This is a genomic window from Paenibacillus liaoningensis, assembly GCF_059609455.1.
Genome location: NZ_JCAALU010000014.1, coordinates 57672 through 261707, shown reverse-complemented (window position 1 = coordinate 261707; position 204036 = coordinate 57672). Strand labels below are relative to the sequence as shown.

At 48.6% G+C, this 204036-nt stretch carries 203 protein-coding genes, 2 tRNA genes, 2 pseudogenes and 1 riboswitch (1 of these 208 cut by a window edge); of the genes and pseudogenes, 31 read left to right on the top strand and 176 right to left on the bottom strand.

Features of this window, described 5'->3' with window-relative positions; translation table 11 throughout:
* Window positions 1–567: 567 nt before the first annotated feature.
* The 29 genes from mtrB to AC6B99_RS22600 all read right to left on the bottom strand — a co-directional run bounded on the left by mtrB (window position 568) and on the right by AC6B99_RS22600 (window position 24077).
* Window positions 568–789: a trp RNA-binding attenuation protein MtrB gene (gene mtrB, locus AC6B99_RS22740; protein ID WP_046232031.1), complete on the bottom strand. Its 222-nt coding sequence runs from the start codon at window positions 787–789 to the stop codon at window positions 568–570.
* A 127-nt stretch (window positions 790–916) separates the two neighbouring features.
* Window positions 917–1228 (bottom strand): HU family DNA-binding protein, encoded by a 312-nt coding sequence (locus tag AC6B99_RS22735; protein WP_074904845.1) that lies wholly within the window; start codon window positions 1226–1228, stop codon window positions 917–919.
* Window positions 1229–1375: 147 nt separating this feature from the next.
* On the bottom strand, window positions 1376–2362 hold the full coding sequence (locus tag AC6B99_RS22730; RefSeq protein WP_494858735.1) for an ABC transporter permease subunit: 987 nt from the start codon (window positions 2360–2362) through the stop codon (window positions 1376–1378).
* Window positions 2362–3876, bottom strand: coding sequence for an ATP-binding cassette domain-containing protein (locus tag AC6B99_RS22725; RefSeq protein ID WP_494880268.1), 1515 nt, complete (start codon window positions 3874–3876; stop codon window positions 2362–2364). Before AC6B99_RS22725 ends, AC6B99_RS22730 begins: the two co-directional genes overlap by 1 nt.
* A gap of 49 nt (window positions 3877–3925) precedes the next feature.
* The gene (locus AC6B99_RS22720) at window positions 3926–5050 is read right to left on the bottom strand and encodes a substrate-binding domain-containing protein (RefSeq protein WP_494858731.1); all 1125 of its coding nucleotides are present in this window, start codon (window positions 5048–5050) and stop codon (window positions 3926–3928) included.
* 279 nt (window positions 5051–5329) lie between these two features.
* The gene (gene spoIVA / locus AC6B99_RS22715) at window positions 5330–6808 is read right to left on the bottom strand and encodes a stage IV sporulation protein A (protein WP_056028826.1); all 1479 of its coding nucleotides are present in this window, start codon (window positions 6806–6808) and stop codon (window positions 5330–5332) included.
* 305 nt (window positions 6809–7113) lie between these two features.
* Window positions 7114–7872, bottom strand: a complete 759-nt coding sequence (locus AC6B99_RS22710) for a YphF family lipoprotein (RefSeq protein WP_056028828.1) — start codon at window positions 7870–7872, stop codon at window positions 7114–7116.
* Between the two features lie 28 nt (window positions 7873–7900).
* Entirely contained in the window at window positions 7901–8245 is a 345-nt protein-coding gene (locus AC6B99_RS22705) for a 2Fe-2S iron-sulfur cluster-binding protein (RefSeq protein ID WP_099519924.1), read from the bottom strand.
* Entirely contained in the window at window positions 8242–8859 is a 618-nt protein-coding gene (locus AC6B99_RS22700; RefSeq protein ID WP_496664289.1) for a nucleotidyltransferase family protein, read from the bottom strand. The genes AC6B99_RS22705 and AC6B99_RS22700 overlap by 4 nt, the downstream gene beginning before the upstream one ends.
* A gap of 110 nt (window positions 8860–8969) precedes the next feature.
* On the bottom strand, window positions 8970–9266 hold the full coding sequence (locus tag AC6B99_RS22695; protein WP_056028834.1) for a 2Fe-2S iron-sulfur cluster-binding protein: 297 nt from the start codon (window positions 9264–9266) through the stop codon (window positions 8970–8972).
* 54 nt (window positions 9267–9320) lie between these two features.
* Window positions 9321–9500, bottom strand: coding sequence for a DUF2768 family protein (locus AC6B99_RS22690; protein WP_056028836.1), 180 nt, complete (start codon window positions 9498–9500; stop codon window positions 9321–9323).
* Between the two features lie 151 nt (window positions 9501–9651).
* Window positions 9652–9927 carry a stage VI sporulation protein F gene (locus AC6B99_RS22685; protein WP_056028838.1) on the bottom strand — a complete coding sequence of 92 codons (276 nt, stop codon included), beginning with the start codon at window positions 9925–9927 and terminating at the stop codon, window positions 9652–9654.
* 102 nt (window positions 9928–10029) lie between these two features.
* Window positions 10030–11064 carry an NAD(P)H-dependent glycerol-3-phosphate dehydrogenase gene (locus tag AC6B99_RS22680; RefSeq protein ID WP_496664288.1) on the bottom strand — a complete coding sequence of 345 codons (1035 nt, stop codon included), beginning with the start codon at window positions 11062–11064 and terminating at the stop codon, window positions 10030–10032.
* A gap of 7 nt (window positions 11065–11071) precedes the next feature.
* The gene (plsY, locus tag AC6B99_RS22675; protein WP_056028840.1) at window positions 11072–11680 is read right to left on the bottom strand and encodes a glycerol-3-phosphate 1-O-acyltransferase PlsY; all 609 of its coding nucleotides are present in this window, start codon (window positions 11678–11680) and stop codon (window positions 11072–11074) included.
* Between the two features lie 12 nt (window positions 11681–11692).
* A complete protein-coding gene (gene der, locus AC6B99_RS22670; RefSeq protein WP_056028842.1) occupies window positions 11693–13015 on the bottom strand; it encodes a ribosome biogenesis GTPase Der in 1323 nt (440 codons plus the stop codon).
* 78 nt (window positions 13016–13093) lie between these two features.
* Window positions 13094–13273: a capping complex subunit for YIEGIA gene (locus AC6B99_RS22665; protein WP_056028844.1), complete on the bottom strand. Its 180-nt coding sequence runs from the start codon at window positions 13271–13273 to the stop codon at window positions 13094–13096.
* 2 nt (window positions 13274–13275) lie between these two features.
* Window positions 13276–14181 (bottom strand): YIEGIA family protein, encoded by a 906-nt coding sequence (locus AC6B99_RS22660; protein WP_056028846.1) that lies wholly within the window; start codon window positions 14179–14181, stop codon window positions 13276–13278.
* A complete protein-coding gene (locus AC6B99_RS22655; RefSeq protein WP_155972710.1) occupies window positions 14178–14816 on the bottom strand; it encodes a YphA family membrane protein in 639 nt (212 codons plus the stop codon). The genes AC6B99_RS22660 and AC6B99_RS22655 overlap by 4 nt, the downstream gene beginning before the upstream one ends.
* A 104-nt stretch (window positions 14817–14920) precedes the next feature.
* Window positions 14921–16285 carry an SMI1/KNR4 family protein gene (locus AC6B99_RS22650; RefSeq protein ID WP_496664287.1) on the bottom strand — a complete coding sequence of 455 codons (1365 nt, stop codon included), beginning with the start codon at window positions 16283–16285 and terminating at the stop codon, window positions 14921–14923.
* A 130-nt stretch (window positions 16286–16415) separates the two neighbouring features.
* Window positions 16416–17645, bottom strand: a complete 1230-nt coding sequence (gene rpsA / locus AC6B99_RS22645; RefSeq protein ID WP_056028850.1) for a 30S ribosomal protein S1 — start codon at window positions 17643–17645, stop codon at window positions 16416–16418.
* Between the two features lie 106 nt (window positions 17646–17751).
* Window positions 17752–18330, bottom strand: coding sequence for a lysophospholipid acyltransferase family protein (locus AC6B99_RS22640; protein WP_056028851.1), 579 nt, complete (start codon window positions 18328–18330; stop codon window positions 17752–17754).
* 3 nt (window positions 18331–18333) lie between these two features.
* Window positions 18334–19029: a (d)CMP kinase gene (cmk, locus tag AC6B99_RS22635; RefSeq protein WP_056028853.1), complete on the bottom strand. Its 696-nt coding sequence runs from the start codon at window positions 19027–19029 to the stop codon at window positions 18334–18336.
* A gap of 173 nt (window positions 19030–19202) precedes the next feature.
* Entirely contained in the window at window positions 19203–19433 is a 231-nt protein-coding gene (locus AC6B99_RS22630; RefSeq protein WP_056028855.1) for a hypothetical protein, read from the bottom strand.
* 59 nt (window positions 19434–19492) lie between these two features.
* A complete protein-coding gene (locus AC6B99_RS22625) occupies window positions 19493–20146 on the bottom strand; it encodes a flagellar brake protein (protein ID WP_056028857.1) in 654 nt (217 codons plus the stop codon).
* A gap of 59 nt (window positions 20147–20205) precedes the next feature.
* Window positions 20206–21573, bottom strand: coding sequence for a germination protein YpeB (gene ypeB, locus AC6B99_RS22620; protein WP_056028860.1), 1368 nt, complete (start codon window positions 21571–21573; stop codon window positions 20206–20208).
* 74 nt (window positions 21574–21647) lie between these two features.
* Window positions 21648–21806, bottom strand: coding sequence for a hypothetical protein (locus tag AC6B99_RS22615; RefSeq protein ID WP_200931577.1), 159 nt, complete (start codon window positions 21804–21806; stop codon window positions 21648–21650).
* Between the two features lie 56 nt (window positions 21807–21862).
* Window positions 21863–22561: a glutamic-type intramembrane protease PrsW gene (prsW, locus tag AC6B99_RS22610; protein ID WP_496664286.1), complete on the bottom strand. Its 699-nt coding sequence runs from the start codon at window positions 22559–22561 to the stop codon at window positions 21863–21865.
* 382 nt (window positions 22562–22943) lie between these two features.
* Window positions 22944–23558, bottom strand: coding sequence for a genetic competence negative regulator (locus tag AC6B99_RS22605; RefSeq protein WP_046232007.1), 615 nt, complete (start codon window positions 23556–23558; stop codon window positions 22944–22946).
* A 198-nt stretch (window positions 23559–23756) separates the two neighbouring features.
* The gene (locus AC6B99_RS22600; protein WP_056028864.1) at window positions 23757–24077 is read right to left on the bottom strand and encodes a hypothetical protein; all 321 of its coding nucleotides are present in this window, start codon (window positions 24075–24077) and stop codon (window positions 23757–23759) included.
* Window positions 24078–24270: 193 nt separating this feature from the next.
* Between AC6B99_RS22600 and AC6B99_RS22595 the strand changes: the two genes are divergently transcribed.
* Window positions 24271–25149, top strand: a complete 879-nt coding sequence (locus AC6B99_RS22595) for a polysaccharide deacetylase family protein (RefSeq protein WP_494880260.1) — start codon at window positions 24271–24273, stop codon at window positions 25147–25149.
* A gap of 254 nt (window positions 25150–25403) precedes the next feature.
* Here the strand turns inward: AC6B99_RS22595 and AC6B99_RS22590 are convergent, their stop codons facing one another.
* Window positions 25404–26009: a CPBP family glutamic-type intramembrane protease gene (locus AC6B99_RS22590; RefSeq protein WP_494858711.1), complete on the bottom strand. Its 606-nt coding sequence runs from the start codon at window positions 26007–26009 to the stop codon at window positions 25404–25406.
* Between the two features lie 107 nt (window positions 26010–26116).
* On the opposite strand from AC6B99_RS22590, the gene AC6B99_RS22585 reads away from it, so the two are divergent.
* Window positions 26117–27034, top strand: a complete 918-nt coding sequence (locus AC6B99_RS22585; RefSeq protein ID WP_496664285.1) for a hypothetical protein — start codon at window positions 26117–26119, stop codon at window positions 27032–27034.
* A gap of 13 nt (window positions 27035–27047) precedes the next feature.
* On the opposite strand, the gene AC6B99_RS22580 is transcribed toward AC6B99_RS22585, so the two are convergent.
* A complete protein-coding gene (locus tag AC6B99_RS22580; protein WP_430156474.1) occupies window positions 27048–27374 on the bottom strand; it encodes a rhodanese-like domain-containing protein in 327 nt (108 codons plus the stop codon).
* 285 nt (window positions 27375–27659) lie between these two features.
* Here AC6B99_RS22580 and serA point away from each other — a divergent pair, with 285 nt between their 5' ends.
* Window positions 27660–29249 (top strand): phosphoglycerate dehydrogenase, encoded by a 1590-nt coding sequence (gene serA / locus AC6B99_RS22575; protein ID WP_056028876.1) that lies wholly within the window; start codon window positions 27660–27662, stop codon window positions 29247–29249.
* Between the two features lie 337 nt (window positions 29250–29586).
* On the opposite strand, the gene AC6B99_RS22570 is transcribed toward serA, so the two are convergent.
* From AC6B99_RS22570 to ald, 32 genes are all read right to left on the bottom strand, one after another.
* On the bottom strand, window positions 29587–31053 hold the full coding sequence (locus tag AC6B99_RS22570; protein WP_496664284.1) for an ATP-binding protein: 1467 nt from the start codon (window positions 31051–31053) through the stop codon (window positions 29587–29589).
* A complete protein-coding gene (locus AC6B99_RS22565) occupies window positions 31053–31769 on the bottom strand; it encodes a response regulator transcription factor (protein WP_046231997.1) in 717 nt (238 codons plus the stop codon). Before AC6B99_RS22565 ends, AC6B99_RS22570 begins: the two co-directional genes overlap by 1 nt.
* A gap of 27 nt (window positions 31770–31796) precedes the next feature.
* On the bottom strand, window positions 31797–33059 hold the full coding sequence (gene ccsA / locus AC6B99_RS22560) for a cytochrome c biogenesis protein CcsA (protein WP_056028879.1): 1263 nt from the start codon (window positions 33057–33059) through the stop codon (window positions 31797–31799).
* Window positions 33056–34717 (bottom strand): cytochrome c biogenesis protein ResB, encoded by a 1662-nt coding sequence (gene resB / locus AC6B99_RS22555; protein WP_496664283.1) that lies wholly within the window; start codon window positions 34715–34717, stop codon window positions 33056–33058. Before resB ends, ccsA begins: the two co-directional genes overlap by 4 nt.
* A gap of 12 nt (window positions 34718–34729) precedes the next feature.
* Window positions 34730–35263 (bottom strand): redoxin domain-containing protein, encoded by a 534-nt coding sequence (locus tag AC6B99_RS22550; RefSeq protein WP_056028881.1) that lies wholly within the window; start codon window positions 35261–35263, stop codon window positions 34730–34732.
* 90 nt (window positions 35264–35353) lie between these two features.
* Window positions 35354–36097 carry a pseudouridine synthase gene (locus AC6B99_RS22545; RefSeq protein WP_046231994.1) on the bottom strand — a complete coding sequence of 248 codons (744 nt, stop codon included), beginning with the start codon at window positions 36095–36097 and terminating at the stop codon, window positions 35354–35356.
* Between the two features lie 54 nt (window positions 36098–36151).
* Window positions 36152–36685: a spore maturation protein gene (locus AC6B99_RS22540; RefSeq protein WP_056028883.1), complete on the bottom strand. Its 534-nt coding sequence runs from the start codon at window positions 36683–36685 to the stop codon at window positions 36152–36154.
* Window positions 36678–37346, bottom strand: a complete 669-nt coding sequence (locus tag AC6B99_RS22535; RefSeq protein WP_056028885.1) for a nucleoside recognition domain-containing protein — start codon at window positions 37344–37346, stop codon at window positions 36678–36680. Before AC6B99_RS22535 ends, AC6B99_RS22540 begins: the two co-directional genes overlap by 8 nt.
* Window positions 37347–37449: 103 nt before the next feature.
* Window positions 37450–38628 (bottom strand): D-alanyl-D-alanine carboxypeptidase family protein, encoded by a 1179-nt coding sequence (locus AC6B99_RS22530; RefSeq protein WP_494858699.1) that lies wholly within the window; start codon window positions 38626–38628, stop codon window positions 37450–37452.
* A gap of 243 nt (window positions 38629–38871) precedes the next feature.
* Window positions 38872–39360, bottom strand: a complete 489-nt coding sequence (ytfJ, locus tag AC6B99_RS22525; protein WP_056028889.1) for a GerW family sporulation protein — start codon at window positions 39358–39360, stop codon at window positions 38872–38874.
* Window positions 39361–39518: 158 nt separating this feature from the next.
* Window positions 39519–40205, bottom strand: coding sequence for a DUF2953 domain-containing protein (locus AC6B99_RS22520; RefSeq protein WP_056028891.1), 687 nt, complete (start codon window positions 40203–40205; stop codon window positions 39519–39521).
* A 77-nt stretch (window positions 40206–40282) separates the two neighbouring features.
* The gene (gene scpB, locus AC6B99_RS22515; RefSeq protein WP_046231988.1) at window positions 40283–40888 is read right to left on the bottom strand and encodes an SMC-Scp complex subunit ScpB; all 606 of its coding nucleotides are present in this window, start codon (window positions 40886–40888) and stop codon (window positions 40283–40285) included.
* Window positions 40857–41636 carry a segregation and condensation protein A gene (locus AC6B99_RS22510; protein WP_056028893.1) on the bottom strand — a complete coding sequence of 260 codons (780 nt, stop codon included), beginning with the start codon at window positions 41634–41636 and terminating at the stop codon, window positions 40857–40859. The genes scpB and AC6B99_RS22510 overlap by 32 nt, the downstream gene beginning before the upstream one ends.
* A gap of 158 nt (window positions 41637–41794) precedes the next feature.
* On the bottom strand, window positions 41795–42265 hold the full coding sequence (gene ribH, locus AC6B99_RS22505; RefSeq protein WP_056028895.1) for a 6,7-dimethyl-8-ribityllumazine synthase: 471 nt from the start codon (window positions 42263–42265) through the stop codon (window positions 41795–41797).
* A 41-nt stretch (window positions 42266–42306) separates the two neighbouring features.
* Entirely contained in the window at window positions 42307–43557 is a 1251-nt protein-coding gene (locus AC6B99_RS22500; RefSeq protein ID WP_494858695.1) for a bifunctional 3,4-dihydroxy-2-butanone-4-phosphate synthase/GTP cyclohydrolase II, read from the bottom strand.
* Window positions 43558–43608: 51 nt separating this feature from the next.
* Complete coding sequence (ribE, locus tag AC6B99_RS22495; RefSeq protein WP_056028899.1) at window positions 43609–44298, bottom strand: riboflavin synthase; 690 nt, start codon at window positions 44296–44298, stop codon at window positions 43609–43611.
* A gap of 15 nt (window positions 44299–44313) precedes the next feature.
* Window positions 44314–45420 (bottom strand): bifunctional diaminohydroxyphosphoribosylaminopyrimidine deaminase/5-amino-6-(5-phosphoribosylamino)uracil reductase RibD, encoded by a 1107-nt coding sequence (gene ribD / locus AC6B99_RS22490; RefSeq protein ID WP_056028901.1) that lies wholly within the window; start codon window positions 45418–45420, stop codon window positions 44314–44316.
* A gap of 154 nt (window positions 45421–45574) precedes the next feature.
* Window positions 45575–45785: riboswitch (FMN riboswitch) on the bottom strand.
* Between the two features lie 197 nt (window positions 45786–45982).
* Window positions 45983–46414: a peptidylprolyl isomerase gene (locus tag AC6B99_RS22485; RefSeq protein WP_056028903.1), complete on the bottom strand. Its 432-nt coding sequence runs from the start codon at window positions 46412–46414 to the stop codon at window positions 45983–45985.
* A 56-nt stretch (window positions 46415–46470) separates the two neighbouring features.
* Window positions 46471–47802 carry a diaminopimelate decarboxylase gene (gene lysA / locus AC6B99_RS22480; protein ID WP_056028905.1) on the bottom strand — a complete coding sequence of 444 codons (1332 nt, stop codon included), beginning with the start codon at window positions 47800–47802 and terminating at the stop codon, window positions 46471–46473.
* Between the two features lie 116 nt (window positions 47803–47918).
* Complete coding sequence (locus AC6B99_RS22475) at window positions 47919–49730, bottom strand: spore germination protein (protein WP_496664282.1); 1812 nt, start codon at window positions 49728–49730, stop codon at window positions 47919–47921.
* Window positions 49731–49789: 59 nt separating this feature from the next.
* Window positions 49790–50218, bottom strand: coding sequence for a stage V sporulation protein AB (locus AC6B99_RS22470; RefSeq protein ID WP_056028907.1), 429 nt, complete (start codon window positions 50216–50218; stop codon window positions 49790–49792).
* Window positions 50211–50861, bottom strand: coding sequence for a stage V sporulation protein AA (locus AC6B99_RS22465; protein WP_155972713.1), 651 nt, complete (start codon window positions 50859–50861; stop codon window positions 50211–50213). The genes AC6B99_RS22470 and AC6B99_RS22465 overlap by 8 nt, the downstream gene beginning before the upstream one ends.
* A gap of 113 nt (window positions 50862–50974) precedes the next feature.
* Entirely contained in the window at window positions 50975–51730 is a 756-nt protein-coding gene (gene sigF, locus AC6B99_RS22460; protein WP_046231980.1) for an RNA polymerase sporulation sigma factor SigF, read from the bottom strand.
* 19 nt (window positions 51731–51749) lie between these two features.
* Window positions 51750–52178: an anti-sigma F factor gene (spoIIAB, locus tag AC6B99_RS22455; RefSeq protein WP_056032668.1), complete on the bottom strand. Its 429-nt coding sequence runs from the start codon at window positions 52176–52178 to the stop codon at window positions 51750–51752.
* Window positions 52179–52192: 14 nt separating this feature from the next.
* A complete protein-coding gene (gene spoIIAA, locus AC6B99_RS22450) occupies window positions 52193–52546 on the bottom strand; it encodes an anti-sigma F factor antagonist (RefSeq protein ID WP_056028909.1) in 354 nt (117 codons plus the stop codon).
* A 198-nt stretch (window positions 52547–52744) separates the two neighbouring features.
* Window positions 52745–53959, bottom strand: coding sequence for a D-alanyl-D-alanine carboxypeptidase family protein (locus tag AC6B99_RS22445; RefSeq protein WP_496664281.1), 1215 nt, complete (start codon window positions 53957–53959; stop codon window positions 52745–52747).
* A gap of 414 nt (window positions 53960–54373) precedes the next feature.
* Window positions 54374–54544 carry an aspartyl-phosphate phosphatase Spo0E family protein gene (locus AC6B99_RS22440; RefSeq protein WP_081418563.1) on the bottom strand — a complete coding sequence of 57 codons (171 nt, stop codon included), beginning with the start codon at window positions 54542–54544 and terminating at the stop codon, window positions 54374–54376.
* A 165-nt stretch (window positions 54545–54709) separates the two neighbouring features.
* Complete coding sequence (locus AC6B99_RS22435; protein ID WP_494858686.1) at window positions 54710–55534, bottom strand: purine-nucleoside phosphorylase; 825 nt, start codon at window positions 55532–55534, stop codon at window positions 54710–54712.
* Window positions 55535–55635: 101 nt separating this feature from the next.
* A complete protein-coding gene (gene deoB, locus AC6B99_RS22430) occupies window positions 55636–56820 on the bottom strand; it encodes a phosphopentomutase (RefSeq protein WP_496664280.1) in 1185 nt (394 codons plus the stop codon).
* Between the two features lie 135 nt (window positions 56821–56955).
* Window positions 56956–57846, bottom strand: coding sequence for a site-specific tyrosine recombinase XerD (xerD, locus tag AC6B99_RS22425; RefSeq protein WP_496664279.1), 891 nt, complete (start codon window positions 57844–57846; stop codon window positions 56956–56958).
* Window positions 57847–57953: 107 nt separating this feature from the next.
* Complete coding sequence (locus tag AC6B99_RS22420) at window positions 57954–58187, bottom strand: DUF4227 family protein (RefSeq protein WP_056028919.1); 234 nt, start codon at window positions 58185–58187, stop codon at window positions 57954–57956.
* 80 nt (window positions 58188–58267) lie between these two features.
* The gene (gene ald, locus AC6B99_RS22415; protein ID WP_056028921.1) at window positions 58268–59383 is read right to left on the bottom strand and encodes an alanine dehydrogenase; all 1116 of its coding nucleotides are present in this window, start codon (window positions 59381–59383) and stop codon (window positions 58268–58270) included.
* Between the two features lie 192 nt (window positions 59384–59575).
* On the opposite strand from ald, the gene AC6B99_RS22410 reads away from it, so the two are divergent.
* Window positions 59576–60736: a S8 family peptidase gene (locus AC6B99_RS22410; protein WP_056028923.1), complete on the top strand. Its 1161-nt coding sequence runs from the start codon at window positions 59576–59578 to the stop codon at window positions 60734–60736.
* A gap of 96 nt (window positions 60737–60832) precedes the next feature.
* Here the strand turns inward: AC6B99_RS22410 and fur are convergent, their stop codons facing one another.
* The 3 genes from fur to AC6B99_RS22395 form a co-directional block, all read right to left on the bottom strand.
* Window positions 60833–61300: a ferric iron uptake transcriptional regulator gene (fur, locus tag AC6B99_RS22405; RefSeq protein WP_056028925.1), complete on the bottom strand. Its 468-nt coding sequence runs from the start codon at window positions 61298–61300 to the stop codon at window positions 60833–60835.
* A gap of 105 nt (window positions 61301–61405) precedes the next feature.
* Window positions 61406–62050 carry a stage II sporulation protein M gene (gene spoIIM, locus AC6B99_RS22400; RefSeq protein WP_494858680.1) on the bottom strand — a complete coding sequence of 215 codons (645 nt, stop codon included), beginning with the start codon at window positions 62048–62050 and terminating at the stop codon, window positions 61406–61408.
* 90 nt (window positions 62051–62140) lie between these two features.
* Window positions 62141–62704, bottom strand: coding sequence for an NUDIX domain-containing protein (locus tag AC6B99_RS22395; RefSeq protein WP_056028929.1), 564 nt, complete (start codon window positions 62702–62704; stop codon window positions 62141–62143).
* Between the two features lie 112 nt (window positions 62705–62816).
* Between AC6B99_RS22395 and mciZ the strand changes: the two genes are divergently transcribed.
* Window positions 62817–62960 carry a Z-ring formation inhibitor MciZ gene (gene mciZ / locus AC6B99_RS22390; protein WP_081418565.1) on the top strand — a complete coding sequence of 48 codons (144 nt, stop codon included), beginning with the start codon at window positions 62817–62819 and terminating at the stop codon, window positions 62958–62960.
* A gap of 135 nt (window positions 62961–63095) precedes the next feature.
* Here mciZ and AC6B99_RS22385 read toward each other — a convergent pair whose 3' ends face one another.
* Window positions 63096–64223: a M20/M25/M40 family metallo-hydrolase gene (locus AC6B99_RS22385; RefSeq protein ID WP_056028931.1), complete on the bottom strand. Its 1128-nt coding sequence runs from the start codon at window positions 64221–64223 to the stop codon at window positions 63096–63098.
* Between the two features lie 48 nt (window positions 64224–64271).
* Here AC6B99_RS22385 and prli42 point away from each other — a divergent pair, with 48 nt between their 5' ends.
* Window positions 64272–64397 carry a stressosome-associated protein Prli42 gene (prli42, locus tag AC6B99_RS22380; protein WP_150131586.1) on the top strand — a complete coding sequence of 42 codons (126 nt, stop codon included), beginning with the start codon at window positions 64272–64274 and terminating at the stop codon, window positions 64395–64397.
* Here the strand turns inward: prli42 and lipB are convergent.
* From lipB to lpdA, 5 genes are all read right to left on the bottom strand, one after another.
* A complete protein-coding gene (gene lipB, locus AC6B99_RS22375) occupies window positions 64353–65099 on the bottom strand; it encodes a lipoyl(octanoyl) transferase LipB (RefSeq protein WP_494858677.1) in 747 nt (248 codons plus the stop codon). The genes prli42 and lipB overlap by 45 nt on opposite strands.
* 17 nt (window positions 65100–65116) lie before the next feature.
* Window positions 65117–66463, bottom strand: a complete 1347-nt coding sequence (locus AC6B99_RS22370) for a 2-oxo acid dehydrogenase subunit E2 (protein ID WP_494858675.1) — start codon at window positions 66461–66463, stop codon at window positions 65117–65119.
* A 91-nt stretch (window positions 66464–66554) separates the two neighbouring features.
* Window positions 66555–67538, bottom strand: a complete 984-nt coding sequence (locus tag AC6B99_RS22365; protein WP_056028937.1) for an alpha-ketoacid dehydrogenase subunit beta — start codon at window positions 67536–67538, stop codon at window positions 66555–66557.
* Window positions 67538–68572, bottom strand: a complete 1035-nt coding sequence (locus AC6B99_RS22360; RefSeq protein ID WP_494858673.1) for a thiamine pyrophosphate-dependent enzyme — start codon at window positions 68570–68572, stop codon at window positions 67538–67540. The genes AC6B99_RS22365 and AC6B99_RS22360 overlap by 1 nt, the downstream gene beginning before the upstream one ends.
* A gap of 217 nt (window positions 68573–68789) precedes the next feature.
* The gene (lpdA, locus tag AC6B99_RS22355) at window positions 68790–70217 is read right to left on the bottom strand and encodes a dihydrolipoyl dehydrogenase (protein WP_496664278.1); all 1428 of its coding nucleotides are present in this window, start codon (window positions 70215–70217) and stop codon (window positions 68790–68792) included.
* A 226-nt stretch (window positions 70218–70443) separates the two neighbouring features.
* On the opposite strand from lpdA, the gene AC6B99_RS22350 reads away from it, so the two are divergent.
* Together AC6B99_RS22350 and AC6B99_RS22345 are read left to right on the top strand one after the other, a co-directional pair.
* On the top strand, window positions 70444–70737 hold the full coding sequence (locus AC6B99_RS22350) for a DUF2627 domain-containing protein (RefSeq protein WP_056028943.1): 294 nt from the start codon (window positions 70444–70446) through the stop codon (window positions 70735–70737).
* Between the two features lie 392 nt (window positions 70738–71129).
* Entirely contained in the window at window positions 71130–71828 is a 699-nt protein-coding gene (locus AC6B99_RS22345; RefSeq protein ID WP_056028947.1) for a hypothetical protein, read from the top strand.
* A gap of 102 nt (window positions 71829–71930) precedes the next feature.
* Here the strand turns inward: AC6B99_RS22345 and AC6B99_RS22340 are convergent, their stop codons facing one another.
* Window positions 71931–73697 carry a SulP family inorganic anion transporter gene (locus AC6B99_RS22340; RefSeq protein WP_496664277.1) on the bottom strand — a complete coding sequence of 589 codons (1767 nt, stop codon included), beginning with the start codon at window positions 73695–73697 and terminating at the stop codon, window positions 71931–71933.
* 175 nt (window positions 73698–73872) lie between these two features.
* A complete protein-coding gene (locus AC6B99_RS22335) occupies window positions 73873–74202 on the bottom strand; it encodes an ArsR/SmtB family transcription factor (RefSeq protein WP_056028951.1) in 330 nt (109 codons plus the stop codon).
* A gap of 176 nt (window positions 74203–74378) precedes the next feature.
* On the opposite strand from AC6B99_RS22335, the gene AC6B99_RS22330 reads away from it, so the two are divergent.
* Entirely contained in the window at window positions 74379–75032 is a 654-nt protein-coding gene (locus AC6B99_RS22330) for a hypothetical protein (protein ID WP_056028953.1), read from the top strand.
* A gap of 208 nt (window positions 75033–75240) precedes the next feature.
* Here AC6B99_RS22330 and AC6B99_RS22325 read toward each other — a convergent pair whose 3' ends face one another.
* From AC6B99_RS22325 to AC6B99_RS22315, 3 genes and pseudogenes are all read right to left on the bottom strand, one after another.
* Entirely contained in the window at window positions 75241–75858 is a 618-nt protein-coding gene (locus AC6B99_RS22325; RefSeq protein WP_056028955.1) for an immunity protein Imm33 domain-containing protein, read from the bottom strand.
* Window positions 75859–76299: 441 nt separating this feature from the next.
* Window positions 76300–77400: a glycosyltransferase gene (locus tag AC6B99_RS22320; RefSeq protein WP_496664276.1), complete on the bottom strand. Its 1101-nt coding sequence runs from the start codon at window positions 77398–77400 to the stop codon at window positions 76300–76302.
* A 62-nt stretch (window positions 77401–77462) separates the two neighbouring features.
* Window positions 77463–77858: pseudogene (locus tag AC6B99_RS22315) on the bottom strand (YheC/YheD family protein); the annotation flags it as partial.
* A 276-nt stretch (window positions 77859–78134) separates the two neighbouring features.
* Here AC6B99_RS22315 and AC6B99_RS22310 point away from each other — a divergent pair.
* On the top strand, window positions 78135–78398 hold the full coding sequence (locus AC6B99_RS22310; RefSeq protein WP_496664275.1) for a hypothetical protein: 264 nt from the start codon (window positions 78135–78137) through the stop codon (window positions 78396–78398).
* A gap of 9 nt (window positions 78399–78407) precedes the next feature.
* Here the strand turns inward: AC6B99_RS22310 and AC6B99_RS22305 are convergent, their stop codons facing one another.
* From AC6B99_RS22305 to AC6B99_RS22170, 28 genes are all read right to left on the bottom strand, one after another.
* Window positions 78408–78677: a site-specific integrase gene (locus AC6B99_RS22305; RefSeq protein WP_056028963.1), complete on the bottom strand. Its 270-nt coding sequence runs from the start codon at window positions 78675–78677 to the stop codon at window positions 78408–78410.
* A gap of 443 nt (window positions 78678–79120) precedes the next feature.
* On the bottom strand, window positions 79121–79933 hold the full coding sequence (gene spo0A, locus AC6B99_RS22300; RefSeq protein WP_496664274.1) for a sporulation transcription factor Spo0A: 813 nt from the start codon (window positions 79931–79933) through the stop codon (window positions 79121–79123).
* Window positions 79934–80193: 260 nt separating this feature from the next.
* A complete protein-coding gene (spoIVB, locus tag AC6B99_RS22295) occupies window positions 80194–81525 on the bottom strand; it encodes a SpoIVB peptidase (protein ID WP_496664273.1) in 1332 nt (443 codons plus the stop codon).
* Between the two features lie 123 nt (window positions 81526–81648).
* Complete coding sequence (gene recN, locus AC6B99_RS22290; protein ID WP_494858571.1) at window positions 81649–83361, bottom strand: DNA repair protein RecN; 1713 nt, start codon at window positions 83359–83361, stop codon at window positions 81649–81651.
* A 32-nt stretch (window positions 83362–83393) separates the two neighbouring features.
* Complete coding sequence (ahrC, locus tag AC6B99_RS22285) at window positions 83394–83846, bottom strand: transcriptional regulator AhrC/ArgR (RefSeq protein WP_046231955.1); 453 nt, start codon at window positions 83844–83846, stop codon at window positions 83394–83396.
* Window positions 83847–83874: 28 nt separating this feature from the next.
* Window positions 83875–84327, bottom strand: a complete 453-nt coding sequence (locus AC6B99_RS22280; RefSeq protein ID WP_056028973.1) for a hypothetical protein — start codon at window positions 84325–84327, stop codon at window positions 83875–83877.
* Between the two features lie 191 nt (window positions 84328–84518).
* Window positions 84519–85349: a TlyA family RNA methyltransferase gene (locus AC6B99_RS22275; RefSeq protein ID WP_056028976.1), complete on the bottom strand. Its 831-nt coding sequence runs from the start codon at window positions 85347–85349 to the stop codon at window positions 84519–84521.
* Between the two features lie 16 nt (window positions 85350–85365).
* Window positions 85366–87264, bottom strand: coding sequence for a 1-deoxy-D-xylulose-5-phosphate synthase (gene dxs, locus AC6B99_RS22270; RefSeq protein WP_056028978.1), 1899 nt, complete (start codon window positions 87262–87264; stop codon window positions 85366–85368).
* 115 nt (window positions 87265–87379) lie between these two features.
* On the bottom strand, window positions 87380–88294 hold the full coding sequence (locus AC6B99_RS22265) for a polyprenyl synthetase family protein (RefSeq protein WP_056028980.1): 915 nt from the start codon (window positions 88292–88294) through the stop codon (window positions 87380–87382).
* A gap of 3 nt (window positions 88295–88297) precedes the next feature.
* Window positions 88298–88552, bottom strand: a complete 255-nt coding sequence (gene xseB, locus AC6B99_RS22260) for an exodeoxyribonuclease VII small subunit (protein ID WP_150131581.1) — start codon at window positions 88550–88552, stop codon at window positions 88298–88300.
* Window positions 88524–89906, bottom strand: a complete 1383-nt coding sequence (gene xseA / locus AC6B99_RS22255; RefSeq protein WP_494858566.1) for an exodeoxyribonuclease VII large subunit — start codon at window positions 89904–89906, stop codon at window positions 88524–88526. Before xseA ends, xseB begins: the two co-directional genes overlap by 29 nt.
* Window positions 89907–89910: 4 nt before the next feature.
* The gene (folD, locus tag AC6B99_RS22250; RefSeq protein WP_056028984.1) at window positions 89911–90771 is read right to left on the bottom strand and encodes a bifunctional methylenetetrahydrofolate dehydrogenase/methenyltetrahydrofolate cyclohydrolase FolD; all 861 of its coding nucleotides are present in this window, start codon (window positions 90769–90771) and stop codon (window positions 89911–89913) included.
* Window positions 90772–90820: 49 nt separating this feature from the next.
* Complete coding sequence (nusB, locus tag AC6B99_RS22245) at window positions 90821–91285, bottom strand: transcription antitermination factor NusB (RefSeq protein ID WP_046231948.1); 465 nt, start codon at window positions 91283–91285, stop codon at window positions 90821–90823.
* Window positions 91286–91505: 220 nt separating this feature from the next.
* Window positions 91506–91736 (bottom strand): DUF2273 domain-containing protein, encoded by a 231-nt coding sequence (locus tag AC6B99_RS22240; protein ID WP_494858563.1) that lies wholly within the window; start codon window positions 91734–91736, stop codon window positions 91506–91508.
* Between the two features lie 14 nt (window positions 91737–91750).
* Window positions 91751–92308 carry an alkaline shock response membrane anchor protein AmaP gene (gene amaP / locus AC6B99_RS22235; protein WP_099519842.1) on the bottom strand — a complete coding sequence of 186 codons (558 nt, stop codon included), beginning with the start codon at window positions 92306–92308 and terminating at the stop codon, window positions 91751–91753.
* A 99-nt stretch (window positions 92309–92407) separates the two neighbouring features.
* Window positions 92408–92815, bottom strand: coding sequence for an Asp23/Gls24 family envelope stress response protein (locus AC6B99_RS22230; RefSeq protein WP_046231945.1), 408 nt, complete (start codon window positions 92813–92815; stop codon window positions 92408–92410).
* Between the two features lie 109 nt (window positions 92816–92924).
* Window positions 92925–94310, bottom strand: a complete 1386-nt coding sequence (accC, locus tag AC6B99_RS22225; protein ID WP_056028990.1) for an acetyl-CoA carboxylase biotin carboxylase subunit — start codon at window positions 94308–94310, stop codon at window positions 92925–92927.
* Between the two features lie 48 nt (window positions 94311–94358).
* Window positions 94359–94859, bottom strand: a complete 501-nt coding sequence (gene accB, locus AC6B99_RS22220) for an acetyl-CoA carboxylase biotin carboxyl carrier protein (RefSeq protein ID WP_046231943.1) — start codon at window positions 94857–94859, stop codon at window positions 94359–94361.
* 403 nt (window positions 94860–95262) lie between these two features.
* Complete coding sequence (locus tag AC6B99_RS22215; RefSeq protein ID WP_496664272.1) at window positions 95263–95868, bottom strand: acetylglutamate kinase; 606 nt, start codon at window positions 95866–95868, stop codon at window positions 95263–95265.
* Between the two features lie 136 nt (window positions 95869–96004).
* Entirely contained in the window at window positions 96005–96613 is a 609-nt protein-coding gene (locus AC6B99_RS22210; RefSeq protein WP_056028992.1) for a SpoIIIAH-like family protein, read from the bottom strand.
* Window positions 96614–96648: 35 nt separating this feature from the next.
* On the bottom strand, window positions 96649–97287 hold the full coding sequence (gene spoIIIAG / locus AC6B99_RS22205) for a stage III sporulation protein AG (RefSeq protein WP_056028994.1): 639 nt from the start codon (window positions 97285–97287) through the stop codon (window positions 96649–96651).
* A 23-nt stretch (window positions 97288–97310) separates the two neighbouring features.
* The gene (gene spoIIIAF, locus AC6B99_RS22200; protein WP_496664271.1) at window positions 97311–98093 is read right to left on the bottom strand and encodes a stage III sporulation protein AF; all 783 of its coding nucleotides are present in this window, start codon (window positions 98091–98093) and stop codon (window positions 97311–97313) included.
* Between the two features lie 33 nt (window positions 98094–98126).
* Complete coding sequence (gene spoIIIAE / locus AC6B99_RS22195; protein ID WP_235533014.1) at window positions 98127–99497, bottom strand: stage III sporulation protein AE; 1371 nt, start codon at window positions 99495–99497, stop codon at window positions 98127–98129.
* A complete protein-coding gene (gene spoIIIAD, locus AC6B99_RS22190) occupies window positions 99494–99898 on the bottom strand; it encodes a stage III sporulation protein AD (protein ID WP_056028998.1) in 405 nt (134 codons plus the stop codon). The genes spoIIIAE and spoIIIAD overlap by 4 nt, the downstream gene beginning before the upstream one ends.
* Window positions 99899–99934: 36 nt before the next feature.
* Window positions 99935–100138: a stage III sporulation protein AC gene (spoIIIAC, locus tag AC6B99_RS22185; RefSeq protein ID WP_046231940.1), complete on the bottom strand. Its 204-nt coding sequence runs from the start codon at window positions 100136–100138 to the stop codon at window positions 99935–99937.
* A gap of 15 nt (window positions 100139–100153) precedes the next feature.
* A complete protein-coding gene (spoIIIAB, locus tag AC6B99_RS22180; RefSeq protein ID WP_496664270.1) occupies window positions 100154–100672 on the bottom strand; it encodes a stage III sporulation protein SpoIIIAB in 519 nt (172 codons plus the stop codon).
* Window positions 100666–101721 (bottom strand): stage III sporulation protein AA, encoded by a 1056-nt coding sequence (gene spoIIIAA / locus AC6B99_RS22175; RefSeq protein ID WP_056029002.1) that lies wholly within the window; start codon window positions 101719–101721, stop codon window positions 100666–100668. The genes spoIIIAB and spoIIIAA overlap by 7 nt, the downstream gene beginning before the upstream one ends.
* Window positions 101722–101910: 189 nt before the next feature.
* The gene (locus tag AC6B99_RS22170) at window positions 101911–102177 is read right to left on the bottom strand and encodes a YqhV family protein (RefSeq protein WP_056029004.1); all 267 of its coding nucleotides are present in this window, start codon (window positions 102175–102177) and stop codon (window positions 101911–101913) included.
* A 161-nt stretch (window positions 102178–102338) separates the two neighbouring features.
* On the opposite strand from AC6B99_RS22170, the gene AC6B99_RS22165 reads away from it, so the two are divergent.
* Window positions 102339–103055, top strand: coding sequence for a 2-phosphosulfolactate phosphatase (locus AC6B99_RS22165; RefSeq protein ID WP_494858553.1), 717 nt, complete (start codon window positions 102339–102341; stop codon window positions 103053–103055).
* 77 nt (window positions 103056–103132) lie between these two features.
* Here AC6B99_RS22165 and AC6B99_RS22160 read toward each other — a convergent pair whose 3' ends face one another.
* The 7 genes from AC6B99_RS22160 to AC6B99_RS22130 all read right to left on the bottom strand — a co-directional run bounded on the left by AC6B99_RS22160 (window position 103133) and on the right by AC6B99_RS22130 (window position 109321).
* Complete coding sequence (locus AC6B99_RS22160; RefSeq protein WP_494880474.1) at window positions 103133–103906, bottom strand: phosphotransferase; 774 nt, start codon at window positions 103904–103906, stop codon at window positions 103133–103135.
* Between the two features lie 233 nt (window positions 103907–104139).
* Window positions 104140–105393 (bottom strand): aspartate kinase, encoded by a 1254-nt coding sequence (locus tag AC6B99_RS22155; RefSeq protein ID WP_056029010.1) that lies wholly within the window; start codon window positions 105391–105393, stop codon window positions 104140–104142.
* Window positions 105394–105509: 116 nt separating this feature from the next.
* Window positions 105510–106343 carry an amino acid ABC transporter substrate-binding protein gene (locus tag AC6B99_RS22150; protein ID WP_496664269.1) on the bottom strand — a complete coding sequence of 278 codons (834 nt, stop codon included), beginning with the start codon at window positions 106341–106343 and terminating at the stop codon, window positions 105510–105512.
* 190 nt (window positions 106344–106533) lie between these two features.
* Complete coding sequence (gene efp / locus AC6B99_RS22145; protein WP_046231928.1) at window positions 106534–107091, bottom strand: elongation factor P; 558 nt, start codon at window positions 107089–107091, stop codon at window positions 106534–106536.
* 69 nt (window positions 107092–107160) lie between these two features.
* On the bottom strand, window positions 107161–108234 hold the full coding sequence (locus AC6B99_RS22140) for a M24 family metallopeptidase (protein WP_494858547.1): 1074 nt from the start codon (window positions 108232–108234) through the stop codon (window positions 107161–107163).
* 25 nt (window positions 108235–108259) lie between these two features.
* The gene (gene aroQ / locus AC6B99_RS22135; protein WP_056029016.1) at window positions 108260–108700 is read right to left on the bottom strand and encodes a type II 3-dehydroquinate dehydratase; all 441 of its coding nucleotides are present in this window, start codon (window positions 108698–108700) and stop codon (window positions 108260–108262) included.
* A gap of 93 nt (window positions 108701–108793) precedes the next feature.
* A complete protein-coding gene (locus tag AC6B99_RS22130) occupies window positions 108794–109321 on the bottom strand; it encodes a YqhR family membrane protein (RefSeq protein WP_081418569.1) in 528 nt (175 codons plus the stop codon).
* A 300-nt stretch (window positions 109322–109621) separates the two neighbouring features.
* Here AC6B99_RS22130 and AC6B99_RS22125 point away from each other — a divergent pair, with 300 nt between their 5' ends.
* The gene (locus tag AC6B99_RS22125) at window positions 109622–110539 is read left to right on the top strand and encodes a DUF1385 domain-containing protein (protein ID WP_496664294.1); all 918 of its coding nucleotides are present in this window, start codon (window positions 109622–109624) and stop codon (window positions 110537–110539) included.
* A gap of 13 nt (window positions 110540–110552) precedes the next feature.
* On the top strand, window positions 110553–110858 hold the full coding sequence (locus AC6B99_RS22120; protein ID WP_430156791.1) for a hypothetical protein: 306 nt from the start codon (window positions 110553–110555) through the stop codon (window positions 110856–110858).
* Between the two features lie 126 nt (window positions 110859–110984).
* Here the strand turns inward: AC6B99_RS22120 and mntR are convergent, their stop codons facing one another.
* Window positions 110985–111407 (bottom strand): transcriptional regulator MntR, encoded by a 423-nt coding sequence (mntR, locus tag AC6B99_RS22115; RefSeq protein ID WP_056029020.1) that lies wholly within the window; start codon window positions 111405–111407, stop codon window positions 110985–110987.
* A gap of 334 nt (window positions 111408–111741) precedes the next feature.
* Here mntR and splB point away from each other — a divergent pair, with 334 nt between their 5' ends.
* Complete coding sequence (gene splB, locus AC6B99_RS22110; RefSeq protein WP_494858544.1) at window positions 111742–112812, top strand: spore photoproduct lyase; 1071 nt, start codon at window positions 111742–111744, stop codon at window positions 112810–112812.
* On the opposite strand, the gene AC6B99_RS22105 is transcribed toward splB, so the two are convergent.
* The 4 genes from AC6B99_RS22105 to AC6B99_RS22090 all read right to left on the bottom strand — a co-directional run bounded on the left by AC6B99_RS22105 (window position 112809) and on the right by AC6B99_RS22090 (window position 116340).
* Entirely contained in the window at window positions 112809–113528 is a 720-nt protein-coding gene (locus AC6B99_RS22105) for a cytochrome c biogenesis CcdA family protein (protein WP_056029024.1), read from the bottom strand. The two genes, splB and AC6B99_RS22105, sit on opposite strands and share 4 nt — an antisense overlap.
* 21 nt (window positions 113529–113549) lie before the next feature.
* A complete protein-coding gene (locus tag AC6B99_RS22100) occupies window positions 113550–114359 on the bottom strand; it encodes a metal ABC transporter permease (protein ID WP_056029026.1) in 810 nt (269 codons plus the stop codon).
* Window positions 114343–115188, bottom strand: coding sequence for a metal ABC transporter ATP-binding protein (locus tag AC6B99_RS22095; RefSeq protein ID WP_056029028.1), 846 nt, complete (start codon window positions 115186–115188; stop codon window positions 114343–114345). The genes AC6B99_RS22100 and AC6B99_RS22095 overlap by 17 nt, the downstream gene beginning before the upstream one ends.
* A gap of 120 nt (window positions 115189–115308) precedes the next feature.
* Window positions 115309–116340, bottom strand: coding sequence for a metal ABC transporter solute-binding protein, Zn/Mn family (locus AC6B99_RS22090; protein WP_496664268.1), 1032 nt, complete (start codon window positions 116338–116340; stop codon window positions 115309–115311).
* A gap of 418 nt (window positions 116341–116758) precedes the next feature.
* On the opposite strand from AC6B99_RS22090, the gene AC6B99_RS22085 reads away from it, so the two are divergent.
* The gene (locus AC6B99_RS22085) at window positions 116759–117049 is read left to right on the top strand and encodes a hypothetical protein (RefSeq protein ID WP_496664267.1); all 291 of its coding nucleotides are present in this window, start codon (window positions 116759–116761) and stop codon (window positions 117047–117049) included.
* Between the two features lie 165 nt (window positions 117050–117214).
* Here the strand turns inward: AC6B99_RS22085 and metG are convergent, their stop codons facing one another.
* The 5 genes from metG to AC6B99_RS22060 all read right to left on the bottom strand — a co-directional run bounded on the left by metG (window position 117215) and on the right by AC6B99_RS22060 (window position 120903).
* Window positions 117215–119230, bottom strand: a complete 2016-nt coding sequence (gene metG / locus AC6B99_RS22080) for a methionine--tRNA ligase (protein WP_494880472.1) — start codon at window positions 119228–119230, stop codon at window positions 117215–117217.
* 396 nt (window positions 119231–119626) lie between these two features.
* Window positions 119627–119896 carry a membrane protein insertion efficiency factor YidD gene (gene yidD, locus AC6B99_RS22075; protein ID WP_496664266.1) on the bottom strand — a complete coding sequence of 90 codons (270 nt, stop codon included), beginning with the start codon at window positions 119894–119896 and terminating at the stop codon, window positions 119627–119629.
* Window positions 119896–120354 (bottom strand): Fur family transcriptional regulator, encoded by a 459-nt coding sequence (locus AC6B99_RS22070; protein ID WP_056029040.1) that lies wholly within the window; start codon window positions 120352–120354, stop codon window positions 119896–119898. Before AC6B99_RS22070 ends, yidD begins: the two co-directional genes overlap by 1 nt.
* A 90-nt stretch (window positions 120355–120444) precedes the next feature.
* Window positions 120445–120669, bottom strand: coding sequence for a hypothetical protein (locus AC6B99_RS22065; protein WP_494880240.1), 225 nt, complete (start codon window positions 120667–120669; stop codon window positions 120445–120447).
* A 33-nt stretch (window positions 120670–120702) separates the two neighbouring features.
* Complete coding sequence (locus AC6B99_RS22060; protein WP_046231914.1) at window positions 120703–120903, bottom strand: hypothetical protein; 201 nt, start codon at window positions 120901–120903, stop codon at window positions 120703–120705.
* 511 nt (window positions 120904–121414) lie between these two features.
* On the opposite strand from AC6B99_RS22060, the gene AC6B99_RS22055 reads away from it, so the two are divergent.
* Both AC6B99_RS22055 and AC6B99_RS22050 read left to right on the top strand, forming a co-directional pair.
* The gene (locus tag AC6B99_RS22055; RefSeq protein ID WP_496664265.1) at window positions 121415–122110 is read left to right on the top strand and encodes a response regulator transcription factor; all 696 of its coding nucleotides are present in this window, start codon (window positions 121415–121417) and stop codon (window positions 122108–122110) included.
* Entirely contained in the window at window positions 122100–123176 is a 1077-nt protein-coding gene (locus AC6B99_RS22050; protein WP_496664264.1) for a sensor histidine kinase, read from the top strand. The genes AC6B99_RS22055 and AC6B99_RS22050 overlap by 11 nt, the downstream gene beginning before the upstream one ends.
* Before the next feature lie 30 nt (window positions 123177–123206).
* Here AC6B99_RS22050 and AC6B99_RS22045 read toward each other — a convergent pair whose 3' ends face one another.
* Window positions 123207–123791, bottom strand: a complete 585-nt coding sequence (locus AC6B99_RS22045; protein ID WP_494858804.1) for a methyltransferase — start codon at window positions 123789–123791, stop codon at window positions 123207–123209.
* A 270-nt stretch (window positions 123792–124061) separates the two neighbouring features.
* On the opposite strand from AC6B99_RS22045, the gene AC6B99_RS22040 reads away from it, so the two are divergent.
* Both AC6B99_RS22040 and AC6B99_RS22035 read left to right on the top strand, forming a co-directional pair.
* On the top strand, window positions 124062–124748 hold the full coding sequence (locus AC6B99_RS22040; protein WP_494880238.1) for a response regulator: 687 nt from the start codon (window positions 124062–124064) through the stop codon (window positions 124746–124748).
* On the top strand, window positions 124732–126141 hold the full coding sequence (locus AC6B99_RS22035; RefSeq protein ID WP_496664263.1) for a HAMP domain-containing sensor histidine kinase: 1410 nt from the start codon (window positions 124732–124734) through the stop codon (window positions 126139–126141). Before AC6B99_RS22040 ends, AC6B99_RS22035 begins: the two co-directional genes overlap by 17 nt.
* Window positions 126142–126728: 587 nt before the next feature.
* Here the strand turns inward: AC6B99_RS22035 and AC6B99_RS22030 are convergent.
* Window positions 126729–127070, bottom strand: coding sequence for a winged helix-turn-helix transcriptional regulator (locus AC6B99_RS22030; protein ID WP_056029051.1), 342 nt, complete (start codon window positions 127068–127070; stop codon window positions 126729–126731).
* Between the two features lie 105 nt (window positions 127071–127175).
* Between AC6B99_RS22030 and AC6B99_RS22025 the strand changes: the two genes are divergently transcribed.
* Together AC6B99_RS22025 and AC6B99_RS22020 are read left to right on the top strand one after the other, a co-directional pair.
* Complete coding sequence (locus tag AC6B99_RS22025) at window positions 127176–128090, top strand: arginase family protein (protein WP_494858531.1); 915 nt, start codon at window positions 127176–127178, stop codon at window positions 128088–128090.
* 220 nt (window positions 128091–128310) lie between these two features.
* Window positions 128311–129054 carry a hypothetical protein gene (locus tag AC6B99_RS22020; RefSeq protein WP_496664262.1) on the top strand — a complete coding sequence of 248 codons (744 nt, stop codon included), beginning with the start codon at window positions 128311–128313 and terminating at the stop codon, window positions 129052–129054.
* 134 nt (window positions 129055–129188) lie between these two features.
* Here AC6B99_RS22020 and AC6B99_RS22015 read toward each other — a convergent pair whose 3' ends face one another.
* The 16 genes from AC6B99_RS22015 to AC6B99_RS21940 all read right to left on the bottom strand — a co-directional run bounded on the left by AC6B99_RS22015 (window position 129189) and on the right by AC6B99_RS21940 (window position 148663).
* Window positions 129189–129974: an IucA/IucC family C-terminal-domain containing protein gene (locus tag AC6B99_RS22015; protein WP_496664261.1), complete on the bottom strand. Its 786-nt coding sequence runs from the start codon at window positions 129972–129974 to the stop codon at window positions 129189–129191.
* A 1-nt stretch (window position 129975) separates the two neighbouring features.
* Window positions 129976–131931, bottom strand: a complete 1956-nt coding sequence (locus AC6B99_RS22010) for an ABC transporter substrate-binding protein (protein ID WP_496664260.1) — start codon at window positions 131929–131931, stop codon at window positions 129976–129978.
* A gap of 101 nt (window positions 131932–132032) precedes the next feature.
* A complete protein-coding gene (locus AC6B99_RS22005) occupies window positions 132033–133946 on the bottom strand; it encodes an FtsX-like permease family protein (protein WP_496664259.1) in 1914 nt (637 codons plus the stop codon).
* Window positions 133933–134718 carry an ABC transporter ATP-binding protein gene (locus AC6B99_RS22000; RefSeq protein ID WP_496664258.1) on the bottom strand — a complete coding sequence of 262 codons (786 nt, stop codon included), beginning with the start codon at window positions 134716–134718 and terminating at the stop codon, window positions 133933–133935. Before AC6B99_RS22000 ends, AC6B99_RS22005 begins: the two co-directional genes overlap by 14 nt.
* Window positions 134719–134875: 157 nt before the next feature.
* Window positions 134876–135898 carry a sensor histidine kinase gene (locus tag AC6B99_RS21995; protein ID WP_496664257.1) on the bottom strand — a complete coding sequence of 341 codons (1023 nt, stop codon included), beginning with the start codon at window positions 135896–135898 and terminating at the stop codon, window positions 134876–134878.
* Window positions 135899–135910: 12 nt separating this feature from the next.
* Window positions 135911–136588: a response regulator transcription factor gene (locus AC6B99_RS21990; protein WP_056032683.1), complete on the bottom strand. Its 678-nt coding sequence runs from the start codon at window positions 136586–136588 to the stop codon at window positions 135911–135913.
* A gap of 154 nt (window positions 136589–136742) precedes the next feature.
* A complete protein-coding gene (locus AC6B99_RS21985) occupies window positions 136743–138836 on the bottom strand; it encodes a serine hydrolase domain-containing protein (protein WP_496664256.1) in 2094 nt (697 codons plus the stop codon).
* A gap of 187 nt (window positions 138837–139023) precedes the next feature.
* On the bottom strand, window positions 139024–139587 hold the full coding sequence (locus AC6B99_RS21980) for an NAD(P)H-dependent oxidoreductase (protein ID WP_494880230.1): 564 nt from the start codon (window positions 139585–139587) through the stop codon (window positions 139024–139026).
* 143 nt (window positions 139588–139730) lie between these two features.
* Window positions 139731–141071, bottom strand: coding sequence for an FAD-dependent oxidoreductase (locus AC6B99_RS21975; protein ID WP_496664255.1), 1341 nt, complete (start codon window positions 141069–141071; stop codon window positions 139731–139733).
* A gap of 26 nt (window positions 141072–141097) precedes the next feature.
* The gene (locus AC6B99_RS21970; RefSeq protein ID WP_496664254.1) at window positions 141098–141952 is read right to left on the bottom strand and encodes a carbohydrate ABC transporter permease; all 855 of its coding nucleotides are present in this window, start codon (window positions 141950–141952) and stop codon (window positions 141098–141100) included.
* On the bottom strand, window positions 141936–142850 hold the full coding sequence (locus AC6B99_RS21965; protein WP_494858520.1) for an ABC transporter permease subunit: 915 nt from the start codon (window positions 142848–142850) through the stop codon (window positions 141936–141938). Before AC6B99_RS21965 ends, AC6B99_RS21970 begins: the two co-directional genes overlap by 17 nt.
* A gap of 17 nt (window positions 142851–142867) precedes the next feature.
* Window positions 142868–143566: a hypothetical protein gene (locus AC6B99_RS21960; protein ID WP_496664253.1), complete on the bottom strand. Its 699-nt coding sequence runs from the start codon at window positions 143564–143566 to the stop codon at window positions 142868–142870.
* Window positions 143567–143634: 68 nt separating this feature from the next.
* Window positions 143635–144927: an ABC transporter substrate-binding protein gene (locus AC6B99_RS21955; RefSeq protein ID WP_496664252.1), complete on the bottom strand. Its 1293-nt coding sequence runs from the start codon at window positions 144925–144927 to the stop codon at window positions 143635–143637.
* A gap of 128 nt (window positions 144928–145055) precedes the next feature.
* Entirely contained in the window at window positions 145056–145829 is a 774-nt protein-coding gene (locus AC6B99_RS21950) for a response regulator transcription factor (RefSeq protein WP_056029078.1), read from the bottom strand.
* A gap of 19 nt (window positions 145830–145848) precedes the next feature.
* Window positions 145849–147672 carry a sensor histidine kinase gene (locus tag AC6B99_RS21945; protein ID WP_496664251.1) on the bottom strand — a complete coding sequence of 608 codons (1824 nt, stop codon included), beginning with the start codon at window positions 147670–147672 and terminating at the stop codon, window positions 145849–145851.
* Between the two features lie 154 nt (window positions 147673–147826).
* On the bottom strand, window positions 147827–148663 hold the full coding sequence (locus AC6B99_RS21940; protein WP_496664250.1) for a helix-turn-helix domain-containing protein: 837 nt from the start codon (window positions 148661–148663) through the stop codon (window positions 147827–147829).
* A 151-nt stretch (window positions 148664–148814) separates the two neighbouring features.
* Between AC6B99_RS21940 and AC6B99_RS21935 the strand changes: the two genes are divergently transcribed.
* Window positions 148815–149909 (top strand): glycoside hydrolase family 88/105 protein, encoded by a 1095-nt coding sequence (locus AC6B99_RS21935; RefSeq protein WP_496664249.1) that lies wholly within the window; start codon window positions 148815–148817, stop codon window positions 149907–149909.
* Between the two features lie 107 nt (window positions 149910–150016).
* On the opposite strand, the gene AC6B99_RS21930 is transcribed toward AC6B99_RS21935, so the two are convergent.
* The 4 genes from AC6B99_RS21930 to AC6B99_RS21915 form a co-directional block, all read right to left on the bottom strand.
* Window positions 150017–151858 carry an ABC transporter ATP-binding protein gene (locus AC6B99_RS21930; protein ID WP_496664248.1) on the bottom strand — a complete coding sequence of 614 codons (1842 nt, stop codon included), beginning with the start codon at window positions 151856–151858 and terminating at the stop codon, window positions 150017–150019.
* Entirely contained in the window at window positions 151842–153596 is a 1755-nt protein-coding gene (locus AC6B99_RS21925; protein WP_496664247.1) for an ABC transporter ATP-binding protein, read from the bottom strand. Before AC6B99_RS21925 ends, AC6B99_RS21930 begins: the two co-directional genes overlap by 17 nt.
* 46 nt (window positions 153597–153642) lie before the next feature.
* Window positions 153643–154173, bottom strand: coding sequence for a hypothetical protein (locus tag AC6B99_RS21920; protein WP_235533020.1), 531 nt, complete (start codon window positions 154171–154173; stop codon window positions 153643–153645).
* Between the two features lie 167 nt (window positions 154174–154340).
* A tRNA-Asp gene (locus AC6B99_RS21915) sits at window positions 154341–154410 on the bottom strand.
* Between the two features lie 55 nt (window positions 154411–154465).
* Between AC6B99_RS21915 and AC6B99_RS21910 the strand changes: the two genes are divergently transcribed.
* Entirely contained in the window at window positions 154466–155578 is a 1113-nt protein-coding gene (locus AC6B99_RS21910) for an SDR family NAD(P)-dependent oxidoreductase (RefSeq protein ID WP_056029086.1), read from the top strand.
* A 298-nt stretch (window positions 155579–155876) separates the two neighbouring features.
* Here AC6B99_RS21910 and AC6B99_RS21905 read toward each other — a convergent pair whose 3' ends face one another.
* The 4 genes and pseudogenes from AC6B99_RS21905 to AC6B99_RS21890 all read right to left on the bottom strand — a co-directional run bounded on the left by AC6B99_RS21905 (window position 155877) and on the right by AC6B99_RS21890 (window position 157905).
* Entirely contained in the window at window positions 155877–156119 is a 243-nt protein-coding gene (locus AC6B99_RS21905; protein WP_099519796.1) for a ferredoxin, read from the bottom strand.
* 32 nt (window positions 156120–156151) lie between these two features.
* On the bottom strand, window positions 156152–156466 hold the full coding sequence (locus AC6B99_RS21900; RefSeq protein ID WP_496664246.1) for a hypothetical protein: 315 nt from the start codon (window positions 156464–156466) through the stop codon (window positions 156152–156154).
* Window positions 156459–156665, bottom strand: a pseudogene (locus AC6B99_RS21895) (NAD(P)-binding protein); the annotation flags it as partial. The pseudogene AC6B99_RS21895 and the gene AC6B99_RS21900, both read right to left, overlap by 8 nt.
* Before the next feature lie 25 nt (window positions 156666–156690).
* Window positions 156691–157905, bottom strand: a complete 1215-nt coding sequence (locus AC6B99_RS21890; protein WP_496664245.1) for a cytochrome P450 family protein — start codon at window positions 157903–157905, stop codon at window positions 156691–156693.
* Between the two features lie 560 nt (window positions 157906–158465).
* On the opposite strand from AC6B99_RS21890, the gene AC6B99_RS21885 reads away from it, so the two are divergent.
* Window positions 158466–158837 (top strand): iron chaperone, encoded by a 372-nt coding sequence (locus tag AC6B99_RS21885; RefSeq protein ID WP_496664244.1) that lies wholly within the window; start codon window positions 158466–158468, stop codon window positions 158835–158837.
* A 199-nt stretch (window positions 158838–159036) separates the two neighbouring features.
* On the opposite strand, the gene AC6B99_RS21880 is transcribed toward AC6B99_RS21885, so the two are convergent.
* Window positions 159037–159264 carry an S-layer homology domain-containing protein gene (locus AC6B99_RS21880; protein ID WP_496664243.1) on the bottom strand — a complete coding sequence of 76 codons (228 nt, stop codon included), beginning with the start codon at window positions 159262–159264 and terminating at the stop codon, window positions 159037–159039.
* On the opposite strand from AC6B99_RS21880, the gene AC6B99_RS21875 reads away from it, so the two are divergent.
* The gene (locus tag AC6B99_RS21875) at window positions 159257–160561 is read left to right on the top strand and encodes an S-layer homology domain-containing protein (RefSeq protein ID WP_496664293.1); all 1305 of its coding nucleotides are present in this window, start codon (window positions 159257–159259) and stop codon (window positions 160559–160561) included. The genes AC6B99_RS21880 and AC6B99_RS21875 overlap by 8 nt on opposite strands.
* A 253-nt stretch (window positions 160562–160814) precedes the next feature.
* Here AC6B99_RS21875 and AC6B99_RS21870 read toward each other — a convergent pair whose 3' ends face one another.
* Complete coding sequence (locus AC6B99_RS21870; RefSeq protein WP_496664242.1) at window positions 160815–161507, bottom strand: DUF4367 domain-containing protein; 693 nt, start codon at window positions 161505–161507, stop codon at window positions 160815–160817.
* A complete protein-coding gene (locus AC6B99_RS21865; RefSeq protein WP_056029109.1) occupies window positions 161488–162048 on the bottom strand; it encodes an RNA polymerase sigma factor in 561 nt (186 codons plus the stop codon). Before AC6B99_RS21865 ends, AC6B99_RS21870 begins: the two co-directional genes overlap by 20 nt.
* 646 nt (window positions 162049–162694) lie before the next feature.
* Here AC6B99_RS21865 and AC6B99_RS21860 point away from each other — a divergent pair.
* A complete protein-coding gene (locus AC6B99_RS21860; protein ID WP_496664241.1) occupies window positions 162695–164635 on the top strand; it encodes a S8 family serine peptidase in 1941 nt (646 codons plus the stop codon).
* 363 nt (window positions 164636–164998) lie between these two features.
* On the opposite strand, the gene AC6B99_RS21855 is transcribed toward AC6B99_RS21860, so the two are convergent.
* A tRNA-Ala gene (locus AC6B99_RS21855) sits at window positions 164999–165074 on the bottom strand.
* A 32-nt stretch (window positions 165075–165106) separates the two neighbouring features.
* Complete coding sequence (locus tag AC6B99_RS21850) at window positions 165107–166276, bottom strand: MFS transporter (RefSeq protein WP_496664240.1); 1170 nt, start codon at window positions 166274–166276, stop codon at window positions 165107–165109.
* Window positions 166277–166402: 126 nt separating this feature from the next.
* On the opposite strand from AC6B99_RS21850, the gene AC6B99_RS21845 reads away from it, so the two are divergent.
* Window positions 166403–167293 (top strand): LysR substrate-binding domain-containing protein, encoded by an 891-nt coding sequence (locus tag AC6B99_RS21845; protein WP_494877988.1) that lies wholly within the window; start codon window positions 166403–166405, stop codon window positions 167291–167293.
* 134 nt (window positions 167294–167427) lie between these two features.
* On the opposite strand, the gene AC6B99_RS21840 is transcribed toward AC6B99_RS21845, so the two are convergent.
* The gene (locus AC6B99_RS21840) at window positions 167428–167808 is read right to left on the bottom strand and encodes an immunity protein PIM1 family protein (protein ID WP_496664239.1); all 381 of its coding nucleotides are present in this window, start codon (window positions 167806–167808) and stop codon (window positions 167428–167430) included.
* A 165-nt stretch (window positions 167809–167973) separates the two neighbouring features.
* On the opposite strand from AC6B99_RS21840, the gene AC6B99_RS21835 reads away from it, so the two are divergent.
* Window positions 167974–168591 (top strand): TetR/AcrR family transcriptional regulator, encoded by a 618-nt coding sequence (locus tag AC6B99_RS21835; RefSeq protein ID WP_235533021.1) that lies wholly within the window; start codon window positions 167974–167976, stop codon window positions 168589–168591.
* 47 nt (window positions 168592–168638) lie between these two features.
* Window positions 168639–171011 (top strand): MMPL family transporter, encoded by a 2373-nt coding sequence (locus AC6B99_RS21830; RefSeq protein WP_494858487.1) that lies wholly within the window; start codon window positions 168639–168641, stop codon window positions 171009–171011.
* A gap of 132 nt (window positions 171012–171143) precedes the next feature.
* On the opposite strand, the gene AC6B99_RS21825 is transcribed toward AC6B99_RS21830, so the two are convergent.
* The 11 genes from AC6B99_RS21825 to AC6B99_RS21775 all read right to left on the bottom strand — a co-directional run bounded on the left by AC6B99_RS21825 (window position 171144) and on the right by AC6B99_RS21775 (window position 187808).
* The gene (locus AC6B99_RS21825; RefSeq protein ID WP_496664238.1) at window positions 171144–173570 is read right to left on the bottom strand and encodes a glycosyl hydrolase family 95 catalytic domain-containing protein; all 2427 of its coding nucleotides are present in this window, start codon (window positions 173568–173570) and stop codon (window positions 171144–171146) included.
* Window positions 173571–173613: 43 nt separating this feature from the next.
* On the bottom strand, window positions 173614–174765 hold the full coding sequence (locus tag AC6B99_RS21820) for a glycoside hydrolase family 88/105 protein (RefSeq protein WP_496664237.1): 1152 nt from the start codon (window positions 174763–174765) through the stop codon (window positions 173614–173616).
* 19 nt (window positions 174766–174784) lie between these two features.
* Window positions 174785–175927: an oligogalacturonate lyase family protein gene (locus AC6B99_RS21815; protein WP_496664236.1), complete on the bottom strand. Its 1143-nt coding sequence runs from the start codon at window positions 175925–175927 to the stop codon at window positions 174785–174787.
* 37 nt (window positions 175928–175964) lie between these two features.
* Window positions 175965–178040 (bottom strand): glycoside hydrolase family 65, encoded by a 2076-nt coding sequence (locus AC6B99_RS21810; protein ID WP_496664235.1) that lies wholly within the window; start codon window positions 178038–178040, stop codon window positions 175965–175967.
* Window positions 178041–178085: 45 nt separating this feature from the next.
* The gene (locus AC6B99_RS21805; RefSeq protein ID WP_056032700.1) at window positions 178086–180365 is read right to left on the bottom strand and encodes a helix-turn-helix domain-containing protein; all 2280 of its coding nucleotides are present in this window, start codon (window positions 180363–180365) and stop codon (window positions 178086–178088) included.
* 98 nt (window positions 180366–180463) lie between these two features.
* Window positions 180464–182659 carry a glycoside hydrolase family 88/105 protein gene (locus AC6B99_RS21800; protein WP_496664234.1) on the bottom strand — a complete coding sequence of 732 codons (2196 nt, stop codon included), beginning with the start codon at window positions 182657–182659 and terminating at the stop codon, window positions 180464–180466.
* Window positions 182659–184017, bottom strand: a complete 1359-nt coding sequence (locus AC6B99_RS21795) for a Gfo/Idh/MocA family protein (protein ID WP_056029128.1) — start codon at window positions 184015–184017, stop codon at window positions 182659–182661. The genes AC6B99_RS21800 and AC6B99_RS21795 overlap by 1 nt, the downstream gene beginning before the upstream one ends.
* Window positions 184018–184070: 53 nt before the next feature.
* Window positions 184071–185615: an extracellular solute-binding protein gene (locus tag AC6B99_RS21790; RefSeq protein WP_496664233.1), complete on the bottom strand. Its 1545-nt coding sequence runs from the start codon at window positions 185613–185615 to the stop codon at window positions 184071–184073.
* 89 nt (window positions 185616–185704) lie between these two features.
* A complete protein-coding gene (locus AC6B99_RS21785; RefSeq protein WP_056029131.1) occupies window positions 185705–186574 on the bottom strand; it encodes a carbohydrate ABC transporter permease in 870 nt (289 codons plus the stop codon).
* Window positions 186574–187476 carry an ABC transporter permease gene (locus AC6B99_RS21780; RefSeq protein WP_056032702.1) on the bottom strand — a complete coding sequence of 301 codons (903 nt, stop codon included), beginning with the start codon at window positions 187474–187476 and terminating at the stop codon, window positions 186574–186576. The genes AC6B99_RS21785 and AC6B99_RS21780 overlap by 1 nt, the downstream gene beginning before the upstream one ends.
* Before the next feature lie 188 nt (window positions 187477–187664).
* The gene (locus AC6B99_RS21775; protein ID WP_155972725.1) at window positions 187665–187808 is read right to left on the bottom strand and encodes a hypothetical protein; all 144 of its coding nucleotides are present in this window, start codon (window positions 187806–187808) and stop codon (window positions 187665–187667) included.
* 265 nt (window positions 187809–188073) lie between these two features.
* Here AC6B99_RS21775 and AC6B99_RS21770 point away from each other — a divergent pair, with 265 nt between their 5' ends.
* Window positions 188074–188853 (top strand): stalk domain-containing protein, encoded by a 780-nt coding sequence (locus AC6B99_RS21770; protein ID WP_494877999.1) that lies wholly within the window; start codon window positions 188074–188076, stop codon window positions 188851–188853.
* A 412-nt stretch (window positions 188854–189265) separates the two neighbouring features.
* A complete protein-coding gene (locus tag AC6B99_RS21765) occupies window positions 189266–190750 on the top strand; it encodes an Lsa family ABC-F type ribosomal protection protein (RefSeq protein ID WP_496664232.1) in 1485 nt (494 codons plus the stop codon).
* A 122-nt stretch (window positions 190751–190872) separates the two neighbouring features.
* Here the strand turns inward: AC6B99_RS21765 and AC6B99_RS21760 are convergent, their stop codons facing one another.
* The 11 genes from AC6B99_RS21760 to AC6B99_RS21710 form a co-directional block, all read right to left on the bottom strand.
* Window positions 190873–191652: a metallophosphoesterase family protein gene (locus AC6B99_RS21760; protein ID WP_063892459.1), complete on the bottom strand. Its 780-nt coding sequence runs from the start codon at window positions 191650–191652 to the stop codon at window positions 190873–190875.
* 306 nt (window positions 191653–191958) lie between these two features.
* On the bottom strand, window positions 191959–193317 hold the full coding sequence (locus AC6B99_RS21755; protein WP_155972728.1) for an FAD-binding oxidoreductase: 1359 nt from the start codon (window positions 193315–193317) through the stop codon (window positions 191959–191961).
* A 137-nt stretch (window positions 193318–193454) separates the two neighbouring features.
* Entirely contained in the window at window positions 193455–194903 is a 1449-nt protein-coding gene (locus AC6B99_RS21750; protein ID WP_496664231.1) for a serine hydrolase domain-containing protein, read from the bottom strand.
* 47 nt (window positions 194904–194950) lie between these two features.
* The gene (locus AC6B99_RS21745; protein WP_496664230.1) at window positions 194951–196060 is read right to left on the bottom strand and encodes a sensor histidine kinase; all 1110 of its coding nucleotides are present in this window, start codon (window positions 196058–196060) and stop codon (window positions 194951–194953) included.
* On the bottom strand, window positions 196045–196719 hold the full coding sequence (locus AC6B99_RS21740; RefSeq protein WP_496664229.1) for a response regulator transcription factor: 675 nt from the start codon (window positions 196717–196719) through the stop codon (window positions 196045–196047). Before AC6B99_RS21740 ends, AC6B99_RS21745 begins: the two co-directional genes overlap by 16 nt.
* Before the next feature lie 173 nt (window positions 196720–196892).
* Window positions 196893–197834, bottom strand: coding sequence for an ABC transporter permease subunit (locus AC6B99_RS21735; protein ID WP_494858799.1), 942 nt, complete (start codon window positions 197832–197834; stop codon window positions 196893–196895).
* A gap of 22 nt (window positions 197835–197856) precedes the next feature.
* Window positions 197857–198768, bottom strand: coding sequence for a carbohydrate ABC transporter permease (locus tag AC6B99_RS21730; RefSeq protein ID WP_496664228.1), 912 nt, complete (start codon window positions 198766–198768; stop codon window positions 197857–197859).
* Window positions 198765–201317 carry a DUF5696 domain-containing protein gene (locus tag AC6B99_RS21725; RefSeq protein WP_496664227.1) on the bottom strand — a complete coding sequence of 851 codons (2553 nt, stop codon included), beginning with the start codon at window positions 201315–201317 and terminating at the stop codon, window positions 198765–198767. The genes AC6B99_RS21730 and AC6B99_RS21725 overlap by 4 nt, the downstream gene beginning before the upstream one ends.
* Window positions 201318–201333: 16 nt before the next feature.
* On the bottom strand, window positions 201334–201969 hold the full coding sequence (locus tag AC6B99_RS21720) for a YIP1 family protein (protein WP_155972734.1): 636 nt from the start codon (window positions 201967–201969) through the stop codon (window positions 201334–201336).
* Window positions 201950–203413, bottom strand: a complete 1464-nt coding sequence (locus tag AC6B99_RS21715; protein WP_056029159.1) for an NHL repeat-containing protein — start codon at window positions 203411–203413, stop codon at window positions 201950–201952. Before AC6B99_RS21715 ends, AC6B99_RS21720 begins: the two co-directional genes overlap by 20 nt.
* 16 nt (window positions 203414–203429) lie before the next feature.
* On the bottom strand, window positions 203430–204036 hold the 3' portion of the coding sequence (locus tag AC6B99_RS21710; RefSeq protein ID WP_056032706.1) for a carbohydrate ABC transporter permease. It continues 263 nt past the right edge of the window; only the last 607 of its 870 coding nucleotides appear in the window; its start codon lies off the right edge, out of view — the gene reads right to left on this strand; it ends in the stop codon at window positions 203430–203432.

Here is a 204036-nt window from a genome sequence, read left to right as displayed (position 1 = left end):
GCTTTGTCAACTTAGTGACAAAAGCTCGTTTCGCGAAGAAATATAAGCATTATGATGAGCGACATGCCTCATTCATTCTTATATTTCAAGCGTAAACGGCTTTGCCAACTTAATGGCAAAAGCTCGTTTCGCGGAGAAATATAAGCATTATGATGAGCAGCATGCCTCATTCATTCTTATATTTCAAGCGTAAACGGCTTTGTCAACTTAGTGACAAAAGCTCGTTTCGCGAAGAAATATAAGCATTATGATGAGCGACATGCCTCATTCATTCTTATATTTCAAGCGTAAACGGCTTTGCCAACTTGATGGCAAAAGCTCGTTTCGCGAAGAAATATAAGCATTATGATGAGCGACATGCCTCATTCATTCTTATATTTCAAGCGTAAACGGCTTTGCCAACTTAGTGGCAAATGCTCGTTTACGCCCTTTTATACCAAGTGTGTACGCACGAATATGTCCTCATACCCATTGTACAAACATTTGGTCCCGCCTATGCCTGGAGCGGCTGCTCCCGCCATAAAAAAACTCCCGCCCTGCATCAAGGCAGAAGGGAGCGGCAGGTCGCTATTGGTCGGTCTCTATTTGGCCATGCTTCGTCATAATGACCGCTTTTCCCCGCACCTTAATGGCTGAAGTATGATCCGTGAATTGTACGATCAGCACTTCGTTGCGATCCAGCTTTTCGGTGTGATGAAACTTCGTATCTTGCCCGCGGGTCAGCCCGATAACCTGTACCCCTTGATCCTTCGCCTTAATGACGATAAAATCGCTGTTTGTCGGCTCCATTCTCCATCCCCCTTGTCGTTCCTCTCTGATAGACAGGTCGTTTATAAGTGTCACACTTATAAACGCATATCTACTTAAAAAGCGCCCGAACGCTAACGTCCGGACGCCGATTTAACGAATGCTGCTGTTAGTTGGATACGAGATCCTTAAGCGATTTGCCTGGCTTGAAAGCCGGGATTTTGCTAGCCGGAATATCAATTTCCAAACCGGTTTGCGGATTGCGTCCTTTACGAGCTTGACGCTCGCGAACCTCGAAGTTGCCAAAGCCAACAAGTTGGACTTTGTCGCCGCCTTGAAGCGCATCAGAAATGGCATCAAATACAGCATCAACTGCTTTAGTCGCATCTTTCTTGGACAGATCGGATAATTCAGCAACCTTGTTGATCAAATCCGTTTTATTCATTCGTTTCACCTCCCTATTAGGCAAATGAAGAGTCATCTTATCCCTCTTATTAACGGAATTACCTAAAAATATACATGCCATAGTTTTCTATGCATTTACCAAACCTATAGTAATACAGCCGTTTAGCAATTTCAAGTATTTCAGCGTGTTTCAGCATTTTTTCACGATTCTCATTAAAATCAGCTAGCCATTTCGGCGTTTGTTCAGATGAATGAACGTAACGGCGAGCGCCAAAACGAGCACGACACCTTTAATAATATCATTGGAATAATACTGCACCTTCATCATCGTCAAACCGTTCAATAGCACCCCGATCAGCAGCGCTCCAAAAAAAGTACCAATCACATTCGGCTTGCCCGCGCCAAACACGGAATATCCAACAAATACGGCCGCGACGGCCTCCATCATCATAGGCGCTCCAGCGTCAATTTGCCCGGTTCCAACACGTGCGGCAAACAATACCCCGCCAATCGCAGCAAAGACCCCTGAAGCCACATAGGCGGCTGTACGAATGCGGCGAACGCGGATGCCGGACAAGCGTGCTGCTTCTTCATTGCCGCCTGTCGTTTGCATTTGACGTCCCCATTTGCTGTATTTGAAAAACAGATGGACGACTATAACAGCGATGACCATCAAAATAACAGGCACCGGAATTTGGCCGATTTTGCCTTGCCCCAGCCATAGGAACGAGCTGTTGAAAACGCCTGGCGCAGTCGAGCCGTCAGGCATCGGCATATTGTTGTAGATCGAGTAGCCCTTCGTATACGTTTTGTGAATGCCGGCAACAATGTACATCACAGCAAGCGTAGCGAGCAGATCCGGAATCCGGATGCGCACGATGAGCAGCGCGTTAAGCAGCCCTACCAAGGCGCCGATCGCGATTGCCACGATAAGCACAACAACAAGCGGCTGCTCAAACCACACCATCATAGCGGCGGTTACAACCGTCGTCAGCGACACCGTCGAGCCTACCGACAAGTCAAAGCCGTCTACTGTCAGCGAAAAGGTTACGCCAATCGCAACAAAGGTCACGATAGAAATCGAACGCAAAATATCAGAAAGATTGGCATAAGTGAAAAAATGCTCATCCCATAATGAGAAAAATAAGATGACAATTGCAATAACGATGAGCGAGCCATATTTAAATAAAAAGCTTGAAAACTTCTCCATTACACCGTTTCATCCTTTCCACCGCTGGCATATAGCATCAGCTTCTCCTGCGTCGCTTCACCGCGTCCAAACTGCTTGACGAGCTTCCCGTCGCACATGACCATAATCCGGTCGGCAATCCCGATCGCCTCGGCAAATTCACAGGTCAAATATACAATAGCTTTTCCTTGGGTTGCGAGTGTTCCGATTATTTTGAAAATGTCGCTTTTGGCGCCAATGTCTACACCTTTTGTCGGCTCATCAAACAAATACACGCTTGCGCCGGTAGGCAGCCATTTGCCAATGGACACCTTCTGCTGGTTCCCCCCGCTCAAATGCGCGACCTTCTGCTCTGGCGAGGAGGTTTTGACGCCAAGCCGCCCAATTACAGCTTCAGCATTATTCGTCTCGCGTTTCCCTGACAAAAAGCCGAGCTTGGATAGCACACCCAAAATCGGCAAGCTGAGATTGTTTTTAACCGATTCCTCTACCAAAATCCCCTGCTTGCGGCGCTCCTCCGGCACAAGCACAAGCCCGCCTTTAAACGCATCCGCTGGCGAAGCCAGATTGACGGCCTGTCCATTTACGCTTACCGTACCGCCATCCGCTTTGTCTGCACCAAACAGCAGACGGGAAAGCTCCGTTTTTCCCGCCCCTACAAGGCCGACTATCGCAACGATTTCACCGCTCTTCACATCAAAGCTGACATCCTTAACCTGATGTCCCCGCTGAATGCCGTTTACGTTCAGGAGCGGCTTCCCAATTGTCGCATCCAGCTTCGGATACTCCTCCTCGAACACTCGTCCGAGCATGGCGTGGACGACGTCCTGCATCGTCATGGCGGCTGCAGCCTCGGTAACGATCCTCTCTCCATCACGCATAACGGTTACACGATCGCAAATTTGGAATATTTCCGGCAAGCGGTGGGAAATGAATACGATGCCGATACCTTCTGACTTAAGCTGGGCAATAACACGGAATAACCGCTCCGCTTCTTCCAAACTCAAAGGGGCGGTCGGTTCATCAAAAATGACATATTTGGCTTTCTCGGTCAGCAAGCGCGCAATTAATACGAGCTGTTTTTCTGCAAGCGTCAGCTCTCCTGCCTTCCTCCGAACGGGAATACGCGCACCTAAACGAGCCAGAGTTTCCTCTGCCTCCTTCTCCAGCTTGCTCCAGTTCAGCCACGCCTTGCTTCCTTTCGCCGAAATGCGATCCAGCATGACATTCTCCACTACGCTAAGCTGTGCAACCAGTGCGGTATCAACCTCCTGATAAACACAATGGATGCCCAATGACTTGGCATCCCCTGGCGAACTGATATGAGCTTGCTGTCCATCGATTACGATGGTTCCTTCATCCTGGCTGTAGGCCCCTGATAAAATTTTCATCAGCGTGCTTTTGCCCGCGCCATTGGCGCCAAGCAGCGCATGGACCTCACCGCTTTGCAAGATAAAATCAACATTCCGGAGAGCGGGAATGCCGGAAAAAGCTTTCCGGATTCCCTTCATTTGCAATTGTTTGTTTGCACTCATCGTTTGCATCTCTCCATCCCTGCATGTGCATATTGCTTAGGGCAAGCCCTTATTTCAATGCTTCCAAATCTTTCATCCAATCCTCATAACCTTGTGTGCTGCTTCCCCAGCCTTCTACATGCTCGGAAAGTTGTGTAGTGCTGACTTTCTCTTCTGGCAACGCATCACGGTGAACGTATACCGGCTCCAGAACGACTAAAGGCTCATTTGCATCGCCTTTGAATTCTTTGTACAAAATACGAACTTGTACGCGGCCGATATCTTTAGGATCAACAGCTGCCGAAGCGACCCAAGGGCTCGTTTTGTCTTGAATCATTTGCAGATCCTCATCGCTCATGTCGATGCCGTATACTTTAATTTCTGTACGGCCAGCTTGCTGAATAGCACGGGAAGCGCCTTTTGCAAACTCATCCCAAGCCGCCCATACTGCTGTAATATCGCCTTTGTTCGGGTATTGGCGCAAAATGGCTTCCATCTGCGATTGCGTATCAAGCGCCGGGTTGTTGGCATTACCGAAAGCGGCAATTTCTTTAATGTCAGGATATTTCTCTTGGAACTGCTTGTAGGCCACTTGGCGGCGCTCCATTGGCGCAAAGCCTGCTACCCATACTTTAACGATATTGCCTTTGCTGCCAGCATCTTTAGCGAGCTGCTCCAGCGTAATTTCAGCCATTTTCTGGTCATCCTGCTGCAATACAGGCACGCCATCCACTTTCACATCTGCATCGAATACGACAACAGAAATGCCTTGCTCTTTCGCTCTTTTAATTCCCGCTTCGAGCGCCGCAGCTTGTCCATGGTCAATCAAAATGCCGTCAAAGCCTTGGTTAATTGCTGCATCAAGGTTAGAGGACATTTTCGCCAAGTCATTGTCGGATGCGAAAACCGTTACTTCTCCGCCAAATTTTTGAGCTTGCTCTTTCACCCCTTCTACATATTGAGATGAAAAGGTTCCTGTATTAAATTGCATAACAAGCGCAAGTTTTTTACCCTTTAATGCTGCCAAATCGCTGCTTCCGCCAGCTGCATTGTCTGCTGTAGCTTCAGCTGATGCTGTCGGCGAGGCCGATGCTTCACCTGCCGGCGCATTGTTTTTTGCCGCTCCGCAAGCCGATATTACCAGCAGTACCGCAGCTAGAAAAATTGTTAACGAAAGCTTACCCCATTGTTTCATGTTCTTTCCCTCTCCCCATCTCATGTCTCTATCATCAGTGTATTGCTTCTTTGCAATCATATCATTTTATCCCACTATGTCAATCGGAATTTAGTATATTGTCGAAAAAAATCGTTTGACGCGACAATTGTCATTATAGTAACGCTTTTCAAAAATTGCAACCTCATTTTAATAGCTGCAATTGCCCGAGCACCAACCGCCGCAAATGCAAAGCAGCCGCTGCTTGAAAGCCCGTTAGGCCTTTCAAGCAGCGGCTGTATTCAACTATGTCCGAATGCTTTACAAAATTATGGCGATCAGGCCACCGGAACCCTCGTTAATAATCCGGCCCAGCGTTTCCTGAAGCTTGTAACGCGCGTTGTCCGGCATCATCGCAATTTTGCCCTGAATGCCTTCTCTTACGAGCGAATGCAGCGAGCGGCCGAAAATGTCGGACTCCCAAATTTTGATGGGATCGCTCTCGAAATCCTGCATCAAATAACGTACGAGCTCTTCGGTCTGCTTCTCCGAGCCTATAATCGGCGCAAATTCCGATTCCACATCGACGCGGATCATATGGATAGATGGAGCTGTTGCTTTCAGCCTTACGCCGAATCTTGAGCCTTGGCGAATGAGCTCCGGCTCCTCGAGCGCCATCTCTGCAAGCGTCGGAGCTGCAATGCCGTAGCCCGTCGCCTTAACCATTTCCAGCGCTTCGGCGAATCGGTCATATTCCCGCTTCGCGTGGGAAAATTCCTGCATTAGCTGAAGCAAATGATCTTTGCCGCGAATTTCTACGCCGACCACTTCCATCAAAATCCGGTCATACAGCTCATCCGGCGCATACAGGTCGATCTCGGCTACGCCCTGCCCCATATTCATGCCGCTGAGTCCCGCCCGGGCGATAAAGTCGTAATCCATAAACTGCGCGACTACCCGGTCCACATCCCGTAAACGGCGAATATCCTTTACCGTATCGCGGACCGAGTTTTCATAGTTGCTGCGCAGCCAGTGATTTTCATTAAGTACCATTACCCAGCTTGGCAGATTCACATTGACTTCATGAACAGGGAACTCGTAAAGCACTTCGCGCAGTACCGAAATAACTTCCTCTTCCCCCATCGTTGCTACGCTGAGCGTAATGACCGGAATATCATATTTCGTTTGAAGCTCGGAGCGCAGCTGCAGCGCTTCCTCGCTGCGTGGACGCGTCGAGTTAATAATCAGCACAAACGGCTTGCCTACTTCCTTCAGCTCGCTGATGACCCGCTCCTCGGCCTCTACATAGGAGCTGCGTGGGATTTCTGCGATAGAACCATCAGTCGTTACGACTACGCCTAATGTAGAGTGCTCCTGGATGACTTTGCGCGTGCCGATTTCCGCTGCTTCCTGGAAAGGAATCGGATCATCGAACCACGGCGTTGTAATCATCCGCGGCCCATTTTCATCCTCATAGCCTTTCGCACCTTCTACCGCATAGCCGACGCAATCGACCAGCCGTATATTTACTTCCAGCCCTTCGGCTACTTTCAATTGCACCGCTTGGTTTGGCACAAATTTTGGCTCGGTTGTCATGATGGTTTTGCCCGCGGCGCTTTGCGGCAGCTCGTCTACGGCTCGTATACGATCAGCCTCACTCGTAATGTTAGGGAGCACCACCGTTTCCATGAACCGCTTAATGAACGTTGATTTGCCCGTCCGGACAGCCCCTACAACACCGAGGTAAATATCCCCACCGGTACGTTCGGCTATGTCCTTGAAAATGTCTACTTTCTCCACTGAATATCCCCTCCCAATTGATTTCCCGGTTCGCCGCCTTCCACCGGACAAGAGGGCAGGCCAGCGACGCAACTCGTACAGCTTTTAGGACTAGTAATATCCTATTGTTCCAACTCTCCGATTATGACGATTGTTATGAAATCTTTTAAAGCTTCTTTCACGTTCTTGCCCTTCCAAGATTGAGTTATATGAGAAATGCCGCTGCAGTATGCCAATACAGCAAAAAATCCTCCAAACCGATTCTTGAGGAATCAAGCTTGGAGGATGCCAAAATCATAGCCTATGAACATCAATTGATATGAAATTTACGATACCGCCTGCGGCTGCCCGTCCACCCAATTATAGACGGGAGCCTTTACTGGCACAAATACATCCCGCTCGACCAACAGCCTGCGCAGGTCGAAATCGGCGGCGAAGGACGTTTCGCCATCCTTCTGGATCGCCTGCATGAGATCAGGGCCATAATCCGCATAAATCTGGCCTTTCTCGTCCAGCATTGCCGCCATCGTCAAGCCTGAGTAGCTGCTGACAATCGTAGGCGCTTTTTTGCCAAGCAAATTGTAATCCACATAATAAAAGCCCGGGTAAGCCTCGTCGCCCTTCGGCAGCTTGCCCGCATTAGCAGTGGAATACGCCTGCACCCAGCTCGAAATATCGTTAATCTGCTGATAAATGCGCAAATCCATCAATCGAACTTTAGGATCTGTTTCTTCATCCGTAATTAAAAAATAAAAATTGCCGCCCTTCTCAAATGCCGCGGACGGAATGTCACCCAAATACCCTTTTCCTTGCAGCGGAACGAAATCAAGGATGAACTTCTCATATAACGGCGTTTCAGGCGTGCTATTCTTAATTGGCAGTACACCCGTATCTGCCTTATACTCATCAATTGCGGCCTGTACATTGCGGACCGCCTCTTTCGGAGCGCCTTGATTTTGCGATAGGCGATCATTCGGATACATGCATCCAGTTAACACCAGCAGCACGGCGGCAGCTGCCAGCAGCGCTGCCCTCCGCGCCCATAGCCCGCGGCTAACTGGATGCGCAAGCACGAAATTAAACATTTTAACGCGTCCCCCTATCTCTCCAGCCTTACCAAAGCTTATCATCTTCCTCGGCCTGTTTTGCCAGCTGCCTAAGCACCGCTGCGCGCAGCGGGTCCATCGGAATTTCGGCCTGCACCTTGCCTTTCACGCGCGCCTGGCAAGACAGCCGTATGCCGTCTTCCATGCCTGCAAGCTTGCGCCGTTCTACATCACCGATTGGCATCAGCTCGCTGCCTGGCTTTACTTCCATTTTGCACATAAAGCAAGCGGCATTGCCATCGCAGCGCGTTCTTACCGCAATACCCGCTTGTCTTGCAGCGTCCAGCAGCGTTGTACCAGGGCGCACCTTAATGGTTTTGCCAGCAGGCAGAAACGTCACCTCGGCGCTCATATCAGCTGCCCTACCCGCTGCTCCGCAATCCAGCGGCGCACTTCCGCTTTCAGCGCTGCACTGAGCTGATTGCAGCTTTCCAATTGCTCTAGCGCTGGTTTATGGCGGGCTTCATCCTCGCAATACGCTTCAATAATCAGTTCATAACGATCTGGACGATCACGAAGCACATTAAACCATAGCTCATGGGCCAGCGGCACAACAGACACGGTCGCAGCGGGTGCAGAGCCGCCTCTGCCAACCTTTATCTGCTCTGCGTAAGGCAGCAGCAGCGAACGCACCTGCGTCTCGTAGCAGCTGTCGTGTGCTCGCACAACAAATCCGCCTACAAGCTCAACGGGTACCCCGTCGATGAGATAGTGGCTCAGCCTGGAACGGTAAATACCCGTCTCATCCAATACAGGCATATCTGTGGAAAAAGGCTGCAGCAAGGCATGAAGACGAGCGACGTCAGCCTCATCGGTGTATAAATCCAAATCTCTAGGTTCGCTGTTCAGCGCCGTGCCTCTCAGCATAAGCCCTGCGCTGCCCCCAACGATCCAAGGAGCACCGCTTCCGGCTGTCAGCTGGGCAATGGAGGTTAACACTTGCTCGATTTGTCCTCTAATGCTCATCACTTGCACTTCCTTCATCAAATTAATGGCGGCGCACTCTACTCTATCAACTCCAACTACCCGTTAAAGCAGCAAATGACGAGGTGGTGAAACTTATAAATGCTTATATTTTAAAAATAAGGCTTGTTAACCGCTTTAATGTTCACATCAACCGACTTTACAATCGCCTGGCAAGCAAGGCGATAGCCTTCTTCAAACTCTTCCGGGTCCATACGATCCCATTCCTGATCCGTTATCCCTTCAAGCCCGCTAGCCCCTTCAATCACATGACAGCGACAACGGGCGCAGGTGCCCCGTGTGCAAGAGAAAGCAAAATCCACATTATGCTTCATGGCCAAATCCAGCAGCGACAGCCCGTCCTCCGCTTCTACAATCGCCGTTTTCGTTCTCCCCGTAAGCTCAATCATAAACGCAACCGTCCCCTTCTCTATCTGGATGTATGTATGCCCCTCGAATAACCGTTAAATAATGGAAATGACTCCGCAAATAAAACCAATGACCAGCAAAACAAAAGCAATCAGCGATAAAATAAATTTGACGATCCCCTTCGTCTTAATCCGGGCAAATGTAATGATAACCGCCGAAATGGCCATTAAGCCGATGCCGATCAGCGAAACCCACATTTTCATCATAGCATCCATAGTCGACTCTTCTCCCACTCTTCACCAATGTAATAAATGCAACCCATATTATATCATTGACTGCAAAAAAGGACAAAAGGCGCAAAATTGCCGCTGCGGAATCGCTCCGCTGCAGCAAAGCTTTGCGCTTTTGCCCAAATATAAGGATTTGTTACTTCTTGATCATCATTTTGACAAGCGATTCCATGCTGCCCATATTCATGCCGGTCGCCTTAACGGCTTTGACAATATCGTTTATAGTCGATTCCGCAACAGGCACCTTCGCCATCTCTGCCACTTGCTTGATCAGCTTGCGTAGTTCGGCTTCGTTCTGCATTGTCGAATCCGTTACACCGCTGGCCAGCTTCTTGACCGAGTTTTCGGAAATATTTTTGCCCGTTTTTTTATTGATTGCGCCGAGCACGTCTTTTGAAATATTTTTTCCCATGCACTAACCTCCCATCGCAATCGCTTCAGCTCGTTGCTCTTAAGCTTTAGCTCCGATGGGATATCATATGAGCAAGGAAATCGTTTGGTGTAGGCGCCTGTCTTAGCCGATGCTTTCAATCTCATGGGTTTTTAACCGGCCCATAAGATGCTCAACGGCTGCTTTTGGCGAAAACTCCTCAAACAGCACCTTATACAATTGCGCGGTAATCGGCATTTCAACCTCATAGCGCTTCGCCAGCTCATACGCGGCACGCGTCGTACGCACGCCTTCAACGACCATGCCCATCTTGGTGAGCACGTCGCCAAGCGGCGTACCATCCGCCAGCATATGCCCCGCACGCCAGTTGCGGCTGTGCTGGCTCGTACAAGTAACGACCAGATCGCCAACGCCGGCAAGCCCAGCGAAGGTGAGCGGATTGGCGCCCATGGCAGCGCCTAAGCGTCCAATCTCTGCAAGGCCTCGCGTCAGCAGTGCCGCTTTGGCGTTATCGCCGAAGCCGAGCCCGTCGGATAAGCCAGCACCGAGCGCGATAATATTTTTAATCGCGCCAGCTACTTCAACGCCTACGACATCCGGATTCGTATATACGCGAAAATCGGAGCTCATGAAAGCATCCTGTGCTTGCTCGGCAGCTTTCATGTCCGCCGAAGCGACAACAACGGTTGTAGGCTGGCGTTTTATGACTTCCTCCGCATGGCTCGGGCCAGACAGCACCACAATTTGCTCAGTTGTACGGCCTAGCTCTTCGGAAAGCACCGTCGTCATCCGCTTCAGCGTATCGGCTTCAAAGCCTTTTGTCGCATGGACGCAAAGCGTCTGAGCTGGAAGATAAGGAGCAGCCTGCTTCGCCACTTCCCTCATGGCGCCGGATGGAGCAACGAATAGGGCAAGCTCCGCTCCGCTGAGCGCTTCTTGCAAGTCGGTCGTTGCCTTAAGACCTTCAGGAAGCGTTACGCCTGGCAAATATTTAGCATTCATGCGGCTTTCATTGATGCCGCTAGCCTGCTCCGCATTACGCGTCCACAACAGCACCTCATAGCCGTTGCGAGCCAGAACGGAAGCAAGCGCTGTTCCCCAGCTTCCCGCTACAAGCACCGCAGCGCGGCGCGCTTGTTCGGTCTTTGCTTTTGCCATATTGGACTCACATTCCTTTCTTTGCGCCAAGCTTGTTCTCCGTTCCCTTCAGCAGCTTCACAATATTCGCCTTATGACGAACAAACGCGAAAACGCATAATACAAGGCTCGCGCAAAGCAGCGGCAAAGAGTAAGTAAGCAAAGCAATAAAGATCGGCGTCAATGCTGCGAACAGCAAGGAACCAAGCGATACGAAGCGCGTAATGGCAATAGCAAGTATAGCGACGATACCCGCAAGCAGCGCTGGCAAGAAAGCAAGCGTTAAAATGACACCAACGGTTGTCGCGATGCCTTTGCCGCCTTTAAAACGAAACCAAATCGGCCAGTTATGGCCAATAATGGCTGCAAGGCCGCATAAAGCAGGCGTCCAGCTTGCCGCGTCGCCTCCGCTGAGCCACTCTCCCAGCAGTACAGCTACTACCCCTTTTGCAATATCCAGCAAAAAGACCGTAATACCCGGCCCTTTACCAAGCACGCGAATCGTATTCGTCGCCCCGGCATTGCCGCTGCCATGCTCGCGAATGTCAATGCCTTTCAGCCATTTCGCGATGACGATGCTGAATGAAACGGAACCTAATAAATAACTGATAATAACTGCAATGGCTGAGTACAGCACGCCTCTTCTCCCCTAATCCTCGTCTGACTTGCGACGTGTAAATAACCGTAGCGGCGTGCCTTCGAAATTAAACGCTGCCCGTATTTTATTTTCCAAATAACGCTCATATGAGAAATGCATCATCTCTGGCTCATTGACGAAAATGACAATCGTCGGCGGTTTTGTCGCCACTTGTGTCACATAGTTGATTTTCAGACGTTTGCCTTTGTCGGTTGGCGGCGGGTTGTAAGCAACCGCATCTCCAACAATATCATTCAGCAAATGCGTCTGAATACGCAAAGCATGCTGCTCCGAAACGTGATTCACGACAGGCAGCAGCTTATGCAGACGGGACTTCGTAAGCGCGGATAAATAAACGATCGGCGCATACGACATAAACAGGAAGTGGTCGCGAATCGTCTGGGAGAAAGCTTGCATCGTTTTCTCGTCCTTCTCGACGACATCCCATTTGTTGACGACAAAAATAGATGCTTTGCCCGCTTCGTGCGCATAGCCTGCAATATGCTTGTCCTGCTCGATAATGCCTTCCTCGCCATTAATTAGGATGAGGGCAACGTCAGCGCGTTCAATTGCTTTCATCGCACGCATAACGCTGTATTTTTCCGTGGATTCGTACACTTTGCCGCGCTTGCGCATACCAGCCGTGTCGATCAGCACGTACTTCTGTCCATCGCGCTCGAAAGGCGTATCAATAGCGTCGCGAGTTGTACCTGCTACATTGCTGACGATCACGCGTTCTTCGCCAAGCAGCGCATTTACAAGCGAGGATTTGCCAACGTTTGGACGTCCAATCAACGCAACGCGAATAACATCTTCCTCGTATTCAACATCTTCGATTTCTGGCAGCTTCGATACGGCAGCATCCAGCAAATCGCCAATGCCCATGCCGTGGGAGCCGGAAATGGCAATCGGTTCGCCAAAGCCTAAGCCATAAAACTCGTATACCTCGTCCATACGTCCCGCATTGTCTACCTTGTTAATAGCGAGTACGATAGGCTTGCGGGAGCGAAACAGCATTTGTCCCACTTCCTCATCCGAATGGGTGAGGCCCGCTTTCGCATCTGCCATAAAAATAATGACATCTGCCTCTTCAATTGCCAGCTCGGCTTGCATCCGAACCGATTTCATAATTTCATCTTCACCATCAATTTCAATGCCGCCTGTATCTACAATATTAAAGGCTATGCCATTCCATTCTCCGGTGCCGTACAGCCGATCCCTCGTAACCCCCGGCTTATCTTCTACAATTGCCAGCCTGTCGCCGACTATCCGATTAAATATGGTAGACTTACCCACATTCGGGCGCCCGACGATGGCGATAACAGGTCTTGCCATAGTTATCGATTCACTCCTTCAGTAATTCTCACGCTTACCATCATAGCAAAAAACAGCCGCCTTGGCTAACTTTTCATGTTAAAGGTGATTAACGAGGATAATGACGCCATTTTTTAGATTATGGGCATTGGCATTCAAAATCTTCTCCAGCAGAAAAGCTGTCTGCTCCAGTTCCTGTTCATTGTCTGCAAAAAAGATCGGTGCACCGCCTCCTGCGACATCCCGGTTGCTCGAAACGACTGCAACAATATTCGCCATGTTCAGCCCTCCTGCTTATTGACTTTCGCTTCTGTAGGCATGCGCACAGCCGATTCGAGAATCGGAACGCGTCCGATCACCTTGAGCGCCTTGCTCTTGTCCCTGTCCTGCGGAAGCATAAATACGGCAAGCCTGCCGTCCTTCATATCGAGCTTCGCCATTGGAATTAAGGCCGGTTCGCCATCATCCCGGTAAACGCCCAGCATCGTAGCCAAATCGTACAAAATCGCTTGGCGCTGGCCCAAATTACCCATTGTAACCTTGCTGTTCGCGTTGAGAGGCGTCAATATAAAGCCCATTCCGCGCTCGCGAATGATATCCTGATTTGACTTAAGCCCCACATTCATAATATAAATGTCGCCAACGAGCAGATCCGGCCCATCCATACGCACTTCCGCTGTTTCCGCCGAAATAATATGGGACAGCGTTTTGCCCGAACGAAAATGATGGACGATCAGCAGCGATAAGCCTCCTGCCAGCAGGCCGACCCAGAGATTGACCATTACCGCAAAAAGGCTGGTAAGCAGCGAGGACATGATTACGAGGTAATTGCGCCCTTCAAATACCATCGCGATGCCCTCGATATAAGTCGCTCCGCGGCTGACGAGCTCCAAGCTGTCGATTTTCGTCAGCGTCTCGCGCTCCATTTTTCTGACATCCCGAAATTGCTGTGCTGCTAATGATAAAAAGGTAATAGCCGTATAGTCTTTACTATATAGCGCAGGAACGGCTACTGCACCGAGTGCCGCCGCAATAACGCCTAGCGAAATATGGATAATTCGGCCGTGAGGATAAGTCGGATATTGGCGATAATCGGTTCTTAGCATCAGCAGCCTCGCAATAATACCGAATGCCATTCCAAGCAATACGCCAAGCAAATGCTTATTCGCAATTAAATAATGGCTCATTTTGGGGAGCTCCCTCCTTTATTTCTCCAGCCCGCTTCCGCTCCCGCCACCTTGCTGTAAGAAGCTCGGAGCAAGTGGAAAGCTATACTGATGAGCCTCGCACAGGCAAAAGCGAGCCAAAAGCTGTCCCACCAAGCCAAGGAGCCAATGCGAGCCATGTAAGTGCCACTTGATAAGAGCCCATTCGCCAATTCCGCCATAGCAGCCGCCAGCAGCAAAATACCAAATTGATGGCCCGGCTTCACTGAAAAAGCGGCTACGAGCAAACCGCCGAGCAGCCCTCCATCCCAAGCGGGGTCAAGCCAAAAAAACACCGGATCAAGCCGGTATAGCTTTTGGATGGCACCCAAAATAATACCGGTCAAGCAAGCACACAACAGCAGATATCGCCTCGATTCTCCGCCTGCCCCTCTGCGAAACGACCAGCAGACAGCGACTGCCACAATCATTATGCTTGCATAAATCTCAACGGCCGTCCCATAAATGGTTACATGATAATGAAACGGCTGGGCAAACAGACATAAAACGGCAACGATCAGCTTTGAACGCCCTGCTCCGACATATTCCGCCCAGCCAGTCGTCATTAATATGAATGCCATAATCATAATCCAGAACGACAAATATCCTTCGTTCACAGCCAAATCACCCCACGTGAAGCTATTATGCGCCAAAAAAAAGAGGCTATTCCTCATTATGAAACATAAGGAACAACCTCTTCTTCACCTTATTCACGGACTCCTTACAAATGTTTACCTAATAATGCTCTAACCTGTACCAAAGAGGATGGCAGCAACTTATCCATTTGCTTCTTGGATTTGAACTGAAACTCCTCCAGTCTCCGAAGCACGTTGGAGCGAATATAATCTTTGTCTGTCTGGTGCCGCTCCAGCAAACGCTCATAAATAGGCAAAAGCGCGGGATCTATTATCCCTGTCAGTGCCTGTAGAGCAATAAGCTTTACTCGTACTTCTGAATCGTCGAGCCTCTGGATAAGTTCGCTTGCATACATCCCTTTTTTGCTAGATTGGCCTGCCTGGTAAACAGCATGAACTCGAATTTCCACATCCGGATAAGTGAAAAAAGGCAGCAGCATAGGCAGCATTTCAACTTCCGCCGCATGAAGAATGTAGCAGATGAACCGAAACGTTTCAGCATCTGCCGCCGCTGGCAGCATGCTTATGAGCTCTTCATTAAATTGCTGATCCCCTTTGGGCATATACCAGTGAATGGCCTGGATGGCACACAATCGATTTTCAGCACTGCTGCTCGTTAATTCTTCATGAATGAGCCTCGCGGCCTCGGCAAAATTTTTCTTGGCCAAAATTTGCAGACATAATTGGCTTACTTCGTTTGAAGAGCTTTCATATTGCGAGACCAGAAAAGCAATCGTCTCAGCCGTTATATTTTTCAGCTTGAACATTCCGTTTAATGCCTCAAGCTTTACAGACTCATCTAATGTAGATTGATAGAGCTCGGTGAGTTCCCGTTCATCTCCGCCACGCCGCATACCGAACCAGCTGGTTTCATAGCCAGCAATGATTTCATCGAGCCAACGCTCATACCAATCCAGAAAATTTGCTTCAAAGGTAACGACTGGCTTTTGGTAGTCGAGATCGATATAAACGACCTTACCGCGATGCTCGCCTGTTATCATTAACATCGTCTCATACGTGCAGCCCTGCTCCCCAATGTTCAGCAAGCCTTGAAAAGCTTTCGCCTGCTCTTCTTCATACTGCTCGTCACTTATATTGCTATCATCATGCAGCGCAGGGTAGTCAGCTTTCCATTGCTCCTTGGTCAATTCAGGACGTATAGAAGATGGCTTATCCATTCGCCCAAGCTCAATGGACTGTTTTTCCCCTAGAGGGTGAATGCCATAATAAGGCCCTGCTCCCCCGTTGCCAATATTCGTCAAAAAAGCGGCATATTCCACAGGCAAAACGATGCCGTGTTTTTGCTCAAATTCGCGGAGCTCCTCTAGTCCAAGCGGTTCATGCAAACGATATTGATGACTGTTAGCTCCAAATAGCTGATGGTTTGCATCCACCTTAGCCGCGTCCTTTAGCTTCCGCTTAATACGCTCTAATTGATTATGTATCGTCATTTTATTCCACCTTTTCGAGAAGGCTGCCCGGCTGTATTCTGAAATGTTAAAATGCAAAAGGCCAAGCTGCTGCTTGGCCTTTTGAGCGAACATATATACGTCAATGCTCGCTGTAAAACGCAATAACGTATTATTTCAATTTATTCAGTTTGTCGCCGAAACGCTCAGCCAGCGAGTAGCTCATGCTTTGGCTGTTCAAGCTAACATTAGGATTGTTCAGTTCCTCTTGTTTAGGAGCGCGCTCGCGTTGTTGTCTTTCTGGCTTTTGCGGTTGCTCAGGAGCTTCTTCTGTTTCCTTGATGCTCAGGCTAACGCGTTTTTCAGCAGGGTTGAAGTCAAGAACTTTCGCTTGAACTTCTTGCCCTTCTTGCAATACCTCGAAAGGAGTCGCAATATGACGGTGAGCGATTTGGGAAATGTGTACCAAACCTTCAACGCCTGGAGCAATTTCAACAAATGCGCCGAAAGTAACGAGGCGACGAACTGTACCTGTTACGATATCGCCAATGTTGAATTGGCTTCCAGCTGTTTCCCAAGGACCTGGTTGAGCAGCTTTCATGCTCAGGCTGATTTTACCAGCAGCCGGATCAACTTTAAGAACTTTAACCGTTACCGCTTGACCTTCAGCTACTACATCTTTAGGATGAGCAACGTGCTGCCATGAAAGCTCAGAAACGTGAACGAGACCGTCAACGCCGCCGATATCAATGAATGCGCCAAATGGTGTCAAACGTTGAACAGTACCTTCAAGCTGCTGGCCTGGCTCAAGAGCCGCGATCAATTTTTGTTTGTTACCTTCAAATTCTGCGTCCAATACTTCTTTCGCAGACAAAATGACTTTGCCGTTCTCTTGGTCGATTTCTTTCACTTTTACGCGAAGTGTGCGGCCTTTGTAGTCGCTGAAATCTTCTACAAAATGACGCTCAACCATCGAAGCCGGGATAAAGCCGCGTACGCCAACATCAGCGACAAGGCCGCCTTTTACAACGTCAGCTACGACAACTTCAAATACTTCGCCGCTCTCGAAACGAGCTTGCAGCGAATCCCAAGCGCGCTCGCCATCTACGCTTTTCTTGGAAAGAACAAGCTTTTCTTTCTCGTCATCAATGCTGATAACTTTAAGCTCAACTTCTTGGCCTACTTGTACGGCATCGTTTGCATTATCCAATTGAACTGCGGACAGTTCGCGAATCGGGATAACACCGTCATATTTATATCCAAGGCTTACGTAAGCTTGGTTATCTTCGATTTTGACGATCGAACCTTTAACTGTATCCCCTTTTTTCAAGGATACGAAATTATCCATAGCCTCTTGATTTTCCGCTACTGCGGACTCTTGCACATTGGTTTCTTCTGACATTGAAATAACCTCCTCAATTCATCCAACAACTTTTCAACTTACAAATTTATTTAAATCCGCCAACGTTCTAAAGTGAAACATTAAGCAGCATTTAAAACAGCTATGTTTATTTGTTCGCTGCAATAAGGGCGCGAACATCCTTCATAATCGCATCCGTAAGGCGGTCCAGCTTATCCGGTGAAGAATCATCAATAAATGCGGTAAAATCAACCGGCTTGCCATAATAAACCGTTACTTTGCGAAACAAGGAATAATTACCCACAATTGCCACAGGTATAACAACCGCATTGCTGCGAAGCGCAATCATTGCCGCCCCCTTCTTCGCTTCCCCGCCTTGATTGCGGCGAGAGCCTTCCGGGAAAATACCCATTACATTGCCTTCCTTCAGCAGGGTGATCGCTGATTTGATCGCCTCTTTGCTTACGCCTCCGCGCTTAACTGGAAAAGCTCCAAATGCCCGAATGAGCGGTCCGAAAACCGGAATTTTAAACAATTCCGCTTTCGCCATATAATGGACTTTCCGTGGAACCTTGACGCCGACCGTAGGCGGGTCAAAATTGCTGACGTGATTGGCGCATAAGATGACCGGCCCGTCAGCAGGTATATTCTCAAGCCCTTTGGCTTCAAGACGGAATAGGCATATATAAAGCACGCGGAGAAGAAATCGGAACAACAGGTATAACATAGTTTACTTCGCCCCCGCCAATTTGGTTCTGCTTAATTTGACAATAGCTTGAGCGACCTCTTCAATCGACATCGCCGTGCTGTCCAGCAGGATTGCGTCTTCAGCGCGGACGAGCGGTGAAATTTCCCGCTGTTCATCCAGTTGGTCACGCTGCGAAATTTCTTCTGCAAGCTGTTCCAGCGTCACCGGCTGCTTGCCGGCTAGCTCCTTGTACCTGCGAAGCGCACGCTCCTCAACGGATGCTGTTAAAAAAACCTTCAACTCAGCGTTCGGAAGCACATGGGAACCGATGTCCCTGCCATCCATTACAACACCTTTTTCCTCAGCCAGCCTGCGCTGCGCTGCGCCAAGAAATTGTCTGACCGCTTCATTCGCCGCATAATGAGACACATTCAGCGTCACATCGCGTGAACGGATTTGTTCGGTGACATTTTCCCCATTCAAAAATACAGTCTGTCCATTGTCGCCTGCCTGCAGCTTAATGTCCAGATGCGTCACATGGTCAGCAAGCTTGCCAGCTTCCTGCGGCTTAATGCCCGCCTGCTGCGAACTATAGGTCACGGCTCGATACATAGCACCTGTATCAATGTATACATATCCTAATTGTTCGGCAACTTTACGCGCTACTGTGCTTTTCCCTGCCCCAGCAGGTCCATCGATAGCAATGTTGATCCGCTCGCCGTCACCGTCTTGCTGCATCACTAAAAGTCAACCCCCCTTATGTCGAGATGGCTGGCTTGATACACCGTGACAGATGCGACGCTAACCTCTCAATAAAAAAGCAGGCTTTGCCTGCGGACGTGAAAATTATACCACACTATACGAGCGGATGCAAAAACACCCTCCACCTTGCTTTCAGGTATTTGAACGCATTATGAAGAAACCTGTCCTTGCAGACGGGTTCCTTCCATGCGCTCGGCTCCCGACAGCAAGTGTCTGACCGTGCTGCTTTGCAGCACTGTTTGCGCAAGCAAACATGCGATAAGCAGCGCGGCAGCCACGATGCCGAGCCCTTTTCCTATTTTATCAAACGGAACTGAAAAAGACTGGTTAGGAGCTTGTCCCTCCAGCCGTTTCCAGCTTTGCCCAGACGCGCGAGCCATGCAATCATTCCCTTCTATCCCTGTTAAAGGATAGCATGCGTAGAGGGCGGCCCAGCTATTCAGCGGTTGCGGAATTCCAGCTGGCGCTCAAAGCAATAGCGAATAATCCGCTGACGGTCTGAATCATTAATGCCGGCAAATTTAATCATCACCTGATTGCGCCCCGTTTCAAGCTTTACAACCCGCACGATTTCCGCATTGAATGACGCATGCTCGATGGACCCATTTTTATAAGGAACAAGCAGCCAGCACTCCAGCACCTGACCTTGGGAAATCGGCCATTTCCCATCGCAAATGAACGAAATTCCGCCGCCCCCAACATCATCTGTAAGCGCCACGAAGCGGACCTGATCCGGCGTTTTCACTGCGATTTCAAGCTCGGCAGCTACCCGCAGAAAATTGCGCCGCTGCACCTTTGTAATCTGATCAAGGTCCGGCTTCCGAATTTTGACCAGCTTGACGACGTCTTCCCGGAAACCAAGAACGTGGGAATTAAAGAAATGCTTGATTCCATCCTCCGATACAAAATAGACCGAAAGCTCGTCTCCCAAAAACATTCTTTTCATTCTGCCATTTTGGCTATTTATCGGGTTCTCAATCAAAAAACCTTCATCCAGCACCTCGGCAATACGCGCCTTGTACTCGATGGCAGCTTCTGCTTCATCAGAAGAAGCAATTTGGAAAAATAACATTTGATTAATTTTCGGCAACAAGTTGGCTCCCCCCTATAATGCTGTCATTATAACACGACATATAGAGAGGAGCCATATGGTTATTTACCGGAACTTGCCACTTTGTCAAGCGAAGACAGCACTTCAATCGATTCTTCCATGCCGCTTTCTGCATTAATGTAAATGCGGTAATCGCTATCATTGATCCGGCCCGTATATTCATAGCACAGCACTTCATTGCCATCATCATTTTTGATCAGCGCCATCTGCTCTTTGGACACTTTCATATCCGGGTTCAGCGCCTTGCGCGCGTCTGCTTTGGAGATGCCTGCCTTCGGCAGCGTCCGCTTATGATGCTCGAACACATATTCATTCGCTTGCAGCGCCGCTATATCTCCATTATCAAGCGCAACCTTGACCGTCAGCTTGTCTGGATAAATCAGCACATCGTCCTGGTTGCCGACAAAGCCGAACGTTCCTGCATTATCATAGGCGTCATAGCTAACCGCCTTCATGCCGTCAAAGCCATGCTCTTTCAAAAACTTTTCAGCCGCAGCCCGCGCCTGCTCAATGTCCAGCTGCTTCTCTCCAATTTCACGGGGATCCATATAAGCGATCAGTTGGCCGCCCTTTTGCGAAAAATCCATATGGATCGTATTGCCCGACTTATGCTCGGACAACACTGCGGAATACGAAGCATATTCCGTGCCTTTGCCATTTTCAGCAACGCGAATTTCTTTGCCATCGCCTTTTTTGCCGGCAAACTTGGCAGCGCGCTGCTTAATTTCTTCCGGCGTAACAGCTTTACCGCTCAGCATGCTGATTGGGCGCTTCTCGTACATGCTTGAAACCGAAGGACCCCAGTTAATTTCCGGATAGCTACTTACCTTCTTATCGACACCTTTGAAGCCGTCGACAATTGTCTGATCGCCCTTGGCTTCCTTCGCAGCCAATGACAGCTCAACGTCCATCCAGCGCAAATGATTCGAGAGCACTTTTTCCTGCATGCCCTGCAAATCTTTTGAAATATCCTTGGAGTTGGCGTACAGCGTTTTGAGGGTTTTGAATTCATCCTCAGACAGCGGCTGCTTCGTCAAATCGCGAACGGAAGTTTTATAGGCAAAATTGGAAATGCGCGACAAAAACTCCTCCGCCTTGTCAAATGGAAGCATCGAAAGCGGCAGCTGGCTAATTTCGTTCTGCGCCTCGCTTGTTAGCCGCCATACGTTAACGAGCCCTTTTCGGTGATACGCTTGTGAGGTGGAATTGACGGCTAACGTATTGCCAAGCTGCTGATGCAGCTTATCCACATGGTAAGTTAAATTATGGAACGCCCGTTGATACTGATTTTCCGCCTTCATCAATACAGCGTTTTTCTCCTGATGCTCCTGATAGCCCCAATAGAGCGAACCTACAAGCAAAATAGCCGCAATTGGGAACAGCACCGCGCTTATCCGTCTATAAACCATACAAAAAGCTCCTTTCTTGTGCAAACCTGGTGTTAGTTTGGTTTGCTGAAAGGAGCTTTATGCATTCAATTTGTTTAAAAGCTATGTTCTTCAATATCAAGATCGTCGATGTTGTTGCAAATGCACTGCTTGAAACCAGTATCTACGCCGCTGCTTTCGCGCTTGCCCCGCAAAACAAACTTCTCGCCACATACATTGCAGCGAATGGTCACTTTCACTCTGACTGCTTCCATCCCTACCTCCAGCTTACCCTAAAAATGTACTCTAGCTTTCAGTATGGACGGCTGCTTTACAATTTAACCTCTTCATCGCGCTTCAAAAAACGAAATGGCGATCGCGAGTTGGCCCGCTGCATTTTTCGGAGGCCAACGACCCATAGCACCGCCATGAACGGAATGATGAACCAGATCCAGCTGGAACGCATCGTGATCATAATCCAGTCATAGCTGCCGTGCAGCATTATCGGCAGCAGAAACGATACGATAATATAATTTCTGCGTTTTTTGACATTGCTCTCGAACTTCGCTTTGCCTACGTAATAGCCCATCATAATGCCGAAGAGGGCATGTCCCGATACGGGAAGCAGCGCCCTCATAACGAGCGAGCCGAACGATGCGGGAGCCAGGAAGGCATACATCACATTTTCGAGCGTCGCAAATCCTAGCGATATGGAGCCGGCGTACACGATGCCGTCGTAAGGTTCGTCAAACTCCGTATGATTGTAAATAAAATGATAAAGAACGAACCATTTTATAAATTCCTCTACGCCAGCCGATTGAATAAATGAAAAGACGACTGGATTATCGCCCCACCAAAGCTGCAAGCCGCGCTGCACAACCATAATCGGCAGCACGATCAGCACGCCCAGCAAGAACATCCGGACGACCATATGAATAGGCTCCGTATCGTATTTATCCTTTAAATATAAATATGTCAGCAGTGCTATTCCTGGTGCCACCGCTGCTGTCAAGACAGAGATCCACATCATCGCCGTTCTTCACCCCCCCATGCCGTGCCTGCTGCAACCACCCTCAATAACGGGAGGCCGCATATCTATTTCTACATCATCCCTGTAATAGCCCTCATTATTTTGCATCCTTTCAGTATAGACCAAGATTTCGTGTCCTATTGCCCAGCGAATCCTGCTTGTCCAACCAATCAGGGATGTCCAGTTCCTCTTCATTATACAACGCTATAGACACATCGGATATACCTTTTATTATATTGACAACACCTCGCGCCATTGCCGTTTCCCTGACTCTGGAGCAGGCCAGCGCTTGTACGATTACATAAAAAGAAGAAGAGCATCAGCAGGCTTGACAGCTCCTGCAGATGCTCCGTTCATTGCGCCCTCTTCGCTTAAGCATTGCCTAGTTGAAAAAATGAGTGCATATTTCTTTCACAGCCTCGGAAGGCATGATTACTTTCCCGTATTCCTCCAACATCGCATAAGTGACCGATGTGGCTTCGCCGTATTCAGCCAGCAGGGCGATAACGGCATTGTGGCGGGACGTTTCAATCAAAGCCGGTTCCAGCGCCAGTATATATTTATTATTGTAAGCATACAGGCGCCCATCTTCTGTCAGGGCAGCGGCTTGCAGCTGTCTGCAAACCTGTATAACATCCTCGAAATCCCGAAAGGAATACATGACGATATCGCTTTGCTCAAGCGTCACTTCCATTTCGTAAATTTCGTCATCTGCGTCATCATCATCGGACGTTCTCTCTTCCGAGCTTCCGTTCATTTTGCCGCGAGTGACAATCACGACCATACCTTGGGCCGGTAGGGCAAACACTTCGACCGCTAACGGTCCGCTGGCATCGAATCCAAGTTCACTGTATGCTTGATCCATCATTTCACTGAATAGTTCGTGCACCTTTGGAATTTCGCGCCACATGTCGTCCTTCTGGATCCCTCGTTCCAGCAGGTCGTCGAACGTCAGAAATATTTTTATCTTGTCCTGACTAAGTCGTTCGATCTTCATGACAGGATCCTCCTCTGCAGCATCTGTTGTAACAGCGTATGAAATTTATAAGAAGATGTGACCAAAATGGTCAAATCAAACTATGTAACTACTTTATCATGTTCAAACTCGGATTGCACCTAAAATAGGCAAAAAGAATCGTTCGAATCTGCACTTTTTCAGTGCCTCGTTCAAACGATTCCTTCCAGAAACTGTTGGTTAATGTGTCTTGTTCGACGATTCCGCCATGATCTCCTCGGCTTGCTGTTTCAGCTCTGGATCACTGTTCATCATTGCTTCAATCTGAACCCAGCCGTCTCCGAATTTTCCGGCGGTATCGTCTGTACGCTTTGGGCCCTTGTTTACAGCCTTTTTCGTCCAATCGTTATTCCACAAGGACATCGCCTTGTGGCCAATCGTTGAACAAGCGCTCGCCAGCACGCCAGCTGCAAGTGCAGCTGTACCTGGACGCTTGCGGGCAACATAGAGAGCAGCGGCTGCCCCGGCAAGCCCTCCGAGAAGAAATCCTCTTAGCCTCATAGTAGGACAAAACCTCCTTGATTTAGGGCCCTAAAAAATCCCCATTCAATATTCGATTTCACCCTTTAGTGTGGCTTGCCTCCTCTTATTTATCCTGCTTAATAAAGGAAATCCCGCGGCCTCCAAAACACAGCATGATTGATTATGCTACAATAATACCCATTGACAACTACAACATAAATGGAGGTTCATTATGTTTAAACGAATGACCGCATCGCTCGCTGTTCTTTTGGGAGCTGCATTAGTTGCTGCGGCTTGCAGCCAGCAAAGCGTCCCGTCTGGCAGCAATCTGCCGCAGGAAGGTGCTTTGGCACAGGAAAGCCCAGCAGCCGAGCAGTCGCCTGCCGCTTCTCCTGTCCTTCAGCAAGAGGAGCCAACGGCTTCGCCCCTTGCAGAAGAAGCAACGCCGTCGCCAAGCGAGGCACCGGCTGCCAAGCTGTACAAAATGGACAGCGTATACCGCTTCAAACCGCTTGACAAAGGAACGACCGATAAGGTTGTGCTGCTGACCTTTGATGATGGCCCGCACAACAAGGAGGTGCTGACCAGCCTGCTCGATACGCTCGGCAAGCATAAGGCTAAAGCGATCTTTTTCGTGAACGGCTACCGAGTTAAAGCGAACCCTGATTTGCTGACGCTCATTCATGAGCGCGGACAGACGATCGGCAACCACTCCTGGGACCACATCAACTTGAAAAAAGAATCCGCCGCCAAAGTGGAGCAGCAGGTTGCTGATGTTCAGGATACCGTCATGAAGCTGACCGGCGAAGCGCCAAAGTTTTTCCGGCCCCCTTATGGCTCCGGCAACGATAGCGTTAAAGAAATCGTCAAAAACCACGGCATGCTGTACATGACGTGGTCCAATGGTTCGCTTGACTGGGAACAGAAATCTCCCGGAAATCCTGACAAAGTTGTCGAGAGTGTGCTGGAACAGCTTCACCCAGGCGCCAACATTTTAATGCATGAGCTGGCCTGGACCGCTGAAGCGCTTGACAAGCTGCTGACGCAGCTTGAAGACAAGGGCTATGGCTTCATCGATCCGGCTGCAATTGATACGGACCTCACGAATTAGAAGCTTGGGGCAGCTAAGTGCTCCGGCAGCTTAATTCGCATATTTCAATCCGTACCAGAACAATCCTGCGACCAAACTCAAAAAGAGAAAAAACAATACATTATAATACCATCTCGTTACTTTGCTAGCGCCCGAAGGGAACTTTTTCCGTCTTGGGGGAAGGATCTCCCTTCCCTCTTCATCGATTCGGGGAGCTTCCGTTTTCTCGGGCGACGGCCCTTTGCGCGTGGCTTTCCCGAATTTTTGTACCCTGCTCATAATTGCCCTTTCGGTTCCCTCCTGAATCTGATAATAAAGCCCATAATCATATCTATCGCAAAGTGTGCAAGAATTGGGGCCCATAAGCTGCCAGTTTGTATATAAATCCATCCTAAGCCGTAACTGATGGAAAACACAAGTCCAGTTGGAATCCAATGCTTTAAATACCGGACATGAATGGCTGCAAAGATGATGCTTGTCCAATATGGCCCGAAAGCGTGCTGCAAAGCGCCCCTGAAGAGCAGCTCCTCGCATACCGAGACAACGAACGACAATACGATAATATGCCAAATCGGGCGTTCACGGAAAATCCGGTCATTTACGCCGCCATCATCGGCTGCTTCATCAGGCACAAAGCGGGAAATGGACAAATCTACTAGCAGTACAACTGCCGCCAAACCTAGTCCAAACCACAAGACATTAAGCTCTTTTGGAAAATGAAATAAATGAATTATGTTTTGACGCTGAAATAAAACCCATATCAAGCCGATAATAAAAGTAAGTGCTTGCGTCATGTACAAATTAATGAGCAGCATGCGATCGTCAAGCTCGTCAACGGTCACCTTGCGCACTCGTATTTTACGGATGTCGAATTTTTTCATAACTTCCCGCCCGTCCTGGAGGTTCGTATTTTTGATGTAAATTCACCTGTACGCACAGGCAGCAAAAGAGAGCAATAATGAATACATACATAAAAGGGAGTTTTGTTATGGAAAAGCAGCTAACCCGTTCCGCCATGTTTTACAGCATCGGTTTTATTTTTATGCTGGTTTGCGCAGTCGGCGCATTTTTCTACGGAGTACAGTACGGCAGTGAGCAGACTAAAACCAGCTACGAAATGAAACAGTTAAACAGTGAGGCTAAATCCAAGTCGACTCCGTATCAGCAGCAAGATCTTGTCTCCTACTATCATACTGTATTTCTGCCCTACCGTGAATTCCAAAACGAATGGTTCAATGCTTTGAAAAAACTGGAGCAGGAGGATTCAGCCGATGGCAACGCCATGTTTAAGGATTTGTCCAAGCTAGCCAAGAAAAAAGCCGGCGAGGTCGCTTCCTTCAATATGCAGCAATCGCCACTGCTCGGTGAAGCACAGACGAGCGTTATTAAAAGCCTTGAATTGTTTGAGCAAACGTCAAACAGAGCGGTGAACAAAGCGAAGACGCTCAATACTGCGAAGCTCATCGCAGCCGTTAATGACGATTCCATTTACCAGGCAGCTGTGAAGCAATCCCTTTCCTCGCAGCAATCGTATTACAGCGCGATGATGAAATGGGCAGCTACCGTAAACAGCGACATTCCTAACGAATACAAGTTCCCGAATATTTTGGAAATCAGTAAATGGAATAAGCTGCCCCTTATTGTAAAAAATAAATTGATGGCTGACCATTTGTTGTCGCATAAGCAATTAACGAACTTCTATCCACAGGATCTGGTTATCCGGATCGATGAATTTATTAAGACGGGGCAAGCGAGCAAAATGAAAATTCGCTCCATCGCTGCCATTGCTGAGCTGCTGATGAATACAGCCGCCGTGCGCAACGGCGACTACAGCAGCGGCTTCGAGCAAATGTACAGCAAGGAAGTGCTGCCGCTGCTGCCTTTCTTCACTACTACCTCGTCTTAAAAGACTGCTTGTGCTAGTCGTATTGAAACCCTTGAAGCAGGGCTATGGCCGCCATTCCTCCGGTTACATTGTGGAGGCTGCCATAGCCCTGCTTTTCTAAATATCCGCATACATTAGCGCTGCGTACGCCATGTGCGCATACGATATAAAGCGGCTTGTCATCCGCTAATTGTCCCAAGTGATGAGGAATCGTATTCATCGGAATAAGCGTAGATTGCTCCAGATGATAATAGTCCCATTCAAACGACTCCCGAACGTCAATGACTTGCCCTGCCTCTATATGTCCTTTCTCCAAAAGCTGCAAAAAAACATCCGCTTCGATCTCTTCCCAATTGTTCATGTCTCGTCTCTCCCCTTTATCTATTTAAGCAGGCAATGCATGAATCATATCAAAAAATTTCACATTTGATCAAGTTTGAGGATTGCAATTGTCCATGTTAATGCTTTAAAATGATAAAGGCTATCCTTTCTGTCATTCGACATGAATCGAGGAGCCGTTTGACTATATGAAACTCTCGCCTCGCATGCGCATGTGTGCAAGGGCGGTTTTTATTTTAGTATCACACCTGATGTAGCTTACGAAATGATTTTTACATTCGCAAAAATTTTAGGGGGCAATCTACTTATGTTTAAAGTGCTAGTATCCGATCCCATCAGCGATCTGGGCATCCAACAGCTTGTAGACGCGGAAGATATCATTGTCGATAAAAAACCAGGTTTAAGCGAGGATGAGCTCGTAGCCATTATTGGCGAATACGACGCTCTGCTCGTTCGCAGCCAAACGCGTGTAACAGCACGCATTATGGAAGCCGGCAAGCTTCTTAAAGTCGTTGGACGCGCAGGCGTTGGCGTAGACAACATTGATCTGGACGCTGCAACGCAGCGCGGAATTATCGTTATAAACGCTCCTGACGGCAATACGATTACAACTAGCGAGCACACTTTTGCCATGATGATGGCTGTAGCCCGCCATATTCCTCAAGCCTATATGAAAACGGTCAATGGCGTTTGGGATCGCAAATCCTTCCTTGGCGTAGAACTTCGCAACAAAGTGCTTGGCGTTCTTGGCATGGGTCGTATCGGCAGCGAAGTTGCAAAACGTGCAAAAGCTTTCGGCATGGACATTCTCGGCTACGATCCGTTTATGACAGAAGAGCGTGCAGAAAAGCTTGGCATCAAGCTTGCATCGGTGGACGAAATTGTCCGTAACGCGGATTTTATGACGGTGCACACCCCGCTTACACCTGAAACTCATCATATGATTGGCAAAGACCAATTTGCTGTTATGAAGCCTGGCATGCGCATCGTAAACTGCGCTCGCGGCGGCATCATTGATGAAATTGCTCTGGTTGATGCGGTTGACCAAGGTATCGTCGCTGGAGCAGCATTCGACGTATTTGAAGTTGAGCCTCCGGCTGAGGACCACCCGTTCCTGAAGCATCCGAAAATCATCGTAACGCCTCACCTTGGCGCATCGACAGTTGAAGCGCAAGAAAACGTTGCGATCGACGTTTCGGAGCAAGTGCTGCACATTTTGCGCGATGAGCCGTTCAGCAATGCCGTTAACATGCCGCCAATTCCGGCTGGCCTGCAAAGCAAGCTTCAACCGTATTTCATTCTTGGAGAGAAGCTGGGCAGCTTCATTTCCCAAATGACAGACGGTCCGGTACAGGAAATCGTTGTCGGTTACTCCGGTGATCTTGCAGAAGTAGATACACAGCCACTGACTCGCTACGTTGTCAAAGGCATTCTGTCCCACCACCTTGGTACGGAGCAAGTGAATGTCGTCAACTCGATGCATCTTGCGAAAGAGCGCGATGTTAACATCGTCGTTCAAAAATCGCATATTGCAAAAGACTTTACGAATCTCGTAACCGTATCGCTGCGCACGAAGAAGGAAGATCGCACTGTTGCCGGCACGCTGCTTACTGGCTATGGCCCGCGTATCGTTCAAATTGACAATTTCCCTGTCGATGTTACGCCAGAAGGCAATCTAATCCTGATCTCGCATAACGATAAGCCTGGAATTATCGGCCGCGTAGGTACGTTGCTTGGAACGAATGACGTGAATATTGCAACGATGCAGGTTGGTCGTCAGCTAGAGGGCGGCTCCGCGATTATGGTATTGCGTGTTGACAAAGGAACGCCTAAAGAGGTTCTTGAGCAGCTTACGAACTTGACTGAGCTGAACACTGCAAAAGAAATCAAAATCTAATACGGACTTCTGTCCATGCGAAAAACCCCGGAGTGGTCGTTGTTGACCGCTTTGGGGTTTTTGTTTGCCACTGGCTTGCTATACCCTGCACTATTCTACTCCTACTCCTATATTCCATGCCTATACCTGACAACAGGCTGCTATACACCTTCTGATCAGCTTCTACAGCCTTAAAAGTCTTAGCGTGCTTGGGTATAGCAATGCTCCGATATCGACGAGATTGAGCGCCTCAGGCCCCGTGACAACTCTATTCCATTTATTCAAATGTTTCACGAGCAACAAGATTTAATGCTTCTTTTCAACAAAAAATAGCGCTCCTATCGGAGCGCCTTGACAGCTAATGCTTTGTTTCGACAGGCAGCAGCAGCGTAAAGGTCGTCCCTTTGCCGAGTATGCTGTCTACTTCTATTTGTCCATTATGCTGGGTGATGATGTTTTTGACGATCGCAAGGCCGAGTCCTGTTCCTACAGAGGTGCCGCGCTTTCGCGATTTATCTGCTTTGTAAAAGCGTTCGAAGATATACGGCAAGTCCTCGCTAGGAATGCCTTGTCCCTCGTCTTTAATTTGCATTTGGATATAATCGGTATGGTTAATCGTCATTGGGCTTGCTGCAATCGTCACAGATTTGCCAAGCGGCGTATGCCGCAGCGCATTATCGAGCAAATTCGTCAGCACCTGTTCAAGCCGGTCTTCATCCGCCCCTAGCAGCAGCAGCGGCATATCAGGCAGCTCGGTCTTGAACATGACTTCCCGCTCCTTGGCAAATACTTGGAACTTGCGATGCACACGCCTGATTATTTGCTGCAAATCGAACTGCCGCAAATTCAGCTCCACATGCCCGGCTTCCATGCGCGCCATATCCAGAAAATCATTGACCAGCCTGCCCATGCGCAGCGATTCATCATAAATGACCTGCACAAGCTCCTTGCGCTCCTCTGGGGAAGCCACAATATCGTCTAGCAGCGCTTCGCTGTAGCCTTGCATCATTGAAAGAGGCGTTCTAATCTCATGGGAAACATTCGCCACAAAGTCACGCCGCAGCTTCTCCAGCTTATGTTCCTCCGTCACGTTCCGAATGACCGCGACCGCTCCGCGGGCAACGCCATCCAGCAGCAGCGGAGCCATGACGACAGACCACATGCTGTTGTGCACGTATACTTTATTCGAAACATCGCGGCCTTCGTCCATGACCTTCTCGAATATATCAAGCAGCGGCCCAGGAACAGATGAGTATGGCTTTGTGCTATCGTAAAAAGCATCGCCCCACTCCTGATTCAGATCAGCCCAGCGGTTTATAAGCAAATGTCCCGGCGGATTTGTCAAAATTATTTCGCCTTCAGCATCGAACGTAATAACTCCGTCACCCATACTGCGCAGGATGCTCGACAAATGCTCCTTCTCATGATTAAGATCATGAATGAGCTTATCGACCTGCTCAGTCATATTATTGAACGTATTCGCCAGCTCGCCAATTTCATCATTTGAGCGAATTTTCACCCGCATCTGATAATTTCCTTGCGATATCGAATCCGCAGCCTCCTTCAGCTCGAGCAGCGGCTGCTGAATTTTACGCGATAGAAAAAAGGCAAAGAAGGTCGACATCAGAAAACCGATAATTGCAACGATGACGAACAGCAGCATCACTTCATGGCTGGCATCATTTTCAAATAAATATCCGATATACGGAATAAGAAATACGCCAAGCGTCAGCAGCACGACGGCCACGAGCAAAATAATCGTCACCCACAGCTTGCCAACGACGCTATGCCACAGTAGAAAAGGAGAGTACTTCCTCCAGTTCATTACTTTGGCACCTCAAGCTTGTAGCCGACGCCCCATACCGTCGTAATCATGGCAGCTGCGTCGCCCGACACCTTGTTCAGCTTCTCGCGCAGACGCTTGACATGCGTATCAACGGTTCGGAGATCACCGAAAAACTCATAGTTCCATACATCCTTAAGCAATTCCTCACGGGAAAACACTTTATCCGGAGAAACAGCCAAATAGTGCAAGAGCTCATATTCCTTTGGCGTCAAGCTCACTTCCTGGCCTGCCGCTGTTACGCGGTGGGCATCATGCTCAATGACCAAATGCGGGAATACGATATTGTTGCTGGAATTGACTTCCTTCGTCAGAAAAGCAGTAGCCGAGGAGCGGCGCAAAATCGCCTTCACCCGATAAATGACTTCGCGCGGGCTGAATGGCTTAACAACATAATCGTCAGCACCAACTTCAAATCCTTGCACCCGGTTCATTTCCTCGCCTTTCGCCGTCAGCATAATGACAGGCGTCGCTTTCACTTGACGAAGACGGGAGCACATTTCCACGCCGTCAATGCCCGGTAGCATAACGTCGAGCAAAATAAGCGCATAGTCCGTAGCCGTAGCCATTTGCAGCGCAGATTCTCCATCTTCCGCTTCATCAATGACGTAGCCTTCCTTTTCCAAATACATTTTGAGCAAACGGCGAATCCGTTCTTCATCGTCAACAACCAAAATTCGGCTGGCGAAATTGGACATATTCATTAACCCCTTTCCCAATCGCGATTAATTCGTTCCCGCGTAAGAATGAAGGCCCGCTATTACCAGATTTACGCCAATCAGCGTAAATAAAATAACGACGAAGCCGATGACCGCGAGCCAAGAGGACCGCAGGCCCTGCCAACCGCGCGACAATCTGAAATGCAAATAAGCACTGTAGTAAAGCCAGGAAATAAGCGCCCAAACTTCCTTCGGATCCCAGCCCCAAAATCGGCCCCATGCAATATTGGCCCAAATCATGGCAAAGATGAGCGCGCCGAGCGTGAAAATCGGAAAGCCTATCGCAATGGCACGATAGCTGATTTCATCCAGATCATCCGGGTCAACACCCTCCATGACTGGATGAATGACTGCGCCAAGCGGCTTGCGGAATACAAGGCGAAGCAAGCCATACAAAATCGTTCCGGCAATAATCGACCAAATAACCGTATTGAGCTTGCGGCCGGCATTAACGCCGTTCATCCATGATGGTGCCTCAAGCTTCGTATCCGTCATGCCGAGGAAGCTGTCAGCATGGACGACCTGGCTGTTATAAGGCTTCACAATTGGGGGCAGCGTATAATCAACCGTTTCGACTTTAGATGACTCAATCCCTTTAGAATCGATTGTCGACAGCTCTTGCGAGAACTGCGCTTCATAACCAGCGGAGCGGAAACCAAATACCGCAACGAGAAAACCAATAATAATAATAATCGTATATAGCGAGAATTCGACCCAAAATCGTGATCTCCGCGCTTCCTTCGTCTCGCTTTTAAAATCAACAACCCGCAGCAAATACATAAGCCCGGCAGCAAAACCGACGGCAAAAAAGGCTTCGCCGAGCGCAGCTGTCGTGACATGCACTTTCAGCCAAATCGAGTTAAGCGCTGGAATAAGCGGCTGAACCTCCTGTGGAAAAACCGAAGCATAAGCCACGATAATAACAGTTAGCGGCAGGGAGAACATGCCCAGCAGCGCTTTACGATAAATCGCATATATAATCGTAAAAGCAATCATAATCGCCATGCCGAGGAAGGTCATAAATTCGTACATATTACTCGTTGGAATTTGACCGCTTCCTGCCCATCGTGTGAAGAAGAAGGTCAGATGGGCAGCCAGCCCCAAGCTTGAAGTGATAAACGCAATGCGTCCCCAGCGCTTCTCATGCTGAAACGGATCGCGGTTGCTCCACTTTTTCCCCGCAATCGCAATGACATAAAATAAAAAGGCAAAGCAATACAGAAAAAAAGCGGCTATAAAAGCATCACTGCTCAAATCAACTAAACTCACGCGTTATTCCCTCCGTTATCTAGCGACTTTGGATCTACGGTCACGCCATTTTTTTGAAGCGCGCCCGCCACATCCGCCCGCATGCCGTACCAGTTTTTATTCGTGTGTGCGCCAAGAGACAGCTGGCCATCATCAATGCGCAGCCAAATTCTACGATGCTGCCAATAGGAGCCCATCAATAGGCCAATCATTGAAATAGCTGCGCCGACCCAGACGAAGTTCAATGCCTTGTCCACACGAACGTTAAGCGAGGTAGAAGCTTCTGAGAAGTTGACATTTTGCATTCCGTCGACCTTGATCTCAAACTTGCTTGCTAAAGCGCCATTAATTTGATCTTGCCCGAACTTCTCCTTGTCCTTCTGCATCGGGAAATACATGTAAGGCTGCCCGGCTTCAGGCAGTCCCGGCCCGGTAATCAGAAAGACGAATGCAGGCGCATTCGGCTCACGTCCAAGCGTCGTCGGTTCGCCGTTCTCGCCAACTGCAAAATCCATGTAATTGGCGATCAGCCGCATCTTGTAAGGACCGAGCTCATAATTAAGCTCCGCATCCTTCATCGTCAGCTCGAACGGCCCGTATTTCTCGCCGGTCTCTTTGTTGATCAGCATCGGCTTGACACTGATCAGCTTGGGCGTCAGGTCGAAGTCAAACTGATAAAGCTTCAAGCCCTTATACTTCAGCGGGCTGTTGACGATAATATCATGTTTGGCTACTTCCTCAAGCACCGGCGTCTCGCCAGCCTCGCAGCCGCTTGTACATGTATAAAGGACAGCCGCCGTTTCATAGAGCTTTGCCCTAGCTTGTCCCTTCAGCTCTGGCGGAAGCTCGTCATCCGTATAAAAATCAACGGTAAACTTTTCATTTTTGACAAAATAGTTGGTGCCTTCAATCGGTACGGTCGCGCCGTCAGCAACGGAAATATAGCTGTCCATTTGCCAGCCTGGCAAGCTGCGGGCGAGTATCGAGAGCAGAAACAAAATAAGGCCGATATGATTAATATAAGGCCCCCATCTACTAAATCGGTTTTTCTCCGCAAGCAGCGCTGAACCGTCCATATGAACGCGGTAGCGCTTCCGCTTTAGCTGAGCCGCAAACTGCTCCACCCAAGCTTCGGCAGGCTCGTCCACTTTTGCGGAATAAACCGTCTTCTGCCGATTGATGAACTGGAGATGCTTGCGAATTTGCTGCTTGCTCAGTGCCCGATAAAGCGGCAAAATCCGGTCCAGGCTGCAAATGACGAGCGACGTTCCGATCATTACAAGCAGCGTAATGAACCACCAGGACTCATAGGTGTGCGACAACCCCAGCATATGATAAATCTTCCCTGGGGTGCCGTATGTACTTTCATAATAAGCCGCAATATCAAAATTGTTAATAAACGTGTTTTCCTGCGGGTAAATCGTTCCGAGAGTAGCGCCGAGAAACGTCAGCACGATCAAATAAATCGCAATTTTGACGGAAGAAAAAAAGCTCCAAATCCGATCGATCGGATTTTGGTTTTTCTTCTGCGAACGCCGGGCAATGCCGTCATAACGCATTTCCAGCGGCTCACTTTGCTGCTGGTCCTCCATAAGCGGCTTGCCGCAGCTTTCGCACAGCACAGTTCCAACCGCGTTCTGATGCCCGCATTCACACTTGGTGTTATATATAGATAACACGGAAGAAACCTCCTAATACGTTAACAGCTTCTCAATACGCTCATCGATATATTCCTCTGTCATTCCGCCAACTGTAATATCCATAATGGTGCCATCCGGCTTTACGAAAAAAGTAGTCGGATACGACTTAAGTCCATACTTTCGCTCCGTCTTCCTGTCAACATCGCGCAATATCGGATAGTTCAGCTCAAACTGGCGGACGAAATTGTTGACGGTGAGTGTATCCTCACTCAAATTAATAGCCAGAATTTCGAGGCCATCGTTTTGCCATTTGGCAAATTGACGTTCGAATTCCGGCATTTCCTTCACGCATGGCGGGCAGAACGTTCCCCAGAAATTAACGACGATCGCTTTGCCCTTATAATCGGACAACTGATGCACGTTGCCCTGCAAATCTACAAGCTTAAACTCCGGCGGTGTGCCGCCCACCTTCGGAATGCCCCCGCTTTCGCCCGAAGCAAACAAAGTTGTTCCAATCGCATATCCCCCGATAATGAGCACGGCTGACAATATGACGATTTGCATAATTTTGCGTGACGATTTCATAGGGCTTTCATCACCTGCATTTCGGTTAGTGTGTCAACATAGATAGTTCCATTATAACGAAAAGCTGGCGGCAATTGCCGCTGCCGCCGTCTACTTTTTATGAACTTTATGTGACTTGCGAGCAGCTTCGCGCAGCTCCTTCACTTCTACAGGCGTCAGATGGCGGAATTGCCCCCTTGCCAAATTGTGCAAGCCCAGCTCGCCGAACTTCACCCTTCTCAAGCGAACGACAGGATGGTTAATCGCTTCGAACATCCGTCTAACCTGGCGATTGCGGCCTTCATAAATGGTAATACGGACAGTCGATGTATTCTCTTCCGTATTAACATCCTGGTACTCAACCTCAGCAGGAGCGGTCATGCCGTCTTCAAGCTTAACGCCCTTCTTCAATTGGTCCAGCAGCGTTCCGTGAGGCACGCCCTTTACTGTCGCATAATAGGTTTTCGGTACATGATGGCTCGGATGCGTCAGAAGATTGGCGAACTCGCCGTCATTCGTCAGCAGCAGCAGCCCTTCCGTATCATAGTCCAAGCGGCCTACCGGATACACGCGCTCCCTGATGCCTGGCAAATAGTCAGAGACGATTTTGCGGCCTTGCGGATCGCTCGCACTCGTAATAACGCCCTTCGGCTTATTCAGCATCACATACACTTTCTTCTCATTTCGGATCGGCTTGCCATTCACGAGAATGACATCGACAGCTGGGTCTGCTTTCACACCAAGCTCGGTCACTTTCTCGCCATTGACTTCCACCACTCCGGCCAAAATCATTTCCTCGCATTTTCTTCGGGATGCGATGCCCGCTTGCGCTAATATTTTCTGTAAACGTTCCAATACTTTCACCTCAAACTTTATCATACCGATATGAGGCGCAAAGCACAAGCACTGTTAACCGAATATGTACATGCAAATGAAAATTGCCGCCAAAAAACCGATTAGATCGGAAAACAAGCCCACTTTAAGCGCATATTTGGTTTTTCGAATGCCGATAGCGCCAAAATAAACGGTCAGCACATAAAGCGTCGTATCCGTGCTTCCTTGAATGGTAGACGCAATCCGGCCAATCATCGAATCCGGCCCATAGGTTTGAATCAGGTCTGCGGTAAAAGCAAGCGACCCTGCCCCCGTTAGCGGCCTGAGCACCGCAAGCGGCAATACCTCGCTCGGTATGCTGAGCCAATCGAACAACGGACGAACGGCGCCAATCATAAAATCCATCGCGCCAGAAGCGCGAAACATGCTGATCGCGACCATCATCCCAACGAGATGGGGAATAATTGCAATGGCCGTACCGAAGCCGTCCTTGGCTCCTTCTGTGAAGGTCTCATAGACGGGCACTTTGCGAAAAGCCGCATAAAGCGGAATAAATACGATAATAGCGGGTATCAACCATGCCGATGCTCTTGTAAAAGCGTCAAGCAACGCCGCCACCTCCCCCCGAAGCTGCCGCAGCTCCCGGCTTGGCTGGAGGAGCAAGAGGCTGGGATGGGCCTTTAATAATAGGCGGCTTTTGCCTGCTGCGGTACCAGCGATCAGCTGCAATCGCCGCGGTGGTGGCAATAAACGTTGCGGCGAGCGTCGTGCCGACGATTTCCGCCGGATTCGCCGAGCCGTAATTCATGCGAATCGCAATTAATGTCGTAGGAATAAGCGTAATGCTGGACGTATTTAGCGCCAGCAGCGTGCACATGGCTGGAGTGGCTACAGCCGGATCTGGGCTCAGCTTCTGCAGCTCCTGCATCGCCTTAATGCCCATCGGCGTTGCTGCATTGCCTAGTCCGAAGAGGTTGGCGCTGAGGTTGCTCATAATATAGCCGAGTGCCGGATGGTTTTTGGGCACATCGGGAAATAGAAAGCGGACGATGGGACCGAGCAGTTGTGCCATTTTCTTCAACAGCCCGGCATCCTCCGCTATTCGCATCATGCCAAGCCAGAACACCATAATGCTGATCAGCCCAAAGCTGATCGTCACGCCGGCCTGCGCTCCTGTGAACGCGGCTCCGGCTACTGCATCGATTTTGCCATTGAAAGCACCGACAACGACGCTAATGACAATTAAAAACAGCCAAATAAAATTAACCATGCTTCCCGCCTCCCCAAGCAGTCAAGCGTAAACGGCGGCTTTCATCTTCATCACGAAGCAGCCGTTTCAGATTCCATTTAAAGTGGTATACTGCAGACTTATATCAACTAAACAACGCCCGAATGGCTTCGCCAGCCGCCGCCAAATAACTTTCTTTCCTTAGCCCATCGTTGAAAAAGGCATCCGCTTCGGCCTTTTTGCGCTCCGGAAGCGTAAGTCTGCTGCTTCCCGTATCATAGATTGGTACAGCTCCTATTTTCGCCCCGTTCATATACCACTCCAGCGTTCCTCTTTCGCCTAATGCATAACGCGTCGTTGCCGCATTTACCACGACAAGCCGCGAAGTCAGCTGGCCTTTTTCCTCCTCCGTTAAGGGGTAGCTGAAGCTTTGCCCTACAGCGTAAGGATAGCCGGCAAGCGCCTGTCCTTTACCCGCTATTTGGGCTAGCGGATAATGCTCGAAGCCCCAATCAAGCATATGGCGATGATCCGCCCAATCGTCTCCATCGCTAAGCGTGACAGCTGCCAGCTGCTGACCGTCACGGGTGGCGGAGCTGACAAGGCAGCGCAGCGCCTGCTTGGTGTAGCCGGTTTTAACACCATCTGCACCCTCATACATTTGGAGCATTTTATTTTTGTTCACCCATTTGTACTGCCACTGCTCATGCGGATTTGGAACCTGCTTGACCGGTGTGCTGACAATTTTGGCAAACACGGGATTGCGCAGCGCATAAGCTGCCAGCTTAGCAAGATCGTTAGCAGAGGAATAATGCCCCTCCTCATCAAGGCCATGCGGGTTTTTAAATTGGGAGTTTTTCATTCCCAGAAAAGCAGCCTTTTCATTCATCAGCACAACGAAGCCTTCCTCTGAACCGCCGACATGCTCGGCAATTGCGGTTGCTGCATCATTTCCCGAGCGCAGCATGAGGCCATAGAGCATGTCCTGCAATTTCATTTCTTCATTAAGCTGCAAATAAATCGAGGACCCTTCCTTGCCTACTGCACGCTTGCCCGTCTTGACGGTGCCTGACAGGTTGCCATGCTCTATCGCTACGATTGCGGTCATAATTTTGGTTAAGCTGGCTATAAGCATCGGCTTGTCACCGTCCTCGCTGTAGAGCAATCTGCCTGAGGTGACATCAATCAGCGCCGACGCTGATGCATGTGTACTCAGCGGTTCTGGTTCAGCCGCGTAGCCTGGCGCTGGCAGGCTTGTCTCTGTCAAGCAGAGCGCCAAACCTAACAAGAGCAGTAATCGAGCTATTTTCACATTGCTAATCATTCTTCGCGGCCCCTTTCCTATGTGTAAGTCTGATATACAAGGAAGGACTTTCCTACAGACTTTTAAACGCCTTGTACACTATATGCTTGTCTCGGCAAAATAAGACTGTAAAGTGTAGCCCGCTTACGCCCTAGCTGACGTTCCAGTACCTAACGAGCGCAGCAATATTACAATATCTATATAGGCTTAACTTTTAAAATTTATACTTTAAACGAAAAACTGCCCTTGCGGGCAGCTCTGGCCTTAAATAATGGTTGTGTCAGTTGTGCTCATATAGCCTGAGTTCATAGTGGTGCCAGTTAATTGGCTTGCACCACTGGACGAGCTTCGCATCATCGATTGCACCTTGTCAAATACATATGGTGTCGAATCAATAATTCGCTCCAGCAAATGCGTGTTGTTGTCGAGCGGCACGATTTTGACGCCTTGGGTGCCGACAACGAGGAAGGCAATTGGTGTAATGGATACGCCGCCGCCGCTTCCTCCGCCGAAAGGAGTTGCTACGGTAGCTTTGTGACTGTCATCGGAGCTGCTGGACGAAGCCGAGCTGTCACCGCTGAACCGCATATCACTACCTCCGGCTACAAAACCGAAGCCAACTTTACTGATCGGCATAATAATGCTGCCGTCTGGCGTTTGCACAGGGTCGCCTACAATCGTATTGACGTCGACCATTTCTTTAATATTTTCCATTGCTGTCTGCATAAGGCCCTGTATTGGATGCTCTTGCACAACATCTCCTCCTAATTGTCCAAATCAATTTAACGCAGGCTACGCTAATAATGTTTCCCGCGGCCGCGTATTGTATGTAATTAAAAAAAAGCAAAACCACGCCCCTTTTGAAGGAGGTGGTTTTGCTTGCCCATGAAATATTTAGCTATGCTCATCCATTATTTAAACAATATATGGTGCCACACGTGAATGCCGTGCGAGCCTTTTTTGAGTCTCAGCAGCAAAGCCAGCCAAGATCTCACCGCATGGAACATGCTGAGCTTAGCCGTACAATGCCATTCCGTCTGAAAATAAGTTCCTTGGTATACCGGCTGCACCTGGAGCACCGGATCGGCTTTAAGCAGCACGAATTGTGAAATGACGCCCAGCATCGTCGTTTTAATCGACCATACTGCCCCCGTCGTCATGGCCGTCCACATCGCGTCTCCAACGCCTACCGTTGTCGACCATTTCCATTCGGTCAATTGCACCTTTTTCAGCAGCTGCTTGACCCAGCCTCGCAAATTATCGGTAACTTCCACCGCATGCTTCAGTTTTTCTATAAACCGCTGTACATTTTCGGCGTCAATTTTCCCCTGCTGCTCTTTGGAATGCTGTACGCCCGCACGGTTGGTACTAATTTGCTCATGCAGCCGAATCATGGCCCCCTGCAATTTCATCTGCGGGATCTTCACCTTATAGTGCAGCAGCCCGTACAGCCCTACAATTCGCACATCGATATGGTCAAGCTCGCCCTTCCTAGTCAGCTTTCCATATACACGCACCGGCGAAGCAAGGGCCAGCAGCAATAAGAACAAAAAAAAGAGACCTGCCGCCGTCATCAAGCCGTAAAGGTTTCCGGGCATTTTGCTTCCTCCGTTTTCCTATTATGGATTGAATATAGTATGACCCGGCGGTCAAATCTCATTCTCTGCAAGCTTGATTAATTCGGCGGAATCTCGTCAATGGTCATTTGCCGCTCGCCGATGCGTTCAAACAGCATTTGCGTCTGTTCTTCAAGGGCGTCTTCTACATCGATGTGCTTCGGCTCTGGCAAAGCTTTAATGCTCGACAAGCCGAAATAATCGAGGAACGCTTTGGTCGTGCCGTACAAAATAGGACGTCCTATTGCTTCCGCGCGGCCCACCTCTTCAATTAAATCTTTAGAGACGAGCGACTGAATCGCTCTATCGGTTTTGACACCGCGAATTTCCTCGATATCAATACGGGTAATCGGCTGGCGGTAGGCAACGATTGATAACGTCTCCAGCGCTGCTTGAGACAGCTGCGATCGTGTTGGCGTATAGGCCATCCGCTCAAAATAAGCTGCGTGATCAGGATGCGTCGTCAACCGATATGCACCAGCAACCTCCGTTACCTGAACGCCCCGCTCCTCCCGCGCCAAATCCCGGTGCAGCTCATACACCAAATCGGCAGCAAGCTCAGCATCAAACTGCATAATATCAGCAATTTGCCGCTTCGTCAGTCCTTCATCTCCTGCCATGAACAGCAGGCCCTCAATAATCGACTTCAACTTCTGATAATCCACTGTCCTCTGCATCCCCTCTCCAATGAATGACAATATCATCAAACAGCTGATGCTGAAAACAACGAATATGCTTCATCTTCATCAACTCCAAAATCGCCAAAAACGTTACGACGATTTCATGCTTGTCCATATTTTCACGAATCAGCTTTGAAAACTGCACCGTCTCATACTGCCGCAGTACTTCAACAATGTCGCGAATCCGATCCTTTACGGAAATTTCGTCCCGCTGCACGGTCGCCACAAATTGGCGCCTCGCTGCCTTTTTGAGCGCACGCTGAAAAGCCGCTACCAGATCAGACACATGCAGGCCCTCAAGCGGGTTAATGTCCTGCTCCTGCAAAAAGGGGGTCATGTCCTCCGGCTCACGCGAAAAAACGAGGCTCCGCTGCGTTTCCTTCTCGCGCAGCTGCTCGGCAATTTGCTTGAATTTGCGGTATTCCACGAGCTTCTGAATGAGCTCATCACGAGGATCAAGGCCATCATCCGGCCAGTCCTCATATTCTTCCTCAAACACGGGCGGCTTCGGCAGCAGCTGCCTGCTCTTGATGGCCAGCAGCGTAGCTGCCATCACCAAAAACTCGCTGGTCACCTCAAGCTCCATCTCCGTCATTGCGTTCAAATAGTCCATATACTGATCTGTAATCTCATTGATCGATACCTCATGAATATCGATTTCTGCTTTATCAATCAAATGCAGCAGCAAATCCAGAGGCCCTTCGAAAGATTCCAGCTTGTAAAGCACTGACACTGCCATTTCCTCCCGACTAATCTTCCGATAAAATCGCTGCGCCACCCGTAAGCGTAAACAGCTGCTGCCAACACACACTAGCGGCATCCATCCGTTACGCTGAAAATATAGAAAGGCCTCTTCTCAGAGGCCCATCTCGCGAGCTGCAAGCCTTAAGCTTAATTATGCAGCAATTTTGTCAAATTAGCCATCTCTATTGCACTAGCAGCTGCTTCATACCCTTTATTTCCAGCTTTTGTTCCTGCGCGTTCAATCGCTTGCTCGATGGAATCAACCGTCAATACGCCAAAAATCGTCGGTACGCCCGTTTTCAAGCCAACAGCCGCTACCCCTTTGGCCGCCTCATTGCACACATAATCAAAATGCGGCGTTGATCCTCTAATAACGGCGCCAAGCGTAATAACCGCATCGTATTTGCCGCTCTCTGCCATTTTTTGCGCGATAAGCGGAATTTCAAAAGCTCCTGGCACCCAAGCAACCTCAACCTCATTATCCAAAGCGCCATGGCGTTTAAACGCATCAAGCGCTCCGCTCAGCAGCTTGCCGGCAATAAATTCGTTAAACCTTCCAACAACGATTCCGTAACGCAAGCCTTCCGATACTAAATGTCCCTCATATACATGCGGCATAATTAAATTCCTCCCAAATGGTTTTTATAATATTTTTAATATTACTGTTGTTCCTGGTTTTGATCCTGAAAATCGAACAGATGGCCCAGCTTCGCCTGCTTCGTCCGCAAATAACGATCATTGTCCTTATTCGCTTCCATTTGAATCGGCACACGCTCGGTGACTTCAAGGCCATAGCCTTCCAGCCCTTTAATTTTGCGCGGGTTGTTGGTGAGCAGGCGCATTTTGCGAATGCCGAGATCGCGCAAAATTTGTGCGCCAATACCGTAGTCCCGCAAGTCCGGCGCAAATCCAAGCTGCAAATTGGCATCGACCGTATCCAGCCCCTGCTCCTGAAGCACATAAGCTTTCAGCTTGTTGATCAGACCGATTCCGCGTCCTTCCTGGCGCATATAGAGCAGCACGCCATTGCCCGCTTCCTCAATTTGCGACAGCGCTGCCGCAAGCTGCGGCCCGCAATCACAACGATGCGAATGGAACACATCGCCCGTCAAGCATTCCGAGTGCACGCGCACAAGCAGCGGAGTTTCTGGATCAATCTCGCCTTTGACAAAAGCAACATGCTCCTTGCCGTCTACATCATTCGTAAAACCAATCGCTTTAAAATCGCCGAAATCCGTTGGCATATTAACCTCAACGACACGCTCGACGAGCTTTTCCTTCGCATTGCGGTATATAATCAGCTCTTGGATTGTAATAAGCTTGAGATCATGCTCATGCTTAAACGCCACGAGATCCGGCAATCTTGCCATCGTGCCATCTTCATTAATGACCTCGCAAATGACCGCTGCCGGTTCCGAGCCGCACATCAGGGCCAGATCGATACCTGCCTCTGTATGGCCTGCCCGTCTGAGCACACCGCCATCTTTCGCAATTAGCGGGAAAATGTGGCCCGGCTTGCGGAAATCTGCCGCCTTCGTGTTCGGGTCAATGAGCGACTTGACCGTCTCGGAGCGCTCATGCGCAGAGATGCCGGTCGTTGTGGAGATATGGTCAACGGAAACGGTAAACGCCGTTCCATGAAAATCCGTGTTGCGCGCTACCATCGGCGGCAGCTCCAATTGCTCCGCCCGCTCTGCGGTAATCGGAACACACACAAGCCCCCGCGCCTTTGTAATCATAAAATTGATGACTTCAGGCGTCGCCATGGAGGCCAGCGCAATGAGGTCGCCCTCATTTTCCCGATCCTCATCATCTACAACGATAACGGGCTTGCCAAGCAGCAAATCCTCAAGCGCTTCCTCAATCGTATTGAACAAAGATTTCTCTAAAGGCTGATCCTGCTGTCCCATAAAGCTTCCCTCCCTGATCATTCACCACTTCAACTAGCCACTACCTGGTTATTACATAAATCCATTTTCACTTAAAAAAGCAGCGCTCAGCTTTGCTCCGCCAGCCTTGCCGGCTTTGCCGCCGGAAGCCGCACCAGCCTCGCGTGCTGGCTTGAAATGCAGCAAATGCTCCACATATTTGCCAATCATATCGCATTCGATATTAACCGAATCGCCTATGCGCTTATCCAGTAATGCCGTTTCTCCCAGCGTATGTGGGATGACCGATACCGAGAAGCCAGAATCATTCGTCCCGACAACCGTCAAGCTGATGCCATCAATAGCGATCGAACCTTTAGGAATGACATATTTCAGCGTTGCCGCATCATGGAGCTTTATGCTGAATATGACAGCATTAGCGTCGGTTTCCCTTTTGGCAATGATGCCTGTACCGTCAATATGCCCCTGCACCATATGACCGCCGAAGCGCCCTCCTGCCAGCATCGCCCGCTCCAGGTTGACCTGCTCCCCGGGCTTCAGCTGGTGAAGATTGGAGCGCCGGTACGTTTCTGGCATTACATCGGCATCAAAGGTGCTGCCTGTAAAGGAGATGACTGTCAGACAAACGCCGTTTACCGCTATGCTGTCACCCAGCGCTACGCCTTCGAGAACGCGGGAAGCAGCAATCGTTACTACCATAGCCTCACCCTGCTTGACCACCCGTTTCAACTTACCGACTTCTTCAATCAGACCTGTAAACACGGCCAGCCCTCCTCTCTAAACATCGCGATAGACAGGGTAGCCGCTAATGCAAATATCAGCTCCCGCTTGTTCCACCTGCATACGCTCCAGCTCAATAGCCTGTGCCATTTTCTCGAAGCCTTCAAAATCAAAGGTGCCGGGAGCGGCTGCCCCGCCAATAATTTTAGGTGCCATATAAAGCATGATTTTGTCGATGAGTCCGGCTGTCAGCATCGCGCCATTAAGCTTGCCGCCACCTTCCAGCAAAACCGAACCAATTTCCAGCTCGCCAAGCTTTCTCATCGCTTCTGGCAAATCCACCTGCTTGCCAGTGCCTGCCCGAATGAGCTCAACGCCAGCTGCCAGCAGCTCCTGCGCCTTGGCATCATCCGCCTGCTCAGTTGCGATGACGATCGTCCTTGCCGTCCGATCCGTCACCACACGCGCGGTAAGCGGCAGCTTAAGGCTGCTGTCGATGACTATACGCACCGGATGCAGCGCCGGAACGTCCGCTCTCGTAGTCAGCTGCGGATCATCGGCAAGCACGGTGCCGATACCGACCATGATGCCCATATGCTGATGGCGCAGCGTGTGCACCTGCTCCCTTGCCGCACTGCCCGTTACCCATCTGCTGTCGCCGGTGCGGGAAGCGATTTTGCCGTCGAGCGTGCTCGCTGTCTTAAGGGTGACAAACGGCAGCTTCGTCGTAATGTATTTGTTGAATTTCTCATTCATTTGGTTGGAGCGGTCTCCGAGAAGGCCTACTTCAACCTCAATGCCGCATTCCTTCAGCCGTTCAAGGCCACGCCCAGCTACCTGCGGGTTCGGATCGGTCGTAGCCACGACTACCCGTGCGACCTTGGCATCAATGAGCCGTTCGCAGCAAGGAGGCGTCTTGCCAAAATGGCTGCAAGGCTCCAGCGTCACATAAGCGGTGGCGCCTTCCGCTTCCTCTCCCGCCATTTGCAGCGCATGCACCTCGGCATGCCCGGTTCCCCGCTTGAGATGCGTGCCAAGGCCAATAATCCGGCCATCCTTTACAACGACGCAGCCGACGACGGGATTAATATCCGTCTGCCCCGCCGCTTTCTCTGCCATATCCAGTGCCAAGCTCATATAATAACTGTCATTCAAAATATCCATGAACGCAAAAAACCTCCATTAGCAACATAGCCAACGGAGATGAGAGTATTCCTTAGAGACCCGCTTTCAAGTACACAAATAATCGATTTTAACAGACCTAATTGCCCAGCAAAAAAAAGTGCAAGCAAATAAGCATGAAATCACGCCTTGAAAGTGTCTCCTTCTCCCATCCAGACTGTACTGTCGGTCCCGGAATTGCACCAGGTCAGCCGTATACAAACCGCTCATGCGTTCACACGCTCTGAATGGAATGTACACGGGTCACGGACTGACAGGCAGCAGCTATGTCGCTTCATCGTTCAAAGCGCTTAGACAGCCTCCTGATCACCGCCGGTTGGGAATTTCACCCGACCCCGAAGGAAAGTCACTGTATTATTTTTATAAAATATTGGTCACTTACTTTTAAAATGTAACTCTGATGAAATGTTACCACCGCAAAATTGAAAAAGCAAGAAATTTCGATTTTAATTCTCAGGTTAGCAGCCACACTGTCCTATTCTTTTGTAAAAAAGCCGCTTGTTTTTCCGACGAATCGAAAAAACAAACGGCCTTCCCGCAACGATTAAACCGTTACGATTTCAACTTTTTCCATTTTTTCGCCTTGGCGGAACGTGTCAACATGCTCCATGCCTTTAGCGACTTTGCCAAATACAGTGTGTCCGCCATCCAAATGCGGCTGTGGAGCATAGCCGATGTAGAATTGGCTTCCGCCTGTGTTGCGTCCAGCATGTGCCATTGCAAGCGTACCACGCTCATGCTTGTTCGGGTTGATCTCACAGTTGATTGTGTAGCCAGGTCCGCCAGTGCCGTTGCCTGTAGGGCAGCCGCCTTGAGCAACGAAGCCCGGAATTACGCGGTGGAAAGTCAAACCATTATAAAAACCATCGTTTGCAAGCTTCTCAAAGTTTGCAACTGTGTTAGGCGCATCTTGATCAAAAAGGTCAATAATAACCTCTGCTCCGTTTGCCATTGTAATTTTCGCTTGTTTTGCCATCTATTAAACATCTACCTTTCTATATCCGAATAAGACTACGTTACCAAATTTAACCCTTATTTCGCAAGGGCTGTTTTGCGAAGTCTTGCCGGAAGCAAGTCATTGCCGACAATATTGTCCAAAGATTCGCGCTGAACGACGAGATCAGACACGCCATCTTTGACAAATACGACGGCTGGACGGCGGAAACGGTTGTAGTTGCTCGCCATCGAATAATTATAAGCGCCCGTGCAAAATACTGCAAGCAGATCGCCGCTGTTTGCTTTCGGCAATTCCAGATCAATAATGAGCTTGTCGCCGCTTTCGCAAGCTTTGCCCGCTACGGTAACGGTCTCTTCGTTCGCTTCGTTCGCACGATTCGCAAGCATCGCTTCATAAACGGATTGATACAGCGCCGGACGCGGGTTATCCATCATGCCGCCGTCTACAGCGATATATTTGCGCACGCCTGGTATTTCTTTGCTCGTTCCAACGGTATAAAGCGTTGTGCCTGCATCGCCAACCATGCTGCGGCCTGGCTCAACCCAAATTTCAGGAAGCGGGAAATCCGCTGCCGTAAAGCTGGAAATAAGCGTATCCGTGATCGCTGCCACGTATTGAGCAACTGGAAGCGGGGAATCTCCGTCAACATAACGGATGCCGAAGCCTCCGCCAAGGTTGATAACCTGGAACGTCAAGCCAAGGTCTTGGCGAATTTCAATCGCAAACGCCGACATTTTCTCAACAGCCATCTGGAAGCCGTCTACTTCAAAAATTTGCGAGCCGATGTGGGAATGAACGCCAAGCACATCCAGATTGGACAGCTCCATCGCTTCTTTAATCGCCTGCTTAGCCGCGCCATTCGTCAAGTCGAAGCCGAACTTGGAATCCTGTTGGCCTGTGGAAATATAGTCATGCGTATGCGCCTCAACACCCGGCGTAATCCGCAGCAAAATTTTAACTGTCAAGCCTTTGTCCTTCGCCAGCGCATTAAGCACTTTAAGCTCAATAGAATTGTCTACTACGAAGCAGCCGATGCCTGCATCAAGCGCCATGTTGATTTCATCCGGCGATTTATTGTTGCCGTGAAAGTGGATGCGCGCTGCCGGGAAGCCCGCTTTCAGCGCCGTATGAAGCTCTCCGTCGGAAACGACGTCAAGTGACAGGTTTTCCTGCTCGGCAAGCGCACACATGGCCATTGTGCTGAATGCTTTGCTTGCATAGGCCACTTGGAATTGCAGGCCGGATTGTTGAAAAGCAGTCACATATTCATTCGCACGCTTACGCACAAGCGCCTCATCGACAATATATAGCGGCGTACCATATTCTTTCGCCAGCTCCGTTACATCGCAGCCACCGATTTCCAAATGCCCCTGGGCATTAACTTTGCTCGTTCCATGCAAGTACATTGTTATTATTCCTCCATACGTGAATAGATTCGATTTGCACCAATAGCAACAGTATATCGTAATCTACCCGCAAGCGTAATGGATAATTTAACATGTCATTTGCATTTTTTCCGATTTCACTCCGTTTTAGGCATTTTATCGAGCTGCTGCGGCCGCAGCAGATTGGGCCGCTTGCGATTTTGCAGCACGGGCGTCCGGAAAATAATACTCATCATCGCTCTGAAGTCGAACGGGATGAACGGCCACATGTAAGGGCGGTTGAATGAACGCTCCATGCACAAAAACAGCAAGATGACCGTCGTCCCGACAATAAAGCCAGGAACCTGGAGAGCAGCTACAAGCGTAATGAGCACAAGTCTGATAATCCGGTTCGCCAGGCCCAGCTCATAGCTCGGCGTCGCAAACATGCCAATAGCCGCAACCGACATGTACAAAATGACCTCGTTGACGAAAATGCCTGTCTTCACTGCAATATCCCCAATGAGAATAGCCGATACGAGCGACATCGCCGTTGCCAGCGAAGTTGGTGTATGCACCGAGGCGAGGCGCAGCAGATCGACGCCGACCTCTGCCAGCAAAAACTGCACGAGCAGCGGCAGCTTGCCGGTTTTTGAAGGTCCGAGAAATTCCAGCGCCTGCGGCTTTAGCTCAGGATGGATAACGAACAGCAGCCAGAGCGGCAGCAGAAAAAGCGAGGCGAATATGCCAATAAATCGTACCCAGCGCAGATAGGTACCGATAAACGGCGTCTGGCGATTTTCCTCGACATGCTGGATAAGATCGAAATACGTCGTCGGCAAAATCATGACGCTCGGCGACGTATCCACGAAGACGACAACTGCCCCTTCAAGCAAATGTGAGGCTACGACGTCTGGACGCTCAGAGTAACGCACAAGCGGGAATGGGCTCCAGCCCCGTTTAACGGTCGCCTCCTCCAGCTGCTTGTCGGCAAGCGGAAGGCCGTCAACCTTGACGATCGAAATTTTTTCCTTAATGGATTTAAGCAATTCCTTGTCTACCAGATCGTTAATGTAGGCGATACAGACATCCGTCTGCGTTCGCTCGCCGATCTGCACCAGCTCGTAACGAAGCTGCGGGTCGCGCAGTCTGCGCCGTACAAGCGATATATTCATCATCAACGTTTCGACGAAACCGTCACGGCTGCCCCTGACGGCCCGCTCCAGGCTCGGCTCGTCCGGCGAGCGGGCCGGGTAGTTTTTGGCGTCAATGAGCAGCGCCGTCGCTTCCTTGTCGATGAACAGCGCCGTTCCCCCAGAGAGAATGCCCGTCAGCAGCTTGTTCCAATCCTGCTCAGACCTAACTTGAGTCGCTGGCACATACATATCTAGAAAGGCATGCAGCGCATCGGATGACAAATCGTCCGGCTGCAAATAGGTCAGCCGCTTAAGCACTTCTGTTTGCAGCGTATCCTTTGCCAAACCGTTCATAAACACGAAGGCAACCCGCCGCTCGCCGAAGATCATTTCCCGAACGACAACATCGAAGCTGGTGCCGTAGCCAAGCTCATTTTTCAGCCGCTCCAGCACGTCATCCAAATCAGAAGGTATTCGTTCCTCTCGGCCATCCTGCCCTTGCTTGCTGCCCTGCCCTTTGCCTTGCGACTTCCTTCGTCCCAGCGTTTTAGAACGGGCATGCAGCGGCTGGCCGTGGCCATGCTGCCCTTCCTCCCTATTTTGCTGCTGGTCGCTTCTACTCTCCTCGCGTCGCTCCTGATGCTCCCCTACAACAAGCTGCTTGGCGTGAATAAACTCCTTCACCTGCCGCCAGCCTCGTTTTCTTTTGCCGGATGAATGGATGTCCCTATCTGTATCCGTGCCCCGCTCATTTCCCAGCTTCATCATGTCAGGAATACTAGCGTGCTTGTAATCTTGTCCCGGTTCATTATGCTGCTCCTGATCCTTATCCATCTTCTTCCTTCACCTCACTCAGTTCTCCAGCATTGCCATCTTATTTCCCTGCCATTTTCCTACCATTGATACCAAAGCCAGTCCAGCAGCGATCCCAATGTTTTGCCAAGCACCATCGCCATCACAAGGCCAACTAAATAGTCCGACAAATGGATGCGTTTGGCGAGGATGGGGAAGACGTTCAGCACCTCCGTAAGCGCCGCCGCAAGCAAGCCGACGAAAATGCCGTTCAGCAGCCCGGCAGCCATTTGTGATGTAATGCCTGCAAGCGAAAGCTTCCAATCGAAAAAATCTGCGAATGTCCAATAGACCGCCCCGCTTATAACGGCCGTCTCAAACCAAATGGACAGGCTATAGGCATAAGCGATCTGCGCAAGCCGCGGAATAAGATCCAGCACCGTTAGCAGCGCCACCAGTCCGCTGCCTACTGCAAGTCCTCCCGATAAGCCCAGCATGACAATAAATGCATGAATCGGCCAATCAAGCATCGTCCTCACTCCGAGCGGTTTGGCGATCATTTTTTTTACGCATCTCGTCGGCGATGACGTAGGCGTTCACATTTTCCTGGTAGGTGAACAGCTCTACCTCAAGCGGATTCGGCTCTTCATTGAACCTTTTTCGGAACAGATGGTTGAAAAACAGCACCATGCCCAGCCCTATGCCGAAGGAATATGGAATTTGAAACCACAGCGGATGCTCGTTATGCTCTCCGGTAATCAGCTCGACGATCCGAATATGGACCTCCTTCATGCTGACGTCGGTATGGAAGTTCATAATTGCCAGACCCGCGCCAAAAAACAGCAGCAGCCACGAAAAAATAAGCAGCGGAATCCGCGGCTTGGGCGGCTTGTCCGCAATCATGACCAACACCTGCGGATCGCCATAGGCTTCAATAGACAAGCCTGGCTCAAGCTCCCGCAGCCGGCTGACGATTTGCAGCAAATCGATGACGACGCGGTTGCCGTCTGGCTTGCTGTGACGATATAGAACGAGCTGGCCCAAGCGGCGTTCCTGCTCTTCGGACTCGCCAAGCAGCCTCGCCGCCTGCCCGAGCGTCACTTCTTTCCCGGGGCGTATTCCAATCCGCTTGCGCAAGCGCAAATAGAGAGGCTGCCGCTGCATCGTATCCATCCGTCATCAGTCCTTTATCTGTACTTGGGTTCGTTTCCCTTTTAGTATGAGAAAAACAGGAATAAGATAGTCACGCTGCAGCAGGTAAAAACAAGAAAAAAAGATCAAACCGCCTACAAGGCGATTTGATCTTTGATGGACTGCAATATTTTTTTCTCCAGACGCGACACCTGTACTTGTGAAATGCCTAGACGACTCGCTACTTCTGATTGCGTCTTGTCCCGGTAATAACGCAAATACACGATGAGCCGTTCCCGCTCGCTAAGGCCTTCGATAGCCTCGGTAAGCGCAAGCTTGTCGAACCAGCGCTCCTGCGAATCATCGGCAATTTGATCCATCAGCGTAATGGGATCGCCGTCATTTTCAAATACCGTCTCATGAATCGAGGTTGGCGGCTTATTCGCTTCCTGCGCAAATACGACATCCTCCGGCGTAATGCCCAGCCGTTCCGCTACTTCACTAATAGTCGGCAGCCGTCCCAGCACCTTGGAAAGCTCGTCTTTCATTTTGCGCACCTTATTCGCCGTTTCCTTGAGCGAGCGGCTGACTTTAAGCGTACCGTCATCTCGCAAAAACCGCTGGATTTCACCGATAATCATCGGCACGGCATAGGTGGAAAATTTAACATCATAGGAAAGGTCGAATTTGTCAACCGACTTGAGCAGACCGATACAGCCGATCTGAAACAGATCGTCAGGCTCATAGCCCCGGTTGATGAAACGTTGAACTACTGACCATACCAAACGAATATTGCATCCTACAAGCGTGTCCCTTGCCAACGTGTCGCCAGACTGGCTTAACGCAATAAGCCGCTTTACTTCCGCATCATCCAAATACGGCTGAGCCGTTTGTTTCAACCCGGAATCCATGAGGTTCAACCCCTATGCGCTAGTTGTATAGCGCTTTTTTCGATTCAATTCGTTTCAGCATGCTGACGCGCGTACCGCCGCCAAGCTCGCTGACAACCTCGAATCGGTCCATAAAATTTTCCATGATCGTAAAACCCATGCCCGAGCGCTCAAGCTCCGGCTTGGAAGTGTAAAGCGGCTGGCGAGCCAAGTCCAAATCTTCAATACCGCGTCCATGGTCAATAACCGTCAAGGAGATCGTTTCTCCTTCAATATAACCCTCTATCGTCACTTTGCCGGCTGCGTCGCTATCATAGCCGTGAATAATCGCATTGGTTACCGCTTCCGAGATTGCTGTCTTTAAATCATTCAGCTCCCCAAGCGTCGGATCGAGCTGGGAGACGAAGGCTGACACCGCTACGCGGGCAAAAGCCTCGTTCTCTGAGCGGGCGCTGAAGGTTAATGTCATTTCATTGCTTCGCTTCACGATACCACCTCCAGACTTGAAATCGCCATCCGTTCATTATCATGAATTTCCAAAATTTTAAACAAGCCCGACATTTCAAAAAGCCGGTGAACGCTTGGACTAACGGCGCAGACAACCATTTTCCCGCCTCTTGCCTTCACCTGCTTATACCTGCCCAGAATGACGCCAAGCCCCGAGCTGTCCATGAATTGCAAATCCTTCAAGCTGAGAATGATGTGGTCGCTGCTTCCTCGTAAAATCGCATCCTCCATCTTGACCTTGACGACGTCGGCTGTATGATGATCCAGCTCTCCGCGCAGACGTACAATAAGCACATTGCGATAATGCTCCAGTTCAGCTTGCAAATTCATAATTGCTGTTCATCTCCTTTAAGCTGTGCATTTGGATAGAACTAGCATTTCTCCAGCGGGGCATGTGTTTCCTGCACGGCGACAAAACTAGAAGCAGAGCCCTAAGAGGTGACAAAATATGCAGCTTAAGCTCGCTATTTTCTGGCAAAACGCACGGAATGAATCCAGATTACCCTGTTCAATCCGATTTAATCCGGTTTAAGCGAACAATCCGCCAAACGAGCGCTTCAGCATTTTCCACCAGCCAGCCCGTTCAATCGTCTGCGGCGCATCAACGGGGAATTCCTTCAGCAGCTTGTCTCCCTGATAGACGAGAAGCTTGCCGATCGGCGCACCAATCGCAACAGGCGCTTTAAGCGAGCCGTCGATTTTCAGCTCATAGCGGATATCGCTCGTGTTTGCCCCTTTTTTGAGCAGCACGCTGTATGCATGGGGAGCGACCAGCTCAAGCTCGGACACCACGCCCTTCTCCACATGCACCTTGCCCATGGCATCGCCCTCTTTAAAAATCGGATGCGTCATATATTGGGCAAACGCATAATCAAACATTTGCGACACTTCCGTATTGCGTGTCTTCGTATTCGGCTCGCCCATTACGACTGCAATGATGCGAAGCCCATCCCGTCTTGCCGTGGCCGACAAGCAAAACTTAGCTTCATTCGTAAATCCGGTTTTCAGGCCGTCTGCACCGCTATAGAACCGCACAAGCTTATTTGTGTTGACGAGCCAGAATGGCTTCTCTGACGTTTTACGCAAATAATCCTGATACATTCCCGTGTATTTCGTAATATTCGTATGCTTGAGCAGCTCACGCGACATAACCGCAATGTCATGGGCCGACGAATAATGATCCTTTGAAGGCAAGCCGTTGCAATTGGCAAAATGGGTTTCCTTCAGCCCGAGCTGCTTCGCTTTCTCATTCATCATCGCCACGAATTGCTCCTCGGTGCCTCCAAGCTTCTCTGCCATCGCAACAGAAGCATCATTGCCAGAGGCTAGAGCAATTCCTTTAATCATGTCGTCAACGGTCATTTCCTCGCCGGGCTCCAGAAAAATTTGCGAGCCGCCCATGGAAGACGCATATTCGCTCGTCTGCACCTTGTCGGTCAGCTTGAGCTTGCCGTCAGCCAGCGCCTCCATAATAAGCAGCATCGTCATAATTTTGGTGATGCTTGCCGGAGGCAGCTGATCATGGCTGTTTTTCTCGTAAATAATCGTTCCACTGTCCGCATCCATAAGAATGGCAGAACGGGCCGATGGCGCCAAATGAGGCTCCGCGCTTCCGGACTGCTCCGCTGCTGGCAGCGATGGGAAGAGCGGTGTCTCAGCCACTTCTGCCGCGAATACAGCGGTTGGCAAAGAGACAGCTAGCGCAAGGATGCATAAGCACAGTTTATTCCATAGTTTTTTCAAGAACAGATTCCCTCCTATGAAGCTGCGGCATGCCCGTACTCCGCAAAATGTTCGGTTCACGGGAATTCGCCGCAATTCGGCTATATTTAAATATAAGAATTTATAAGTTTTACACTTATAAATGGGCTTATATTTCACCCGCGAAACGGAAGCTTTGCCGCCAAAGGACGGCTTCAGCCGTTTACGCTTGTCTTCCACAGTGTCGCCTGTTTTTATGTAAATTATTCCAAAATGCTTATATTCGTAAAAAAAACCGCCCTCGCAGAAGCTTTAGCTTCCTGCAAGAACGGTTTTTGAATTTTTTTACGTCATTACCTGCTAATTAAATCTAATTACCCCTTTTTATTGCGACAGTCGCCTTCGCTAAGCATCATTTGGCAGTTCTCAACATACGCTTCATGCCACTTGCTCTGTTTATTTATGGCTGGAAACGGTCCGTCGCTCTTCCTGCGCACGCACGATTAAAACGTCTAGCGATTGGCTTAGCCGCAGTACCTCTCGGTGAAGAAAAGTTTGTTTGATAAGCGCCGTCTCAACCATTTTATCGCGCAACTTCTCCATCTCCAAGAGCAATTGCTTGTCCATTTAACTCCACTCCATTTTTCTATAATTACGGACATTATACGACGATGGCGTTTTAAAATACTGTCACAATGAGTCGAGCCAATTGTTACAATTGTGTTACAAGTTTGCGGACAAAATAACACCAATTTCCAGCTTATTTAAACTACTTAAGCAGTAAACTGTTCTTTAAATGAGCGGAACCAAACCTTTTACAAGGTCTAAAAATTGAGATTTCACGCGCTCTGCCGTCTCCATAACCTCTTCGTGGTTAAGCGGCTGATCCAAAATCCCCGCAGCCATATTCGTAATACAAGAAATGCCAAGAACTTCAATTCCCGCATGTCTTGCGGTTATCACTTCCGCAACGGTCGACATTCCGACAGCATCTGCCCCCAAAACGCGCAGCATGCGAATTTCCGCAGGCGTTTCATACGTCGGTCCGAGCAGTCCAGCGTATACTCCCTCAGCTAGTGCAAGCCCTTGGCTTGCCGCAAGTTCACGGGCAATACCGCGCAGTCGTTTGCTGTAAGCCTCCGACATATCAGGGAAACGAACGCCCAGCTCGTTATCATTTGGGCCAATCAGCGGGTTTTTGCCTGTCATGTTCAGGTGGTCAGAAATCAGCATCAGGTTGCCGGATTCAAACGCAAGGTTGACGCCGCCAGCCGCATTCGTCACAAGCAGCGTTGATACGCCAAGTGCCTTCATTACGCGTACCGGAAATGCCGTCAGCTCTGGGCCGTAGCCTTCATACATATGAAAGCGGCCGCGCATCAATAGTACTGGCCGGCCGGACAAGGTGCCAATGAGAAGCTCTCCTGCATGGCCTTCCACTGTGGACACCGGGAAATGCGGAATATCGTGGTACGCAATCGTCACTGGATTTTCCAAATGATCGCCTAAAACACCAAGACCGGAGCCCATAATCAGGCCAACCTCTGGCAACAAGTCCGTACGTCCGGCAATGTAGGATGCCGCTTCTTTAATTTGTGCTGCTGTAATTACGCTCATAGTTATAGCCTCCAAGTCGTTCGTTCATTCATTCTTTAGTTCATTCGTTCATTCATTAGTTGATTCATTCATTCGTTCGTTATTTAATTTAGATAATTCAATTAAGCTTCAAGCAATTCGAGAAAGCTTGTGCCGTTTGGCGGAGTCTTTACGTTAAAGTTGTCGGCAATCGTCGCTCCTAAATCGGAGAAGGTTGCTCGCGACGCTAGCTGTCCAGGCTGCTTGAATGCTGGGCTATAAAGCAGCAGCGGCACATATTCCCGCGTATGGTCCGTACCCGGATGAACGGGATCATTGCCGTGATCTGCGGTAATGACTAGCAAATCGCGCGGTCCAATCGTTTGCGTAAGCTCAGGCAAAGCGCGGTCAAACTCTTCTAGTGCGGCGGCGTAGCCTTCTGGGTCTCTGCGATGTCCGTACAAGGAATCAAAATCAACGAGATTCGTAAACAGCAAGCCCTTAAAAGGCTCCTTCAAAGCAGCTATCGTACGGGCGATGCCATCAGCGTTGCTCTTCGTGGGCGTAGAAGCATTAATGCCCTCTCCATCAAAAATATCATTGATTTTCCCGATGGAAATCGTGTCGAGTCCGCCATCTTGCAGGGCATTAAGCACCGTAGGCTCCGGCGGCTTGACTGCATAATCATGGCGATTAGGCGTACGCTTGAACGCGCCCGGCTCCCCTTCATAGGGTCTGGCGATAACCCGCCCTACCGTATATCGCTCATCCATCGTCAGCTCACGCGCAATTTCGCAAGCGCGGTATAGTTCGTCTAGCGGGATGATGCCTTCATGCGCTGCAATTTGAAAAACACTGTCAGCAGAAGTGTAGACGATCCATGCTCCCGTCTCCATTTGCTCAGCGCCCAGCTCGTCCAAAATTTCCGTACCGCTTGCCGGCTTATTGCCGATGACCTTGCGTCCTGTGCGCTCCTCGAATAAAGCGATCAGCTCATCCGGGAACCCGCCTGGAAACGTCTGAAAAGGGACAGTCAGCTTCAGCCCCATCAGCTCCCAATGCCCGGTCATCGTATCTTTGCCAACCGATACCTCCTGCATTTTTCCATAGTAAGCGCCAGACTGTCCCTCTGCCGGCTTCCAATCGCCGAGCGGCGCAATACGGTCAAGGCCAAGCTGGCGCAAATTTGGCAGGCTTGTCCCCTTTACTCTTTCTACGATATGCCCAAGCGTATGCGAGCCAACGTCGCCGAACGCCTCCGCATCCGGCTGTTCGCCAATTCCAACGCTGTCGAGCACAATAACGGCAATACGATCAAATTTACTCATGTAGTCCCAACCTTTCTGGTAGTATATCTGGTGAAGAACAATGTGCTTATGTGAAAGGTTTGACTTTCCACCAACATTCGGTGCGCATCCGCACTGCCTGACCTAGTCTTAAGCAGCCGCTGACTTTGCTATCTTTCAAGCGCGTGGATGCGCGCTGTTGTATACATCTTTCATTTTCACCTTTGTCAGTTTGGAGTATTTCTGGGTTGTAGCAACATCGGCGTGGCCAAGCAGCGCTTGTACGGTACGCACATCAGCGCCGTTTTCGAGCAAATGGGCAGCGAACGAATGGCGCAGCGTATGCGGCGTAATATCCGCTTCAATGCCGGCCTCTTTTGCATACTTTTTGACCGTCTTCCAGAAGCCCTGCCGCGTCATCCGCGTCCCCAAATGATTCAAAAAGAGCGCGTCCTCCTGCTTGCCGTGCCGCTGCAGCCCGATTCTCCCATGCTTCAAATAATCTTCCAGCGCTTCCGCAGCTTTTCTTCCAAATGGAACAATACGCTCCTTCCGGTTGCTGCCTACACACTGAATAAAGCCGAGCTGCTGGTTGACGCTTGGCACATCCAGCGAAATCAGCTCCGACACGCGCATGCCTGTCGCATACAGCAGCTCCAGCATCGCCTTGTCCCGCTTTCCTGCTGTCGTCACGCATTGCGGCGTATCCAGCAGCAGACTTGTATGCTCCATCGATAAAATTTGCGGCGGTTTCGTTTCCTGCTTCGGCGATTCAATATAGATGGAAGGGTCGCGATCAATGAAACCTTCAACCAGCAAATAATGAAAGAAAGCGCGTATCGACACGATATGCCGCGATAAAGTAGACGGCTTGCGCCCATCCTCCTTTAATTGCAGCAAATAATGCGCCAAATGATGCTTTTGCACGGCCGCTGCTGCCTCGATATTCTGGCTTTCCATATAATCCAGTAGAAACAGCAAATCCCGCCCGTACGACTCCAAGGTATTTTTCGACAAGGAGCGTTCCACGCTTAAAAAACGAATAAATGAGTTCACCAAAGATTTCATCCTGTTTCCTTTCATGCTTCCAGCCTTTGCACGCCATTAAAGCGTACTTCGGTATTTCCACACCAAGGATCATAAATCCTGCTTGGCGAGCTTTTTATCCTGCCCAGCTATTCGCCGTACCAATAGAAAAAGCGCAGCCTATCCGCTATATTACCATTATCCCACTCATATGTACTATGCCAAATGGCCTTAACGGCCTCGCCTTGCGGAACTTCATAAGGATTGCTTGGCGACACGACATCAACGAGCCAATCATAGCCGCCAGTGGCGACGATGAACAAACCGATGAACAGCAGCATAAATACGAAGCGGCTGAACCATTTGCGCGCAGACAATACCATTAGCCTCTCGCCCCTCTCTATATATGCGAGCAGGTTTGTCCCGCCCATTTTACCATATGATGAGAGAGGGGCTTATATGCTCAAGCAAGCAGTGTTTGAATCGGTGTAAATGGCAGTTCCAGTGCCGCCGCCACCTGCTCATAGGTTAATTTGCCGCTATGCGTATTGACGCCTTTCTGCAGAGGCTCGCTGAGCTTTATCGCCGCCAGCCCGTCATTTGCGAGCAGCAGCGCGTAAGGCATGGTGACATTCGTCAGCGCAAAGGTCGAGGTGCGCGGCACAGCACCCGGAATGTTCGCTACCGCATAATGGATGACGCCATGTTTGACGTAAACTGGGTCCTTATGCGTAGTAGCCCGGTCAACCGTTGCAATGGAGCCGCCCTGGTCAACGGCGACATCGACGATGACTGCGCCTTTTTTCATCGTTTTGACCATTTCCTCCGTCACCAGATGAGGCGCCTTCGCCCCCGGAATCAGCACAGCGCCAATAAGCAAATCCGCCTTCGCCACCGCCTCGGCAATATGATACGTGCTCGACATTACGGTCTGAATGCGGCCGCCAAATATATCATCCAAGTAACGCATTCGATCAAGACTGCGCTCAAGCAGCACGACGGTTGCTCCCATGCCAAGCGCAACCTTCGCGGCATTCGTACCGACGATGCCGCCCCCGATAATGACGACCTCCCCCGGTGCTACCCCAGGCACACCGCCCAGGAGGACACCTCTGCCGCCGTTAAACGCCTCCAGAAACTGGGCGCCAACTTGTACTGCCATACGTCCTGCAACCTCGCTCATTGGCGTCAGCAGCGGCAGACTGCCATTTTGAAGCTGAATCGTTTCATAGGCTATAGCAGTAACCTCGCTGTCCATTAAAGCTTTCGCCAGCTCCGGCGCAGCCGCAAGATGCAAATAGGTGAACAAAAGCTGCCCTTTGCGGAAAAATCCATATTCCTCTGGGAGAGGCTCCTTTACTTTCATAATCATTTCTGCGCGTTCCCATACTCCAGCAGCCGAGTCTACGATTACGGCACCCTCGCTTGCATAATCGCCGTCTTGAAAGCCGCTGCCATCTCCTGCCCCTGTCTGTACTAGCACTTGATGTCCCGCTGCTTTAAGCATGGTGACGCCTGCTGGCGTCAATGCTACCCGGTATTCACTCGTTTTTATTTCTTTGGGAACGCCAATGATCATGAAAAAACCTCCTAAAGAAAATAATGGGGATATAGCCATATTGTACGTCAAAGGCTTGTCCTAAGCGATACAATTTCCATCTGCTGCAAAAAATATGTACTTGGGGACGAATACCCAGTCCACACCTCGCCCTCCTCCATACACTACACAAGTAGTCTCATGTCTGCCTAATAAATGGAGGAGGAGCCCATCATGCCTCGATTAGATAACCTGATCGCTTCCTGTTCTGCCTATAAACCTTCTAAACATACAGAACGCCAGCTCATCAGCTTTACTACGCACAGCTCCTATAAACGCTGCTTGCGCCTGCTCGAATCGCGCGGCATTCATCCATTCAAAACGATGCCTGGCTGCAAAATGATCGGTTTTCTGCTTGACCGGCGCAGCTCGTGGAAACATATTATCCGGCATCCTGAGGTTAAGCTAATGGAGCGGGATGTTAAAATCCGCAAGCATGATACCGCTCCCCAAATGGCAACCCGCACCATAAAGCCAAATCTCCCCATTATAAAAACGACTGTAGACGCCAATAAGGTGCCTTGGAATATTAAAAGAGTACAGGCGCCGCTTGCTTGGAAGCGCACACTTGGCAGACCTGTCAAGCTTGCCATTATTGATACCGGCATTGCCAAGCATCCCGATCTGCGCATATCGGGCGGTGTCAATACGATGGGCGGCACAAGCTATTACGATGACAATGGCCATGGCACTCATGTTGCCGGCATTGCGGCAGGCAGAGGCTTAACAGGACTGTATGGCGTAGCTCCCAATATTAAGCTGTATGCCGTGAAGGCATTGGACCTTTACGGTTCAGGCTACGTGTCCGACATTGTAGATGCCATTGAATGGTGCATTCGCAACAAAATGAATGTCATTAATATGAGCTTTGGCATCGTCAGCGGCCAGCACAGCGATTTGCTGCGCCAAGCGATCAAGCGGGCAGCGAAGCAGGGCATCGTCATTACTGCCTCAGCTGGCAATGAGGGGCCAAATACGACGACGATCGACGAGCCAGCTTCCTTTCCGGAGACGATCGCTGTCGCTGCTACCAATCGGCTCAACCAGATCGCCGATTACAGCAATCGAGGAATGGGCATTGATGTTGCCGCGCCGGGAACAGAAATCATCTCTACTTGGCTGAATGGCAAATATGCCATCATGTCAGGAACGAGCATGTCGTCTCCCCATGTGGCTGGCGGTGCTGCTTTATTGCTGTCCGTAAGGCCAAAGCTAAGCTCCGCCCGTGTATCGACTGTTCTTCGCAAGTGGTCTGTACCGTTAAAAGGCTATTTGCCCACTGCGCAAGGCTCCGGCCTGCTGCGGCTCGGGCGCATTCGCAATGTAAGCTCCTGATCCAGCGGGCCGCGCTATTCTCCAACCCGAACGTCTTTCCTCATATGTAACGCCAAAACGGCTTCGCCGTCCAGAAACACTGGGCAGCAAAGCCGTTTATGATTCGTCTTTTTTCGCATTCGCATTCTTCTCATTGCATTTACGACAAATGCCCTGGAAGTCCAATCGATGGTCGAGAACCGAAAAACCATATTCCTCTTCCAATCGTTCCTCAAGTGGCAGCAGCCAATCGTCCTTAATCTCATCCATCGATCCGCATTGCACACAAATAAGATGATGATGATGGTGCTTGCTGCTGTCCGTTCTCAGATCGTATCTGGCAACCCCGTCGCCAAAATTAAGCTTCTCCACTACATGCATTTCGCTTAATAGCTCAAGTGTCCGATACACCGTTGCAAGGCCAATTTCTGGCGCCTTGTCCTTTACAAGCATGAACACATCTTCCGCGCTCAAGTGATCTTCCTCATTCTCAAGCAATACACGTACTGTTGCTTCACGCTGCGGGGTTAATTTGTAGCCCTGCGACTGCAACTGTTGTTTAATCTTATCAATCCGGGCTTCCATGATTTCCCCCCTACCACACATGCCTGCGCCAACATCAGAAAACGTTTGCTTTCATTATAGAGTCAAACCCTTGTGAAAGTCAAACATTTTGGCGTGGATTGGGCATCAGATTGCCGCGGCGGAAGCGTCTAAAATCGGTGCTGCCCAGCTCATTAACAGTGGAGAGACGTAAGCTTCAATCAAAGCGGCTCCGATTAAAACCATCAGCATCAGCATCGCTGTCGTCGTAAAGCTCAGCATTTGCGGGGCAAGTGTGCCGTTTTGCCGCATCAGCCTATTTTTCACCACATACAACGAAAAAGACAGCGCCGAAGCGCTCGCCATCAAAATGGCCGGCACAATAATTAAATTAGGCGGCGCAATCGAGACGAGCGAAAACAGCACGCCCTTCCATGAATATTGTGTAATGAGCGTACCGAGCGCAAAGCCGACAAGCACGCCTTTTAGAAAATCCATAGCCAGCACCAGCGGTATGCCGACAACGGTAATGCCAAGGAACCACAGCACCAGCAGCCATTTTCCATGAAAAAAAACGCGCTCCCAAAACGTAGCCGCGCTATCCGCAACCGCCCCGCCATGCATAAGCTGTACATACTGGCTCATATCCGAAGCCAAATCCTGCTGCTGCTCAAAGGTGAGCGCATTTACCATCAACCCGCCAAAAATGACGCCCACGACAAACAGCACGCCCACAAACACATACAGCGTCAGCTGGCTCCCTGCGGGCCCCTTCCCCATTCGCGAACGCATAGCCTTCCCCCTCTTGTCCCATGTGATAAAGTGTATGTTCCTTTAAGCACACCTATGACGGGAGAGAAGGAGCTTATACGCTTCCTCTTTCTAAATGGGCAGCTTGCCTGTCAGCAAATACAGCTTCCATACGTAGACAGCCATAATCGTCTTGGCATCACTGATGCGGCCTTCGGAGATATAGGCTTCTGCTTCCTCAAGCGTAATCGCCATCACTTCCAGAAACTCATCCTCATCCGTCTGCTGCTTGCCAGAAACGACCTGATCCGTGAAATAAACATACAGCTTCTCATCCGCAAAGCCCGGCGACGTATAAAAAGCGCTAACAAGCTGCAGCGTATCCGCTTTGTAGCCCGTCTCCTCTTCCAGCTCGCGCCTCGCCGCCTCGAGTGGATCCTCACCAGCATCCAGCTTGCCTGCCGGCAGCTCAATCTGAAATTTCTCCAGCGGCTTGCGGTATTGCTCAACGACGAGCAGCTTGCCATTTAATAGAGCGATGACAGCCGCAGCGCCCGGATGCTTGACGATTTCCCTAGTCGCCGTACTGCCATCCGGCAAGGCGACCGTATCTACCTGCAGCGAAATGATTTTGCCAGAAAAAATCGGTTCGGTATGGGTTGTTTCTTCTTTCCAGCGATTAATTTCCTCATTCATGAATGAATATTCCCCTTTGCGTGTAAGAATAAAGTAACGTGCATAACTTGTCCGATATCCGCATACCTATCCTTATCCAAATATTTTTGATAGTGAAGGAGCTTAGGTAACGATGAAAACCTATACAAGCGTCAGCCATCTTCGCCTTGTCGGCAAAGGATGGGAAATTCGCCATCAACTGCGCCTCATGTCCTGCAAGGCAGCAAGCGGAGCTTCTGAACCGTTAGCAAGCTTTTTGACGCGAACTAGCTCATAATAATGGGTTCTGAATCATAAAAGCGCCAGCAGACTGCCGCCTAAATACATGGAAAACAAGCGATACGCCCGGGAAAATGCTCTTTTCCTGACCTATCGCTTGTTTGGTTTCTCTACTGCTATGCTGCAGGGCCTATTAAGCTTTAGCTGCCTGCTTCATAATCTCAACGACCAATTCCGTCGTTTTGACTAGATCGGCTACTTTAATTTGTTCCTGCGTCGTATGAATATGCTCGTAGCCAACAGCCAAGTTAACCGTCGGCACGCCGAGTCCATTAAACACATTGGCATCGCTGCCGCCGCCGGAGTGGAAGGTTTTTGGCGTCAATCCGATCGCCTTAATCGCCGTTTGGGCAAGCTGCACAACAGCATCGCTCTCATCGTACGAATAAGACGGGTAAATGACCTCGCTGCTGAACACGCCTTTGGCGCCAAACTCCGCTGCTGCACTTTCTACCGCTTCACGCATAGCATCCAGCTGGGCATCCAGCTTATGCTGCACAATACTGCGTGCTTCCGCATTCAGCTTCACATAATCAACGACGATATTCGTAGCGCCGCCGCCTTCAAAAGAGCCAATATTCGCTGTCGTTTCCTTATCGATGCGGCCGAGCGGCATTCTTGCAATCGCTTTTCCTGCCACTTGGATCGCACTGATTCCCGCTTCCGGGTTAACGCCAGCATGAGCTGACTTGCCGTGAAACTCAATGGTGACTCTCGCCTGTGTTGGCGCAGCAACCGCAATTTCGCCTACTGAGCCATTTGAATCGAGCGCGTAGCCGAATTTCGCCTTCAGCTTGGACGCATCCAGCGCGCGAGCTCCGAGCAGTCCCGACTCCTCGCCTACGGTAATGACAAACTGGATAGGACCATGCGGAATCGATTGTTCCTTAAGCACACGAATCGCCTCAAACATCGCGGCAAGACCCGCTTTATCGTCCGCTCCAAGAATGGTAGTGCCATCGCTGCGTATGTACCCATCTGCATCAATTTGCGGCTTAATGCCTACACCAGGCGTTACCGTATCCATATGGGAAGTAAAAAAGATAGTCGGAGCATTTTCCACACCGGATGCTTCCAGATAGGCAAATAGATTACCCGCGCCATGACCTGTTTTGGCTGCCGCATCATCCTCTTCCAGCGAAAGTCCCAGCTCTCCGAATTTTTTCTTAAGCTCAACGCTTATAAGCTGCTCATGCTTCGTTTCACTATCAATTTTCACTAATTGTACAAATTCATCTACTAACCGTTGCTCATTAATCATTAACGTTTCCTCCGTTCGTCATTTTCGACTATAATAGGGCTTATAGAAATGTTTAGAAAGGAGATCTGCCTTGTGAATCCTTCCAAGTATGTTCGAATTGTAGCCATCGTGGTTATTGCTGCCATGCTGTTATCCAGCTTGGTTGCCGGCATCGGCATGCTGTTCTCTTATTAGAACAGCATCCTGCGCAAAACCAAATACATCGCAGAAATGCGGCAGCAGCTGCTGCGCCGCTTCACTTACCGACAGCTCGCGGCCCGTCAGCGTATTAAATGAAGTGACGCCGAACTGTTCGATGCCGCACGGCACAATGCCGCTAAAGCCACTCTCCGCAATGCCCGCCTCTATATTTAGCGCAAATCCATGACTCGTCACAAATCCGCCGCGCTTTCGCGCCCGATTAAATTTCACACCGATAGCCGCAATTTTCTCATCCCCTACCCACACGCCGGTGTACTCGGGCTTCCTGCCTGATTCAATGCCATAATCCTTCAGCCAATTGATGATGACTTGTTCGACGTTGCGCAAATAAGCATGCAGATCGAGGCCGACCGCATCCAGATAAAGCAGCGGATAGCCGACAAGCTGGCCAGGCCCATGATACGTAATATCCCCACCGCGATCAATTTCAAATACAGAAATGCCCCGCTCTGCAAGCTCCTTCTCATCCAGCAGCAAATGCTCGGGATGGCGGTCTGAGCCAAGCGTATAGGTCGGCGGATGTTGAAGAAGGAGAAGCGTCTCCAGACGCTCCTCCTGATCAACTTGCTTCACCATCGATTTTTGCAGCTCCCATGCCTCCGCATAGCCAAGCATGGAAATATAACGGGCTTCAAGCGGTTTCTTCCCATAAGGTACATGAGTAGAGTCAGTCATAGCGGCGTCCCTCATTTCTAATACAATTTCGTATCGTTGTTGAAGCTCTCCAAATTCTCCTTCACCTTTTGCATAAAACGACCGCAAATAATGCCGTCCAAAATGCGGTGATCCAGCGACAAGCAGAGGTTTGCCATCGAGCGAATCGCGAGCATGTCATTAATGACAACCGGACGCTTCACAATCGATTCAAACGTCATAATGGCCGCTTGCGGGTAGTTAATGATCGGATGCGTAATAATCGAGCCAAAGGAGCCCGTATTGTTAACGGTAAACGTACCGCCCTGCATGTCAGCCAGCGTTAAGCGCCCTTCGCGTCCACGGCGAGCCAAGTCGTCGATTTCTTTCGCAAGTCCCGCGATCGTTTTGTGATCGGCGTTTTTTATGACGGGTGTCGCAACCGATTCCTCGGTACCTACCGCAAGCGATATGTTAATGTCGCGCTTCACGATGATTTTATCGACCGCCCACATGGAGTTCATAATCGGGAATTCCTTGATCGCATTAACGACTGCTTTCAACACGAAAGCGAGATAGGTCAAATTAATGCCCTCGCGCTTCATAAATTCATCTTTCACCTTGTTGCGCAGCACGACGAGATTCGTAACATCAACCTCAATCATCATCCACCCATGCGGAATTTCGGTGACGCTCTGTTTCATATTACGTGCGATTGCGCCGCGAATCGGCGTAACCTCAATATAATCTTCGCCTCGTCCAGGCACCCCTGAAACGGGAGAATCATATTGCTGAATCGTTGGCAGGCGCGGCGTTTCGGTCAAATGCAAGCCAGTTGAACGAACTTGCTCAATACTTGGCTCCCGGCCGGTTTGCGGGCTGGCTTTGCTCACAGAACTGCCTGCCGCTCCGCCCGATTCGACGAAGGTAAGCACGTCTTTACGGGTAATACGACCGCCAAGACCAGTCCCCGGAACGTCGCTCAAACGAATATTATGCTCGGCTGCCAGCCTCTGAACAGCTGGAGAGAAGCGATTGCGCATCGACATATCTCCTTCCGCCTCCTGTGCACCGCCTTGCTGAGCTGTAGACAAGCCCGCGCCTTGCGCTGCTTCACTATAACCCGATGGCGCCCCGCCAGTAGCCTGCATTTCTGCTGCGCCTTCCGTTTCGATTAGGCATACCGGCGTCCCAACAGGAACCGTTTCACCGTTGCCAACCAAAATTTTAACCATCGTACCCGATACCGTAGAAGGCAGCTCCGCGCTAACCTTGTCCGTAATGAGCTCACAAATGGGCTCATACATGTCAATGTGGTCGCCAGGCTGCTTAAGCCACTTATCGATCGTTGCCGATACGAGCGATTCCGCCAGCTGCGGAATAACAATCTCCGTCACCGATTTCATCAATTATCCATCTCCCTAAAGGCTTGTGCTACGTGGACTGGCTTTCGTCCAAATTAACGCATTGCAGCGAAATAACTGCTTCGAGCAAGCATTAATACAAAGCCAAATTGCGCATAGCCTCTTTCACTTTTTCTTTATTCAGCAGGAAAAACTTCTCGCCAGGCGGATTAATAGGCATCGCCGGAGCGTCCGGTCCGCATAAACGCATAATAGGAGCGTCCAGCTCATATAACAGCTGCTCCGCAATAATAGCCGACACTTCGGCGCCAACGCCGCCCGTCTTATTATCCTCGTGAATGATTAACACTTTGCCTGTCTTGCGAACAGACTCCAAAATAGCCTCTTGATCAAGCGGCTGCAGCGTGCGCAAATCAAGTATATGAGTGCTGATGCCTTCCTGGGCAAGCTCCTGCGCTGCCTGTTCAACGAACAGCAGCGGCATGCTGTAGCTGATGACGGTAATATCGTCGCCTTCACGCAATACATTTGCTTTGCCAATCGGCACAATATAATCGTCATCTGGTACTTCGCCGGTAATCAGCTTGTAGCATTTTTTATTTTCAAAAAAGAGAACCGGGTCCGGGTCGCGTACAGCAGCCTTTAGCAGCCCTTTCGCATCGTAAGCCCGGTATGGCGCTACAATTTTCAAGCCAGGCGTCCCGAAAAATACCGATTCCGGACACTGGGAATGATACAGCCCGCCAAAAACCCCGCCGCCAATTGGGGCGCGAATAACGATCGGACAGCTCCAGTCATTGTTGGAGCGGTAACGAATTTTAGCCGCTTCGCTTATGATTTGATTCGTTGCGGGAAACATGAAGTCCGAATACTGCATTTCTGCAATTGGCTTCATCCCGTACATAGCTGCACCAATAGCTACACCGGCAATTGCCGATTCCGCTAGGGGCGTATCCATAACGCGCTGCTCTCCGAACTGGTCAATTAAACCTTTCGTCGTTGTAAAAACGCCGCCCTTGACGCCAACATCCTCGCCAAGCACGAACACGTCTTCATCGCGCTCTAGCTCTTCCTTCATGCCAAGCCTAATCGCTTCAATATATTCAATAACTGCCACTAAATGTCGCCTCCTTGCCCAGCATCTCCTGCATACACATGGTCAAGCACCGATTCCGGCGTTGGGAATGCTGCCTTGTCGCCGTATTCAGTCGCTTCGTCGATTTGCTTCTTAATGCCCGCAAGCAGCTCGGCATCCTTCTCCTCGGTAAGGAGTCCACAGTCGATCAAATACTGTCTATATTTTGGCAGTCCATCCTTCGCCCGGTTCTCATCGACCTCTTCCTTCGTCCGATAAGCAAGATCATTATCCGAAGTCGAATGCGGAGACAAGCGATAAACCATAGCCTCAATAAGCGTCGGCCCCTCGCCAGCAATCGCGCGCTCGCGCGCCTCTTTCACGGTGCGGAACACTTCCAGCGCATCATTGCCATCAACTTGCACGCCAGGGAAGCCATAACCAAGCGCCCGATCCGCAACGCGGCCTACAAGCTGCTTGTGAACGGGTACAGAGATTGCATATTGATTATTTTCACACATAAAAATGACCGGAAGCTTATGAACGCCTGCAAAATTGCAGCCTTCATGGAAATCGCCCTGATTGCTCGAGCCTTCTCCAAACGTTACGAAGCTTACGAGCTCCTGCTTCTTCATCTTTGCAGCGAGTGCAATGCCTACAGCATGCGGAACCTGGGTCGTTACAGGACTTGAGCCTGTGACAATACGCAGTCTTTTGCTGCCAAAATGCCCTGGCATCTGCCTGCCGCCGCTATTGGGATCTTCCGCTTTCGCAAACACGGACAGCATTAGCTCCTTCACCGTCATTCCGACGGACAATACAAAACCGTAATCCCGATAATAAGGCAAGTAATAATCGACTGTACGATCAAGAGCAAATGCCGCGGCTACCTGTGCCACCTCTTGACCCACACCCGATACGTGGAAGTTGATTTTTCCTGCCCGCTGCAGCAGCAAATTGCGCTCATCAAACTTTCGCGCCAGCTGCATCATGGCATACATTTCGACAGCCTGCTCATCCGTTAAGCCAACTGCGGCATGACGGGATTGCTGCTCAATTGAACCGGATTTCCCCATGAGAATTCGGCCTCCTTTAAAAATGCAAGAGTGTTTAAGCTACGCGCTTATACTCGGCTTCTATTTTACCGCGAAACGTGCTTTTGCCGCCAAAGTACGAGGGCAACCGTCTACGCCTGACTACAATTAAAACCAGGTACTAATACTTGATATTACCCATTATAACCTCTTTTTACGGAAAAAGAAAACCCATGCTTTAAGCAAGCATGGGCAGCTGCTAAATCGCAGTCGCCTTTCCGTCTATCGCCAGCATCGCCTCACCCAGCGCTTCAGACAGCGTTGGATGCGGGTGAATCAATTGCCCGACTTCCCAAGGTGTTGCATTGAGAAATCCAGCAAGCGCAGCTTCCGAAATAAGATCGGTCGCATGCGGGCCTATCATATGGACGCCCAATATGTCGCCCGTTGTACGGTCGGCTATCACTTTCACGAAGCCGTCGGCATCTCCAAGCACGAGTGCTTTGGCAATCGCTTGAAACGGGATTTTACTCGTCTTAATGTCATGGCCTTTCGTTCTCGCCCCATCCTCCGTCAATCCGTAGGAGGCAATTTCCGGACGCGAGTATACACAGCGGGTTATGAGATGAGGCTCTATCGCCGCATGACCCTGTCCGCCCATATGCTCCACAGCAGCAATTCCTTCATGCGCTGCTGCATGCGCAAGCTGGACTCCGCCGATGCAATCGCCGATCGCATAAATATGCGGCTCATTCGTCTGGCCAAATTCATTAATTTGAATAAAGCCGTCCTTCGTGCGAATATCGGTATTTTCAAGCCCGATTCCTTCCACATTTGCTTGACGGCCTACGGCCAGCAGCAGCTTGCTTGCACTTAGCAGCACATCGCCATCCGCAGTCGTAGCCGGTATCGAAACTTCCCCGTCTCCCACACTTAGCTCAGTCGTGCTGAGCTGCACGCTTGTAAGTACACGAACGCCGCGGCGCTTGAGCAATCGCGTAAGCTCAGCCGACACCTCGGCATCCTCGCCAGGAAGCAGCCTTGCTCCCGCTTCAACGAGCGTCACCTGCACGCCAAAGTCCTGCATCATCGATGCCCATTCCACGCCAATTACACCGCCGCCAACGATCAGAATCGAAGCCGGAAGCTCTTCTAATGCAAGCGCGTCATCGCTTGTGAGAATATACTCGCTATCTGGCGTTAGGCCAGGCAAAGAACGCGGTCTGGAGCCTGTTGCAATAATCAGGTTTTTGGAAACGACCTGCTCCATTTCTCCATCTGCCAGCTCAACAGCAAGCGATCCGCTGCGAGGCGAGAAAATGGAAGGGCCAATGACGCGGCCTCTGCCTTTAATGACTTGAATGCTATGTTTTTTCATTAAATATTGCAGCCCTTTATAAAGCTGTTCCACCGTCTGCTCCTTGCGGCTTTGCACTTTATCGAATTGCAGCGAGATCGCTCCGTCAGCTATTGTAATGCCATAGGCATCAGACTCCAGCAAGGTGGCGTATACTTCTGCGCTTCTAAGCAGCGATTTGCTAGGAATACAACCTTTATGCAGACAAGTTCCGCCAAGGTTGTCCGCTTCGACGATCGCTACGCTTTTCCCCATTTGGGCCGCGCGGATTGCCGCCGTATAACCTCCCGGGCCGCCGCCCAGCACAGCTACATCTACTTCTATCGCCATCTATTTTAACCTCCACCTGTATTTCTATATGTATGCTAGCAAATGATGTCCTTGATTAGTCACCATCTCCGCTATATTTAAGAGCGTCGTTTGTTTGCATCATTATTATTGTAACCTTTTTAGCAGCGGTTTTCATCGTAAACTTTTCGGAAATAGACACTTTTCCCTGAAAAGGGTATCATAATAGCACAAGCCTATCTCACTATTATTAAGGAGTCATTCGATTATGAAGCTAGTTACAGCAAGGCTGATTGCTATTTTGCTGCTCGTCATTCCAGGCATACTTGCCTGCATTGGATTTTTGAAAATGAAAAATGCTGTCTACAACTATTTTGTATCCTTCGGCTACGATGATATTCAGCCAAACTTTGAATGGCTGCCCTTCCTGCTGGGCCTGCTGATGTTCGCCATTGGTGTCGGCTTTATCGGCGGCTGGACTTTTTTTCGCGACCGCAAGCGCAACTATGTCGCTTCCCGTTTCCGTCCAAAGCGCCCCAAGCCGCCAAAGCCAACCGCTTAGCCGCTTAAACGCTGCAATCATTGCTCCCTTGCATCAAATCAAGCTCCTGCTGGTACGCCACATTTCATCTAGTGGCCCGTGGGGGCTTTTGTTTTTTTTGCAGAGTATAGCGTGTAGCGATCATCCACCCCACAATGTGTAAACCTTGACGAAGCTGATAGCTGTATTGTAAAAATCTATAATAAATTTTCATTTTTCCGTCATATATATTATTTTCGTTTCCATTATTTCCGATATAACCATTAGGCAATCATCATAATCAATAAAAGGGGGTGCTTTCCATTTCTGCAATATCGTCTGCCTCATCAGCATCACGGTCAAAATCCGCTTCAACTGCTTCATCGCGAGAAACCACATCCGCTTCGCCTCGCGAAAAAGAAATTCAGGCACTCATGAAGCAAAAAGCAAGATTAAACGAAGAAATGCAATCCGTCAAAACGAATGAAAAGCTCGACACGAAGCTGAAAATGGAACGCGTTAAAGCGTTAACCGCTTCTATTTCCCAAATTGACGCACAAATTTCACAGATTCGCGCGGAAGAAATTCAGGAAAAAACTAAAATGGGCGCCTCTAAGGACGACCAGCCTAAAAAAAGCACTTCGGACAATCCTGAGAAAAATATGGACCAGGCTGTTAAAAACAGCATGACCTATGATCATCTCGGCAAGCTCGCCGGTGTTCGCGAAAAACTGCAAGGCTCCAACGTCACAATGGAAAGCGGCATTCGTTTTGATCGCATGGTCATAGAATCGAATCCGCACAACGACGCTGGAAAATTCGCTATGCTGGAAAACGCCGAGCAAACCGTATTCAAGCTGAAACGGGAAATGATGGCCAAAACTACTCGCCAAATCCATGTCGTGGATCAAAAAATGAAAGAACTGGTTGACGATTTGGGAACAACGGATGACAGCTCTTCAGAGAATGAGACGGAAACTGTTGGTGGCAAAATGCTCGTAGGTTCAGTCGCAAATCAAGACAAGGTAAGGGAACGCAACAATAGGCAAACAGAGGAAGAACCCCAAGCTTCTGCACAGAAAGCAAACGTACCGTCATCTGCAGCTGCGCAATCCATCGATATTCGGGTATAACGATTGAACAGCTTATACGTCCATGAGGTTAATGGATAATCCCGCTCCTTTACTGGTTCTCTGTAACCAATAGAGGAGCGGTTTTTTTATCGTAGCACTTCCTTAAAAAGAAGGATGATGTCCACTATGTTCTAGACTTCGATTTGTTGCGCTTTGCGATTCCATATTGGCTAGCGCGGTACATTCACGGAATACAAAGTGCTTACATCCCAAACATTTATTCGAATCCAGATGGATCAAGGCACAGCCGATCGCTTCACCAGTATGATCAAAGAAGTGATGAGCCCCGATCCGCTCATATAAACCTGTTTTTTTGAGCACTTGCAACGGCTGCGGCTGGACCCCTGTCATCAGTACGATTCCTCCGAGCTTCTGGAACGCCTTGACTATAGTAGTCAGATTGGCTGCTCCTGTCGTATCCATAAAGGGCACTTTCCCGAGACGCAGCAGCAAAATGGTACACCTCTGTTGAACCGTATCCCTCATATCCTGTTCAAACTTATTCGCCGCCCCAAAAAACAAAGGTCCGTCAATCGTATATATACTGATTTGGGGACAATCATGACCTTCATATACCATATTTGCTCTGACTTTTTCATGTTTATGGTTAGGATCTGGCAGCACCTTCTCGACCGTTAAGGATTGGCTCATACGTTTCACAAATAAAAGCAGAGCCATCAGTAATCCCACTTCTACTGCTGTTGTCAAATTCGTAAATACGGTGAGAATAAAAGTGATGGCAAGTAAAAGGGAATCACTCGTTTTCGTTTTTAAAATATGCATAAAAGCGCTTCGTTCACTCATGTTCCACGCAACTACCATTAAGATTGGAGCCATGCTAGCAAGCGGGATATCGGACGCATAAGGCGCAAACAGTATAAGCACCAGCAAAACGACGAAGCCATGAACGATGCCCGAAATCGGTGAGACCGCTCCGCTTTTAATATTAGCAGCTGTTCGTGCAATGGCTCCCGTTGCCGGTATTCCACCAAAAAACGGCGTTATCATATTGGCAATTCCCTGCCCAATAAGCTCGCGATTGCTGTTGTGCCGATTGCCAGTCATGCCATCGGCTACTACAGCGGACAGCAGCGATTCAATCCCGCCCAACATAGCAATAATAAAAGCAGGCTTAAGCAAATTCACTATTCGCTCCCAGGTCATGTCAGGTATACGAAAAGCAGGCAGCGTGCTCGGAATCGTTCCATAAGCAGAACCTATAGTTGCCACCTCCCCGTTGAAAAACAAAGCAGCGACGAAGCTCGAAACAACGAGCCCCAGCAATGACCCAGGCAACTTAGGCATAAATCTCGGAGCCAGCAAAATAATTATCAAACAAATTCCGGCCGTCAGCAGACTGTAGCTATTTATAGTCGAAGCATGTAACCCGATTTCTTTCATATTGGACAAAAAATCCTCATGCTTTTCGATCCCCTTCAAACCCAAAAAGCTAGCCATTTGTCCACTGAAGATGATTACGGCAATGCCCGCGGTAAACCCAATTGTAACAGGCCGAGGTATGAAGGCAATCAACGAGCCTAGCTTAAAAAGGCCCATAGCCACAAGCATAATGCCAGCCAGAAAACCGGCAAGCAATAAATTTTCGTACCCATATTGCAGTACAATAGCGAACAGAATAGGAATAAAAGCACCCGTTGGGCCACCAATCTGAAATTTTGAACCTCCGAAAGTCGAGATAAGGATGCCCGCTATAACGGTCGTATATAGTCCATATTCAGGCCTGACGCCTGAAGCAATAGCAAACGCCATTCCGAGTGGAATGGCGATAATACCGACAATGACACCCGAGACCATGTCCTTGCGAAGCGCAGATAAATGATATCCATCAAATCTCCCTCTCCCCTTCATTTTTCATAACCTTCTTTTCTTCATATATTTGATTATTTGAATATAAAGAAAAGATACTCCTGTGCTCCCTTTATGTCAAACACACGAATCAGTCAAGGATGCGTATAAGTCGTTATAAAAAGCAAAAAAACAAGGTTTTCCTATTTGATGCTCACGGATTCCCTTGTTTTTTCAATTATGGTTCTTTACGAATATTTTCCAATAAGGATATAGCGTCGACGAGATGATTGTCAAAAATCTGTTTCGTTACCGACAATAAATCCTTAATTAATGGATCACGTAAGGAGTAAATGACCGAGGTGCCTTCTTTCACACTGTGGACAACGTTTTTGTTGCGTAATACAGCAAGTTGCTGCGATACGGCGGAACCTTCCGATCCTAAAATGCTTTGCAGCTCATTTACGTTCTTTTCCCCTTCGCTTAACACTTCAAGGATGCGAATTCTCATTGGATGAGCCAAAGCTTTATAAAAATCGGCTTTAAACTGTTGAATGTGCTGATTCATAAACTGCTCCTTAATAGTAAACTTTTGAATATATGAATATCATAGCATACATCCAGAAATGATTGATAATGAACTGTAGGCTTGTTGATTATTTTCATGGCGCGTATAATACTTAATATATTCATACTTTTGAATATTTGATTTTAAAATGATTCACAGGAGAGGAAAGGATTCGAATGCCCGGCTTTACGATTCAACAACCATCTAGAGAAAATTCGCTAATCCTTGATGAAGGACCACAAAAAATAAGCAAGCAAGTGGTCATTGACCTTGGAATGGCCTCCCTGCAAGCAATAGGTTCTGACCATATTTGCAAAGTTTGCATTTCAAATAGCGGTTCCTGCTGCAGCGGCTGCCGACATCTTTCAGATCGGGTTGGATGCCAGCGCCGCAATACAAGCTGTACCGCATGGTTATGTGGGTTTATTAAATATGTCCTTTATGAAACGGGATATTTGCAGCAGTGGAACGATTTTTGGGAGCAAGTGCCTGGACAGGACTTCCGCGTAGATTACACACCAGACTCCTTTTCCATTCATCATTCTTTAAAGCTTCCAAACATGCGCAGCTTAAGCGAAGCGCTTGCTGCCGATTTGCAGGAATTGGCTCAAACCCATATCGCGATCGGTTTTATTTTAACACTTAGAGAGAAGCTGGATAAAAATATAGATCAATTCATGTTTTATCATGATGAACCGGCGAAACAAGCTCGCATTAGAAAAAGAATCGAATTTTTATCTCTCCCGTTTGAACGCTTCCATCTAGCCTTACATGATTTTATGGAGAAGCGCAGCGCTCTGACTGATGAAAAAGACGGATTATCGAGCTAAGTGAGAAAATCTAACTTTGATTAGGGACGGGCAAGCAGAAGCCTAGATTCTCTAGTTAATCAAATTCGATTTCTCTGAGATGGGAGCAGCTCATGCTGGGTTCTGCTGAATACTATGTTTGTTGTGCGGCAACTTACGTTTTATTCGAACTCACATGGGCTTTTTTTCTGCTGTTGCACCTCGTAACATTAACTATCCAATTTATGAATCAACCCCAATCATAATCAATGATTTTAACAAATTGACCCGTCTCGGTATTTCGTTCATATGCAGAAAACGGTTCGTCATCTACAAATGCTAAAAAAGAATCGTCAATATTAAGCGCCGCTCCAAGTGATACAATTTGGTAATTTTCCAGATTCCCATTGTATCCTTCAGGTTCATGGCCGCTAAAAAAGATCCAGCCTAAATGATTTTCTTCATTCGGCTCATCTTTCAGCATGAGATTGAAGCTTCTCTTTTCTAGAGCATCTCGGGTCATTACGATTTTTGTATCCATATAATAATTCCATTTGCTCGCTTCTGGATCTTCCAGCTTCGTATCGCATATATGCTCATAAGTAAATTGAATTTCTTGTCCATAGCTTAGTTCAGTTATGTAAGATGGTATATTTCTGAGTAAGCCCTTGAAGTTGTCCTCATTACGCTCCACAATTTCAACCCACATTCTTTCGCCAATAAATTGCTCGTGCTCCTCATCGGACAAAAAAATCAATTTTACAAGATCCCCGGCCTGTAACAGCTTTAACATTGGAGGGCTAGGCAAATAAAAAGTGTAAGGCGCTTCTTTGTTTCGATCATATACGCTATCAAGCGTCCAAGTCATGAATATTCCACCTTATTCATTCGTAGTATTTAGCAGCCGTATGCCCATAATGCCATTATAACAATAGTTTAATTGTGCGACTACAAGCGAGAAATTTTTTGAAAAATAAAATACCGTTTGTTATTGGACTATCACAATCCAATAACAAACGGTATAGGCAATTCGCTATTGGTCGGTTTCGACTTGCTGATGTTAATCGTATAGCCGAAGATAAATGAAATCGAATCAATGTTGCCGAAGCCCTGTGCATCAAGAGTATTGAGGGAGTGAAGTCATTATTTGGGACTTACTTCTTTAATGATAGACAACCTACCAAAACCAAATATTTATCGGGTTCCAGTAGGATTAATTACGGGCAAAATCGCCTAAGAACAAGTTAAGCGATTTTCGTAGTAATGTCAAATCCCTTCATTGTATTCGGAACGGGTTGGATTCGTGACGTTATTTCATATACGCTTGAATAAGCTGAGAACCAACTTTTTTTATTGAAAATCTGTCCTTCACTGTTTTCGCACCAAATTCACCTAATAATCGAGCCCTACGGGGTCTACTTAATATGCTATTGACATCTTCCGATAGCTTTTTAACAGTGATAGATACAATAGCTCCATGATCTCCAAAGTGAATTCGAATTATTTCGTTTATATTCTTAGGCTCTACTACACCGCAGTATCCCGCAACTCCTGTCGCGATAACTGGTCTTGCACACGCCATGGCTTCAAGTGCAACACGCCCTGTCCCCACAATGACATCTGCTGCATAATAAGCATGTTGTATGTCTGGTAAGGGAGGACGAATATATATTGCTCGTCTACCAAGACGGCGGTTAGCTTTAGCAGCAAGTTCTTCGAGTTTTGATCTCGTCACGGAAGAACCAGGGCCAAATAAAACAGCTACAAAATTAAGGTTATTTTTTGCAACAATCTCTGATGCCAAGATCACTTTTTTTGCTATGGGCAATTTATCAGATGAGAATCTTCCAGCATAAACAAGAATCTGGGCAGATAGTGGTAAAGTAAGTGCTTTTCTCCACTTTTTTTTATTAGATATCGAATTGAATGTTAGAGTATCGATCCCATTAGGTATCATTAGGATTTTATTGGAAGAAATTTTCATGTGTCTAACCAACCAGTTTGATAAATTTGGCGAAACAGCAATGAGATGTTTTGCCACTTTTGACGTAGCTAACAAAGCAGATTGTTTATGATAAGTACCATGCACAGTAGCAATCAATGGTATTTTATATTGTCGATGCAAAATTGCTGCATATCGAAATGACATAGAATCATGGGCGTGTAAAAGCCCGTACCTTCCTTTGGAAATGATCAAGGATAATAAGGATATTCGTTCTACTAACGATTTTTTTTTGGGGGATAGAAGGTGAACAGTAATCCCTGCTTTTTTAAACGAATTTAAAAGTGGCCCTCCCATAGTAACAACGCCAATTCGAAACCCTTTTGATATTAAATATCGGGAAACAGAATGAATGTATTTTTCGGTTCCTCCAGTATTTAACTGCGAAACGAACATTAAAATATTCACATTTTCACCAACCTCACTTAAGACTCTAACAGTGGAGATCAATAACTTACTGACCGTTTGGTCTATTCAGTAACATCGGTTATGTGCTTTTTTAGCAGTACATCAATTGGTTTGGAGTTACCGCCCTGGCAAACGTTAGTTACAATCTTTTTCGGATGGCCTAATCGACCGATCACACCTGTCGTTTCCCATTTGCCTCTTGGGTTTTTCTGCACCATAATCCTAAGGTCAAAAAGTCGGTTGTTGTGCCGCAGTAAATAGATTCCATATTGAATGACATATTTTTCGCTTTTCGTTTTCTTATGGATGGAACTAGTCATACTATTAATGGAGTTGAACGTCCTTGTGACAGTATTTAGTTGGTATTTATAAGAACCTTGCCCTAGCATTTCCACACCTATGATGCCCTTGCCACCAGTTCCCCTATTTGGCTTGACATAGACCATTTTGTACTTGTTTTGTAACGATTTGCTTACATTCTTTTTTAATTATAAGTCCAACCATATTCAGCCGACCCCTTTTACATAATGAGTATCCGTATCAAAGTATGTGCCTTTACTAAAGGCTGCTTGTGCTAATGTCCGTAGCATAGGGGCTGATTGGTGTGTACATTAGTCACTATATCTGAGTAGGTGACTTCTGCAAATGCAAATATCGACTCATCAACTAGCAAAAGGCACTAAGTTCGAAACGCACATTACATTATCAAGGTTAACTCCGTGGGAAATACAGTCATGATAACGGCGGGGGTACAAGAAGACGAAACGGCAAACATCCTAGCGGCAAAAAAACTGTTGGATTTACTACAGAAGGACATCCTCCACATCGAAAACGGAATGTTGATTATCGTTCCAATCGTTAATCAGATCGCCTATAAACGGCGTATCAGGGATATTCCCGATTTGAATCGGACAATCCTGCGTAAACCCAATCAAGCAGCGAGTCACCCACTTTCGGCCGCATTATTTCGGTTAACGAAGCAATTCAATCCTGAGTAGTATATTGATCTACATGAAGCTAGAGGCATTTTTCGGTCCGTGTCCAGCTTCACCAGCACGAGCAAACAGCATGCGATGAGTGCGATCCAAATCTGTTACGGCGTAGTCGATGTAGCCACCCTTCTTGATTTCTTCTGCCGTCAAAATTTTCTTGACCTTCCGCTGAACCTTTGGGTTCTCTACGCTTTCGACTGGATTCTTCGGTATCTCGCGTTCGACCTCGTAAAGATAATTGAAAAACACTTTGATGTTGCGAACGTAATTTGCAATGGTTGTCATTGACACTTCTTTTTTTGTAGTCGGTGCGATTCTCTGGGTGGTTTTTGTCTTTTGACTCAGCATTGTTTACGAGTGCGCACTTGCTCCTCTCACGAACATACTTGATGTATTGTCGAACATGACCCGACTGAACTTTTTTAACATCTTCATCTGGAATTCTTCAAGCAAGTACTTTCCGAACAGCTTTAACGTCTGCTCATAACTTGCCAAGGTTTTACGCGAAAGGTTTTTGGATGAACAGTAAAGCATGAAATTATCCAGTTGAAAGTCAAAATCGATCATAAGAAATACCACTTATTTATTGGTTTCGAAGAAACAATAAATAAGTGGTATCAGTTGGTTTGCTATTCAAAAGTTTATCGGCTCAAATTACCCATTTTCGGATATTTATAGCCATCCCTGTTTTTGACATTGACACTCTCAAACCCTTGATACAACAGCAATTAACTCACCTTATGCTCAATCCGCAGCTTATCTGCAACCATCGCGATAAATTCAGAGTTCGTTGGTTTCGACTTGCTAATATTAATCGTATAGCCAAACAGGTGGCTGATGCTGTCGATGTTGCCGCGCGTCCAAGCGACTTCAATAGCGTGGCGAATCGCTCGTTCGACGCGGGAAGGTGTCGTTTTGAATTTTTCGGCGATTGCTGGATATAGCGTTTTTGTAATCGCACCCAAAATTTCGATATTGTTATACACCATTGTGATAGCTTCGCGCAAATACTGGTAGCCTTTAATATGAGCAGGCACGCCAATTTCATGAATGATACTTGTAATATTGGCATCCAGATTTTTGCCTTTAGCAAGCGGAACAACATTCGATTTCACTGTTGACGAACTCGAATTGTAAGAAGATGATGCCGAGTACGAAGAATTCCCGAACAGCTGGCGAATCCGGTTAGCCAAAATATCCATATCAAATGGCTTAAGATTATAATAAGAAGCACCCAATTGAACTGCTTTTTGTGTAATATTTTCTTGACCAAAGGCGGTCAACATAATGATTTTAGGCATTGGCGAGATATTCATTTCCCGCAAGCGCTCCAAAACGCCAAGTCCGTCCAAATGAGGCATAATAATATCAAGAATGAGTACATCCGGTATTTTACGGGATTCTTCCAAGTGCCTCAGCACTTCTTCACCGTTATACGCTACACCACTCACATTCATATCACTTTGATCGGATATGTATTCCGATAACAAATTAGTAAATTCTCTGTTGTCATCTGCCAATAATACATCAATTTTTTGCAAGATATTATCCTCCCTCAAATGATAATCCAATTTTCACTCTTGAACCTTCCCCTAGTTGTCTTGAGTAACATTTTCGACACGCTGATATAAATTCCTTCTGTCGAAAATTATTTTTCTTTATTTTTTTTCGCAATACCGTTATACTGATTATTTATTTACAATTAGCGCTTCGTTTCGCTGAGTTTCGACAAAAGAAGGTGTCCAACAAAAGTAAAACAACCGCCTGCAGCGTATTCGCTCCCTGCCGCTGGCGGTTGTTTTTATGCTGCTGTTTGACTGCCTTGCTGCAATGTAGATTTTAATAACACCCCTGCATCTTGAAGCATCCATTCAATGAAACATCCATAACCCGATGTAGGGTCATTTACGAACACATGGGTCACCGCTCCAACCAGCTTGCCATTTTGAATGATGGGGCTGCCCGACATACCTTGTACAATGCCACCTGTTTTATCAAGCAGACGCTTGTCCGTTATTTTAATAACCATTCCTTTAGTTGCCGGACTGTTCTGCTTCATAACATGAGCAATTTCAATATCAAATTTCTCAACCTTTTGACCATTTACTACGGTATAAATTTGAGCGGTGCCTTCAGCTACTTCCTCAGCAAAAGCAACCGGCATCGCATTGCTGTTATAGCTGTGGGTAGGATTTTCTTTCATTTTGCCAAAAATGCCAAATGGGGTGTTTCGTTCCACATTGCCCAGCACTTTACTTTCCTTCACAAAATGGGCCCTTTTTTCGCCTGGCTCGCCATTTTGGCTTTTGTTAATCGACGTTACGCTGGATTGAAGAATTTGGCCATCACCAACTTCAATAGCTGTTTGCGTGTCCATATCTGTAATGACATGTCCAAGCGCGCCGTAAACGCCCTGATCAGGGGCATAAAACGTCAGTGTGCCTACACCGGCAGCTGAGTCGCGTATATAAAGCCCTAGCCGCCACGTTCGATCCTCAGCATCATAAGAAGGATTCAAAACGGTTTTGCCTAAATGCCCGCCTCGCTTATATACAATATCAAGCGCTTTCTTGTTGTTGCCTGCATGATCAACGAGCTCTGCAACTTTCCTAACTTCAGAAACCTTTTGACCATTGATCTTGACGATTAAATCGCCCAGACGCAATCCTGCGAGCTCACCTGGAGATTGTTTACTGCCATTCTGACTAGTCACTTGATGATGACCGACGACTAAAATTCCGGCTGACTTCACCTTGACCCCAATGGTTTGACCACCAGGAATGACCTTTAAATCAGGTACAACATTGACTTTCACCGTCTTGAAAGGAATTTTACCGAATAATTTCACTTTCATCCTCGTCTCGCCGCTTTGCTGCGAATGTAAGGATAGCGGTTCGTTCAAATTGACTGATAAAGACCGGGTCGATGAGCCATTCACTTGAAGCATACGCGGGTCCACCGTAACTTGAGCATGAACAGGAACTCCATATTGTAATCGTTTCGATTGGCCAGTGAACAAACGCAGTTCATTCGGGATTGAGGCTAAGTGCTGAAACGGTGTGGAGAAGCCTACCATGCAAATCAAAATCACGAGAACCAGACCGAACCATCTCTTCCTCTTGCTGGAGTTCAATGATTTCACGCTCCCTGTAATTCCATCGCATGACGATAAAGGATTAATCGCCATTGGCGTACCTTTAAGTTACCCCGCCCCCACCGTTTTATGACCACAAAAAACTTCCCTTAATGCCCTCCATTAGGCTCCTTTCTGCCGCAATGCCAAATCAAGCATTTCTTGTGCATGATGTCTCGTTTTCTCGGTCACTTCAACCCCGCCCAACATGCGGGCTAGCTCCTCTATTCGGGTATTGCTCATAATTTCTTTAATGGAGGTAGCTGTACGTTGATTAACGACTTGCTTGCGAATTTCATAATGGTGATCAGCCATACAAGCTACTTGCGGTAAATGCGTGATCGAGAAAATTTGGCAACGACGCGATAGTTGGGAAAGCTTCTCCGCAATCGATTGAGCTGCACGTCCGCTAACACCTGTATCCACCTCGTCAAATACGAGTACTGGAATTTGGTCATGCTCAGCAAATATCGCTTTCAGAGCCAGCATAACGCGCGACATCTCGCCGCCTGATGCGATTTTATTCAATGGCTTAAGCGGCTCTCCAGGGTTCGGAGCCAGCATAAATACCGCTTCGTCACAGCCATTGCTATTAAGCACAACAGCGGTTTCCTTTTGATCGTGCTGCTTGATTATGTCCATTTGTACAGAAAAAATCGTGTTAGGCATTTGCAGTTGACGCAGCTCGCGCTCAATGGACTCAGCCAATCGTGTAGATGCATGATTGCGCAGCTTGGACAACTCCTCAGCAAGTTCAAGTGCTGACTTATACAACGTTGCTTCGCTATTACGCAGTTTTTCTAAATAGTCATCGCGGTTTTCGATCTTGTCGCGTTCCACGACGATGCTTTTATAATAAACGAGAATATCCTCAATGCTCTCGCCATATTTGCGTTTCAAACCATGAATGAGATCGAGACGATCTTCGATAGTCGCAAGCTGCTCTGGATCTGATTCAATGGTATCTCTGTAATCTCTAAGTTGAAAAGCGGCATCCTCAGCTTGATAATATGCCGATTGGAGCTGTTCAAGCAATGGCCCAACAATAGTGGGATCATATGTCTGAATATCCGAAAGCTTAATAATCGCTTTGTTTAAAGCATCCAAGCCAGCATCGCCATACAATAAAGAATATGCTTCGGTTACATTGTCCATCCGTTTGCTGGCGAATTGCAGCTTGCGTTTCTCTTCAGCCAGGCTTTCATCTTCTCCGACCTTGAGCTGGGCGTTTGAAATTTCTTCGATTTGAAAACGGTACAAGTCCAGCATTTGCACATTATGGCGTGCTGAATCTTCAAGCTCACGCAGCGCCGCTCTTGCCTGCTGCAGCTCTTTATATACCGCTTTATAAGTCTGCTTGCGCTCAATGAGCAGGTCACCTGCGAACATGTCAAGCCATTCCAAATGCCTCTCTGTGCGCAGTAAAGATTGATGCTCATGCTGACCATGAATATTAACTAAGCATTCTCCAATTTCACGAAGCATCGTCATAGTAACCAGCTGTCCATTCACTCGGCTGCTGCTTTTGCCTTGGGAAGTGAGCTCACGACGAATGACGAGCATCTCGTCATGTGATGCCTCTACCCCTAGTCTCTCCAGCACATGCCATACGGGATGCATCCGCGGCAAATCAAACATCGCATCCATTTCCGCCTTCTGACAGCCATACCTGACCATATCTGCGGAGCCTCGTCCTCCAACAATTAAGCTAAGCGCGTCAATAATGATGGATTTACCCGCTCCCGTCTCCCCCGTCAAAACATGAAAGCCATGGTGGAACGAAACCGTCACCTGCTCAACTACAGCTAAATTTCGAATGGACAGCTCTCGCAACATAAACTGATGCCTCCTAAAATTGGTATGTTAGTTTAGTTCAACAGCTCCAGCAACCTTTCTACAACCTCATTGCTTTGAGCTTTCGTGCGGCAAATGATCAAAATCGTATCATCTCCGCAAATGGTTCCCATTACTTCCTGCCACTCCATATTGTCCAGCAGCGCGCAGATCGTATTGGCTGTGCCCGGCAAACACTTCATTACGACAAGATTGTCTGTGAAATCGATGTTCACGAAGTGATCGAGCAGTGCCCGCTTGAGCTTGTGAATCGGATTGATCCGTTGTTTCTCCTGCGGCAATGAATATCTGTATCGGCCATCCTCTGCTGGAACTTTAATGAGCATTAGCTCCTTAATATCACGTGATACTGTAGCTTGTGTTACCTGCAATCCGGTATTGCGAAGCGCTTCAACTAGCTCCTCCTGCGTCTCCACAACCTGATTCGTAATTATTTCCTTGATTTTAAATTGACGTATCCCTTTCATAAATAAAGCGCCTCCCAAACATGCTATTCTACAACTGAAAAACAACTTTTCTAATGGAGCGTTCCTTCACATTAATAAACAGGATGCCCTGGCATTTCGGCAGCAACAACGCGTATACAAGCAGCCTGTCTCTTATTCCGCTTCCCGTCCAATCCATCGGCATACGATCCCTTGCAGTCTTCACGATGTATAACTCTCCGTCAAGTTCTGCAATATAATCAATATACAAACGGCTGTCCAGTTCTTGGCCATCCAGGTCAATCTGAATGGGAATTCGGTGTTTGCCTGAGACGACATGATAGCCACTCTGTTCAAGAAACAAAATGTTCTCATCATTCGGATCAAGCGGGACACCTTTACCAAGCTTCAAGCGGTTGAAGGAGGCTGGCTCATGAAGCCAGCGATGAAACAATCGAAACAACCACAGGATTAACAAGGCTGAGGCAACTAGCATAATTAACCAGTCACCGTATTTGTCCATATGCAACCCTCCATCCAAAACATCCATATATGTAATGGTTCGAGATGGAGGGTGCATATTCCTGTCAATGTTTATAAAGCGAACGCATGTTTGGTTGAGTTCAGTGTATCAAAAAAGACCCAACTCTGTAAAGCAAAAAATAGGGGAACACCCGATCGCCTTAGCGATGCAGGCATTCCCCTCGCAGCTTGCTACTGTTTTTCAGCGGAAAAGGTGCCGCTCGCCTGCTTGACGAGCTCCATAATTGCCGCATCATCGGGAACCTGCTGATTAGGCTGGTTTTCCCAAATCCAGTAAGCCAAAAATTCAATATTGCCTTCTCCGCCTGTAATAGGAGAAAAGGAAAGATCACGCAGCGTATAACCCATCTCAGCGGCCGCCAGCGTTACATGCCTCAGCACCTCTGCATGCACCTTCGAATCCCTTATAACACCTGATTTCCCTACTTTATCGCGCCCTGCCTCAAATTGCGGTTTGATCAATGCCATCACGCCTGAGCCCGGATCAATCAATCCCGAAAGTGCAGGCAAAATGAGCTTCAATGAGATAAACGAAACATCAATGGTAGCAAAAGTAGGCTTGGGCCCAAGCAGTTCCTCAGGCTTCATATAACGGAAGTTAACACGCTCCATGACGTTCACGCGTGGGTCTTGGCGAAGCGACCAATCCAGCTGATTATAGCCGACGTCAATGGCATAGACGTATTCCGCTCCATTTTGCAAAGCGCAATCTGTAAAGCCGCCTGTTGAAGCACCAATGTCCAGCATCGTACGTCCAACGAGATCCAGCTCAAAGGCGCGAATGGCCTTCTCCAGCTTTAAGCCCCCACGACTGACATAGGCATGAATAGCCCCTTTTACTTTAATATCCGCCGTGCGGGCAACTTTCATTCCGCTCTTGTCGATCGGTTCGTTATCCACCAGAACAAGGCCTGCCATTAGCGCTTTCTTCGCCTTCTCCCTGCTTTCATAAAAACCGCGCTCGACGAGCAGCACATCTATTCGTTCTTTAGGTGTCGTCATTCTTTTACCTAGCCTTCTAATGCTGTCCGGTTACGCGCATTTTACTGCGAGGATGCATGTTTTTAAGCTCAGCTGCTATCCGTTCGCCCGTCAGGCCAACTTCAGCGCGCTGTTCTTTAATGGAACCATGTTCAATAAACTGGTCCGGAATACCAACGATACGAATCGGCAAACCATAAATGCCGCGCAGCGAATAAAATTCAAGAATCGCACTGCCCAAGCCGCCAAGCTCCGCGCCTTCTTCCAGCACGATGATGTTTTTACCTTCATTCGCAAGTGACAGAAGCATTTTCTCATCCATCGGCTTAATAAAACGTGCGTTTACAATGCGGACATTCATGCCGTCGCGCTTCAGCAGATCCGCTGCTTCTTCCGCCACTTGAAGCATGGGGCCAATAGCAATAATAACGGCTGAATCGCCTTCGCGAACCGTCTCCCATGAGCCTATAGGCAGCGGCAGAAGCTCAGCATCAATCGTTACGCCAAGTCCATTGATCCGCGGATAACGGACTGCAATCGGACCATCATTATAATCAACCGCCGTCTTCATCATCCGGCGAAGCTCATTTTCATCCTTAGGCATCATTAAGACCAGATTCGGCACATGGCGCAGGAAGGGAATATCATACACGCCATGATGGGTTTCTCCATCGGGACCTACAAAGCCTGCACGGTCGATAGCAAAAATAACATTCAGGTTCTGGCGGCAAATATCATGCACAACCTGATCATAAGCCCTTTGCAGGAAGGTAGAATAAACGGCAAATACCGGCTTCATTCCTTCGATCGCAAGTGCTGCAGACATCGTCGCCGCGTGCTGCTCGGCAATACCTACGTCGATCATGCGGCCTGGAAAACGCGCTGCGAATTCCATTAATCCCGATCCACCCGGCATAGCAGGTGTAACCGCTACGATACGCTTATCCTTCTCTGCGAGCTCAATCAGCACATCGCCAAATACTTGCGTATACATAGGCGAGCCAACGGCCTTGACGACCTGACCTGATTCGATTTTGTAGGGGGAGATGCCATGCCATTTATGGGAATCTGCTTCAGCAGGAGAGTAGCCTTTCCCCTTCACCGTCACGACATGCACAAGAACAGGGCCTGGAACTGAATCAGCCTGACGGAAAATATCAAGCAACTGCTCCATATCATGCCCGTCAACCGGTCCTAAATAAGTAAGACCGAATTGTTCAAAAAGAATGCCCGTTACGAGCAAATATTTCAGGCTGTCTTTAAACTTTTCTGCCGTCTTGGCCAGCTTCCCGCCGACAGCAGGAATTTTGTTCAAGAAATGCTGCAGCTCTTCCTTCGCTTTCTGGTAATGGCGGTCTGAGCGAATTTTGCCCAAATATTGATGCATCGCGCCGACATTTGGCGCAATAGACATCTCATTGTCGTTCAGCACGACAATCATTTTCTTCTTTTCATGGCCGATATGATTAAGCGCCTCGAAGGCCATGCCGCCAGTCAAGGCTCCGTCGCCAATGACGGCTACGACACGATTGTCTTCGCCTTTAAAATCTCGCGCCATCGCCATGCCGATTGCTGCAGACAGCGATGTGCTGCTATGTCCAGCTTCCCACACATCGTGCTCGCTCTCGTCGCGTTTCACAAACCCGCACATGCCTTTATATTGACGCAACGAATCGAAGCGATCCATGCGCCCTGTTAAAATTTTATGCACATAAGATTGATGGCCTACATCAAATACAAATTTGTCATTCGGGCTGTCAAATAAATAATGCAGAACGAGCGTTAGCTCCACAACTCCCAGATTGGAAGCAAGGTGACCACCCGTAACGGAAAGCTTCTCAATGAGAAACTGGCGCACTTCGCTTGCAAGCTGCTCCAGCTCTTTCTTGGATAACCCTTTTAAATCCTGAGGCCCGTTTATATGTTCAAGCAGCACAGTACTTCCTCGCTTTCGCGAACAGCAGCCTTCACTGTTCAATAGACGTCAAAATATTTAAACTATTATAACATAGGCATTGTTTTTTTCCCAATCCCCAAGGCATTAGAGCGAATTAATGATCCCTCTGCACCAGATAATCGGCGATTTGCAGCAGTCTGTCCGGTGCTGCAAGTCCTGCATCAAGCACAGCCGACTTCGCGTCCTGCGTCAAACGCTCTACTTGAGCCTTGCTCTCCTCAAGCCCCATCAGATAGGGATAGGTTACTTTTTGTTGCTCGACATCGCTGTTCGTCTTCTTGCCAAGCTTGCTCTCATCGCCAATCAAATCTAGAATGTCATCTTGAATTTGAAAAGCCAGCCCAATATTGCGGCCATATTGCTCGAGCAGCTTGATTTGCGCTTCTGTAGCACCGCCAATACGTGCGCCAGCTGTAACAGAGAACACAACCAAATCTCCGGTTTTGTGCAAATGAATATATTCAAGCTCTGCAAGCGACGTGATGCCCTGCTCACCCAGCATATCTGCTACTTGCCCGCCAACCATGCCTCTGGCTCCGGCAAGCATTGCCAAATCTTCCACGATATCGAGTGCAACCTGTGCACTGACACCACCAGCTTTAGCCGCTTTAGGAATTAAATGAAACGCATGGGTCAGCAGCGCGTCACCAGCCAAAATCGCCATCGCCTCTCCGTACACCTTATGATTCGTGAGCTTGCCGCGGCGGTAATCGTCATCATCCATCGCTGGCAAATCATCATGGATTAAGGAGTACGTATGTATGCATTCAATTGCGCATGCAACAGGCAAAGCTTTGCTCACCGTATCTTCATTACCGCTAATAGCCTCAGCTACTGCAAGCACAAGAGCGGGCCGCAAGCGTTTTCCACCTGCTTCAAGGGAATACATCATGGATTCACGGAGCTTATCCGGAACCTGCCACTGCGCAGGCAGCACTTCGGTCAGTGCTTGTTCTACGATGGCGGCGCATTGCGCCAAATAGGATTTTACCAAAACCGTGTCGCTCAAGCGTTATTCTCCTTTGTCTTCGCTCGGTGGAGCAAACGTTTTTTTCTGAAAGCCCTGCTCTGTCTCAATAAGTGTCTCGATCTTCTGCTCCACCTGCTCCAGCTTGCCACTGCACAGCTTCGACAGACGCATGCCCTCTTGAAATAGATCAATCGCTGTTTCCAGCGGAACATCGCCGTTTTCAAGCTTTTCTACAATCGTGTCAAGCTGCTCCATTGCCTGTTCAAAACTAAGCTCGGCTGCTTCCTTTTTTGCCACTGCTGCTCTCTCCTTCCAACGACGATACTTCGCAGGTCATCTGCCCATCTGCTAGTTTAACCTTTACGGTATCCCCTGCCTTCACATCTGCTACTGACTTGACCAAGCGCTGCTCCGATTCTTCATAAACTAACCCGTATCCTCTCGCCATTACCTTCAGCGGACTAAGCGCATCAAGCTGGCGTATGGAGCTATGAAGCTTAAGCTGCTTCTCCTGCAGCGTTTGCTGGATAATCTGTTCCAGCCGTTTCGAAGTTCCTTTGAGCCTGCTTGCCGCAAACTGCACGCGCTGCCCTGGATGATGCCCGGCAAGCGTCGCTTGCAAACGCTCCAGCCTGCTTCGCCCGCGGTGTGCTGCCTTTTGCGTCCGCTGGCGCAAGCGTTCCTCCAGCAGATCAAGACGCTGCGCCTGCTCCAGCAAATATTTGCGAGGATAAAGAAAAAATGGCGAACGGCGCACACGCGCAAGCTGCTCCTTGCGGCTGCGAATGACCTGGCGCAGCGATTGCTCCAATTGCTGGCGCTGCCTGCTTAAATGCTTCTCCAGCTCGGCTGCATGCGGTACAGCCAGCTCGGCCGCTGCCGTAGGCGTCGCCGCCCGCAAGTCTGCAACGAAGTCAGCAATCGTGTAATCGGTCTCATGGCCGACGGCGCTAATGATTGGAATAGCGGATGCCGCTATGCTGCGCGCTACCTGCTCTTCATTAAACGCCCAGAGCTCTTCAAGCGAGCCGCCGCCGCGCCCTACAATTAATACGTCGATTTCTCCAAAACGGTTCATTGCTTCTATTGCATGTGAAATGGAAGGTGCTGCTTGCGCTCCTTGCACTAAAACCGGATAAACATAAATACGCGCAGCAGGATAGCGGCGCTGCAGCGTAATCATCATATCGCGGACTGCTGCCCCTGTCGGCGAAGTAATCAGACCGATCGCCCCAGGAAAGCGTGGAATCGGGCGTTTGCGCTCAGCGGCAAACAGCCCTTCTTCCTCCAGCTTGCTCTTCAGCTGCTCGAAAGCGAGGTACAAGCTCCCAATACCATCTGGCTGCATGGCAGAAACATAAAATTGATAGTTGCCATCCCGCTCATAGACAGAAATGTTTCCGCGCGCCATCACTTTAGCGCCTTCACGAGGAATAAAAGGCAGCCGCTGGTTATGCGATGCAAACATGACGCATTTCAACCGACTGTCTTTATCCTTGAGTGTAAAATACATATGGCCGCTGGAATGATGCGTAAAATTAGATATTTCTCCGCGCAGCCATACATCGCCAAGCACAGCGTCCGAGTCCATTTTCATCCGGATATATCGGTTAATGTCCTTTATCGAATAAACCCGCGGCTGTTCTTTCATCGCCTTACTCTCCGATTCCGTTTGCGCGTTTGGCTGCCTTAATCGTGTTCTGGATCAGCATCGTAATCGTCATCGGACCAACGCCGCCCGGTACTGGCGTAATATAACCAGCTGTTTCTAGGCAATCCTCGTAATCCACATCGCCCGCCAGCTTGCCATCAGGCAAACGGTTAATGCCAACATCAATAACGACTGCTCCTGGCTTCACAAACTTGCTGTCAATCGCTTTCGCTTTGCCAATGGCTACGACAAGAATGTCCGCCTGCTTTGCGATCTCTTCCATGTTGGCTGTTTTGGAATGGCAAATCGTCACCGTGGCATGCTCTCTAAGCAGCAGCATTGCGACAGGCTTTCCGACAATATTGCTTCTTCCAATGACAACGGCATGCTTGCCTGCAATATTAACGCCGCTGCGTTTAATCAGTTCAATAACGCCCGCTGGCGTACATGGCAGCAAGCTGTCATCGCCTATTACGAGATTACCCACACTTTCCGGATGGAAGCCGTCTACGTCCTTTTCCACGCGAATCGCGTCGATAACGGCTTTCTCGTTAATATGTTTAGGCAGCGGCAGCTGCACCAAAATACCATTAATGGTATCCTGAACATTAAGCTTGGCGATCAGCGCCAAAACTTCCTCTTCCGATGCCGATTCAGCCAGTCGGTGAACCTCGGAATATAACCCCAGCTGCTGGCAGGCTTTTTCCTTAGAACCGACGTATACTTTAGAAGCAGGATCATCTCCAACCAATACAACTGCAAGACCCGGAACAACACCCTTTTCTTTAAGCGAAGCTGTATCTGCCCCAATTTCCTCACGAATAAGATCCGAAATCTGTTTGCCTAAAATGATATGTGCGCTCATAATGTGTCGCTCCCCTTCTTGCCGACCGGCCTTCTGTGCCGGCGGTTTCCTAGTTTGTATGATCAGGCTCGGCTTTCAGTTGCTCAAGTCCGCTAATCAGCTTGCCTAACACGCCATTTACGAACTTGCCAGACTCTTCCGTGCCAAAATGCTTAGCGAGTTCAATTGCTTCATTTATAACCGCTTTCGGCGGTACATCGTTGCTGAATACCATCTCAAAACAAGCCAGACGCAAAACCTGGCGGTCTACCCGAGACAGCCGGTCTACCTGCCAGCCAGTCAAATGATCCTGCAGCATGTCGTCAATCGCCGCTTTGCGCTCCGCGACGCCCATCACAAGCTGTCTTACAAAATCATCATCCGTATTGCCAATATCCCCTGGCTCCGCGCCGATTTCGTTGGCAGAATGCGCCTCTTCAAGAAGCATGTCTACCGCTTCGTCAGCAGTAACTTCATTCATTTCCATCTGGTACAAACTTGATACTGCAATTTCTCTCGCTAATCTACGTTTCATGGGACCTCCAAAGCAGTTGCACTGCTTACTGAAATTTATTATTGCTAGCGTAAACGGTTTTCGCCCTTAACATATCGACAAAGCCTATTTCGCGGTAAAATAGAAGCCCATTATAAGCATTTCACTTATAAAGCCTTAGAACTTCAAAAAAACCTATGATCTCCTCCCTGCCTCGAACAACCGGCAATCCGGCTTCCGGAGAACGGAGGAGACCACAGGATTATCTAAACGGGCGAAATCTTTCCATTAGTACGCTCCACACTTGCTGCCATGGAGCGGCCGGATCCTGCCGCAAGTCTTTCTTTTTGCCTATCCAATACCCAATTGAAATGAGCAGCATAAAAACCAGCATATCCCAAAAACCTGCAAACAAATACACGAAGCCAAAAAAGAGTCCTGCTGCTGCGCCAATTGTCCGCTTTCCGTAATGAACCCAAAATTCCCTCCACATCCGCTAGCCCACCTCTATTCCACGCGACTCTTGTACATGCCTGTCTGAATGACATTCGCCACAAATACCGTCACATTTGAAACCGGTATCCCTGTAATATCCTCAATATGGCTTTTGACAGCAAGCTGAATCTCTTCCGTGAGCGTTGGGATTGAGCTTTCTCCATCAACAAACACGCGAAGCACAATGTCAAGGCCAGAGTCGGAAGTACGAATGCGCGCACGCAAATCTTTAACCCCGCGACGCTTGGAAGCTGCTTTGAGAGCTAGATTTTCAATCGTTTCAATGGAAATGCGAATGTCGCCAAAATCTGTCCGTTGATCAATTGAAGGCGGAGCTGCAGAACCTCGATGCAAGGAAACAATAAAAAATCTCAAGCTGAGCAAAAACAATACAATCCCAGCAATCATAACGGAAATCTGAATCGATGGCTGCTCAAACATGCGGTCTAAAGCCGTAAGAAGCGCTCGCTTCGAAATCCAATTAAAGCCAATACATGCGATCATAATGGAAGCGGCACCGATTACGATGCTATAAATAAACAATAGCAGCTTGTCCACAATTCTAAACAATGCAAATGCCTCCTCCGGGCAGACCGAATGAAAACCCCCTTGCGCCGAGCGGCATGCCGATCACGAGGGGGTTATAGTCAATTCTCTTCCATGCAGTTATTACTTGACGCGCAGCAGTTGGTCTTCCTCTACCGGCTTCTCAGCAGCTTTGAAATGAACATCGTGAATATGTACGTTCACTTCAATAACATGAAGACCTGTCATCGTTTCAATCGAACGTTTCACATTACGCTGAATTTCCGAAGCGATTTCTGGAATGCGGTTGCCATATTCCACAATAATGGATACATCAATCGCCGCCTCACGCTGTCCAACATCAACTTTAACGCCTTTAGACAAATTTTTACGGCCAAGCATCTCTGCGATTCCACCTGCGAAACCGCCGCTCATGCCAGCTACACCAGGCACCTCAACTGTAGCCAGTCCAGCAATGACTTCAATAACCTCGGGTGCGATTTGAATAACGCCAATGTCCGTTTTCTCATACTCCGTTGCTGTTGTACTCATGATAGCTTTACACCTCCCTAAAGTTGCGCGTCCCGCCCTGCATCGGACGGGTAAAGCTTCCGCATCTTATTTCTATACTATATCATTCGCCATGAAATATGACAAACCATTACAGATTGTCCCCAGCTTTTGCCGCAGCCTGCTCTGGATGGAAAACATCATATTCCTCGAGGAACTTGATATCAAAATTTCCTTCAATAAACTTTGGATGCTCCAACAGTTTTTGATGGAAAGGAATCGTTGTTTTTATGCCTTCAATCGCGAATTCAGACAAAGCTCGCTTCATGCGGGCAATCGCTTCCTCACGCGTTCTTCCCCAAACGATCAGCTTGGCAATCATAGAGTCGTAATGCGGCGAAATCGTATAACCCGGATAAACCGCGCTGTCGACCCGCACGCCCGTACCGCCCGGCGCCAGATAGAACGGAATGTGTCCAGGAGACGGCATAAAATTGCGCTCGGAATCCTCGGCATTAATCCGGCACTCTATCGACCAGCCATTAATCGCAAGATCTTCCTGCTTAAAGGAAAGAGGATTGCCTTCTGCTACGGAAATCATCTCTTTTATCAGATCGACATTCGTTATCATTTCTGTAACGGGATGCTCGACCTGAATCCGAGTATTCATTTCCATAAAATAAAACTGGCCGTCCGGCCCAAGCAAAAATTCAAGCGTACCTGCACCTGAATATTGAACGGAAAGCGCTGCGCGAACAGCCGCTTGTCCCATCGCTTCACGAAGCTCAGGAGACAAAACTGGACAAGGCGCTTCTTCGACCAATTTCTGGCGACGACGCTGAACCGAGCAATCGCGTTCAAAAAGATGTACAGCATTGCCATGCTTGTCCGCCATTATTTGAACTTCGACATGCTTCATGCCTGTCAAATATTTTTCTAAATAGACGCCTGCATTGCCGAAAGCTTTCTGAGCTTCCTGCTGCGCCGTCGTAATTTGCTGAACGAGCATTTCCTCGCTGTCAGCAATACGGATGCCTTTGCCGCCGCCGCCTGCTGTCGCTTTAATAATAACGGGATAGCCGATCTGACGTGCAACTTCAACCGCTTCTTCCATTGTCTCAATGAGGCCTTCAGAGCCGGGGATAACCGGAACGTTCGCCTGCTGCATCGTTTGCTTGGCTACCGCCTTGTCGCCCATTTTGCTAATCGCCTCAGGCGAAGGCCCTATAAACGTAATGTTGCACGATTCGCAAAGCTCCGCAAAATTCGCATTTTCAGCAAGGAAGCCATAGCCTGGGTGAATCGCATCGCATTCCGTTATAGTAGCAACGCTCATCAGGTTCGTTAAATTCAGATAGCTGTCCTTCGACAAAGTAGGACCGATGCAATAAGCTTCATCTGCAAGGCGCACATGGAGCGAATCGCGATCCGCCTCCGAATAAACGGCTACGCTTGCAATGCCGAGTTCGCGGCAAGCCCGAATAATACGCACGGCGATTTCGCCGCGGTTGGCAATAAGGATTTTTTGGAAATTCACATTGTTACTCCTTTCAAATGGCTAGTTCTCCCAGAAGGAGCAATGCTGTTATTCCGGCTTCACCAGAAATAGCGGCTGCCCGTATTCCACCAATTGGCCATTCGTTACAAGCACTTCGACGATTTCGCCGCGCACTTCCGCTTCCAACTCGTTCATTAGCTTCATCGCTTCCAAAATGCAAACGACGCTTTTCTCGGATACGCGATCGCCTGGTTTTACGAATACCGCAGCATCAGGGCTTGGCGAGCTGTAAAACGTACCAACCATCGGGGAAGTGATTTGGTGCAAATTCTCACTTGCAGCGCGCGCTGCAGGCGTCTCAGACGCTGTAGACTGCGAAGCTGGCTCAATAGCAGGTGCCTGTGTGTAAACGGGAGCAGGCTGCTGTGAATATGTATGCGTTAGCGGGGCTGCTTGCACATTGACGACTTCCGTTTTCCCGGGCTTGCGAATTAGCAGGCGAGTCCCTTCGTTTTCAATTTCCAGCTCATGAACGGAGGTTTGATCGACCAGCTTGATCAATTCTTTAATCTCGCTCAATTTGAACATGAATGTTTCACTCCTTAAAGTTTTGCGGTAGCAAAACCGCTTCGTAAGCATCCGCTTAGTTTTGCGGTAGCAAAACCGCTTCGTAAGCATTCGCCTAGCTTTGCGGCAGCAAAACCGCATAGTAGCTTAGCTTGCATTGTTCACTTTTATTAATGGGCACAATAACGTTTAACATTATATCATAAACGCTGAGGAACACGAATTATTTTTTACAAATGCATAAAATAACCCTTAAACAGCCGCCTGTTCCCTTCGTAAAAATCGTTTTAAGCACTCTATAGCTTCAGTCGCTGTATTAAGAATAATGGGCGAGGCAGGCAAAAATTGAACTGCCCATCAATAAAAAACGCAGTCCAGGCAATAAAATCATAGCCTGAACTCCGCTCTTTTTTGATCATGAGGATCAAATGGAAAATAAAGAAGGAAACTGCCGGATAACTCCGTTCGTCATGACATCTGCCATTCCCATTGCCTGCGATTCGATGGGATCGCTTAGGGCGACGTTTTGCTCATAGTTTTTTGCGAGTCGTGCCGCTACTTCGCCCGTAAGCAGTCTAAGATGCTCATCGAGCATCCTCTTCCATTCCTCTTTGGACCAATAAGGATTTATTTGGCCCAGGAAGTCGGCAATGGCTTCTGCATTCATATACCAGCGTTTTTGTGCATCCGCTGCCGCTGCGCTATCGCCAGCCTGGAGAGCCTTGACGAGTTCAGCTGCAATGACAAGATGCTCCCTCAGCAGTTCGGCAAACTTTGCCGCAATCACCCTGCCATACAAAGGTTCAAGCAACGCTGCAAAGTCTGTAGCGTTCCTTAGCAGCCTAGCCGTCGTTGCTTGTTCGTCACCAAGGCGGTCAACAATGCTGTTCACCGTCAATCTTGTCCAGTACACATGCTGTACCCACAATGTCCGCAGTTTGCGGTTCAATTCCATGCTGGATGATGTCCAGCATGAAGGATGAAGCGATTTGGCCATTTGATGGGGATGGGTAGGATAATAGCGATACATAATGTGTCGTAGCTCCTTTTTATTTTTTTACATTATATAGGCGCAGGGCGAGTGTCGTGCACGATCGGGCATAAGAAAAATCCCGGAAGCGCCAGCTTAACTGACTTCCGGGATTTTCTGCTCAGGCAACGATTAATTAAGGTACAAATTGCACCGATACCTGATCCGCATTGATTTCCATTTTTTTCATAACGAGATCCACAATATCAGCTGCTTGATTTTTCTCCAGCTTCTCGCTCGCTACGACGACTTTATAAACGTTGTTTTCTTCATCTACAATGGCGGATTCATAATTTTGCATCAGCTGCTCTTCTAGCTCTGTCAGCTTTACATTTTTTTCTTCAAGCATGGACAGCTGTTTTGCCGCTTCAGTGGATTTTTCTTTATCTACCTGCGTATTTGCGATATCTGCCATCAGCTTATCAAGCTCCTCGTTGTTTTCCTGCGTCCGCTTCTCCTGAATATCGGCGAATACGCTCGTTGCGGCCCCCCCTTGCTCATACTGCTCCAGCACCTCTTTGTCAGTCTCGCTCACTCCATTGTCCGCTCCTTGCTGCACCTCATCCACAACGATGCCGCTGCCCGCTGCCTCAGTCGCACCTTGTCCCACCGTCTGCTCGAGCTGCGAGTTGTCTGTCAGCAAATCTGGCGAGCTTGCATCCTGCGTAAACAAGTAATAGGCGGACAGTACCACCATCAAGCTGAGCATCGATACGAGCCAAATCGTTTGTCTTTTCGTGTTCATGTGAACACCCTCCTCAAAATGGTATAAAAGCTAATCTACTGCTTCCTTGGTGCAACAGAAATGCGGGATGCCGCGACATTTACGCCTTTTTCGACCGCATCTATAATTAAACGCCTGACGGTTACGTTTTCCGCCCCCTTGGCTACGATAAGGACACCGCGAATGCGCGGGTTGATCGTCTTTTTAATAATCGGCTTCTGATCGCCGGACACCTCGACGAGTACAACCTCGCCATCCTTGTTAATCGCCGTAATATGCCGTTTGCCCCCGTTTTTGTCATTCTCGTCTGTAACCGACTGCGTCTCCTTCTCGTTGCGTTCAACGACGATTTCCTCTGTTGAATCAATGGTGACCAGAACATCCACCTCGCCAACACCGACGATTTTCTCCAAAATTTCCTTCAGCCTCGCCTCCAGCGGCTGCTCCACCGCTTCGAATGAGGCTCCTTCATGCGAGCCTGGGCTGGTCCAGGCCGTGTCATCTACTGACTGCAGATTTTGCCCCTGCCCCTGTACGGAAGGCTCAACCTTGTTATAGGTGAGAAAAGAATTAATCAGCATCAGCAGCGCTCCAACACAGCCGATAATGAGCAGGAGGCGCAGCATTTTTACTCGCTTCGGTCCCCCAGGGCCTCCGCCCGCCATCGCTTCCAGCTTCTCCAGCCACTTCGCCACCTGTCATTATCGCTCCTTTCGCTTCACTTTTCTCCGCGAATGCTTGCCGGCTGGCGAATAATGATGGCCTCGGGAGATAAACCCCAGCCCTCGGCGAGCACAGCTCTCGTCTGCTTGTCAAGCTCTGCGTTTACGGGCTGCCATAACGGTTCATCCGCAGCACTCTGCGCTTCTGATGAATGATTCGGCCCAGTCTCCAGCAGCTCAGGCACCATAACCTCAACGCTCACTGGCTCCACTGCTTCGACCTGTCTATTTTCCTCCTGTACTTCCTGTGTTGAATTCGCATCCGCAATTGCAGGAGATCCTCTCGGCGAGGCTGCCTCTTCTTCAGGAAGCATCTGAGGAAACGTCACTGTCACCGTATCCATATCGACCATCTCAACATCCCCTTCCTTGATCCATTTTAGTTTGACTTCAACCGAGCTTGCCGTCTGGCCCGTATAGCGAACGATTGCGGTTTCCATCGCTTTGGAAAGCGTACTGCCGGTCAGGCTAGCCGCCTGCTGCTGCTGCTTGCGTTTAAGCTCCTCCGCCTGACGCTGAATGTCGGCAAGTGTTGGCATTTTCACCTGCCGCTGCGCCGTGCTCATCTCCCATTGCTGGATGCCCGCGCTCAGTCCCGCCGTTACGTCGCCTTGCAGCAGGCGAAGCAGTGGAGACAGCAGCGTCAGCAGAACAAGAAGGCCGATAACAAGTCTGGCATAGCGCAGCATCGCCCTGTTGGGCAGCAGCAGCTCGGTGCATACAGCGAGCATTATGACAGCGATAATGTCACGCAGCCACTCGCCCAGCCAAGCTACCATGCGATTCGCCCCCTTCTTGTCAAAGCATCCCGTTTATCGCACCATCATTGCTGCATTTCCTGCTGTCAGCACGATCGTGACGGCCAGGAAAAACATTAAGCTGACGGCAGCCAGCGCAGCAAACACATAGATCAGCGTCTTGCCAATCGTTTGCAGGCAGGCCACAATCGGTGAATCTCCCAGCGGCTGCATGACGGCGGCGCATACATTGTAAATTAGCGCCAGCGTCAAAATTTTGATTGCGGGAAAAGCACTGATAAACAGCAGCATAATGACGCCAGCGAGCCCGATTGCATTTTTCGCCAGCATGGAAGCCGATATGACGGTATCCGCAGCATCCGAAAACATGCGCCCGACGACAGGAACAAAATTGCCTGTGACGAACTTGGCCGTTCGCATCGTTACACCGTCGGTCACCGCTCCCGTTGCTCCCTGCACTGAGACGACACCGAGGAAAATCGTAACCAGCGCGCCTAAAATGGTAATGCTGATGCTGCGCAGCAGATTGGCAAGCTGGGTCACCTTGAAACGCTCGGTCATGGCGCTGACGATATGCAAAATGGCCGAGAAAAACAACAGCGGGAATACGAGCGTATAAACAAGCGTGCCTACGACATGAATCATAAAAATAATGAGCGGATGCAGCACCGACACCGTCATGACATTGCCCATCGACGCAAGCAGCGCGAGCAGCAGCGGAAGCATCGCCAGCATGAATTGGATCATGCTTTCTATCGCTTCCTTCGCATAGCCGATCGCTACATTAAAGCTGTTGACCGTGATGATAAGGATGACCATAAAGGTAATGGAATAAGCTACCTTGCTGACCGCATTGCGCTCGAAGGCGCTTTGCAGCGTTTCCAGCATCATGCTGAATACGGTAAGCGTGACGATTGTGACCAGCAGCTTGCCATTGTAGAGCACCTCGTGCAGAAAATAAGACAGCAGCCCTTTCAGCACCGTTTCCAGCTTGAGCCCTTCTCCGCCCGGCAGCAGCATTTGGGCAAAGCTCGGCAGCTTCTGCTCAGGGAAAAATCCGCCATATTCGTTTTTGAGCTCGTTCCAGTATTTCTCCACCGCATCCGTATCCATATCGTTCAGCCCGCTGCCGGTCAGCTGACCGAGTGCGGCTTGCGCCTGAGCCTGCTGTGTTTGCTGCTGCTGCAAGGACTGCGATTGCTGGCTTTGCTGAGTCTGCTGCGACTGATAGGTTTGTGGAGAAGACGTTGGCTGTGAAGCTAGCTGCTGATAAGAAGCCTGTTCCGACTGCCAAGCTGAAGTTGACACACCTTTCGCTGCAGCCTCTGAGCTTGGCACAAGCAGCAAAAAGTACAATACAGCAGCTAACAGCGTAAACCAAACGGCGTTCGACGGATAGGAGCTGCCAGCAAGCTTTATCCTCAACTGGCTCCTCCTCCTGTCGGCAGCAGGTTGATGACCGTTTCGATAATGACGCTGATGATCGGCACCGCCATGACGAGAATTAATATTTTGCCAGCGAATTCGATTTTCGACGCAATGCTTTCCTGTCCGGCATCCCGGACAATTTGAGCGCCAAATTCAGCGATGTAGGCAATGCCGATTATTTTCAGCACCGTCTTCAAATAAATAGAAGGAATGCCGGAGCGATTCGCCAAATCAGTAAGCACCGCGATGACGGAATCGATTTTGCCAAGCAGGAACAGAAAAATAAAGAGGCCGGTAAATGCCGCAAGCAGGAAAGCGAACAGCGGCTTTTGCTCTCGAACGACAAGGATGAGGACTGTTGCAATCAGCCCAAGACCGACGATTTGAATGATTTCCACTTCGCTTCACCTACTTGCGGCTTCTCTTCAAGCTAGCTACTGGAACAGAAAAATCGTTTTAATTTCCTGAAACAGCTCGTTCAGCATACGCACGACCATAAACAGAACTACAACAAAGCCGATTAATGTCACCCAATGCGCCATATCTTCCTTCCCCATCTGCTTAAGCACCGTATGAATCATCGCGATGATAATTCCGATACCGGCTATTTGGAAAATGGCGCTCACATCCATATTCATTTCCGCGGCACCCCATTAAACCATCAAAATAACGAGCAGCACGGCGATTAAAACGCCGAGGCTTTTCCACATCGTCTCATACTTCGCCTGGTCTTCCCGCGCCGAATCTTCCTCCGCCTTCAGTTGAATGAGCGCCAGCTTCAAATGCTTAAGCTGGTCCTCACGGTCGCTAATACCGAGCGTTGAGCCAAGACGGATCAACACCGCCTGCTCGCTTGCCCGCATGGCCGTAGTTCCCCAAACCTCGCGAACCGCCCGCTCCCAGCTTTCTGGAAAAGAAAGCCCTTCCTCGCTTGCAAGCCCTTCTGCAGCCAGCATCAGCATCCGGTTTAGTGGAGCCGGAACAAAAGCCGCGGTTCGAGTCAGCGCCTCCGGCAGCGGTGTATGCCCGTAGCCAATTTCCGTTTCAAGCCTCTGAAGCGCGTGAGCAGTATGGCGAAGCTGGCGGGGTCTAGCGGCAAAACGCGCCGCCTGCTGAAAGCCAAGCATCGTTCCGGCGAACAAAATCAGCAGCGCGCCAAGCAGCTTCAGCACATGGCATCGCCCCGCATCAGCCCGGAAAACAGCGGCGCAGCATCTTCGGCTAAACGCGGTACTGCTGCCGTTGGCTCGCGCGCCGCCCAGCCTCTTACGCAAGCTTCTGCCGTAAGCACCCGGTGCATAATGCCCGAAGGCGTTCGGCGCAGCTCGACAATAAGGGCGAAAGCCCCTTCCTCTAGCAGCGAGCGCAATACAGGCCGCCCTCTGGCATCCTCGGCATCATACGCATGAGCTGTCGCTATGACGCTGACACCGGCATGGCTGGCTTCCCGAATCGCCTCGCCATCCTCGGGACGTCCAATCTCATCTGCAATAATGACATCGGGCGACATCGAGCGCAGCAGCATCATCATTCCTTCTGCCTTGGGGCAAGCATCCATGACGTCGGAGCGCGGGCCAATATCAAAGGTTGGAATGCCGCGGACACAGGCGGCTATTTCCGAGCGCTCGTCCACGATTGCAACTTTTCTGCCCGCCCAGCTTGCAGCATCCCCGCCTCCCCATAACCCGTAGCTGACGGATCTTGCAATGTCGCGAACGAGCGTCGTCTTGCCCTGCTGAGGAGGGGCCAGCAGCAGTGTGGAGCGGATCGTTTTGCGCGACCGGTCCAGCAGCTTCGGCATGAGCGGGGTCGCTGAGCCGGGTACCTCCCTGGCAATCCGAATATTAAAGGCGCCTATTTCACGAATGCCGCGGACACTGCCGTTATCGAGAACGGTACGCCCTGCAAGTCCAACCCGATGACCGCCTGCAACTGTAATGAAGCCCCGCCTGAGCTCCTCTTCCATGGCATACAAGGAGTAGTTGGTCATCCGCTCCAGCAGCTTGCGGCAAAGGTCAGCAGTAGGCTTGTACGCTCCGCCTGCTTGGGTTAAGAGCGTGCCGTCGTTTGCAGCGAAACGCGATTGGCCTGCCATGCCAATTTCCAGCGGGCGCCCTTCGCGAATCCGTATCTCTTCCAGCTGCTCCTGAACCTGCGCAGGGAGCCGTTCCAATATCGCTTTCAGCTCTAGCGGCAACAAATGCGTAATACGGCTAAGCATGCGTTCATCACTCCCGGATGTTTGTCCTTAGTCCTCTTATATGTATGCTTGGCCAGCTAAAATATGTCCAACTGGATCGAAAATGCTAGATTAGAATTTATTTAACTAGGAGCAGACCGCCTCTTATAGCGAGAACGGCAACTAAATATATAAAAAGGCCTTCGTTCTCGGGTACAGCGCCGATTCTCGTTATTTTTTCAAAATACCAATCATTAAACATAGAATGCCAGCTGCTACCCAAGCAAATTTGCTATAGGACAGCTTGTCTGCAAGCCCTACCAAACCAATCGTCGTCGTCGCAATCAAAATCAGCGGCCCTACTAGCGCCAAAGAGGAATTGACGAGAAGCGCCTTGTCGATCTGATTGAGTTTAAGCATAATAATAGCTGCGCAAATTTCGATGGTTCCCGAGGCAAAGCGCAAGGATGCCATTGCCAGCACGATTTTATTCAGCATAAAAATCCACCTCCACCCTTGTCCAGCCGACCTGTTTCTAGCTTATGCAGCAGACTACGGCATTCATGACCGCTGCACTTGGGACACATGCCTAGAAGAAGGTGCATATATTGCAGGCATAAGGCTATGAGAAGCTAAGGCAAAGAAAGGCGGATAACGACATGCAAGTTGAGGTCATATCAAGCGTGAATGAAGCCAGCCAGGCGCGCTTTCATCATAAAACAGCCATCGTTGTCGATGTATTGCGGGCTGGCAGCACGATTGTGACGGCGCTTGCGGCCGGGGCCGAAGCCATCGTTCCGGTAGAAACAGTTATGGAGGCTAAAGCAGCGCAGCAGCAGGGGGATTTACTAGGGGGGGAACGATTTTGCCGCAAAATATCCGGCTTTGACCTTGGCAATTCGCCTGATGAATATGAAGCAAATACGATTCGCAACCGACGTATTATTTTGACCACAACGAACGGAACGCGCGCGCTGCAAAAATCGGCCCGTGCCGATTACGTATTGACAGCCGCGCTAATGAACGCTGCTGCCTGCGCCCGTGCGGCGCTCGCGCTGCGGCGCGATGTCGTCATTTTATGCGCAGGCTATAATGATGCTTTCGCTGCCGAGGATGGCTATGGCGCCGGACTGCTGCTTGAGCGGATGATGCAGGCAGGCATAAATGCTTTGGAACTGGACGACTTCGCAATCGCTATGCTCGGCTTCTACCGCAGCCGCAGTTCTGCTGCGCTCGAAACACTCGCCTCCGGATCCACAGGCAAGCGGCTGCTCAAGCTTGGTCTCCAGCGGGATATTGAAGCATGCGCAGCCGTCGATATTTATAAAGACGTTCCCGTACTGCAAGGAGAGAAGCTCGTGCTGTTGACGCGCTGAATCGCTTATAAAAATAAAAGCAGCAGATTAAGGCGAAAAATCACGCCCTAGCCTGCTGCTAGTCTCGCTTTAGGCTGCTACTCCAGCACAAGCGCTTTATTGAGAAATTTATTTTTCATTATTTTGTGATTGATCCGTCCGATCGTTGACTCATCTTTTGGAACTGGTGCGAATCGATAGAGCAATAACCATCTGAGGCACGCAATGGCTTCAAACCTTTGAACTTCTTCTTTATCAAATTCACTTTGTGCTAAATATGCATTTTGGAATAACGTGGCTAATGGTTCCCCATTGTATAAATAAATTAAAAAGCTCGTCCAGGCAAAATCATACCTGACATCCCCTAATTGCCCATTGGTCCAGTCAATGATCGTGTATTTCCCTTGATTTTCTACTACGTTCCCTAAATTAAAGTCACCGTGGATAAACTTATTTTGCTGCATATTTGAACCATTAATTAGCTCTATTAATTCCGTTTGAATGTCTTGATGCTCTTCGATTTGCGGGTAAAAATAACGGATAAAATCGTATTTCCTATGAAGCAGAGGATCTAATTCCTGGTCGGATACTTTATGGATGTCCAACAATAATTGAGCCAAATGCTCAACTTGCTGATTCGTTATTTGGGAAAGCGGGCTGCCATCATAGCTGGTTAACAGCGCCTTATGCCCGGAAGCGGTGTGGCCCCATCCATATGCTGCCGAAACAGAAATGCCTATGTTCCAAAGCGCTTGCAGCAGGACATATTGAAAATGAACATCTGGATCGGAATCCTTGTCCCATATTTTTAGAACAAAGCTGTCCGTAACAGACGAATATTTCCACACATGGGCCTCCAGTCCAGCCGGCATGCTGCTGCAGGCTAGTTCTTGTTTCAGCAGCTCATTCATGAAGCTCGTGCTCTCAGCCCAAACCATTTCATTTAAGAACACCACATTTGAACTCCTTCCATTTTGTTTAATCATATCTAATTGTACTTAATCTTACCTCTCTGTAGATCCCCATATATGCAAAAAAGGCAAAGAGCGATTGCTCCTTGCCTTTTTGATTTCTCTTACAAGTTTCTTACATTAAAGCAAGTCGTCTAACGACGGTCCTGTGGCCCGCCAACGAAAGCTTGCTCAGCTGTATCCAAACCGTATGCCGTATGCAGCGCACGCACCACTTCTTGCAGCGGCTCAGCATCGATGACGCAGGAAAGTCTGATTTCAGAAGTGCTGACCATCTTAATGCTGATGCCAAGACCTGAAATCGCTGCGAACATCGTTGCAGCAACGCCTGGATTGCTGACCATGCCAGCACCGACGATTGAAACTTTAACCAGGTTTTCTTCAGAAGTCACTTTGTTGTACGGAAGCTCTCCGTGCAGATTTTCAATGACTGCAACCGCTTTGTCTTTATCATCGAGCGAAAGCGTGAAGGAGAAGTCGGCTGTGCCGTCCTGTACGCCGCTTTGCACAATAATGTCCACATCCACGCCATTATTTGCAAGCGCGCCAAATACTGTCGCGAGCACGCCTGGCAAATCTGGAACGCCCAGAATGCTAATTCTAGCTACATTTTTATCGAATGCAATACCGCGAACGACAGCGCCTTGTTCCATCGTTACTTCCTCCTTTACACTTGTACCTTCGTTGTAGGTAAAGCTTGAACGAACGACCAGCTTTACATTGTAATGCTTTGCGTATTCAACTGCACGCGGATGAAGCACAGCAGCTCCCAGATGGGCAAGCTCCAGCATTTCATCATACGAAATTTCTTCGAGCTTGCGAGCGCATTTCACAACGCGCGGATCGGTCGAATAAATGCCATCCACATCGGTGTAAATTTCGCACACATCCGCTTTAACCGCAGCTGCCAGTGCAACTGCTGTCGTGTCGGAGCCGCCACGTCCCAGCGTCGTAATGTCGCCTTCCTCGGACATGCCTTGAAAACCGGCTACGATAACAATATGGCCCGCATCCAGCTCCTTAATCATGCGCTCAGTACGAATATCTGTAATTTTCGCCTTGCTGTGTACAGCATCCGTACGGATTCCCGCCTGCCAGCCTGTCAACGAAACGGCGTGGTGTCCCAGCTGGTGAATCGTCATCGACAAAAGCGCTACCGATATTTGCTCGCCTGTCGTAAGCAGCATATCCATCTCGCGCGCTGGCGGATTAGGATTAAGCAGCTTCGATTGGTCGATCAGATCATCCGTTGTATCCCCCATTGCAGATACGACAACAACAACGCGGTTTCCCGCCTGCCTATTTTCAATAATTCGTTTTGCTACCCGTTGCATCCGCTCCGGCGTTCCCACCGAGCTTCCGCCAAACTTCATCACTATCAACGACAAAGCTGACTCACTCCCAACCTTGACATATACATGCAAGTCAATATTATAGCACAACCATCATACATCTGGGTATATCCCATCACAAAAATACAAGCAACCTTCACAGCTTCAGCATGCTATTTGGAAACGTCGGTGCCGAAATATTTTGTTGAAATTTCCAAATATGTACCGTCCTTTTTCATATCCGCAAGCGCCCTATTGACGGCGATAACAAGCTCATCATGCCCTTTCGTAAACAAAGCGCCGCTTGCCGTTGCCTCCGACATTTCATCAACAATTTTGAGCGGCGCCTCCGGCTCGCGATGCTTTAAGTCTAAATAAGTTAACCCATCATTAACCGTCGCGTCCACTTCACCGGACAACAACAAGGAAATCGCATCATCAAAGCCTTTGGACGGCACAATTTCCGCCCCGTACCGCTGTGCAATATCAAGCAAATTGCTTGTCAGCGATTGTGCCGCCTTTTTCCCTTTCAAGTCAGAAAGCTTCTTAATATCCGTGTTATCCTGATTCACAATGAGCACAATATGGGAGTAAATATAAGGATCGGAAAAATAATATTGCTCCAGTCGATCGTCCCGAATGCTGACTTGATTAAAAACAACATCAAACTTCCCCGCATCAAGTCCCGCAAATATTTCAGCCCATGGCGTTTCAATAAATTCAGGCTCCACGCCAATACGCTTGCTAATTTCTGCAGCTATCTCTACATCGAATCCGACAAGCTTGCCGTTTTCGTTATGATAAGTAAAAGGCGCATACGTTCCTTCCGTTCCTATACGCAGCTTGCCGCTTGCTTGAACAGCCTTCAGGGAGTTTTGCCCACCAGTTGCCGCTTCCCCCGAACTTGCAGCTGGCTGATTCGTTGCATGCGGCTCCGGTCCAGTGCCACAGGCCACCAGCAAAAACCAACAGGCTGCCAGCAGAAAAACAAAGCTTTTTCTTGCCATTCACTCTACTCCTCTACGTCGTCGCTAGATGCATGAGCTTAACTATTATATTGAATGTTACAATAGTAAGCCTTTATACATCAATGCTTTTTACGATAAAAATGAGAAGTTCGTGTGAAGTTTAGACGGTTCATATAAAAAAGCTGCTCCAAGGGCCAATTGCACCCTTGAAGCAGCTCATTGCCATCTCCTATGCGCGGGAGATGTATTTTCCTTCGCGAGTATCGATCAACAGCACATCGTCCTCATTAATGAACAATGGAACTTGTACGTTGTGTCCCGTTTGAAGCTTTGCATTTTTAGTTGCGCCGGTTGCCGTGTTGCCTTTAATGCCTGGCTCCGTCTCAATAACTTTCAGCTCAACGCTGTTCGGCATTTGGATACCGATGATTTCCCCTTGGTAGCTCGAGATGTTGACCGTCATGTTCTCGATCAGGAAGTTGATTTCCCATTTCAGCTGCGATTCGTTCAGTTCGAACTGGTCATACGTTTCGTTGTCCATGAACGTGTACTCGGAACCGGAGTTGTACAAGTATTGTACAGCACGGTTTTCGATGATCGCACGAGCAAGCGATTCGCCTGCACGGAACGTTTTCTCAACAACGTTGCCGTTGCGGAGGTTTTTCAGCTTGGAGCGCACGAATGCTGCGCCTTTGCCTGGCTTAACGTGCTGGAAATCGGTTACGGAGAAAATGTCTCCGTCTACTTCAATTGTCAATCCTGTTTTAAAATCATTTACTGAAATCACTGCTGATTACCTCCTGGGATTAGAAAAATAGCAAGCTTGATCGTGCTCGTTTACCGCTGTTACCACAACTTAGCCTAAAGTAAGAAACGCTTTAGTCGATGCGGTTAATATTTTAATACCGGTGTCCGTAATTACGATGTCATCCTCGATCCGTACTCCGCCGAAACCGGGGAGATAGATGCCAGGCTCAACCGTTACCGTCATACCGGGGGTTAAAATCGTTTCGCTAAGCTTGGACAAACGGGGAGCCTCGTGCACTTCCATGCCGAGTCCGTGTCCGGTGCCATGACCGAACTTGTCGCCATAGCCGTATTTCGTGATGACATCACGCGTCAAAGCATCCGCTTCACGGCCTGTCATGCCCGGACGGATATGAGCAAGCGCATTCAGCTGTGCCTCCAGCACAATGTCATAAATTTCGCGATGCTTGTCCGTTGGCGTACCAACGACAACCGTGCGCGTAATATCAGAGCAATATCCTTTCAGATAAGCGCCGAAATCCAGCTTCACGAATTCATTGTTGCCGATAACCCGCTCGCTTGCTTTGCCATGCGGCAAGGCTGAGCGCTCTCCGGACGCTACGATCGTCTCGAACGAAGAGGAATGAGCACCATGGCTGCGCATGAAAATTTCCATCTCCAGCGCGATATCGCTTTCCTTCACGCCAGGCTGCAGCAGCTTCTGGATATGCGTAAATGTCGCATCCGCTAGATCAGCAGCCTCCTGCATCACTTGCAGCTCCGACTCGTCCTTGATCATCCGCAGGCCTTCAACAAGCCCCGCTACTGGATGAAGGGCAATGTCGCCAAGCACAGCTGTCCAATCAGCGAATTCGCCGTAAACGACATGCTCCTGCTCAAAGCCCAGCTTGCTGATTTTTCTCGCTTTCAACAGCTCTTTCACCGTTTCCATCGCTTTAGGCGCATGTTCAACGATTTCATAGCCGATCGCCTGCTCAGGAGCCTGCGTCATATAGCGGAAATCGGTCAGCAAAATGCTGTCACTTAACGTAATGAGGACCATACCAGAGGAGCCTGTAAATCCGCTTATATAACGGCGATTGTATTCGCTGTTAATAAGAATAGCTTCCAGACCCAGCTCCGTAAGGGCGCTGCGCAAGAGATTCACTCTTTCCTTTGACATTTATGTTCATCCCCTTTCCGTTTTTTTAAGCCATCTTCAGCTTACGAGCAAGTGCCGCAAGGCCAAGCTCATAGCTCTGTGGACCGAAACCGGCAATTTGCCCGACCGCTACAGGTGCAATAACCGACACGTGACGGAATGCCTCGCGCGTATGTATGTTGGACAAATGCACCTCAACTACAGGAAGAGCTACCGTACTTAAAGCATCGCGCAGCGCATAGCTGTAATGCGTAAACGCTCCGGGATTAATAAGTATGCCATCCTCTGCGCCATAAGCGCTATGTATCCGATCAATAAGCGCGCCCTCATGGTTGGATTGGAAAAAATCCAGCTGTACATTCAGACCCTTCGCCTGCTCCAGCAAGTTAGCCTCAATATCAGCAAGCGTAGCCGATCCATAAATTCCTGGCTCACGAACACCAAGCATATTCAGATTCGGGCCATTAAGCACCAGAATTTTGAGCATTTGCACACCTCCCTAACGGACAAATCAATGCTAAAGACAAAGATCAATTGCCATTTTACCACATATGCCCGCCGCTTGAGAAGGGACAACTATTCAGCTTGCTTGTACAGGCTCTCGGGACGCCTCGTCTGTAAATTCAAAAGCAATGGTGTAGCCGATAAAAACGCCCCATAGCAAAAAGACACATAGTTCGGCGCTAAGCGTATTCCAGCCTGTTTTCCACACCGTTCGAGTCACATGCAGCATCGGCCCTACAGCAAGAAAAACGATCGCCCACCAGGCGAGCCCATAGAGCACACCAGGCCATGGACCTTTGAGCTTGCGGAACAGCAGACCGTATAGCAGCGCAGCAATTATTGAAAAAATAATGTAGCAGCCAACGCCTACTACTATGCCCCAGCCCGACTTCAAAAAGGAGGAGCGGAAAAACGGGTCCGCCATTATGCCTGGCAGCTCCAGTGTAAATTTCATTTCATAAAAAAACCAGCGTAATATGCCCCAAATCAGGCCAGCAAAAAAGCCCGTCGATAAGCAATACGTCCAAATATTCGTATGATGCTTGCCTTCATATGGATTGCCGCCTTTTCCGGCGGTCCGTTTATTTTGTTTATTTTCTGCCATCGTTTCCTTCGCCTCCAGCTTGTGATCACCTGTCGCCTCCTAAATAAAAGAAGCCATGTTTTAGTATGTGAAAAAAAGCATAGAAGTAACCGCCTCTGTTGGCAGCTGTTTCTGGATTGCCCAAGCAGCTCAAACGTTGGCAATTGCCGCACCGATCAAGTACAATAGAACTATTCGCAAGAAAATGAAAAAAAATGATTCGTCACCTGATTGGGACGATACACTTTTAAGGAAGGTGACCAACACTTGTCGCAAAAGCCAAAAAGCATCTATGGAGGACAAGCTGTCATTGAAGGCGTCATGTTCGCAGGAAGCCATGTCAATGTTACAGCTGTTCGCCGAAAAAATGACGAAATCATCTTTTATGAGGTTCCGCGGACGACGAAGCGCTGGATCCAGCAGCTGAAAAAAATTCCGATTGTGCGCGGTGTTGTCGGCATAATAGATTCTAGCGCCAAGGGCTCGCAGCATCTGAACTTTTCCATGGAAAATTACGCGGAGGATGAGGCGAAGGAAGAAGCCGCCAAAAATCCCGAAGCACTGCCGAAGCCTGAGAAGGAGCAAAAATCCGGCTTCAGCCTTAGCATGATAGTCGGTGTTGCTGTAGCAGGCGTCCTGTCGTTTATTTTCGGCAAGCTGATTTTCACCGCAGCTCCCGCTGCGCTGGAAGAACTATTGTTCAGCAATGTATTTGAGAGCAAAATCGGTCATAACCTATTAGAAGGACTTATCAAAATCATTTTATTGCTTGCTTATTTGTATCTGATGTCGCTCACGCCGATTATCAAAAGACTGTTTCAATATCATGGCGCCGAGCATAAAGTAATTAGCGCTTATGAAGCTGGCGAGAAGCTTACGATCAGCAATGTGCAAAAATACAGCCGCCTGCACTATCGCTGCGGCAGCAGCTTTATTATTTTCACCGTCATTGTCGGCGTTATTATTTATTCGCTGCCTTTCTTCACTTGGGATTCCATCTGGGAAAGAATTTACATTCGTATTTTGCTGCTCCCTATCGTTCTCGGCATTTCTTATGAGGTGCTGCGCATTACAAATGCGATGCGCGACATTCCCGTGCTGCGCTATCTCGGCTACCCGGGCCTATGGCTGCAATTGCTGACAACGAAAGAGCCGAAGGATGACCAGGTTGCCGTATCCATCGCTTCCTTCAACCGGATGCGCGAGCTTGATCAACAAATGACCAATATTAAAGCGTAAGGGCGGAATGATTATGGCAAACAGGCCTAAAAAATGGAGCGTGCCGGCAATTATTATTATGTCTTTGCTTGGCATCGGAGTTATTTATGGCGTTTTGACCGATATGCGTTCATTCCTTATCCCGATTATCGTATTCGGCCTCATTTATGTGCTTTACAAATTCCCGCCTGACCGCTGGAGAAGCCGTTCTGGCTCTGCTTCGCCTCAGGTGCGCCCTGGCAACCGCTCACAGCCTGCCAAACGCCCGAAATCGCAGCGTACGCCGTTCCGCGTTATCGAAGGCGGCAAGGAAGATGATGATCTGCCGAAGTATCATTAAGCCACTGTAGTCCGCTATGACAGCTGGCCAACCACGCAAAAAGAGCGTAACCTCGATTTCTCGGAGGTCACGCTCTTTTTTTGGGTAATTGCACATCATACTGCGTTTCACTTCATATTTGCGTTATCACTCATTATCGAGCTCGGCGCGGACCGCTTTAAGGTCGTCCAATCGGGAAGGATCACGTTCGAAAAATGCGACGAGCGTCTCGATGCAGGTGATCGAATCCCAGCTTAAATGATGCTCAATGCCTTCGACATCCTGATAAATATTCTCATCTTGGACGCCGATAATGGCCAGAAATGATTCCAGCAGATGGTGGCGCTCCACAAGCCGCTTGCCCATCTTCTTCCCTTTTGTCGTTAATACAAGACCACGATATTTCTCATAAATTAAATAGTTATCTTTATCGAGCTTTTGAATCATCTTCGTCACTGACGAAGGGTGAACCTCCAGCCCTTCCGCAATATCCGACACTCTCGCGTAACCTTTTTCGTCTATGAGCTTATAAATTCGTTCCAAGTAGTCTTCCATGCTCGGTGTCGGCATTGAAGAACCCCCTAACCCAACTTCTTTCACCTTGTTTCCTCGGCGTTACTCTAGTATCATACACTGATTTGAAACCTGTCTGCAACCTTATGGACAATCCCGGCCGCGCAATAATTAATGGCATTAGCGATTTAGAGCATTTCTTGAAATATAAGAATTTATAAGTTTCACATTTATCATTAGGCTTATATTTCTCGGACTGAAACGCGCTGCGCCGCCAGAGGTGGCTTTTGGCCGTTTCACCTTGCAACTCCCAGTTTGAAGCCCTTTCCTTTGTCGCACATTATAACTTAAGCTTCTTATTTGAAGCAACAAAGCACAGGAGGTGCCGCTCATGGCTTCCACCATAGAGGAGCGTCCAAAAACAGCGCTGAAGAGCTTATCCTTCGTTCCCGAGCTCGTCTATTTTGAACCGGATGCGCTTAATTATCCGAAGGGCAAGCGCATTTATGACTGGGTGCAAAAGGAAGGCATTCCTTTCCGCATGACAAGCTCGCATAACCGGATTACCAATTTGCCCGGTGAAACCGAGCTTGAGAAATACCGGATTGCCAAACGCACCCTCGTCGTCGGCATTCGCAAAACGCTAACCTTTGATACGTCCAAGCCATCAGCGGAATATGCCATTCCCATTGCGACCGGCTGTATGGCGCATTGCCATTATTGCTATTTGCAGACGACGCTCGGCGCAAAGCCCTATATTCGCGTTTATGTCAACATCGATGAGATTATCAGCGCTGCCAAGCAATACATCGACGAGCGAGCACCGGAAATAACCCGCTTCGAAGCCGCTTGTACGTCCGATCCCGTCGGGCTGGAGCCCATTACAGGCAGCCTGCGCGAGCTGATTGAATTTATGGCGGAGCAGCCGCTAGGCAGACTGCGCTTCGTGACGAAATTCCATCATGTCGACTCTTTGCTGGATGTTAAGCATAATGGCCATACCCGCATTCGCTTCAGCGTCAACAGCAAATATGTGATCAAAAATTTCGAGCCAGCCACCTCCCGCTTCGAGCAGCGAATTGAAGCCGCAGCCAAAGTAGCTAAAGCCGGTTATCCGCTCGGCTTTATCATTGCGCCGATTATCTGGCATGAGGGCTGGGAGGAAGGCTACGCCGAGCTGCTCGTATCGCTTGCAGAGGCGCTGCCTGAAGAGGCACAGCAAGCCGATCTAACCTTTGAGCTTATCCAGCACCGTTTTACGAAAACAGCGAAAAATGTGATCGAGCGCCGCTATCCGCGCACGAAGCTGGAAATGGACATTGAGAAGCGAAAATACAAATGGGGCCGCTGGGGACAAGGAAAATATGTCTACCCTACAGAACAAGCAGATGCGCTCCGATTGTTTATATCAGAGCGCATCTTTGAGCATTTTCCACAAGCGAAAATTGAATATTTCACTTAAAACTTCAGCCAATCCGGCGTAATGAGGTTAAGCCACGACGTAATTTGCGTCATTTGATCGGTGAAGAGCATAATGCCGAGCACAATCATAATCGCTCCGCCGACCTTCATCACCGTATTCGTATATTTCAGCAGCCATCTCGCTGAGCCTAGGAAAAAAGCCAATACGAAAAACGGAATGGCAAAGCCTAAAGCATAAGCCGTAGTCAGCTTAAACCAGGTATTCGGCTCGGATGCCGCCAAAGCCAGAATCGCCGTTAAGGCAGGACCTGTGCAAGGCGACCACCCGGCCGAAAATCCAATGCCAAAAATAAAGGAGCCTAAATAGCCGGTTTTTTTCGAAGCATCAAACGGCAGCTTGCGCGTCTTCATCAGCAATTGCGGCTGAAAAACGCCGAGCAGGAACAGCCCCATCAGCACAATTAAAATCGCCGATAATTTGCGGATGAGCGGCTCATATTCGCTGAACGTTTCCGCGAACACATTCGTACCGTAGCCAAGCGTGTAATACACCGTACAGAAGCCGATAATGAAAAACAGCGTATGCAGCATCGTACGGGAGCGCATTTGCTTGCTCGTATGCTCATTATTTTTGAGATCGCTGACGGAAATGCCGGTTATGTAAGATAAATAAGATGGATACAAGGGCAAGCAGCATGGGGAGATGAAGGAAGCAAAGCCCGCCCCCAATGCGAGCCAAATATTAAGATCGTTCACCGTACAGCACCTCGATTTTGATTAACTCCCTGTTCTTATTCCCCGCTTGAACAGCAAGAGGCCCAGCAAAATAACAATGAGCAGAAGCACGATCGTGCCGCCCGGAGCCAAATTCCAAATCCCTGCAATCATCAAGCCGCAAATAACGGCAATTTCACCAATAATGACGACGGTAATAATGCTCTGCCGAAAGCTGCGCGCAATGATAAGACTGCAAGCCGCTGGAATCGTCAGCAGTGCAGACACAAGCAGCGCTCCAACAATTTTGATGGAAGCACTAATGACAAGCGCGGTTAGCACGCTAATCATAACATTATAAAAACGGACGGGCAACCCGCTCACCGCTGCTGCATCCTCATCAAAAGTAAGCAAAAACAGCTCCTTCACCTGCAGCCTGATGGCTACAAGGACGACAACCGTCACCACGGCAATCGTAATTAAATCGATGTTGCTCAGCGTATAAATGCTGCCAAATAAATAGCCGCTGACATTGACATTAAAGCCCTTGCCCATCGTGAATAAAATCGAAGCCAGCGCAACGCCGCCCGACATAATAATCGCAATGGACAGCTCGGCATAGGATTTATAAGCTTTCCTCAGCTTTTCAATCGCAAACGAAGCTGCAACAGCGAACAGCAGGCCTACCGCAACCGGATACACCCCAATTAAGAATCCAAGCGCAACGCCCGCAATGGATACATGCGACAGCGTATCGCCGATCATGGACAAACGGCGCAGCACGAGAAAAATGCCCATTAGCGGCGCTGTTACTCCGATAAGCAAGCCGCCAATCAGCGCCCTTTGAAAAAATTCGCTAGTAACGATCTCCAACCTGAACAACCTCTTCTCTGCTATCCATTTCCTGACGAAGCCCGCGCAGGCTGTGAGTCAGATCATCTTGCGCACAATTTTGCAAATCATGCGAATGCTTTTTGTAAAACTTCAGCTTGCCGCTTTGCGCTGCCTGATGCAGCCCCAAATAAGTGCGGATCATCTCCATGTCATGGGACACCATGAGGAAGGTGATATTGTGATGCTGATGCATATGCTTGATCATATGGAAAAAGCTTTCCTGCGTCTCTGAATCGATCCCAACGGTAGGCTCATCCAAAATAAGCAGCGACGGATTGTTAATAAGCGCCCGCGCCAAGAAAGCACGCTGCTGCTGGCCGCCGGACAGCTGGCCGATCCGCTTGTCCGCCAAATCCTCGATTTTCATCGCATGCAGGGCGTCATCTGCCTTTAAGTGATCGCTCTTCGTAATACGGCGAAACAGCTTATTGCGCCCGTAAAGGCCCGATAGCACCACTTCGCGAACCGTCGCTGGAAAAAGGGGATTAAACGCATTTTTTTGCGGCACATAACCGATTTTTTCCCATGCCTTAAATTGGCCTACCGGCTCGCCGAACAAACGAATGACGCCGCTCTCCGGCTTTAGCAAGCCGACAATCATTTTGAGCAGCGTTGTTTTTCCCGCGCCGTTCGAGCCAATCAGCCCGATAAAATCACGCTCGCGAACGCTCAAATTAAGTCCGGTGATGACGCGCTGCTGCTGGTACGAGAAGGTTACGCCCTCCAGCGATATAATATCCTGATGGCAGTCTCCTGCCGGGCTGGAAAGCAAGTCCGCTTCTGGCAGCCTCTCTGTCACTTGTTGCATCCTGTCAACCTCCCTTGCTTTTTACTATATTGCTATACTTCCCTGATTATATCATTTATAAAGCGCCATTTACCTAGAGACTGCGACGAAATAAAGTACCGTTAATTTCCTCGCAGCTCCTTATTGCAGTGCTTTCAGAAGATTTTGCAAATTCGCTTCCATCAGCGTAATGTAGGTATCGCCATTTTTCTCCTGCTCTGGCGTCAGTCCTTCTACTGGATTCAGCATCAATGTGTCAACCTTCGCTTCGCTCGCGAGCGTATCCGCAAGTGCCGGAGATACAAGCTCCTCGAAGAAAATATAGCGAATGCCTTGTTCCTTCACAAATTTGGCGATATTCAGCAAATCCTGCGCTCTAGGCTCAGCATCAGCCGATAATCCCATTATAGCCGTTTGCGTCAAGCCATAGTCGCGGGCCAAATAACCAAACGCCTGATGGGATACTACGATATCCTTCATCGTCGTTTTGGACAGCTCCTGCTCGAACTTCGCATCGAGTGCTGCAAGCTTGCTGTGCAGCGCCTCATAGTTCGCCTCATATTCGGTTTTGTGGGCACTGTCCACTTGAATGAGGCTATTTTTCACATTTTCAGCCATAATGATTGCCGATTTCGGGCTGACCCAAGTATGCGGATCGACATCGAGAGCGTGCTCATGATCATGCTCGTCAGCAGCTGCACCGTCTGCTTCTTCGCTATGCTCTTCATGATCCGCATGCTCCTCTGCCGTTTCAGCGCTATGATCATGCTCCTCTTCGGAATTGCCTTGAATCAGCTCAATACCTTTGCTCATTTCGGCCGTAATGATCGTCTGATCGTTCGGCAATCCTTTCAGAAAGCTGTCCGTCCAGCCTTCCAGTCCTGCTCCATTGTAAAGAAACAGCTGCGCTTTGGAGGCGGTGCTGAGATCTTGGCTTTTCGGCGTCCAATCATGCGGCTCCACTCCTGCCGGGATGAGGTTGACGACATTGACATATTCACCGCCAATTTCTGAAGCGAAATAATAGAGAGGATAAAAACTAGTCACGACATTCGTCTTGCCTTCTACGATAGAAGACTTCGAATTGCTGCCGCATGCGGACAGCACAAGAACAACCGACAACAATAAAGCGGCCATAGCCGTTATTTTCTTGCTTGAAAATACCTTTTTCATTTCGCAAATGCTCCATTTCTGTGAAAACCGTTTTCTTTTAGTAATCGTTATGATTACGTTCAGATTATACGAGTGCTTGGCATCACTGTCAACTGCTATTCGCATGTTCCTGGTCTACACGTAGCAGAACACTATGCGAGTATGGCGGTTGTGTGTCTATTCCGCTCCCGCTGTCGAAAAAAAATAATGTATTAGACTCGTAACATCCCATTAAGGCAACAGTCACTTATGTTGAGAGTAACATAAGTTGCCTTTGGTACGTCTATGTTACAAACAAGGGGGGAAGAACATGAGGATAATAGGGTGCGTTTTACTGCTGCTACTCATGGGGCTTGCGATCATAGCTTGCAGCGAACCTCAAACTGAGAAGCTGACCACAAAGACATTGCAAGAACTCTACCCAGGGGATATTATGAATGTGGATTCCATGGAGATTACGGACGGCAGCTCGGGCGAGCGGAAATGGTTTGCTAACAAAAAACAGATTCAAGAGTGGATCAATCAAGTGAAAGACATGAAATTCGAGCCAGATCCGAACCAAGAGGACCGGAGCGGCTTCCTGTACGCGGTATCCTTGCGGGAAGGTCACGAGAGCAAGCTGGGATTCACTCCGAATTCGCAGGGCAGTCATTATTACATCCACAACGAGGAATTGACCAACCGAATTCAAGAGATGTTTGTAAACGGGGATACCACAAAAAACGATTAATAAGAACCGTACCAAATCGGCATTCATTGCGCTAACAGAGAACGTTATTTCAATGACCACAACGGCAGTCTAAAACTTATTTATCAAAAACTAATAAAAAGAGAACCGAAGCGGAATAGCTCCGCCCGGTTCTCTCTTATGCTGCTTGCTTTACTGCAATTCCCTTTATTTCACAACAGCGCCATTTGGCATATCGTCCGGCACCGTCGCCAGCGTTAGCTGGTCGCCGTGCGACGCAGCCAGAATCATCCCTTGCGACAATTCTCCCCGCAGCTTCACCGGCTTCAGGTTCGTCACACAAATCACCTTCCGGCCGACAATCGACTCTGGCGTATAAAATTTCGCAATGCCCGAAACGACCTGGCGCTGCTCATAACCGAGATCAAGCTGCAGCTTCAGCAGCTTGTCGGCTTTCTTCACAGGCTCGGCAGCAATGACTTGCGCCACTCGCAGCTCTACCTTGGCGAAATCGTCGATGCCGATTTCTTCCTTGCTTTCTACCGGAGCCGCGTCTGCTGCGGCTCCTTCCCCTCCAGCGCCAGCCGCTTGCTGCGCGGCTTCCGGCTGCGCTTCCGCTTTGGCAGCGCCGCCCCCCATCTCGGCTGCGATAAAAGCAACCTCATCCGCCGTCTCCAGGCGTGGGAACAGCGGGCTGTCCTTCTGCACCCGCGTGCCTGCCGGCAGCTGCCCGAACGTGCGCATGCTCTCCCATGACGTCAGCTCGCCCGGCTGAATGCCGAGCTGCTTCCACAGCTCACGCGGCGCATGCGTCAGGAACGGCTGGAGCATAATCGATGTGATGCGCAGCGCTTCCGCCAAATGCTGCATGACCGCAGCCAGCTCCGCGCGCTTGCCTTCATCCTTCGCCAGCGTCCACGGCTGTGTCTCATCAATATATTTATTCGTCCGGCTGACGAACTGCCAAATCGCAGCGAGCGCTACAGAAAACTCCATGTTTTCCATAGCAGCCTCCACAGAAGCAATCGTATCCTGCGCCAGCGCTTCAAGCGAAGCGTCGAATGGTGTGATTTGTCCGGCATAAACTGGAATCTCGCCGTCAAAATATTTATCAATCATCGCAACGGTACGATTAAGCAAATTGCCGAGGTCGTTGGCAAGATCAAAGTTAATACGCTCGACGAAATTTTCCGGAGTAAAGGTGCCATCGGCGCCGAAAGGCACCTCGCGCAGCAAATAATAGCGGACAGCATCGAGGCCATAACGGTCGATCAGCATAACCGGGTCCACAACATTGCCCTTGGACTTCGACATTTTGCCGTCCTTCATGAGCAGCCAGCCATGGGCAAATACCTTTTTCGGAATCGGAAGATTGAGTGCCATGAGCATAATCGGCCAATAAATCGTATGGAAACGAACGATTTCCTTGCCCACGAGATGGACATCCGCCGGCCAGAAGCGCTCATATTTAGCCGCAGCCTCGGGATCATCGCTGCCATAGCCAAGCGCCGTAATATAGTTGGACAGTGCATCAATCCACACATAGATGACATGCTTCGCATCGCCTGGCACTTTAACGCCCCAATCGAAGGTCGTACGCGATACGGCTAGATCCTCCAAGCCCGGCTTGATGAAATTGTTGATCATTTCATTTTTGCGTGATTCCGGCTGAATAAAATGAGGGTTGTCCTCATATAGCTTAAGCAGGCGGTCTGCATATTTGCTCATCCGGAAAAAATAGCTCTCTTCCTTTACGAGCTCAACCGGGCGTCCGCAATCCGGACAATTGCCGTTTTCAAGCTGGCGCTCTAGGAAAAAGGATTCACACGGCGTACAGTACCAGCCTTCATACGTACCCTTATAAATATCTTCTTGCTTCAGCAGCTGATCAAAAATTTTCTCAACGACCTTCTTATGGCGCTCCTCCGTCGTGCGAATAAAGTCATCATTGGAAATTTCCAGCTTCGCCCACAAGCTTTTAATGCCGACAACGATATCATCGACGAATTGCTGAGGGGTCTTGCCTTGCTCCTGTGCTTTGCGTTCGATTTTCTGCCCATGCTCATCGGTTCCAGTCAGGAACCAAACGTCGTAGCCGCGCAGCCGCTTGTATCTTGCCATCGCGTCGCCCGCCACCGTCGTATACGCATGCCCAATATGCAGCTTGTCGCTCGGATAATAAATCGGCGTAGTCAAATAAAATGTTTTGTTGTCATTCGCCATTTCAGCAGCCTCCCAAATTTCGATTCTAAAAACACATAAAAACGCAAAAAACTCCCGTCCATCATGGGACGAGAGTATAAAACTCACGTGGTACCACCCAAATTCCCCTTGCATCTTCTCCTGATTCGCAGAAAAAAACGTAATGGCTTCGTGTGCCGCCGATTGAAGGCGGACAATACCGTTAACGCCGGTCAAACGCTGCTCTCTTACCCGCTCCCGCCTAGTCAAACCTAAGGCAGCGCGCTGCTCAAAAGCAGATCCTCCAGGACCATCTTCCAACTTTGCCCGTACCGGCTCACACCTTATTGCCCGGCTCTCTGCGACGCAGCTTCCATTGTACTTATCCATTCATCGGACTCATATATGACAAAATATACCGAACAGCCAGCCCTTCTGTCAAGTAGGCTGATCCCCATCGCTCTGCTTTCCGCCCTTTACGGGAGGAACCGGATCGTAGCCACCGGCGTGAAACGGGTGACAGCGGCTAATCCGCCGCGCCGCAAGCCATGAGCCCCTGAGCACGCCATGCTTCTCAATGGCCTCCAGCGCATAGGCGGAGCATGTGGGAGCAAAGCGGCAGGAAGGCGGCAAATGCGGTGAAATCGCTTTGCGGTAAAAATGAATCGGCGCCTGAACGACACGTCTAGCAACAGGTCTCTTTTCCATTAGCTTTGCGCTGCTGCTTCTTCCTGATCACAGTCTTTACAATAACCGAACACTTCAAACTTGTGCTTGACGATTCGGAAATCAGCGGGCGCAGTCGTCTGCTCCATTGGGCAGCACATAATTGGATACGTTTTGCCGCAGTTCAGACAAATCATATGGTGGTGGTGGTCATGCTCGCGGCAATGCAGCTTGAACTTGACGCCTTCCTCGAACACCACCTGCTCCAGCACGCCAAGCTCCTCCATGACACGCAGGTTGCGGTATACGGTATCAAAGCTAAGTCCGGAATAAGACTTGCCCATGTATTCATAAACGTCCTTGGGGGCCAAGTAGCCCGGCGATTCTGCGAATAGCTTGGCCAGCGTCTTGCGCTGGTCGGTAATGCGCAGTCCTTGGCTCGACATGATTCTCACAATATCTTCAATCGTATGCGTATGTGAATGTGCATGTGTACTCATGCGACAAACCTCCTGCCTCTGAAATCTCTTTCTCCCATAATGCCGAAAAAAAAGACTCTCGTCAATGAGAGCCTTCCTGCCGCTGCTATTTTAACCGTTCAACCGCATATTAATAAGGAAGCTCGCGACCATGGCCACAAACAAAATCAGGCTGATAATTCCAAACGTCAGTCGTATTTTGTGCGCCTTGCGAAGCTTGTCCCCGTTGCCTGTTTCCAGCTTGGCGAGCGTATAAGAGCGCTGCATAAAAAGAAATAAAATTAATGAAGTGACAAAAAACATATTGACGATAAACCATACTGCTGTCCAAAACATATCGACGCCTCCTCTAACCGCAAATTCCCTGAGCTACAGGAACCATCGATTTAATATCCACATAAATACAACGAAGCTGACAACTGCCCCACCGATGCATATCCAACCGGAACGGAACCGCTGCCCGAACATACGTAAAATGCCAAAGCTCAGCAATCCGAAAATGAGCAGCAAAAAAACGACGCCCAAAATAAATAACGCTGGCGATACATTGCTGACATCTACTAAACTCACGCGATACACTCCCCCATAACATTTCTATCTAGCATTATAAGGGATTTGCCCTGCATAAAGCCAGTGCTAACGATAGGCGTGCCGCCACTTTCCTGCCATAAGTAACGAATTTGTCACGATTTCAGGTTTAAAATATCGGGACTGCCCTTTATAGAAGGATCATGTAGAGGGGGATTTGATTCCATTCATCAATATGGAAACCCCAGTTTAAATATTCGATACCCATCTTGATAAAGTTGGCTCCACAAAATGGAAGAACTTAATCTTCAGAATAACTTCAGAATTACCTTATTAAAATCTAAAGCTTTATAAAGTAAGCTAGAAGCAGTGTCTACAAATTTGAAAGCTTTGCTACAAGACGTTTAGCCTTAGGTCACGTTCAAGTTGCAGGAGATATCGTCTATACTTACGCAATACGCTTGCTGTGAATCGCTACCGCACTGACAGCAGCCATTGTCCTCGTCCAATTATTTCTGCCAATTCAGAAAGCGATTTATAAGGAGATAGATGCATGAAAATGACCATTCTAGTAGCTGAAGATGAACAGGAAATTCGCGACGTCATTCACATTTATTTGCGGAATGAAGGCTACCTTGTCCGGGAAGCGGAGGACGGGACGCAGGCTTTGAAAATGGTTCAGCAGGAAAATATTGATCTGATTATTCTCGATATTATGATGCCTCATTTGGATGGCATTCAAGCTTGCCTCAAAATCCGCGAAATATCGAATGTTCCTATTATTATGCTCTCTGCTAAAGGGGAGGATTTAGATAAAATTATGGGTCTTTCCACAGGCGCAGATGATTATGTAACGAAACCATTTAACCCCCTTGAGCTGATTGCCCGGGTAAAAGCCCAAATCAGGCGGCAGCATTTCGCTTCCAGCAAGCCAGCCATAAATGACTCTGAAATAGCTATGGATGATTTGGTCATTAATCGAGACCAGCATAGCGTTGTCGTGCGCGGCCATGAAAAATCGTTAACCCCCATTGAATTTTCCATTCTGGAATTGTTAGCGATGCACCGGGGGCAAGTTTTTAACGTCGATAAAATCTATCAAAGCGTCTGGAAGGAACATACCGCGTTTTATTCGGAAAATACAGTGATGGTTCATATACGCAACATCCGCGAGAAAATCGAGGTCAATCCTAGAGAGCCGCAATATATTAAGACGGTCTGGGGAGTGGGATACAAAATTGAAAAATAAGCTATGGACTTATTTATTCGGCAAAAAAAGCATTCGCGTCCAGATGCTTTGGGCTTTTATTTTCAGCCTGATACTTGCTACTTTATTCAGCACGATCTATTCCATGCAGCGACCCCAATCCGGTTTTATTTATAAATTTTTGCCTATAGGCATTTTTGTGCTCTCTTTTTGGTTCAGCTTCATATTAATGACCCGCCGTACGATCCGTTATTTCAAGACGATTACCGATGGCCTCAAAGCAATGTCCTTCGGGAATTTAAGCTACCGGATTCCGTTATCCAGCCAGGATGAATTAGGGCATGTAGCACAAAATATCAATGATATGGCGGAACAATTGCAAAGCAAGCTTGCGCGGGAGCGACAGCTGGAAAAATCGAAGATGGAACTGATCACCTCCGTTTCGCATGACTTGCGAACACCGCTGACCAGCATTATTGGCTATTTGGATTTATTGAAAACCCACTCCTTCCAAGATGTTCAGGAGCAAGAAAGGTATATCGACAATGCTTATAACAAAACCCAGCAGTTGAAAAAGCTAATAGACGATTTATTCGAATATACGCGGCTTAGCGACCCGGATGTCCGTTTATCTTTTCAGGAAATCGATTTCAACAGATTATTGGCGCAGCTTGTTACTGAATTTGAGCCTGTAGCTCAGGAACAGAACATTATAATAAAAAAAGCGTTGCCTGCTGTACCTGTCATAGCTCTCATGGATACTGGAAAAATGGTCAGAGCGATCGACAATTTATTAATGAATGCCTTGAAATTTTCCGTGAAGCCCGGAGAAATCACCGTAAAGCTTTTTGTTCAAGAAGGACGAATTACTTTAAGCGTCGAGAATGTGGGCCAACCGATAACGAAGGAGCAGGAGGAGCAATTGTTTGAACGATTTTATAAAATGGAGCCCTCCCGCAACCATGCCCGTATGCCTGCCGGCTTTGGCCTTGGACTATCGATTGCTAAACATATCGTCGAGCTGCACAATGGACGGATCTGGCTTAACCATCATCAGGGGCATTATGCGTTTTGCGCCGAATTTAAGCACCCGCAGCAGCAGCTTTAAGCATCCAGCTTGCTTTTCATGATATCTCGCCTATAACCGCACCTCCTTTTTACGGCAAACATATACAAATGCGGGAGGCATGTTTAAGGGCACGAATGTAATTTTTTCAATTTCAAAATGCTCTTTAAGCTGCGATCTCATCTGCAAGGAGTATTGAAAAGCAATGAATAGACCGTCATCTTTAAGCGATACGAGAATTTGCTCCATCAGCTTGTCTCGCAGCGTTTGCGGGAAATTGGTAAATGGCAGTCCGCTAATAATGCAGTCCAACTGCTTGATCGCTTCCGTATGCAGCGATGCCTGGAGGTAGCTGCTGTCCTCATAGCTTGAAAATTCGGGATAATGCTCCTGCAATTGTTCACGCATATAAGGGTCTTTTTCAAAAAGGATAACCTTAGTCGCTTTCTTTTTGGCTGCTTGAATGTATTTGGTTATCGCACCGGTACCGGCTCCCAGCTCTGCGATACTCGTTGCTTTGTTCCAGGGAACTGACTCCAGCATTTTTTTCGCGAGAAATTTTGAGCTTGGCGTTACGCTGCCGATTTGTCTGGGCGAACGCAAAAATTTATGTAGAAAAAGCAGTTTTTCCTTTTTCCAACCATTTACATTTATCATCATCGTATCCCCCTTTATTTCACTTTCCTTATGCTATCCAAAAAATCTGAATATAAAGTGAGGGGGAAACTAAAGGAATTCTTAAGATTCTGAACGTATACAGTGGCATCGAAGATTATGGCGGTATACCTCCCCCGACATTCCCCTGACTCAATAACCGTTTAAAATATGTGTCAGCATGAAGCGCAGCGTATAGTCATTCCCTAGCTCAGGCGGTATACTTTTTTCAGAGGTGACTGTATGTTAGACCGCCACATCGGAGGATTACTAATGAATACGATTATGATTGTCGAAGACGAGGACGCCATCTCCCGGGTGCTCGCAGCCTATATACGCAAGGCGGGATTTGATTGCCGCATCTATCGCAACGGACGGGAAGCTATTGAAGCTTTTGATGCGGCAGTTCCTACGCTCGTTATTCTCGATGTTATGCTGCCGGGCATGAATGGCTGGGAAGTGTTGAACCATATTCGCTACAAAAGCGCTTGTCCCGTCATTATGCTGACGGCTAGAGGCGATGTAAGCGACCGGATTCTGGGGCTCAACGAAGGAGCCGATGATTATATGACGAAGCCGTTTGAGCCAGAAGAGGTTGTCGCCCGCATTCATGCGGTGCTCAGACGGCCGCCCCGCTCCCTCGTCAGCTCGGAACAGGTTACGTTTGGGAGCATTCGCATCGATTTTAAATCACATACGGTTTACTTGAATGGTGCCAGTCTTTCGATCACTCCCCGCGATCTGTCGCTGCTCATGTTCCTCGCCGAGCATCCGAACCAGATTTTTTACCGCGAGCAGTTAATAGATAAAGTTTGGGGAATGGATTATGAGGGCAGCGATCGGGCAGTAGATTTGGCCATCAAGCGTTTGCGCAAGCTGCTGCTGCATTGGCCGCCAGAAGAAGGAGAAATCCGCACCCTGCGGGGGACGGGGTATATGCTTTATGCCAACACCCACTAATCGTCGCCAAACGCTGCTCAGCCGCTGGACTTTTCGCTATGTGCTCACCTTATTCATAGGGCTGCTTATCATTGGATTGGTATCGATTTTCTGGATTCGCCAGGAGACGCTGCATGAGCGGAAGCAAAACCTCAAAGCCTTTGCGCAGGTCGCCTCGCAGTATGTGAGCCAAGAAAGTGGACAAATCGTCATTCCGGGCCATTTCTATGAATGGATCGACCGCACCCAGCGCCGCTACTCGCTGCCGGGACAATTTTCATTGCGCGTATTTGATCATAACGGGACCGCTATTTTTATTAAACAGGGTCCCAGAGACAGAGATGCTGCTCCAGCCCTCCCTCCACTTTCGGGTGAGTTGAACGTCACCCTATCAGATGATCAATATACGCTGACAACGCCAATATGGGGCAAAAACAAAGGGGAGGCCATCGGAGCGCTTGCCATTTCCTACGACTACAAGGAGTTAGTCCATGTTAATCAGAATTACGGCCTCATCGGTTCACTGCTGCTTGGCTCAGGCTTGCTGGGCTGGCTCATCATCTACTTTCTGTCGCGAAATTTAAGAAGGCCGATCAAGCAGCTCGCTGAAGCGCTGAATCAGATGGAGGCTGGCAATTATCAGGTAGTCATACCTAACCATGTGAAGGAAAAGGAAATACACGACCTGCTGGTATCGTTCCAGACGATGGCTGCGCGCCTCGGCACATTGGAAGAGCTGCGGACGGAGCTGCTTGCCGGCGTGACACATGAGCTGAAAACACCGATTTCCTCCATTCATGGCCTTATTCATGCCGTTCGCGATCAAGTGGTTGCGGAGGAGGAAGCAGAGGAATTTCTGGAAATTTCCTTGCAGCAGACACGCAGGCTTCAGCATATGGTCACCGACCTGCTGGATTTCAATGCCTTCGCTTCCGGTAAAATCAGCGTCCGACAGGACACGCTTGATCTCGGCAAGCTAGTTGGCGAAATTGTATACCAATGGGGACTGCTGGATCCTGTAGAGGGGCTCGAGCTATCAGCCGATATTCCAACCGGTGCTTTTCTGGCTGTCGGAGATGCAAGCCGCATTCAGCAAATTATTGTGAATTTGCTGAACAATAGCAGGCAAGCGCTGCAAGGCCAAGGCCGCATTCATGTCTCTCTATCGGAATCTTCAGCTGGCAGCTATGAAATTAACGTTCAGGATAACGGTCCAGGCATATCGGAAGAGGAGCAGAAAAATATTTTCGAGCGATACTTTCGCGGTGAGCGTAAAAAGCTTGCTGTCGGCGGCCTAGGCCTCGGTCTTACCTACAGCCGAATGCTTGCCATTGCCATGGGGGGCCAGTTGAATTTAAAGCACAGCACGCCGCAAGGGACGACGTTTCAGCTATTGCTCCCTAAGCAGCCGTAGCCACTCGTTTGGCCGTTTCGAGGCGTCCAGCAATCTTGGTGTCTGTCTAACCATCTTAGTGTCTGCCAATTAATTAAGGTCAGTCAGCAGCATCTGGCTGGCACTTTTCTTTGCAATCGTATGGCTACTTTCGAATTTAGTCTCAAACGTATTCAATAATCGACTTGGCGGACACAGCAGCCGCTATTTAAATAGAATCACGGGTTTTGGCACAGGCTGCGGACTCAGGAGACGCTAATGTGCTGCCAAAAGCCATTTTGAGGCGATGATGTGGGCAATAGCGGTTTTCCTGTCCGCATAAGATCCGAAACCAGATTAATAGCCAGAATAGCGGAACCTCTGTCCTTCAGAAAAGAGTTGAGCGTCCCCCGGCTGCGTTTTCTACGCAATAGTGTTTTCAGCATTCGTTTTTTAGCATTCGTTTTTCAGCATTAGTGTTCTCAACAATAATGTTTCAGCTACAATGGCATGCTGCGGTTCCGTAAGCCTTGAATCGTCAGATGAGATTTTCCTCGAATAAGTGCTTAGTAAGGCTCCGCAACACGGCTCCGGTTTGTCTATACACCTACCTGGCAACTGAAATGGATTTAATTATTTTGGTTTTTTTCTCCCCATTCACATAGCTGTTCCAAAACGGGTAATAGCGTTTCCGCTTTATCGGTGAGACTGTATTCGACTTTAGGCGGAACCTGAGGATACTCTTTCCTGTTCACCAAACCGTCCGCTTCCAATTCCTTCAGGTGTGAACTTAATGTTTTATAAGTAATCGTGCCAATCTGTCTTTTCAGATCATTAAAGCGAACCGGCTGGTTTTCTGCCAGGAGATAAATGATGACCATTTTCCATTTGCCACCAATAACGGATACTGTATAACCAAAAGGTGTATCTTGAATATTTTTAACTTTACCTTTATATTCAGCCATACTCATATTTACACTATCCTTTCGGGTAGTACCTATCAATAAAGTGCGTACTACGTTTTAATTTACGTTCAGTTTATACTAGCCTTACTTTGACGTAAAGGAGAACAAAACATGACTAATCAAACAATACGCCTGTTAATGCCGCAATGGCAAGGGGGCGACAACCCTAACTACTCTTTTGGAGCCGAACTGCTCGCTTGGCTAGCTCCGGACAATGATCAACCTCTTATTCATGTGCCCGTGCAAGCGTATGATGGCACTCCACTTGAAAACGAGAACGGTATAAAAGGGAGACAGCAGCTGCTTGAACAATTAGAGTCTGCTCAGCATATCATTAATGCCCATAAGCCAGATCGCATTATCATGTTTGGTGGCGACTGCTTAGTCGAACAAGCCCCATTTGCCTATTTGAACGAACGCTACGGTGGGGAATTAGGCTTAATTTGGATTGATGCTCATAGTGATTTAGTTAGATATGTGGGCTATGATAACGGACATACATTACCGCTCGGGAATTTGTTGGGAGAAGGGGATGAGGAGTTCGCAAAACATGTGAAAGTCCCTCTAAAGCCTGAAAATGTCTTTATCGCGGGATTAGCAGCTCCAACAGAGCAGGAATTTGAAGTAATTTCAGAAGCATTTCAAAGACTAGGAATAGCCCCTGTCGAACCAGACACCGAAATGATTCAAAGACTAGGTATTAAAACCGCAGGCACCGCAGAGCTATCAAGCAGCACGGAATCTATAAAGAAGTGGATTAAAGAAAGCGGCATTAAGCACTTAGCGATTCATCTCGATTTAGATGTGCTTGATCCAAAGGCATTTCGTTCTTTATTGTTCGCGAATCCCGAAGCCCCTTATCCTTATTCTCCTGCGGGAACGATGCAAATACCTCAGTTACTTCATCTGATTAAACAACTATCTGAAGAAACAGATGTAGTTGGATTAGGCATAACGGAACATTTGCCGTGGGATGCGATAAACTTGAAAAATCTGCTCGGAGAAATACCTATTTTAAATCAGTAGAGTCATTATCGGTAATTCTAATAGAACACTGTTCTGCTTATTCATAAAATACACTTTCGCGCTTTATGTTTGCGAGGGTGTATTTTTATGTGGCCGCAAATGCAAAAATCATGATTGGTTGGCGTTTCCATCCCCCATTCTCTCTCAACATCTTCCTGACACATAGCTATATTAATCTAAGTCCAGAACCACATCCCCCCATTTGAGAGGAGCTTCCCCTATGAAAGCCAAAAAAACGATCGTCACCCTGCTGATCCTGCTTGCGGTGAGTGCAGGTGCCGTTCAATTGACCACGGCCAACAGCAGTAATGCCAACCACGACAATAAGACGAATGAGGCAACAGCTCCAGCCCCAGTCCATAAGCAAAAAAAACCGGACAAACATCCCCCCTCCTCCCCGGTTTCTGAAAAGGCTAAGCCATCCGCTCATGCCGGGTCTGGATCAGGAGCAGGCACTAGCGTAATCGATCAGAACGGTTATACAATCTCGATCGAAGGCGGTTTTGACACGGATTCCGTGGACCATGGCAGACCCGTTGTTCTCATAGCTGCCGCGCTTGGCGTATCTACCGAAGTATTCCGTGAAGCTTTCAGCGGTGTAACACCTGCGGGCACCGAAAGCGGCGGCCCTACCTCTGAGCAGGCACAATCCAATAAAGCCGCTCTGCTGAAGGTGCTTGCTCCCTATGGCATTACCAACGACCGTCTGGATGAAGTATCGAACTACTACCGCTACAACGGCAGCAAGGGCGAGTTATGGACGCATACGGCGGCGACCGTTACAACCCTATTAACGAACGGCAAAGTGACCGGAATCAAAATCACAAATGCAGGTGCAGGCTATTCCTCCGCTCCTACGATAACCATCACAGGACCAACGGGCACCTTCTCCGCCACCACTACCGTATCCTATACAACGGATTTCAAGACAAACGGCAGTCTTACTGCGATTAAGTTAAATTAAAAAAGCAAAAAAAGCTGCTATTGGTACCATACCGATAGCAGCTTTTCTGCTAAAACTTATTATCGTATCCATAAGATCCACACATGAATCTTCAACGATTGAATTTGCAATCGTCTAGTCACCCTGCCCTTTTGTCAACCACAATTGAGCGGCTTCGGGCAAGCTCTGCAGTATTCGGAGGACATTTCGTAATAAAAGCAGCAGGTTTGACGAATAGAGGTCAACACTTCTCCGGCCATGCCTGCCTTGATCGGTTTTGCAAACTTCGCAAGCGGGTTGCGGCGTTCTCCAAATATGCCCGCTGGTGCAGTCGCTGTAAGAAACTTGAAATCGTCATGAAGACGCTGTAGAACGGATGGCTCACTCTCCGCTTCCTCCAAACCATCCTCATATAGCGGAGCCACACGGACAAATGCATTTTCCCACAAAATCGCCAGCGGAACTTTGCCAGCTGCGGATAAAGAACGAAATAAGGGTGAAAGATGCTCCGCAAATAGCTGACGCAGCATCTGCTCCCGCCATTCCAGCCGTTTTCCCGCCTCTGGCTCAATAATCTCCAGTCCATCAATGCTCAAATTAGGAAACTTGGATCCGCTCACCTTACTTTCACTTTCATCAGGCGAAGCCAGTCGGCAGTTATTTACCGTTAACGACAAGCCCTTGTCGTATACCGTCATCGCATATAAGACAGGTGCAGTGTATAGAAAAGCATAGCGCTTCGCAAGCATGGATGCTGCTACTCTTCTCGTTGGCGCGCCTATTTCACTTGCTAGTCGATCCAGATAGGACTTACATTTCTCTAGGTCTAGCAAATCTTGGGCTGCAATGGAGAGAGCAGCAGGCGGTTCCTTTTTTTCAGGCGTAAACTTGAACATGGCTTCAAGCTCTTTCCACTGTGCAGGTGAAAGATTAACCGGCATGTTATCGCGTTCCAAGGAAAATTTCCGCAGTTCTATCCACAATCATATTAATCGCGATCGGCCCATAATAAGCAATCCATATGTTCGAATCTACTTCATATATTTGATTATTTTTCACGGCTTCAACACTTTTCCAGGTTTCAGTCTGCTGGAACTCCTCAACGACCTCCTTGAACATGTCGTCATGTACGAGGAAATAATGGTCTGCCCCTACTTCTGGAAAAGCTTCAAACGAAATTTGATAAGCCGTATCCTTCTCATCGAGCACCTGCTGTGGAGCAGACAAACCTAGATCGTTATATAAAATGTCCCCTGTGCGGTGGCTCGGCGTATGAATCCGTATGCCTTCATCACGTGGACGAATGAGCGCAACGGTCTGGTCTCCAAGCCTCGCCTTAAGCTCTTCCTTCAGCTTAGCTGTTTTCTCGTTATAAGCTTCCAGAACAGCACTCGCTTCTTCCGATTTTCCAACAATTTTGCCGAAGGTCGTTAAAGTATCGCGCCAATTCTCATCAAAATCGAGCATGATGGTAGGCGCAATTTTAGACAAGCTATCATATACTTTTTCCTGAAACTCTGTGCAAATGATTAAATCCGGTTCCATGGCAGCAATAGCTTCCAAATTCGGCTCATCCCTCGTACCGAGCAATTTAACATCCGTCAGCTTCTCGGATAAATACTCAGGGAAATCGGTTTTATCTGCCGCAGCTTTCACACTGCCCGCTGGCTGCTCGCTTAACGTCACCAGCTGGTCCACAAATTTAGTATCAAGCACCGCAATTTTCGTAGGATGCTGCTCCAGCGTTATTTCACCCTTTGCATGTTTAATAACGACCGGATAAGCTTGTTGTGCCGTTTGTGAAGCATTTGTATTTGATGAAACGGTGCTAGTTGGGCTGGCTCCTCCCGTATTGTTCCCCGAACCGTTGCCGGGCGCAGTTGCACATGCACCGAGCAACAAGATTAAGCTCAACATCAAACTGACCGCTAAAATAGACCCCTTGCTCCTATTCATTCCTAAAACTCCCCCGCTAATATGTTGATAATGATTATCACGCTCATTATTATAGGAGAGATTAGGACGGGAGACAATGGAATATCCCGACACATAGGATGAACTTATGCGACTCTTTTGCCTATAATGCAGCGGGGAAACGCCACAAAACTTCTTAAATGCCCGGCTAAAATAATAACTATCCCCATAACCTACCGATTCCGCAATTACCTTTAGCGATAAATTCGTATTCAATAACATCGCTTGCGCATGGTCCATACGAATTCGAATCAAATATTCGAGCGGCCCAATGCTCAGCTTCGCCTTAAATAAGCGCTGCAGCTGCCTTTCGCTGCAATGAAGGGTACTTGCTATATCCTGAAGGCTGATGGGCTCAGCGTAACGCTCCTCCATAAACCGAATCGTCTGGCTAACGTAGTTTGGCTGGGCCATCGGCGTTCCCTCATGCGCATGGAGCTGCAGCAGGAGATCGTACACCAATTGGTGAAAAATAGCTCGCACATGGAATTTCTCCAATTGGGCATCAAGCAGCCAATAGGTGTGCATTTGCTCTATTTTGGCAAGGACACCAAGGGGATAGTTAGGAGCAAAGCCATATTGCATTTGGAAGGGATTATTGTCCCTATACACATTTAACAGCTCTTTGCGGCTGGGCACAGCGAGAACGGCTTTATAAAAAATCATATAATAATCGAATGGCTCAGCGACTTGGTTAATGTCGATCGTTGCGCCTTTCCCAGCGTGGCACACATAACAGCGATCGACGATATGCTCGGTACCGTCAATGAGGACTCTTGCCTCTCCAGCAACAGCTACCAAGAAGGCGCTCGCCGGCAAACGGAAACCTTGCACACTGTCACCCAATCGCAGCATAGACCGACGAACATCAAGCACCCGTATAGCCGCATGATTCCATAAGGGCAATTGTTCCTGCAACTTCATTATGTTCACCTTCCATGTCTATTTACAGCTTCCAACTCTTTCATTATAGTAAGAATCATTCTCATTATCAAAGAGTTTTTAAGCTGGTGCCAGCATAAAGGCTACAGCGACAGCCTAACGATTCGGCGATAATAACCAACGGCAAGCACAGCGAACACGAAATAAATGACCGTATACATCGCCATGGCAGCAGCTGCGGGAAATGTAATATCTGACAACGTCAGCGCAGAGGCGGCTTTCACGGCGACAATGGAATGGACCAGCCCGATTGCCAGCGGAATCGCGAATACAAATAGTTGTTTACGGATAATGCCGCCCATAATCTCTCGTTCCCCAAATCCAAGCTGGCGCAAAATCGTATAGCTCTTCCTCTCCTGCTCAGCCTCTGTCATCTGTTTAAAGTATAAAATACTGCCTGTTGCCATCAGGAATATAAACCCTAGAAAACCTGCTATAAAAATAATAAGCCCAAATTTTTGAAGCGACGCTTTGTAGTAAGTGTCAAAGTCCGGCCTGTTCTCAGCTGCCTTAACATATTTGGCGTAAAAACCGGATGCGACTGCCCGCTCGCTCTTGTCTGAAATTTGGTATGTATCTATTCGAATGGTCGCCTGTTCAGAAGCAGCAGGCAGCTGCTCACGAATCGCATATAACGTTGCTTCCGGCACGACAAGTTGACCGCCCGTTACGTTGTAGTTCATCGCATTACGATCGATGCCTTTCATAACCTTAATGGTGAGGGGGATTCCGCTGGCTTCAAAATCCACCGTTTGTGGAAATAGAACGGTATCCGGCTCCTTGCTTAACGCTGGCCGCTGGCCTTTGTACCAAACGGCCTCGCCTTGCCTAGGCAGGACATTATCGGCGCCGCTCCCCTGCAGTTGTTCTGCTGCGAGCAGCAAGAGGCTGCGTTCTCCTTCCCGGCTATTGCTAAAAGTGCCTGTCAGTCGAACAGCCTCAACCGATTGATGCTTAAACGTTAGCTTTGCCTGCTCCAGCTCCGTACGAAATGAGCGTGCAGCCTGACTACTATTTTCAAAAATAAAATCGTAAGGCAGCATCCCACGCGACTCGCTCTCGGCTGAATAATACAGCGAATAAGCGATTGCCACCATGGTTAGAGTCATCGCTGACAAAACCGTTATGAGCGTGAGCGAGCTCGCATTCGCATTCATTCGATGCATGACTGGAGCGAGGGACAAGCTGTTTTTCAGTCCAAGCTGTCCGTTCCTGCTCCTTCGAACCGAGTAAAGCAGCCAGCCAATCGTGACACGAAATAGCAGGTAGGTTCCGAGTATAGTCGAGGCAAGAATAATCAGCATTCGCAAAAACAGCCCTTGCCCAAGCGGTTGGCTAGCTAGCATATAGCCCGCCGCGATCAGCACTATGCTAAGCAGTCCCATCATAGCGGAGAAAGCTGCTTTGGGCTGTTTGGGATGCGCTCCCTGCCGGCCCGCCTTGAACAGCTCGAGAAGCGTAGTACAGTAAACTTTAAACACCATTTGTATCCATGTAAGCCCGATGAGCATGGCAAACACAATAGCCGTTTGAATAGCCACTGAGCTTGAGAAAGAGACGGTGATAACACTTTCGATCCCGATCAGTTTCAGCAGAATAAGTAAAAAAAGCCGCGACGCGATTGCACCAGCTCCAATTCCAAGGAGGAGCGCTCCTATTCCAAGAAGCATATTCTCGGCAATGAGCAGCAGCAGCACCCCTCTGCGCGTCAGGCCTATCAGCTGATACAATCCGATTTCCCGGCTGCGGCGCCCTAGAAAAATACTGTTCGCCTGCAGCATGAATATGACCACTATGGCCAGCAGCAGCAGCCCTGACACTTTAAACAACGATGCGAATTGAATATCTCCGAATATCGCGGTCATGATGGACGTATCATGCTGCAAGGTAGCGAATACAAAATATAGGGCTGTACTTGATATAAGCGCAAAAAAATAAAGATAATAATGCTTCATGTTTTTACGCATGCTGCGGATAACCAGTTCAAACAGTGTCAACGTGGTCACCTCCGAGCACAGCCTGCACATTCATTATGTCTTTGAAAAAAGCTTGCCGCGTTTTGCTGCCCCGGTACACTTCAGAATAAAGCATGCCGTCCTTCAAAAACACGACCCGGCTGCAATAGCTTGAAGCTACCGGATCATGCGTAACCATCATAATGGTAAGGCTGCGCGACCGATTAAGCGTCTCCAGCTTTCCAAGCAGCGACGATGCTGCCTTCGAATCCAGCGCACCTGTCGGCTCATCTGCAAATACAATAGCAGGCTCGTGGATCAATGCGCGTGCGGCAGACGTCCGCTGCCGCTGGCCGCCGGAAATTTCATGCGGATATTTATGGGCAATTTCCAAAATGCCCAGCTCCGCAGCAATCGTCTGAAATGCTGCCTCAGCCGCTTTTTTATTCAGCTTGCCTAGCGATACGGGCAGCAAAATGTTCTCTTTTACACTTAACGTGTCTAGCAAATTATAATCTTGAAAAATAAAACCAAGCTTATTGCGCCGAAAAATAGACAGCTCCGCATTTTTTATATTCGAGATGTCCGCATCTTCAACGAATATTTTGCCTTCCGTCACTTTATCAATGGTCGACAACACATTAATCAACGTGGACTTCCCTGAGCCGGAAGGCCCCATAATGCCGACAAACTCCCCTTCTACGACACGTAGATCGATCCCCTTAAGCACCTGCTGAACATTTCCTCTGACACCAAATGATTTACGGACCTGCTGCGCATGCAGCACGGTTTTTGGCAATTTGTTATGATTCATCTACATAGCCTCCTGCTCTGATCTAACATTCATTGTAGAGAAAAAGACCACACTCGTCGCTCGCATCAGATGACAAGCAGGAGGTTCTATGTGACACTATTGTCATATGAAACGGGCTTGATTTTACTATCTGCTATAACTGTCCTTTTTCCGCCCTTCATGTCCGAATAGCTTCGAACGCATTGCTTACAGGGAAGGTCATTTCCAGCGTTGTTCCTGCCTGCGGCCCAGATTGGACGGTCAGGCCAAGCCCGATTTTGTCCGCAACCGTCCGTGCTAAATAAAGCCCCAGTCCGGTTGCCGCATTTTGCAGCCTTCCGTTTCCTCCCGTAAACCCTTTATCAAAAATACGCGGCAGGTCATGAGCGGCAATACCTGGTCCCTCATCTTTAATCGTGATTCTCACATGCCCTTCAGGCGCAACGGTCGTCGACAGAAGTATCGTACCGCCCTGAGGGCTGTATTTGACCGCATTCGTCAGTAATTGCCTCATAATAAAACGGCACCATTTGCGGTCCGTCCTGACGATTGCCTCTTCCCCCTCAAACATGACGGCTATATTTTTCTCTACACACCAAGAGGCCAGCTCCCGGACTTCCAGAGCGGCAAGCTGCTGAATCCCAGCCTGTTCCACCACATAATCCGCCTCAAGCGCAGGCAGCCGTGAAATGTACAACTGCTGGTCAATGAGCAGATGAATGCGCAGCCATTCGGATTCGATTTTTCGCAGCGCCTGGCTGCTCCTATCGGCATCTATCGTTAACTTCATAGCGGTCAGCGGCGCTTTCACTTCGTGCACCCAAGCCGCCGTATAAACCTGCTCCACCGTGCGGGCCGCATAGCTATCTGCAAGCTTGTCCGAATACCAGTGACCTGCCGCTCGCAGAAGTTGATTTGTTGCTTCTTCATCATAAAAATAAGCAGGCGGCAGCGTTTCGATCCAGTCCTCCTCTATTTCTTCAGCCGTGCTTGCCAGTGCGCGCGCGTAGGCTGTTTCTTTTCGAAAGCGCCATCCTAAAAAAGCCAGCATTGCCAGCATGAGCAGGGCGTTCATATACAGCATCGAGACCGCTTGAATCGCAATGCCGTTGTCCAGCCAGATTAACAAATCCACGAACAGCAAAGAAAGCAGGTAGAACGCAATCCAGCTTTTTCTATCATATAAATAGCGGAGCAGCAACGCATTTCCCCCTCATAATGTGGCAGCCATGTAGCCTAGCCCTTTCTTGGTGACAATAGCTTCTTCCAATTGGAAAACCGCCAGCTTTTGGCGCAGCCGGGTTATATTCGCTGTCAGCGTATTGTCGTTGACGAATTGTTCATCGTCCCACAGCTTGCGAATGAGATCGTGGCGGGATATGATCGTATCCTTCGCCTGGACGAGCACAACGAGGATAAAAAATTCATTTTTCGTTAAAAGCACATCCTGTCCGTTTTTACGAATAAGGCCGCGCTTCATATCTATAATAGAGCCATTCCATTCGATCAAATCAGCCGCTGCTTCTCCATAAGCATAGGTTCTACGAAAAATCGCCTGAATTTGGGCCATCAGCACATCCATATGAAACGGCTTTTGAATATAATCATCTGCCCCCATATTCATCGCCATGACCATATCCAAAGGATGATCACGCGAGGATAAAAAGAGAATCGGCACTTTCGACACCGCCCGAATTTCCCGGCACCAGTGAAAGCCATCATACATGGGGAGCTGAATATCGATAATAACGAGTTGAGGCTGCTCTTTAATAAAAGTGTTCATCACATCATCAAACCGCTCTGGACTAGTGACTTGAAACGACCATTGCTCCAGCCTCTCCTTCAGCGAACGAAATATGGCCTCATCATCTTCAATCAGCAGTATTTTCAAATCCACTAGAGCCAAATCCCTTCTTCCAAGTGTTGCGCAGCCTCGATGAACCTCGCCAACTAAAGGGCTGCTTTCTACATCATACCATTCCAGGTTTGCACACAAAAAGGGGCGGCAAATCATTGCCCCCCAATCATACCTTATTTTAGCAGTGTTACGCCGGAAGCAGCATCGTGAACAACAGCGCCGCCAGCTCCTGCTTGTTTAACGCCCGCCGCGAGCCGTAATCAATCGCCCCGCCAGCTTCGATTACCTCCGGCCCATGCAGCTGCCATTTCACTATGGAGCTAACGGCGTCAATCGCCCATTTCGATGTGCCGGGCGCAAGCGGAGCAGTGGAATCCTGCGTCCTAATCCCCGTCATCGTCAGCAGGCGATAAACGATCGCCGCCGCTTCCTCGCGAAGAATAGGCCGGTCCGGCTCAAACAAGCCGGCCCCGGCCCCGGTCCCGCTCCCATTCAGCAGCCCCGCCTCAACGGCGGCTTGGATCGCTTTGCGATACGGGGAATGCTCGACGTCCTTAAATGAGGCCGGGTTCGTGGATTCAGGAATGCTCCATATCGCATTAAAAGCTTGGATGAAGGCGCCGCGGGTGACCGCCTGCTCCGGTTGAAACGGCTTAGACAAATCATCTGTCAAAAGGCCAAGCGATTTCAATCCCAAAATGTAGCTGGCATAGGGATGAACAATTGTTACGTCAGGGAAGCCTTCCTGGTGCTCGGGTATTTTTGCTGCGTAGCTGAAAAGGTTAGCATATTTCAGATAGCTGATTTTCCCATCCGCATCCTCCTTGAATGCAAGGGGATTGCCCTGCTCATCCACAAACAGCAAATCATCGACCTGCTTCAATAGTTGACGGCTGGAAATATCGCTTACGGTGAGAGTGCCGTCGCCCGTCACTTCGACCTTCGTTAGCAGCTTGATGCGCAAATCCGAATACAAGCCTTCAAACTTGGCTAGCTCCTTCGCAGGCAACGGCTTAAAGTCTGCAGCAGGTCGATATATCGATGGTTGATCGGCGTAATAGTGGTCCATAAATGCGGCAAACAAATCATTTCGCAAATCCTGATTCGAATTATAGGAAACGAAAACACCGGTTTTGCGATCTGGCAGCAGCCAGAGAAGCGAGCTGAAGCCAAGTATATCGCCCCCCTTGGAGATGACGGCTTCCCCGTTCGTATGGGACGGAGCGACAGGCGCTTCAAAGCCGTATGTCATATCCGGAAAGTCCGGATCGATGGCGATATGATAGGTCGACATAACCTTCACCGATTCGGGCGACAAAATAATCTTGCCGTCTTCCGCCCGGCCCTCGTTCAAGAAGGCTTTCATAAACAGCGCCATATCGGCGGCTGTCGATAACATGCTGCCCTCCGGCCACTCGCTCGGCGAAAAACCGTACACCGGAATAACGCCTCCCTCCGCATCATAAGAGGTGACAAGCCGTTCAGCTAGATCTTTAGTGAGGCTAAAATGGCTTGAGGTCATGCCTAGCGGCTCGAACAGATGCTTTTGCATATAGCTGCCGAAGGGCTCTCCACTTACCTGCTGGACGATGTAGCCTTGCAGCCTTGAAGCAAAATTATCGTACATATAGGAGGTTCCCGGCTGGCGAACGACTGGCGGAAATACAGCAAAGATGCTTTCCTTAAGGGAAATCGGCTTTTGGGCGGGATCCAGCAAATAACTGGCATCTGTAGGCTCACGCACTTCAAAGCCCGTCGTATGCGTCAATAAATTTTCGATCGTAACCGGTGTACTATAGGGGTTGTTTACTTTGTAACCATCCAAATATTTTTCAAAATTATCTTGCAGCGATATTTTCCCTTGATCGACGAGCTGCATAACGGCAGCCGCCGTGAACACCTTGGAGACCGAGGCGATTCGGAAGGTGGAACTATTCGCATTTACCGGTGACTTCTTCGTCAGATCGTTTACACCGTAGCCTTTGGATACGAGCACTTTTCCGTCTTGTACGACGGATATTACAGCGGCCCCGGCTTTTTGCTGTATGGCATCCTGCTCAAAAAAAGCATCGAAAAAGGCCTCCACCTCCTTCGCATCGCGCGGACCGCTCGTCAAAGGGGTGGGGGACGCGCTGCTGACTGAGGCATTCTGATTAATGGAGGCAGACGAATGGGATTGTTGGCGCTGCGCATATCCGCTTGCTTCCCCTGTAAAAGTCAGCGTCAGAAGTGCCGCCAAAATACAAGATGTGATGCGGGTTCGTTTCTTATGATGGATCAATTAAAATCCTCTCCTTGCTTACCCTAATTTTGGAGCTGGCTAGCTCGATCAAATCATTACTGCCGCTCCAACACCTTCATTTTAGGGTTTACAGCCAACACCGTCGTTCGATTTAGATGATAAACAGGAGAGGAATGGTTACATTTTTGTCATGTACGCCTACTTTGAAGATTGAGCAGCGGCAGGGTTACAGGCTGTCAACAAAATTCAAATAAGCTAGCGCGTTTGATTCTAATTTGCTTGCAGACGTTTCCGCCGCTGCATCAGGTTCATTTTCACCCGGCTCCGCTTCTGTACCATAAAAAGCAAAATAGGAGCGATAATCAGCACTGCAATACAGGAAGGAAATTTCAAAAGGAGCCAATACTTGTGCAAGTGTGTAGCGATATTTTCCCTCTTCCCGATAATTCTCTTCTGTTGCTCCAGCGGATACCGCTAACGCCACTTTGCGATTTTTTAATTTGTCCCCACCTTTAGAACCGAAGGCCCATCCATAAGCTAAAACCTCATCCAACCATTTTTTAAGAAGAGGCGGACAATTAAACCAATAAATAGGGAACTGAAACACCAGATTGCCATGCGCTTCAACCAACTGCTGTTCTTTCTCCACGTCGATGTTTCCATCAGGGTAAACCTTATGCAATTCATGTATCGTATATTTTTCTGGATATTTCGCAAGCTCTTCTATCCATCGCTTATTGATGACCGATGCTTCTATGCTGGGATGTGTGACAATAACGAGTGTTTTCAATGAAAGCTCCTCCTAAAGTGTGATTGGCCTCTTGAGTATAAAGCGCACGCTGCAATTATGTAAGTACGCACTTTAAGTACAGCTACTTACCTCAAGGTTAGTGTCAATCAGTCATCACACATAGGCAGTTGGCTAGGAGCCGCTTATATTGCCGCATGTGCTTTCCGCAGCTCATCCTGCAATTTGGCAATAGGTACTTGAGCTGGCTCAACCTCAGTCAGTACCGCTAAAGCTGCCGCTGTTCCGGCTGCCTGTCCGGTTGCCATACAGCTAGGGGTCAGGCGAGTTGTCGCGAGTGCCTCGTGTGAAGTCGAGATGCATCTCCCCGCCGCGAGCAAGTTGGGCACATTATGCGAGAGCAGGCAGCGAAACGGAATGTCATACGCGCCATCACCTGAGATGAAAGCAGCTGTTACCCCTTTTCCGGATGGGTTATGGATATCGATGGGGTAGCCACTGCGTGCTATAACATCGCTGTGCTTCCGTCCCTCTAACACATCTTCCTTCGTCAGTGAATAATGGCCGACAATTCGCCGCGATTCCCGTATGCCAATTTGCGGAGCAACTGCCGAGATGGAAGCCCGCTCAAAACCGGGCACATCACGCTGCAGAAACTCCGCCATCATCAACACCTGCCGGCGCCCCTCCTGTTCAGCAAGTGTCAAATCCTCAGCACTGGTCGCATCCAGTCCTTGCACTCGTGTACAGTTAATCAATACCTCATCCTCAGCTGGCCCCGTAAAAAACAGTACCTGATCACGGTTAATTGGCAAATTCGCCTTCTTCCAATGGGAATAGAATCCGCTCACACCAGTCAGCGGCAGACCCGGCAGCTCTGCAAAAGGCGTTTTTTTATAAAAGTCCTCCGGGTGGTCCATCATATATTGCCTTACTTTATCCAAATTAACACCGCGCATCCTGAACTTCATCGTCATCGGCTGTGCCTGATGATCCTGGGCACGCCCATGCAGCGTTTCTGCCCCGGATAGGTAAGCGACGTCCGCATCACCGCTCGTATCAACAAATACTTTGGCACAGACTTCCGTTCTGCCAGATTTATTAGTTACATGTACAGCCTCAATAACGCCTTCCCTCACCACAGCCTCGTCCACAATGCTGTGAAGCAGCAATTTGACGCCAGCCTCGCGCAGCATATCTGCCGCAACCACCTGATATATTTCCGGATGATAAGGCGTCAGCGTATGAACGAAGCCCACCGTATCCCTGAGATGGCCCGGCGAGCCTCCGCGCTCCTGCAGCCGATCTACAATTTCCTGTGCGATGCCTTTGATGACCTGCTCGCCGCTATTGGTATGGAACGTCATCCATGGATATACCATTGCCGCCGTAGACATGCCGCCAACAAAGCCATAACGTTCGATCAGCACGGTTCTCACACCTTGCCTGCCTGCGGCAATGGACGCTGCTATTCCTGCTGGTCCCCCGCCAACAACGACAACATCTGCATCTATTCTATTATTCATTTCATCCTTCCTTTCGATGCTGCCCCTTATTCCTTCAAGCCAGTCATAGCCACCCCTTCAATAAAACGCCGCTGTGCCAGAAAAAAAACGATTAACAGCGGTACCGTTGCCATTACGGTCGCACTCATCAGATAATGCCAGGATGTGCCGACCTCATCCGTAAATAGCGACAGACCTAGCGGAAGGGTCATTAAATCACGCGAATTAATGAAGATAAGCGGGTCAAAAAACTCATTCCACACCGTTACGAATGTGAAAATCGTCAACGTCGCCAGTCCAGGCTTGGCAATCGGCAGCATAATTTGTGCATAAATCCGAAATCGGCTACAGCCGTCTATCATCGCTGCCTCTTCCAGCTCCGTCGGCACCGTAATGAAAAACTGCCGCATCACAAAAATTCCGAACACTCCACCCGCCCCAAAGATCGGCAGCAGGATAAGCGGCAAATGCGTATCAATCCAATTAAGCTCACGCATGAACAGAAACATCGGAATCGCCGTTACCTCATGAGGAATCATCATCGCGCTGAGCAAAATCAGAAACAGGATATTTCGGCCCTTGAACGGTATTTTTGCAAACGCATAGCCGGCCAATGAGGCAAAAAAAACGGTGCCTAGCACAACTACAAACGCAATATATACACTGTTGAAATAAAAGCGGTGGAACGGAATCAGCTGGAAGACATCGACATAGTTTTGCAGCCGGAACGCAGGCGGGATCAGCTTCGGCGGATAGGTGAAGATGTCCTGCGGCTCCTTGAAGGAGGTAGACAGCATCCACAAAAATGGTACGAGCATAATAAGCGAGATGAAGCTTAAAAGGCTATAAACGCCAAACAGCGTCAGTGGCTTGCTAATGCCTGCATTAGGTGTCGCTTTCATTGAACACCCACCTTTTTCTGAGCTGCCATTGCAGCAGAGTCAACACAAGCACCACGAAGAACAGAACGAACGCCAGTGCTGATGCATATCCCATCTGAAACAATTTGAATGCTTTTTCCCAAATATAATACACCAGCACCTTCGTACTGCTGCTAGGCCCGCCTTGCGTCATGACATAAATTTGGCCAAATACCTTCAGAGAACCGATAATGGTCATAACGACGGTCAGAAATACAGTAGGCGTTATCATTGGCAGCGTTACATTAAAAAAGCTTTTGCCCTTGCCTGCGCCATCCAGCATCGCGGCTTCATACAAGGAGCGTGGCACCTGCTGAATGGCAGCAATAAAGAGCACCATGTTCAAGCCTACATTTTTCAAAACACTGGTTACAATAACCGATGGCATGGCCAGCTTCTCATCGTACAGCCACGCCGGCCCTCTAATATCGAGCAGCAGCAAAACCTGATTGATAAGCCCCGAATCCGTTGCGAACATATATTTCCAGACAATCGACCATACGATAAGAGAAGTCATGACGGGTACAAATATCGCTGTTCGGAACAGCCCAATCCCCTTGAAGCTTTTGGATAAAAGCAGCGCCAGCAGCAGGGCCAGCACAATATTAAACGGAACAAGGCCCACTGTAAAATACAGGGTATTACCGAACACTTTCCAAAATAAATGATCTATTGCAATATTCCGATAATTATGAAGCCCGATAAAGTGGTGTTCACCAAGCAGCGGCCAGTCCATCAAGCTCATATAGAAGGCCTGCGTCATCGGAAACAGCAGCAGCAAAGTAAAACCGAGTACCATTGGCGAAACAAACAGCCAGCCTGCAATTTGCGCCTCCCGGACAAGCGGCCCTCTTCTTCGTTTTTTGCCCATTTCCTTCATGAAGATAACACCGCCTTCTAGCTCAATCTATCCATTGCATTGCGGAACTCGCTGACCGTTCTCCGCAGCTGATCCTCCGTCTTCCCGACTACGATTGCACCCAGCATAATCGCACTAACCCCAGCATTGCGCAGCACGGCTACATCGCCAGGTACAAGCCGCCGCTGTGATGGAATAACAACCGGAAGCCCCGAATGCTCTACTAAATAGCGATATTTCATCACATCTGCAAAGCTGAGCGGCGTCCCATATTCGCTTCCCGGCACAATTGAAGCTTCCAGAGCGGTAAAGCCGAACTGCCCTGCGCTCTGCACAAGTGTGAGATCATAATGTTCATTGATTGCAAACGTTCGGTCAAGGCCTAGCTCCTCCAGCAGGAGCGAAGGAAGATGATGGGCATATATTGAATAGAAATCAAAGCCCAGCGGAGCCAGTCTTTCCATGTCTGGTCTGGTCACGCCTTCAAGGCTCCCAGCTGGCACAACACCGAATGGTCCGTCAAACTTTTCCCGTATGCTGTGGAATACCGCCTCGTATTCGTCAAGTGAACCAAAGTGCGTGCCGCTAGCACGATGGCCCACATTGACATGCACCTTCAGTGCGTTAGCGCCCTCATCGAGCGCAGCTTGAGCCAGCGCCACATCATTGGCGGGCAGGCTGATGAATAAAGATAGCTTATGCTTGTTGAACTGCTCCTTTAATTTTCCCAAATCCATCCACTCCCTTAAATTTTTTTGTAGAGCTAGGCGGCCCGTCAGACGGACTGTCCCCCTTATACGGCTGCTTATTTCAAAATAGCGTCAACTTCCGTTTGCATTTTTGCCAAGTTTTCCTGCGTGCTGCCCGATCTGCCGAACAGGCGGTCGAAGCCCTGAAGAACGGCGTTGTCGATGTCCTGCCAGCGAATATGCCCCGGAAGCATGCGGGCCTTCGGCATTTCGTCGATAACCGCCTGAGTAATATGCTCTGCTGGCGGGTTGTTCGGCTGATTCAGGAACGCATCCGAATGAAGCACTGAGGTGCGCGGCGGGACAAAATAAGTCGCTGTCGCCTCTATACCGGCCTGGCTAGCGAAATATTTCAGAAGCTTCTTCGCTTCCTCAGGATGCTTACTGTCCTTGAACAGCGTGTAGCCCGCCTGTCCAAGCATCGGCACACTGCCCTGCGAGCCGGACGGCATCGGCGCTATGCTCCACTCGAAGCTCGTAATCTCTCTTGCTTTCGATACATAGCTGTAGTTGTCGAAGAACATCCCGACGTTGCCCGCATCAAAGCTGACCTGCTCGCCAGCCTTCGGATGAGACTGGTCGGTGAACATCATGCGGCTCAGCATATCGAACGTTTCCAAGCCGTACTGGTCATTCCAGGTGAAAGCAGTTAAATCTGCGTTGAACGGTCCGCTGCCATTGGACCAGGAATAGGAGGATAAAATCGCCCATGTTTTCCAGTCGCGGAAAAAGTTCGCGCCATAGATGCGGCTTTTCGCATCGCTGTTTGAGATCGCCTTAGCGGATTGCTCGAATTGTTCCCATGTCCATTTGCCTTCTGAGGCAAGTATGTTCGGGTCTGTCCATTTTGCTTGATCAAACAGCGTCTTGTTATAGAACATAACGACAGGCGGCGTCGAGAAAGGCAAGCCCAGCAGCTGCTCGCCGTCGCGGAATAGGTCAAGGGTGCTAGGAATGTAATCGCCCAGCTTAAAGTCCGCGTCATTTTTAAATTCGGATACATCCGCCAATATGCCATTTTCCTTAAACTGGGGGATCATCCGCTCGGATACCCATGCGATGTCCGGCAGCGTCCTTCCGGCTGCCAGCACTGAAATTTTCTGCTGATACTCGGCGAACGGCACGGATTCCATCACCACCTGAATACCCGGGTTCTCCTGTTTGAAGCCAGCAATGAGCTTGTTGTACACATCCATATGCCCCTGATTGCCCCACATTAAAAACGTTAATTCGATGTCCTCCTTCTGCTCCGTACCCTTGTTTACAACGTTGCCAGAGTTCGTACTGCTGCAGCCGACAGCTATTACAATCGGTAAAATGGATAGAAGAGCCCGACTCGCTTTTTTCATAAAATCCCCCTTAGCAGCCATTAGTTTGTATTCCCTACTTAAGTATAGCGGTGGCTGTTGCCTTCCTTAAACCATGCAAATTGCAGAAATGGTGCGTTTTATTCCTCTATTTTCTTATCGCGGCTCATCTAAAAGCTGGAATCGGTAAATTGATCGCGATACTCGCCTGCTGTCTGACCTGTCTGCTGCTTGAATACAAGCATGAAATGCTTCGGGCTTTGGTGTCCGGACAGCCGTGCCACATCATAGATTTTCAGCTGCGTATGCACCAGCAGCCACTTCGCCCTTTCCATGCGCGCCTCCAATACATATTCCGAATAATTGACCCCCGTCTCGTTCTTAAACAGCTGGCTCAAATACGTCGCATTCAGGCTCACTTGGGAGGCGACGGTTTGCAAGCGTAAATCCCCGTCAATATGCCGTTTTACATACTCCCTGATGTCGCGGATAATTTTGCGAGTATCTCCGCCACTTCCCGTCTGTTCCAGATCTGCGGCTGCGGGCAGCGAAGTAGAAACGCCATACTTGCGATCCAGAAGCAGCTGGGCCTTTCGCATTGCAGCTACAAGCTCGTGCCGCTCAATCGGCTTCAGCAAATATTTGAACACGCCATATTCTATCGCCCTTTGCGCATATACAAACTCCCCGTAGCCGCTTAAAATAATAACGATCAGCTCCGGATACATTTGCTTCACCTTTCCCATCATCACCAGTCCGTCCATCTCTCTCATCCTGATGTCGGTGATCATGACATCGGGCATGTCACCCTTTAAATAAGCAATTGCCTCGCTGCCGCTTGCAGCCTCTCCCGTTACCTCAAACGAATGGACCGACTGATGGATCAGTTCCCGCAAGCCCTGGCGTATAACCGTTTCATCCTCTACGAGTAAAACCTTATACATGCTTCCCAGCCCCTGTCTCTTAAAGTGGAATCGTAATCGTAACTGCGAAGCCCCGTCCCGGGCTGCCATCCACTGTAAGGCTGCCGCCCTTGTCATACATAAGCACGATGCGCTGGAAAATATTGCTTAGCCCCAATTCATCGTGACCACTGAGCTGCAGCGACTGATTGTCCGTGTGCTTGCCGATCGCCTCGTTCAACTCCTCTATTTCCGTCTCGCTCATTCCTTTGCCATTGTCCCGAACCGTAATAAGCAGCTCATCCTCGAATCGCAGGGCAGAAATCCAGATTGTGCCTCCCTCTTCTCGATCATCTATGCCGTGATAGACTGCGTTCTCAACCAACGGCTGCAAAATAAGCTTCGGTATAAGGCAGTCCTTCACCTCATCTTCAATTTCGTACAGTACCTGCAGCTTGCCACCATACCGGACCTGTTGAATGCGCACATAGGAATCTACAAAATGGATTTCCTCCCAAAGCTGAATCCGTCTGTCCACCTTATCGATGGTGTATCGAAGCAGCTTGCCAAGGGCGGTCACCATATCAGACACCTCGGCATGCTTGCGCTGAATGGCCATCATATTAATCGACTCCAGCGTATTATAAATAAAATGCGGGTTGATTTGGCTTTGAAGCGCAGACAGCTCCGCTTCCTTCTCCCGCATGCCGAGTACAAATACCTCATGAAAGAGACGATTGATTTCCTCCATCATTTTGTTGAAGCCGCGCCCAAGCTGACCGAACTCATCATTGCTTAGCATCGTTACCCGCTTATTGAAATTCCCCTGCTCAGCTCGGGCCATCGCCTTCTTCAGCTCAATAAGCGGCCTTGTAATACGATAGGAAAGCAGCACGGCCAGCCCTGTAACCATTCCGACGCAAACCGCAGCAAACCATAGCGTAAAAGTCATCATTTCACGCGACTCCTTCTGGATAACGGCGATCGGCGTCAAGCTGATTACGGACAAGCCTGTATAGGAGGAATGATGCTGCACGAATAAATAATCGCGGCTGCCAAGCTTTTTCTTTTGCCTGTTCCTCATTTCCTGCAGCTGACCATCCTTTAACAGCTCGCCATAGGCGGAAACGCCGCCCTCCTCCACTCGCTCGAATATGAATCGCTGCCGGTCATCGACGATCAAAAGGCTTGCCTCCCGCTCAAAATTCAGATTCGATAAAATATGGCCGAACGCCTCCACCTTGACGTCAATAATCATGTAGCCTAATCGCACTAGCGTTTTAGGCTCTCTTATAACTCTTGCGACTGAAATATAGGACTCCGAGCTTGGGCTGCTGTAATAGGACGGTTCATGAGGCGGGATGATTGTCCATTCCCCATCGGATTGAAACAGATCCGAAAACCATGAATCCCGCCTGCTGTCCCATACCGCATCGGCTGACATCGCATCTACGTTCGAAAATAAAATGCCGCTGTTGCTAATTAGATGAATGCCGCGGATTTCAGGTCGGTTGTATGCTTGCCCAGATGTATACAGCTTCATTTTCAAATAATCGTCGGATAGCACCCAAGTCCCCGAGCCCATCGGCCCGTTGTATTTCGCCAGAATGGACAACACCATCTGATCATACAACGGCATAAGCGATAATCGTTCCAGGTCTTTCAGCATCCGATCAAGATTGGTGTTGATCTGCTGAACAATGTCGATGGTAAATTGCTCCGTCTTGTGATTAACCGTTGCTGAGAAATGACGGTACGTCACCATACCCTGCAGGCTTAAAGGCAGCAAAATAAGCACGGTGAATAGGAGCAGCAGCTTGGTGCGCAAATTGCTTTCACTCAGATGACCCTTGAACCACTGATGCAAGAATGTCAAGATTGTCAAGCTTGTCTGCCCCCTGTCGTGAATGGATAGGTCCTCCATTTCTTATTTGAAGTTTATATTATAATGGGAGGCGAATGAATCCTACCCCGTACCATTCGGAAAAGGTATGGAATGTTTAGCAACAAAAAAACCATGCCTGTTGGACATGGTTTAGTCACTTCCCCTTTCTATAAAATAATGGCTTATGTCCCGTCGTTAACTTGAACACTCGGCCAAAATGCGTCACACTTCCGAAGCCTACCTTCCTCGCAATCAGATTGACCTTCATCGACGATTGCTCCAACAGCTTCTTCGCCTCCTTGATCCTGACGCTGTTCAAATACTCCACAAACGTAAAGCCCGTCGCTTCTTTAAAAAAACGGCTTAAATAATAGGGGCTGACATAAAATTTCTCTGCTAGCAGATGAAGCGAAAGATCCTGCATATAATGGCTGTTAATATAGCGGACAACCTCCGAAATTCTTTCATGCATCGGACTTGGCGATTCTATCGGCTCTATGCTGTTTTGTTTGACATGCCGACAGCAAACAAGGAGCAGCTGCAGAACCAACGTCTGCGCATACATCTCGAAGCCCGCCTTCTTATCCTGAATTTCCTCGATGATACGGCTTGAGAGGGCCTCGATGGATAGCCTGTCCTGCAAAGAGCATTTAACTATCATGTACTCCTGCTCAAACAGCGGCTGCAAAGTATTCATATAGGAACCATTAGCCGAGGCCATTTCATGCTCATGAATATTAATAATGAGCCGCTCATGCTGGGGCGTTTCCGTATTGGTTGTCCGGTGTAAAATATTAGGAGAGATAATAATAACATCCCCTTCGTTGATCACCATCGTCCTGTCCTTAATGAAAAATTCCCGTTTGCCAGACATTAAATAAAAGATTTCATACGTACTGTGAAAATGGCTGGCTGGCATATTGTGGCTTAACGCCCTCCGGTGGGACACCAAAAAAGTCCCGTCCCTATTTTCAAATTGAAAATCTCCCATCCAAAGCTCCGCCTCTCTTCTCAGTCTGTCATTTTATTATACGCTTCTGCTTATTTCCTGCAAGATATAAGAAGAATGATGGCATTTTCGCAAAAAATGTACATTTTCCTCTGCTAAAATAGGCTTAATACGAGAAGGAGGAATGTACCTTATGCAAGAAACCCTTTCCCCCATTCAATGGGCAGAGAAGGCCTGCGAGGCGTTGATGGCCAAATTTGAGCCGGAATTGCTTCCGCCGGACCGTTTTCACTATCATCAGGGCGTATTTCTGTCGGGTATGGAGAAATGCTGGCAGCAAACGAAAAAGGACAAATACAGCGAATATATTAAGCGGTGGGTAGACAGCCAAATTCTCTTAGATGGCAGCATTAAGAAGCACAAGCCAGATGAACTGGATGACATTCAGCCCGGTGTCCTTCTCTTTAGATTATATGAGCAAACGGGTGACGAACGGTATAAAAAAGCTTTACACACCCTCGTTCCCCTATTAAAATCTTGGAAAACAAATCCGTCGGGCGGCTTCTGGCACAAGGAGCATTACCCGAATCAAATGTGGCTGGACGGATTATATATGGCGGGCCCGATTGCCGTGCAGTTTGGCCAAACATTCGGCGAAAGCGACTATTTTGATCAAATGACCTTCCAAGCGCTATTGATGGCGAAGCATACCAAGGATCCGAAAACGGGTTTGCTTTATCACGGATGGGATGAAACGAAGGAAGCGGCTTGGGCCGATCCGGTTACAGGGCTAGCGCCAGAGTTCTGGGGACGGGCAATCGGCTGGTACCCTGTTGCTTTGCTGGAAATGTTCGAATACCTGCCTGAAGACCATAAGGATAAAGCAGCGCTAGTCAGCATCCTCCAGGACCTGCTCATCGCGCTGACTAACTTCCAAGATGCTGCGACTGGTTTATGGTATCAGGTTGTCGACAAACCCGACGAGCCGGATAATTGGCTTGAAAATTCCTGTACGGCCTTATTTGTTCATGCCATTGCCAAAGCGGTGCGATTCGGCTATCTCGATGCCAAGTATTTGCAATATGCTTGGAAGGGCTATCAAGGCGTAATTGATACGCTCAAGCTCGATGAGAACGGCAACGTCATCATCGGCCAAATTTGCATCGGGACAGGAATTGGCGACTACGCCCACTATATCGCCCGCCCTACTAGCGAAAATGATCTGCATGGCGCAGGCGCTTTTATCCTCATGTGTGTGGAAATGAGCCTTGCGGAAAAGATAGCGTAATTATGCGAAAAGCTGGAGCCCTGTGAGGGGCTCCAGCTTTTTGTTGGAAGATGTTATTCGGAATTAGGTGAAGTTTAATGAAATCGGATTAATTGGGATGAAATCCATTATCCGCCTGAGGCAGCGGGGATGGCCTCTTGGTTCGCCTCACCTTGTGAATGGCGATACAATTCTTCGTAGTAGCCTCTATTTTCCAGCAGCTCTGAATGTGACCCCGCTTCGACAATGGCTCCATGCCGCAGGACGATAATTCGATCAGCCTGCATGATGGTCGACAAGCGATGCGCGATGACGATTGTCGTACGACCGGCGGATACGACGTGCAGCGCTTGTTGGATGAGCTGCTCCGTGTGGGAATCCAGATTCGCAGTCGCTTCGTCCAAAATAAGAATTTTCGGCTGGAAGACGAGGATGCGCGCGAAGGACAGCAGCTGCCGCTCGCCCGCTGACAGCCCGCTGCCGCGTTCGGACAATCTCGTGTCGTAGCCGTCCTTCATCCGTTTGACGAGTTGGTCGGCACCTACGAATTCGCATGCGCGAACGACAGCTTCACGGGAGATAGCCTCATCGAACATCCGGACATTGTCGATGATGGTGCCCGCATAAAGATAAGGCTCTTGCTGAACTAGACCGACGATCCGGTGCAAGTCGGCCTGCTTTAAATCTCGAATATCGTTGCCGTCGATGAGAATGCTGCCCTCCTGCACGTCATAGAACCGGCAAAGCAAACTCATCAGCGAGCTTTTGCCTGCGCCCGTCGTACCGACGAAGCCAATCATCTCTCCCGGATGGATGTGAAGGTCGAGTCCGCTGAATATCGGTGAAACGCCCTCATAACCAAACGTAATCTGATTGAAATCGAGGCGTCCCTCTACCGACTCCCTATCGATTCGAAGCGGATTAGGACGATCTACGATTTCCGGCTCGGTATCAAGCACGCCCCAAATCCGGTTCACGGCGACCGTAGCTGACTGGAGCGTGTTCCACTGCTGGGTAATCGCATTAATCGGCTGGAAAAATTGGCGAATATACGTGATGAACGCGTACAGTACACCGAATTCAAGCGCTTGGCCTAGTACCGCTTTGCCGCCAATCCAGATAATGAAAGCAATTGTAAGATTGCTGAGCAAATCAAACGACCGATTAAATAATACCATCGTGCGTATTTCACGAATATTAGCTTTAAAATAGGCCTCATTCCGTACATTGAATTGCTCGGCCTGCGCTTTTTGCTGATGGAAAACTTGAATGAGGTTCATGCCTGATAGATTCTCGGTTACGAACGCCACGAGACGGGACAAACGGGTCCGCGCCAGCTGATACGTTTTGCGCATGTAAGAACGGAATGTGATCGCGATGAATGCGGTAATCGGGAGCAGCACCAGACAATAAGCGCCGAGTGTTGCGTCAAGCTGAAACAACATGATCAGGATGAAGAGCAGTGTAAGGCCGTCGCGCAGCAGCGTAAGCAGCACTTGGTTGAAAAATTGGTTTACAGCTTCCGTATCGCTGGATATATGCGTAATGAGGTTGCCGCTGGGCATCTTGTCAAAATAGGACAAGGACAGCTTCGTCATATGTTCAAATAGCTGCTTTCGTATTCGGGCCACGATGCTTTGCCCGGCATGTTGGAGCAGATTGTTTTGAAAATAACTAAACAACAATTCTGATGCCGCCAGTCCAAAATAGATCAAGCAGATGACCAGAATGCTGCCGTATTCCTTGTTCCCGGCCATTAGATTGTCGTCAATCGCAACCTTGATCAAGTATGGCTGGAACAGCTCCGACATAATGGCAATTATCGTGCATAGTACGACCAAGGCAAAGGTGAACCGATGCGGTCCCACATAGGATTTAATAATGCCAAAGGCTGATCGATATTGGGGTTTCGGCTTCTTTGCTAGGTCAATCTTCTGATCCGTCTGCTTATGGTTATTGCCCTGCGGCATGCCGGCTTCCCTCCTCTTGAATGGCATGAAGCTCGGCGTACTGCCCCGGCTGCGCGAGCAGCTCCTCGTGCTTGCCACGCTGAACGATCCTGCCCTCGTCCATGACGACGATTAGATCAGCATGCTTCAAGGCGCTGATTCGATGCGCGATAATAATAGTCGTCTTATTACGGCGCACTTCCTGGATCGTCTTCACAATCTCGGTTTCGGTTACCGCATCGACGGCACTGACGCTATCATCGAGAATCATAAGCGGAGCCTGTTTCATCTGACTTCGCGCAAGACTCGTTCGCTGGCGCTGCCCCCCAGACAAGGTGATTCCCTTCTCCCCAAGCTTCGTCTCGAAGCCATCGGGGAAATCGATAATATTGTCGTAAATGCGTGCCTGCTTGGCTGCCGTTTCAATCTCGTCCTTCCCGGCTTCGCGTTTGGCAAAGGCGATATTCTCGCCAATCGTCGCGCTGAACAGAAATCCGTCCTGCGGCACATAGGCGGTCTGGCCGCGCAAGCTTTCCAGCTTAATGCCGCGAATACTCGTGCCGCCGATCTGAATCGCCCCCTCCGGCGCTTCATATGTCCGCAGCAGCAGCTTGACAAGCGTTGTTTTGCCGCTGCCTGTTCGCCCTACGATGCCGAGCGTCGTACCGGGTTCGATGACTAGATCGATTTGCCGTAAAGCAGGCGATGACGCATCTGGATAGGTGAAGGTCAAATCTTGCAAATGTATTGCACTTTGTTCGAGCTCGATCGGCACCGCATTTTCTGCCTCGACGATGTCCGGCTGTACGGCGACCAATTCATTCAGACGCTGCAAGGATGCGCGCGAGCGCTGCAGCGTATTGATCACGTTGCCGATCTGCTGCAAAGGATTCATCAACATTCGGATGTACATCGTGAGCGCGACGAAATCGCCTAATGTGATTTTATCCGTAATGGTCAGGTAACCGCCAAGCGCGAGCGCCATAATCAAGGACATTGAACCGAGGAATGGCACAAGCGCCTGAAAAAGTGAGGATATCCTTACGAGCGACAGCTGATTATCGCGGATGCGATCGACATCCGAACCAAACCGATCAATCATGATCTGCTCGACTGCAAACTTCTTCGTCACGCGTATACCGCTGATCTGCTCCTCAGCCGATTCTGTCATCGTGCCGAGCGCCTCCTGCACATGCAGAGAACGTTTGCGAATGACCGGGCCAAAACGCATCACGATCCAAGGAATCAAAAACAATGGCCCGACAGAAGCAGCGATGAGGTAAAACGGAATATCGCTCAGTATCATTGCGCCAATACAGGACAATAATAGCATCGAAGCCATCGCGAGCTGGTTAATCCCCATGGAAAGCGATTCCCTTACGCCGGTAACATCATTCATAAAGTAATTCAGCATCTTGCCTACGCCATTTTTAGAATAATAGTGCTCGCTTAGCTCCGAGAAGTGCGTATAAAGCCGACGACGAGTAATGTAGTCAAACAATCGGCCTACATACATGACAAGATATTGACCATACCCTCCGAGAAGCGCATAACCCATACCGATCACCAGCAGGAGCAGGCTGTAACGCACGACATCGTGCTGGACCAAATCCCCGGTCTGCAGCCGGTCTGTAAAGTCGCCTAGCAATTTCGGAAAGTAGGCATATATGATGCTGGCGATTGCATGCAGCGCAATCGAAGATATATACATGCGCCATGTTGCAGCGAAGTAGGGTTTTAATATGCCGTTCGGTTTCAAGTCGAATCACCACCTCCATTTTTATAGTGGCTCTATGGCCCCAAAATTAACTGTTTACGGTTGGAGGATTAGCCTCATCGTCCCCAACGTTAACGTTATCGTCGCCGCTTGATTTCTCTTCAATAATTGGAGAATCATTGGTTAGGTCATAAAGCTGAAACACATGGATAAATTCCTGGATGATCGTGTCTGTCGCTTTTAACTCGCCGCTAATAACCTGCTTAATCGACTCAAACTCCGGCTCGTCTAATTGCCGCTGCAAAGTCGACCGCTTCACATTCAGCGATTCCAGAAAGGCGAGAGCCCTGCCACGGCGAAACGTCTGCGCTTGCACCCCGTGCTTAGGATGATGCCCATGCCCCCGATGTTCCCCATGTTCTCCATGACCACGCTTGTCTTTATGTCTATGTCCATCACGCATTTCAATTTCCCCTTTCGGATTCATGTATACAATCGTATACAAAAACGTTATGTATACAAATGTATACGATGCCTTATTGTCTGTCAAGACTTGCTTCGGCCCAATAAAATTAACTTCCCTTTCTTTACTACGTTTCAGCCTATCGTTTCCAACCATCCAAATTGCCCTCCTATTCGACCATCTGGCTCATCTCGTTAAAATAAAAAAGCCCTTAATTCGCAAATAAGCGAAATTAAGGGCTTGCAGCTTCAATTATAAAGGTGAGGAGGAGTTAGACCTCCATCTCCTTCTTAGCGGGAAGGTGTTTTCATTAAACTATCACCATACACAGGAAGGATTGGGACCTTCATTCTCCTGCTTGATAGGCAGGCGCCTTAATTAAGCTACTGTGTAAGAAAATTCTATCATATGTTATTATATGTGTAAATAATTTTTTAAGGTGATAATAATGAAAAAACAGGAAGATACAAATGAGAACGGCAGAACTCGCAGATGCTATATCTGTAAAGAACCCAATACTGTAGTTCACGAACACTATATAAAGCTTTGCCAACCATGCGGTGAATACAATGAAAAGAAACGTTTAGCCATACATAACTTAGAGTCTAGCATCGCTTTAGTTACAGGTGGACGAACAAAAATAGGTTATTATACTGCATTACGTCTATTACGAGACGGTGCAAGGGTTATTTTAACAACCCGTTTTCCCTATGATGCCCTACAACGTTATATTAAAGAGCCTGATTTTCCAAATTGGAAAGATCGCATCCACATCTACGGATTAGATTTTCGCCAAATTGAAAGAGTAGAGATGTTCGCCCACTACCTAGATAAAGAGTTCCCTTACATCGACATCATCATCAATAATGCTGCCCAGACGGTAAGAATGTCTCCCGAGGAGTATACGGCGTTACAAATAAATGAAGTAGAGCTCCAGAAACAAATGATTGGCAACCAGCAATTAATCGCCGACAGTACAACCATCTCGCACTTTCTTAAATCTGCGGATGAAAATGAAATAAATGATTTTCAGCATTTACAGCTAATGAATCAAGAAATGGGAATGTTGGCTCATCATACGCCATTACATAACTCATGGACGGCTCAGTCTCATCAAATTTCCATTGTTGAAATGCTTGAAGTTCAATTAATCAACGTAACCGCTCCATTTTTGCTCAATACAAAATTGAAAGAAATGATGTTGAGAAGTCCCCATCAAAATCGCTTTATCGTAAATGTATCTGCTGCAGAAGGCAAATTTAATATGAAAAGAAAAGGCGGTTATCATATCCACACCAACATGGCAAAAGCTTCGCTTAATATGATGACCCTAACAATGTCAAAAGAATATAAAAAACATCGAATATTCATAACCAGCGTAGATCCTGGATGGGTATCCAATCAGTTCCCAGAGCATGTTCAGACCAGTCGAGAGATTATTTTACCCTTGGATTTTAACGATGCTGCTGCTAGAATTTGCGATCCCATCTATGAAGGATCAGAGGCTGAGCGTCCACTCACGGGTGTGTTTTTGAAGGATTATATGCAGGTGGATTGGTGATGGAAATGCCAAATACGAGTCCCTATGAACCCCGTAACCCTATAAATAAAAGGGATCATGCGCCTTCATTGAATGCGCATAATCCCTTTCACTCCACTGCTCGCTATGTAAGAAATATCCGTAAGAAACAGCGTACCATCATTCATATCGCGCGCTGACCAAAAGAGATATTTATCAACATATCTAGAAAGCAGGAGAATTATGATAACAACAACCTCAGCGTATTTATTAACCGGCTCCGCGCCATAATCATACCGTGCGAGGCATCGGATATCGCTTTTCAGGAGATGGATTATAATTAGCTCAATGAGAATGGTTTATCCGCAGCTTTGATCGAATCGGTTGGACATCCGTCCTGCGCATCCTGAAAATCATTCATGAGTTCGTCATCTTCAATTGCAGTTACACCGCGATTTCCGTCTCCACCATAGAACACCTCAGCAAGCCCATCTCCGTCATAATCAAAAATATCTGGAGCCGCAGCACCGCAAGCGCCACAAGCTATACATGTCTCTTTATCCACCCATGTGTATATGGCCATGCTCAGTCCTCCTTTCTTCATATTGGTTGAAGCTAAGATAGCTGTGGGATTTTCATATTGCTGCTATGTCCCAGGGACAGCTTAGCATCTGGATCGATATAGGTCATGGCGTTGTTAACAGCCGTTGGTGCCTCGCCGAATCCGACGGCATCCACTTCCATTTCCTCTACTATTCCTGAAGCACAATGCTGAAGCTGTACATGCTCAATATGATCTATACCCTCTAGAGACGTAATTTCCCACGGTGTTCGAATATCGATTGCCGAATTTTTGAGCCGTTCTACACTATGTTCATGAGCACGGAATCGGTCAAGCCGATGGACAAATGTTACCCGCTCCGCTTTCAATAAGCTCTTGTGCAGTCACTTTCGGAAAGCCGGCAACATCATAAATATATTTCTCCGGGTATAAGGCTGCAAGCTGCCCTCCCAGTTGTGGCATACTTTCAAGCAGCTTAACACTCGCATGACGTAAAGCACTATAAAAGCAAGCAAACATGCCTACTGGACCTCCGCCAATGACGAGAAGATCAGTTATTTCGTCCATCTAAACTCTCCTTTCCATACATTATCTAAAACAAGAGCGGAATTTCTTTCAAGCCGCGAATAATAATACCATGACGCCAATTCAGTGACTCGCGATTTGTTTTCAATCTAAGTTCAGGCATGCGCCGAAGCAATGTGCTAATGGCAATTTCCCCTTCTAATCTTGCCAAAGGAGCGCCCATGCAGAAATGAATCCCTTTGCCGAAAGCAAGATGGTCGTTCACTTTTCGTGTAATGTCGAACGTATTGGGATCCGTAAAATGATTGTCATCTCGATTCGCCGAAGCTAGCGCAACAAACACCATTTCCCCCTTGCGGATTTGCTTGCCTTGAAGCTCGACGTCTTCCGTTGCCAATCTCATATTATTGACCTCAACGGGCCCGTCATAGCGCAAAATTTCTTCTATCGCCGAATGGATCAGCTCAGGCTCGTTTTTCAGCTTCTCCAGCTGCTCTGGATGCTCCAATAATGACAGCACGCCGTTGCCGATTAAATTCACCGTCGTTTCATGGCCGGCTATGATAAGCACGAATATCATCGCATACAGCTCATGCTCGCTAAGCATATCCCCATCTTCCTCGACACGAATGAGGTCGCTGATCAAATCCTGCTTGAGATCGCTTCGTCTTCTAGCAATTAAGTGCTGCAAATAATCGATGAATGCAATCAACGCTTGCTCGCTGCGTTCGGCATGCTTCGGATTATTAAAACCTTCCATGATGGCGCTCGACCAATCACTGAATTTATCCTGATCCTCAATCGGAACCCCTAGCATTTCGCAAATCACTTTGATCGGCAAAGGGAATGCAAAATCCTCAATCAAATTCATTTCTCCCTTTGCCTGAACTTGATCAAGAAGATCATTAGTCAGCTCCTCAATTCGCCCCCTAAGCTGATCCACCATTCTTGGGGTAAAGGCTTTTTGCACCAAACGCCTAAGTCTGCGGTGATCGGTTGCATCCACATTGCTTAGGTTTCGGGAAATAATCTCCACATGGGACGGAAGTTCTACTCCTTCCTCTACCGGATGGTTGGTCACAAATCGCGAATCGCTTAATACTGCTGCAACGTCCTCATACGCCGTAACAATCCACGCATAGTGACCACTGGGCAAAAGAAAACGGGATACTGATTCTTGCTCGCGTACCTCTGCATAGATGGGATGAGGATTTCGAATAAACGCTTCGTTCAAATAATCGATTTTCGACTGGGCGGGTTCCTTATGCTGATTTGTTGTCATTGGGAGTCTCCTTAGGCAATTAGAATTTATTTACAATTCAATTTTATACTATTCGTTCATTTCTTATCAATGATTCGTTGGAACTAATGTAACAAACCTATTAAAACGGGTAATTTTTAACTATACTACCAGTTCATTTTAACGAAGACCTCAAAGAATGATAATGGGAATTGAAAAAAGATGACTCCTATTCAAAAGTTCAAAACAGGAATCATCACTTATTAACTGGCTAATATTTTAATACGGTCAAGCCATTTAGGCAGATACCAAGCGGTTTTCCCCAATAGGCCCCATAAGTTTCATGGAATTCCTCTTGTTATTTTGGCAAGGACGGGTGGCCAGAAAGAATCTTCTGAAAACATTCCCTAATATCGCTACCATTGGCCCTGCCATAACAGGCCCATCTGGAAAAGTAGCATTGATTAGCGTCCTCCGCCTATAAACCTGCTGCTCTGGAAAGTTGATTCTTTCATTGATATACTTAGTCTAAATTTGTTTATTCCTTTTGTTGTTTGGGAGAAGCTAGAACATTACTGGGGTTTGAGCCCGGAGGTAAAAACATGGAAGTTTTTGCAGAATATTTAGCGAATATAGATAACCCGATGCATCGGGCTAGAACCGAAGAGGTTTTGGCTTGGATAGCTGCGAAATTTCCAAATTTAATGCCAAAAATCGCTTGGAATCAGCCTATGTTTACCGATCACGACACCTTCATTATTGGCTTTAGCGTAGCTAAGCAGCATTTGGCTGTGGCCCCTGAAAAGGTAGGCATTAATCATTTTTCTGATGCCATTGTGCAGGCTGGCTATGATCACACCAGTCAGTTGTTGCGTATCAAATGGGATAGTCCTGTTGATTTCTCATTACTGGAGGAAATGATTGAGTTTAATATTTTGGATAAGGCGGATTGTTCGACTTTTTGGCGGAAATGAAAAATAGGGCCACCTCTGATACGGGTTCGTCTCGGGTACGTTTGCAAGCAAAATAAATGTCCAATGCAATTCGGGGCTAAGGCCGCTTAACAATTTTTATTTTTTGTTCGGTCTACTTGACGGGATGCAGTTCACATTTCTGTTGTTGATAACCCTCTTTGAAAAACATGTATTAAATAAGATCAGATTTTTGAAGCAGTCATTGAACGATTAAGGCAAATTCAACTCTTGTAATGTCCTGCTTCGGTGCAAGCCTTGCACCTGGCATTCCAGTAACGATACCAGCCTGCAAGGAGTCTGCAATGCTGTTCAGCGCCCAATCGGAGGCTGCTGCTGCATCTTTGTACGGATGAATGATCTCATCTGTCGACTTGGCAGCAAGTTGGTCTTTTAATTCAGTGATTTTCATCGCCTTGGCTATGATCACTGGATCAAACCATCTAAGCGTGTTGCTTGGAGACGGCAATGGGGAATTTCAGATAGAAGATCATTCAGTTGATAATCGAATCTCCTCACCCAATTCCATCGTTTCAGGTCATTTTAATGATGATGACAAGATCGATCTGGCTATAGCTAACAAGGGAACGAAGAAAGTATATATTTTGTATGGACAAGGGGATGGAACATTTACCACTGGTGACGAATATGGGGGCATCAACGAACCAAGCGCGCTTGCTACAGGTGATTTTAATCGTGATGGATGGGCTGATATAGCGGTTGCTAATAATGGTCCGTCAGAATATTCACTTCATATTCTCTTTGGTGATCAAACGGGCACATTTCGAGAGGAAACGATTTCTACATTTTCGAATCAGTTTTTTTCACTAGCAGTTGGTGATTTTAACGGTGATAAGAAGTTGCTTGATTCTGCCGCTGCAATCCAAAATGCGACTTTGGCTGCTCCAGCGATTAATTTTGAAATTATAGCTATGTATGGAGATCGTACCATTAAGATCGATCGATTCGATCGTTATGTGTCACGTGAGATTGTATTGCCGAGTTTAATCGATCCCACTCAAATAACAACTGCCGTTGTATTAAATGAAGATGGAACAATATCCCACATCCCAACAAATGTCTTTACAAAAGACGGCAAACTACATGCCGTAATGAATAGCTTAACGAATAGTACCTATTCAATTATATGGAACTCGAAGAAATTTGCCGATGTGCAAGGACATTGGAGTCAAAATGATGTCAATAATATGGCTTCGCGCCTCATTGTTGATGGTGTTACAGCAACAACCTTTCAACCTGATCAAGATATCACCCGTGCAGAGTTTCTCGCGATTGTTGTTAGAGCCTTGGGCTTGAAGTCAGTTGAGCAAATTAACTTGCCACAGGATGTGAAGTCCTCAGATTGGTATGCATCTGTTGTACAAGCGGCTTTAGCTTATCAACTTGTTCAAGGTTTTGAAGATAATACGTTCAGACCAGATCAGACGATTACAAGGCAAGAAGCCGCTGTGATCTTATCTAGAACGATGGCGATCACTTCGCTTGCGTCGACCGTGACGGATGCCGAAGCGAACCATGCATTAAGTTCGTTTGAGGACAGTCAACAAGTTTCTGGTTGGGCGAAGAAAGCCGTAGCACTTATGGTCATAAACAATATCATGCAAGGCCATAATCAACATCTTACAGCAGCAAGTCACCTATCACGTGCACAAACTACTGCAATTGTAACAAGATTCTTACAGCAAGCAATGTTAATTAATGAGTAATGGCATAATGAGAGCCGCGGACTTTCCCCCGGCTTTGAATGGGACGGCGAAACGCCTTCTGAAGACATTCAACTAACAAAGAGAAACTGCCCAAACCTGGCTGTGGCCGGGTCTGGGCAGTTTCTCTTTGTTATAGTTGAAAACGGCTAATCTCATCTGCACGTCTCCTATGGGGATATTACACTACCCCAATTTATCTAGCATTCGACAGGTGGGGCGTTCCATTCATTCACGATATACATGCATCAACTCATTAAGGCTCCACCGATTCGGCTACCTTCATGGCCTCGTCGCCCGAAATCGGACCGGACACGCCATACTGAATGCCGTCAACCACCCAGAACAGCTCCGTGAACTCGGCTTGCTCGAAAATAAAGCCGTCCGCTCCGCCCACTTTGGTCTGTGTGAACAGGTCCGTCGGGAACGCCGCCGGCATGCGGCTCGCGCTGAACGTCACCGTCTTATCACCCGAGCCGTATGTGAAGTTTATATCTCTGAGCGGTTGGTCCTTCCTTCCCACGCCGACGATCTCAGCCAGCTTGAAGCCTTCCGGGGCGACTTGAGGAACTAGCACACCGGAACCGAAAGCTGCTTTCGCTGCCTCCGCCGTTCCTAACGGAGTTGTAATCAATTGGGACAACTCCGAACCTGTGGCTCCTCCGTTTCCGGGCAGTACGATTCCGGGCGAATGATCCGCTGGGGTCGGGACTGCGGCGGGCTCTTGCAGCATCGGCAATGCCGTCACTATGACGACTGCCGCGACCAGCGCTGCCGATCCTGCAAGCCAGGCTTTCGGAAGATAGAATCGGCGGCGGCTTCTCTGCTCCGCGGCGGCTTGATTCCTGATCTTCTGTTTAACGCTATCGCTCAATTCCATTTTAGAAAACAACATATCATCCGACTCCTTTTGCAAATGTTGTCGTAAATTACGCTCCATGTCCGTCATCGGTTGTCTCCTCCTTGCGCATTTCCCGAGCCAACGCCTCGCGCGCCCGGTGCAGTCTGTTTCTCACGGTACCCTCGGGCGACGACGTCGCTTTCGCAATTTCCCGTGTGTCCAAGTCCAGATAATAATATAAATACAAAGCCTCCTGATACGGCAGAGGCAGACGCAGCATATGCCGCAAAATCTCGCTTTTCTGCAATCTTTTAAGCGCTTCTTCTTCCACGTTGAATATCCGTCCCCGCTCCATCCGGCTGGGATCGGTCGGCTGTTCCGTAAACATCCGCACGCCCATCTTATCCCGGCAAACGTTGATAGCGATCGTCGTCAACCAGGTTTTAACCGCGCTATCTCCACGAAACGAGTTCCAGTTGCGATAAGCGCGAAGAAATACCTCCTGACTGATATCCTCGGCAAAATGCTGATCGCCGGTATAAAAATAAGCGGTGCGCATGATCGTCGAGCCAAAGCTTTCCATCAGCTGCTCTAGAGCTTGAGAGGGATCTTTCGGGAAATTTTCCTTGTTATTCGAGCCGGCCGGCATCACTGAATTATCACCTCCACCTATTAGACGGCCTGAGCGCATTTTTCGCTGCACTGCGCTTTAAATCTGACAGTCCAATAAAGATTTCGCGAATTTAAGCTTAATTCCCCAAACTCCTTCTAGCTTGAATTTCAAACGATAAAGGCCACATGAACAGTATGCCTGTTGATGCGGCTTTTCGACTTCATCTTTGGTTTAAAAGAACCCCAATATCCGTTTATACTAACACTATTTTCTCTAGATGACCTCTTCGCTGCCAACGACGTGCTCTACCGGATTAGTCGGTTTCTTTTTCAAAATTAGGAGTTTAGACTCAGCTCACAACAATAAATTACATTAAAATAGGAATTATTCGACATTATCTCCTACTGAACCTATGGGAAAGAGAGTAAATAGAAGTTTCAAGCTGATATCTGTATATTACTGTCTTTGTTTACGCTTACCTCAGATTTGATCCAATATTCGCCTTAACTTACACTGTAAATTGTTAGTCTATTCATCCAGATAGAAACAAAAAGTTAAATATATTGAATAAAAGGGGATGATAGACTTGTATTCGCATTTAATCAGAACGTAACCTATCGCACTCGTCTACTCTTTATTACTAGCGTTCAGCTTTTTGATTACTTTTAATTTCTAAACGGTAGTGCTTGGAACTAAAATAAAGAACGATTACAAAGGAGAGATTACTATTATACATACTTATTCCCAATTAAAAAAAACGTTGTCCGTCGCTCTAGCCTCGACCTTGCTTTTATCATTAGGTACTTTGTCAAATGGAGCATACGCTTCAGAGAGTGGACAGTCCTTTCCGACGAGTACATCATTCTCAAACCCTGCAACTTCAATATTCGAAGAAAAAATTGTTGTCAAACTTAAACAACAAGCCTTCCTTCCAAGTAAAGAAGGAAAACTTCAATTGCAACAAGAAGTATCGCCGCTATCAGCTGTCCCAGAATTAGCGTTTGACCCGCTAATCTCGCAGCAATTCTTACCGTCAGCTAACAAAGGCATTACTGATAGTCCGTTTGAATCCGTATTTGATCGCTATTATTATTCCAAGATTCCTGCTGGCGCTGACGTCGAACAGTTGTTACAAAAGTTGCGAAGCTTGTCGCTCGTTGAGGAAGCGTATTTAAGCAAAAAACCAGAATTAGCCAATGCACCTTTTCCAAACACAACAACTGTCCTTCCAGATAACAATCCACGCTTCTCATTTCAAAGATATGCGCAAGCAGATCCTCTAGGTATTAACGCTCCGTATGCTTGGCAATTTGAAGGTGGCGATGGTAAAGGCACCCAGTGGGCCGATATCGAGTGGAGTTGGGCATTAAATCATGAAGATCTAGCTGCTCATAACATACAGCTTTTGCCAGGTGGCATTAATGATGGAGATGGTAGTCACGGTACGGCTGTACTCGGGGTTGTATCCGCGGTTGACAATGCTATCGGCAATATCGGGCTAGCTAACAAAGCAACGCCCATTGTATCCTCTTTAGTTCGTTCAGGTGGCGCAGCAGAAGCCATTTTAGCGGCCACACAAGTATTATCTCCGGGTGACGTTATTCTGCTTGAAATACAGATCGGTTTTGGCGGTCCTTGGTTACCTATCGAAACACAGCCAGCAGAGTTTGATGCCATCCAATATGCAACAAGCTTAGGTATTGTCGTTGTAGAAGCGGGAGCCAACGGTGGTGCTGATCTCGATCAGTACCAGCATTGGGATAATAAATACATCTACAATCGGGATCTCCCAGATTTCAAAGATTCTGGAGCAATACTTGTAGGAGCGGGATCATCAACTGCGCCTCACTACAGACTCGACTTTAGTAGCCATGGCAATCGAATCGACGTTTTCGGTATTGGTGAGAACGTTGCTACCTTAGGTGCAACAAGTACTGCTTCGACAACTGGTTATACCGACTATTTCAATGGAACATCTTCCGCTTCACCTGTCGTTGTAGGCGCGATTCTACAACTGCAAGGAATTGCTAAGGCTAATTTCGGCGAGCCGTATTCGCCAGCTGAAATTCGTAGAATACTGAGATGGTTACCGTTCAATACCCCGACTTCCGATATGGCTAATGATAGAATCGGCACCCTACCCAATTTGAAACAAATTATATCAAATTTACCTACGCCAGGTGCCGTACCTAACGACACAGAAGCACCACTAGCACCAACCAATCTAGTTGTTAGTACTATCACTGACACAGTTACCTTGAATTGGACAGCTTCTACGGACAATGTTGGATTGATCGGTTATGACATTTATGTGAATAACGATCCATTTGCTATAGCAAGAACGACTAGCAACTCCGCTACGATCAGTGGATTAACAAGTGGTTCATATACATTTACTGTCAAGGCTCGGGATGGCTTTAGTAATTTGTCTACGGAAAATAACTCGGTGACGGTTCAAGTTGACGCTTCCTTTACTCCATGGAGCGCTTCCTCCATTTATGTTCAAGATGACATTGTTTCTTATAACGGAGTGAAGTATAAAGCCAAATGGTGGACGCAAAATCAACCTCCAGATCTGAATAGTAATCTCTACGATGTTTGGACTGTGCTCGGTCCTTACTAAAAAGATTAAAAACTTGATTAAATAATAGAGAGGTAGGGGCATACCAATTCCCAACCTCTCTATTATTATCTTTGATAACCCCATACTTCTGCTCTGTAAGTAAACTCCTTTTTTAAAAAATCAATTGTCTTAAATAAAATATTTACATATTCACAATTTACTTATAAAAAAAAGGATCAAGATGCGATGGCGATTACATTCTATTAGGATGCCTGCTTTATAGCTACCCGGATTACGCATCGTTTTTAGCATGTTTTTAACCGATACGTGGTCGATTTGTTCTCCCAACTCACCACCTGCCAAAACCTTCAATGGCAACTTGAACATTCGGTGAATTGTCGTACCACTTTGACATTTATATTATGGTGGAGCCTAGGGGGATCGAACTCTTGACCCCATCGCTGCCATCGACGCGCTCTTCCAGCCGAGCTAAGGCCCCTTATTAAATCTTTATGCTGGTACTCAGTATATTCAGGCACTTACCTCTCCCTCACTCTTCCCCCCCGTAATAACCACCTGCACCCCAATCATCACCACTATAACAGCAAGCATCGCAAGTAGCGCAGCCATAAAGCTCCCACTACGATCATAAATCGCCCCAATTAATAATGGCCCCATTGCTCCTATGATGTAGCCGCCACACTGAGACATTGCCGACCATGCTCCTGCTTCCTCTGGCGTATCCGTCTCGACAATCGGCAGCATAAGCGCCAGTGGAAACAATCCTCCTGCCCCAATGCCAAGCAATATTACAGGTGGCAGCATTGGCAGATGGAAGAGCAGCATAACAATCCCGATTAGCTCAGACACACTGCAAAGGACCAGATAAAATCGCCGTTTCCCAGACCTAGCTACAAGGAATGGAATCGTTAACGATACCGGAATTTGAATAATCGTAAACACAGTAAGGAGCATAGCCGCGCTTGCTGCGCTGTACCCGAAGTTAAGGGCAATCGGTGATATCCATGCCGTAACCGAATAAAAGACACTGGCCATTAATCCGAAAAATAAGGTCAACATAACCGCTTTTTTATTGCGGATTGGCAGCTTCGAACTAGACCGTACCAAGATTTCCTTGCTCCCCTTACTCCCCCTGTTTCCAAGAAAAGCCGACCACACGATTAAGGCCAACACGCCTAAAACAGCCCAGCATGACAAAGTCAGCGTTAAGCTGTGATTGCTGCGATTGTATAAAGGTATGGCAAATGCAGAGGCAATGGCTGCCCCTACGGTCATCGAAGCAGAATAAACACTTACAATGCCGGGCTTTGTGGGGAAATACTTTTTAATAAAGCCCGACAGCAGCGGTCCTGCCAAGCTGATTCCAATTCCGCCAACTAGCGCACTTACAATCAATATAATGACGGAGCTAACAATCCCCCGCAAAGCGGTTGCCCCTGTAATGAGAAATAATGCAAAGAAAATAGTTCGCTCAAGCCCTATTCGATCACGCAATGCGGTTGCCGCTGGAGCAAAAATCCCCATGCATAAGACAGGTAATGTCGTTAGCAGACTTGCGGTCAGACCACTCATTGCCAAATCGTTTTGCATCGTACGAAGCAAAGGGGCAACCGATGTAATAATCGGTCTTAGATTTAAAGCTGCGATAAATATAGCTAACAGTAAAAAATATTTTTTCATACGTGCTGCCTCTCTCTATTTAGCTTTGTAACACTTCATCAAGTATATGGCGCCACATTTCATTGATCAATCCTATAATTTATATTATTATGATAGTAAAAAACTATCATTCAAAGGAGCCTCTGCATGGACAATCGCAATATACAGTACTTTATGGCCGTATTTGAGCTGCTTCATTTTACGAAGGCTGCCGAAAGGCTTGGCATCTCACAGCCTACATTAAGCCAGCAAATTCGCATCCTTGAAGCTGAGCTCGGCACGCCGCTTTTTGACCGCATCGGTAAAAAGGTTGTGGCAACGGAAGCCGGCAAGCTCCTGTCGCATTACGGAGTTAAGATGCTACAAGCAGAACGGGATGCCAAAAATGCGATAAAGGAGCTTCTATCTGGAGAAGGCGGCACTGTCCGTCTGGCCGTGCTGCCCTCGGATTTGGATTTTCAACTCGTCCCGCTGTTCGTTCCTTTTAAGGCGAAGTATCCTCACATCCAACTGCAGGTTTTCTCGACTATCCATGTACAAGAAGAAGTGCTTAACCATAAAGTCGATATCGGAATTGGCTTGCAAGGCCTGCCTGATAAAAGATTAGTCCAAGTCCCGCTTGGCTCGGAGCCTTATTATCTCTTCGTTCATGCAGCAAGCGAGCTTGCTAAACAGAAGGAAATTACACTGCAAGAGCTGGTGCAGCATGCATTAGTTATGTATCCGAAAGGCTTTCTCGGCCGTGATTTAGTGGATGAGGTTTGCATCAAAGAAGGCTTTGAATTAGCTACCGTTATGGAAACCAGTTCGGCCCATTCCTTGCTGCAATTAGTTTCTGCTGGGATAGGCGCTACTATACAGCCGAAAGGCTTGCTTCGTCAATTTCCAGAACGCCTGGACATTGTAGCTATACCCTTTAAAGGTCCTACACCTGTGCGCCATATGGAGCTGATGTATTGTACGGATCGCTTTATTAGCCGCTCGCATCAACAATTAACGGATGGGCTGATTGATTTTTTTCATGGAAAAAATGGCTAGAGCGACTATGCCTTCAGGCAGCCGCAATGATGCAAACAAAAAAGACAGCTGTGCACAAGGGTTGTCCCTTGTTCTAGCTACCTTAAATGAAACGGTTACGATGCGGCACATCACGATTATTCCATCTCCAGCATCTAGCTTAATAAAGGCAATTGGCCTTGCAAATAGGACGATAGCATATGCTTAATAACCGGATCTTCGCCCCCGTCCTGCCTTAAAGCCATACAGATCAAACGAATATCATCGCTTATATACCCGGCGAGATCATGGTTCCCTGTCAAGCGGAATGCTTGCTTGAACGCTTGTTCTCGCCCCGCATGTATTTGTTCACTCTCTTCCACATCAGAACCATCAGCATCGAGCTCCCATCGCTTTGAAGCCGTAATCCATTCGTCATCATTCGCATCACGCCTATCTAAATATTGGTCAGCATCCAGTTCAGAAAATGTTTGTTCCGTAAGCAGGCTCCCTGCCTCCAAACCCTCTAACAATATGTCCAATTGTGATTGACTCACCAAAATCCGCCTCCTAATTAAAGTTCTTTCAAACGCCTAAGTAACGTTCACAATTTCGAAAAACTTGCCCATTGTGCATATTTGCATATTGGGCAATAATATTTATGACAGTTGTATAAAATACGCTTTTTCCATGTATACGAATTTACAAAGGAGGTGTAGTCATTGATTGCTAAACAAACCTTGCGTGATAGGAAAAAAGAAGCCACCGCCTCTGCCCTGGCCGAAGCCGCATTCGAGCTCGCGCTTGAAAAAGGTTTGGATGGCTTCGTAGTCGACGACGTCGTGCAGCAGGCCGGATATTCGAGACGCACGTTCGCCAACTATTTTTCCTGCAAAGAAGAAGCCGTTGCTGCCGTCGCTGTCCCAACAACGAGTGTAGAGGAATATGAGAAATTACTTGCGGGCTTGCCACAAGGAGCAACACCGCTTGATGTGTTGTACAGCCTGATGCAGATGCAGTTTACTGCTGAGTTTCTGCTTAAAATACGCAAATTCATCTCCCTTTCGAAGCAGTACCCTACACTTGAACCGTACATCCTGGGTGTGTTCCGCCGTTTGCAAATGGCAGCTCAGGAAGCATTGGAACCATTCGCCCGCGGACGTTATAAGGACGGTTATACCCATCTTCTAGTCGGCGCCGTTTATGGAGCGTTTGTACCAATACTTGACGGCAGTCTGAACGTCCTGCTTCTGGGCGAGACGGAAGCAGAACCGACAGCTGCGATCCCATTCGATCAATATTTAAATTCGATGTTCGAGTATTTGCGAAAGGGCTTCTAGCCACTACTGACCACCATTCATCATGATATAAAGGAGATTAACATCACATGTCAACATTTTTGTACAAGTTAGGAAAATCCGCTTATGACAAGCCATGGCAGTTCCTCATCGGCTGGATCGCCATCCTTGGCGTCGTAATCGCTATGCTCGCAGTCAACGGCATCCATTCCAGCTCTGAAATGAAAATTGCCGGTACAGAATCGCAGAAGGTACTCGATCAACTAACGAAAGAGCTTCCCGAAGCTTCTGGCGGACAAGCCAGTATTGCCTTTACGGTACCAGTTGGTGAACGTTTGGATACACCAGAACGTTTAGCTTTAATCCAGAAGGCTGTTAATGACGTTTATAATGTAGACTATGTCATTAATCCTGCCAAATTGGCTGCGGAAGCTGGCCTTTCGGCTGCTGACAGCAGCCAAATGGGCGCCGCGGCTGCAGGGGCGAGCCAAGAAACACAAGCAGCCCAAGGAACACAAACGAACCAGCCAAGCGCCGCTGAAATACCTCCTTATGGCCCTTTGATGGTAGATGGCGTTCCGGTAATAGGAGTGATGCTCTCATCTGATGGCAGTCTCGCCCTGTTCCAGTTCCAATTCACCGAGCAGCAGGCTTCACTGCCCAAATCCGTACCAGACGCTGTAATCAACGCCGTCGCAGCTGTTGAGCAGAACAATTCCGGCATTACAGCTATACCTAGTGATTCGCTTAAGAGCACGCCAGCCATAGGCTCGACAGAAGCAATCGGGCTTCTCGTTGCAGCCGTTGTGCTCATTATTACGCTTGGCTCTGTTGTTGCTGCGGGTCTGCCGCTGCTTACCGCTCTTTTTGGCGTAGCGATCAGCATTGGAGGCGCGTATGCCCTCTCAAAATTCATTTCGATCAATGACATAACGCCTATTTTGGCGATCATGATTGGACTCGCTGTCGGTATCGACTATTCCCTGTTTATTGTGAATCGTCAGCGCCGCATGATTTTAGACCAAGGCTTAAGTGCGCGTGAAGCTGCGAGCAGAGCTGTAGGTACAGCTGGCAGCGCGGTATTTTTTGCAGGCTTAACGGTTATTATTGCTTTGTTCGGCATGCTCGTTATTGGCATTGAGTTCTTGTCTACGATGGCAATGGTCGCTGGTGTGACGGTTTTCGTCACTGTGCTGCTAGCCCTGACTCTGCTGCCTGCTCTGCTTGGATTCGTAGGTGAACGTATTTGCTCGCCTAAAGTCCGTATGAAAAACAACAGCTCTGACCAGAAAGCTAAGCATGGCTTCTCGATTCGCTGGGTTAAGGGAACGGTGAAATACCGCTGGCTTATTATTATCGGAGTGATCATCGTTCTAGGCACGGCAGCCATTCCGGTTACAAAAATGGAGCTCGGGATTCCCTCTGGCGCCTCGGCAAACCTCGATACGGCTGCAAGGCAAAGTTATGACGCGATTTCCAAAGGATTTGGAGAAGGCTTCAACGGTCCCCTGCTTCTGGTGGGCGAGCCGCAAAATGCCTCCGATACATTTACTCCTGAAAAACTCGGCAATCTCGTCCAAGAGCTTCAAAAGCATGACAATGTTTCACTCGTAACATTGATGGGTGTGAACAAAACGGGCGATATGGCGATTATTAGCCTGATTCCCAAAACAGGCCCAACGGACTTGGCAACGAAGGATCTAGTAAACGATCTGCGTGCCCCAGAATCAAGCATTGCGCAAAATACGGATATTAAGCTGGGCGTGACCGGATTCACCGCTATTAATATTGATATGTCGTCAAAGCTGTCGGAGGCGTTCCCTCTGTATGTGGGCATCATTGTCATTCTGTCCATCATTATTCTGCTGCTTGTGTTTCGCTCGATCATCGTTCCCATTAAAGCGACGGTCGGATTTATTCTCAGCATACTTGCGACGTTCGGCCTTACTACAGCCGTTTACCAGTGGGGATGGATGCATTCACTCTTCGGCTTTGACACAGGCGGCCCGCTGCTCAGCTTTATGCCTATTCTTGTCACTGGTATTCTTTACGGACTGGCGATGGATTATCAGGTCTTCCTAGTAAGCTCTATGCGTGAGTCTTACGTGCATGGTCATAGAGGAACCGACAGTGTCGTTCACGGCTATGATCTAGCAAGCCGCATCGTTCTAGCCGCTGCTGTCATTATGGTATCCGTCTTTGCCGGATTCATTTTCGCACCTGATGCCATGATCAAACAGATCGGCTTCGCGCTGGCTATAGGCATCCTTATCGATGCTTTCATTGTCCGTATGACACTGGTTCCAGCCGTCATGGCTGTCTTCGGAGACAAAGCTTGGTGGCTGCCAAAATGGTTAGACCGCATTCTGCCTAACCTCGATGTCGAGGGTGACAAGCTGATTACCGCACTGAATGCTCAGGGCAGCATCGACAGCAAAAAGAAGGCGAACAAGCCCGCATAACGTTCAACATTTTCACTCTATCTATATTGAAATTTCGTTTATAAAAGGAGGGTGAAGCTTGCGCCACACCCTCCCCACGGCATTCCGCCAATAAAGCAAAAGAACCACGTCATAGGATGTGGTTCTTTTGCTTTATTGATTTAATGATTCGGATTCAAAAACAACCGTTGGCGCCCCACTCTTCATTCGCAACGTAAAGTACGCGGGACCTAGCGGCGAAGGCTGGACTTCTCCGCCGGTTATGCTGCAGGCTCCCGCCCAATCCGGCAGCTTGACGATTATGTCGGTATCCCTATCTGCCGTCAACTCTGCTCTGAACGAACCCGTTTCTTGATTCCACGATAGCGCCACTTTGCCTGTGTGGAATCTCCAATCGGCCAGACGCCCCCGCTTCCAACGCTTCGGCAGCGCCGGCAGCAATTTAATGAGTTTGTCGGATACCTGAAGCAGCTGCTCCTGCACAGCATTCACCCACCCCATATTGGCATCCAATTGCACCGGAGCCGTAGGCATTTGCATCGATAAGCCCATTCCCCGCCAGTCGTTATGGAGCGTGAACAGATTAGGCAGCAGACTCGATCTGGAGAGGATATCCAGACAATTCAAGGAGCTGTCCCCATCTCCAAAACGAGCATAAATAGCAGCCATATGAGCTAGCGACCACCCGCTTTGGGCTCCAATCTCGCGCCGCTGCACAGCCTTTTCAAACGCGCCGAACAAGGTAGGATCACTCTCTTGCGTTAATTCCTGCCCAGGGAAAACGGGGTACAGATGAGATAGATGACGGTGCGCATACCGATCCTGAAAAGCAGGATGGAGCCACTCTCTGACCGCGCCAGCCTTATTCAGCCGATACGCGGGTAATCGCTTCAGCATGCGGCTCCATTCCTTCTCTGCCTCCGGATCGCCGCCCACCTTCCGATTCGCTGCTATTAGGTGCTGCAAAAGCTCTTTCAGAATGGCAACATCCATCGTCGCATTGATCGCCGTAGGCATCGGGTGCGCAAGCGGTTTGCCATCAGCCGGCATGAAGTTGAGCGGAGTATTTTCCGGCGATACAGAGGGATATATTTTGTAAAAGCCGTCCGCGTCCGTAACCAAGAAGTCCTCGTAAAAAAGCAACGCCTCGAGCATGAACGGCAGCGCTGTCTCCTGCAGAAATTGAACATCTCCGGTAAAACGGAAATGCTCATAATAGTGCCGGGCCAGCCAACCAGCTGCGCCGATCCAATTCAGAATGACAGGCACTATCTGATTAGGAACGCCGATGCCCGGCGTGGAGCCTGCTGGGATATAAATACCGCGGCAGCCGTACAGCTTGCTTGCATTTTCACGAAAGTCTTCCATTAATCCCTCATAGTAACGGAATAAGGAAGGGACCAGTTCGCCCAGACCTCCAACATGCGCATGCCAATACATCATCTGGATGTTCTCGTTCGCCATGTTATGGCACCATACCAGCCTATAATCGCCTCCCCAAAGCCCACACAGGCCGAAAGGCTCCGCCTCTTCCGCAGATGAGGTGCCGCTCAAAAACAAATAACGGCCATAGGCCCACATCTTGCGAACAAGTGCCGGCGGCGCCTCCCCCTCATACGCATCCAGCAGCAGCCGCTCATTAGATCGCAAATCATCTTCCGCGTCATTGAGCTTCAGCGAGGCTGAATGATATAACGGCCGATGCAGGGCGATATGGCGCTCAAGCAGTATTTCATAGGAGGAATCGACAACAAGCTCGGCCAGTTCCTGCTTCAGCCGCTCCCAGTCCCTGGAGCGCTCGCCCAGGACGAACAGCTTCACAAGCACCAGCAGCCGCCTCGCTCCCTCGAAGCGGATGACGCTTCCCGCCGCTTCCATGCTGCCGCCCTCCGGAATGACCAACATGACCGCTCCGAAATCTGTTCCATCGTCATTCGTTCCGGCAAACCAGACGTAAGCATCGCCTGCTCCCGTTTCAATCGATTGCTCAAGCTCCTTGAATTCCGGCGTATCCGCCCAGCGATCGCTCGGGTGAAGATCCAGACCGATCTCACCCGATACGCTGGCTTCCTCATTTCCTCCAAGCTCATAGACAACCGAATCGTCTGCGCGCGAAACGAACAGCCTCCGACGATACTGGCTCGGTCCGTCCGTCCAGCCTACCGTTATTTCTCCGGTGTCCATCTCAAGCATCCTGCTGTACCCGCGAAAGGCATTGCCGCAGGGCATGACAAGCCGGATCGCAGCCAGCGGAAATCTGGAAGCGAGCTTCGTCCCGTAACCGCGCTCCTTTAAAGCATTCGCAAGCTGCCAGCTTGCCTCTGCATATCGCTCTGCGTCCATCAGCCTGCGGGTCTGGGCTAGGGTATCGCTTACATCCGGCAGCTCATCCTTGCGCCCCCAATGCCATAGACGGGCATGGTTAAGCAGCACCGTCTCCTCCTGTACGCCGCCGAATACGGATGCGCCAATTACGCCGTTGCCCGAGGGAAGCGCTTCGCGCCACATATTCCGCCACCATGACGCGGGATAACTCATCAAAAGCTTATCGGCGCTTCGCTTGTCTTTTTGCTGCCGCATCCGTATCCTTCCTCCTTCGCTTGATCCTCTTCCTGCCATCTCGTTAAATAATGGCAGTATCCGACTGCCTGCGAAGCCGCTCCAGCTCAACGCTTGCCAGCAGAAGCGGGGCAACGCCCATTAGTACATCGCTGACGACCTGCTCGCTCATATAATATTCATAGGAGCCGTCGCGATACTTGCGCCCGCCCAAGCCTGCCCCGTTACAAATGCTGTGGAGATGAACGCCATGCTCATCCTCGGTTACGAAGCGCTCAAGAATTCCATCATATGCGAGCTCCACTGCCTGCCTGTCAATCTCAGCCAAATAACCGAGCCGAATGCCCTTAGCCAGCGCATACGTCAACATACACGAGCCCGACGACTCCAAATAGTTTCCTTGGCGGCCGTTGCAGTCCAGCAACTGGTACCACACGCCGCTCTCCTGATCCTGAACGCGCAGCAAGGCATTCGCCATCCGCTCAAAAATCCCCATCAGCTGGCCGCGTTTCGGATGATGAACGGGAAAATGCTCAAGCGAGTCTACGAGCGCCATGGCGTACCAGCCCATCCCGCGTCCCCACACATGCCGGGAGCGGCCCGTGGCGGCATCGCACCAGCGCTGTTCCCTGCTCTCGTCCCATGCGTGATGCAGCAATCCCGTTTGGGGGTTGCGCGTGCGCCGTTCGATCAACAGCAGCTGATGCGCCGCTTCATCGAACCAACCGCTCTCGCCAAAGGTGTTGGCAAATTCCGCCATAAACGGAGAAGACATGTATAGACCATCCAGCCACATTTGGAAGGGATATATTTTTTTATGCCAATATCCGCCTTCATCTGTACGGGGCTGCCCAATCAATTGAGTAATGAGAAGCCGGGCGGCCTGCTCATACTTTGAATCTCCTCCATTTCTCCATAGTCTCAGCAGGTTTTTTCCTTTGTTAATATGGTCGAGATTGTAATCCTCCAGCGTATAGCCGCGAATGGAGCCGTCCTCTTGGATGAAAACATCCATATGACGCTTCACTGTTGCTTCGTATTCAGATTCTTCGGTCCAATCGCCGAGCCTCCCGATCGCCGTCAGTGCCATCCCGGCCACATAGCCCCACTTATTAGCAATATTCGGGTGATAGCCATCTTCGCTTTGGGACAAAATCGTTCTGGCGACCCTAACGGATATACGTTCTGCATTAAGGATTTCAGTTGCAGCATTCATCAGCTTCTCCTCCTTTTGGTTACTTTTCCAGCAGCGGTAAAGAACTAAAATCTTCTGGAATGTCGACTATATACAAATTGCCATATCCGTTCTTATCGCTTGTGAAGAGCAGCCTTTTTCCGTCCGCATTGAAACGCGGGTGGGCGTGCACCTTCTGCGAATGAAAGCTGCAGCGCAGCTCGCACAGGATTCGCGGGCCTTCGTACGCGCCGTCGATCTTGCGCCATAGGCTAAGCGTCTTGACCGCTCCCTTCCCATCAACGATCGCTTGCCCCAATCCGTCCGCATAGCCATGCCAAGTATCGAAGCCGAACTCCGTCTCTTCCATGCCTGTATTGTCATAACGAATATTGCCAAAAAAATTGGTACCGTCCACTCGGAATCCATGATAGCCAACCGTTACGCCATCCGGATAAAAAAATTCATGCCCAACCTTCTCGCCTTCCTCCAGACGCTCCCTGATCTTCCAAGCATGACCCGTGCGCAGGTCCAGCCCCCAGATACGATGGTCTACCAAATGCCATGGGCCTTCGTGGCAAAAGGTCATCAGCCAAGGCTCCTTTGGGGATGTATTGATATGGGTAATGAATCGGTTCGCTTCATATACCTTCTCTCCGCCGCCGATCTGCGCATCAATACGTACGATCATGCTGTGGGGCGCGGCCTCCATCAACTCCCGATGGCCGACATAGCCGTTGCCTAGATCGAGCCGGATGCGATACGACAGATCCTCCTGCACGCAGGTCATAATGAACCGGCCGTCGGCTGTCGCGTTCGCATTGCCCAGATGATAGCCCTTCGGTGCTTCGTAGATCAGCTTCTCTTCAAGCGATTCAAGGTCCAGACGAATGAGGCTTCGTCCCATCTTCACGAACGCCGCGCTCCCGTCAGGCAGCAGGCAAGCATCCAATTGATCCACATCGTTGTAATCCGTCAGCTGGGTTATCAAACCGCTCTCCACATGCAAGCTGTACAGGTTCGCGCAATTTTCCCTGTCCGAGATGAACAACAGCCGTTGTTCTCCGTCATACCAACCGTTTTCCGTAAAATATAAATGATAGCTATGCGCCTTATAATTGGTTAATTGCGTTACTTCAAGGCCTGTTAGCCGATCAGTTTCCGTCTTCCGTTCCGAGGGCCACACGGTTCCTTTTGCAGACATGCTCTCGCCTCCTGAATATTGAAAGCTTTAGAAGCCTCTACAGCCAGGGCTTCAGCCCTTCCCATTTCACCGACCAGCTTCCATCCTGTGGGAAGCCCGGATTGAGGGCAGCCGGACTAGCCGCCGATTGTCCGGCTTCGTTTTCCTTCCAGCCAGCAGCCATCATGGCAACGGCGGTCAGCAGCCCGCCGTTGCCCGGCAGGTAAGCGGATAAGCCAGGCCGCTGATAATTATGACCGTTGGTTAGGTACGTATTTTTGGACGCATCCATTAAAAGGAAATCAACGGCGAGATCCGCTTCTCCGAGTCTTGCTGCCGTCATTGCACACATCGGGAAATCCCAGCCCCATGCCGATTCCCAGATCCATACTTCCTTCACCTTCAGCAGTGTATTCAGCATGACCTTGCGGTCGATTAACGCGCCCGGCAAAACGCCGAGTGCTCCCAGCATGGACGGATGGTCGCGATTTTTCGTCAGAAATGTTTCAAGGCACTGCTCATGGGCAAGGTATACGCCCTCCGCCTGCGGAGGCTCAGCTAACGAACCGGCAACCTCTGCCCAAAGCGGGTTCACAGGCTGCTGCATGCGTTCCGCCCAACAAATCGCAATTTCCAAGCCATACTTCCAGTATTCCAGCTCGTAAGGCGGATTTTTGCTGTCCTGCATCGAATGGCATTCCTGTGCCGGAATAAGGGGCGGCCCCAGATCATAAACCCGCTTCTCATCATTCCAGTGAGCGAAGGAAACCATGAAATCAGCCGCTTCGAACACGATGCTGCGGAACCGCTCCAGAGTATCGCTCGACGGATCCGCCTGATAGCAGAGCTCGGCAAGCGTCATTGGATGCGGCTGCTGCCAGATTAGCCCGTTTGCAACCGGCGATGGGCATGGCTTGCCGTCGAAGCCTACCATCTTGGGCCAACGCGCCCCTTCATAGCCTTGAGACTGCGCCAATTCGCGCGCGACCGGTAAGATTTGCGCGTACCAATCCATGCTGTTCAGCAAATAATTCTCTCTGCCCCACAATGGAAAATGAGCCGCATGCCACCAATGCATCTCCAGATGCGACTTGCCAAACCAGCTATTGTACATCAGGCCTGTTTCTTGCGGCGGCAGCGAGCCTCCACTGTGCAGCGCAAGCAAAAATTGCGACAATACGACGCGTCTCTCCAGCTCATAGGCTCTTGGATCGGCGCTTCCGGAGAAGTCGATTGCCGCGCCGCTCATCCAGAACGATTCCCAATGACGCGCGCTTGCGGACTTGATCGCTTCGACCTCTTCCGTCTGCGCCGACTCCTGCGCGAAGCCGATGGAGAATTCCAGCAATTCTCCGCCCGGGTCCGGCAGCAGCGTAAATTCGTGAACACCGGTCCGCTCCAGGCTCCCGGCGCTCCAAGACCAACTGACCTCATAGCGGTCCTCGTCCATGATTCTCACGATAGTTGCCCCGTTAACGCCCGTCTCGCCTAGCTCCGTAAGATGCCTGCCGTCATTGTCCAGATCCGGAAATACAGCCTTGGCCCATGTGGTAGATATCATATCAGGCGCTGGAAAACGGATGAAAACCTGCAGCCTTCCCTGTTCAATTAGCGGCGAAGCGACGCTTACCCCAATCGCATCAATCGTCGGATGGCAAGCGGTCATGACATGAACCGGCACGCCGCTCACTGCGAATTCGCTTGTCAAAATGCCTGTCCATAGATTCATTTTTTGGGTCATATTCGTTATATCCTCGGCCTTTGCTTCTTCACCCGATTCTGATAAAAATCGAAACGAAATGCGGCCAAGCTGAAGGCGATGGGGGTTTTGTCGCAGCCAGTGGTACGCCTCTGGCTTGTCGCCCGGTTTCATCGCATACCCAACCGCCCTGCCGTACGTATCGTAGGCCTGGTACGCGGCATCGCTCTCGGTGAATCGTCCCGAGCCGCCTGTATAATGCCATCCCCAATTGGACTGCGTGCCCAGCGGCACCTCATATTGATTCGGAAAAGTCTGCAGGCCGGTAATATCGGCGCTGAAGGCAAACTCGCCATTGCCTACGGAAAACGGGGACACCGGGTCCCATTTATTCAACTCCGGTTGATGGCGTTCCACGATCTGTCGTCTGTCCATTGGCTCCTCCTATTTGCTAGAACCCAGAGGCTGCGCAGCCTATAATCATTCGAACGGGAAATCCATCCGGGTTCTCATCATATCCCGGTACTTGCCCGGGGTAATATCCTTGAATTTGCGAAAGCTGCGAATAAAGCTATTCTCATGTTGATAGCCAACCATCAGCCCGATATCCGAAATACGGTCATCCGTCTTTAACAGCAGCTCACTCGCCCGCTCGATACGAAGACGAGTCAAATAGTTATAGATCGTTTCTCCCGTTTCTTGTTTGAACAGCTGGCTGGCAAGACTGCTGCTAACGCCAATCGCCTCAGCTACCTCCGGTATGCCTATGGGCTCGTTAAGATTTTGCTTCAAGTAGTCGACCATCCGTTGGCACATGATAAAGTCCTTGCTCTCGGCCAAACGGCGGAAGCGCTGCGCCAGCACGGCAGCCCTGCTCTCCAGTTTATCTTTGATATCCTCCAAGCGAAGGGTATCTATTCGAACATACGTTTGAAAATAAGAGCCTTCCGAGGCTGGGCGTATTTGCTCGATCCTCTCGATGGCCGACTGCAGGAAGGATACGGCCACCGATGGGTACCCGTATTGACAGCGGATATTATCGGTCATTCGAACGACTGCTTCCAGAGAACTCGGCTCATCGCCCATTTCTATAGCGCCAATCAATTCATCCAGCGCGCTTTCAAACTGCAGCGGTTCGTTCACTTCATGCCCGGACACCTCTTGGAACGTGATGACCTGTCCATAGCCTTGGTACAGCCGGTATGTAAGCGCATTCTCCGCTTCCAGCATCACTTGCTTTAATTTTGCAATATCCGTCTGCGTGTTGCTGACCCCAGCCGATACGCTGAATTTCAATAAGCGTGACACTACCTCTAGCGATTCAGCCAGCTTGCTCTCGCATCGCTGCCCTTCTACACGCGGCTGCAGCAAGATGGCTGTCTTATCCGTTCCGAAATCGGCGCATACGATTCGCCACTGCGGCTCGAACAGTTCAGCCACAATATTGGCCAATGCGAATTTTAACAGGGAATGATCGCCGCCGGTAAATGTGCGAGACCATTCCTCATAACGGTCAATCGATAGAACGGCCACCGTCACCGGCGCCTCCGTCCATTCGCCAAAATAACGGTTCCATTTCTCTTCAATGTCCCGCTTCCCGCTAAGATTGCCGGAATAAATATCAGTAAGCAGCTTCGAGGCAGCCTCCGACATCGACTCCCGGACAAGCTGAGCCAGATGCGCATGATTGGTAAGCAATTCACCAGCAAGCTTCTCTAGATCCATGCCCTCCGATCCGCTCTTTTTGCGGTCATACCTGCTGAACAGCTGCTTGAGCCTGCGCACGGGACGGAAAGCCGCCGCATTAATATAGAAAATCGTTAACCCACCAAGCCCGAGAGCCGCAATGGATACTAAAAGAACCACCTTCGCCACCCGCTTGGACTTAGCCAGCAGGCTGTCCTGCTCAACAATAGACACATAGCTCCATCCCGTTACAGGCGATTTGAGCTGATTAATAAGCAATTGGCGATTCTGAATGGTGATATCCCCGCCATCGTCCTCTTTCAACGACTCAATCGCATGGTTTACCGACTCTTGATTAAACTCATAGTTCGAAACGGAGTAGAGCAGCTCGTCATGCTCGTCAATAATATAGCGCATCCGGTTCAAATTGTTCATGATTGGCGGATTCAGCTTCGCGAATAACTCGTCATTTTTAAGATTGACAGCTACGATTCCTTTGAACTCTCCTTGAATCATGATCTTACGGAACAGCGTAACGCTTGAGCCTTTAGCTCCTGCCCCTTCAGGCACCATCCTTTTCTTAATGAGCGTCGTCCTCTCTCCGAATTCAGAAGCTACGCCGGTCCAGTCGGAATCGTCGAATGTCAGCCTATTGGAGCTGAAGCCCTGCGGAATTGCCAGGAAGCTTTCCCGGGTAAGATCATAAACATAAATGCTTTTAATATATTTGGAATTGCTGATTAATGTCGATAGAAACTGGTAGGCCTCCGTAATATTCGTATATGAGCCCTGTGATTTGCTGGTCAAAAACTTGTAAACATTATCATTCAAAGCGACTTGAATCGCGACCTTGTCGCTCTCGCTGATCAACTCGTCGATCACGTTCATATCGAGCTTCAGCATTTGGCGCTGCAATTCGCTGAGCTCTTCCTGCATCACCGATTTAGACGTGTTGTACGAGGTCAAGCTTACAGCCAGAATAATGAGAAAGACGGAAACGGTCAAAATCAGCACGAGCCTAACTTGGGTATGTGCCAGATTATATTTCAACCATTTCTTGATAGACTGCGTCACGATAAATCCCACCTTATGCCGAGGATCCTTCTATTATAACGTGATCCTGCTCTCGCAACATACTCAGCCCGATCTTCTTACTCACACTCCAAAGCCCCTCAAGCCTTTTCTTTCAACCATTCTTTCATTCGCTGCGTTTCAATGCCGGCAAGCAGTACGATGCCGATACCATGCGTATCATTCAAATTCCAGCCTAAATCATGCTTATAGTAAGCATGGGAATAGGACCAGCTGGAGCCTTTGCATACCCCGTACAGATTCCCTCGTTTGTCGATGGCCCGCTCGCATAATCCCTGCCAGCCGGTCAGCGCCGCCCTGATGTACGGCTCCGGATTTTCGAGCCAGCTATGGCGAATCCCGAGCGCAAAGCCGTAAATGAACATCGAGGTACACGAGGATTCCTCATATGACTCCGCATCGACCAATACTTGATGCCATAGGCCATGCTTGCCCTGCAGCCTGCGGTATCCTTCGGCCAAATCCCGATAGAAAGCGAGTATGGACGGGTAGCTCTCATGCGTCCTTGGCAATACTTCGAGCAATACGGCCAGCGAGAAAAATACCCAGCCGTTGCCCCTGCCCCAGACCGTCCCAGACGGCTTGCTATTGCGAACATCATACACATGAGACATGACCTGCCGATCCGCCATGTACAAATACTTCTTATAAAGCAGAAGCTGCCCCGCGGCTTCATCCATATAGCTCGCATCGCCGGTAAGCTCGGCATACCTGCATAGGAAAGGAACGCTCATGTACATATCGTCGCACCACATCGTGTTATGCATACTCGGGGAGACGCCGACTTTGCGATACAGCGCTCCGTCTTCCATGCGGTCCTGCACGTTCATAATATAATGGGCAATATCATCCGCCACCGCACGCGAGCCTTCAATCAAGCGGTCGCGTTCTGCCATAATGGCTAGCGCCCCAAAGGAGCCGCAGTCATCAAGACTGTCGATATGCGACAGCTGGTTGTTTAAGCCTGCTGCTCCGAAGCGCTCGCGGTCCCACAGCGAGTAGGCATAAGTCGATGTCGCGAACTCGACATGGCCCGCAACGTAATCCGCCAAATCTTCACGCTTAAGCAGCCGGCTTGAACCCAGCAGTCCTGACAGCGTAACGCCAAGCGGATAATTCCAACGGCCGTAAAGCTCATTTTCGAGAAATGGGCGTACATGCGCTCCCGGCTGATCCGTCGTCCAGAAAACGTTCGTGAAGCGGTCGGCCGACACCTTGCCCGGTGCCAGATAATCGGCCGAATCCATATTCGCTTCCGGTGAGAGCGGACCCAGCAGCAGCCATTTACCTTTATAGCCATGCACGCGCCGCCCGAGAACCAGTTCAACGTTAGGCGATGCAATGTCCTCAAGCTGAAAACCCCATCCTTGCCCATCGCATCGGCAATGGGCGATTAGGTCGCCGCTCCCCGGGTCTGCACCCAATTCGAGGGAGAAGTCTCCCGCTTCTCGAACCGCGTATACTTCTTTTCCCTGCCATATAAACTGTAATGGACCGTATGCGGTTCCTGAGATCGTGACTGGCTGCTTAGAGACGGTACGGTTGGCGATCGTCGTCCATGCATAAGCGGAATAGCCAGGCTGCATGCCATATAAAAGATCCAACCGCCCTTTCCCCTCTTCTCGTGCAGGCAGCCATTCCGCTCCAGTAGCTGCTTCCGTCTGATTCGTGCCCGGGATGCGATTAATCGGATGGGCCGACGGCGCCGTATAGATCCAGCCTTCCTCCCCGTCCCGCTCATCGGATGGAGCCAGAAAGTGAAAAGGCTTATTTTTGCGGCTGCCTGTTCCGAACGCCGCTCCGCAGTTTCCTTCCTGTCCCACCCCCAGCTCCAGAACAAAGTGATTCCATCCCCGCAGCAGATTTATCTTTAGCTTTATCGGCAGTACGACTGAAGTCGGATCCGCTTCGGACATCTCCTCCTCCGGTGACGAGCCAAAGCGCTGATCCCCATTGTGATGCAGCTTCACTTGCCCGTAGCAGCGAAGATGGAAGATGAACTCCTGCGGCTGATCGATCCAGAGCTTTGCCCAAGCGTAAACCCGCAGGCCTGCTTCCATTTCCTTAAACATGCTTCTCAGCGGAAATTCATATAAGTGGTCCGCTCCCTTGCGGACCGCGCTGGCCCGAGTCACCCGGTACACAGGGCCATGAGGCGGATTATCGCCGACATACCGCTGCGCAATAACCTTGAGCACATGCGGAATGCTTCCGCCCTCCGTCTGCGCGGCCATGCTTTCCATCGAATCGACATACCCGCTTAGGTTAGCTGCCATTACCCTCCTCCTCTCTGGCCGTTTAGGCTCTTTGGACGCTCCTGCAATTCGCTGCCAGGGCTGCCGGTACCGCTTTCCAGCACTTCCTCGATCGTAACCAGGCGATGCTCCTTTACCGAGCGCCAGACCGCTTCGCCCGTCGCCACCGAATAAGCGCCGTCAACCGCACCCGATAAGATGCGGAACGGCCGTCTACGGTCCTCGCCCATGAATAAGTCTTCCAGCAGCAGCGGATCGCCCCCGCCATGTCCGCCTTCCCGGTGCACGACATGTATCGTTTCCTTTGAGCCGAACAATGGAAAGTAGTCGATCGTTTGGACAGGCGTAGGGAATGGCGTTCTGCCAGGCATATGATATTCCACCGTCTCGAGCCTTCCTTTCGTCCCGTTAATGGCTAGCCGATAACCTTCATAAGGCAGCGAGAAGTTGACGGAATAACTGAGCAGCGCGCCGCCGCTGTATTTCACGGTCGCGGCGTACGTATCTTCAATTTCTATTTCTGAATCGAAAATGCAGCGGTCCGGACGGTAATCCGAATAGGGAAACGCCGATGTCTTCCCTGTATCAAGAGACCCGAGATGATCATCCGGCACTTTAAGATTCCGGCTGCGGGCATTCCACCGCGAGTAATACGAGCAGTCCTCGGTATGAGAGCAGGTGCTGCAAAATCTGCCGTCCTCCTTCCTCGGATTCGCCTCGCCTTGGGCGCCATAATAATTCAAAGCACCAAAGGAAAATACTTCTACCGGCTTCTGATCAATCCACCAGTTGACCAAATCGAAATGATGTGTGCTCTTGTGTACGGACAAACCGCCCGACAGCTTGCGTTCCCGGTTCCACCTTTTGAAGTAGCTCGAGCCGTGATACGTATCCAAGTACCAGTTCAAGTCAATCGATGTTATTCTGCCAAGCTTCCCTTCCTGCACAATCTCCTTAATCTTCGTATGAATCGGGGCATAGCGGTAATTGAAGGTCACGATAACCGAGCCCTTGCTCGCCTTCTCTGCTTCAATAACGCGCTTGCTGTCTTCTCCCGTTGTCACCATTGGTTTCTCTGTAATGGCATCCAGATCATGCTTTAGAGCGGCAATCAGGTACTGCGCATGCGTGTCGTCGCGGCCTGCAACGATAATCACGTCAGGCTTCGTTTCAGCGACCATTCGATCAAACTCGTTCTCGCCGTAGGTTCTTATGTCGGCATGCTCCGGATATCTCGAACGGTACAGCTCAAAGCGCTTGGGATCTCGGTCAAGCAGGCCGACAAGCTCGCAGCCTCCAGCGAAAGTGGTCAGGATAGGCTTGGCGAACATGCCCAGCGCACGTCCGCTCACGCCGCAAATGGCGTATCGTTTTCTCATCTTATCCAGTCCTTTCTTGCATTTACGCGATCATGAAGACTTCCGCATACCGCTTATTCCTTCACTTTGGCATACCATTCTTGGACGCGCTTGGTGACGGCCTCGCCTCCGGCTTTATTCCAACGCTCAACGAACTCTTCAAATTTCTCTATTGGCCATTCGCCAATGACGATTTTCGTCAGATATTCTTGAAAAAGCTTATGAGATTGGATATCCGGGAAGCCTTCGTACACCGTATTCGGCAATCCGTCGCCGGCGATTCGACGCGCATCGGACGTGCTGACCGCGAAGACATCCTGCACCATCTTCTGCATGTCTTCCGGGATCGTCTCCTTGATCCTTACATCCATATCTTCCTTGGTCGTCAGATTGCGCATCCCAAGCGCGATAGGCCGGCTGTCCTCTGGCGGCAATATGACCTTCTTGCCGTTTACGACTTCATGCTGCTGGCCCTCTATGCCAAAGCGAATAAATTCATCGTTGCTTTGGTCATAGAAAAAATCGAGCAGCTTAAGAGAATATTCGGCTTTATCCTTTGCAGCAGTCGGAATCATCCACTCCGGCTCGCCCATGCTCTTCTGCGTCACAAAGCCTTCAAAACCTTCGGCCTTAGGTACCGGCATGCCGACTACGTAAGCATCGGGCGCTCCTTTGAGCATCGCAGTATAGCGTTCGCGGAGATTGGCTGGAAGGTGATACCAGCTGCCGACCAGGTTATTGTTGATTTTGGCCTGCCAAACATCGCCTTTGTTCAGAAACGTCTCATTGTCTAATAGCTTCTCTTCATATAACTCACGAATATATGCGATAGCAGCCTTCATATTTTTCGTAACGCCAGCGTATTGAATCTCTCCTTCATAGATATCCCATTCCGGTACGCCTTCCCACATCGCGACACCATACATGCCGAACAGGTGGTCCATCCACTTGCCAAACTCGCGGCCCGACGTAGGCAGCTCATCCGCCTTGCCATTGCCGTTCGGGTCTTTGTCCCGGAATGCCCGCAGAACCTCTTTATACTCCTCTGTTGTTTTCGGCATAGACAATCCCACCTTATCCAGCCAGTCCTGACGAATCATCGGCGCCCGCTCGGGTACGAGAAACACCTTAGGCACATAATAAATATGGCCGTCTGGGGAAGCTGACCGTACGATATCCCATGCTTCTTCCGGAATGTTCTTCCATACATTTGGTGCATACTTCGGCAGCAAATCATCGAGTGGCAGAGCGCCGCCCTGCTTGATTAACGTCTGCTCGATGCCTCCAATCGGACGGAGAATGTCCGGCAGATCATCGGACGCAATCATCAAATTCAGAAATTCCGTTGGCTCCGAGCCTGGTGCCGTCGTCAGCAGTTCGTATACGACCCCCGTCTTCTCCTCCACATATTTCACATGCTCATTATCTTTGCCCGGAATGGTTCCTACGCCCATATGGCTTTTGAATACTTTCACCGTAACGGGCGTATTCTTCTCCGTATCATTCACGGAAGCTGCAGGCTTCTCTCCATTATTGGAACAGCCCGAGAGAATCGAAACGACCAGCAGCGATACTAAAGCGGATACTCTGGCCGACTTTCCAAAAACATGTTTCATCATGTGTTCAGTTCCCCTTTTAATGGAATTAATGCTATATATCAAGCCGGAAATTCGGCTTCATACCTTCTTTTCTTCCGCCCTAAAACCCATCATTCTTTCAAGGAGCCCAGCATAGAGCCTTTCACAAAATATTTTTGCAAATAAGGATATACGAGAACAATCGGGATCGTCGCGAATAAAATTGTAGCCGCTTTCAACGTTGTCGTATTAAAATCGTAGTCACCCAAAACCAGATTGACTGCGGCAAGCTCCTCCGGAGAGGTCAAATAAGCGCGAAGCTTCGTTTGCAGCGGCCATTTCTCCGGATCGCGGATGAACAGCACCGCCCGCTGAAAGGTATTCCAATAGCCTACCGCATAAAACAGGCTTACGGTGGCAATTACCGGCTTCGAGAGCGGCAAATAAATTCGGAATAAGATGCCGGCCTCATTACAGCCGTCGATCCGTGCGGAATCATCAAGCTCTTTCGGAATACCTGTAAAGAAGGTACGAATAATAATCATGTTGAACGTACCGATCACCCCTGGCAAAATGAGCGACCATAGCGAGTTCATCATACCCAGCTCGCGCACCGTTAGAAAGAACGGGATCATCGGCGCATTGAAGATCATGGTAATGATAATACCGAGCATGATCGGCTTACGGATAAGAAATTGCTTATGCGATAACGGGTAAGCCGTCAGCACCGAGAATAGCATGCTCAGCAAAGTTCCAGCTACCGTTATATAAACGGTTATACCGAACGATCTCCACAGTCCAGTGTTCTGCAAAATATGTGACCAGGATGCCGTCGTGAATTCAACGGGGAACAGAAACACCTGCTTGGAATCCGCCGCGATCGGCGAGCTGAAGGAGACGGCCAGCAGTTGAAGGAGCGGAAGCAGCATCGTGGCAGCCGCAGCGATTAGAAACGCGTAATTGAAAAACTGGAATAATTGATCTCCTGTAGTCTTTCTCATCACCACAACCCCTGTTCTGTTTTTCGAGCCATGCGGTTAAATATCCACAATAACACGAATCCGATGACCGACTGGAATAATCCGATCGCTGTCGTGACGCTGTACTGCCCTTGCAGCACGCCTGCCCGGTATACGTACGTCTCGATGATATCACCGACCGAATACGTCATCGGCGTCAATAAATTATAAATCTGATCAAAGCCAAGCTCCAAAAAATTCCCAATATTCAATAGGAACAGTACCAGTATCGTCGGGAACATGGTAGGCAGCGTAATATGGATCGTCTGCTTCCACCGGTTTGCCCCGTCCATCACAGCCGCTTCATATAAGCTTGGATTAATGCCTGCAATCGCGGCCAAGTAGATAATCGTTCCCCAGCCCACATCCTTCCAAATGCCGGAGATAACGACGATAGCTCGAAAATATCGCTGCTCCTGCATGAACAGAATCGTTTCCTGCCCGAACCATCCGCGAAGCATATTGAAGACGCCCTGACTGGACAGCAATTCGAATACGATGCCCCCAACGACGACCCAGGATAGAAAGTGCGGGAGATAAAATAAACTTTGCATGACCCGTTTGGCAAGCATCAGCCTGACTTCATTAAAGAGAAGAGCTAAAATAATCGGTGCCGGGAATCCAAAAACAAGTTGATAAAAGGCGATTGTCGCCGTATTCCTTAATACTAAATAGAAGTCTTCATACGTGAAAATAAATTTGAAGTTGTCGAGCCCAACCCACGAGCTGGACAGGATGCCTTTGAAAATCTGATAATCTTGAAACGCGATCACGCTGCCGGCCAGCGGTAAATATTTAAATACGAGATAATAGATGATGCCAGGCAGTATCATGACGTAAAGCATCCAATACTTTCGCATATTAACGAGATAACGATTCTCCATCAAGTTGAATCCTCCAGTCAATACGCGAGTGGAGCCAGGCTCCAAATGATCCTGCGTATTTGCCATCGTGAACCTCCTTCGCTTCTTGTAACGCCATCTTACCTGTTCAAGTGAAGTTTAAACAATTGATCAATTCAACATGGCACACACAAATCCGCGATCTCGCCCCAATTGGACGAATAGCGCACTCAGACCGCGATAGGTTGATGAACAATTGCGGCTGCCCCACCGTTCAGATGCGCTTCCTCCGGCATGAAAAAAAGCCGCAGCAGCAAGGCTTCAGCGGATTTGTTGATGCTGTGGCGGATTGGTTTGTTGACGCCTTGCGACAATTCCTCATCGTCCCTATGCTTGCTGGACTCAAAGAAGACTGCCGAGATTTTCTCAGCAGTCTTCGCGGATAGACAGCTATCCCTATCCTTTTTTTCTGGCTTGTTTAACGGTTTAAAGCGGGAATTTGCTGTAGTTGAATGATTTGTAAATGGCGAATCTTAATCATAGATCACCTTAAATATTTCAGTGTACCCTCAAAAAAGCTTTATGCCCTCCGAATAGTTTTAGTTGTTGCACACACTACATACTCACGGAGGTAATAAAATGAAAAAATCAGTAATTTTGGCTGGTGTAGTCTCACTTAGCCTAATGGCAACCACTGCTTTTGCCGCACCTGGAAATCAAGGCAAAAACGAAGCAACTATTAAAGTCGAAGCAAAAGGTGCTACTGTGAGCGATTCCGTTTACGGCGACGGAAAGAACGATGGCTCGAAAGGTCTTCAAAATGCGTATGGCAACGTCAAAGATAAACCCGCAGGCGATCGAATTGCCGAGCTGCTTAAAACAAAATATAACATTGATGTGAATGCTGATACTAGTTTAGCTACACTGGTCAATACATTGGAGAAGGATGGAGAACTAAAAGCTGCAGAAGAAGTGCAAGCCGAGGTTGTCTCGCAGGATCCTACCAATATTGAAGAATATAAGAAACTTAGTAAGATAAAAATAAAGCTCGGCAAAAAAAGTGTAAAGGTTTATGTAAATGGCAAAACGCTAAGTACTGAAGTATCTCCCGTTGTTGAGAGCGGACGCACGTTTGTTCCGTTTCGCGCAATCTCCGAGTCGCTGGACGCCGTAGTTACTTATGATAATGTTTCGAAAACGGTGACCGTTACGCGTGACGGTATCGTGGTCAAACTGACGCTAGGCAGTAAAATCGCTACGATTAATGGGAAAGCCGTTACGCTTGACGTTGCCGGTAAAGTTAAAAGCAACAGAGTTTTTGTACCACTAAGGTTTCTTAGCGAAGCACTGAACACCAATGTAACATGGGATAAAGAAACCTCCAGCGCAATTATCATCGATAAAAATACGGAAGCTTGATTATCTAAGCCCTTTAGCTGATTAGTAACCTTTTCAGGAGCCTTATATTCATGTACGAAACGAATCATGGAGTGCCTATGCATCTCTCTTTCGTACGAGAACCAGCGCGACTCCATTCTTAGAGTTACCCCCAAACTCCCGCTGCAGAGTTGCAACCAAACAAAGGATATGTTAAAATTCACTAAACTTAACGATAGGAGCTGAAGAGGATAATGTAGACTTTCTTGCTGAACGTTTGAAGAATAAAACATCATGTTTTGTTCTTTGCGTGCAAGAAAGTTACTTATTCTTTTCACTCAAATATATAGGCTTATTTGGCCCGTAATGGGCTAAATTTGCTGTATTTTTTTGAGCTACAAGAAGGGTAACTTTCTTGTAGCTCTTTTTATTTTTTCAAAAGGGGGAATTTGTCATGTCCTTAATTAAAGTGACGAATCTTACATTTGCCTATGAAGGCAGCTACGATAACATCTTCGATCAGGTTAGCTTTCAAATCGATACCGACTGGAAACTGGGCTTTACGGGAAGGAATGGCCGGGGAAAAACGACCTTTCTTCATTTGCTGCTCGGCAACTATGAATACAATGGCACTATTTCTGCCGATGTCAGCTTTGAATATTTTCCATTCCCTATCGAAAATAAGGAAAATAATACGGTGGATATCATCGACCACATATGCCCGGACTATCAGCATTGGGAGCTCCTGCGCGAGCTTTCCCTGCTCAAGGTGTCGGAGGACGTTTTATACAGGCCCTTCGACACTTTATCGAACGGCGAACAAACGAAAGTGCAGCTAGCTGCCCTGTTTCTAAAGGAAAACAGCTTTCTGCTCATCGATGAGCCGACGAACCATCTGGACATCCATGCCAGAAAGCTGGTCAGCGATTATTTGAAAGCCAAGAACGGCTTTATTCTCGTATCCCATGACCGGGCATTTCTTGACAACTGCGTGGACCATATTCTGTCGATCAACAAAACCAGCATTGAAATTCAGAGGGGACATTTTTCCGATTGGTGGGAAAACAAACAACGTCAGGACCACTTTGAGATGGCCGAGAACGAGAAGCTGCGCAAGGACGTCAAGCGGCTGAACGAAGCGGCAAAACGAACGAGCAGTTGGTCGCATGAGGTGGAAAAAACGAAAAATGGCACCCGTAATTCTGGCTCCAAGGTCGATAAAGGATACATCGGGCACAAGGCCGCGAAAATGATGAAGCGGTCCAAATCGCTTGAGCACAGGCAGCAATCGGCGATCGACGAAAAATCCCAGCTTCTGAAAAATGTTGAAAGCTCGGAAAGCCTTAAAATTTCGCAATTGGCTTATCACAAGTCCCAGCTAATTGAGCTGGATCACGTCTCGATTCAGTACGGCGAGAAGACGGTTTGCCGCGACGTCAGCTTCACAATCGAGCAAGGTGATCGCATTGCGCTTACTGGCCCGAACGGCTCCGGAAAATCAAGTCTCCTTAAGCTGATTTATGGCGAGGAAATCCCCTTCTCCGGGACGCTCCGCAAAGGAAGCCAGTTGAAAATTTCCTATGTATCGCAGGACACTGCGCATTTGCGAGGCCATTTGTCAGCTTACGCCGAAAGCCAAGGAATCGACGAGAGCTTGTTCAAAGCGATTTTAAGGAAGCTTGATTTTTCTCGTGTCCAATTCGATAAGGACATAGCCTCCTTCAGCGGCGGCCAAAAGAAGAAGGTACTGATTGCAAAAAGCCTTTGCGAGCCCGCTCACCTGTACATTTGGGATGAACCGCTCAATTTTATTGACATCATTTCCCGGATGCAGATCGAGGAACTGCTGCAGGAGCATTCGCCGACCATCCTTTTTGTAGAGCATGACAGCGAGTTTTGCAAGCATGTTGCAACGAAGGTCGTGGAATTGAACGGCTAGCCAAGCTGGAACAGATCCTGCTGCTTGGTGTTAGGCTGATGCTGGCTCGGCTCTAAAGAAAAAAATCTTCCCCTATTGGTTAGACAACTAAAAAAGCCAGCTCAGTCAGCGCGTGCCGATACTCAATCGGTGCGCGCTGGTTGAGTTAGCCTTGTTGTTGCAAATGGCAGTATCTTTTGCACACCTACAGCTTTCGTGCTGTAAAATCGGCCGACTTTGCCATGGACCAGCTCTAGGCAATTGAGCTGTCCTCCAAAGGAACAACCACCGTCAATACCTATTTTGTCTCCGCCCAGCCAGATCTCACAGGAACCGTGAATATCCTTTGTAATCGTATGGCCAAAGACAACAACCTTTTCCATACGGGTTTTGTTCCTGTAAAACTCCTCCTTGATATAAAGCAAGTCATGAACATTCTGCTCAGATAATTGGGATACTGAAGGATTTAAACCTGCATGCACATAGATGTAATCATTATCTTCGTAAAGGCAAGGAAGATTTTTCAGAAAGTCCATATGAGAAGAAAGCTCCCCCATAATCACGTCTCTAACTTCCTTCAAATGATCTAAACCATTGCTTTTGGTGGTCTTACCGTAACTTTGTAAAGTTTCGCTGCCGCCTTTTTCAAAAAATGTAATGATTTCTTTTTCACTCGCCTGATTTTCTATCACCCTAACAAAACGATGGTCATGGTTGCCTTGTAATGCAATTGCCCCCTGCTCTTGGACTAAATGCATGACTAGGTCAACTACCTTTTTGCTTTCTGGCCCTCTGCTTACATAATCCCCCAGAAGAATCAATCTATCGTTTACTGAATGATAATCGACTTTTTCCAAGAGTTCTATAAACTCGCGGTAACAACCATGAATATCGCTGATTACCAATGTTCGATCAACATTCATAAGTTTTCTCCCTTATACGAATGGTTAGATTTCACCAAAGCGATCCATTTAAATTTGGATATATTATCCTGTATAGGATAACACGTAAAACCTTTCTCAAAAACATCACTAAATATAGGGTTTACTTTGAAAATTGAAGAACTTGTTACGACACTGGCTGGCTCCCACAAGCTCGTCCATCCGTCAAGAGCTTGTGGGAGCCAGCCAGTGCATCCATATATTTATTCTCCTTCGTTGTCTGCATGCCTACAACGAAGGAGTTTTTAATTTTAGGAAAATCACTGAGCCAGCTAACCGGAAAAATAGTTATTTAACCGTTGCTCTGCGAGCCGGAGTAATACTTTGGGGATTTCTAAACACATTTTTAGGGTCATATTTAGCTTTTATTCTCCGCAGTCTAGGATAGTTCGCTCCATAGTATACCGGCCCGGAATTTTTTATTCCTTGGTCAGGAACGTTTATATAGGACCCTACGATATAAGGCTGCAGCTTCCGGCGTGTCCTGCGAACGATGGCGATATTTTTAGCGGCTTCCGATTTCTTGATCCATGAACTGTTCCACTCGACATAGAACTTCGCTTTACGCCAGTAAAATGCCGTTGATCGAGGCGCTTTACGGCTTACAGCCCCGCCCCAGTTGAGGAAAAAGAATCCCGCGAACTCCCCCTCTACGTTTTCCAAAAATTTGCGCATGGACCTTATCGCCTTATCAGGGAACGGTTTCCTTCCGAAACCAGAAGAGAATTGATTACTGTACCTTTGCGTCAGCACTGGATCGGGAGGCAATAAAAACTTCACGGCTTCCGTGTACGGCAACAACCGGATGATGGTGCTCGTTGGCGTTCCGACGCTCGTAACGGGCTTTAATAGGCGGATGGCCTCCGTTTTTGATCCGAGGAATAGGCCTTCCATGGAGACATTGCCGCCCTTTTTCGGGCCGATCGATAATTCGCTGCCTAGCTTGTTATTGACGAAAGGCGCCCATTTTTGCCAGGCTTTGAGTACCGCTTCGAATTGATGCCATGGCCAGGTGATCCGATATACGGTCGCCTTAGCTGGCGCGCGATGTACTTTAAATTTGTATTTGGTGTATACGCCAAAGTTGCCGCCTCCGCCCCCGCGGGAAGCCCATAGCAGATCTGAATTGCACTTTTTGTTGGCACGAATAATTCTGCCCTTCGCGTCAACCATTTCGAGTTCGAGAAGATTATCGCTGATAAGGCCAATCGACCTTTGGAGCGGCCCGATTCCCCCACCGAGTGTGATTCCGCCAATGCCAACGGAAGGGCTGTCGCCAAAAGGAGCTATAAAGCCTTGCCGTGCAAGCGTGTTTGCGATTCTTCCCACTCTATTGCCCGTCTGGACAACAGCCGTTCCACATTTTTTATTTAATTTAATTTTCTTCATGTCGCTTACATCAATGACAATTCCTCCGTTGACCTGTGAAAGATTGACTTCAAGAGAATGTCTGCCACTTCTTGGACGAATGGGTACCTTATTCTCACGGGCCCATTTTATCGCATTGGCCACATCTCGTGTTCTTTGAGCAAAAACAAACACTTTAGGAAATTTGTCCGTATGGGGATCCCAATTTTTACGTGCCGCTTCATAACCCGTATCGCCTTTAAAAATAACGCGCCCGGTAAGCTTCGTTTTTGATCTCAATAACCGCATCTCCCTTTGAGTAGATGATTAACACTGCTATCCAACATAAGGCACCGTATATCGTATGAAGGACATTCGCATAGGGAATGGGCTAATATACTGAAATAAATTCACTCGGAAAAAGGCCTGGAATCCCCCTATCTAGTCTGGAAATACAATCGGTAACGGCATACCAGATTCGTTAAATTTACCAGCGATAATACAGCAAGCCATATCATTAGAGATGACATGGTGGTCCATAATCCAATCCAAGGCAGAACACGCCCAGCACCAATAAATGCAGCTAGCTGGGGCAGGGATAGAAGAATCAAGACAGGCAGCAGCCTCCCGACCGATGAAATAATCAATTTCCCAGCTGTTAAACTCTTCTTGCGCCTATTGATTCGGCTGATTGCATAGCCTCCCCAAAGGGCCGTTCCAATTACCAGCAGCACCATAACCGCCTCCATGGTTCTGCTGTTAAAGACAGAAGCTTCAGCTTTCTCACCCTTAATAATCCGTGCAATCCCGTCGACAAAAGCGGAGTAGTTAACAAAAGCATTTAAACCCGAATCAAACATAACCGTGATGCCAAGCTGTTGATCCAAATCTATCGTTTCTTCTGCTTTATACGTCCAAAAAATTCCGCTATGGGAAATCGTTCGGCCCCCAAGCTCATCTTCTTCTGCAAGCCACCCCATTCCATAAGGGCCGCTCTGCCCAGCTGTATGGAATTGCTTCATAAGCTCCGGTGCAAGAAGACGGGAATGATATTGAGCGAGCATCCATTTTGCCATGTCTTCTGCAGTTGAAACAATGCCGGCAGGACCGTCAATAAACCAAGAGGGCTCAGCCTTGCTTACTGGATAGCCAAACAATAGATAATGCCCCCGCGGTATGGCAGGATTCTCAATGAGTTGCCGTGTGCTGCTGACGTTGAAGGTATGACTCATCCCCAAGGGATCAAACACATTTTCTTTCAAATAAACAGAGAAGCTTTGTCCGCTTACTTTCTCCACAAGCAGGGCTAAATACTGATAATTAGGATTGTGGTAGCTAAAGGTTTTTCCTGGATCGTTGGCAAGCTTAACCGTGATTAATGATCTATTTATCTCTTCCAACGACTGATATTGAGGGAAGCGGGTCATGTCGGGCTCTACTTTGTCAGTAAGACCGCTTGTCTGATTCAGCAAATGCCGGATCGTAATGTCCCGGACACGCTCATCCTCTGGCAAAAGGTCCGGAAAGTAGGATGCGTATGGCGCGTCAAGCTCGATGAGTCCTTGTTCCACCAGCTGCAGAACGGCCAGCGCCGTAAAAGACTTGCTTAATGAGGCGATGGGAAAGGGGGTACTGCCGGTTATAGCCGGACCATCTGAAAACTCACCATAACCTCGTGTATAAAACACATCTTCGTTATGGGTTATGGCAAGCGATATACCCGAAATATGATTGTTTTTCATGTTTTTTATAACATAGTCATCCATTTTTCGGAGTATTTCTTCCTTATTTCGGGCTTCAATAGCGGAAGCTGGTGCAGCAAAGATTGACAGGGTCATCAGCAAGCAGCCCAAGCATAATAATAATTTCTTTTGCAAGACTAACATTTCAGCACTCCTTATTCCTGTGATAAGGAAATGCTAATGCATAATTTTCAACTATTTATCAACTCTGCAAAGAAACTTGCCATTACTTTTCCGCCACCGTCTGATCCATTTTCTACATGCAGACCTCCCTCATGCTTTTCACACAATACTTTACAAATATATAGTCCCAATCCATGATGCGCATGAGCATCCCCAATCTCTCCGCGATAAAAAGGAAGCTTAGCCTTCTGAAGTGCCTCATCGGAAAAACCAGTGCCGTCATCCGTAACCGTGATGGTGAAAAAGCCCCTGCAGAAGCGATAATGCACTTTTACACGGCTGGAAGCATAGCGCGCTGCATTAGCCAGCAAATTCTCAAAAACCTGCATGACCAAGTCGCTATCGACAGCTATTTTGTTCGAATCCACAGCAATGGACGAGTCGAACGACTTAGCATACTGTCCGGCAATTTGTCTGGCGCTCTCATTCAGTAAGGAGGTTAGATGATGCATATCTGTCTCACGGCTATTTACCGGCATATCCTCCAACCTCTGAATCGAATTCATCGCTTCCGTGTAGTTTTCAAGACGAACAATATGAACCTTCATCGTTTGAACCATCTCCAGAAGCTTTTCCTCGGATATCTTTTTTTCGGGCAAATAGGTGGTCAGAAAATCGGAATAGCCTTTTAGGACAGAAAGCGGCGTTCTCAGGTCATGGGCAAAAATAGCGTTGAGTTGTTGGCGTTCCTCTGCCGATCGCCAAAGAGCTTTATAATTTCTCTCCAATTGGCCGCGCATGTTTTCAAATACTCGGCAGAGCTCGCCCATCTCATCCTTGCTATCATAAGAAAGATGAAACCCCAAATCGTTTGCCGAAATTTTCTCCGATGCCTTCATCAGCATTCCAAGCGGCTCTTTCAGTTTCCATCTATAGAAGAGGATAGCCATCAAAACTATTCCTGCGGCAACCGTTAGCAGGACCATCGTAACGAGAGAAGGCAGCACCCAACCAATTACAGAGGAATCGTCAGCATACCGCAGCCGGATTCTTTCCGCCCATTCAAACTCCAAGGTGATGACGGCCATCACCGTGATTAACGTAAGGCAGCACAAAAAGATGAAAGACTGCAGCAAGGTCATATTTTTCAGTTGCAGCCAGCCTATGATTTTTGCCATTTGTAACCTACTCCCCAGACGGTAGCTATCGTGTTTTCACAGCCATGCTCTTTTAATTTAAAACGAATTCGCCGGATATGTTCTGCTATCACGCTGCTGTTGCCTTCATTGCCAAATCCCCATATTTTCTCAAAAATACGCTCTTTATCAAATACCATGCCGGGATTCATCGATAAAAGCTCTATAATATCAAACTCTTTTTTGGCCAGGGAAATTTGTACTCCATGAAAATAAAGCGTACGAGCCGAATAATCAATGACCAAATTTTCACTCAGCATAATCGATGTTTTATTTTGCGTTCGTATTTCCCTGCGTAAATGCGCCTCTACCCTTGCGCCCAATTCATGAATGCTGAACGGCTTGACAATATAATCATCTCCCCCTGCCTGAAAACCTGCTATTTTATCGGCCTCCTCGACGCGAGCGGTTAAAAATAAAATGGGACAGGACACAAAACTTCGGATTTTTCGGCATAATTCAAAACCATTCAGCTCAGGCATATTGATATCCAGCAAAACAAGGTCCGGTTGACTTTCCATTCGCTGCAACGCCTCCGAGCCGTTCTCCGCGGTCATAACGAAATATCCATTCATTTCAAAATAATCCGTCAGCAGCTTTCGAAGATCGGCTTCATCATCGATTATCAGAATTTTTTTCATTGGTTTTCCCTACTTCCTCATTTCAAATCAGCTATTTTCAGCATAGCAAAAAAGGCTTGGAATCCCAAGCGTGGTTAATGCCCTATTGATCAATAGACTAGAAAAGCACCTAGCGGGATAACCAGCAATGAGCCGCTCTCCCTAGGTGCTTGCCTTTCATTTGGGTGCATCTCTTATCCAACAAGTCCTGTCCGCTCAATACTTTCGACAAAATAGCGCTGCACAAACAAATAAAGAATAATTAGCGGCAAAATCGCGAGCAGAATTCCCGTATCCTGTACCATGCTTAAGTAAAACGGGTCAGCTTTCGAGGATGCGCCGTCTTGAAGAAAGATGGATAAATTATAAGGCAAAGAAGCCAATTGGGTAGACATCACTTTGCTTGACGTCAAGTAGGTTGTCGTAAAGAAGCTGTCGTTCCACTGCCATACGAACGAGAACAGCAACACGGTCACAATTGCCGGCAGCGCATTAGGCAGCATAATGCGTAAAAACGTCTGCCCGACACCTGCACCATCCATATAAGCGGCCTCCTCCACCTCCTTGGGCACCCCTCTGAAAAATTGGCGAAAAATAAAAATATACAGCCCTGCTCTCAAGGAATTGGCCGTTATGGAGGTTAAAATAAACGGCCAATACGTGTTCAGCAAATTCACAGATTTTCCGGTCAATAAAGGAATCAAGCCCATCAGGGTAAAGTCCTTCAAGTTTAAATACACGGGAATAAGTATGGTGGTAGGCGGAACCATGATCGTTAGAATGACGCCTCCAAAAAGCAGCTTGCTCCCTTTAAACTTAAGTCTTGCAAAAGCATAGCCCGCGAGCGCACAGGAGGCAGCCGTCAGGACGGTCGTTGTCGACGACAGCGCAAACGTGTTCAGCAGCGTCTGCCAATAATCCATAATGGCGATCGCCTGTTTTATATTATCCAGCGAATAATTTTGTGGAATCCATATCACAATCGGTGAGTATAGATCTGTCTTGGATTTTATCGCTGTAGAAATCTTTTGAAGAATGGGATAAAGAATAACGAAGGATAATCCTGCGATTAAAGTTAAACGAACGAACGACCACAGCCACCGCTTCCAGCTTTCTAGCGATAATAATCGGTCCATTATCAAGGCATTCACGCTCCTTTTAGTCTTGGTAGAACACCCTTTTAGATACAAAATACGAGCTGATCAGCAAAATAATCATGATTGCCAGAAAATAGAGCCATGCCATCGCTGAGCTGAGGCCAAAGTTAAAGGTGCTAAAGCCTGTCTCCCGAATCAATTCCGTCATGTCATTCCTTGAGAACGAATCGATAATCGTATAGATCATATTGACGAGAATGAGCGGGCTGACCATCGGAAACGTAATCTTCCAAAATGCTTCATAGCCGGTAGCTCCCTCCATCTTGGACGCCTCATATAACTGAGGAGATATCGTCTGGATGCCCGCTAGAAAGATCAAAAGCTGCACGCCCGATTGACTTACAATCTGGTAAATACGGTCGACTGCCCCTGTAAGATACAAGACAATGTCTTCATTAACTCCCGCATCAAGCATTAATCCGGCCAGCTCATAAGCGCCAAAGGCATTGATGATGCTGGAGCCCGCATTTTGATCATTGACAGCTTGAATCAAGCTTGTGCTCTCAAGCGTCATAATAACCCCCGAGGCCAAAATGACAGGCAGAAAAAAGATCGACCTTGCAACGGCTCTGCCGAAAAATTTCTGATTCAGCAATACAGCTAAAAACAAACTGAATATAACGATCAACGGTACATTTACGACCATATCCACAATCGCTTCCGTCAATATGCGATTAAAGCTCGTATTGATCGTCAAAGCCTCCACAAAGTTTGAAAATCCGATATATTGGATGCTCAGGCCCTCCGAGTTAGCCGTTATAGAACTAAAGCTGTAGCGTAAGGAGGAGACCATCGGAATAAAAAAGAAAAAAACAAATCCAAGCAGCCAGGGCAGTACAAAAATAAAACCTAAAAAAGCCTTCTGCTGCGCATAAGTCTGCTGCTTCAACCCGAGCTTCGTTATAAGCTTCAAGAGCGCTCACCACCCGTAATATAGCTCTCGGCTTCTACCGTCCTGCCTTCAACCGTCACTTGAGTGCGGTTATAGTTCACAATCACATATATTCCATTCTCATAAACCGTCTTAAATACGCCTTCATCCAGCTTTTCATGCGCGGTAATCCGCTCGTTTCGAACGCTCCTCAGAACCGCATTCACTTCTTGATAGATCTCTGAGGCTTTATCGATCCATAGCTTGTAATTGACGGCGTAGAGGTGATTGTATTCACTATCCTTCACCTTATCGTTCGGCTCGTAAATCCATTCGAAATAAACGCCCGCTCCATATTCCAAATTTTTCAGTACATATTGCTTTTCATTCGTATAAGTAGAAAGATTATACGGTGCCCCCGCGTATTCGATAAATCCACGAATGACCATCTGATAGAAAGGAATTTCTTCATCCTCAAGCTTAAATCCGCTGCCGGACAACGGTGCATTCGTAATATCGGTCAAATAAGGCAGCGCATAGGCGTTTCCGCCGTTAGCCATCACCTTCAAATTTTCATCCCGAATTTTGTCCAGTGCTTCGCCCGATATGGCTTCGGACACCGTTCGATCCATTTGCTTGTTTTTACGGAAATCACTATTTAATTGATCGGCCAAATCCTGCAGCGAGAGGCCTCCAGTCTGCAAATCACGAATGCCTTTGAGCAAGGAATCCGTATAGCCTACTACGAGCCGTGGGGATATGACATAGGACGGCGATTTGGTTATATCACGTCGATTCAGTGCCAGATCAAGCGGATAAAGCATAGCAGGAACCTCTCTTAGCGTTCTTGAAGCATCATCCGACTCATCGAACCCTTCTCCTGTAAGCGCAGTCAAAATGGCAACCTCCGGGAACAAAGAAATCCCTTTGCTCTGGGCAAACGAAACCAATTCCTGCAATCCCTTGCTCCCCCCAATCTCCTTATCGACCCTAACATGGTCCGGGACTTTATGATCGAGACCTTCATTGAACCAGCCCGAATACTTGAGCTTAATATCGCTTATCTCACGCTGCTGCAGCTGCTCGACAATGGTTTGTGCTTGCTCGAATGTCGTAAGCGGTTCAAGTGCCTGATAGGGAATGCCCACGAAGTGCTTCTGCTTGGATATGCTTCCAACTAGCTGCAAATAGAAGGGAGTATCCACTGTCGTATCGTCTGCTTCGTGCTTAAGCAATCCATTATTTTTCTCCAAATATTGCTGATAATAACGAGCCATTCCTTGGTAAGAAGCTTGCTTGCCACTTAGAAATGCATAGCGGATCGTATAATCGCTTTTCATCGGGTTTTCTTGAAACCTCGGGAGAGAACGCTGCTGCCCATTCCCATCCAGGCTTACTGTGCCCTTATTGATCACATAGAAATTCGGATAGACATAGTTGTAGCTGTTCAACCTGCCTCCAATGTCCGCATGGATGGTAGCAACAGATGCGCCCTCCTCAATGATCCCGAGAAAAGCTCCGCCCTCCCGAATAATTCCAAACACAGGGAGCCTCACCTTCTGTTCTCTAGCTGCATTCTCGGTTCTGTCTATCGTTTGATCCGCCCCATAGACAAGCTGCTGATAGGCCGGATATTTGGTTTTTCCATTGTTAAAGTGGATAAGTGCGCCTGAGCCGTCTGGAACGAACATCGAGCCGTTCTCATCCGTCCCACCTGCGCCAAAAAAGCTGAGAAGTGAAATCGTGTTTACGGGATATTCATCGGGATAGCGAATGCTGGAAACGGGAATTTTGGCAACTAGGCTATCCGCATCCAGCGTATATTCAATCGATGCTTGAAAAATGCGCGCGGCGGGCTTCTCCTGCGTAAATTGAAGCGCGGCCATGTCCTCCTGCAGCTCCGCTTCCGTATAACCCGATTGTTCCATTGCAGTGAGCGCCCGCTCTAATTGAAGCCCATTCAATGCGCTGTCATTTCTTGTATATACCGCTTTTTCCGTTTCCTCTGTATAAGCGATGAGCAAGGCTCTTTTTCCTGCTTTCTCCAGCTTGCCCGACAATTCCTCGAAACGAGCCTTGCTTAACATTTGGGGTAAATCTTCTGCCGTTTTTGCGGTCGTACCAAATTGATAAGACACGCTGATCCCACTTGGAATCTCTGTGACATTAATCTGTTTATGGGCGACACTGTCTGTGTAGGAATTAATAGAGTTGATCTGACCAAAGCTGTTATAAAAATCAATCTTTATTTGAGAGGACAATAGATCCTTGTTTACTCCCGTAGCAAGCGAATCCGAGCCTCGATCAAGCGGATTGCTGTTCCATATTTCACCCGTTTGTTTGATAAGAACGGCTATCGCCCCAGTCTGATCATCTACGAATAGCCGCAGTTGGTCGTTTTCAGCTACTCCCTTCATACCGGCGATACGAGAGTCCGTGAAAGCAGCGCTCAAGGCCTTCCCCTGCGAAAATACCGGCAAAGCCTGCCCCTCTTCCTCCCTATGATTGCCAGATGGCGTATCGGAGCAGCCTGCAAGGATAATCCCGACCAGGAAGCATGCGATCAACAGGGCATTTTTGGCTATATTCATCTCTATGCCTCCTCCCTTAACTTCTCAAAACCATTTCTTGATAAATAACCGATATAAAAGCCAGCATCTGCTGAATTAAACTAAAGAACAGTAAGCTTAAGAAGGCCATGAATCCCATAGCTGCAATAGTCAAAATGATGGTCCCAATCGTCTTGGACGGCGTATATTGATGAACCGTCATATTGCCGACAAAGAGCAGAAACATACACCATATCATGGCGATGCTGCTGGAAAATTGATAAAACGTCGTCTCCTGCAGCGAAATTAAATTACTCAACCAGATCCATGGAAAATGAACAATAACGAGCGGAATTAAAGCAAAGCATGTTGAAGTAAAGATGTCGACAAATTTCCCTTCCCCATCCATTAACGTCGTCAGCGACCAATTGGCCACACACCAAAACAATACGGGAACAACGACATACAAAATCTCCATAAAGCTGTTCATTCCATTTGGGTTAACGAGATTGACCACAAACCCGCTGTACTGGCTCTGCATAATATTGGTCAAGGCCAGCAAAAACAGAATCACAAAAGAAATGACGATGTTCGCCTTTTGGCTGCGGTCATATTTCAACTCCCAATAGCCATTAAAGGGATGCAAAATGAGATAGAAAGGGTACTTATACAGCTCACTGTTCAATGGAGGCAACCTGACGTCCCCCTTTCTTTTTTCGATACTTTTTCATAAGCAAGGCAACTAACACAAGTCCAAGAATACCCGTCATAATCGCAGTAAAATGCTCTCGAAGCACTTGTTTGCGATAGAGCAGAAATGCCTTCGAATATCCTCGTTGATCCATGCTTTGTTTAAAATATTTCATGGCCTCGCCATAATCTCCCTGGCGAATCAGTGCTTTGCCAATTCCTGCATAAGCGAATTCCAGATTTGCATTCATGTTGATCGTCTGTTGAAACAACGTAAAGGCCTGCTCTTCATCGCCTTTATAATAACTCCTGACCGCTTCATTCAATGTGCGGCCGTATTCCGTCGATTGAAATACCGTGATTTCACCAAGCGCCTTATCCAATATGAGGTAATCATCACCAACGCGCTCAATCGCCACGGGTGTATGGAATTCACCCAATTGATTGCCCAGCCCACCGAAAACATACATGAAGTGTCCGTCACCATTGTAAGTGAAGATTCGGCCTCTGTTGGCATCCAAAATGGCGTACATCTCGCTGTCAGCGACATCGATATCGACCAATCGGGTAGGGCCATCAGCCGTCATGAAACGAATGTCTCCTTCCGGAGGAAAATAACCTTCCTCCCTTAAAATGTCGCTCCCCTGCGCATTCAATTTTCTGACGTTGTTTTGCGATTGACTATTTGTCGCGTAAAGAAAGCCTTCATCGTTAATATCCAAATTCGAAAATTCCGTTGGCGTGAACATCACCATTTGGCTCCGCTGCGCTTGGGTGGACAGCATTTTCCAGAAATACTCGACTGGGCTGAAAAACACCCGGTTTGCGCCGATAAACGATGTGAATTCGCCATTCGCATTAAACTCCATAAACCCGTCAAATACCCCAGCTGCCATCACATAAATTCGCTGCGCCTTATCCACGACAACTCTAATAGGTTCAAATTTGAAACCATCTTGCAGCAGCTCGGACTTCGGCGCTTCGATAACCTTCACCAGCTTGTCGTCCTGATCAAGATGAACCACCCTTTGATTTCCCGTATCAGCAACGAACACCTGCTTCTCATCCGTTACGAATAGACCTTGCGGGTTCTGGAACGTTTCCTCTTTGCCCTCATGGACGTATGAAGTAATCATTCGCACCAGCTCAAATTGCTGATTCAAAATGACGACACGATGATTGCCTGTGTCGAGCAAATAAATCTGCTTATCAGCCGTAACGTGCAAATCGCTCGGTTCCTTTAACGGTCCAATTCCCATGCTCTCGCCGTTCCATAAGCTTGTTGCTTTGTAGGCCGCAGGAGCGGCTACCGTATTGCCCCAAAATGAATAATTGTAAGAACCCGCATCCTCCGCCGCCTTGGCCATCGATCCTCCGATGCCCATGCTTATCAGGCAGCACAGGGCAATGAAAAGGTATACCTTCGTCTTTAATCTGCCTTTCAACATCCTGCACGACTCCCTTCTACTCTTTCATTCCGGAAGTTGCCATCGTCTGAATGACGCTGCTCTGGGAAATGATAAAGAGTGTGATCGGAACCACCATCAAGATCAGCGCGACTGCCGCTCCAACTCCTGCTCTGGCAATTCCCCCTTGCGTAATTTGACCCAAAGCATAATGCAGCGTCTTTAAATTCTCACTGTAGATAAAGCTGCCTCCATCGGTCCCCCATAACATAGGAAACTGTAAAATCATGAGCGTTAACCATGCAGGCTTCACATTCGGCATGACAATGCTCCAGTAAATCCGATATTCATTAGCACCATCAATTTTAGCCGCCTCCAGCAAGGCATCCGGTATTTGCTCCATAAATTGCTTCATAAGAAAGAGGCCTAACGGAAAGGCGAGTGATGGCACAATAATCGATGCATGCGTGTTAATCCAACCAAGCCAAGACATCACCATATAGTTGGGAATGGCCGTCACATGCCCGGAAAACATCAAGGACAGCACGACAATGGAGAAAAGCGTTTTAGCCCCCAAAAATCGGTATTTGGCCAGCGGATATGCTGCGGCCGAAGCAAGCAAAATATGCCCGGCCGTACCGACAATTGTAATGATTACCGTATTA

What these genes read in the sequence shown, in the direction of transcription:
- mtrB (WP_046232031.1), bottom strand. Translation starts at nt 789, where the DNA reads ATGGAGCCGACAAACAGCGATTTTATCGTCATTAAGGCGAAGGATCAA.
- AC6B99_RS22735 (WP_074904845.1), bottom strand. Translation starts at nt 1,228, where the DNA reads ATGACTCTTCATTTGCCTAATAGGGAGGTGAAACGAATGAATAAAACG.
- AC6B99_RS22730 (WP_494858735.1), bottom strand. Translation starts at nt 2,362, where the DNA reads ATGGAGAAGTTTTCAAGCTTTTTATTTAAATATGGCTCGCTCATCGTT.
- AC6B99_RS22725 (WP_494880268.1), bottom strand. Translation starts at nt 3,876, where the DNA reads ATGAGTGCAAACAAACAATTGCAAATGAAGGGAATCCGGAAAGCTTTT.
- AC6B99_RS22720 (WP_494858731.1), bottom strand. Translation starts at nt 5,050, where the DNA reads ATGAAACAATGGGGTAAGCTTTCGTTAACAATTTTTCTAGCTGCGGTA.
- AC6B99_RS22710 (WP_056028828.1), bottom strand. Translation starts at nt 7,872, where the DNA reads ATGTTTAATTTCGTGCTTGCGCATCCAGTTAGCCGCGGGCTATGGGCG.
- AC6B99_RS22705 (WP_099519924.1), bottom strand. Translation starts at nt 8,245, where the DNA reads ATGAGCGCCGAGGTGACGTTTCTGCCTGCTGGCAAAACCATTAAGGTG.
- AC6B99_RS22700 (WP_496664289.1), bottom strand. Translation starts at nt 8,859, where the DNA reads ATGAGCATTAGAGGACAAATCGAGCAAGTGTTAACCTCCATTGCCCAG.
- AC6B99_RS22695 (WP_056028834.1), bottom strand. Translation starts at nt 9,266, where the DNA reads ATGATTGAGCTTACGGGGAGAACGAAAACGGCGATTGTAGAAGCGGAG.
- AC6B99_RS22690 (WP_056028836.1), bottom strand. Translation starts at nt 9,500, where the DNA reads ATGGATGCTATGATGAAAATGTGGGTTTCGCTGATCGGCATCGGCTTA.
- AC6B99_RS22685 (WP_056028838.1), bottom strand. Translation starts at nt 9,927, where the DNA reads ATGGGAAAAAATATTTCAAAAGACGTGCTCGGCGCAATCAATAAAAAA.
- AC6B99_RS22680 (WP_496664288.1), bottom strand. Translation starts at nt 11,064, where the DNA reads ATGGCAAAAGCAAAGACCGAACAAGCGCGCCGCGCTGCGGTGCTTGTA.
- der (WP_056028842.1), bottom strand. Translation starts at nt 13,015, where the DNA reads ATGGCAAGACCTGTTATCGCCATCGTCGGGCGCCCGAATGTGGGTAAG.
- AC6B99_RS22665 (WP_056028844.1), bottom strand. Translation starts at nt 13,273, where the DNA reads ATGGCGAATATTGTTGCAGTCGTTTCGAGCAACCGGGATGTCGCAGGA.
- AC6B99_RS22660 (WP_056028846.1), bottom strand. Translation starts at nt 14,181, where the DNA reads ATGAGCCATTATTTAATTGCGAATAAGCATTTGCTTGGCGTATTGCTT.
- AC6B99_RS22650 (WP_496664287.1), bottom strand. Translation starts at nt 16,285, where the DNA reads ATGACGATACATAATCAATTAGAGCGTATTAAGCGGAAGCTAAAGGAC.
- rpsA (WP_056028850.1), bottom strand. Translation starts at nt 17,645, where the DNA reads ATGTCAGAAGAAACCAATGTGCAAGAGTCCGCAGTAGCGGAAAATCAA.
- AC6B99_RS22640 (WP_056028851.1), bottom strand. Translation starts at nt 18,330, where the DNA reads ATGTTATACCTGTTGTTCCGATTTCTTCTCCGCGTGCTTTATATATGC.
- cmk (WP_056028853.1), bottom strand. Translation starts at nt 19,029, where the DNA reads ATGCAGCAAGACGGTGACGGCGAGCGGATCAACATTGCTATCGATGGA.
- AC6B99_RS22630 (WP_056028855.1), bottom strand. Translation starts at nt 19,433, where the DNA reads ATGGCTCGCGCGTCTGGGCAAAGCTGGAAACGGCTGGAGGGACAAGCT.
- ypeB (WP_056028860.1), bottom strand. Translation starts at nt 21,573, where the DNA reads ATGGTTTATAGACGGATAAGCGCGGTGCTGTTCCCAATTGCGGCTATT.
- AC6B99_RS22615 (WP_200931577.1), bottom strand. Translation starts at nt 21,806, where the DNA reads ATGGAAGCAGTCAGAGTGAAAGTGACCATTCGCTGCAATGTATGTGGC.
- prsW (WP_496664286.1), bottom strand. Translation starts at nt 22,561, where the DNA reads ATGATGTGGATCTCTGTCTTGACAGCAGCGGTGGCACCAGGAATAGCA.
- AC6B99_RS22605 (WP_046232007.1), bottom strand. Translation starts at nt 23,558, where the DNA reads ATGAAGATCGAACGACTTAGTCAGGACAAGATAAAAATATTTCTGACG.
- AC6B99_RS22600 (WP_056028864.1), bottom strand. Translation starts at nt 24,077, where the DNA reads ATGAGGCTAAGAGGATTTCTTCTCGGAGGGCTTGCCGGGGCAGCCGCT.
- AC6B99_RS22595 (WP_494880260.1), top strand. Translation starts at nt 24,271, where the DNA reads ATGTTTAAACGAATGACCGCATCGCTCGCTGTTCTTTTGGGAGCTGCA.
- AC6B99_RS22590 (WP_494858711.1), bottom strand. Translation starts at nt 26,009, where the DNA reads ATGAAAAAATTCGACATCCGTAAAATACGAGTGCGCAAGGTGACCGTT.
- AC6B99_RS22585 (WP_496664285.1), top strand. Translation starts at nt 26,117, where the DNA reads ATGGAAAAGCAGCTAACCCGTTCCGCCATGTTTTACAGCATCGGTTTT.
- AC6B99_RS22580 (WP_430156474.1), bottom strand. Translation starts at nt 27,374, where the DNA reads ATGAACAATTGGGAAGAGATCGAAGCGGATGTTTTTTTGCAGCTTTTG.
- serA (WP_056028876.1), top strand. Translation starts at nt 27,660, where the DNA reads ATGTTTAAAGTGCTAGTATCCGATCCCATCAGCGATCTGGGCATCCAA.
- AC6B99_RS22570 (WP_496664284.1), bottom strand. Translation starts at nt 31,053, where the DNA reads ATGAACTGGAGGAAGTACTCTCCTTTTCTACTGTGGCATAGCGTCGTT.
- AC6B99_RS22565 (WP_046231997.1), bottom strand. Translation starts at nt 31,769, where the DNA reads ATGTCCAATTTCGCCAGCCGAATTTTGGTTGTTGACGATGAAGAACGG.
- AC6B99_RS22550 (WP_056028881.1), bottom strand. Translation starts at nt 35,263, where the DNA reads ATGAAATCGTCACGCAAAATTATGCAAATCGTCATATTGTCAGCCGTG.
- AC6B99_RS22535 (WP_056028885.1), bottom strand. Translation starts at nt 37,346, where the DNA reads ATGGTTAATTTTATTTGGCTGTTTTTAATTGTCATTAGCGTCGTTGTC.
- AC6B99_RS22530 (WP_494858699.1), bottom strand. Translation starts at nt 38,628, where the DNA reads ATGATTAGCAATGTGAAAATAGCTCGATTACTGCTCTTGTTAGGTTTG.
- AC6B99_RS22520 (WP_056028891.1), bottom strand. Translation starts at nt 40,205, where the DNA reads ATGCCCGGAAACCTTTACGGCTTGATGACGGCGGCAGGTCTCTTTTTT.
- ribH (WP_056028895.1), bottom strand. Translation starts at nt 42,265, where the DNA reads ATGCCGCATGTATATGAGGGACATTTAGTATCGGAAGGCTTGCGTTAC.
- AC6B99_RS22500 (WP_494858695.1), bottom strand. Translation starts at nt 43,557, where the DNA reads ATGGGACAGCAGGATCAGCCTTTAGAGAAATCTTTGTTCAATACGATT.
- ribD (WP_056028901.1), bottom strand. Translation starts at nt 45,420, where the DNA reads ATGGATATTTTGAATGACAGTTATTATATGAGCTTGGCACTGGATATG.
- AC6B99_RS22485 (WP_056028903.1), bottom strand. Translation starts at nt 46,414, where the DNA reads ATGGCAAAACAAGCGAAAATTACAATGGCAAACGGAGCAGAGGTTATT.
- lysA (WP_056028905.1), bottom strand. Translation starts at nt 47,802, where the DNA reads ATGTACTTGCATGGAACGAGCAAAGTTAATGCCCAGGGGCATTTGGAA.
- AC6B99_RS22475 (WP_496664282.1), bottom strand. Translation starts at nt 49,730, where the DNA reads ATGGATAAGGATCAGGAGCAGCATAATGAACCGGGACAAGATTACAAG.
- AC6B99_RS22470 (WP_056028907.1), bottom strand. Translation starts at nt 50,218, where the DNA reads ATGCTTGATTGGCCGATTCATGCATTTATTGTCATGCTGGGCTTATCG.
- AC6B99_RS22465 (WP_155972713.1), bottom strand. Translation starts at nt 50,861, where the DNA reads ATGGATACGATGCAGCGGCAGCCTCTCTATTTGCGCTTGCGCAAGCGG.
- sigF (WP_046231980.1), bottom strand. Translation starts at nt 51,730, where the DNA reads ATGGATTCCGGGTTGAAACAAACGGCTCAGCCGTATTTGGATGATGCG.
- spoIIAB (WP_056032668.1), bottom strand. Translation starts at nt 52,178, where the DNA reads ATGACATTAACCTTCAGCGCCCGCTCAGAGAACGAGGCTTTTGCCCGC.
- spoIIAA (WP_056028909.1), bottom strand. Translation starts at nt 52,546, where the DNA reads ATGAATTTGCAAGCTGAACTGGAGCATTATCGCAATGTGCTTATTGTA.
- AC6B99_RS22440 (WP_081418563.1), bottom strand. Translation starts at nt 54,544, where the DNA reads ATGGACAAGCAATTGCTCTTGGAGATGGAGAAGTTGCGCGATAAAATG.
- AC6B99_RS22435 (WP_494858686.1), bottom strand. Translation starts at nt 55,534, where the DNA reads ATGAGCGTAATTACAGCAGCACAAATTAAAGAAGCGGCATCCTACATT.
- deoB (WP_496664280.1), bottom strand. Translation starts at nt 56,820, where the DNA reads ATGAGTAAATTTGATCGTATTGCCGTTATTGTGCTCGACAGCGTTGGA.
- xerD (WP_496664279.1), bottom strand. Translation starts at nt 57,846, where the DNA reads ATGAAATCTTTGGTGAACTCATTTATTCGTTTTTTAAGCGTGGAACGC.
- AC6B99_RS22420 (WP_056028919.1), bottom strand. Translation starts at nt 58,187, where the DNA reads ATGGTATTGTCTGCGCGCAAATGGTTCAGCCGCTTCGTATTTATGCTG.
- ald (WP_056028921.1), bottom strand. Translation starts at nt 59,383, where the DNA reads ATGATCATTGGCGTTCCCAAAGAAATAAAAACGAGTGAATACCGGGTA.
- AC6B99_RS22410 (WP_056028923.1), top strand. Translation starts at nt 59,576, where the DNA reads ATGCCTCGATTAGATAACCTGATCGCTTCCTGTTCTGCCTATAAACCT.
- fur (WP_056028925.1), bottom strand. Translation starts at nt 61,300, where the DNA reads ATGGAAGCCCGGATTGATAAGATTAAACAACAGTTGCAGTCGCAGGGC.
- spoIIM (WP_494858680.1), bottom strand. Translation starts at nt 62,050, where the DNA reads ATGCGTTCGCGAATGGGGAAGGGGCCCGCAGGGAGCCAGCTGACGCTG.
- AC6B99_RS22395 (WP_056028929.1), bottom strand. Translation starts at nt 62,704, where the DNA reads ATGAATGAGGAAATTAATCGCTGGAAAGAAGAAACAACCCATACCGAA.
- mciZ (WP_081418565.1), top strand. Translation starts at nt 62,817, where the DNA reads ATGAAAACCTATACAAGCGTCAGCCATCTTCGCCTTGTCGGCAAAGGA.
- AC6B99_RS22385 (WP_056028931.1), bottom strand. Translation starts at nt 64,223, where the DNA reads ATGATTAATGAGCAACGGTTAGTAGATGAATTTGTACAATTAGTGAAA.
- prli42 (WP_150131586.1), top strand. Translation starts at nt 64,272, where the DNA reads ATGTTTAGAAAGGAGATCTGCCTTGTGAATCCTTCCAAGTATGTTCGA.
- lipB (WP_494858677.1), bottom strand. Translation starts at nt 65,099, where the DNA reads ATGACTGACTCTACTCATGTACCTTATGGGAAGAAACCGCTTGAAGCC.
- AC6B99_RS22370 (WP_494858675.1), bottom strand. Translation starts at nt 66,463, where the DNA reads ATGAAATCGGTGACGGAGATTGTTATTCCGCAGCTGGCGGAATCGCTC.
- AC6B99_RS22360 (WP_494858673.1), bottom strand. Translation starts at nt 68,572, where the DNA reads ATGGGGAAATCCGGTTCAATTGAGCAGCAATCCCGTCATGCCGCAGTT.
- lpdA (WP_496664278.1), bottom strand. Translation starts at nt 70,217, where the DNA reads ATGGCGATAGAAGTAGATGTAGCTGTGCTGGGCGGCGGCCCGGGAGGT.
- AC6B99_RS22350 (WP_056028943.1), top strand. Translation starts at nt 70,444, where the DNA reads ATGAAGCTAGTTACAGCAAGGCTGATTGCTATTTTGCTGCTCGTCATT.
- AC6B99_RS22345 (WP_056028947.1), top strand. Translation starts at nt 71,130, where the DNA reads ATGAAGCAAAAAGCAAGATTAAACGAAGAAATGCAATCCGTCAAAACG.
- AC6B99_RS22340 (WP_496664277.1), bottom strand. Translation starts at nt 73,697, where the DNA reads ATGAAGGGGAGAGGGAGATTTGATGGATATCATTTATCTGCGCTTCGC.
- AC6B99_RS22335 (WP_056028951.1), bottom strand. Translation starts at nt 74,202, where the DNA reads ATGAATCAGCACATTCAACAGTTTAAAGCCGATTTTTATAAAGCTTTG.
- AC6B99_RS22330 (WP_056028953.1), top strand. Translation starts at nt 74,379, where the DNA reads ATGCCCGGCTTTACGATTCAACAACCATCTAGAGAAAATTCGCTAATC.
- AC6B99_RS22325 (WP_056028955.1), bottom strand. Translation starts at nt 75,858, where the DNA reads ATGACTTGGACGCTTGATAGCGTATATGATCGAAACAAAGAAGCGCCT.
- AC6B99_RS22310 (WP_496664275.1), top strand. Translation starts at nt 78,135, where the DNA reads ATGATAACGGCGGGGGTACAAGAAGACGAAACGGCAAACATCCTAGCG.
- AC6B99_RS22305 (WP_056028963.1), bottom strand. Translation starts at nt 78,677, where the DNA reads ATGACAACCATTGCAAATTACGTTCGCAACATCAAAGTGTTTTTCAAT.
- recN (WP_494858571.1), bottom strand. Translation starts at nt 83,361, where the DNA reads ATGTTGCGAGAGCTGTCCATTCGAAATTTAGCTGTAGTTGAGCAGGTG.
- ahrC (WP_046231955.1), bottom strand. Translation starts at nt 83,846, where the DNA reads ATGAAAGGGATACGTCAATTTAAAATCAAGGAAATAATTACGAATCAG.
- AC6B99_RS22280 (WP_056028973.1), bottom strand. Translation starts at nt 84,327, where the DNA reads ATGGACAAATACGGTGACTGGTTAATTATGCTAGTTGCCTCAGCCTTG.
- AC6B99_RS22275 (WP_056028976.1), bottom strand. Translation starts at nt 85,349, where the DNA reads ATGACGACACCTAAAGAACGAATAGATGTGCTGCTCGTCGAGCGCGGT.
- xseA (WP_494858566.1), bottom strand. Translation starts at nt 89,906, where the DNA reads ATGAAAGAACAGCCGCGGGTTTATTCGATAAAGGACATTAACCGATAT.
- folD (WP_056028984.1), bottom strand. Translation starts at nt 90,771, where the DNA reads ATGAGCGCACATATCATTTTAGGCAAACAGATTTCGGATCTTATTCGT.
- nusB (WP_046231948.1), bottom strand. Translation starts at nt 91,285, where the DNA reads ATGAAACGTAGATTAGCGAGAGAAATTGCAGTATCAAGTTTGTACCAG.
- AC6B99_RS22240 (WP_494858563.1), bottom strand. Translation starts at nt 91,736, where the DNA reads ATGTGGAGGGAATTTTGGGTTCATTACGGAAAGCGGACAATTGGCGCA.
- AC6B99_RS22230 (WP_046231945.1), bottom strand. Translation starts at nt 92,815, where the DNA reads ATGAGTACAACAGCAACGGAGTATGAGAAAACGGACATTGGCGTTATT.
- accB (WP_046231943.1), bottom strand. Translation starts at nt 94,859, where the DNA reads ATGTTCAAATTGAGCGAGATTAAAGAATTGATCAAGCTGGTCGATCAA.
- AC6B99_RS22215 (WP_496664272.1), bottom strand. Translation starts at nt 95,868, where the DNA reads ATGTATCGCTATTATCCTACCCATCCCCATCAAATGGCCAAATCGCTT.
- AC6B99_RS22210 (WP_056028992.1), bottom strand. Translation starts at nt 96,613, where the DNA reads ATGAACACGAAAAGACAAACGATTTGGCTCGTATCGATGCTCAGCTTG.
- spoIIIAF (WP_496664271.1), bottom strand. Translation starts at nt 98,093, where the DNA reads ATGGTAGCTTGGCTGGGCGAGTGGCTGCGTGACATTATCGCTGTCATA.
- spoIIIAC (WP_046231940.1), bottom strand. Translation starts at nt 100,138, where the DNA reads ATGAATATGGATGTGAGCGCCATTTTCCAAATAGCCGGTATCGGAATT.
- spoIIIAA (WP_056029002.1), bottom strand. Translation starts at nt 101,721, where the DNA reads ATGCTTAGCCGTATTACGCATTTGTTGCCGCTAGAGCTGAAAGCGATA.
- AC6B99_RS22170 (WP_056029004.1), bottom strand. Translation starts at nt 102,177, where the DNA reads ATGCTGAATAAAATCGTGCTGGCAATGGCATCCTTGCGCTTTGCCTCG.
- AC6B99_RS22165 (WP_494858553.1), top strand. Translation starts at nt 102,339, where the DNA reads ATGCAAGTTGAGGTCATATCAAGCGTGAATGAAGCCAGCCAGGCGCGC.
- AC6B99_RS22160 (WP_494880474.1), bottom strand. Translation starts at nt 103,906, where the DNA reads ATGCCGGCTGGACTGGAGGCCCATGTGTGGAAATATTCGTCTGTTACG.
- AC6B99_RS22150 (WP_496664269.1), bottom strand. Translation starts at nt 106,343, where the DNA reads ATGGCAAGAAAAAGCTTTGTTTTTCTGCTGGCAGCCTGTTGGTTTTTG.
- AC6B99_RS22140 (WP_494858547.1), bottom strand. Translation starts at nt 108,234, where the DNA reads ATGTCAAAGGAAAGAGTGAATCTCTTGCGCAGCGCCCTTACGGAGCTG.
- aroQ (WP_056029016.1), bottom strand. Translation starts at nt 108,700, where the DNA reads ATGCTCAAAATTCTGGTGCTTAATGGCCCGAATCTGAATATGCTTGGT.
- AC6B99_RS22130 (WP_081418569.1), bottom strand. Translation starts at nt 109,321, where the DNA reads ATGGCAGAAAATAAACAAAATAAACGGACCGCCGGAAAAGGCGGCAAT.
- AC6B99_RS22125 (WP_496664294.1), top strand. Translation starts at nt 109,622, where the DNA reads ATGTTCGCAGGAAGCCATGTCAATGTTACAGCTGTTCGCCGAAAAAAT.
- AC6B99_RS22120 (WP_430156791.1), top strand. Translation starts at nt 110,553, where the DNA reads ATGGCAAACAGGCCTAAAAAATGGAGCGTGCCGGCAATTATTATTATG.
- mntR (WP_056029020.1), bottom strand. Translation starts at nt 111,407, where the DNA reads ATGCCGACACCGAGCATGGAAGACTACTTGGAACGAATTTATAAGCTC.
- splB (WP_494858544.1), top strand. Translation starts at nt 111,742, where the DNA reads ATGGCTTCCACCATAGAGGAGCGTCCAAAAACAGCGCTGAAGAGCTTA.
- AC6B99_RS22095 (WP_056029028.1), bottom strand. Translation starts at nt 115,188, where the DNA reads ATGCAACAAGTGACAGAGAGGCTGCCAGAAGCGGACTTGCTTTCCAGC.
- AC6B99_RS22090 (WP_496664268.1), bottom strand. Translation starts at nt 116,340, where the DNA reads ATGAAAAAGGTATTTTCAAGCAAGAAAATAACGGCTATGGCCGCTTTA.
- metG (WP_494880472.1), bottom strand. Translation starts at nt 119,230, where the DNA reads ATGGCGAATGACAACAAAACATTTTATTTGACTACGCCGATTTATTAT.
- yidD (WP_496664266.1), bottom strand. Translation starts at nt 119,896, where the DNA reads ATGGAAAAGAGACCTGTTGCTAGACGTGTCGTTCAGGCGCCGATTCAT.
- AC6B99_RS22070 (WP_056029040.1), bottom strand. Translation starts at nt 120,354, where the DNA reads ATGAGTACACATGCACATTCACATACGCATACGATTGAAGATATTGTG.
- AC6B99_RS22065 (WP_494880240.1), bottom strand. Translation starts at nt 120,669, where the DNA reads ATGTTTTGGACAGCAGTATGGTTTATCGTCAATATGTTTTTTGTCACT.
- AC6B99_RS22055 (WP_496664265.1), top strand. Translation starts at nt 121,415, where the DNA reads ATGAAAATGACCATTCTAGTAGCTGAAGATGAACAGGAAATTCGCGAC.
- AC6B99_RS22045 (WP_494858804.1), bottom strand. Translation starts at nt 123,791, where the DNA reads ATGATAAATGTAAATGGTTGGAAAAAGGAAAAACTGCTTTTTCTACAT.
- AC6B99_RS22040 (WP_494880238.1), top strand. Translation starts at nt 124,062, where the DNA reads ATGAATACGATTATGATTGTCGAAGACGAGGACGCCATCTCCCGGGTG.
- AC6B99_RS22035 (WP_496664263.1), top strand. Translation starts at nt 124,732, where the DNA reads ATGCCAACACCCACTAATCGTCGCCAAACGCTGCTCAGCCGCTGGACT.
- AC6B99_RS22030 (WP_056029051.1), bottom strand. Translation starts at nt 127,070, where the DNA reads ATGAGTATGGCTGAATATAAAGGTAAAGTTAAAAATATTCAAGATACA.
- AC6B99_RS22025 (WP_494858531.1), top strand. Translation starts at nt 127,176, where the DNA reads ATGACTAATCAAACAATACGCCTGTTAATGCCGCAATGGCAAGGGGGC.
- AC6B99_RS22020 (WP_496664262.1), top strand. Translation starts at nt 128,311, where the DNA reads ATGAAAGCCAAAAAAACGATCGTCACCCTGCTGATCCTGCTTGCGGTG.
- AC6B99_RS22015 (WP_496664261.1), bottom strand. Translation starts at nt 129,974, where the DNA reads ATGCCGGTTAATCTTTCACCTGCACAGTGGAAAGAGCTTGAAGCCATG.
- AC6B99_RS22010 (WP_496664260.1), bottom strand. Translation starts at nt 131,931, where the DNA reads ATGAAGTTGCAGGAACAATTGCCCTTATGGAATCATGCGGCTATACGG.
- AC6B99_RS22000 (WP_496664258.1), bottom strand. Translation starts at nt 134,718, where the DNA reads ATGAATCATAACAAATTGCCAAAAACCGTGCTGCATGCGCAGCAGGTC.
- AC6B99_RS21975 (WP_496664255.1), bottom strand. Translation starts at nt 141,071, where the DNA reads ATGAATAATAGAATAGATGCAGATGTTGTCGTTGTTGGCGGGGGACCA.
- AC6B99_RS21970 (WP_496664254.1), bottom strand. Translation starts at nt 141,952, where the DNA reads ATGAAAGCGACACCTAATGCAGGCATTAGCAAGCCACTGACGCTGTTT.
- AC6B99_RS21965 (WP_494858520.1), bottom strand. Translation starts at nt 142,850, where the DNA reads ATGAAGGAAATGGGCAAAAAACGAAGAAGAGGGCCGCTTGTCCGGGAG.
- AC6B99_RS21960 (WP_496664253.1), bottom strand. Translation starts at nt 143,566, where the DNA reads ATGGATTTGGGAAAATTAAAGGAGCAGTTCAACAAGCATAAGCTATCT.
- AC6B99_RS21955 (WP_496664252.1), bottom strand. Translation starts at nt 144,927, where the DNA reads ATGAAAAAAGCGAGTCGGGCTCTTCTATCCATTTTACCGATTGTAATA.
- AC6B99_RS21950 (WP_056029078.1), bottom strand. Translation starts at nt 145,829, where the DNA reads ATGTATAAGGTTTTACTCGTAGAGGATGAAACGGTTATACGCCAGGGC.
- AC6B99_RS21940 (WP_496664250.1), bottom strand. Translation starts at nt 148,663, where the DNA reads ATGGGAGATTTTCAATTTGAAAATAGGGACGGGACTTTTTTGGTGTCC.
- AC6B99_RS21935 (WP_496664249.1), top strand. Translation starts at nt 148,815, where the DNA reads ATGCAAGAAACCCTTTCCCCCATTCAATGGGCAGAGAAGGCCTGCGAG.
- AC6B99_RS21930 (WP_496664248.1), bottom strand. Translation starts at nt 151,858, where the DNA reads ATGCCGCAGGGCAATAACCATAAGCAGACGGATCAGAAGATTGACCTA.
- AC6B99_RS21920 (WP_235533020.1), bottom strand. Translation starts at nt 154,173, where the DNA reads ATGGTTGGAAACGATAGGCTGAAACGTAGTAAAGAAAGGGAAGTTAAT.
- AC6B99_RS21910 (WP_056029086.1), top strand. Translation starts at nt 154,466, where the DNA reads ATGAAAAAACAGGAAGATACAAATGAGAACGGCAGAACTCGCAGATGC.
- AC6B99_RS21905 (WP_099519796.1), bottom strand. Translation starts at nt 156,119, where the DNA reads ATGGCCATATACACATGGGTGGATAAAGAGACATGTATAGCTTGTGGC.
- AC6B99_RS21890 (WP_496664245.1), bottom strand. Translation starts at nt 157,905, where the DNA reads ATGACAACAAATCAGCATAAGGAACCCGCCCAGTCGAAAATCGATTAT.
- AC6B99_RS21885 (WP_496664244.1), top strand. Translation starts at nt 158,466, where the DNA reads ATGGAAGTTTTTGCAGAATATTTAGCGAATATAGATAACCCGATGCAT.
- AC6B99_RS21875 (WP_496664293.1), top strand. Translation starts at nt 159,257, where the DNA reads ATGATCACTGGATCAAACCATCTAAGCGTGTTGCTTGGAGACGGCAAT.
- AC6B99_RS21870 (WP_496664242.1), bottom strand. Translation starts at nt 161,507, where the DNA reads ATGACGGACATGGAGCGTAATTTACGACAACATTTGCAAAAGGAGTCG.
- AC6B99_RS21865 (WP_056029109.1), bottom strand. Translation starts at nt 162,048, where the DNA reads ATGCCGGCCGGCTCGAATAACAAGGAAAATTTCCCGAAAGATCCCTCT.
- AC6B99_RS21850 (WP_496664240.1), bottom strand. Translation starts at nt 166,276, where the DNA reads ATGAAAAAATATTTTTTACTGTTAGCTATATTTATCGCAGCTTTAAAT.
- AC6B99_RS21845 (WP_494877988.1), top strand. Translation starts at nt 166,403, where the DNA reads ATGGACAATCGCAATATACAGTACTTTATGGCCGTATTTGAGCTGCTT.
- AC6B99_RS21830 (WP_494858487.1), top strand. Translation starts at nt 168,639, where the DNA reads ATGTCAACATTTTTGTACAAGTTAGGAAAATCCGCTTATGACAAGCCA.
- AC6B99_RS21825 (WP_496664238.1), bottom strand. Translation starts at nt 173,570, where the DNA reads ATGCGGCAGCAAAAAGACAAGCGAAGCGCCGATAAGCTTTTGATGAGT.
- AC6B99_RS21820 (WP_496664237.1), bottom strand. Translation starts at nt 174,765, where the DNA reads ATGAATGCTGCAACTGAAATCCTTAATGCAGAACGTATATCCGTTAGG.
- AC6B99_RS21815 (WP_496664236.1), bottom strand. Translation starts at nt 175,927, where the DNA reads ATGTCTGCAAAAGGAACCGTGTGGCCCTCGGAACGGAAGACGGAAACT.
- AC6B99_RS21810 (WP_496664235.1), bottom strand. Translation starts at nt 178,040, where the DNA reads ATGGACAGACGACAGATCGTGGAACGCCATCAACCGGAGTTGAATAAA.
- AC6B99_RS21800 (WP_496664234.1), bottom strand. Translation starts at nt 182,659, where the DNA reads ATGGCAGCTAACCTAAGCGGGTATGTCGATTCGATGGAAAGCATGGCC.
- AC6B99_RS21795 (WP_056029128.1), bottom strand. Translation starts at nt 184,017, where the DNA reads ATGAGAAAACGATACGCCATTTGCGGCGTGAGCGGACGTGCGCTGGGC.
- AC6B99_RS21790 (WP_496664233.1), bottom strand. Translation starts at nt 185,615, where the DNA reads ATGATGAAACATGTTTTTGGAAAGTCGGCCAGAGTATCCGCTTTAGTA.
- AC6B99_RS21785 (WP_056029131.1), bottom strand. Translation starts at nt 186,574, where the DNA reads ATGAGAAAGACTACAGGAGATCAATTATTCCAGTTTTTCAATTACGCG.
- AC6B99_RS21780 (WP_056032702.1), bottom strand. Translation starts at nt 187,476, where the DNA reads ATGGAGAATCGTTATCTCGTTAATATGCGAAAGTATTGGATGCTTTAC.
- AC6B99_RS21770 (WP_494877999.1), top strand. Translation starts at nt 188,074, where the DNA reads ATGAAAAAATCAGTAATTTTGGCTGGTGTAGTCTCACTTAGCCTAATG.
- AC6B99_RS21765 (WP_496664232.1), top strand. Translation starts at nt 189,266, where the DNA reads ATGTCCTTAATTAAAGTGACGAATCTTACATTTGCCTATGAAGGCAGC.
- AC6B99_RS21760 (WP_063892459.1), bottom strand. Translation starts at nt 191,652, where the DNA reads ATGAATGTTGATCGAACATTGGTAATCAGCGATATTCATGGTTGTTAC.
- AC6B99_RS21750 (WP_496664231.1), bottom strand. Translation starts at nt 194,903, where the DNA reads ATGTTAGTCTTGCAAAAGAAATTATTATTATGCTTGGGCTGCTTGCTG.
- AC6B99_RS21745 (WP_496664230.1), bottom strand. Translation starts at nt 196,060, where the DNA reads ATGGCAAAAATCATAGGCTGGCTGCAACTGAAAAATATGACCTTGCTG.
- AC6B99_RS21740 (WP_496664229.1), bottom strand. Translation starts at nt 196,719, where the DNA reads ATGAAAAAAATTCTGATAATCGATGATGAAGCCGATCTTCGAAAGCTG.
- AC6B99_RS21735 (WP_494858799.1), bottom strand. Translation starts at nt 197,834, where the DNA reads ATGGACCGATTATTATCGCTAGAAAGCTGGAAGCGGTGGCTGTGGTCG.
- AC6B99_RS21725 (WP_496664227.1), bottom strand. Translation starts at nt 201,317, where the DNA reads ATGAATATAGCCAAAAATGCCCTGTTGATCGCATGCTTCCTGGTCGGG.
- AC6B99_RS21715 (WP_056029159.1), bottom strand. Translation starts at nt 203,413, where the DNA reads ATGTTGAAAGGCAGATTAAAGACGAAGGTATACCTTTTCATTGCCCTG.